At 44.9% G+C, this 230686-nt stretch carries 222 protein-coding genes, 2 tRNA genes and 1 other RNA gene (2 of these 225 cut by a window edge); 81 read left to right on the forward strand and 144 right to left on the reverse strand.

Translation table 11 applies throughout. The annotated features are described in order from the left end of the window. The 3 genes from AACV12_RS03250 to AACV12_RS03260 all read right to left on the reverse strand — a co-directional run. Nucleotides 1-1049, reverse strand: the 5' end (the start) of a protein-coding gene (locus tag AACV12_RS03250; RefSeq protein WP_170900044.1) for an ATP-binding protein. It extends 2518 nt beyond the left edge of the window; 1049 of the gene's 3567 nt are visible here — the first part of the coding sequence; its start codon is at nt 1047-1049; its stop codon lies off the left edge, out of view. Nucleotides 1050-1255: 206 nt separating this feature from the next. After that, complete coding sequence (locus AACV12_RS03255) at nt 1256-2500, reverse strand: NAD(P)/FAD-dependent oxidoreductase (RefSeq protein WP_013856491.1); 1245 nt, start codon at nt 2498-2500, stop codon at nt 1256-1258. Nucleotides 2501-2523: 23 nt separating this feature from the next. Beyond that, complete coding sequence (locus AACV12_RS03260; protein WP_017045151.1) at nt 2524-3630, reverse strand: class I SAM-dependent methyltransferase; 1107 nt, start codon at nt 3628-3630, stop codon at nt 2524-2526. Nucleotides 3631-3745: 115 nt separating this feature from the next. Between AACV12_RS03260 and AACV12_RS03265 the strand changes: the two genes are divergently transcribed. From AACV12_RS03265 to AACV12_RS03345, 17 genes are all read left to right on the forward strand, one after another. After that, nucleotides 3746-4483, forward strand: a complete 738-nt coding sequence (locus AACV12_RS03265; RefSeq protein ID WP_170899916.1) for a beta-ketoacyl synthase chain length factor — start codon at nt 3746-3748, stop codon at nt 4481-4483. Beyond that, complete coding sequence (locus AACV12_RS03270; protein ID WP_026028155.1) at nt 4477-5250, forward strand: lysophospholipid acyltransferase family protein; 774 nt, start codon at nt 4477-4479, stop codon at nt 5248-5250. Before AACV12_RS03265 ends, AACV12_RS03270 begins: the two co-directional genes overlap by 7 nt. A gap of 106 nt (nt 5251-5356) precedes the next feature. Continuing rightward, nucleotides 5357-5617 carry a phosphopantetheine-binding protein gene (locus tag AACV12_RS03275; RefSeq protein ID WP_013856487.1) on the forward strand — a complete coding sequence of 87 codons (261 nt, stop codon included), beginning with the start codon at nt 5357-5359 and terminating at the stop codon, nt 5615-5617. A 15-nt stretch (nt 5618-5632) separates the two neighbouring features. Then, complete coding sequence (locus AACV12_RS03280; protein WP_013856486.1) at nt 5633-5890, forward strand: acyl carrier protein; 258 nt, start codon at nt 5633-5635, stop codon at nt 5888-5890. Beyond that, nucleotides 5890-6447: a septation protein IspZ gene (locus tag AACV12_RS03285; RefSeq protein ID WP_017050412.1), complete on the forward strand. Its 558-nt coding sequence runs from the start codon at nt 5890-5892 to the stop codon at nt 6445-6447. The genes AACV12_RS03280 and AACV12_RS03285 overlap by 1 nt, the downstream gene beginning before the upstream one ends. A gap of 7 nt (nt 6448-6454) precedes the next feature. Beyond that, on the forward strand, nt 6455-7840 hold the full coding sequence (locus AACV12_RS03290) for an AMP-binding protein (RefSeq protein WP_170899917.1): 1386 nt from the start codon (nt 6455-6457) through the stop codon (nt 7838-7840). A gap of 22 nt (nt 7841-7862) precedes the next feature. Continuing rightward, nucleotides 7863-8231 carry an ApeI family dehydratase gene (locus tag AACV12_RS03295; protein ID WP_013856483.1) on the forward strand — a complete coding sequence of 123 codons (369 nt, stop codon included), beginning with the start codon at nt 7863-7865 and terminating at the stop codon, nt 8229-8231. Continuing rightward, entirely contained in the window at nt 8215-9945 is a 1731-nt protein-coding gene (locus tag AACV12_RS03300) for an LpxL/LpxP family acyltransferase (RefSeq protein ID WP_170899918.1), read from the forward strand. The genes AACV12_RS03295 and AACV12_RS03300 overlap by 17 nt, the downstream gene beginning before the upstream one ends. Further along, on the forward strand, nt 9926-11470 hold the full coding sequence (locus tag AACV12_RS03305; RefSeq protein ID WP_094128887.1) for an HAL/PAL/TAL family ammonia-lyase: 1545 nt from the start codon (nt 9926-9928) through the stop codon (nt 11468-11470). The genes AACV12_RS03300 and AACV12_RS03305 overlap by 20 nt, the downstream gene beginning before the upstream one ends. 8 nt (nt 11471-11478) lie before the next feature. Beyond that, nucleotides 11479-11919 carry an acyl-CoA thioesterase gene (locus AACV12_RS03310; RefSeq protein WP_047687931.1) on the forward strand — a complete coding sequence of 147 codons (441 nt, stop codon included), beginning with the start codon at nt 11479-11481 and terminating at the stop codon, nt 11917-11919. Beyond that, entirely contained in the window at nt 11916-12527 is a 612-nt protein-coding gene (locus tag AACV12_RS03315; protein WP_170899919.1) for an outer membrane lipoprotein carrier protein LolA, read from the forward strand. Before AACV12_RS03310 ends, AACV12_RS03315 begins: the two co-directional genes overlap by 4 nt. After that, nucleotides 12499-14847 carry an MMPL family transporter gene (locus AACV12_RS03320; RefSeq protein WP_170899920.1) on the forward strand — a complete coding sequence of 783 codons (2349 nt, stop codon included), beginning with the start codon at nt 12499-12501 and terminating at the stop codon, nt 14845-14847. Before AACV12_RS03315 ends, AACV12_RS03320 begins: the two co-directional genes overlap by 29 nt. Next, a complete protein-coding gene (locus tag AACV12_RS03325) occupies nt 14844-15464 on the forward strand; it encodes a DUF3261 domain-containing protein (protein ID WP_170899921.1) in 621 nt (206 codons plus the stop codon). The genes AACV12_RS03320 and AACV12_RS03325 overlap by 4 nt, the downstream gene beginning before the upstream one ends. 9 nt (nt 15465-15473) lie before the next feature. Beyond that, nucleotides 15474-16709 carry a beta-ketoacyl-[acyl-carrier-protein] synthase family protein gene (locus AACV12_RS03330; RefSeq protein WP_170899922.1) on the forward strand — a complete coding sequence of 412 codons (1236 nt, stop codon included), beginning with the start codon at nt 15474-15476 and terminating at the stop codon, nt 16707-16709. Continuing rightward, the gene (locus AACV12_RS03335) at nt 16687-17151 is read left to right on the forward strand and encodes a hotdog family protein (RefSeq protein WP_170888735.1); all 465 of its coding nucleotides are present in this window, start codon (nt 16687-16689) and stop codon (nt 17149-17151) included. Before AACV12_RS03330 ends, AACV12_RS03335 begins: the two co-directional genes overlap by 23 nt. Next, nucleotides 17148-17873 carry a 3-ketoacyl-ACP reductase FabG2 gene (locus tag AACV12_RS03340; protein WP_017045136.1) on the forward strand — a complete coding sequence of 242 codons (726 nt, stop codon included), beginning with the start codon at nt 17148-17150 and terminating at the stop codon, nt 17871-17873. Before AACV12_RS03335 ends, AACV12_RS03340 begins: the two co-directional genes overlap by 4 nt. Continuing rightward, nucleotides 17870-19099, forward strand: a complete 1230-nt coding sequence (locus AACV12_RS03345; protein ID WP_170899923.1) for a beta-ketoacyl-ACP synthase — start codon at nt 17870-17872, stop codon at nt 19097-19099. Before AACV12_RS03340 ends, AACV12_RS03345 begins: the two co-directional genes overlap by 4 nt. Nucleotides 19100-19201: 102 nt before the next feature. On the opposite strand, the gene AACV12_RS03350 is transcribed toward AACV12_RS03345, so the two are convergent. Beyond that, nucleotides 19202-19585 (reverse strand): DMT family protein, encoded by a 384-nt coding sequence (locus tag AACV12_RS03350; protein WP_170899924.1) that lies wholly within the window; start codon nt 19583-19585, stop codon nt 19202-19204. Nucleotides 19586-19820: 235 nt separating this feature from the next. Continuing rightward, the gene (locus AACV12_RS03355; protein WP_170899925.1) at nt 19821-20339 is read right to left on the reverse strand and encodes a cysteine hydrolase family protein; all 519 of its coding nucleotides are present in this window, start codon (nt 20337-20339) and stop codon (nt 19821-19823) included. A gap of 117 nt (nt 20340-20456) precedes the next feature. On the opposite strand from AACV12_RS03355, the gene AACV12_RS03360 reads away from it, so the two are divergent. Further along, entirely contained in the window at nt 20457-21371 is a 915-nt protein-coding gene (locus AACV12_RS03360; protein WP_170899926.1) for a GlxA family transcriptional regulator, read from the forward strand. 151 nt (nt 21372-21522) lie between these two features. On the opposite strand, the gene AACV12_RS03365 is transcribed toward AACV12_RS03360, so the two are convergent. The 3 genes from AACV12_RS03365 to AACV12_RS03375 all read right to left on the reverse strand — a co-directional run bounded on the left by AACV12_RS03365 (nt 21523) and on the right by AACV12_RS03375 (nt 24557). Further along, nucleotides 21523-22386: a DMT family transporter gene (locus AACV12_RS03365; protein WP_017045125.1), complete on the reverse strand. Its 864-nt coding sequence runs from the start codon at nt 22384-22386 to the stop codon at nt 21523-21525. Between the two features lie 159 nt (nt 22387-22545). Further along, nucleotides 22546-23154 carry a bifunctional 4-hydroxy-2-oxoglutarate aldolase/2-dehydro-3-deoxy-phosphogluconate aldolase gene (locus tag AACV12_RS03370; protein ID WP_017047051.1) on the reverse strand — a complete coding sequence of 203 codons (609 nt, stop codon included), beginning with the start codon at nt 23152-23154 and terminating at the stop codon, nt 22546-22548. A 26-nt stretch (nt 23155-23180) separates the two neighbouring features. After that, nucleotides 23181-24557, reverse strand: a complete 1377-nt coding sequence (locus tag AACV12_RS03375; RefSeq protein ID WP_170899927.1) for a GntP family permease — start codon at nt 24555-24557, stop codon at nt 23181-23183. Nucleotides 24558-24717: 160 nt separating this feature from the next. Here AACV12_RS03375 and AACV12_RS03380 point away from each other — a divergent pair, with 160 nt between their 5' ends. Continuing rightward, entirely contained in the window at nt 24718-25251 is a 534-nt protein-coding gene (locus AACV12_RS03380; RefSeq protein WP_170899928.1) for a gluconokinase, read from the forward strand. Then, entirely contained in the window at nt 25248-27059 is a 1812-nt protein-coding gene (gene edd, locus AACV12_RS03385) for a phosphogluconate dehydratase (protein WP_170899929.1), read from the forward strand. The genes AACV12_RS03380 and edd overlap by 4 nt, the downstream gene beginning before the upstream one ends. Nucleotides 27060-27129: 70 nt before the next feature. On the opposite strand, the gene AACV12_RS03390 is transcribed toward edd, so the two are convergent. After that, complete coding sequence (locus AACV12_RS03390; protein ID WP_170899930.1) at nt 27130-28137, reverse strand: substrate-binding domain-containing protein; 1008 nt, start codon at nt 28135-28137, stop codon at nt 27130-27132. A 321-nt stretch (nt 28138-28458) separates the two neighbouring features. On the opposite strand from AACV12_RS03390, the gene AACV12_RS03395 reads away from it, so the two are divergent. Beyond that, entirely contained in the window at nt 28459-28947 is a 489-nt protein-coding gene (locus tag AACV12_RS03395; RefSeq protein ID WP_010319103.1) for a hypothetical protein, read from the forward strand. A gap of 69 nt (nt 28948-29016) precedes the next feature. Here the strand turns inward: AACV12_RS03395 and AACV12_RS03400 are convergent, their stop codons facing one another. Further along, nucleotides 29017-29583: a phosphoribosyl-AMP cyclohydrolase gene (locus tag AACV12_RS03400; protein ID WP_170899931.1), complete on the reverse strand. Its 567-nt coding sequence runs from the start codon at nt 29581-29583 to the stop codon at nt 29017-29019. Between the two features lie 176 nt (nt 29584-29759). Between AACV12_RS03400 and AACV12_RS03405 the strand changes: the two genes are divergently transcribed. The 5 genes from AACV12_RS03405 to AACV12_RS03425 all read left to right on the forward strand — a co-directional run bounded on the left by AACV12_RS03405 (nt 29760) and on the right by AACV12_RS03425 (nt 39025). Then, a complete protein-coding gene (locus AACV12_RS03405; protein ID WP_170899932.1) occupies nt 29760-31355 on the forward strand; it encodes a sensor histidine kinase in 1596 nt (531 codons plus the stop codon). Next, nucleotides 31352-32053: a response regulator transcription factor gene (locus tag AACV12_RS03410; RefSeq protein ID WP_013856461.1), complete on the forward strand. Its 702-nt coding sequence runs from the start codon at nt 31352-31354 to the stop codon at nt 32051-32053. Before AACV12_RS03405 ends, AACV12_RS03410 begins: the two co-directional genes overlap by 4 nt. A gap of 210 nt (nt 32054-32263) precedes the next feature. Further along, nucleotides 32264-36085 carry a PAS domain-containing hybrid sensor histidine kinase/response regulator gene (locus AACV12_RS03415; protein ID WP_170899933.1) on the forward strand — a complete coding sequence of 1274 codons (3822 nt, stop codon included), beginning with the start codon at nt 32264-32266 and terminating at the stop codon, nt 36083-36085. After that, a complete protein-coding gene (locus AACV12_RS03420; protein WP_170888729.1) occupies nt 36075-37019 on the forward strand; it encodes a diguanylate cyclase domain-containing protein in 945 nt (314 codons plus the stop codon). Before AACV12_RS03415 ends, AACV12_RS03420 begins: the two co-directional genes overlap by 11 nt. 347 nt (nt 37020-37366) lie before the next feature. Then, on the forward strand, nt 37367-39025 hold the full coding sequence (locus tag AACV12_RS03425) for a putative transporter (protein ID WP_026027818.1): 1659 nt from the start codon (nt 37367-37369) through the stop codon (nt 39023-39025). Between the two features lie 107 nt (nt 39026-39132). On the opposite strand, the gene AACV12_RS03430 is transcribed toward AACV12_RS03425, so the two are convergent. Beyond that, nucleotides 39133-39717 carry a LysE family translocator gene (locus AACV12_RS03430; protein ID WP_013856459.1) on the reverse strand — a complete coding sequence of 195 codons (585 nt, stop codon included), beginning with the start codon at nt 39715-39717 and terminating at the stop codon, nt 39133-39135. A gap of 105 nt (nt 39718-39822) precedes the next feature. On the opposite strand from AACV12_RS03430, the gene AACV12_RS03435 reads away from it, so the two are divergent. Beyond that, nucleotides 39823-40266 (forward strand): Lrp/AsnC family transcriptional regulator, encoded by a 444-nt coding sequence (locus tag AACV12_RS03435; protein WP_019280913.1) that lies wholly within the window; start codon nt 39823-39825, stop codon nt 40264-40266. A gap of 157 nt (nt 40267-40423) precedes the next feature. Next, nucleotides 40424-42061, forward strand: coding sequence for a phosphoethanolamine transferase (locus tag AACV12_RS03440; protein ID WP_170899934.1), 1638 nt, complete (start codon nt 40424-40426; stop codon nt 42059-42061). Between the two features lie 29 nt (nt 42062-42090). Here the strand turns inward: AACV12_RS03440 and AACV12_RS03445 are convergent, their stop codons facing one another. Genes AACV12_RS03445 through AACV12_RS03475 form a run of 7 tightly spaced genes read right to left on the reverse strand, consistent with a single transcriptional unit; the run spans nt 42091 to nt 48451 of the window. Next, the gene (locus tag AACV12_RS03445) at nt 42091-43503 is read right to left on the reverse strand and encodes an ATP-binding protein (RefSeq protein WP_445286161.1); all 1413 of its coding nucleotides are present in this window, start codon (nt 43501-43503) and stop codon (nt 42091-42093) included. Next, a complete protein-coding gene (locus tag AACV12_RS03450; protein ID WP_013856454.1) occupies nt 43493-44149 on the reverse strand; it encodes a response regulator in 657 nt (218 codons plus the stop codon). The genes AACV12_RS03445 and AACV12_RS03450 overlap by 11 nt, the downstream gene beginning before the upstream one ends. Nucleotides 44150-44152: 3 nt before the next feature. Beyond that, nucleotides 44153-44782, reverse strand: a complete 630-nt coding sequence (locus AACV12_RS03455; RefSeq protein ID WP_049785460.1) for a tetratricopeptide repeat protein — start codon at nt 44780-44782, stop codon at nt 44153-44155. A 27-nt stretch (nt 44783-44809) separates the two neighbouring features. Then, nucleotides 44810-45607 (reverse strand): SDR family oxidoreductase, encoded by a 798-nt coding sequence (locus AACV12_RS03460; RefSeq protein ID WP_017047061.1) that lies wholly within the window; start codon nt 45605-45607, stop codon nt 44810-44812. After that, nucleotides 45597-46331, reverse strand: coding sequence for a TenA family transcriptional regulator (locus tag AACV12_RS03465; RefSeq protein WP_017047062.1), 735 nt, complete (start codon nt 46329-46331; stop codon nt 45597-45599). The genes AACV12_RS03460 and AACV12_RS03465 overlap by 11 nt, the downstream gene beginning before the upstream one ends. A 1-nt stretch (nt 46332) precedes the next feature. Next, nucleotides 46333-47832 carry an AMP-binding protein gene (locus AACV12_RS03470; protein WP_170899935.1) on the reverse strand — a complete coding sequence of 500 codons (1500 nt, stop codon included), beginning with the start codon at nt 47830-47832 and terminating at the stop codon, nt 46333-46335. A gap of 10 nt (nt 47833-47842) precedes the next feature. After that, nucleotides 47843-48451 carry a thermostable hemolysin gene (locus AACV12_RS03475; RefSeq protein WP_013856449.1) on the reverse strand — a complete coding sequence of 203 codons (609 nt, stop codon included), beginning with the start codon at nt 48449-48451 and terminating at the stop codon, nt 47843-47845. Nucleotides 48452-48827: 376 nt separating this feature from the next. Between AACV12_RS03475 and AACV12_RS03480 the strand changes: the two genes are divergently transcribed. Then, a complete protein-coding gene (locus AACV12_RS03480) occupies nt 48828-49313 on the forward strand; it encodes a VOC family protein (protein ID WP_013856448.1) in 486 nt (161 codons plus the stop codon). 127 nt (nt 49314-49440) lie between these two features. On the opposite strand, the gene AACV12_RS03485 is transcribed toward AACV12_RS03480, so the two are convergent. The 4 genes from AACV12_RS03485 to AACV12_RS03500 all read right to left on the reverse strand — a co-directional run bounded on the left by AACV12_RS03485 (nt 49441) and on the right by AACV12_RS03500 (nt 53682). Then, a complete protein-coding gene (locus AACV12_RS03485; protein WP_170899936.1) occupies nt 49441-50340 on the reverse strand; it encodes a LysR family transcriptional regulator in 900 nt (299 codons plus the stop codon). 178 nt (nt 50341-50518) lie between these two features. Beyond that, nucleotides 50519-50615: signal recognition particle sRNA small type (gene ffs / locus AACV12_RS03490), an RNA gene on the reverse strand. Between the two features lie 173 nt (nt 50616-50788). Beyond that, nucleotides 50789-52855, reverse strand: a complete 2067-nt coding sequence (locus tag AACV12_RS03495) for a GGDEF domain-containing protein (protein ID WP_170899937.1) — start codon at nt 52853-52855, stop codon at nt 50789-50791. Nucleotides 52856-52938: 83 nt separating this feature from the next. Then, the gene (locus AACV12_RS03500; protein ID WP_017045285.1) at nt 52939-53682 is read right to left on the reverse strand and encodes a hypothetical protein; all 744 of its coding nucleotides are present in this window, start codon (nt 53680-53682) and stop codon (nt 52939-52941) included. 69 nt (nt 53683-53751) lie between these two features. Between AACV12_RS03500 and AACV12_RS03505 the strand changes: the two genes are divergently transcribed. Next, complete coding sequence (locus AACV12_RS03505; RefSeq protein WP_170899938.1) at nt 53752-54054, forward strand: MGMT family protein; 303 nt, start codon at nt 53752-53754, stop codon at nt 54052-54054. 99 nt (nt 54055-54153) lie between these two features. Here AACV12_RS03505 and AACV12_RS03510 read toward each other — a convergent pair whose 3' ends face one another. After that, nucleotides 54154-54585 carry a YbaY family lipoprotein gene (locus tag AACV12_RS03510; protein ID WP_047687881.1) on the reverse strand — a complete coding sequence of 144 codons (432 nt, stop codon included), beginning with the start codon at nt 54583-54585 and terminating at the stop codon, nt 54154-54156. Between the two features lie 146 nt (nt 54586-54731). Here AACV12_RS03510 and tesB point away from each other — a divergent pair, with 146 nt between their 5' ends. Further along, nucleotides 54732-55592 (forward strand): acyl-CoA thioesterase II, encoded by an 861-nt coding sequence (tesB, locus tag AACV12_RS03515; protein ID WP_170899939.1) that lies wholly within the window; start codon nt 54732-54734, stop codon nt 55590-55592. A gap of 19 nt (nt 55593-55611) precedes the next feature. Here the strand turns inward: tesB and AACV12_RS03520 are convergent, their stop codons facing one another. Next, entirely contained in the window at nt 55612-56073 is a 462-nt protein-coding gene (locus AACV12_RS03520) for an Lrp/AsnC family transcriptional regulator (RefSeq protein WP_013856441.1), read from the reverse strand. A 119-nt stretch (nt 56074-56192) separates the two neighbouring features. On the opposite strand from AACV12_RS03520, the gene AACV12_RS03525 reads away from it, so the two are divergent. Next, on the forward strand, nt 56193-57260 hold the full coding sequence (locus AACV12_RS03525) for a PLP-dependent cysteine synthase family protein (RefSeq protein WP_013856440.1): 1068 nt from the start codon (nt 56193-56195) through the stop codon (nt 57258-57260). Between the two features lie 57 nt (nt 57261-57317). Here the strand turns inward: AACV12_RS03525 and AACV12_RS03530 are convergent, their stop codons facing one another. Beyond that, a complete protein-coding gene (locus tag AACV12_RS03530) occupies nt 57318-58187 on the reverse strand; it encodes a Tim44 domain-containing protein (RefSeq protein ID WP_013856439.1) in 870 nt (289 codons plus the stop codon). A 178-nt stretch (nt 58188-58365) separates the two neighbouring features. Here AACV12_RS03530 and AACV12_RS03535 point away from each other — a divergent pair, with 178 nt between their 5' ends. Both AACV12_RS03535 and AACV12_RS03540 read left to right on the forward strand, forming a co-directional pair. Next, complete coding sequence (locus AACV12_RS03535; protein WP_017048569.1) at nt 58366-58962, forward strand: TetR/AcrR family transcriptional regulator; 597 nt, start codon at nt 58366-58368, stop codon at nt 58960-58962. A 9-nt stretch (nt 58963-58971) separates the two neighbouring features. Then, the gene (locus AACV12_RS03540) at nt 58972-60843 is read left to right on the forward strand and encodes an MFS transporter (RefSeq protein ID WP_094128937.1); all 1872 of its coding nucleotides are present in this window, start codon (nt 58972-58974) and stop codon (nt 60841-60843) included. A gap of 195 nt (nt 60844-61038) precedes the next feature. On the opposite strand, the gene AACV12_RS03545 is transcribed toward AACV12_RS03540, so the two are convergent. Beyond that, on the reverse strand, nt 61039-61755 hold the full coding sequence (locus AACV12_RS03545) for a hypothetical protein (RefSeq protein WP_170899940.1): 717 nt from the start codon (nt 61753-61755) through the stop codon (nt 61039-61041). A gap of 312 nt (nt 61756-62067) precedes the next feature. Here AACV12_RS03545 and AACV12_RS03550 point away from each other — a divergent pair, with 312 nt between their 5' ends. Both AACV12_RS03550 and AACV12_RS03555 read left to right on the forward strand, forming a co-directional pair. Continuing rightward, the gene (locus AACV12_RS03550) at nt 62068-62466 is read left to right on the forward strand and encodes a thiol-disulfide oxidoreductase DCC family protein (protein ID WP_170899941.1); all 399 of its coding nucleotides are present in this window, start codon (nt 62068-62070) and stop codon (nt 62464-62466) included. Nucleotides 62467-62471: 5 nt separating this feature from the next. Beyond that, on the forward strand, nt 62472-63182 hold the full coding sequence (locus tag AACV12_RS03555; protein ID WP_094128939.1) for an SDR family NAD(P)-dependent oxidoreductase: 711 nt from the start codon (nt 62472-62474) through the stop codon (nt 63180-63182). Here the strand turns inward: AACV12_RS03555 and menE are convergent. The 6 genes from menE to AACV12_RS03585 all read right to left on the reverse strand — a co-directional run bounded on the left by menE (nt 63129) and on the right by AACV12_RS03585 (nt 70441). After that, the gene (gene menE, locus AACV12_RS03560; RefSeq protein ID WP_170900046.1) at nt 63129-64652 is read right to left on the reverse strand and encodes an o-succinylbenzoate--CoA ligase; all 1524 of its coding nucleotides are present in this window, start codon (nt 64650-64652) and stop codon (nt 63129-63131) included. The two genes, AACV12_RS03555 and menE, sit on opposite strands and share 54 nt — an antisense overlap. Next, a complete protein-coding gene (gene menC / locus AACV12_RS03565; RefSeq protein ID WP_170899942.1) occupies nt 64643-65641 on the reverse strand; it encodes an o-succinylbenzoate synthase in 999 nt (332 codons plus the stop codon). The genes menE and menC overlap by 10 nt, the downstream gene beginning before the upstream one ends. A 93-nt stretch (nt 65642-65734) precedes the next feature. Then, complete coding sequence (gene menB, locus AACV12_RS03570; RefSeq protein WP_026027256.1) at nt 65735-66601, reverse strand: 1,4-dihydroxy-2-naphthoyl-CoA synthase; 867 nt, start codon at nt 66599-66601, stop codon at nt 65735-65737. Nucleotides 66602-66643: 42 nt separating this feature from the next. Further along, complete coding sequence (menH, locus tag AACV12_RS03575) at nt 66644-67432, reverse strand: 2-succinyl-6-hydroxy-2,4-cyclohexadiene-1-carboxylate synthase (RefSeq protein ID WP_170899943.1); 789 nt, start codon at nt 67430-67432, stop codon at nt 66644-66646. Next, nucleotides 67422-69137: a 2-succinyl-5-enolpyruvyl-6-hydroxy-3-cyclohexene-1-carboxylic-acid synthase gene (gene menD, locus AACV12_RS03580; protein WP_170899944.1), complete on the reverse strand. Its 1716-nt coding sequence runs from the start codon at nt 69135-69137 to the stop codon at nt 67422-67424. Before menD ends, menH begins: the two co-directional genes overlap by 11 nt. Next, nucleotides 69134-70441, reverse strand: coding sequence for an isochorismate synthase (locus tag AACV12_RS03585; RefSeq protein ID WP_047687865.1), 1308 nt, complete (start codon nt 70439-70441; stop codon nt 69134-69136). The genes menD and AACV12_RS03585 overlap by 4 nt, the downstream gene beginning before the upstream one ends. Before the next feature lie 217 nt (nt 70442-70658). Between AACV12_RS03585 and AACV12_RS03590 the strand changes: the two genes are divergently transcribed. The 3 genes from AACV12_RS03590 to AACV12_RS03600 all read left to right on the forward strand — a co-directional run bounded on the left by AACV12_RS03590 (nt 70659) and on the right by AACV12_RS03600 (nt 73964). Further along, nucleotides 70659-71873 carry a pyridoxal phosphate-dependent aminotransferase gene (locus AACV12_RS03590; RefSeq protein WP_013856428.1) on the forward strand — a complete coding sequence of 405 codons (1215 nt, stop codon included), beginning with the start codon at nt 70659-70661 and terminating at the stop codon, nt 71871-71873. A 122-nt stretch (nt 71874-71995) separates the two neighbouring features. Continuing rightward, the gene (gene yfbR, locus AACV12_RS03595) at nt 71996-72580 is read left to right on the forward strand and encodes a 5'-deoxynucleotidase (RefSeq protein WP_029189779.1); all 585 of its coding nucleotides are present in this window, start codon (nt 71996-71998) and stop codon (nt 72578-72580) included. 58 nt (nt 72581-72638) lie between these two features. After that, nucleotides 72639-73964: an anti-phage deoxyguanosine triphosphatase gene (locus AACV12_RS03600; protein WP_170899945.1), complete on the forward strand. Its 1326-nt coding sequence runs from the start codon at nt 72639-72641 to the stop codon at nt 73962-73964. A 49-nt stretch (nt 73965-74013) separates the two neighbouring features. On the opposite strand, the gene AACV12_RS03605 is transcribed toward AACV12_RS03600, so the two are convergent. Next, nucleotides 74014-74622, reverse strand: a complete 609-nt coding sequence (locus AACV12_RS03605; protein ID WP_170898658.1) for a tRNA-uridine aminocarboxypropyltransferase — start codon at nt 74620-74622, stop codon at nt 74014-74016. Nucleotides 74623-74625: 3 nt separating this feature from the next. On the opposite strand from AACV12_RS03605, the gene rrtA reads away from it, so the two are divergent. Continuing rightward, nucleotides 74626-75219 (forward strand): rhombosortase, encoded by a 594-nt coding sequence (gene rrtA, locus AACV12_RS03610; protein WP_013856424.1) that lies wholly within the window; start codon nt 74626-74628, stop codon nt 75217-75219. A gap of 64 nt (nt 75220-75283) precedes the next feature. On the opposite strand, the gene sohB is transcribed toward rrtA, so the two are convergent. Next, nucleotides 75284-76345 (reverse strand): protease SohB, encoded by a 1062-nt coding sequence (gene sohB / locus AACV12_RS03615; protein WP_026028277.1) that lies wholly within the window; start codon nt 76343-76345, stop codon nt 75284-75286. Nucleotides 76346-76435: 90 nt separating this feature from the next. Between sohB and AACV12_RS03620 the strand changes: the two genes are divergently transcribed. Then, the gene (locus AACV12_RS03620) at nt 76436-77188 is read left to right on the forward strand and encodes a YciK family oxidoreductase (RefSeq protein ID WP_170899946.1); all 753 of its coding nucleotides are present in this window, start codon (nt 76436-76438) and stop codon (nt 77186-77188) included. Nucleotides 77189-77321: 133 nt separating this feature from the next. On the opposite strand, the gene AACV12_RS03625 is transcribed toward AACV12_RS03620, so the two are convergent. Beyond that, nucleotides 77322-78266 carry a chemotaxis protein CheV gene (locus AACV12_RS03625; RefSeq protein WP_170899947.1) on the reverse strand — a complete coding sequence of 315 codons (945 nt, stop codon included), beginning with the start codon at nt 78264-78266 and terminating at the stop codon, nt 77322-77324. Between the two features lie 90 nt (nt 78267-78356). Next, the gene (gene mlc / locus AACV12_RS03630; protein ID WP_013856420.1) at nt 78357-79574 is read right to left on the reverse strand and encodes a sugar metabolism global transcriptional regulator Mlc; all 1218 of its coding nucleotides are present in this window, start codon (nt 79572-79574) and stop codon (nt 78357-78359) included. A gap of 279 nt (nt 79575-79853) precedes the next feature. Between mlc and pyk the strand changes: the two genes are divergently transcribed. Continuing rightward, on the forward strand, nt 79854-81302 hold the full coding sequence (pyk, locus tag AACV12_RS03635) for a pyruvate kinase (protein WP_017045267.1): 1449 nt from the start codon (nt 79854-79856) through the stop codon (nt 81300-81302). A gap of 18 nt (nt 81303-81320) precedes the next feature. Here the strand turns inward: pyk and AACV12_RS03640 are convergent, their stop codons facing one another. Together AACV12_RS03640 and cydH are read right to left on the reverse strand one after the other, a co-directional pair. Then, nucleotides 81321-82520, reverse strand: a complete 1200-nt coding sequence (locus AACV12_RS03640) for a patatin-like phospholipase family protein (RefSeq protein ID WP_170899948.1) — start codon at nt 82518-82520, stop codon at nt 81321-81323. A gap of 18 nt (nt 82521-82538) precedes the next feature. Then, nucleotides 82539-82628 carry a cytochrome bd-I oxidase subunit CydH gene (gene cydH, locus AACV12_RS03645; RefSeq protein WP_094123948.1) on the reverse strand — a complete coding sequence of 30 codons (90 nt, stop codon included), beginning with the start codon at nt 82626-82628 and terminating at the stop codon, nt 82539-82541. 134 nt (nt 82629-82762) lie between these two features. Between cydH and AACV12_RS03650 the strand changes: the two genes are divergently transcribed. The 3 genes from AACV12_RS03650 (at nt 82763) to AACV12_RS03660 (ending at nt 85380) form a co-directional block, all read left to right on the forward strand. After that, nucleotides 82763-83347, forward strand: coding sequence for an outer membrane beta-barrel protein (locus tag AACV12_RS03650; RefSeq protein WP_170899949.1), 585 nt, complete (start codon nt 82763-82765; stop codon nt 83345-83347). A gap of 477 nt (nt 83348-83824) precedes the next feature. Continuing rightward, nucleotides 83825-85285 (forward strand): sodium-dependent transporter, encoded by a 1461-nt coding sequence (locus AACV12_RS03655; protein ID WP_017045264.1) that lies wholly within the window; start codon nt 83825-83827, stop codon nt 85283-85285. Continuing rightward, nucleotides 85285-85380, forward strand: a complete 96-nt coding sequence (locus AACV12_RS03660; protein ID WP_010319106.1) for a MetS family NSS transporter small subunit — start codon at nt 85285-85287, stop codon at nt 85378-85380. The genes AACV12_RS03655 and AACV12_RS03660 overlap by 1 nt, the downstream gene beginning before the upstream one ends. Before the next feature lie 362 nt (nt 85381-85742). Here the strand turns inward: AACV12_RS03660 and ptsG are convergent, their stop codons facing one another. The 14 genes from ptsG to yceD form a co-directional block, all read right to left on the reverse strand. Further along, nucleotides 85743-87173 (reverse strand): PTS glucose transporter subunit IIBC, encoded by a 1431-nt coding sequence (gene ptsG / locus AACV12_RS03665; RefSeq protein WP_013856413.1) that lies wholly within the window; start codon nt 87171-87173, stop codon nt 85743-85745. A 427-nt stretch (nt 87174-87600) separates the two neighbouring features. Further along, nucleotides 87601-88386 carry a YchF/TatD family DNA exonuclease gene (locus AACV12_RS03670; RefSeq protein ID WP_170899950.1) on the reverse strand — a complete coding sequence of 262 codons (786 nt, stop codon included), beginning with the start codon at nt 88384-88386 and terminating at the stop codon, nt 87601-87603. Further along, complete coding sequence (gene holB / locus AACV12_RS03675) at nt 88377-89363, reverse strand: DNA polymerase III subunit delta' (RefSeq protein ID WP_094123825.1); 987 nt, start codon at nt 89361-89363, stop codon at nt 88377-88379. The genes AACV12_RS03670 and holB overlap by 10 nt, the downstream gene beginning before the upstream one ends. 9 nt (nt 89364-89372) lie before the next feature. Next, the gene (gene tmk, locus AACV12_RS03680; protein WP_094123824.1) at nt 89373-90017 is read right to left on the reverse strand and encodes a dTMP kinase; all 645 of its coding nucleotides are present in this window, start codon (nt 90015-90017) and stop codon (nt 89373-89375) included. Continuing rightward, nucleotides 90014-91030 carry an endolytic transglycosylase MltG gene (mltG, locus tag AACV12_RS03685; protein WP_017049103.1) on the reverse strand — a complete coding sequence of 339 codons (1017 nt, stop codon included), beginning with the start codon at nt 91028-91030 and terminating at the stop codon, nt 90014-90016. The genes tmk and mltG overlap by 4 nt, the downstream gene beginning before the upstream one ends. Continuing rightward, nucleotides 91027-91824 carry an aminodeoxychorismate lyase gene (gene pabC / locus AACV12_RS03690; RefSeq protein ID WP_170899951.1) on the reverse strand — a complete coding sequence of 266 codons (798 nt, stop codon included), beginning with the start codon at nt 91822-91824 and terminating at the stop codon, nt 91027-91029. Before pabC ends, mltG begins: the two co-directional genes overlap by 4 nt. A 77-nt stretch (nt 91825-91901) precedes the next feature. Next, nucleotides 91902-93146, reverse strand: a complete 1245-nt coding sequence (fabF, locus tag AACV12_RS03695) for a beta-ketoacyl-ACP synthase II (protein WP_026028275.1) — start codon at nt 93144-93146, stop codon at nt 91902-91904. 90 nt (nt 93147-93236) lie between these two features. Continuing rightward, the gene (gene acpP, locus AACV12_RS03700; RefSeq protein WP_014204679.1) at nt 93237-93470 is read right to left on the reverse strand and encodes an acyl carrier protein; all 234 of its coding nucleotides are present in this window, start codon (nt 93468-93470) and stop codon (nt 93237-93239) included. Between the two features lie 234 nt (nt 93471-93704). Continuing rightward, the gene (gene fabG, locus AACV12_RS03705; protein WP_041769216.1) at nt 93705-94439 is read right to left on the reverse strand and encodes a 3-oxoacyl-ACP reductase FabG; all 735 of its coding nucleotides are present in this window, start codon (nt 94437-94439) and stop codon (nt 93705-93707) included. Nucleotides 94440-94458: 19 nt separating this feature from the next. Next, nucleotides 94459-95382, reverse strand: a complete 924-nt coding sequence (gene fabD / locus AACV12_RS03710) for an ACP S-malonyltransferase (protein WP_013856404.1) — start codon at nt 95380-95382, stop codon at nt 94459-94461. Between the two features lie 63 nt (nt 95383-95445). Continuing rightward, nucleotides 95446-96396 carry a beta-ketoacyl-ACP synthase III gene (locus AACV12_RS03715; protein WP_010319117.1) on the reverse strand — a complete coding sequence of 317 codons (951 nt, stop codon included), beginning with the start codon at nt 96394-96396 and terminating at the stop codon, nt 95446-95448. Nucleotides 96397-96401: 5 nt separating this feature from the next. Then, nucleotides 96402-97427 carry a phosphate acyltransferase PlsX gene (plsX, locus tag AACV12_RS03720; RefSeq protein WP_170899952.1) on the reverse strand — a complete coding sequence of 342 codons (1026 nt, stop codon included), beginning with the start codon at nt 97425-97427 and terminating at the stop codon, nt 96402-96404. Nucleotides 97428-97436: 9 nt separating this feature from the next. Next, on the reverse strand, nt 97437-97607 hold the full coding sequence (gene rpmF / locus AACV12_RS03725) for a 50S ribosomal protein L32 (protein WP_010319119.1): 171 nt from the start codon (nt 97605-97607) through the stop codon (nt 97437-97439). Between the two features lie 33 nt (nt 97608-97640). Then, a complete protein-coding gene (yceD, locus tag AACV12_RS03730; protein ID WP_010319120.1) occupies nt 97641-98165 on the reverse strand; it encodes a 23S rRNA accumulation protein YceD in 525 nt (174 codons plus the stop codon). A gap of 146 nt (nt 98166-98311) precedes the next feature. On the opposite strand from yceD, the gene AACV12_RS03735 reads away from it, so the two are divergent. Beyond that, nucleotides 98312-98896: a Maf family protein gene (locus AACV12_RS03735; RefSeq protein WP_013856402.1), complete on the forward strand. Its 585-nt coding sequence runs from the start codon at nt 98312-98314 to the stop codon at nt 98894-98896. 106 nt (nt 98897-99002) lie between these two features. Here the strand turns inward: AACV12_RS03735 and rluC are convergent, their stop codons facing one another. Beyond that, nucleotides 99003-99950: a 23S rRNA pseudouridine(955/2504/2580) synthase RluC gene (rluC, locus tag AACV12_RS03740; RefSeq protein WP_029189776.1), complete on the reverse strand. Its 948-nt coding sequence runs from the start codon at nt 99948-99950 to the stop codon at nt 99003-99005. Nucleotides 99951-100565: 615 nt separating this feature from the next. Here rluC and rne point away from each other — a divergent pair. Together rne and AACV12_RS03750 are read left to right on the forward strand one after the other, a co-directional pair. Next, nucleotides 100566-103652 (forward strand): ribonuclease E, encoded by a 3087-nt coding sequence (gene rne / locus AACV12_RS03745; protein ID WP_170899953.1) that lies wholly within the window; start codon nt 100566-100568, stop codon nt 103650-103652. A 122-nt stretch (nt 103653-103774) separates the two neighbouring features. After that, the gene (locus tag AACV12_RS03750) at nt 103775-104650 is read left to right on the forward strand and encodes a DMT family transporter (RefSeq protein ID WP_170899954.1); all 876 of its coding nucleotides are present in this window, start codon (nt 103775-103777) and stop codon (nt 104648-104650) included. A 121-nt stretch (nt 104651-104771) separates the two neighbouring features. Here AACV12_RS03750 and adhE read toward each other — a convergent pair whose 3' ends face one another. After that, entirely contained in the window at nt 104772-107444 is a 2673-nt protein-coding gene (adhE, locus tag AACV12_RS03755; protein ID WP_013856398.1) for a bifunctional acetaldehyde-CoA/alcohol dehydrogenase, read from the reverse strand. A gap of 629 nt (nt 107445-108073) precedes the next feature. On the opposite strand from adhE, the gene AACV12_RS03760 reads away from it, so the two are divergent. After that, nucleotides 108074-108712 (forward strand): YchE family NAAT transporter, encoded by a 639-nt coding sequence (locus AACV12_RS03760; RefSeq protein ID WP_170899955.1) that lies wholly within the window; start codon nt 108074-108076, stop codon nt 108710-108712. A 113-nt stretch (nt 108713-108825) separates the two neighbouring features. Here AACV12_RS03760 and asd read toward each other — a convergent pair whose 3' ends face one another. Then, complete coding sequence (gene asd / locus AACV12_RS03765; RefSeq protein WP_026028273.1) at nt 108826-109956, reverse strand: aspartate-semialdehyde dehydrogenase; 1131 nt, start codon at nt 109954-109956, stop codon at nt 108826-108828. 422 nt (nt 109957-110378) lie between these two features. Here asd and nhaC point away from each other — a divergent pair, with 422 nt between their 5' ends. Further along, entirely contained in the window at nt 110379-111815 is a 1437-nt protein-coding gene (nhaC, locus tag AACV12_RS03770) for a Na+/H+ antiporter NhaC (protein ID WP_170899956.1), read from the forward strand. Nucleotides 111816-111924: 109 nt separating this feature from the next. Here nhaC and AACV12_RS03775 read toward each other — a convergent pair whose 3' ends face one another. Beyond that, nucleotides 111925-113121, reverse strand: a complete 1197-nt coding sequence (locus tag AACV12_RS03775; RefSeq protein ID WP_170900047.1) for an Hpt domain-containing protein — start codon at nt 113119-113121, stop codon at nt 111925-111927. Nucleotides 113122-113294: 173 nt separating this feature from the next. Further along, complete coding sequence (gene yejK, locus AACV12_RS03780; RefSeq protein WP_017042553.1) at nt 113295-114296, reverse strand: nucleoid-associated protein YejK; 1002 nt, start codon at nt 114294-114296, stop codon at nt 113295-113297. Nucleotides 114297-114380: 84 nt separating this feature from the next. On the opposite strand from yejK, the gene AACV12_RS03785 reads away from it, so the two are divergent. From AACV12_RS03785 to AACV12_RS03795, 3 genes are all read left to right on the forward strand, one after another. Next, a complete protein-coding gene (locus AACV12_RS03785; RefSeq protein WP_013856392.1) occupies nt 114381-114605 on the forward strand; it encodes a YejL family protein in 225 nt (74 codons plus the stop codon). A gap of 24 nt (nt 114606-114629) precedes the next feature. Continuing rightward, a complete protein-coding gene (locus tag AACV12_RS03790; RefSeq protein WP_017049110.1) occupies nt 114630-116435 on the forward strand; it encodes a DUF3413 domain-containing protein in 1806 nt (601 codons plus the stop codon). 62 nt (nt 116436-116497) lie between these two features. Further along, nucleotides 116498-116574: transfer RNA gene (locus AACV12_RS03795), tRNA-Pro, on the forward strand. A gap of 54 nt (nt 116575-116628) precedes the next feature. Here AACV12_RS03795 and AACV12_RS03800 read toward each other — a convergent pair. Together AACV12_RS03800 and AACV12_RS03805 are read right to left on the reverse strand one after the other, a co-directional pair. Beyond that, nucleotides 116629-118938 (reverse strand): FdhF/YdeP family oxidoreductase, encoded by a 2310-nt coding sequence (locus AACV12_RS03800; RefSeq protein WP_170899957.1) that lies wholly within the window; start codon nt 118936-118938, stop codon nt 116629-116631. A gap of 10 nt (nt 118939-118948) precedes the next feature. Further along, nucleotides 118949-119839, reverse strand: a complete 891-nt coding sequence (locus tag AACV12_RS03805) for a formate dehydrogenase accessory sulfurtransferase FdhD (RefSeq protein WP_094146882.1) — start codon at nt 119837-119839, stop codon at nt 118949-118951. A 568-nt stretch (nt 119840-120407) separates the two neighbouring features. Here AACV12_RS03805 and AACV12_RS03810 point away from each other — a divergent pair. Together AACV12_RS03810 and AACV12_RS03815 are read left to right on the forward strand one after the other, a co-directional pair. Next, nucleotides 120408-120498: transfer RNA gene (locus AACV12_RS03810), tRNA-Ser, on the forward strand. Between the two features lie 225 nt (nt 120499-120723). Next, nucleotides 120724-120951, forward strand: a complete 228-nt coding sequence (locus AACV12_RS03815) for a hypothetical protein (RefSeq protein ID WP_026028272.1) — start codon at nt 120724-120726, stop codon at nt 120949-120951. A 74-nt stretch (nt 120952-121025) separates the two neighbouring features. On the opposite strand, the gene AACV12_RS03820 is transcribed toward AACV12_RS03815, so the two are convergent. Beyond that, on the reverse strand, nt 121026-122978 hold the full coding sequence (locus AACV12_RS03820) for a DNA topoisomerase III (RefSeq protein WP_170899958.1): 1953 nt from the start codon (nt 122976-122978) through the stop codon (nt 121026-121028). Nucleotides 122979-123062: 84 nt separating this feature from the next. Further along, nucleotides 123063-123395: a Grx4 family monothiol glutaredoxin gene (locus AACV12_RS03825; protein ID WP_010318865.1), complete on the reverse strand. Its 333-nt coding sequence runs from the start codon at nt 123393-123395 to the stop codon at nt 123063-123065. Nucleotides 123396-123637: 242 nt separating this feature from the next. Here AACV12_RS03825 and sodB point away from each other — a divergent pair, with 242 nt between their 5' ends. The 3 genes from sodB (at nt 123638) to AACV12_RS03840 (ending at nt 125708) form a co-directional block, all read left to right on the forward strand. Continuing rightward, nucleotides 123638-124222 carry a superoxide dismutase [Fe] gene (gene sodB / locus AACV12_RS03830; RefSeq protein WP_010318866.1) on the forward strand — a complete coding sequence of 195 codons (585 nt, stop codon included), beginning with the start codon at nt 123638-123640 and terminating at the stop codon, nt 124220-124222. A 122-nt stretch (nt 124223-124344) separates the two neighbouring features. Then, complete coding sequence (locus AACV12_RS03835) at nt 124345-124848, forward strand: VC2046/SO_2500 family protein (protein WP_026028396.1); 504 nt, start codon at nt 124345-124347, stop codon at nt 124846-124848. A 233-nt stretch (nt 124849-125081) separates the two neighbouring features. Next, entirely contained in the window at nt 125082-125708 is a 627-nt protein-coding gene (locus AACV12_RS03840; RefSeq protein ID WP_370685854.1) for an SDR family oxidoreductase, read from the forward strand. Between the two features lie 33 nt (nt 125709-125741). On the opposite strand, the gene AACV12_RS03845 is transcribed toward AACV12_RS03840, so the two are convergent. The 23 genes from AACV12_RS03845 to sixA form a co-directional block, all read right to left on the reverse strand. After that, entirely contained in the window at nt 125742-126506 is a 765-nt protein-coding gene (locus AACV12_RS03845) for an MlaA family lipoprotein (protein WP_013856383.1), read from the reverse strand. A gap of 69 nt (nt 126507-126575) precedes the next feature. Then, nucleotides 126576-127793 carry a c-type cytochrome biogenesis protein CcmI gene (gene ccmI, locus AACV12_RS03850; RefSeq protein WP_013856382.1) on the reverse strand — a complete coding sequence of 406 codons (1218 nt, stop codon included), beginning with the start codon at nt 127791-127793 and terminating at the stop codon, nt 126576-126578. After that, nucleotides 127793-128290 carry a cytochrome c-type biogenesis protein gene (locus AACV12_RS03855; RefSeq protein WP_013856381.1) on the reverse strand — a complete coding sequence of 166 codons (498 nt, stop codon included), beginning with the start codon at nt 128288-128290 and terminating at the stop codon, nt 127793-127795. The genes ccmI and AACV12_RS03855 overlap by 1 nt, the downstream gene beginning before the upstream one ends. Then, nucleotides 128290-128841 (reverse strand): DsbE family thiol:disulfide interchange protein, encoded by a 552-nt coding sequence (locus AACV12_RS03860; protein WP_013856380.1) that lies wholly within the window; start codon nt 128839-128841, stop codon nt 128290-128292. Before AACV12_RS03860 ends, AACV12_RS03855 begins: the two co-directional genes overlap by 1 nt. Further along, a complete protein-coding gene (locus AACV12_RS03865; protein ID WP_017049118.1) occupies nt 128842-130797 on the reverse strand; it encodes a heme lyase CcmF/NrfE family subunit in 1956 nt (651 codons plus the stop codon). After that, nucleotides 130794-131279 carry a cytochrome c maturation protein CcmE gene (ccmE, locus tag AACV12_RS03870; RefSeq protein ID WP_013856378.1) on the reverse strand — a complete coding sequence of 162 codons (486 nt, stop codon included), beginning with the start codon at nt 131277-131279 and terminating at the stop codon, nt 130794-130796. Before ccmE ends, AACV12_RS03865 begins: the two co-directional genes overlap by 4 nt. After that, entirely contained in the window at nt 131276-131482 is a 207-nt protein-coding gene (gene ccmD, locus AACV12_RS03875) for a heme exporter protein CcmD (RefSeq protein ID WP_013856377.1), read from the reverse strand. The genes ccmE and ccmD overlap by 4 nt, the downstream gene beginning before the upstream one ends. Nucleotides 131483-131484: 2 nt before the next feature. Beyond that, nucleotides 131485-132237, reverse strand: a complete 753-nt coding sequence (locus tag AACV12_RS03880) for a heme ABC transporter permease (RefSeq protein ID WP_170899959.1) — start codon at nt 132235-132237, stop codon at nt 131485-131487. Between the two features lie 111 nt (nt 132238-132348). After that, nucleotides 132349-133017, reverse strand: a complete 669-nt coding sequence (ccmB, locus tag AACV12_RS03885) for a heme exporter protein CcmB (RefSeq protein WP_013856375.1) — start codon at nt 133015-133017, stop codon at nt 132349-132351. After that, nucleotides 133014-133637, reverse strand: a complete 624-nt coding sequence (gene ccmA / locus AACV12_RS03890) for a cytochrome c biogenesis heme-transporting ATPase CcmA (protein WP_026027245.1) — start codon at nt 133635-133637, stop codon at nt 133014-133016. The genes ccmB and ccmA overlap by 4 nt, the downstream gene beginning before the upstream one ends. A gap of 211 nt (nt 133638-133848) precedes the next feature. Next, nucleotides 133849-134349, reverse strand: a complete 501-nt coding sequence (locus AACV12_RS03895; protein WP_202598892.1) for a DUF2802 domain-containing protein — start codon at nt 134347-134349, stop codon at nt 133849-133851. Beyond that, nucleotides 134349-134843, reverse strand: a complete 495-nt coding sequence (locus AACV12_RS03900) for a chemotaxis protein CheW (protein WP_013856372.1) — start codon at nt 134841-134843, stop codon at nt 134349-134351. Before AACV12_RS03900 ends, AACV12_RS03895 begins: the two co-directional genes overlap by 1 nt. Before the next feature lie 40 nt (nt 134844-134883). Next, on the reverse strand, nt 134884-135873 hold the full coding sequence (locus AACV12_RS03905) for a chemotaxis protein CheW (protein ID WP_013856371.1): 990 nt from the start codon (nt 135871-135873) through the stop codon (nt 134884-134886). Next, a complete protein-coding gene (locus tag AACV12_RS03910; RefSeq protein ID WP_026027244.1) occupies nt 135863-136639 on the reverse strand; it encodes a ParA family protein in 777 nt (258 codons plus the stop codon). The genes AACV12_RS03905 and AACV12_RS03910 overlap by 11 nt, the downstream gene beginning before the upstream one ends. A 10-nt stretch (nt 136640-136649) precedes the next feature. Next, complete coding sequence (locus AACV12_RS03915) at nt 136650-137765, reverse strand: protein-glutamate methylesterase/protein-glutamine glutaminase (RefSeq protein WP_170899960.1); 1116 nt, start codon at nt 137763-137765, stop codon at nt 136650-136652. A gap of 25 nt (nt 137766-137790) precedes the next feature. Next, the gene (locus tag AACV12_RS03920) at nt 137791-140085 is read right to left on the reverse strand and encodes a chemotaxis protein CheA (protein ID WP_170899961.1); all 2295 of its coding nucleotides are present in this window, start codon (nt 140083-140085) and stop codon (nt 137791-137793) included. 9 nt (nt 140086-140094) lie between these two features. Further along, nucleotides 140095-140811 (reverse strand): protein phosphatase CheZ, encoded by a 717-nt coding sequence (locus tag AACV12_RS03925; protein WP_017045236.1) that lies wholly within the window; start codon nt 140809-140811, stop codon nt 140095-140097. A gap of 57 nt (nt 140812-140868) precedes the next feature. Further along, the gene (gene cheY / locus AACV12_RS03930; RefSeq protein WP_033197405.1) at nt 140869-141237 is read right to left on the reverse strand and encodes a chemotaxis response regulator CheY; all 369 of its coding nucleotides are present in this window, start codon (nt 141235-141237) and stop codon (nt 140869-140871) included. Nucleotides 141238-141281: 44 nt separating this feature from the next. Continuing rightward, nucleotides 141282-142016, reverse strand: a complete 735-nt coding sequence (locus AACV12_RS03935) for an RNA polymerase sigma factor FliA (protein WP_010318887.1) — start codon at nt 142014-142016, stop codon at nt 141282-141284. After that, nucleotides 142009-142896, reverse strand: coding sequence for a MinD/ParA family protein (locus tag AACV12_RS03940; RefSeq protein WP_010318888.1), 888 nt, complete (start codon nt 142894-142896; stop codon nt 142009-142011). Before AACV12_RS03940 ends, AACV12_RS03935 begins: the two co-directional genes overlap by 8 nt. A 13-nt stretch (nt 142897-142909) precedes the next feature. Further along, complete coding sequence (gene flhF / locus AACV12_RS03945) at nt 142910-144397, reverse strand: flagellar biosynthesis protein FlhF (protein WP_017045235.1); 1488 nt, start codon at nt 144395-144397, stop codon at nt 142910-142912. Between the two features lie 52 nt (nt 144398-144449). Next, nucleotides 144450-146543 (reverse strand): flagellar biosynthesis protein FlhA, encoded by a 2094-nt coding sequence (gene flhA, locus AACV12_RS03950; protein ID WP_170899962.1) that lies wholly within the window; start codon nt 146541-146543, stop codon nt 144450-144452. A gap of 181 nt (nt 146544-146724) precedes the next feature. Then, on the reverse strand, nt 146725-147189 hold the full coding sequence (sixA, locus tag AACV12_RS03955) for a phosphohistidine phosphatase SixA (RefSeq protein WP_017042529.1): 465 nt from the start codon (nt 147187-147189) through the stop codon (nt 146725-146727). A 214-nt stretch (nt 147190-147403) separates the two neighbouring features. Between sixA and AACV12_RS03960 the strand changes: the two genes are divergently transcribed. Then, nucleotides 147404-150181 carry an insulinase family protein gene (locus tag AACV12_RS03960; RefSeq protein ID WP_170899963.1) on the forward strand — a complete coding sequence of 926 codons (2778 nt, stop codon included), beginning with the start codon at nt 147404-147406 and terminating at the stop codon, nt 150179-150181. Between the two features lie 26 nt (nt 150182-150207). On the opposite strand, the gene AACV12_RS03965 is transcribed toward AACV12_RS03960, so the two are convergent. Beyond that, nucleotides 150208-150804 carry a VOC family protein gene (locus AACV12_RS03965; protein WP_094167585.1) on the reverse strand — a complete coding sequence of 199 codons (597 nt, stop codon included), beginning with the start codon at nt 150802-150804 and terminating at the stop codon, nt 150208-150210. Between the two features lie 205 nt (nt 150805-151009). Here AACV12_RS03965 and argS point away from each other — a divergent pair, with 205 nt between their 5' ends. Next, nucleotides 151010-152746: an arginine--tRNA ligase gene (gene argS / locus AACV12_RS03970; RefSeq protein ID WP_094123958.1), complete on the forward strand. Its 1737-nt coding sequence runs from the start codon at nt 151010-151012 to the stop codon at nt 152744-152746. 83 nt (nt 152747-152829) lie between these two features. Continuing rightward, nucleotides 152830-153258 carry an HIT family protein gene (locus tag AACV12_RS03975; protein WP_170899964.1) on the forward strand — a complete coding sequence of 143 codons (429 nt, stop codon included), beginning with the start codon at nt 152830-152832 and terminating at the stop codon, nt 153256-153258. Between the two features lie 112 nt (nt 153259-153370). Here the strand turns inward: AACV12_RS03975 and AACV12_RS03980 are convergent, their stop codons facing one another. The 5 genes from AACV12_RS03980 to znuA all read right to left on the reverse strand — a co-directional run bounded on the left by AACV12_RS03980 (nt 153371) and on the right by znuA (nt 161306). Continuing rightward, the gene (locus AACV12_RS03980; RefSeq protein WP_017045231.1) at nt 153371-153601 is read right to left on the reverse strand and encodes a FeoC-like transcriptional regulator; all 231 of its coding nucleotides are present in this window, start codon (nt 153599-153601) and stop codon (nt 153371-153373) included. Then, nucleotides 153598-155871, reverse strand: coding sequence for a Fe(2+) transporter permease subunit FeoB (feoB, locus tag AACV12_RS03985; RefSeq protein ID WP_170899965.1), 2274 nt, complete (start codon nt 155869-155871; stop codon nt 153598-153600). The genes AACV12_RS03980 and feoB overlap by 4 nt, the downstream gene beginning before the upstream one ends. Further along, on the reverse strand, nt 155871-156098 hold the full coding sequence (locus tag AACV12_RS03990) for a FeoA family protein (protein WP_013856356.1): 228 nt from the start codon (nt 156096-156098) through the stop codon (nt 155871-155873). Before AACV12_RS03990 ends, feoB begins: the two co-directional genes overlap by 1 nt. A gap of 794 nt (nt 156099-156892) precedes the next feature. Further along, nucleotides 156893-160255, reverse strand: a complete 3363-nt coding sequence (locus tag AACV12_RS03995) for an AraC family transcriptional regulator (RefSeq protein WP_019280900.1) — start codon at nt 160253-160255, stop codon at nt 156893-156895. A gap of 172 nt (nt 160256-160427) precedes the next feature. Then, entirely contained in the window at nt 160428-161306 is an 879-nt protein-coding gene (znuA, locus tag AACV12_RS04000; protein ID WP_170899966.1) for a zinc ABC transporter substrate-binding protein ZnuA, read from the reverse strand. A gap of 84 nt (nt 161307-161390) precedes the next feature. Between znuA and znuC the strand changes: the two genes are divergently transcribed. Next, the gene (gene znuC / locus AACV12_RS04005) at nt 161391-162173 is read left to right on the forward strand and encodes a zinc ABC transporter ATP-binding protein ZnuC (RefSeq protein ID WP_013856354.1); all 783 of its coding nucleotides are present in this window, start codon (nt 161391-161393) and stop codon (nt 162171-162173) included. Next, the gene (gene znuB / locus AACV12_RS04010) at nt 162166-162945 is read left to right on the forward strand and encodes a zinc ABC transporter permease subunit ZnuB (protein WP_026027242.1); all 780 of its coding nucleotides are present in this window, start codon (nt 162166-162168) and stop codon (nt 162943-162945) included. The genes znuC and znuB overlap by 8 nt, the downstream gene beginning before the upstream one ends. 77 nt (nt 162946-163022) lie before the next feature. Here znuB and sucD read toward each other — a convergent pair whose 3' ends face one another. The 8 genes from sucD to sdhC form a co-directional block, all read right to left on the reverse strand. After that, complete coding sequence (sucD, locus tag AACV12_RS04015; RefSeq protein WP_013856352.1) at nt 163023-163895, reverse strand: succinate--CoA ligase subunit alpha; 873 nt, start codon at nt 163893-163895, stop codon at nt 163023-163025. Then, nucleotides 163895-165061, reverse strand: coding sequence for an ADP-forming succinate--CoA ligase subunit beta (gene sucC / locus AACV12_RS04020; RefSeq protein WP_017045227.1), 1167 nt, complete (start codon nt 165059-165061; stop codon nt 163895-163897). The genes sucD and sucC overlap by 1 nt, the downstream gene beginning before the upstream one ends. Before the next feature lie 201 nt (nt 165062-165262). Next, nucleotides 165263-166471 (reverse strand): 2-oxoglutarate dehydrogenase complex dihydrolipoyllysine-residue succinyltransferase, encoded by a 1209-nt coding sequence (odhB, locus tag AACV12_RS04025; RefSeq protein ID WP_170899967.1) that lies wholly within the window; start codon nt 166469-166471, stop codon nt 165263-165265. Nucleotides 166472-166501: 30 nt separating this feature from the next. Then, entirely contained in the window at nt 166502-169312 is a 2811-nt protein-coding gene (gene sucA / locus AACV12_RS04030; RefSeq protein ID WP_170899968.1) for a 2-oxoglutarate dehydrogenase E1 component, read from the reverse strand. A gap of 89 nt (nt 169313-169401) precedes the next feature. Beyond that, nucleotides 169402-170115 carry a succinate dehydrogenase iron-sulfur subunit gene (locus AACV12_RS04035; protein WP_013856348.1) on the reverse strand — a complete coding sequence of 238 codons (714 nt, stop codon included), beginning with the start codon at nt 170113-170115 and terminating at the stop codon, nt 169402-169404. Nucleotides 170116-170130: 15 nt separating this feature from the next. Continuing rightward, on the reverse strand, nt 170131-171897 hold the full coding sequence (gene sdhA, locus AACV12_RS04040) for a succinate dehydrogenase flavoprotein subunit (protein WP_013856347.1): 1767 nt from the start codon (nt 171895-171897) through the stop codon (nt 170131-170133). Continuing rightward, the gene (gene sdhD, locus AACV12_RS04045; protein ID WP_010318675.1) at nt 171898-172245 is read right to left on the reverse strand and encodes a succinate dehydrogenase, hydrophobic membrane anchor protein; all 348 of its coding nucleotides are present in this window, start codon (nt 172243-172245) and stop codon (nt 171898-171900) included. It lies immediately after the preceding gene. Beyond that, nucleotides 172239-172631 carry a succinate dehydrogenase cytochrome b556 subunit gene (sdhC, locus tag AACV12_RS04050; RefSeq protein WP_010318676.1) on the reverse strand — a complete coding sequence of 131 codons (393 nt, stop codon included), beginning with the start codon at nt 172629-172631 and terminating at the stop codon, nt 172239-172241. Before sdhC ends, sdhD begins: the two co-directional genes overlap by 7 nt. Nucleotides 172632-173027: 396 nt before the next feature. Between sdhC and AACV12_RS04055 the strand changes: the two genes are divergently transcribed. Beyond that, a complete protein-coding gene (locus AACV12_RS04055; RefSeq protein WP_017042719.1) occupies nt 173028-174317 on the forward strand; it encodes a citrate synthase in 1290 nt (429 codons plus the stop codon). Nucleotides 174318-174402: 85 nt separating this feature from the next. On the opposite strand, the gene AACV12_RS04060 is transcribed toward AACV12_RS04055, so the two are convergent. Next, a complete protein-coding gene (locus AACV12_RS04060) occupies nt 174403-175158 on the reverse strand; it encodes a Nif3-like dinuclear metal center hexameric protein (RefSeq protein ID WP_017042720.1) in 756 nt (251 codons plus the stop codon). Nucleotides 175159-175244: 86 nt separating this feature from the next. On the opposite strand from AACV12_RS04060, the gene AACV12_RS04065 reads away from it, so the two are divergent. Then, nucleotides 175245-176003 (forward strand): DUF1853 family protein, encoded by a 759-nt coding sequence (locus AACV12_RS04065; RefSeq protein WP_170899969.1) that lies wholly within the window; start codon nt 175245-175247, stop codon nt 176001-176003. A 66-nt stretch (nt 176004-176069) separates the two neighbouring features. Here AACV12_RS04065 and pgm read toward each other — a convergent pair whose 3' ends face one another. Continuing rightward, nucleotides 176070-177716 carry a phosphoglucomutase (alpha-D-glucose-1,6-bisphosphate-dependent) gene (gene pgm, locus AACV12_RS04070; protein WP_026028060.1) on the reverse strand — a complete coding sequence of 549 codons (1647 nt, stop codon included), beginning with the start codon at nt 177714-177716 and terminating at the stop codon, nt 176070-176072. Nucleotides 177717-177826: 110 nt separating this feature from the next. Continuing rightward, nucleotides 177827-178372, reverse strand: coding sequence for a replication initiation negative regulator SeqA (gene seqA, locus AACV12_RS04075; RefSeq protein ID WP_010318681.1), 546 nt, complete (start codon nt 178370-178372; stop codon nt 177827-177829). Between the two features lie 92 nt (nt 178373-178464). Here seqA and AACV12_RS04080 point away from each other — a divergent pair, with 92 nt between their 5' ends. From AACV12_RS04080 to fldA, 3 genes are all read left to right on the forward strand, one after another. Next, the gene (locus AACV12_RS04080; protein WP_017045728.1) at nt 178465-179235 is read left to right on the forward strand and encodes an alpha/beta fold hydrolase; all 771 of its coding nucleotides are present in this window, start codon (nt 178465-178467) and stop codon (nt 179233-179235) included. 108 nt (nt 179236-179343) lie between these two features. Further along, nucleotides 179344-179565: a DUF2788 domain-containing protein gene (locus tag AACV12_RS04085; RefSeq protein WP_010318683.1), complete on the forward strand. Its 222-nt coding sequence runs from the start codon at nt 179344-179346 to the stop codon at nt 179563-179565. Between the two features lie 48 nt (nt 179566-179613). Beyond that, a complete protein-coding gene (gene fldA, locus AACV12_RS04090; RefSeq protein ID WP_013856340.1) occupies nt 179614-180147 on the forward strand; it encodes a flavodoxin FldA in 534 nt (177 codons plus the stop codon). Nucleotides 180148-180217: 70 nt separating this feature from the next. Here the strand turns inward: fldA and AACV12_RS04095 are convergent, their stop codons facing one another. Together AACV12_RS04095 and AACV12_RS04100 are read right to left on the reverse strand one after the other, a co-directional pair. Continuing rightward, nucleotides 180218-180919 (reverse strand): LrgB family protein, encoded by a 702-nt coding sequence (locus tag AACV12_RS04095; protein ID WP_170899970.1) that lies wholly within the window; start codon nt 180917-180919, stop codon nt 180218-180220. Further along, nucleotides 180916-181362 (reverse strand): CidA/LrgA family protein, encoded by a 447-nt coding sequence (locus AACV12_RS04100; RefSeq protein WP_013856338.1) that lies wholly within the window; start codon nt 181360-181362, stop codon nt 180916-180918. Before AACV12_RS04100 ends, AACV12_RS04095 begins: the two co-directional genes overlap by 4 nt. A 116-nt stretch (nt 181363-181478) precedes the next feature. On the opposite strand from AACV12_RS04100, the gene AACV12_RS04105 reads away from it, so the two are divergent. After that, entirely contained in the window at nt 181479-182363 is an 885-nt protein-coding gene (locus AACV12_RS04105; RefSeq protein ID WP_026028359.1) for a LysR family transcriptional regulator, read from the forward strand. Here the strand turns inward: AACV12_RS04105 and AACV12_RS04110 are convergent. Continuing rightward, nucleotides 182360-182878, reverse strand: coding sequence for a DUF4442 domain-containing protein (locus AACV12_RS04110; protein WP_010318688.1), 519 nt, complete (start codon nt 182876-182878; stop codon nt 182360-182362). The two genes, AACV12_RS04105 and AACV12_RS04110, sit on opposite strands and share 4 nt — an antisense overlap. A 214-nt stretch (nt 182879-183092) precedes the next feature. Between AACV12_RS04110 and fcrX the strand changes: the two genes are divergently transcribed. Then, entirely contained in the window at nt 183093-183542 is a 450-nt protein-coding gene (fcrX, locus tag AACV12_RS04115; protein WP_010318689.1) for a ferric iron uptake transcriptional regulator FcrX, read from the forward strand. 115 nt (nt 183543-183657) lie between these two features. Here fcrX and AACV12_RS04120 read toward each other — a convergent pair whose 3' ends face one another. From AACV12_RS04120 to fabB, 3 genes are all read right to left on the reverse strand, one after another. Then, nucleotides 183658-184671: an aspartate-semialdehyde dehydrogenase gene (locus tag AACV12_RS04120; RefSeq protein ID WP_013856334.1), complete on the reverse strand. Its 1014-nt coding sequence runs from the start codon at nt 184669-184671 to the stop codon at nt 183658-183660. Next, a complete protein-coding gene (locus tag AACV12_RS04125) occupies nt 184655-185800 on the reverse strand; it encodes a 4-phosphoerythronate dehydrogenase (protein ID WP_096036582.1) in 1146 nt (381 codons plus the stop codon). Before AACV12_RS04125 ends, AACV12_RS04120 begins: the two co-directional genes overlap by 17 nt. A 226-nt stretch (nt 185801-186026) precedes the next feature. Continuing rightward, nucleotides 186027-187238, reverse strand: coding sequence for a beta-ketoacyl-ACP synthase I (fabB, locus tag AACV12_RS04130; protein WP_013856332.1), 1212 nt, complete (start codon nt 187236-187238; stop codon nt 186027-186029). 127 nt (nt 187239-187365) lie between these two features. Between fabB and mnmC the strand changes: the two genes are divergently transcribed. Then, a complete protein-coding gene (mnmC, locus tag AACV12_RS04135; protein ID WP_170899971.1) occupies nt 187366-189393 on the forward strand; it encodes a bifunctional tRNA (5-methylaminomethyl-2-thiouridine)(34)-methyltransferase MnmD/FAD-dependent 5-carboxymethylaminomethyl-2-thiouridine(34) oxidoreductase MnmC in 2028 nt (675 codons plus the stop codon). Nucleotides 189394-189507: 114 nt separating this feature from the next. Here the strand turns inward: mnmC and AACV12_RS04140 are convergent, their stop codons facing one another. The 3 genes from AACV12_RS04140 to AACV12_RS04150 all read right to left on the reverse strand — a co-directional run bounded on the left by AACV12_RS04140 (nt 189508) and on the right by AACV12_RS04150 (nt 190976). Next, nucleotides 189508-190032: an NADPH-dependent FMN reductase gene (locus AACV12_RS04140; protein ID WP_026027294.1), complete on the reverse strand. Its 525-nt coding sequence runs from the start codon at nt 190030-190032 to the stop codon at nt 189508-189510. A gap of 117 nt (nt 190033-190149) precedes the next feature. Continuing rightward, nucleotides 190150-190413, reverse strand: coding sequence for a YfcL family protein (locus AACV12_RS04145; protein WP_013856329.1), 264 nt, complete (start codon nt 190411-190413; stop codon nt 190150-190152). Between the two features lie 32 nt (nt 190414-190445). Next, nucleotides 190446-190976 carry an elongation factor P hydroxylase gene (locus AACV12_RS04150; RefSeq protein ID WP_170899972.1) on the reverse strand — a complete coding sequence of 177 codons (531 nt, stop codon included), beginning with the start codon at nt 190974-190976 and terminating at the stop codon, nt 190446-190448. A gap of 234 nt (nt 190977-191210) precedes the next feature. Between AACV12_RS04150 and AACV12_RS04155 the strand changes: the two genes are divergently transcribed. After that, the gene (locus tag AACV12_RS04155; protein WP_094165167.1) at nt 191211-191834 is read left to right on the forward strand and encodes a trimeric intracellular cation channel family protein; all 624 of its coding nucleotides are present in this window, start codon (nt 191211-191213) and stop codon (nt 191832-191834) included. 152 nt (nt 191835-191986) lie between these two features. On the opposite strand, the gene aroC is transcribed toward AACV12_RS04155, so the two are convergent. After that, nucleotides 191987-193072 (reverse strand): chorismate synthase, encoded by a 1086-nt coding sequence (aroC, locus tag AACV12_RS04160; protein ID WP_026028357.1) that lies wholly within the window; start codon nt 193070-193072, stop codon nt 191987-191989. A gap of 184 nt (nt 193073-193256) precedes the next feature. Continuing rightward, on the reverse strand, nt 193257-194189 hold the full coding sequence (gene prmB / locus AACV12_RS04165) for a 50S ribosomal protein L3 N(5)-glutamine methyltransferase (RefSeq protein WP_013856325.1): 933 nt from the start codon (nt 194187-194189) through the stop codon (nt 193257-193259). Between the two features lie 63 nt (nt 194190-194252). Here prmB and smrB point away from each other — a divergent pair, with 63 nt between their 5' ends. After that, nucleotides 194253-194783, forward strand: coding sequence for an endonuclease SmrB (gene smrB / locus AACV12_RS04170; RefSeq protein WP_013856324.1), 531 nt, complete (start codon nt 194253-194255; stop codon nt 194781-194783). A 56-nt stretch (nt 194784-194839) separates the two neighbouring features. On the opposite strand, the gene flhB is transcribed toward smrB, so the two are convergent. The 27 genes from flhB to AACV12_RS04305 all read right to left on the reverse strand — a co-directional run bounded on the left by flhB (nt 194840) and on the right by AACV12_RS04305 (nt 221450). Next, entirely contained in the window at nt 194840-195970 is a 1131-nt protein-coding gene (gene flhB, locus AACV12_RS04175) for a flagellar biosynthesis protein FlhB (protein ID WP_013856323.1), read from the reverse strand. A gap of 9 nt (nt 195971-195979) precedes the next feature. After that, entirely contained in the window at nt 195980-196762 is a 783-nt protein-coding gene (gene fliR, locus AACV12_RS04180) for a flagellar biosynthetic protein FliR (RefSeq protein ID WP_013856322.1), read from the reverse strand. An 8-nt stretch (nt 196763-196770) separates the two neighbouring features. After that, nucleotides 196771-197040: a flagellar biosynthesis protein FliQ gene (gene fliQ, locus AACV12_RS04185; RefSeq protein ID WP_013856321.1), complete on the reverse strand. Its 270-nt coding sequence runs from the start codon at nt 197038-197040 to the stop codon at nt 196771-196773. Nucleotides 197041-197051: 11 nt separating this feature from the next. Next, the gene (gene fliP / locus AACV12_RS04190) at nt 197052-197891 is read right to left on the reverse strand and encodes a flagellar type III secretion system pore protein FliP (RefSeq protein ID WP_017042736.1); all 840 of its coding nucleotides are present in this window, start codon (nt 197889-197891) and stop codon (nt 197052-197054) included. Nucleotides 197892-197937: 46 nt separating this feature from the next. After that, nucleotides 197938-198318: a flagellar biosynthetic protein FliO gene (fliO, locus tag AACV12_RS04195; protein WP_170899973.1), complete on the reverse strand. Its 381-nt coding sequence runs from the start codon at nt 198316-198318 to the stop codon at nt 197938-197940. Nucleotides 198319-198351: 33 nt separating this feature from the next. After that, nucleotides 198352-198762 carry a flagellar motor switch protein FliN gene (fliN, locus tag AACV12_RS04200; protein WP_010318705.1) on the reverse strand — a complete coding sequence of 137 codons (411 nt, stop codon included), beginning with the start codon at nt 198760-198762 and terminating at the stop codon, nt 198352-198354. A gap of 17 nt (nt 198763-198779) precedes the next feature. After that, nucleotides 198780-199832, reverse strand: coding sequence for a flagellar motor switch protein FliM (fliM, locus tag AACV12_RS04205; protein WP_013856317.1), 1053 nt, complete (start codon nt 199830-199832; stop codon nt 198780-198782). Between the two features lie 7 nt (nt 199833-199839). Then, entirely contained in the window at nt 199840-200337 is a 498-nt protein-coding gene (gene fliL / locus AACV12_RS04210) for a flagellar basal body-associated protein FliL (protein WP_013856316.1), read from the reverse strand. A 33-nt stretch (nt 200338-200370) separates the two neighbouring features. Beyond that, a complete protein-coding gene (locus AACV12_RS04215) occupies nt 200371-202416 on the reverse strand; it encodes a flagellar hook-length control protein FliK (protein WP_170899974.1) in 2046 nt (681 codons plus the stop codon). 172 nt (nt 202417-202588) lie between these two features. Beyond that, nucleotides 202589-203041, reverse strand: coding sequence for a flagellar export protein FliJ (gene fliJ, locus AACV12_RS04220; protein WP_010318709.1), 453 nt, complete (start codon nt 203039-203041; stop codon nt 202589-202591). A gap of 3 nt (nt 203042-203044) precedes the next feature. After that, a complete protein-coding gene (gene fliI, locus AACV12_RS04225) occupies nt 203045-204367 on the reverse strand; it encodes a flagellar protein export ATPase FliI (protein WP_013856312.1) in 1323 nt (440 codons plus the stop codon). Further along, on the reverse strand, nt 204367-205170 hold the full coding sequence (gene fliH, locus AACV12_RS04230) for a flagellar assembly protein FliH (RefSeq protein ID WP_013856311.1): 804 nt from the start codon (nt 205168-205170) through the stop codon (nt 204367-204369). Before fliH ends, fliI begins: the two co-directional genes overlap by 1 nt. Before the next feature lie 30 nt (nt 205171-205200). After that, on the reverse strand, nt 205201-206250 hold the full coding sequence (gene fliG, locus AACV12_RS04235) for a flagellar motor switch protein FliG (RefSeq protein ID WP_013856310.1): 1050 nt from the start codon (nt 206248-206250) through the stop codon (nt 205201-205203). Next, complete coding sequence (fliF, locus tag AACV12_RS04240; protein WP_013856309.1) at nt 206243-207985, reverse strand: flagellar basal-body MS-ring/collar protein FliF; 1743 nt, start codon at nt 207983-207985, stop codon at nt 206243-206245. Before fliF ends, fliG begins: the two co-directional genes overlap by 8 nt. Nucleotides 207986-207999: 14 nt before the next feature. Next, entirely contained in the window at nt 208000-208311 is a 312-nt protein-coding gene (fliE, locus tag AACV12_RS04245) for a flagellar hook-basal body complex protein FliE (protein ID WP_026028064.1), read from the reverse strand. An 84-nt stretch (nt 208312-208395) separates the two neighbouring features. Then, nucleotides 208396-209805 (reverse strand): sigma-54-dependent transcriptional regulator, encoded by a 1410-nt coding sequence (locus AACV12_RS04250; protein ID WP_026028065.1) that lies wholly within the window; start codon nt 209803-209805, stop codon nt 208396-208398. Beyond that, entirely contained in the window at nt 209805-210863 is a 1059-nt protein-coding gene (locus AACV12_RS04255; RefSeq protein WP_013856306.1) for a sensor histidine kinase, read from the reverse strand. The genes AACV12_RS04250 and AACV12_RS04255 overlap by 1 nt, the downstream gene beginning before the upstream one ends. A gap of 129 nt (nt 210864-210992) precedes the next feature. Beyond that, nucleotides 210993-212459: a sigma-54 dependent transcriptional regulator gene (locus AACV12_RS04260; protein ID WP_017045739.1), complete on the reverse strand. Its 1467-nt coding sequence runs from the start codon at nt 212457-212459 to the stop codon at nt 210993-210995. A gap of 248 nt (nt 212460-212707) precedes the next feature. Beyond that, nucleotides 212708-213118, reverse strand: a complete 411-nt coding sequence (fliS, locus tag AACV12_RS04265) for a flagellar export chaperone FliS (RefSeq protein ID WP_010318718.1) — start codon at nt 213116-213118, stop codon at nt 212708-212710. 10 nt (nt 213119-213128) lie between these two features. Next, nucleotides 213129-213434 (reverse strand): flagellar protein FliT, encoded by a 306-nt coding sequence (locus AACV12_RS04270; protein WP_013856304.1) that lies wholly within the window; start codon nt 213432-213434, stop codon nt 213129-213131. Nucleotide 213435: 1 nt separating this feature from the next. Beyond that, complete coding sequence (fliD, locus tag AACV12_RS04275) at nt 213436-215436, reverse strand: flagellar filament capping protein FliD (RefSeq protein WP_013856303.1); 2001 nt, start codon at nt 215434-215436, stop codon at nt 213436-213438. Nucleotides 215437-215458: 22 nt separating this feature from the next. After that, on the reverse strand, nt 215459-215887 hold the full coding sequence (gene flaG / locus AACV12_RS04280) for a flagellar protein FlaG (RefSeq protein ID WP_013856302.1): 429 nt from the start codon (nt 215885-215887) through the stop codon (nt 215459-215461). 74 nt (nt 215888-215961) lie between these two features. Next, the gene (locus AACV12_RS04285; RefSeq protein ID WP_026028066.1) at nt 215962-217092 is read right to left on the reverse strand and encodes a flagellin; all 1131 of its coding nucleotides are present in this window, start codon (nt 217090-217092) and stop codon (nt 215962-215964) included. A 285-nt stretch (nt 217093-217377) separates the two neighbouring features. Continuing rightward, nucleotides 217378-218511 (reverse strand): flagellin, encoded by a 1134-nt coding sequence (locus AACV12_RS04290; RefSeq protein WP_170899975.1) that lies wholly within the window; start codon nt 218509-218511, stop codon nt 217378-217380. Nucleotides 218512-218754: 243 nt separating this feature from the next. After that, nucleotides 218755-219888 (reverse strand): flagellin, encoded by a 1134-nt coding sequence (locus AACV12_RS04295; RefSeq protein WP_170899976.1) that lies wholly within the window; start codon nt 219886-219888, stop codon nt 218755-218757. 125 nt (nt 219889-220013) lie between these two features. Beyond that, on the reverse strand, nt 220014-220916 hold the full coding sequence (locus AACV12_RS04300; protein ID WP_017048866.1) for a Dyp-type peroxidase: 903 nt from the start codon (nt 220914-220916) through the stop codon (nt 220014-220016). Between the two features lie 66 nt (nt 220917-220982). After that, nucleotides 220983-221450, reverse strand: a complete 468-nt coding sequence (locus AACV12_RS04305) for a DUF2919 domain-containing protein (protein WP_170899977.1) — start codon at nt 221448-221450, stop codon at nt 220983-220985. A gap of 179 nt (nt 221451-221629) precedes the next feature. Here AACV12_RS04305 and AACV12_RS04310 point away from each other — a divergent pair, with 179 nt between their 5' ends. Further along, nucleotides 221630-221971, forward strand: coding sequence for a DUF2956 domain-containing protein (locus tag AACV12_RS04310; protein ID WP_017045746.1), 342 nt, complete (start codon nt 221630-221632; stop codon nt 221969-221971). Between the two features lie 4 nt (nt 221972-221975). Next, a complete protein-coding gene (locus AACV12_RS04315) occupies nt 221976-222329 on the forward strand; it encodes a DUF4156 domain-containing protein (RefSeq protein WP_017047856.1) in 354 nt (117 codons plus the stop codon). A gap of 20 nt (nt 222330-222349) precedes the next feature. Here AACV12_RS04315 and AACV12_RS04320 read toward each other — a convergent pair whose 3' ends face one another. Then, entirely contained in the window at nt 222350-222637 is a 288-nt protein-coding gene (locus AACV12_RS04320) for a winged helix-turn-helix domain-containing protein (protein WP_010318729.1), read from the reverse strand. Nucleotides 222638-222840: 203 nt separating this feature from the next. Here AACV12_RS04320 and AACV12_RS04325 point away from each other — a divergent pair, with 203 nt between their 5' ends. The 4 genes from AACV12_RS04325 to AACV12_RS04340 are packed head-to-tail and all read left to right on the forward strand — an operon-like array spanning nt 222841 to nt 225206. Continuing rightward, complete coding sequence (locus AACV12_RS04325) at nt 222841-223188, forward strand: ArsC family reductase (protein WP_017042757.1); 348 nt, start codon at nt 222841-222843, stop codon at nt 223186-223188. A 16-nt stretch (nt 223189-223204) separates the two neighbouring features. After that, a complete protein-coding gene (gene dapE, locus AACV12_RS04330; protein WP_017045749.1) occupies nt 223205-224338 on the forward strand; it encodes a succinyl-diaminopimelate desuccinylase in 1134 nt (377 codons plus the stop codon). A gap of 3 nt (nt 224339-224341) precedes the next feature. Further along, entirely contained in the window at nt 224342-225025 is a 684-nt protein-coding gene (locus tag AACV12_RS04335; protein ID WP_013856289.1) for a M15 family metallopeptidase, read from the forward strand. Further along, nucleotides 224997-225206 (forward strand): DUF2897 family protein, encoded by a 210-nt coding sequence (locus AACV12_RS04340; RefSeq protein ID WP_013856288.1) that lies wholly within the window; start codon nt 224997-224999, stop codon nt 225204-225206. The genes AACV12_RS04335 and AACV12_RS04340 overlap by 29 nt, the downstream gene beginning before the upstream one ends. A gap of 43 nt (nt 225207-225249) precedes the next feature. Here AACV12_RS04340 and bamC read toward each other — a convergent pair whose 3' ends face one another. Next, nucleotides 225250-226269 carry an outer membrane protein assembly factor BamC gene (gene bamC, locus AACV12_RS04345; RefSeq protein WP_094165199.1) on the reverse strand — a complete coding sequence of 340 codons (1020 nt, stop codon included), beginning with the start codon at nt 226267-226269 and terminating at the stop codon, nt 225250-225252. Nucleotides 226270-226320: 51 nt separating this feature from the next. Further along, a complete protein-coding gene (gene dapA, locus AACV12_RS04350) occupies nt 226321-227199 on the reverse strand; it encodes a 4-hydroxy-tetrahydrodipicolinate synthase (protein ID WP_026028067.1) in 879 nt (292 codons plus the stop codon). 282 nt (nt 227200-227481) lie between these two features. Between dapA and AACV12_RS04355 the strand changes: the two genes are divergently transcribed. Further along, the gene (locus tag AACV12_RS04355; RefSeq protein ID WP_013856284.1) at nt 227482-228024 is read left to right on the forward strand and encodes a glycine cleavage system protein R; all 543 of its coding nucleotides are present in this window, start codon (nt 227482-227484) and stop codon (nt 228022-228024) included. 13 nt (nt 228025-228037) lie between these two features. Next, on the forward strand, nt 228038-228505 hold the full coding sequence (bcp, locus tag AACV12_RS04360; RefSeq protein ID WP_013856283.1) for a thioredoxin-dependent thiol peroxidase: 468 nt from the start codon (nt 228038-228040) through the stop codon (nt 228503-228505). 81 nt (nt 228506-228586) lie between these two features. Here the strand turns inward: bcp and AACV12_RS04365 are convergent, their stop codons facing one another. Together AACV12_RS04365 and AACV12_RS04370 are read right to left on the reverse strand one after the other, a co-directional pair. Further along, a complete protein-coding gene (locus AACV12_RS04365) occupies nt 228587-230458 on the reverse strand; it encodes a methyl-accepting chemotaxis protein (protein WP_017045754.1) in 1872 nt (623 codons plus the stop codon). 214 nt (nt 230459-230672) lie between these two features. Continuing rightward, on the reverse strand, nt 230673-230686 hold the 3' end of the coding sequence (locus AACV12_RS04370) for an AI-2E family transporter (RefSeq protein WP_017042765.1). Its footprint extends 1063 nt past the window's final position; only the last 14 of its 1077 coding nucleotides appear in the window; its start codon lies beyond the right edge, outside the window; its stop codon occupies nt 230673-230675.

Genomic DNA, 230686 nt, shown 5'->3' on the forward strand with positions numbered 1-230686 from the left:
AAATCACGATTATCGATGTCATCGACATTTAATGAAGGCAATAAATCGACTTCATTATCGATAAGCATTTGTCTAATATCTCTACCATTGGCCGGCACATACTGAAATTTAAGAAAGCTTTTTGACTCAATGAGCTTGAGTAAATCATGGACATATCCCTTCACCTGATTATCACCCTCATCACAATAAGAGAGTGGATATATATCTTCTTCTATGGTGTATCTGACAATTTGATTGCTATTTTCTTGACTTAATAATTTTAGGCTATCTTTATTATTCAAAAAATAAACATTAGTCGAGTCTATCTTATTAGCTGTATTTCCTGTTGCTTCAGCAAGAATGAGTTTATCAAAAATGCTTTTTAATTCATTATTTCCCATCGGCAAAATGATTCTATTTATTTCGACACCTAATCGACCATCTGCAATAATCTCACCGTCATATCCAGAATTAGGGCTGATATAATGATTGAGTGATATATAGTTGGTTATCGTTGCATCGGCTAAACCTTGCTTCATCACTTCTGCTGATTCTAAGAAACTTTGTGCTAGTAATATGTGTGGGTAATGGCTCTGCTCTAATGTTTCACAATAAGATGAACCTTGTACGCAAACCCATTTCAAATGATTCATATCTTGCTGATTTAATTTTTTGTCCCTTAGCCAAATCACTCGTAGGTTATTATAGAGCGGCAAACTGAATAAAATGTTTTTTTCTCTCTCTTTTGTTTTGCTAAAACCAATAGCAAAATCCACATCACCACCATGCACAGCAGCAACAAGATCAGTTATCGATTGATAGCTACGATATTCAATTTTGACATCAAGCTCTTTTCCTATTCCTACCGCATAATCATGTTGAATACCGATTGTATTCTCAATACCGCCCCAATAAGGTAGCCAAGGTTCAGACAATACACCCATTACAATGACTTTTTTTGTTTTTAAATAGGTACGTTCCGAATCTGATAAATAATCGGCGGCATAAACAGTATTAAAAAGTAAGTTAATTGCTAAAATTAACAGCAAGTAGATACGTAACAAATTCATTCTCGTGATATTGATTCCAATATCCAACTAGTTTAACGATCCTGCTCCTCATTGCCAAGAATAGGGCATCAGAACAAAATTGATTAAAATACATATTTATCAACACGTTAATGCGGTGTAGGAATAATCTTACAAGAGAATAAACCCATAAAATTAAAATGTGAGATGCATATCCGCACCAAAACATAATTTCGGTGCGGATATTATTAATGAGATGAAGTACGAATAATTTCAGCTAAACTTGATAAGCGTCGTTGATGCTCAGCGACATAAGGATTACTACTATCCCAAGCATATCCTGCAAGAATAGAGCAAATCATCTGCTTTATTCTTGAGTTGGGCGTTTGGTAAAAAATCACCTCTTGTAACATGCCGTTGTACCAACCTTCCACATAAGTGCGGAACGTATCCACTCCGACCATTAATGGCTGAGAATACTCTTGCTGCCAATCTACACTTTCTTTTTTTAGTTGGCGTACAACACAAGACACCGCTAACTGAGCCGATTTCATGGCTATCGTTACACCTGATGAAAACACCGGGTCTAAAAATTCACCAGCATTGCCTAATAACGCATAATTTACCGTGGCCAACTGCTTAACATTTGCAGAATAGCCGCCTAGCTCACCAGCAGGATTAGGGTATTCGGACTTCGAAAGCAGTTCCGCCAGCTCAGGCATTTCATTCACCAATTGCTGGATCGCCGCAATTTTATCACTTGGATAGCCGTCAAAAAACGACGGTTCACCGACAACACCTAATGAACATGTGCCGTTAGAAAAAGGAATGAGCCAGTACCATACGTCAGGATTACGCGGATGGACGGAGATCAGTATCTTGTTTCGGTCGTAGTCTGGTTGTTCAGGGGAGATATGATCAATGATATGGGTAAAGATGGCTTTTCTCGGAGGTAAACACGATGGCTCTTCCAAATCGAGTAACTTAGGCAATACTCGGCCAAAGCCACTGGCATCCAGCACGAAGTCGGCTTCAATTTGATACGTTATACCGTGTTGATCCGTCACCAATAATTGTGATTTATTCTCTTCAAATTCGATATTCGTCAGTTGATGTTGATAACGAATTTCAACCCCTTGCTTAACAGCAGAATCCGCTAATACTTTATCAAATTGACTGCGCTGTACCTGAAAAGTGGTTCCCGGCCCATTCGAATATTTGTCGGTAAAATCAAACTGAGCGTACACACCATTTTTTCGAAAGGCAGCACCATTTTTATATTGAAAACCCGCACGCATAACATCAGGTAACATTCCCGCCGCTTCTATCACTTCCATACAAGCAGGTAATAAGCTTTCGCCAATAGAAAAGCGTGGGAAAAGTGCTTTTTCGATAACCAACACGCGTATGTTTTGCGCATGGAGTAATGCCGCGGCAGTCGAACCCGAAGGGCCCGCACCAATGATAACAACTTGAGTTATCTCTTTATTCATGAATTGACTCGCATCGATTTTAATTAAGCTTGGGCTTTTAGCTCTAACAAGGTGTGGCCAAGGCCAATATTGTCGGTCCGTTTGATCACCTGTAATCCTGCTGCTTGAACGATTTCTAAGAAATCTTCGCTGCGATAGAAGCGACTATTACCATTTGCAAGGCAGGTAAAATACAAAGAGGTGGCATTGAGGCTATAAGAAGCCGCATCGTACTTCTGTGAATCCCAGAACAGTTCCAAAATATAAACCGTCGAATATGCAGAAAGATTGGCGCGAACGCGTTTTAAAATACTCAAAATTTCCATTGGCGAAAAACAGTCTAAAAACTGGCTCATCCACCACACGTCCGCATTTTTTGGTAACGGTTGTTCTTTATCGAGCATGTTGGCTGGAAAAGGATGAATACGCTGCGTAAAACCTTGTTGCTGCGCGTTAGCCATCGCCATTTCCAACTGTTGTGGCAGATCCACAATCGTCACTTCAACGTCTGAATCATAGTGACAACATTGCAGTGCCCATTTACCCGTATTGCCACCAATATCGACCAAATGTTTCGGTTTTTTACGAAACACTTCTTTCAGCAAAATAGGAAAAGAACGATCGGAATAGAAGTGATCGAATTTGAACCAACTCTCTTTAGCTTGCTGGGGCAAACGCGATAAACCTTGGTAGATGGTATCCCAATCGCCGAGTTCTTTCAGACCAGCAGGCTTGCCTTCGGTGATCGATTCGGTTAAGTGCATCATGGCGGCATAACAAACGTCTGCCGTGAAATCCATATTGGCTTGCGTCATCCCATCATGCAGCAAAAAAATGCCTAGATTAGCCAATGAATAATTCGGTTTATCCCATAAAACAATGTGGGCACTGATGGCCATATCGAGTAATACTTTAACGCCATACTCTGACACGCTCGTTTCTTGAGCAATTTGTTCTGCGTTTAAACCTTTTTCGCCAGCATTATCTAATGCAGCCAGTATGCCTAAGTCACGTAATGTACGCGCCGTATGAAAAACGATGGGGGCAAAAGATAATTTTTGAGCTTCGGTTTTTGCCTCTAAAGCGTTATAAGGATCTATTTTTTGATTTAACACATTAAAACCTAACTTTAATTTGTGAACAATATCCAAACACTTAATCTAAGTTCGACTCAATTCTTAAAAATCAATATTTAAGTCAAGGATACAAACGTTTATAGTTGCGAAGAATAATCTTGTGCCATAGTATTTAACCCTATCAAAAACAATGCAATATCTTATGTCAAATCAACAGCAAATAATCACGTTAAATATTGATACTTGGGTTGCAAATTCTGCAGGCTTATCTCACCCTTCTGATTGGCAAAATTGGGCGAGAGAAGAGATATGGCCTGACGATAATACGCTCAACACAGACCATATTCCTCCAATGATGCGCCGCAGAATGAGTCGTTTGAGCAAATTAGCCGTGCAGACTGCACTGACTGCCATAGAATCACAACATATTGATTACATGGTATTTTCATGTCGTCATGGCGAACTTCATCGTAGCGTTGAAATCGTGAAGTCAATATTAACTGGCGAAGAAGCCTCACCAATGGCATTTTCACAATCTGTTCATAATACAGCGGCAGGCCTAGCAACCATCGCTTCAAAACAACCGATCCCGTTAACCTCGATTGCAGCAGCACAAAACACATTTCAAAGTGCCATATTAGAAGCTTGGCTCTATTTAAATGGGCACCCTAGTCACAAAGTGCTTTTGGTTGATTTTGATGAGCCATTACCTAGCGACTACCAACAATACGAAGAGTGGCAATTTCAAGGCTATGCCTTAGGGGTAACCCTGTCTCACGGTTCAGATTTTACACTCTCTATGCAGACATCTGATACCAAGCCACAACAGCCGCAAGCATTGTCGTTTCTTCACCACTATTTATCAGAAAAATCTGAATGGATCATTGAGGGCTCGCAAAGCGCTTGGAAATGGCAACGAAAATGTTAGAGTTCAACCGCTACTGGCGTATTGCTGCTACAGGTTTTTGTTTTTTTATATTTGGTTTAGGCGGATTAACGCTGAGTTTTATTATTATCCCACTGATTGCATTATTTTCATCGCAAACAGATCGTCGAGAATATAAAGTTCAAAAATCAATCCAAAACTCATTCAATATATTTTGTAAGTTGATGAAATTAACAGGTGCCATCGACTATAAAATAACCAACGCAGAACTATTAAAACAGGATAAAAGCTGCCTTATTATCGCCAATCATCCAAGCTTAATTGATTATGTTCTCATTGCATCACAACTTCATCAGTGCGATTGCTTGGTTAAGTCAGCTATCTGGGCCAATCCTTTTATGAAACGGATTGTTCAAGCCGCAGGTTATATCCCCAATGAAACACCTGATGATTTGTTAAATGTGTGCGAGGAACGCATGAGCCGCGGAAACGTATTATTGATTTTCCCTGAAGGCACGCGAACCACACCCGGCGTTAAACCCAAATTGCAGCGCGGTGCGGCGCAAATCGCAATCCGAACTCAAAGAGACTTACGCATCGTACATATTACCGTTTCTCCGAGTTTTCTCACAAAAGAGCAAAAGTGGTACCAAGTTCCTAAAACCAAACCCTTTTTCCATGTGGAGATAAAGGGTAAAGTTGCCGTCACACCTTTTATTGAAGGTGCTGATAACCCCACCACTGCAGCACGACGTTTAAATCGCCACCTTGCAGAGGTGATTTTCCCCCAAAACAATAACCAGAAATGACAAAACTATTGAAGTTATCGACCCATAACGTCAAGTTGCAGCGAAGCGGGAAGTGTATATCAAGGTTTTGTTCAAAACGGCTAGAACATTATATAAGTAGGTTGAAGTGGAATTACTACACACAGAAATAAAACAGCTCATTATCGACGCACTAAATCTTGAAGATATCTCAGTTAACGATATCGAAACTGACGCACCACTTTTTGGTGATGGGTTAGGTTTAGATTCTATCGATGCTTTAGAGCTCGGTTTGGCCATTAAAAAGAAGTATAATATCGTCATTGACGCTGATGACTCCAATACTCGCCAACACTTTGCATCAGTGGCAAACTTAGCAAATTATATTTCATCTCAAACTAGCCACTAATAAATAGATAGCGTTATGACAGAAGTAAACCAACAACAAGTATTTGATCAAGTTAAAGAAGCTCTCGTTGAACTATTTGAAATTGATGAAGCCGATATTCAACCAGACGCTCACCTTTATCAAGATCTCGATCTCGACAGTATTGATGCTGTAGATCTTGTCGTTCACTTACAAAAAGTGACTGGCAAAAAAATCAAGCCTGAAGAGTTTAAAACCGTTCGCACCGTCAATGATGTGGTGGAATCGGTTATTGAACTTGTTAAGGAAAGCTAATGCGGCGATTGCTGACGATTTTGTCTGCAATCGTCCTGCTTACCTACCCACTCGCGGTCTACTTCGGGATTAATCAGTTTGGTTTGCAAGCTATAGGGGGTTTCTTAGCCGCTATTTTTGCTTTAAGAATTCTTTCTGGTTGGCAAGCCAAACTTCAAGAACTGAAGCAACTGGCTTGGATTAGTGGGTTCGTTGGTATCACTTTGGTGACTTTGGGGATGCTCTTTCAGCAGCATGGTTGGCTACTGTTTTACCCTGTTGTGGTTAATGTATGTCTTTTGGCTCTTTTTGCCTTGAGCCTAACGCAACCGCAAACAGTGATTGAACGGCTGGCGAGGCTGCAAGAGCCTGAACTTCCTCAAAGTGGCATTGAGTACACACGCACGGTCACTAAAGTGTGGTGCCTCTACTTCATCATGAATGGAGCCATCGCACTTTATACCTGCTTCCAATCTATCGAGATCTGGACGTTGTATAACGGATTGATCAGTTATCTCCTTGCTGGCAGCCTCTTTGTAACGGAATGGCTAGTAAGACAAAGGATTCGCAAAGGCTAGGTACGCTATGACTTTCGGCAACCCCGATTTTTGCTCGCTTGCAACGTTACTCTCCTCACCAAGAAACGATTCGCATTGTGTTGCTTTTGACCTCAATAACACCATTAACTGGGCAAACTTTGTCGCCGATGTCAGCCAACTAAGCCGGCAATTAGCATCGCGAAATGAACATCATATTGCACTGTGTGCTGGCGATAGCTATCGGTTCTCCGTCGGTTTTTTCGCCGTCTGTTACACGCAAAAATCATTAATTCTGCCCGGTAATTATCAACCTGCGGCACTGGCAGAACTGAGCCAAAACTTTGAGTTGTTGCTGTGTGATGAGGCAATAACAATACCCAATTCTACGCCAACTCTCTCTCTTAACCATTTAGCGCTACCCAACGACATGCGCGATGAAGCCGTTTGTTTTGCACCACTTTCATTAGAGACACAAACCGTGACGCTGTTTACGTCAGGCTCCAGCGGTCAGCCTAAGGCTATCATCAAAACACTGCGGCAGCTTGAAGCTGAAATTGCCATTTTAGAACAGCTTTGGGGCGAACAGCTCATTGGTGCAAAAGTGGAAAGTACAGTTTCTCATCAACATATTTATGGGCTGCTATTTCGTGTGTTATGGCCACTGTGTGCAGGGCGAGCATTTGCCCGCCACAACTTGGAATTTCCAGAACAAGTGACCGCACATGCGCATCCGGACACTGTGCTGATTAGTAGCCCTGCGCTATTGAAACGCTTATCACAAGAGCATCAGCCAAGCCCAATGCGCACACTGTTTTCTTCCGGTGGCCCGCTTCCCTACTCTGCTTCTTGTCACGCAAAAACCCTGTTTGGGCAACGACCTATCGAAGTGTATGGCAGTACGGAAACTGGCGGCATCGCTTTTCGGCAACAGCACAGTGCAACGCAGCAATGGCAGCTTTTTCCTACTGTTGAAGCAAGACTTAACAGCGAGCACTGCTTAGCCTTGCGCTCTGCACATATTGATCCAAATCATTGGTATCAAACAGCCGATGAATGTGAGCTTTCCGACCAGCAGCACTTTACCTTGAAAGGTCGCACCGATCGCATCATCAAAATCGAAGAAAAACGGATCTCACTGGTTGAAGTGGAGCAGCGTATTGAACAACTGCCGTGGATCAGTGAAACAGCCGTGTTACCACAGCAAGACGGTGAACGTTTGATCTTAATCTCAGCGATTGTACTGTCAGCCAGCGGCACTGAAAAATTAGCTCAACTTGGAAAGGGGAAGTTCTGGCTGTTGCTGCGCTCTGAACTGCGCCAATGGTTAGAACCTATTGCTGTACCTCGACGCTTTAGAGTGGTAAAAGAGATCCCTCTCAACAGCCAAGGTAAGCGCCTTGTTGCTGAACTAGAAACACTATTCCAACCATAAAAATAACGAAGCCCAATAGATTATGGCCAAAAGAACACCCACATTATTATGTGCTGACACTCAGCCTCACACGGTGAATTTGACGCTGCGCGTTGACGCCGACATTATTGATTTTTCAGGACACTTTGCACATTTTCCATTGCTGCCAGGCGTTACCCAAATCGATTGGGCACTGCGCTATGCACGAGAATACTTATCTGTACCCACAAGCTTTCAAGGTATGGAAGTGATCAAATTCCAAGAACCTATCTTGCCAGACATGACCGTTCAACTGGCATTAAGTTGGGATGAGGAAAAACAGAAACTCGCGTTTAGTTATAGTTCGCAGCGTGAGGGTTTAAACATCATTCACTCATCAGGAAAAATGAAGTTGGGTGAAATCTGTGGCTGATTATCAAGCTTGTTTTTTAATTCCGTGCTACAACCACGGCAGCACAGTAGCAGAAGTGGTCTCATCACTCAGCGCATTTGAACTTCCCATTTTACTGGTTGATGATGGCAGCAATCAGCAAACAAAACCGGCGTTGAGCAACGTCGCCCAGCAAACACATGTTCACCTAATTACCCTAGAACAAAACCAAGGAAAAGGTGGCGCGGTAATGGCTGGCATTCGCCAAGCGCAGCAGTTGGGGTTTAGTCACGTCATCCAAATTGATGCCGATGGCCAACATGATTTACAAGCGCTGCCTAAATTACTGGCCGCGTCAAATCAACATCCAAACCACCTAATTTCTGGTCAGCCGATTTACGATGACAGCGTACCCAAAGCGCGTTTATATGGCCGTTACGCAACGCATATTTGGGTTTGGATTGAAACGCTATCCTTTACGATCAAAGACAGTATGTGTGGTTTTCGCGCGTATCCCGTAGACCTCACCGTTGAGGTGCTCAATAACCATAAGATCGGCACGCGCATGGATTTCGATATCGAAATCTTAGTTCGCATGTATTGGCACGGGGTCGATATCGATTTTGTGGAAACCCGCGTCATTTATCCTGAAGGAGGCGTCTCTCATTTCGATGCACTATGGGATAACGTCAAAATCAGTTGGATGCACAGCAAATTATTTTTTGGCATGTTACCGCGTATTCCTCAACTGCTGAAACGCAATCAAAGCAGGCACAACAAAAGTGGTGCAGAGCCAAACCAGCACTGGTCAAAGCGTCAAGAACGAGGAACGGTTCTGGGTATTAAAGCGTTACTGGCGGTATATAGCCTACTCGGGCGGCCAATTTTTAACCTGATGCTGAAACTTGTAATGAGCTATTACTACCTTACCGGAAAACAAGCTCGCCAAGCCTCTGAACAATATTTACAGCACTTACAAAGCTACGCAAACCGTCGCCAAATCACGCTGCCAAATCATCTCTCTAGCTATAACCATCTGCTCTCTTTTGGCCACACTATGCTGGATAAATTGGCGGCATGGAAAGGCGATTTTTCGGTAAAAAACTTGACCATCCATGGTCAAGAACTGTTCCAAACTTTAGCAGAACGAAAACAAGGTGTGCTTCTTTTAGGATCTCATCTTGGAAATATTGAACTGTGCCGCGCTCTGGGACGTCGGCATTCTCATATTAAGATCAATGCGTTAGTCTTCACCGAGCACGCCGAACGCTTCAATGCGGTAATGAAAGCGATCAATCCCAACTCAGAACTGAACCTCATTCAAGTGAGCCGTTTGGGCCCCGATACCGCTATTTTGCTTCAACAGAAAATAGAGCAAGGAGAATGGGTGGTGATCGTCGGAGATAGAACGTCCACCAGCAAAGAGACCCGAGCCGTATGGGCCGATTTTTTAGGCCAACCCGCACCGTTTCCACAAGGCCCTTTTATGTTGGCCTCGGTGTTGAAAGCTCCCGTCTACCTTTTGTTTGGCTTAAGAGACGAACGTTCTAAAACTCCACATTTTAACGTCTATTTCGAGCACTTTAGTGACAACATAGATTTACCGAGAAAAGAGCGACAAGCGGCGCTAGCGCAGGTAGTACAACGCTACGCTGATCGGCTGGAACATTACACACTGCAAGCTCCACTGCAGTGGTATAACTTTTTCAACTTTTGGACTCTAAGTAAACAGCAGCATGATGATTCAGACAGATAACCGCATAACTTTTGGCGTCGATCGCCTCACCATTGAAGATGTTGTCGCGATTTCGCAAGGCGCGCAGGCCAACCTCAATTCTTCAGCGGAATTCACCGCTAAAATTGATCGCGGCGTCGCTTTTCTAGAACGACTTTTAAAAGAAGAAGGCGTGATTTACGGTGTAACCACCGGCTATGGTGATTCATGCACCGTTGCCATTCCGCCGAATCTAGTAGACCAATTACCACTGCATTTGACTCGCTTTCACGGCTGTGGCTTAGGCGAGATATTAAGCCATCAGCAATCTCGCGCAGTATTAGCAACACGCTTGTGTTCACTAGCGCAAGGTGTCTCTGGTGTGAGCCATGAACTGCTTAACCAAATCGTCACCTTGATCAACCACGATATCGCCCCTCGTATTCCACAAGAAGGTTCGGTCGGGGCAAGCGGCGATTTAACGCCACTCTCCTACCTCGCGGCCACACTGATTGGTGAGCGCGACGTGCTTTATAAAGGTGAGATGCGCCCAACTCAAGATGTGTTTAACGAACTGGGTATTCGCCCGATCAAGCTAAAACCAAAAGAGGGATTAGCGCTGATGAACGGCACATCAGTCATGACTGCTTTGGCCTGTTTAGCCTATAAACGCGCCGAGTATTTAACTCAACTCTGCACCAAAATTACCGCCATGGTGTCTGTCGGTATTCAGGGTAACGACTTCCATTTTGATGCCGCACTATTTGCCGTCAAGCCGCATCCTGGCCAGCAACAAATCGCAGCATGGCTACGCGATGACTTACAAGCAGAGCGCCCACCTCGCAACAGTGACCGCCTGCAAGATCGCTATTCATTGCGCTGCGCACCCCATGTGATTGGCACCGTACAAGATGCACTGCCGTGGCTACGTCAACTGATTGAAAATGAGCTCAACAGTGCCAACGACAACCCCATCATCGATGGCGATAATGAACGCGTACTGCACGGCGGCCATTTTTACGGCGGCCACATTGCCATGGCAATGGATACCTTAAAAACACAGGTTGCTAACCTAGCCGATTTGCTCGATCGCCAAATGGCGCAATTGATGGATTACAAATTCAACAACGGTTTGCCGTTTAACTTAACTGGCGCAGAAGGCGAAAGAAAACCGATCAACCACGGCTTTAAAGCCGTGCAGATCGGCATTTCAGCGTGGACGGCCGAAGCCTTGAAACATACCATGCCTGCCAGCGTTTTTTCACGTTCGACTGAGTGTCACAATCAAGACAAAGTCAGCATGGGAACCATTGCCGCGCGTGATTGTCTACGTGTGCTTGAACTGACAGAACAAGTGGCGGCCGCCTCGCTGTTGGCAGCGACCCAAGCAATAGAATTGCGCAAACGTCATCATGAGCTGGATGAGCAACACATGAGTCACAATATCAAGCAGATGCGCTTAGCCGTGTTACAAGAGTTTGATTTTGTGGTAGAAGATCGTCCGCTAGAACATGATTTGCGCCACTTTATTAGCCGCATTCAACAACGCCACTGGACACTTTACTAGGAAGCGCGATGAGCGATGTACTTCATCCATTGGAAAGTGAGGTGACTTTAGTCACCTCGTTTCAAGATGCCGACCCAATGGGCGTTATCTACCACGGCAACTATTTTCGTTTTTTTGAAGAAGCACGCCGCGTGCTGATGGAAAAAATTGATTACAGCTATCACGCGATGACTCAGTCGGGCTACCTATGGCCGGTGATTGATGCACACGTGAAGTACGTGAAAGCAATCCCGTTCAACCATACGATTCGTGTCAAAGCGACCTTGACGGAATGGGAAAATCGCTTGCGTGTTGACTACATGATTTTTGATAGCCAGACCGGGCAACGAATGTGTAAAGCGCACACCACTCAAGTAGCGGTTCGCATCGACACGCAAGAGATGTGTTTCGCTTCCCCAACGCTATTTACCGACAAAGTGCAGCACTGGCATACCTACGGGAAATTATGATGCACCGTTTTCTCTGGCTAACTTTAGCTCTATTCTCGCCCCTACTCTGGGCACAAGTGACAGACCTCGCTTCACTGCAAGCGCAGTTGGCGAAACACCAGATCGTACGCGGAGAGTTTACTCAACTCCGCCATATTGAGATGTTCGAACAACCACTGTCGTCAGCCGGGAAATTCTTGCTCGATAAACAAAATGGCTTACTTTGGCAACAAAACTCACCATTTCCAGTTAATTTGGTGCTAACTCAAGACAAGCTTCGCCAAACTTTTGCTAACCAACCACCACAGGTGATTACCGAAAAAGAGAACCCAATGGCGTTTTATTTCAGCCATCTCTTTTTGTCGGTATTTCATGGTGACACGCAGCAATTGAATGAACAATTTACGATGACGCTGCACAGCGAAGATGGCCAGTGGCAGTTAAATTTAACGCCGAGAAATGCGCCACTGAGCTCGGTGTTTACCTCGATAACATTAACGGGGAGAGATGACATTGATGGTTTGATCCTGCAAGAAGTGCGAGGCGACAAAACCGAGATTCAGTTTACTAACCAAAACCACCAGCCAGAGCGTTTAACCCATGCTGAGCAAGCACAGTTTAACTTCTAAATCGAACCGGCTGGCATTGTTCTGGTTGGCTTTTGTGACCCTTTGTCTTGGCTTACTACTCAAGCAGTGGTTCTTTTCGGCGGCTTCACCGATCGAGACGGATATCCTTAAGCTACTGCCGGTCAACCAGCAAAGTGTGCTCGCCGAGCAAGCGTTTGAAAAAGTCACTACCAGTATGAGCGATAAGGTGGTCTTTATTGTCACTGCGCCCAATGAGGCTGACCGACTCAAATCCGTTACAGCGCTAGAAAGCGAGCTCAAGCAGAGTGGCTATTTCAAGGATGTGGTTGGAAAAATCGATGCCACTCAACAGAGCACTTGGGCCAGTTACTACTTTCAACATCGAGCACAACTGCTCACCAGCGAGCAACGCAATCAGCTCAGTCAACATCCCGAACAACAAGTGCAAACCGTGGTGCAAGCCCTATATAACCCTTTTTCTGGGGTAACAGGGCAAGAGCTCAGTCATGACCCTTTTCTGCTATTTCGCGACTACTTAGCGCAACTTAGCCAGCTATCGTCTCATTTTCGTTTGCAAGATGGATACTTAACCCGCGAGTATCAAGGCCAAAAATACGTGCTGATCACCGCGCAGCTCAACGACTCACCATACAGTTTCAAAGCGCAACAAGTGGTGCCCGATATTGCTCAATGGCAACAACGCATCAAGCAACAATTTAGTGCGGACATTTATCACACTGGTGTTTTATTTTACGCCGATTTTGGTACTCAAAGTGCCAAGTCAGAAATCAGCACTATTGGCCTTTTCTCATTACTCGGAATTGTGCTGTTGGTGATGCTGGTTTTTCGCAGTGCCATGCCTTTACTGTTGGCACTGCTCTCGGTATCCGTTGGGTTAGTGGTTGCCATGGTGATCACCACCGCGTTTTTTGGTCAGATCCATCTGTTTAGCTTAGTGTTTGGGGCCAGCCTGATTGGCGTTTCAATCGACTACGCCTTTCACTACCTGACCGATCGCCTTGCCGCAAATGAACAATGGGACAGCGTGCAAGGACTAAAACATATTCTGACGGCCATTACCTTAGGGTTAATCACCAGTTTAATTGGCTATCTCGGTCTACTGGTCGCCCCTTTCCCCGGCTTACAACAGCTAGCGCTATTTTCCGCCTTAGGTCTCGTTGCCGCTTACGCGACGGTCGTGGCTTGGTATCCGATTTTGGCCAAAAAACCAAGTTCATCGAGAACGCTTCCCGGCATCACTTATTGGTCTTTATGGTTTGCGCTTTGGCAAAAGCCATGGGTTAAATGGGGCCTACCCACGGCGTTATTGATCATCAGCAGTCTTGCCCTGACGCAAGTGCACTACAACGACGACATTCGACAATTACAAGCCATGCCTAGCGACTTGAAACAGCAAGAGCTGCAAATCAGCGCCTTGACTGGTATTCAATCATCACAGCAAATGTTGGTCGTCAGTGCCAACGATGATGAAGCATTAATGCAACAGTTAGAAAAATTAGATACGCAATTTTCACAATGGCAACAACAAGGCGTACTTTCTGGCTACCAAAGTTTAAGCCAAAACATCAGCTCGCTTAAGCGTCAGCAAGAAAACTACGCACTGGTTGAAGCACTGTACGCAAACCAAGGCGCAGCAATGGCTCACACGCTGAAACTATCTTCGGCTCCTAAACTGGAAGCGTCATTTTTACCCATGACACTGGCGCATTATTTAGCCCATGATGTTTCCCAACCGCTGCGCTTTCTTTATTTAGGTAAAGTTGAGCAAAAAGTGGCGGCGGTAGTGCTGTTGAAAGAGGTTTACCAAGCAGCAGTAATTAAGCAGTTTGCGGCGCAAAATAGCGACTACGCCTATTTGAATAAAACCGAAGAGATCTCAACCCTGTTTGGGCAGTATCGCCTTAAAGTGATGGAGTTAATTGCGCTGGCTCTTACCTTGATCAGCGCTCTCACTATTTGGCGCTACGGCGTGAAACACAGCATTCGCATTATGTTACCTTCCCTGATTGCTTGCATCGCTGGGTTAGCCGTCACCGTCGCAACAGGCTCTACGCTCAATTTATTCAATCTATTAGCGCTGGTATTAGTGATAGGTATCGGTATTGATTACACGCTCTTTTTTGCCGAACAAGCACGCAGTCACAGTACCTTGCTTGCCATAACCCTTTCGGCACTAACGACTTTGCTCTCGTTTGGTCTGCTTGCTCTTAGCCAAACTCACGCCATCCACAGTTTTGGTTTGACGGTACTGAGCGGCATTTTCGTTGCTTGGTTGCTTTCACCAATGGCGATCAAATCACAACCTGCCGCCATGAAAGCGCATGAGGAAAAACTATGATGATGAGAATACGCCGTGCGCTGCCCTTGCTGTTACTGATGTTGTCTGGCTGCTCTTTAGTGCCAAACCAAGCCTCCACGCAGGTAGAAATTAGCCCCAACACATTCGTTACTCTGCCCAAACCTGCGCAACTTGGGTACCAAGTCACGGCAAGTCAGTTGATCAGCGCCCATTGGCAAGATGATAACGGCCAGCATAATCAACAGCTTCCGGTCCAGTTGCAGGTCACCGATGACAAGATTGTGCTGGCAGGGTTTTCATCTTGGGGAACGAGGATTTTATCGCTCAATTATCAGCAAGATACTATTGAGACCAGTGTACTCAATGGCTTGGAAAACACCTTGCCGAAGCCCGAACAGATACTCTTTAACCTGATGATCACGCTCTGGCCGCGAAATGCTTGGGAAGCCCCGTTAAATAAGGTAAAGTGGCAAATCATTGATGATGAGAATAGACGAACACTCATCAATGAACTGGGTGAAACAGTGATTGTTATTGATTATCAACATCCCTTCGCGATGAAGGGCGATATTCGCTTCCACAATCAATTATTGAATTACACCATTACGATTACAACGCTCAGTGCTCAGTACCTTTTGCCGCCCACACAACCGTAGACAGCTATCATGAACTCATCCACGACTTCTCCTATTGATTCTCGCTCACCTATTTATGTCCAAGACTGCGGTTTTCACTGCGCGATGGGGAGTGACTCGTCGCACATTCACCAAAGTTTAGCGCAGGGCTATTGTGACAACATGGTGGCTGACGACACGTCGCTCAATAGTGGCACCGCAACCATAGTAGGCCGAGTGAGTGAACCGCTACCAGAAATCCCAGCGCATTTAAGTGCGTTCAATACGCGTAACAACCAACTGGCTTTATCGGCACTGCAACAAATCGAACCGAGCGTCCGCCACGCGATTGCCACTTATGGCGCAGATCGCATTGCAGTGGTGGTTGGCACGAGCACGTCCGGCATTGCTGATGGCGAAATCGCACTCGCCCACAAGTTAGAGCAGGGCGAATTTCCAAGCGACTACCACTACTACAAACAGGAATTAGGCAATTGCAGTGATTTTATCGCTCGCTATTTTACAATAAGCGGCCCCTGCTACGCCATTTCGACCGCCTGTTCGTCCAGTGGCCGCGTCTTTATCACCGCCAAAAGAATGCTTAATGCTGGGTTAGTTGATGCGGTGATTGTCGGTGGTGCCGACACTTTGTGCCGCTTAACACTCAATGGTTTTAACGGTTTAGAGGCATTGTCTCAACGTTTGTGTAAACCGTTTGATGCACAGCGAGATGGCATCAACATTGGTGAATCTGCCGCTTTTATGCTGCTGGGTAAAACGCCGTCTCAGCAACACGCTCACGCCATTGCGCTATTGGGTGCTGGCGACAGTTCCGATGCACACCATATTTCTGCGCCCCACCCAGATGGAAACGGTGCAGAACAGGCGATGCGTAACGCGCTGCAAGATGCCAAATTAACCGCCAGTGATATCGGCTATATCAACGCTCACGGCACCGCAACACCGCTCAATGACAGCATGGAAAGTAAAGCGATTTTCCGCGTTTTTGGCCAGCACGTTGCGGTGAGTTCAACCAAACCACTCACTGGACACACGCTCGGTGCGGCCAGTGCAACCGAAGCCGCCATTGCTTGGCACATACTGCAATACCAATTGCCTTTGCCCATTCAGCGCTGTGCTAACAAAGCGCCAGACATTGATATTACGCTAGTGGAAACCACCCAACATTTAGAAAACAAGGCCATTTTAAGCAACTCCTTTGCTTTTGGTGGCAACAATATTAGCCTCATTTTTGGTTACGTTAATGACAAAGCTTCCTGCAATTGATCAACTGCTGCCTCATCAAGCGCCGATGATTTTGATCGACCGCGCGCTTGAGGTACAGAGCGAATCTATCCACTGCCAAGTGGATATTGAATCGCACCACCTGTTTTTTGACCCGGCGACACAAAGCATACCGGCCTATGTCGGTATCGAGTTTATGGCACAAGCCATTGCCGCGTGGTCTGGGTATCACTCACTTGTCCAAGGCATTCAACCGCCGATTGGCTTTCTGCTCGGCAGTCGCCGTTATCGAGCGCTGTGCGATGCATTCCTGACAGGGCAAACGCTCGATATCTACGCTGAACAGCTAATGCAAGACAATGGCATGGCCGTGTTTAAGGCAAGAATCGAGCACCAACACCAGCTTTTGGCCGAATGCCAATTAAATGTGTATGTGCCATCAGAACAAAAATTAGAAGAAATGAAAATGAGGAGTCAAGCATGACCCGACACGTATTAGTGACTGGTGCGAGTAAAGGCATAGGCAAAGCGATTGCGATTGCGCTCGCCAAAGATGGTTTTGCCATTGCCGTCCATTACATGGGCGACCAGCAAGGTGCCCTGCAAACACTAGCGACCATCGAGCAAAACGGTGGTTCAGGCCGACTGATTCAATTTGACATCAGCAACCGAGCTCAGTGTCGCGAAGTATTAGAAGCCGATATTGCTCTACATGGCGCTTATTACGGCGTGGTCAATAACGCGGGCATTACTCGTGACACGGCGTTTCCTGCCATGACAGAACAAGAATGGGATGGTGTAATTCACACCAATTTAGACAGCTTTTATAACGTCCTCCACCCTTGTGTGATGCCAATGGTGCAAAAACGCCAAGGTGGGCGCATTGTGACTTTAGCATCGGTGTCGGGCATCACAGGCAACCGGGGCCAAACCAATTACAGCGCCGCTAAAGCTGGCGTGATTGGCGCGACCAAATCGCTCGCGCTTGAACTGGCTAAGCGCAAAATCACCGTCAACTGTGTTGCTCCGGGTTTAATCGATACCGGCATGGTAGATGAGCACGTCAAAGAGCACGCACTGCCACAAGTTCCTTTACGCCGCATGGGTGAACCCGAAGAAGTCGCAGGCCTTGTGAGCTATTTAATGTCTGATATTGCCGCTTATGTTACTCGCCAAGTTATCTCGGTTAATGGAGGCTTAGTATGACCCGCCGCGTTGTCGTTACAGGCATGTCCGGCGTGACTGCTTTTGGTAATGACTGGGCCAGTATTGAGCCAAAACTCAGAGCTTGTGAAAATGCCACTCAATATATGCCCTCCTATGAGCAGTATGAGGGTTTAAACACTAAACTCGCCGCGCCAATAATGGGCTTTACACTGCCTAGCCACTACAAACGTAAGCAAGTCCGAGGTATGGGCCGTGTGTCACAACTGGCGACCGTTGCCACCGAAAATGCGCTGCTACAGGCGGGCTTAATTGGTCATGAAGTGCTGACGAATGGCCAAACCGGCATCGCTTATGGTTCATCAACAGGCAGTACCGATGCCATCGGTGCGTTTGGTGTCATGCTCAACGAAAAAACCACTCGAGCCATTACCGCCACCACTTATGTGCAAATGATGCCTCACACTGCCGCGGTGAACGTAGGTCTATTTTTCGGGCTCAAAGGCCGCGTCATTCCAACCAGTAGCGCCTGCACGTCTGGTAGCCAAGCCATCGGTTACGCGTACGAAGCGATCAAACACGGCTACCAAACCGTAATGGTGGCGGGCGGTGGTGAAGAGCTCTGCCCTACCGAATCGGCCGTATTTGATACCTTATTTGCCACTAGCCTCAAAAACGACCAGCCAAAAACCACCCCACGCCCGTATGATACTCAGCGTGATGGTTTAGTAATTGGTGAAGGCGCAGGAACTTTAGTGCTTGAAGAGTATGAACACGCCATCGCACGCGGTGCCGTCATTCACGCAGAAATCATCGGTTTTGCCAGCAACTGCGATGCCGCCCATGTCACTCAACCACAAATGGACACCATGCAAATCTGCATGGAGATAGCGCTGCGTGATGCCAAGTTAAGTGCAGATAAAATTGACTATGTTTCGGCTCACGGCACGGCGACCGACCGTGGTGATATAGCCGAAAGTCACGCCACCGCAAACGCGTTGGGTAAAGTGCCGATCAGCTCGTTGAAAAGTTATTTTGGTCACACATTGGGCGCATGTGGCGCGGTTGAAGCTTGGTTAGGTTTAGAAATGATGCGCAGCGGTTGGTTTAATCCAACCCTTAATCTAGATAACATCGACCCGCAATGTGGCGATCTTGATTACATTACAGGCACAGGGCGTGAGCTGGATGTGCAATACCTAATGAGCAATAACTTTGCTTTTGGTGGCATCAACACCTCGATTATTTTTAAGAAATTCAGCGAATAATCCCATAAAAAGCCGTTGCCCACACAACGGCTTTTTTTACGAGTTTATTTATCCGGCATTTGCCTCTTAAATATTGGTCGCCTGCCAAATACTCGCCAGCAATCAGCCAATACCTTTCGCAAGCACTTCAAGGATTTGCGGTCTGAAAATAAAAAACACCGCGCCGAGCAAACAGAGCCCTACCCACACAAAATCAAGCCTGAAAGGCTCTTTCATGTAGATCAATGCAAAAGGCACAAACACCGATAAGGTGATCACTTCTTGCAATATTTTCAATTGGCCAAGGTTTAATACCGTATAGCCAATCCGGTTAGCGGGTACTTGGAAGAGATATTCAAACAGGGCAATTCCCCAACTGACTAACGCTGCAATAATCCACGGTTTGTGGCTGAGATCTTTTAAGTGAGCGTACCAAGCAAAGGTCATAAATACGTTGCTGATCAACAAAAGCCCAATAGTCATCACGACGGGAGGAAGGGTGAACATTAAGACAAACTCCAAAATAAGCAAACACGAACTGAACTCACAAACGAGCGGAGTCTGCGCTCAACGTTTCCCTTCGTCAATATTATTGATGAGCGCTAAGCTGCCTAAAATACGAACCAATTCAGCCAACATAACAACTGACTGAAATGGCTTGTGTTTCAAAGTTTTTAGGTAGAAAGCTTACGGGTAGATTATACCAGTGAATTCTCGATACATTTCTTGTGGCAGTTTACTTCTATAACACTTCAGAAAAAGCCAATAAAGGTACTCGAATTGATACCGCATTTAACGCTATGTTATGAATCATTCTATCTGTAGCCGTACAACAATCTCCAATAATGGAGACTTTATATTTTTCCGCTTTCTTTGATATTGCCGTATGCGTAACGCAATTCTGAGTCATCATTCCACAGATCAGCAACTCATCAACATCGAGCTTTCCTAGTGATTTTTCTAGATTAGTTTGATGAAAACCATCAGCGTGCTGTTTACAGATAATTTCAGCATCAGGGCATATTGACATTATTTCAGAGTGAATTCTCATACCGTCACTTCCTTCTTCAAAGAAAGGTGCCATTCCTTGAGGTGCAGAAGATATATGTTGAATAAAGAATACAGGAACATGCTGTGCGTTGGCTTTAGTAATGAGCTGTTTAATGTTGCTCAGGGTTTTATCTGTATTCCACAAAGGAAATTTTCCGTCAGGGAAATAGTCGTTTTGTATATCAATTACAAGCAATGCTTTTTTACCCATTTTCAAATCCTGTTTTTTTAAGTTTTGGCTCAGAAAAATTATGAGTAACTTGCTGCATTACTTTTAGAGGCTAAAATGACATTAAAGAGGTTAAAAACGACAAATTCAGAGATAGACATGTTAAAAATTACGATTGGAATTTGCGAGTATCCTTCAGTATTGAAGTCAGCTGTTTACGGTCTTGAAGAGATGTTTTTGCTTGCAAGCAGAGTTTGTTGGGAACAAAGGATTGAGGTCTTATTTGAACCAGTCATTATTTCGCATGATGAGCTTATAGAGGATAGCTTTACAGTTGTTTTGCTACCGCCTGCTTCAATAGATGATTACTACTTGGTCCCTGAAGCCAAACTTATTGAATGGCTTAGAAAGCAGTATTCCAAAGGTGCAGTTCTATCATCTGCTTGTGCGGGGGGATTTATTTTGGCCGCAACTAACTTAATTGGTAAAAGAGAAGTGACAACTCATTGGGCGTTAGCAGAAACATTTTCCAAAATGTTTCCTAGTATTACGCTTAATAGCAATAAGATATTGGTCGATCACGGTGACATAATTACGGCGGGCGGGATGATGTCGTGGCTAGATCTAGGGTTTGAGTTGATCGCCAAATATGCATCTCCAAAAGTTGTGCGTCAACTTGGTAAAACGCTGGTTATCGACACAGCACAGAGAGCGCAGAGTTACTACCAACAATTCAATCCTTCGTTCTATCATGGTGATATGGCGATTGTTTCGGTCCAACAAATAATGCATCAGAGTTATGCTGAATCGTTGCCTATAAAGCAGTTAGCAAAGCAAGCAAACGTTACCGAACGTACGATGCAACGAAGATTTTTAAAGGCTACAGGTCATAACCCTAATCAGTATTTGCAGCGTCTTAGAATACAGAGTGCGTGTGACTACTTGGAAAGCACACAACATTCATTTGAGTGGATAGGAAATCAGGTTGGTTACGAGGATATCAGCGCGTGTCGAAAGGCCTTCATTAATATTGTGGGATTAACGCCACGAGAGTTTAGAAAACGATTTTCTTGATTTTGTCTGAATCAAAAATTCCCAAAAATAATTTATCAGCCCCAATAATCATATTCTCCACGCTATCAACGCACACAATGCCTACAGCCCAACCCACACCTTGGCTCTAGAAACTATGCAGCAAAACCGTTTTGAAAGATTTGCGATGATTTTAACGATGACGAAAATGGCCCATTCGATAGAAAAGAAGCGAACAGAGCAACAAGCCGCAGCCGAAAATCTTATTCGCTGGCATCGATTCATCATAAATCAGCACGCTCAGAACCAGTGTCCAGATTGGCTCAAGCAGCATTAATATCGCCGCATTGGTAGGGTTGGCGTGCTTTTGACCTACGGTTTGCATCAAATACCGCAAACTGGTGGCGAGTAATACGCTCAGAGCAAGCCACTTCCATGTCATCAAACTTATTTGATCTGGCCATGACTCAAACAGTAAAGAGAGTAATACCCCAAGGCAGCCGCCAACAAACAGTTGTAATGTAGTGAGCAACATCGGCGGCAGATTAGCCGAAAAACGACTGTTAAAGTTAAAATGCAATGCCAGGCTAAAGGCCGCAGCCATAAACCACAGCTGGCTAGTCGCGACGACCCATTCCCCATTCCACGACAGTAAAAAAAGCCCAATCAGTGCAATGGGTAGCGACAACCAAAATGCGCGCGCCGGTTTAGTGCCAAACAGCGGCCATGCTAATAACGGAACAAACAGCATAGAGAGGCTCATGATGAATGCGCCCTCGCCTAGCGTATCGCTAATGGAAATCGCGTGGATCCAGCAAAAAATCGAGCCACCTAGCAACACGCCCACACTCATCGATTTTAAACAATCGTGCAGTGAGGCTTGGCGCAGCGCTTTAAGACAAAATGGCAGTAGGCACAGCGACGCTAAAAGAAAGCGCACACCAATAAAGCCAAAAGGCGGTAGGCCTTGAATGGCTTGTTTGGAAAACACCCAGCCCGCAGCGGCCAATAAGGTCGTGATAACTAAAATTAATTCTGCGCGTCGGTTTGCGTACATAGCTTGGCTTATCGTGAAATGAGTAGGAGAACGATTGTAACGAGATTTTTGATCGCGCGTTACTCTCGATTACTTTTATCGTTAATGGTCGGAGGTGCGCACGGAATAAAAAGACGGCCTACCGAAGCAAGCCGTTGTTCTTAAAGAAAATAGAAAGGGCTATAGCGCTTTAACCAATTCCGCAATTCCCTGCCAATCACCTTTATCCATTAGATCTGTCGGTACCATCCACGTACCGCCACACGCCACTACGGATTTAATCGACAAATAATCTTGAACGTTACTTGGGCTAACGCCACCTGTTGGCATGAAATTGACCGGATAAACGGCCGTCAATGCTTTGAGCATGGCCACGCCACCTGAAGGCTCGGCTGGGAAGAATTTCAATGTGCGCAAACCCATCTCCATCGCTTGCTCAACCAAACTTGGGTTGTTGACGCCCGGAACAATTGCCACATGACGCTGTTGGCAATATCTCACCGTGGTTGGGTTAAAACCGGGGCTGACTACAAAATCCACGCCCGCCTCAATGGCTTGATCTACTTGCGCCGTGGTCAGTACTGTCCCTGCGCCAATCAGCATCTCTGGGTAGGCGGCACGCATCAAACGAATCGATTCTGCAGCCGCTTCTGTTCTAAAGGTCACTTCCGCGCATGGCAACCCATTTTCAACCAATACTTTGGCCAAAGGGACCGCTTGGCTAGCATCATTAATCGCAATCACAGGGACGATTTTGATTTCTTTCAATCGTTGTTCAAGAGTTTTCATTTCATAACCTTATAGTAAAACGCTTTTTATAATAAGAAGCTTAGGACAGCGACAATCACAAACGCGATGCTACCAAGCAGTGTTTCCATCACAGTCCAAGTTTTGAGTGTGGTTTTCTCATCCATTTCCATCAAGCGAGAAACCAGCCAGAAGCCTGAGTCATTAAAGTGAGATAGTACCGTTGCTCCACCAGCAATCGCAATCACGATAAAACATAAATCCAACTCACTCAAACCCGTGGTTTGTGCCACAATTGGTGCAATCAAAGCGGCGGTGGTGGTTAGTGCCACGGTGGCAGAGCCTTGCGCCACACGTAAGCAAGTTGCGATAACAAACGCCGCAACTATGATAGGCATGCCGGTATCGGATAACACGTCAGCCAATGCTTGGCCAATGCCACTGGCGCGCAACACACCACCAAACATACCGCCCGCACCTGTCACAAGAATTACCGCACAGATAGGCGCTAACGAGTCACTGCACAGTTTTTCCAGCTTGTTCATTCCAAAATCTTTGGCAAACACCAGTAAACAAGTTAGCAGAGTCAGCAACAGGGCCACCGGGGTTTTACCCAACATGCGTAAGAATTCAACCAATGGCGCTTTACCGTCAATCACGCCTGCTACCGCAAGGGTATTAAGACCTGTATCCATAAAAATGAGCAGCACAGGCATCACTAAAATTGCTAATACCGTGGCAAATTTTGGCAATTTATTTTCATCAATAATTTGCTCGGTATTAAAAAACGCTTTAGAGAGTGGAATATCAAATTTCTTACCCGCATACAGGCCAAAGAGGTAAGCGCCAAAATACCAAGTAGGAATCGCGACCAAGATACCAACAATCAGCAGCAGACCAAGATCAGCACCTAAAAGATCTGAAGCCGCAACTGGCCCAGGATGAGGCGGCACAAAAGCATGCATCACGGCAAAAGCACCTGCTGAAGGCAGCGCGTATTTCAATGGTGAGCCACCAAAGCGCTTCGCTACACTAAAGATGATCGGCATCATCACGATCAATCCCGCATCAAAGAAGATGGGAAAACCAAACAGTAATGAAGCAATACCCAGTGCAAACGGCGCTTTTTCTTCACCAAAGCGGCCTATCAAGGTATCAGCCAGCACTTTAGCACCACCCGTCACTTCTAAAATTTTGCCGATCATCGCACCTAAGCCGACCAGCAAAGCAACGGACGCTAGGGTTCCACCAAAACCAGACATCATGGTTGGGACCACTTTTTCCGCCGCAACGCCGGTGGCAATTGCAGTGCCAAGGCTGACTAAGGTTAATGAAGCGAAGGCGTGTATCTTCAACTTCATGATTAACATCAGTAGTGCTGCAATCGCACATCCCGCGATTGCTAATAGGTAAGCAGGGTTACTGCTTTGAGTCATCAATTCCATGTTCTTCACCTTATATCACGTATTGTTTTGTTTGTGTTTCAGTTCACAAATCTCTAAGTTACGGGTAACATGTTACCGATAACATGGATAAGATAAAGTCATATTTCCAAGTGAATTTAAAAAATGAGATCCAGCTCAGAATACCACTCAAGGAGTCCGTATGACTGGTAGTAGCATTATTGTAATGGGCGTATGCGCCTGCGGAAAAAGCACTGTAGGCGCGAAACTGGCCCAGAAATTAGGGGCGAAATTCATCGACGGTGACGACCTTCATCCAAAAGCCAATATTCTCAAAATGGCAGGCGGAGAGCCGCTAAATGATGACGATCGCAAACCTTGGTTAGAGCGCATCCGTGACGCGGCTTTTAGCTTAGAGAGTAAAAATGAGCATGGCGTGATTGTTTGCTCTGCGTTGAAAAAAACCTACCGCGATCAAATCCGTGACGGTAACCAAAATGTGACCTTTCTCTTTCTCGATGGCAGTTTTGATTTAATCATGAAGCGCATGCAAGCGCGTAAAGGCCACTTTATGAAAGCGAACATGGTGGAAAGCCAGTTCAATACGCTAGAGCGCCCCGACAACGAAGTGAAAGTCGCTATCGTTGATATCGATACGGATATTGATGAGGTTGTAGAGCGCGCCCTAGTGGCATTGCGCGATCTCACTTTAGATGGTCAAAAGGTGTCAGCATGAGTACAGACTTAAACCCAACCATCACAGCCGTCACCGAACGAATTATTCAGCGCAGCCGTACTTTGCGTGATGAGTTTCTCAACCGCGCCAAGGCACAGCAGCACAGTGGCAAGGGTAAAGCATCACTCTCTTGTGGTAATTTGGCTCACGCCGTCGCCGCCTCTTGCTCTCAAGAAAAAGCGCACATTCTCGATTTAACGCGTTCTAACTTAGCCATTATCACAGCATACAACGACATGCTTAGCGCGCACCAAGTGTATAAAGATTACCCTGAGCAAATCAAAAAAGTGCTCGCCCCATTTGGCCACACGGCTCAAGTTGCTGGCGGCGTTCCTGCGATGTGTGATGGCGTAACGCAAGGCCAAGCGGGCATGGATATGTCGTTGTTCTCACGCGATTTGATTGCACAAGCCACGGCATTTTCACTCAGCCACAATATGTTTGATGGCACATTACTGCTCGGTATTTGCGATAAAATTGCGCCCGGACAACTGATGGGCGCGCTGGCGTTTGCGCACCTACCAACGGCTTTCATTCCCGCAGGGCCAATGTCCACTGGCATTACTAATGATGAGAAAGTCGATGTTCGCCAAAAACACGCGGCAGGTTTGGTTGATGATAGCGCGCTGCTGAATATGGAGTGCGCTTCGTATCACTCCCCGGGCACTTGCACTTTCTACGGCACTGCCAATACCAACCAATTAGTGTTTGAGACGATGGGTTTAATGCTGGCAGGGTCAGCGTTTGTCGCTCCCTTTTCCCCACTACGCCTTGCATTGACGCAACATGCCGCGATCCGCCTTGCCGCCATGAGCGATGGCACGGCGCATTTCCGTCCACTTTATGAGGTGGTGACAGAAAAAAGCGTAGTCAATGGCCTAGTGGCTTTGCTCGCCTCTGGTGGCAGTTCAAACCATACCATTCATTTACTGGCTGTTGCTCGCGCGGCGGGTATTGTGCTGACTTGGCAAGATATCAGTGATCTGTCTGACGTCGTTCCTCTTGTGGTGAATGTTTACCCCAATGGTTCGGCGGATATCAATGAATTTGAGCTCGCAGGCGGCGTACCCATGTTGATGACGCGTCTGCATAAAGCGCAGTTACTTCACAGCGACGTAAAACCCGTGTTTGGTGAATTTGCAGATCAACTAAAATCACCGCAATTAGTGGGCCATACGTTAGAGTGGCAAGCGTGTACTCAAACTAAAAACCCCTCGGTAATCGCCCTACCTGATAAGGTATTTCAGCGCTCTGGTGGCATCAAAGTGTTATCGGGTAACCTTGGGCAAGCGGTGATCAAAGTCTCTGCCGTGGCTGAGCAACATCGCATTGTTGAAGCACCCGCCAAAGTGTTTGCTTGCCAGCATCAGGTTGAGCAGGCGTATCAACGCGGCGAGCTCAATCAAGATTGCGTGGTTGTAGTTCGCTTCAATGGGCCAGCAGCCAATGGCATGCCTGAGCTGCATAAGTTAATGCCGATTTTGGGCAACTTACAAAAAGCAGGCTATCAGGTTGCGTTAGTGACCGATGGTCGTTTGTCCGGCGCTTCTGGCAAAATTCCTGCGGCTATTCACGTCTCACCGGAAGCATTAAGAGGAGGCGCAATTGCGCTTATCGAAGAGGGAGATAGGATCCGCGTCGATGCGGTGACAGGCCGATTAGAGAACTTAACGCCAACCGAAGGCCGCGATATCGCCACTTGTGATACTGAGCTCACACAGCAAACTTGGGGGCGCGATCTGTTTAAAGTGTGCCGAGATAATGTCTCTGCCGCCAATCAAGGGGCTTCGTTCCTCTACCCTAATTGATACAACATGAGCTTGATGTAGCCATTGAAGTGACAAACCCAACCACTTCAATGGCTGAATAACAAGCTGACTACAGGCTCTCGCCATCGGTGACACTAAAGCCTAAGTCGAACACTTTCTGCTCAATCACTTCACCAGCCAGTGCGGACAATAATAGCTCAGCACTTTTCTTGCCAATCTCAAACCGAGGCGTTTCTACACTGGTTAGCTTTGGCGAAATCGCTTGACCTATATCGAGCGCGTTATACCCCACGATTGCAATATCTTGAGGAATCTTCAGCCCTCGATGTGCACACTTCATCATGGCACCAATTGCAATGTCATCATTAGTACAGAAGATGCCATTGATCTCTGGCCTCTCTTCTAGGGCTTGTTCGAGTAAATCACCGCCGAGAGTAAAACTTGAATGCTCTTGAGTTAGGAGATGAACTGCGGTTAAGCCTGCATCTTGCATTGCACGATCATAGCCATTCATCCGCAACTGCGTTCGAGTATCAAGACGCGCACCGAGATAGGCAATATGCTGTTTGCCACTGTCGATCATCTGCGTCACCACATGATACGAGGCCTGTTCGTGATCCAACCCCACCGCCATATTGATCGGCTTGTCTGGCAGCTCCATCGTTTCAACCACCGGCACACCCGCCGCTTTTAGCATCTGGATGGTACGTTCGGAGTGGTGCGTTTCGGTCAAAATAAGACCATCGACTTGATACGACAGCAACGAGGCAATTTTCTCCTCCTCTTCTTGCACGTTATAACCAAAGTGAGCAATAAGTGTATCGTAACCTCTTGCTTTGGTTACCGACTCAATCCCTTGAACTAAATTGGCAAACACTTGGTTTGACAAGGAAGGCAGAAGAATACCAATCGCCTTACTTGACGATTTCGACAACATCGCCGGGGCGCGATTTTGTATATAACCTAATTCTTCAATCACTGCGGCAATTTTTTCTTGGGTTGCCAATGCGACCGAATTGGGGTCGCGTAGAAAACGGGAAACGGTCATTTTCGTCACCCCCACGCGGTCTGCGATATCTTGCAGGGTAGGCCTAGTTTTACGTTGCATACTGCTCATTTTTATTCTGTTTTCCAACTGAATGTTACCGTAACATTAAACCTCATGACGACTGTGCATTTCAATCTTTATATCACCTCGTTAAGCTCATACACACAGAGGCAATGGCGTAATTTGTGTGACCAACTCGCACAATTATCAACAAACTCATTAATAATCCCTAAAATGGGCTTGCTTTCTTGCCTCCTCACCCCAAAAAGAGAGTAATGTGAGGCAGAAGCTCTCCTTTTCATGGATCTTTGATTCATCGCAAGGCGCTTTTCCCCCTGCCAGATTAATTAATAGCTTCTGATTTTGAAGCTGCATTCTAAGGAAATAATAATGTCTGATACACCCACTACCGTTGAATATACCGTTGAAACCCTAAAGCCTGTTGTTGAATCTTCCGGTTCTATTTGGGGTTATGTGGCGGGCGGTGTCGTGCTTGCAGTCGTTCTTGGTTACTTTGCTTTTAAAAAGCTCAACAAACCGGCCTTTGTCATTAAGCAAATGCGTAAACGTAACCGCAAAGAGATGAAAAAACATGGTGTGGAAAGTGCCGAAGCGATGGTCGATCTCGATCTTCTACTCGATGCAGTACAAGAGTACGCCACCCAACAAGCGATGAGTGGCACAACCATGGTGCAACTGTTAGCACCATTAAATGACGCCAATAAAATGAAATCCGCAGGAGATTTCTATCATTCAATGGCCTACATTGCCAAAAGCATCAATAACCCGACGCTGGCTAAAACATTACAGAACAAATCAAAACAGGTTCGTTCAAGCTCGCCACTGATGGCTGGCCTGCTCAAGCGTGCTGGCGTTTAACTGGCACAACAGAAAGGTCTGCGATGTGGGTGTATTACCATCACCCACATCTAAAAGCTTTCCCCTCAATTAAGGTTGAAAAGGCAGTGATGAATGGTGCAGAACAATTCGCAGTTGGCCTTGTTCATCTTTCTTAAATGCCCAGCTTTTATCCACCACGGTTTGCTTTCCTTTATTGTCGATGAGCTTAACGTGCCCCATGGTTAAGGCCACATCACCGTTGATGTAGACTGCTGCGTTATCAAAGCTATACTCCTTCCAACCTTTTAGTGCAAAGCCAGAATCTTGTGGGTATTGCTTATCACTGCCGACAAAATAAGATAGCGCTCCGTTTACTTCTGTGCGAAAGGTTTGCTCCCCATTGGCAAGCGTAGGTTTGAAAAGCACCGCACCTTGTTGATAGCCATACGCTTGGTCTAACACTTGCTGTGCCAATTTCTTCGCTTCAGCATGACCTTTTTGTTCATAAGTCTGGCTGATCTTGATTAACGCTTCTCCCCAAGCTTGCTGGGCATCAAGCACCTCTTGGTGGTTAATGTTGTTATTAACTAATACGTTAGAAGCTTGAGCGGATAGCGGTAACAACCCGCAGAGTAATAATGCTGAAATAGAAATTCTTTTATGTGTACGTTGCATGATGAAGGCCTTATCTAATTATCTAGTTGATGGGAGTAATGTGGTTGATGGGAGTAATTTACGGCCTCTCGATGAACCTAAACCATGCGCTTAGATTAACTTCAGATGAATATTCTTTACCCAATACCAACGGATCGCTTACTCTGCTCACCTATTGAATTTATGCGGCGATCATTATGTTTCGTTATCAATTATCTCTCGTACTGGCTCTGTTGCTCACCCTAATCTTAGCCCAAGCTGGCACCGCTTTATGGTCAAATAACGTCGCTAATGAGCACATTCAGCGCGGACAGATCTCCAATCAAATCTTGCAAAGCTTTATGCAGTTGAGCACGGAAAAACAGCAGTTGAAAATTTGGCTTGCCGAGTATTTATTGACGAAAGATGGCAGCACGCTCAAACGAGACATGCGCTTTTCAAAGATTGAAGATTTGCTCAGCGAGCTCTATTTGCTAACCGAGCAAGCACAACAACACGGTATCACCAACCAAGACTTTGCCGAGATCACTCAGCAAATCAAAGTCATTTCTCTCTTTGAAACTAACTTTGGACGATTAAAAACAGCGCTTCGATCCTGGGAAATCGCAAAAATCACAGACAATAATGATCGCTGGCTTTTACTCAGTGACACCTTTGATAAAGTGGATAATACCGACCTACGCCAGCTGCTGAATCAAGCTATTTCTCTACAGAAACAACGTACTGCACGCTATGAAGCCGCAGCGATGAAATCATTATCTGATGTAGAAAATGTCATTGTAACCTTATCATTACTAGGGGTAGTCTTTGGCTTGCTACTCGGAGGCTGGTTACTGCGCACCTTATCCAAACCGTTAGCGGAACTGCTAAAAAGCACTTCAGCTTTAGAACAAGGCTATCTTAACCATCGAGTATCGGTCAGCGGGCCAAGTGAGCTCAGAACCCTAGCGCAGCATTTTAATTACATGGCACAAAGCCTTGAAAATGCGCAGCAAAAAGAGATCGCTTCGCGTCAACTCATTGAGCGAGAAGTTACTGCACGCACCCAAGAACTCGCCAATGCACTCGAAACATTGGAGCAAGCTAAACGCCAGCAGAAAGAGTTTTTTGCGAACGTCAGCCATGAATTGCGTACTCCCGCAACGGCCATTTTAGGAGAAGCCCAAATTACCCTTCGCAGTCGTCAAAATAGTGATGAAGAGTATCGACAAACGCTACAGCGTATCAATGAATCGGCAACCCACCTTTCCTACCGGATCGACGATTTATTGCTGCTTATCCGTCAAGATGAAAAGCTGTTCCAACCGACTCTTATACCCATCACCTTAGAGAACCTATGGCAATCGGTGACGAGACAAGCCACCCTTTTAACTCACGCGCATCAAGTGCAACTTGAATGTCTTCATCCACAACAGGCAAACTGGCAAGCTCGGATCTTTCATACTGATTTAGATAAGCTACTGATGACCGTGCGAATTATCGTCGATAATGCATTGCGCTATGATCCACATCACCATCCTATTACGCTCACTCTGCTAGTTGAGCCCAAGCAATTTCATCTTCAATTACAAGATCACGGTATTGGCATTGACCAAGAGGACCTCGCACAGATTTTCCAACGCTATTTTCGGTCCGAAAACGGCAAACGCTATCGCCCTGATGGCTTAGGGATTGGTTTAACGCTGGCTTATAACATTGTGCAGCAGCAACACGGAGCCATCGCATTCCAAAGCCAACTGGCTCAAGGCACAACCGTTACACTTACCTTTGAACTGGAAGAGGAAGAATCATGAGAATTCTTTTAATTGAAGATGATGCCAGAATTGCCAACTTTATTGAGCGAGGGCTCAAAGCAGAAGGTCACCACATTCAACGACTGAATGATGGGCAATATGCACTTGAAACACTCATAAGCGGCGAGCCCGATATTTTAATTTTAGATCGAATGCTTCCGCACACCGATGGATTAACTCTTTGTCAGCAAATACGTGAAGCCGGTATTGATGTGCGCATTTTGATGCTTTCTGCACTGGGCGAAGTTGAAGAACGGGTTCGGGGCCTACGCATTGGTGCGGATGATTATCTGGCAAAACCTTTTCATTTTGAAGAGTTACTGGCTCGCCTAGATGCGCTGCAACGTCGACATTCTGACTCTGCGCCAATGCCCACTCTACACATTGCAGACTTAACGCTCTGCTTATCAACCATGGCCGTAACACGGGCAGGGCAAGCCATTGAGTTAACCGCCAAAGAACTCTCCATATTAGAGCTATTGATGCATAAACCCGGTCATATTTTTAGCCGAGAACGGATTCTTGCTAATGTTTGGGGTCTCCATCAAGATCCCCTAACCAACGTAGTCGATGTGTATATGCGTCGTCTACGCAAAAAAATTGATGACCCTTTCTCATCAGCACTGATTAAAACTAAACGCGGTATGGGCTATTTTCTCGATAAAAATAGTGGTGAGCAACGCACAGGAAATGGATAAATTTAACTCTTATCTAACAATTACTTATCTGAGAAATTTAATATTCGCTCTGGTGCACAAATTTGTATATCTATAGTGGATAGGGAATTGGCGCGTCTACGGCATTTCTATCCAATTAGAAATATCCTGCTAAAGTTGTTATAGGTATCTTAAAAAACATCAAAACAAGTAATAATGCGATAAAAAGCATGTAATTAGCAGGGAAAGGTAATGGATCTATCGCAAGAAGCACGCCCGAAAGCTGCTTTAAAGTTAAATAAGACAATCTTAAATGCACTTTGGCTGCCTTTGATTATTCTTATCTTTGGTTTATTTACCGCAAGTCATTTTAATCAACTGCATCAGACAGAGCGAATTGAGCATATACAACATGATTTATCTGCTCGATTACAGCAGATTAGTCATGGGGTATCAGAAAAGGTTACGCTATATCAATACGGGATACGTGGCTTTAGAGGTGCGGTAATGACTGCCGGTGTCGATGCATTTGATTATGAGCAAATGTTTCGCTATACCCAGACTCGTGACTATCCCAAAGAATTTCCAGGTGCTCGTGGCTTTGGATTTATCCGCTTTGTTGAACCACAGCAAAAAGAAATGTTCCTTGAGCAAGCTCGCCTAGACAGGCCGGACAAAACCTTCAATATTCGCTCACTTTCAGAGCATAATAGCAGCTTGTTTGTCATCCAATACATTGAACCAGAAGAGCGTAATAAACAAGCGGTCGGCTTAGACATTGGTTCAGAGGCTATGCGTCGTGCAGCAGCTTTAGATGCAGCCAAAAATAACTCGGTACGTCTCACTGCTCCTATAACTCTTGTGCAAGCCAACAAAAAGGCACTGCAAGGGTTTCTAATACTAATGCCAGTGTACAACACCAATAAAATAGCGGATTCCTCTTCTGTGGAAGAACGATTAAGCAAGCTGGTAGGCTGGAGTTATGCACCTATTTTGATAGATGAAGTGTTAAGTGCTGTGGCTGGCCTCAATGACGAGGTTATTCTAACCATAAGTGACATCAATGACGGTGATTCAAAACATTTTTTCACCCGCGGCTCAATTCAAGATAGAACCCCTTATCAAGTAACTCAAACCATTGATTTGTTTGGACGTCAATGGGAGCTCAATCTTATCGCTACCAACAAGTTTATCGAATCTCTACCATTAGATACTTACAACCAAACTTATCAAGAGATCTTAACGGCCACATTATTGCTTATGTTGACTGTTTTTATCATTCAAATGATGCGTTCTCGTCGAGATCAGTTAGCCAAACACAAAATAGAGATCGCTCAAGCAAGGGAAGCCGTACTGACAGAAACCAATCTTCAACTAGAAAAATTAGTCAACCAAAGAACAGAGGAGATTTCGCAAGCGAATGCTCTACAGCGCAGCATTTTGAGCAGTGCGGGTTACGCTATTATCGCGACGGATCTAGATGGATTAATCACTATATTTAACCCCTCTGCAGAAAAACTGATCGGCTACAGTGCCAGTGAACTGGTGGGAAAAAAAACACCAGCTATATTCCACTTACCCGAAGAGGTCGTTCGACGAGCAAAAGATCTGTCGTTAGAGCTAGGAGAAACCGTAGAAGTCGGGTTTGATGCCTTTGTCGCTAAAGCAAAATTAGGCAAATCCGATATTAATCATTGGACTTACATCAGTAAAAACGGCCAACACATTCCGGTTAAACTTTATGTCGGTGGATTAATAGATGACCACGGTCAGTTAGTCGGCTTCTTAGGTATTGCTTATGACTTAACGGAACAGCTACAAAAAGAGAAAGAACTCGCGGAAGCCAAAGAGCAAGCGGAGTACGCAAACCGAGCTAAGTCTGATTTTTTAGCGAACATGAGCCATGAAATTCGAACCCCAATGAACGCTATTTTGGGGTTATTACAGATAACTCTCAATACCGATTTAAGTAGCCAGCAGATCGACTACTTAAGTAAAACACAAAGTGCAGCCAAGTCTCTACTCGTTCTTTTAAACGATATTTTAGACTTTTCTAAAGTGGAAGCAGGAAAGCTTGAATTAGAGCAATCTTCATTTTCACTTCCAGATCTGTTACAAGAAACGGGGATACTACTGTCGTCAAGCCTTCAAGAGAAAGCCATCGAGATCATTTATGATGTTGCGCCTGATGTTCCAACCATCTTGATCGGTGACAGCCTACGCTTACGACAAATATTATTAAATTTAGCCGGTAATGCCATTAAATTTACTGATGCAGGTGAAATAAAAATATCCATAGAAACACAGAAAATATCAGAAAATAATTGCACCTTGCTTTTTAAAGTGTCAGACACTGGTATCGGGATGACCCAAGAACAGAAAGCAATTATCTTTAATGGATTTAGCCAGGCTGAGTCGTCAATTAGCCGAAAGTATGGCGGTACAGGATTAGGTTTATCGATCGTAAAACGGCTAGTGAGCCTGATGAAAGGTGACATTAGCGTAACCAGCCAACTTGGTAAGGGGAGTGAATTTGCGTTCACCACTACATTAAACTTCGCGCCTGTTTGTAATGACATTTACTCGCATCTTACACAGGGTTTAAACATATTAGTGGTAGAAGATAATGAAACCGCACGTTTAATTCTTCAAGACATACTCCAAAAACTAGGCTGCCAAGTGTTTGCTGCGCCCAACGCCGATGAAGCTTTAGCACAACTACACAACTTAGCTCAACAAAACGAAGTAATTGATCTCGCATTTGTTGACTGGAAACTTCCTGATATGGATGGCTTGGCTCTTACTCGATCCATCAAAAACCAGAAAAATCTCAAAAAAATACCTTTAGTCATCATGATTACGGCTTTTGGCCTAGAAATTCTCGACAAACATTTAGAAGACACCCATGAACTTTTAGAAACCGTGCTGATAAAGCCAGTAACGCCAGATCTAATCAAACAAACCATTATCAATGTACTGCAAAGTAAAGATGCAGTATTTGCAGAAACATTCCATCGAATAAATTCAAACGATAGCTTATCTGGTATCAGCATATTGCTGGTTGAAGATAATCCGACCAATCGCTTGGTCGCAACCGAATTACTCAGCGAACGTGGCGCAACAATTATCGAAGCTGAGGACGGCTTTAAAGCACTAGATATACTGCAAAATCAGCAGTTTTCCCTAGTACTGATGGATATTCAAATGCCCGGTATGGATGGTTATGAAACGACTCGTAAGATCCGACAAGAGATGAAGTTTCATCAACTTCCAATATTAGCAATGACAGCTAATGCTCGCCCTGAAGATAAAGCCACCTGTTTAGCTGCAGGTATGAATGACCATATTGCGAAACCTTTCGAGATCAATGATGTGGTTAGAAAAATTCAACACTTCGTAACTCAAAAAACGCTCCCAGCAAAACAACAAGTGGTGGCTACCCATAATCAAAAAATATCGACACCAGCTCAAGAATATGCAGACAAACATGGTATTAAACTCAATCAAGCGATAAATCGAATCGGCGATTTATCCGTTTATCTAAAAGTAATCAATCAATTTGTCATTGATATGCAAGATGCTATATCACAACTGCAATCTACTGAAATTGCCACTGATGTCGCATTGCGTATCTACCACAGTTTAAAAAGTGGTTCAGAAAGCTGTGGACTTACACAATTGTCGGAAAAGTTAGCAAAAGCTGAGCTCGAATGTTCAATAGCAACCACAGAGACGATGAGAAGAAATAGTAGCTTATTGGCTGACGTACTATTTGCACAATCACAACTCAGATCATTGATGAATTTACTCAGCAACGAGCAACTAACGACTACAACACCAGTTGCCATGGATAAAGCAATATTTAGAGAAAAACTGCTCATGCTCGGGAGATGTTTCAACACTTCAAATATGGAAGCGACGACATTATTTGAAGAAATCTCAGCACAATTAAATATGATTGATGAAGAGTTAACAAAACAACTTGCAGAACAAGTACAAAGTTTGGCGTTTGAACAAGCAACTGCAATACTAAAAGAAATCATGAAAAACAAAGAGTTTTCCGATGCTATCTAATTACGGTTTACTAAACTTCAGTAAGAAAACTGACTTCACGGTACTCATCGTTGATGATCAGCCGACTAATATTCAGCTCATATATCAATTATTGAAAGATGACTATCAGATATTGATGGCGACATCTGGAACGCAAGCCATCAACGTTTGCAAAGAAAGTCAGCCCGATTTGGTGCTACTCGATGTCATCATGCCAGAAATGGATGGCTTACAAACCTGCCGCTTGATCAAAAATGACCCTACGATCGCTGATATACCTGTTATTTTTATTACCGGATTAACCGCCCAAGAAGACCAAGATGCATGTTGGGAAGCAGGCGGTGTTGATTTTCTAAAAAAACAATTTAATATCAATACGTTAAAAAACAGAATCAAGGCTCATTTAACCCTAAAGCACCAAGCAGACCTACTGAGATCATTGGCATATTTAGACGGCCTTACCGGTCTTAATAATCGCCGCTATTTCGATCAACACTTAAAGTCTCACTTAGCGCAAGCTTACCGAAAAAAACAGCCTCTCTCGTTATTGCTGATCGATATTGATTATTTTAAACAATACAACGACACATTTGGCCACCTTGAGGGTGATGATTGTTTAAAAAAAGTCGCCACTACTTTGCACCAATGTTGTCGAAGACCAACCGACATCGCTGCACGGTATGGTGGTGAAGAATTCGCCATGATTCTTCCTGAGACGGACCAAGAAGGTATTTGGTACGTTGCTAACCTTGTTCAAGATAAAATCAAAGCACTGTGTATAGACCACCCAGCGGCTGAAAACGGTTTTTTAACCATCAGCATTGGAGGCGCAGTCGACCTAGAAGGTTCCCATTCACCAGAGCAGTTAATTAAATTGGCTGACAACATGCTCTATCAAGCGAAAAACACCGGACGAAACCAAACGAATATCACTAGTGAAAAGAGTACAGACTAAACAAACCAACACTTTCTTAACATAAGAAAAAATAAGGCTAGCTTTTTGGGAAGTGTGATTTTATTAACTCTTATCTAACAATCACTTATCTGAGAAATTTAATATTCGTTCCGGTGCACAAATTTGCATCTCTATAGTTAACATTTATAGCTCGTTGCAGTATTACTGGTCATAAGTTCAGGGCAACCACAAAACGACATCGAGAGTTCATTTCACTAGGTGACTTCTCAATGCCGTATTTGAACCCTCCAGCTGTAGACATAACCACTAACCGAGTTCTTACGCCTACCCCTGCCGTTCATTAAGCTTGCCCACCAGCCGTTTTTTAATTGTTCAGGAGACTCATCATGAGTGATATTGCACTTTCTATCAGCATTCTCTCGCTGGTAGCTGTGCTGGGTTTGTGGATAGGGAATTGGCGCGTCTACGGTGTTGGTTTAGGGATCGGTGGGGTGCTGTTTGGCGGCATTCTCGTCGGCCACTTTACAGGCATGTGGGGTGTGGTTCTTGACTACAATACGTTGCATTTTATTCAAGAGTTCGGCCTTATCCTATTTGTGTACACCATTGGTATACAAGTCGGACCCGGTTTTTTCTCTTCACTTCGAAGCTCAGGACTAAAACTCAACGCCTTTGCCGCACTGATTGTATTGCTGGGCTGTGTGGTGACGGTCGCGCTTTACTATCTGTTTGATGTGCCTTTACCCGTTATTCTTGGTGTATTCTCCGGTGCAGTCACCAATACGCCATCATTAGGCGCGGGGCAACAAATCCTGACTGAGTTAGGTGGCCAAGAGAACATGCTTGACCTGACGGGTATGGGTTATGCGATTGCTTACCCCTTTGGCATATGCGGTATTTTGCTGACCATGTGGCTGCTCAGAATTGCCTTTCGTGTCAGTGTTGACGCCGAAGCCGAAGAGTTTGAGATCCACAACGGCCACAAAAAAGAGAGCTTACACACCATTAACGTTGCGATTAAAAACCCCAACTTAAATGGCCTGCTCTTAAAAGACATTCCCGCGCTCAGTGATGGCGATATTGTGTGCTCGCGCCTTAAACGTGGTGAACACCTTTCCGTGCCCAAACCCGATTCACGAGTTGAAGTGAATGATTTGCTTCATCTGGTCGGCGATAAAAAAGCGTTAGAAAAAGCACGCTTGGTGATTGGCGAAGAGGTCGATGCATCACTTTCGACACGCGGCACTGAGCTGCGAGTACAGCGCTTAGTCGTCACCAACGAGATTGTGCTTGGTAAAAAGCTGCGCGATCTGGATTTAAAAGAGAAATACGACGTCGTAGTTTCGCGTTTAAACCGTGCCGGGGTTGAGCTTATCCCAACCAGCCAATCTACCTTGCAGTTTGGCGACATTCTCAATTTAGTCGGGCGTCAAGAAGCGATTGAAGCGGTCAGTGGCATGGTCGGCAACGCGCACCAAAAATTACAGCATGTGCAGATGCTACCAGTATTCGTTGGGATTGGACTTGGGGTATTACTCGGATCTATTCCGTTTTATCTACCGGGATTCCCCGCCGCCATTAAGCTCGGCTTAGCTGGAGGACCGCTGATTGTCGCACTTGTTTTGGCGCGTATCGGCAGCATTGGCAAAATGTATTGGTTTATGCCGCCCAGCGCGAACCTTGCTCTACGAGAAATTGGTATTGTGCTGTTTTTAGCCGTAGTCGGGTTAAAATCTGGGGGTAATTTTGTTGAAACCTTAGTGCAAGGCGATGGCGTCAGTTGGATGGGTTACGGCATGTTGATCACGGGTATTCCATTGATCACCGTCGGAATACTGGCTCGTGTTTTAGGCCATATTAACTATCTCACCATCTGTGGCATGCTAGCAGGCTCGATGACCGATCCACCCGCTCTTGCTTTTGCAAATGCGCTGCACGAAAGCAGTGGCGCTTCTGCATTGGCATACGCTACTGTCTATCCGTTAGTGATGTGCCTGCGCATACTCTCACCGCAAATATTGGCGTTAATTTTATGGGCAATATAGCGAACGGTTAATATCAGGCAAACTAGATAAACAAAGTGGGTCGCTCAGTACCCACTTTCTTTTGCTGCGTTGATAATGCTCCCACACAGCAACGTCTCACCAAATCTCTACAACATAGGAACAACGGACAGTAGCAGCAACGCGCCCATCGCGCCGTTAAACCAGCGGACATAACTTGGGTGATTCATCCAGTGGCTCAACTGTTTACCCGCCGCAGTCCAAACACTGACCGACGGAATGTTCACCAAAGCAAACACCAATGAAATCAGCATTAACTGCGCCCAGCTCGCACTTTGGTTAAATACACTCACCGCAGTCAGCGCCATCGACCAACCTTTGGGGTTGACCCATTGAAACAGTACAGCCGAAACAAATGACATCGGTTGATACTGCTTCTCTCCCTGCGAAGGATTACTCAGCGCAATTTTTATCGCCAAATAGACCAAATAAATGGTGCAGGCAATTTGCAAGCCTTGTTGCAACATAGGATAACGATGGAATAAACCCGTTAACCCAACACCAACCAATAGCACCATAATGCTAAAACCAAACGTTACACCAAGCATGTGCGGAATAGTGCGCATAAAGCCCACATTCGCACCGGATGTCATCAGCATGATGTTGTTTGGACCCGGTGAAAAGGTCGAAACAAAAGCAAAAGCCACCAGTGGCCACCATTGTGTGTAATCCATCTTCTTTCTCTATTTAATAATGATGAACAAATAATAATGGTATCGGCTGGCAATATTGTGCTTATATTGGTCAATACCACTAATATTGAGCAATAAAAATAAGCCATGGACAGATTTGACGAGAGAATATTGCAAGAGCTACAACTTGATGGCCGAGTCTCGAATGTCGAGCTAGCCGAACGCATCGGCTTATCGCCCTCCGCCACGTTGCGCCGTGTGCAGGATCTCGAGCGTAAGCAGATCATTAAAGGCTATCGAGCGGTCTTAAATAAAACCCAACTTGATGTCGGGTTTGTCGCTTATGTGGCAATTGGCTTAAACAGCCATACTAAAAAAGCGCAGCTCAGTTTCGAAGAACATGTGCGCTACGCCAAGGAGGTGGTCGAATGCCACAACATTACCGGGATGAACGAATATTTGCTGCGTGTCGAAAGCAAAGATCTCAGCGCCTATAAACGTTTTCACGCCGATGTGCTTGGTGAGTGCTTAACGGTGAAATCGATCACCACCATGGTGGTGATGGACTCTCCTAAAGACGAACGGCAATAGTATTTACGCCATCACTTTTAGCATTCGACAAGGTGCGCAAGGTACTAAGATAAGTAACTACCAAAACTCATCTCATTCTAACGATTGAATTTCTTAAGCCTTTATTAAGAAAAGATCTTTATAAGTTCCATAACGTCTTCTCATCACACGGTATGTTATGGAACCCACAATGAAAAATCCTCGCTTCTCATACGCAAGTATTACCTTGTTGCTTGCTCTCTATTTCAGCTTGGTACTCAACATCCCTATTTATGCCAAATTGGCACAGATTTTTTCGGCTGCTGAGCAGTTCAATTGGGGGTTTGCGTTCTCAATACCGATTTTTTTCTTTTTGGCGCTGAACGTTATTTTCCAACTGTTTTCGTGGCCTTATTTTCTAAAACCTTTTTTTGCGGTCTTACTCATCCTTTCTGCTGTGGTGAGTTATGCGAGTTACAATTACGGCACGATTGTCGACCGAGACATGTTGATCAATGTCGTTGAAACCAATAGCAGTGAGGCAGACTCTTATGTCAGTCTCTATTCCATTGTCTGGATCTCAGCGTTGGGCATCCTCCCTGCCGCTCTATTACTGCTTTCACCACTTAAAGTAGAAAAATCCACTTCCTGCTTTTTAGGCTATAAAGCGCTATCAATATTGCTCTCTTTACTCGGCATCGTCATTATTGCGGCGCTGTATTATCAGAACTATTCGTCGGTTGGACGCAACAATAGTTACCTCAAGAAAATGATCATCCCCACTCACTTTGTCTATAGCGCTTATGGTCTTGTGAAAGATCGTTATTTTACCGAGCCCGTGGTGTATCAAATTATCGGCGCTGATGCGCAGCAGCAACCGAAAATTACCCATAGCCGTGATGCAGAAAAACCAACCTTAGTCTTATTTGTGCTAGGAGAAACGGCTCGCGCACAAAATTACCAATACTACGGCTACACACGTGATACCAATGCTTATACCGCGCCTTATCAGCCTATATTTTTCAGTGATGTCGCCTCTTGTGGTACTGCGACAGCGGTCTCTGTACCTTGTTTATTTTCCAATATGGATCGTCATAATTTTGATCGTACCAAAGCGGATAACCAAGACAACGTCCTCGATATCTTGCAGCGCGCAGGCGTCAACCTCTTATGGAAAGAGAATGATGGAGGCGATAAAGGCGTCGCGAAAAATATTCCGCAGAAAGAGCTGGATAAAACTGCGCGAGAAGGCCGATGTGACGGCAGCACTTGTTATGACGTCACAATGCTAGACAACTTAGATGAAGAAATTGCCAACCAAACTGGTAACCGAATGATTTTCATGCACATTATTGGAAGTCACGGGCCAACCTACTTTAAGCGCTATCCTAAAAACATGGCGAAATATCAACCTGATTGCCCAAGAGCGGATATTGAAAATTGCAGCGTTGAGCAGATAGTGAATACTTACGACAACACTATTCGTTACACAGATTTTGTTTTGGCGCAGCTGATTGAAAAGCTAAAATCACTGCAAGCGCAATACAACACCGCATTGATTTATGTCTCCGACCATGGGGAATCGCTGGGAGAAAATGGACTGTTCTTACATGGTATGCCGTACAGCCTAGCACCCGATGATCAAACTCAAGTACCGCTTTTAGTCTGGTTATCTGACGAATTCGCCCGTACGAAAGGCGTGAATCAAACCTGTTTACGTCAAACAGCCACTCAGCCCTATGCTCACAGTAATCTCTTTCACTCTTTACTTGGCATTATGGATGTATCAACCAATGCATACGAGAAAGCGCAAGATATTTTTGCGCCATGCCGCTAAAGAGTGTGGATAAAAACAGAAGAGGCCTGTTAACTTAGATGAAAACAAACCCTGAAGATGTTGCTGTCGTTGTGTCTCGGCAGCAACTCGACGGTGGCATTATGCAGCGCGGCGATATCACGGCAAATCGACATTCCAAGCCCTGCCCCATCGCCTTTTTCACTGTTAGCTCGATAAAAGTTATCAAATATTTTTTCTCGGGCTTCGTTCGTGATGTTGGGGCCGCTATCAGTCACATTCACTTGAATAAACTGATCATCGCCATGCAACGTAATATCAATGTGACTGTGTACGCCAGAATAGCGCATCGCATTATCGATTAAGTTTTTAAACAACACGCCGAGTAATAGCTCGTCGCCTTGAACCGACAAACTCTGCCCTTCAAAGCTCAATTGTTGGTCGTGCTTTAAGGCTAACGGCGCAAGGTCTGCGATAACTTGCTTAATAGAGACTGAGAGATCGACCGTTTGTGATGACAATTCCATAGTGCTTTCGACTTTGGCTAACATCAACAACTGATGAATAAGGCGGTCAGTACGCTCAATACCCTTAAGAATCATGTCCAGATCATATTTCAGTTGCTGCTCATTCTGGCTGAGCATGGCGTTTTCGGCATTTAATCTCAATACCGTCAGTGGCGTTTTAAGTTCATGAGCAGCCATACGCGTAAAGCGCTTCTCTCGCTGCCAAGCCAATTCTAATTGAGCCAACAGTTGGTTGAGTGTCTCCACTAATGGTGAAAGTTCAGTGGTTTGTTCTGTAACGTAAATGCGATCCAACTTGTGGACACTGCGAATCGCAATCGCCGATTTTAGCTCTTGCAGTGGTTTGAAACTTCGGCCAATAAGCATCACCAGCACCAAGATAACGCATGGGATCAGGATCAATTGCGGCAATGCGGTCGACAGTGCAATTTCATTGACCATTTCATCACGAATACTCTGTTTTTCCGCAACGAGAATGTATTCAGAGCCGCGATCAGGATGAGGTTGCGCCAATTGAAAATAACGCCATGTTTGGCCATCAATGGTGACGCTGCCAAATCCATTATTGCTGGCATTAGTGCTAAAGGCGGGTTGCTGGCTATCAGAGCTGTACATCAACTGACCATCTCGATAAAACTGAAACAGAATGTACCGCTCATAAGGGTGACCATACTGCGTTGCCATCTCCTTGTTGGCTTGCGAAAGACGTTCAATGCTTTGCATCCACTGATCAAACTGTTGATGAAGATCGGCATTGTCTCCTTCTTTTATAGAGACAGAAGTCGCCATCAACAGTAATTTTGCTGATTGACCTAAGCGCGCATCGTAGACTTCTCCAATTTCATGATGTGCCGTAGAAAAACTGAAGTAGAGAGAAATAAGCAGTAAACTACCGCTTAACCATACAGCCGACTGTGTTAAACGACGTTTAATCGAAAAGACTTTTTTATTTTTCAATCATATACCCCACACCACGGATATTTTTGATGACATTTTCTGGCATTTTTTTACGCAAGTTATGGATGTGAACTTCGATAGCGTTGTCACTGCTGCCTTCGTCCCAGCCATGAAGCGCTTGTTGCAATAGCTCTTTGCTCATCACTCGCCCTGCTTGAGTGATCAAACTGGCGAGAATTTTATATTCATTGCGCGTCAGTTTGAGGGGTTGCTGACGATATTCAATCTCCTGCTTGGAAAGAGAGAGGCTCAGATCACCAATCGAAATCAGAGCCTCGGCGCTGCCCGAGCTGCGACGAATGATAAGCCGTAGACGTGCCAGTAGCTCTTCTAGCGCAAAGGGTTTACCTATGTATTCATCGGCTCCACCATCTAACCCTTTGACGCGATCGCTAATATCATCACGCGCCGTTAGGATCATCACAGGCAGCGAATAACCAGCGTTTCTAATGCCGCGCAACACCTCAAGACCATCCATATCCGGTAAGGTTAAATCCAAGATCACCGCCGAAAACTGTTCAGTTTTGAGCGCACACGCCACGCCGCCACCTTTTTCTAACCAATCCACCGTATAACCTTGGCGAGTCAACGCCACCTGCATTGACTCGCCCAGTTGTTTGTCATCTTCGACTAATAATAAACGCATACGTTATTTTAAATTCTCCAACAAAAGGGCAATTTCCTGCTGACGCCCAGCATCGGCAATCGCTCTTTGTGGCCTTGCTGGTGCTTGTTGTGCTTGCAACAGGTACTTTCTTGCTTCATCGGTTCTGCCTTGCTCGGCAAGAAAATCACCGTAAAAATAGTTGGCATCAATTCCTGTCGGGTTAATCAGCAGCGCTCTTTGCAGCAACTCTTCCGCTTTAACGTCGTCGCCAAAAGCCACTGGCCAGCCGGGCACTTTGTAATATAAGGTGCCTAAACTTGTAAAAGCCGAGCCATCTAAAGTATTAGGCGCTTGATCGATAACCTCTTCGTACAATAATTTCGCCTCTTTCACTAAAGATAGCGCACCCAACCCACCTTTTACGCCCGCTAATGAGGATTTATTGATGGCAAGCCACACTTTGAGTTCTGGACTGTTACTTGATTTCATCTCTAATGTGTTACGCATAATGACACGTTCAAAACAACGTTCTTGATCATCGCTCGACTTCATTTTGTATTGGCATTTGGCCCAATCAGATTGAACCTGAGCTAAAGGGGTGATCGCAAAAGCGGGTGTCGTGCTTACCGCAAAGATGACCAATGAACTGGCCCATTTAAACACAGTTTTCATATGTTGTTCTCCTTGAGTTATCACGCTTTAACGGTTCAAAAAGGCAAGAATGGTCGCTTGCTGCTTTTTAATTGCCGACGAAATCACTGCTGGCCATAGTTGATTTAATCGTACCAACACTTTTTCAGGCCAGCCAATCCAGCGAGTTGTTGATTCGCTTTCGAGCATACTAAGCACATGTTGGGCAACAACCTCTGGCTCATCACAGTGATTGCCTACGGCTTGGTTAAACTGGTTCACCGTGTCATTATTCAGCTCGGTATTGGTCGCTCGCGGCGCTAGGTAAAGTACCTTGATACCCGTCCCCTCAAGCTCACGCTGCATCGCTTCACTAAAACGGTGCAACCCTGCTTTGGTAGCGCAGTACGTGGCATAACCCGGGTAACCAATAGCCCCTAAACTTGAGCCAATATTTAAAATAATCCCCGGTTTATTCAACCAATGTATCGCCGATTGAGTCAGTTGCATCGGAGCAAGTAAATTCAAATGCAGCTCCTGTTGTACTGAAACTGCGGTTCGTCTAGCTAATAAGCGAAACTGGTTAATGCCCGCATTATTGATCACCACACTGATTCGTTTCTGGCCCATAAAAAAGCGCTGAATGAAGGTGTTGATCTGCTCTATTCCTGACTCTGTGCTTAAATCTGCACTCAAAATCAGATGCTTCTCAGGCATGGGGAGCGTTTGCCGAAGTTGCTCGAGTTTTTGACCATCACGAGCCACCAGAACTAGACTGGCTCCTTGCTTAGCAAGCAGCAATGCGATGCGTTGCCCGATACCACCGGAAGCGCCGGTGAGTAAAACATGTCGATGATTAAGATCCATATTGCGACCTTACACCTTGCGAAGCTAAATCTTGCGAACCTGCATGCACCATTGACTCGCAAGGAAGCGGTAGTTCTCGCAGCATCTGCCCATACAGATCAAACACCATGTTTGCAGAGCGGATGATGGCCTCTTGATCGGATACACACTGAATGTTGTTCATTAACGATTCAAAAAAACGGATGTGCCCTTGGTCAAGTTCACTGTGCGAAGTGAGATAGGTCATCGCCGCATCAGGAAGCGCCAAACGCTGTTTGACTAACCGTGCGATATTCCCACCGACACCCACACTGGTTCCTTCAAGTACCCACACCATGCCAAATAAGCTCAACGGGTTAGCGCGATCAATCTGGTGATAGAGATACGCCACCATGAGTTCGATGGAAGCGCTGACCCGCCCTGCACCCTCATTATGACGCACTGCGTCCACATCACCACCGCACGCTTTAATATCGTTCAAGATCCACTCTTGGTGGCCTTTTTCTTCATCGATGTACTCGGCAATCGCCGTTCGTACCCACTCATATTCATCGCCTAAGCGGCTGCCACATGCCATCAGCAGTGGCACCGTATGTTTAACATGGTGATAAGCTTGAGTGAGAAAACGAATATACATCTCTAGGCTGATCTCACCTCTTGCGCAGGCATCAAATACCGGAGCTTGCAACATCTGCTGCTGTGCTGGCTCAGTTTGTGTTTTTAAAATATGGAAAAATTTGCTCATTTTAAAGCTCCTCAGCCATTGAATAGAAGGAAGGAATAGAGATAAAAACCGTCTGTGGATTAGTGGTGTGGCGCGCCAAGCGAGCCTCTTGCAGTGCGTTTTCAATAGCTAAGCGTTTTGGGCGACCATTAGCGGTCAGCCACTTTTGCCAGCAATGAGTATCGCTCACCAACCAAAGCTGCGTGATGTGTGCGTAATCGGGCAACACGCTATTGAGCTGTTGCACGCGCGTAACGAGATCAGGTAAAGGACTGTCACTGACGGCCGTGAGGCCTGCCTGCCCGTCGCCCACCACCACAAATCGATGGTGTGCAATCAAAGCCAATGCTTGAGATTCAATCCATTCAGGGGCCACGTTACGCCCAAAACTGGTGATGATGAGGTTCTTTTTACGCCCGATGATGGTTAAAAAACCCTCATCATCGATTGTGGCCATATCGCCAGTTGACAACCACTCGTGGCTAAACAGCTCACCTAAATACCCCAAAGCCGTGTTGCCTTTAACTAACAATTCGCCATCTTGTGCCAGCGAAACCTGAAGATGAGACAGCACCTGTCCGCACGACCCCGGCTTATTTTGTTGGGGTGTATTCATACTCACGACCGAAGCACTTTCAGACAAACCATACCCTTCAAAAGCGGGAATGCCGAGCTGGCGAGCTGCGTCAATTAATTGGGGAGCCACTCGCGCCCCGCCCACGGCAACCCAGCGTAAAGGCAGCGCAAGAGCTGGGCTCTGCTTGACGACTTCAATTAATGCCAGCAATAGCGCAGGCGTTAGCACCAAGCTTGACGGCTGAAACTGTTGTAGTGCGAGTGCGAACGTTGCACCACAGAACTGGCTAGAACCGGTCAAACCTACTTCGCTGCCACAGACGACTGTTGATGTCACACCCAGAACCAAAGGAACATACACACCCGTGATGTTTTCTAACAAGGTTGAGAGAGGCAGCATCACGAGGTGACGCTCAACTTGCGCGGACATTTTCTCTGCGATCGCCAGCGTGACCGCTTGCATGTTTTCGTCACTCAAACACACCCCTTTCGGCGTTCCGGTGGACCCAGACGTAAAGGTGATTTTTTGCGTCAAAGGCAACACCTGTGCTGATGGATTCGCCAAATAGACAAAAGCAGGTAGATGACTGAGCGTTGAGAAAGGTTCACCTAGCGTTGGCCAATCACCTAAGCAAACATCAACACCCGATTCATACAGTAGGTGTTCAACCTGGGCCTTACTAAAGAAAGTAGGTACAGGAACGAGCACTATTTTTGCGTGCATGGCCGCAAGGTCGATGATCACCCAATCCAAACTATTTTCAGCTTTTAATGCGATACGCTGTACCTGCCACTGGCGCAATGTGCGTGCTGTGGCTTCCACCTTTTCTAAGAGCTGTTGATAGCTCAGCGCTATCTTTTCTTGTTTGGCATTGTGCCCAATGAAGGCAATGCTATCTGGCTTTTGCTGCGCATGTTGATGAAGCGCCGATAAAATTCGGTTCATAGCAAAGGCCTCACGCTTGTTTTTGGTTTAAATGAAATCGGTTGAGCAACGCCAGCCCCTGCGCCAAATTTCCCGCTAAAATTCGAGGGCTGTGTTGGTAATAACTGCCCCAAATTTGGTTGGCGTTAGGAATGCAAGATGCTGACGCTTTCGCGATCAATGTCGGTTGTAAACCAAATCGACGCATCAAAGCATGCAGTGGATCCGTTGCTGTAAAAACGCACCATTCATACCCTAAATCAACCAGCTGTTGAGCGATCAAAGTAAAGTGCAGCGCCGATAAACCACGACCAAAAGAGGCCAGTTGGCCAAATTCAATCAAAGCACTTCGGGATACTCGGCAATCAAAACGCTGCGATAAAATTTCATCGGCAGGTTGGTCAAGGTATTGTTCGAGAAATAGAGGCTCTTGCTGCGCTACGCGAAAACCACATACGGATTTCATTTCGTCATGATCAAGCAAAGCTAAATAAGCAGGCATAAAAGTAATAAGGCGTGCATCAAACGCTTGCTGATAACGCTCGCGCACAAGGTGTATGGCTTCCAACCAGCGAGGATGAGAAGGATCAATTACGGCCAATTGCAGATCAGATGCTGAGCGTATGGTTTTCATCGGCATTTCCTTTTTGCTTACTCTGTAAACAAAAATAACGGACGTAACTTAAGAATCCCTTAATAAGAGATTTTTCTTCAACTCAATGGATGAGGAGCCGTTGAATATCCGATACCACTTAGCTCACTCGCAAATGTGTGGCCAAATCTAAACGGAACGATTTTTCTAAATTAGCCTGTCACGGATTGGCTTAGATACGGAAAATTATCATTCTCTACTATCGCCATTTGTATTGGTTCTAACACGGAGACATCTTGCGTTTCTCTTATAATTATAATTTATCATTTTTATAATTACTGATAATTTTATTTAATCCATCAATCTCCATATACTCCCATCTATCGAAACGAAGCCAAAAAATCAAAGGTATTAGGAGCGAATTATGAAAATGAATCACGTCGGTATTATGGTTGGCGATATGGATAAAGCTGTTGAGTTCTACACTCAAGCTTTAGGTTTAAAAATCGTTATGAATAATACACAAGTTATTGAAGAGCGAGAGTCAGCGATTGGCCGCATGTGTATTGCTGTTTTTGGTGAGGGTTTCAAAGGTTTCAATATTGCACATCTAGTAACAACTGATGGTATTGGCGTTGAATTGTTTGAAATGAAAGAGCGCGAAGAGCGTCACGAAGTAGACTTCTCTCGCCTTGGTATCTTCCACTTCTGTCTACAAACCGACGACTTTGAAGGCGCGATTAAGCGCATTGAACAATATGGCGGTAAAGCGCGTATGGATATCATGCGTTACCACCCAGAAGATGATAACAAGCTCGCTAAAATGATTTATCTAGAAGACCCATTTGGCAACCTATTTGAGCTTTACTCGCACTCATACGAAGAAACTTATGCCTCTGATTACGAATAGTCGATCTGTGATGCATTAATAAAATTTCAAGGGCAGGTAGCACAACCAGCCCTTTTTAGTTTCTATTGCAAGGTCAGCTATGAAGCTTTAATGCCAATATCATCTGCTTATGTGGAGTTCAATCAAGTCAAACAGCCTTAAAAGAGTGATTAATAACGTCAATGACTTGCTCATAACGCCTAGCAAGAGGTGAGTTAAGTTTGCTAACCAAGTAAACAGGTTCTTGTATGTCTTCGGTAATGTTGAATATTTTTAGCTGCTCTTTATCCGCGAACAAGTTAACGCACCATCGAGGAACCACTGTAAAACCAATCCCTTTAGCTATAGGAACTAATATTTGGTGCACTTGGTTAATATAGCTTTGCGTCGGAACATCTTCCAAATCGACTAGACGAAGCAAATCATTGTTCGCTTGATTGACATATGTTTGGAAGTAGTGAGCGAAATCTGGATGACGAACGACTCCCAATTCTATTAACAAGTCATTTATAGGCAAGCTTTCGTCTGCGGACAGTGGCAATACAAGCGCAAGACACTCCGCACCTACAATACGGCTCGCGAAATATTTAGAGTTAGGTTCTTTTGTCACTAGACCTATATCCAGTTTCCCCTGCAATATCTGCTCAAATATACGATGGTTTGGCGTTGCTTCTAACTCAATGGATAAGCTTGGATAACTCACTTGCAAAGAAAGTAATTGTGAATAAATCAGCCACGCGAAAGTCCCCGAACAGCCTATAGTACAGCGACCACGGAAAGGTTCGTCGTGTGCCAAATTCTGTAATAACTCAAACTCTTCTTCAAAGTGTTTGACAGCATAATCGTAAACTTTCCGCCCATAGATTGTTAACTCAAATTTCTTGTTAAATCTCTTTATCAAAGGATAGCCGCAGGCAGCTTCTAGTTTATTTATGTGCTGGCTTACCCCAGGTTGCGTCATATGGAGTAACTCAGCCGTTTTAGTAAAGTGCCCAATATCGACTAATGTTTTAAAAGTGTTTAACCAAATAGGATTGAGCATAGTCATAAACCAATAGTTATTAATAAATCAACTTTCAATAATAATTGATTATAAATGAATCAGCATGTCTTTGGACAAAATGTATGTTTCAGATTGCAATATGATAAAACATTATTGCATTAGCTTTTAAAACGAAGAAATCGGGAGTGTACGGATAAAGTTTGTCAGCGACAAAAAAGGGTGGAAGCCCCAGCCACATCCCGGCACACACGTCGCCTGCTGCGGCTGCTCCCTTCCGGGCCTGACCGAGTTCACAAGTTAGTGTTGCGGGAGGACCAGAGCCTCCATTGATTTGTTTTCTTGGCTTGCTAGCCAAAGAGTGCGGCGATTATCAAGCATCATAGTAATGATTGCAAGCCGAAATCCCAATGGATGGAAGCTTTTTGTTTTAAGTGAACACCATTTGAGCAAATCTTCTATTTTCTCTTCTACTCAATAAAATAGGTGGACTATTTTAGCTCTTGTTTGAACTTCTGATTATCTTGAGAAGAGACTTTGTATTATCTCGTTGGCTACTTCGGTGGTGCTTACTTTGGTACATGGCAATATCAGTTTGGTGCAATACTTCTTCCAGGCTCATGAAATGATCTCTGTAATTCGACACACCAATCGCCACATTGACTTTTATGTTTAAATTTCGAGCAGAATCGCTGTAGGTAAAGGACTCTAACTGCATTAACACAGGCTCAAGCTCCTCATCACTATATTGCCCAATCAGGATAAATTCATCACCCCCGATTCGGTAACTACGACCACGCCAAATAGAATCGATACGGCTGGCAAGTGCTTTCAACACTTCATCCCCCACTTCATGACCATAGTTATCGTTTATCGGCTTAAAGTTATTCACATCTAAATAAATCAAGGTTAGATCGCTGTTTAAGCCTCTCGAATAACGGCGATATAAAGCTCGGCGATTACGCAGCTTGGTTAAATTATCGGTAACAGATTGTGAGTGTAGATAGAAAGCGACCACTAACAAGAAGCCAAATACCAACGTAAACAGCCATTGAGTGTGGCGTGAAAAAGTTTTCTCGGCCGCTAACGTTGCTCGCCAATTCGGTTGATAATCATAGGTGTTGATGATTTTCTGCGTATCAATCATCTTAATAGCACGAGTAAATAAAGGAGCCAGCGAAGCGCCCATGCTATTTTTGGGAAAGCCCATTGCAATCTCAGACGAGTAAAAACTGCCGATAAATAGATCTTCCTCCAACGGCAATAAGTTATCCGCTTCGCGCAATATTTGGTTAAAGTTGGCACGGTTTAGAACGATGTAATCGACCTCCTTACCGAGCAAGGCTTTGACCAATTCATTTTGAGTTTTATAAACATGTAGCACTTTATTGGGCAGCATTTTTCCTAACAGCTCTTCAAAGAAATCTTCTTTAATCACGCCGATGCGCTCAACAATTAATTCAGACACATTGCTGTAAACATTGTCTTTGTAATTTTCACGCTTAATCAAGACGGCTTCAGGCTGGTAATACGTGTCACTGAAATAAACGTCGGATTTTCGTTGTTGAGAGACGGTAACTGGTACTAGGATATCAATGCGTTTATTGACCAAATCGGCATACATACTCTCCCACGTTTCGTCTGGCTGGCTGGCCAGTTCGCATTTGAGCAACAGAATGTCACATGCTTTAAAAACAATGTCCGCGTTTATTCCTTTCACTTTACCATCGTGCTGATACTGAGCAAATTGGCTGATGTTCTCCAATTTTACTTTTAACGGTCGCTGCACGTTTAAGCCACTATCGATGACGGATTGACGCAACGCCTGCTTGCGGATATCAAATTGGTATTTTTGTACTGATTCTCTAAGCAGTTTTTGTACCGACGCTGAGTGTACATATTCTTGAATTTTGTTGAGTAATAAAGTGTTGCGCCCTTTTGGCGTAATAATGGCAACCGGCTGAATAGGCAGTTGGTCATTAAGCAATTGAGCATCGAGCCCTGCCATCAACATCGGCTTTAATTGATTAATCGCGTCTACGACCACATCGACTTCAGCCGTGCTTAAAAGTTCTTTGGCACGCCGAGCACCATCATACTCAATCTGTATAATATGAGGAAAATAAGCGGCAATCAGCTCACCATAAATCGTTCCTTTGGGAACCCCGACCCTCGCCAGATCGGTTAACTGTACGTTGCTGTGGCTAAATGCATAGGTGTATTCAATATTGGTAGGACTAGAGAAATCAAAGCGTTGAGCACGCTGTTCGGTGTAAGTCACATTGGCTGCAAAATCGCTCTCCCCTTGTTCGATAGCGGTCAAGATCGCATCAAAGCTGGGGTAATTAACATAGTCAATCTCAAGGCGAAATTGGTAAGCAATGGCATCAAACAAAATACGCGTGACAACATCGTCCGCTTCTGTCGCTACTCGATATGTTTTAGCGTTGATTATGGGAGCACTGATGACGCTGTGTGCCGCCGTTGCTAGCCATAAAAGACCTATTAGCCGAAATGCACGAACCATGACGTTTATATTATTGTAATGAGAGGTGAGCATCATATACTAATGCTCTATATATGCATAAGAATGAAGTCACAACTTCACCCACAACATGCTCTAATCTACATTCAGTTGTGTTCTGGTCATTCGGTATTCTCTTCGGTGCTCTTGAGTAGATAATCAGTCATCCAAGCAGTAGCCAGTAAACAGATCCAAACCACGAATACTGGGTTTGGTACATCACTTGTGGGCGAGACGACTAAGCTTGCAAAGCCTACCGTTGGAAGTGTCCAGCATAACAAACCATTCCAATTCACTGCGACTGGTTTGGATTGGGTTAAACTTTCCATCGACGCCATAATGCCAGTAATGCTTAACGCAACTAACACCGCATACGAGAAATCGGCCATCCATAGCGGTAGCAGTAACCCTAACGCCCACCAACGGTGCTTATTGGATGGCTTCCAGTGCGCAACCGACCACCAAACAACGATAACAGAAAGAGTCTGAATAACAGTAAGCCAGCCTGTACCGCCTAATTTCCCAGCCGATTGAGTAACGATGATACCGACTTGCAACGTCAATACGATCAACGTGCTCACTAAGATAACGCCCATGCTACTGCGTTTAGAAAAGGCCACCGTCAACAAAGGCAGCAACACCCAAACACTGACAGAAAGAGCGATTGGCTGATAAGATAAAGTGAAACCATAAGCGGTCATTGCAGCCAATAACAACACACCCGCGACGCCCCCTTGCGGTAAAATCCACAGCGCAGGGATCACGATGGCCAGCACGGGGATGTCCCCTTCGCTTAAACCTATGGCTCTTGCACAAACCACAGCCAACAAGGTTGTGATTAAAAATTGAAAGGTAGAAAATAGCATGCCCTCTCCTTATACCGTTCCTTGGTAACTATCGAACTAGGACACTGCTAGTATGGACGAATTGTCAGCATGAACCAATTTTTAGCGCAGATTTTTGCAGTTATACATCAAATTCCCCCAGGAAAAGTGACAACCTATGGGGAAATTGCTCGTTTAGCAGGATACCCCGGCTACGCACGCCATGTTGGAAAAGCATTAGGTAACCTACCTCAAAACAGCCGATTACCTTGGTTTCGTGTGATCAACAGCAAAGGAGAGATTTCGCTGAAAGGAGAGGATTTATTACGTCAACGACAAAAATTGATCGCCGAAGGCGTCGAAGTGAACGAGCATGGCAGAATAAAACTTCGATTATACCAGTGGCGCCCCTAAGCCCCTTTCGGTCAAGCGCCTTTCCCGCTTATCTAGCACGGGAAAGGGCTGTTTTACTGTTTTTATAGTATTGCGTCTATTTTATTGCTTCTGTTTTTACTACTGTTTAACACCAACCAAACGCAAATCAACACGTTTAGTGTTATTCTCATCAGTAATCACGGCGTAATGGGTATCCGTAATGAAGCGCAGTTTTCCATCTACTTCGATACGAGCACTGACGCTGTAACGGTGGCGAGCATCAATTTTTCGGTTGTCGAATGCCAAGTCAAACTGAAGCGGCACTTGCATTCCGTTAGTTTCAAAGCGGTGTTTTGCGATCACTTTAGCGGGTGCATCAGCCAATGAAACATCTTGCAAAGTGATAGTGACAAGCGCCTTATCCGGCAGTGCAATACGCTCACGGTACGAAACCGTACCCATGATAGATTGAATATTGCTCTCGGAAGAGGTTGGTTTTTGCGCTGACTGGCAACCCACAAGCATTAGACCCAAAACAGACGACATAATCAGCAACAGTGCCTTTTTCATAAGGATAAAACCTCAGTTATGGTGTTAGATAGGTGATGATTATAGGTTCGGTTTTATCTGCTGTCATGGTCGTCCATTTGGTATTAACAAGATATTGACTTAGTCAACAATGATAATAATTACATTAAGAATCTCGGTGAGGGTCTATGAGTAAACCATTAAATGAACTATTGGATTTGCTACAACTGGAAAAGCTAGAAGAAGGTTTATACCGAGGTGAGAGCGAGAACTTAGGTCTACCACAAGTGTATGGTGGGCAAGTGATTGGCCAGGCACTCTCGGCGGCTCGCTATACGGTTGATTCCGACCGCACTGTTCACTCATTTCATAGCTATTTTCTTTACCCCGGGGATCCTGAAAAACCAATCATTTATGATGTTGAGAATTTAAGGGACGGACGCAGTTTCAGTACCAGACGAGTCAAAGCAATTCAAAATGGTCGGCCGATTTTCTATCTCACCGCTTCTTATCACGGTGAAGCGCCCGGTTTTGAACATCAAAACACCATGCCTGACATCCCTGGTCCTGAAAATTTTGCCTCTGAATCTGAACTGGCAGCCCAGATTGCACATTTATTACCTGAAAAAATAAAAAAGGTTTTTTGTGGCGAAAAAGCGATTGAGATGCGTCCAGTGACCGTAATTAACCCGCTAAAACCACAAAAAGCGGAGCCAAAACAGTGCCTGTGGATACGCGCTAATGGTGAGTTGCCAAATAACCAACTCATCCATCAATATTTGCTCGGTTACGCGTCTGATTGGGGGTTTTTAGTCACAGCGTTGCATCCTCATAAAGTCTCTTTGATGACACCTAACTTTCAAGTCGCGACGATTGATCATTCGATTTGGTTCCACCGCCCATTCAAAATGGATGAATGGTTGCTCTACGCAATAGAAAGCCCTACGGCCAGCAATACCCGTGGTTTAGTGCGTGGCGAGATTTACAACCGCCAAGGAGATTTAGTCGCAACAGCAGTGCAAGAAGGTGTGATGCGCTTCACCAAATAACAAGACTCAGACGAGCAGGCTATGCCAGAGGCAATTGGGTAGTGTACTTCAATGACTCCATTGCAAAGGTTGAAGTCACGTTATTAATCCCTTTCACGCCATTGACCAGTTTTTTATAAAACTGGTCAAAACACTTCATGTCTTTGACCAACACTTTCATCATGTAATCGTACTCACCCGCCATACGATAGAACTCCATCACCTCAGGGTACTCAGACACAGTCACGACAAAATGGCTGTACCATTCGTGAGAGTGATCGCTGGTCTTAATCAACACAAACGCGGTAAAACTCAAATCTAATTTTTCTGGGTCAAGCAGGGCAACTCGCCGCGCAATCACGCCAGATTCTTCGAGCTTTTTCAACCGCTTCCAGCAAGGTGTGGTGGTTAAGTTCACCGCTTCAGCCAAATCATTTAGCGACAAAGTGCTGTCTTGTTGCAGTAATGAGAGGATCATGCGATCAATTCTATCAAGCTCCATAGCTCCCCCAGAATAAGAGAATAATTTTCTCTAAAACTACAAAATGACAGGCAACATAGCAAAGCTTTTCTCTCACATTAAGGGTAAATTACCCTCATAATAACGATGGAGAGAGAACCATGTGCACCGATCATCAATGGATTAACAACGCAATTCGAAAAATAGAAGCGGACTACCAACGTTCGGCCGATACTCATCTGATCAAGCTCGATTTACCTTGTGTCGCTGGGGTCGATATTTATCTCAAAGATGAAAGTACGCATCCTACGGGTTCGCTCAAACACCGCCTCGCCCGTTCTCTTTTCCTGTATGCCATCTGTAACGGCTGGGTTGGCCCTGAAACGACTATCATTGAATCTTCATCGGGCAGTACTGCGGTATCAGAAGCTTATTTTGCCCGTTTACTAGGTTTGCCTTTTATTGCTGTAATGCCCAAATGTACTGCACGTAAAAAAATTGAGCAGATTGAGCTTTATGGCGGCCAAGCGCATTTAGTCGATCGCTCTGATCAAATTTATGCCGAATCACACCGCTTAGCCAAAGAACTGAATGGCCATTATATGGACCAGTTCACTTATGCTGAACGTGCGACCGACTGGCGTGGTAATAGCAATATTGCCGACAGTATTTTTAACCAAATGCAAATGGAAGATCACCCCGTTCCAACATGGATTGTAATGAGCCCGGGCACAGGCGGAACCTCAGCAACTATAGGCCGCTTTATTCGCTACCAAAAACACAATACCAAACTGTGCGTCGTCGACCCTGAAAACTCGGTATTTCATGATTATTTCAAAAGCCGAGACCCAAGCTTAACCTTGCAGTGTGGTAGCAAAATTGAAGGAATTGGTCGCCCACGAGTTGAACCGAGTTTTATTCCCGGCGTAGTCGATGAAATGCGTACCGTTGCGGATGCCGCCAGTGTCGCTACGATCTATTGGTTGGAAAAACTACTCGGCCGCAAAGCAGGCCCTTCTACCGGCACCAATCTTTATGGGGTTTTGCAAATTGCCAGTGAGATGAAACAACGAGGTGAAACAGGCTCCATCGTGACGCTGTTATGCGACAGCGGCGAACGTTATTTAGATACCTATTACTGTGCCGATTGGGTGAAAAGCAATATTGGTGATTTAACACCTTATCTTTCAAAATTAGAAGCCTTTGAAACGACGGCTAAATTAGCTTAGTGACCTAGCAAAACGCCCAAGACAAACTTGGGCGTTTTGGATCCATCGTGAAAAGTCTTAGCCTTGAATGCCGACAATCAACCAAGGTGCATTAGGTACGGTTAAATCACGCTCTAAATGCCACACATCATTAATATCTTCTTCAATGCCTTCCACGGAATCGCGGTAGCGGCCAGTAAACTGCAAACTCAACTGCGCTTTACTTGCATCGTAATCGGCGCGAACGACTTCAGCGTCTACGTACATCACATCTGTGTGCTGTTCACCGTTTAGCTTTGCGCGCTCTTGTTTTAAATCTTCAAACAAGCTCGCCGATACATATTCTTCAACAGTTTCAAGTTGGTTATGGTTCCAAGCACCTTGCAAAATACGGTAGTGCTCACGCGCACCATTAATGAAAGCGGCCTTATCAAAACCGGCTGGATAGTTATGTGGGATATCGCTGTGTGCATTCGCTCCAAAACCACCCGTGGCTTGAGGCTGTTGTTCAAAATTGTGCACGTTCGGCTGTTCAAACTCCGTTCGGTTATTCACGCCACCAAACGCAGGCTGCTGCCGATTCATGCTACCCTGCTTCGCACCAAGCATACCGCGCATCAGTTTAAAGAGCACAAAAGCAATCAGGCCGAAGATCAGAATATCCATAAATTGGATACCCTCAAACGCGCCGCCAAAGAAAGCCGCCAGTAGACCACCAGCGAGTAAACCACCCAGTAATCCGCCCATCAGACCTTTTTTGGTCGAACCAGCTTTACCTGCTTGATCTTGCTTAATGGTGTCATTTTTTTGAGTCTGCTGTTTGGGAGCTGGCGCCGTTTTATAGCTTTTACCAAACGATTTACCACCGCCAAATTTCTTTGCTTCTGCTATCGGTGTGATCGCAACAGCAACCATCAGCAATGCTACAAGGGAAAAAAAACGTTTCATGTTTTTCCTTAGGGTTATAATTATTGAGGCTTACTCATCATAACCACTTCGGATAGACAAGAAAACCGTTGCTTCTCGCAGACATGTATCAGAATATTGCAAATTAACCGTCCATAAGTTGACGCTTATACACCACCCCACTAGAATATCGAACGTTGTTCATAATTGATACGTAACCATGGCCAGACGAAACGATCACACCCGAGAAGAACTGATTGCATTGACACTCAAGACCGCGAAGCATTTTCTTCAAAATCACACTTATCACGAGCTCAGCCTGCGTAAAATCGCAACCATGATTGGCTACGTACCTAGCACTTTGGTCAATGTCTTCGGCAGTTACAATCTTTTATTGTTGCATGTGGTAGCTCAAACCTTGGATGAACTCTCTTCGCAAGCGAAAAAAGTGGTGGGTAAGTGTAGCGATCCAAAAGAAGCGTTGTATAAATTGGCCTATTGCTACCACGATTTTGCTCAGTTGCACCCCAATCGCTGGCAACTTATTTTTGAACATAATATGAATGGTGAACGACTTCCCCAGTGGCAAGCAGAGCGCATCGACAACATGACCGCCATGCTTGAAGGTTTATTGACCATCCTTGCTCCACAACACTCGCAACAAGAAGTGCTGCAAGCAAGCCGAGTCCTGTGGTCTGGCGTACATGGTATTACCTTATTAAGCGTGGATGATAAATTTTTCGCCGCCGAACCCATCGATGGGAAAGAGCTGATTGAAAACCTACTCTCAAACTATCTTAATCACTGGGCTCGATAAGGACCATCAATGAGTCAATCTCAATCTTCATTGCTGACTCAGCAACGATTTCTTCCGTATTTCATAACCCAGTTTTTTGGCGCATTTAACGATAACATCTTTAAAAATGTCTTGCTGCTATTGGTCGCGTTTGCTGGAGCGAACGTGTTACCGGTTTCCAGTAATTTATTTATTAACCTTGCCGCAGGGCTATTCATTCTTCCTTTTTTCCTTTTTTCTGCCTCTGCTGGTGTGCTTGCTGACAAGTACGAAAAATCCGCTTTCATTCGTAAAGTGAAATTGGCTGAAATTGGCATCATGTGTCTTGGCGCGATCGGTTTTATGACCGAGAGTTACGCCATTTTACTGTTATTACTTTTTTTGATGGGGACACAATCAGCCTTTTTTGGTCCAGTCAAATACGCTTTATTGCCGCAACAACTCAAGCCAAATGAATTGGTTCCGGGTAATGCGTTAGTGGAAACAGGCACATTTTTAGCGATTTTATTAGGCACATTGGGGGCTGGGCTCATTGCCTCGATGCCCTACACTAAATACGTGGCTGCTGGCGCGGTGGTGCTATTTGCGTTGTTAGGCTATTTAGCCAGCCGTCATATTCCTAAAGCCCCTGCTTGCGCACCCGATCTCGTTTTTCGCTGGCAGCCCATTAAGCAAACCAAGCAGACCATTGCGATTGCCAAACAAGACCGTACTATTTTCCAATGCGTAATGGCGATCAGTTGGTTCTGGTTTTTAGGTGCTGCCTACTTAACTCAATTTCCAAATTTCACGCATCACTATTTATATGGCACAGAGAGCGCCGTTTCTTTTTTGCTAGCACTGTTTTCTGTTGGTATTGCCACTGGCTCATTGACCTGTGACAAATTATCGCATCATAGAATAGAGATCGGCATCGTGCCTATCGGCAGTTTTGGCATTACATTATTTGGCTATTTAATGGCAACCTCCGTGCCAGAAAAATTACCTCAATTTACTGATTTTTATCAATTTATCAGCTACCAATCACTATGGCCGATGTTTCTTTTCTTATTGTTGATTGGCGTCTGCGGTGGCATCTTCATTGTGCCTTTATATGCGCTAATGCAGCAGCGTGCTAAAGTCACTCAACGCGCACAAGTCATTGCCGCTTTAAATATCTACAACTCACTGTTTATGGTGGCGAGCGCACTATTAGGGATTGTCTGTTTGAGCTTTCTTGAGCTTACGATCCCTCAGTTCTTCATTATATTAGCTTTGCTTAATGGCTTTGTTGCACTCTATTTATGCTACCAAGTCCCGGTCTTCTTGGTGCGATTTCTAATGTGGATGCTGACGCATACCATGTATCGAGTCAGCCACAAAAATCTTCATCACTTACCTGAAAAGGGCGGAGCACTGCTGGTGTGCAATCATGTTAGCTATATGGATGCGCTGTTGCTGAGCGCGGTTTGTCCTCGCTTAATTCGTTTTGTGATGGAAGAGGATTACGCCAATTTGCCGCCACTTCGTCGCTTTTTGAAACGTGCAGGCGTGATACCTATTTCCGCAACGCGTCGCGGTTCTATCCGCCAAGCCTTTAACGATGTAGAACAAGCATTGGCAGAGGGGCATATCGTCTGCATTTTCCCAGAGGGACGGTTAACCGCGGATGGCGAAATCAGCGATTTCATGCGCGGGATGGATATTATTTTAAAACGCAGCTCTGTGCCTGTCATCCCCATGGCATTGAAGGGATTGTGGGGAAGCTATTTTAGCCGTGCCAAAGGGCGCGCCTGCTGTGGGCTACCGACTCGTTTTTGGTCACATATAGAAATTGAAGCTGGCGAGCCCGTCCCCCAAAAAGAGGCAACAACACAAGTGATGCAACAAAAAGTCGCCGAACTCAGGGGGGATTGGCGTTAAATTGGGATTCAATATAACGTTCAGCAAAGCTTGCCTTGTGAGAAAAACGGGTAGTATACCTTGCTTTAAAGGCAGGGGGCTTAGCACCTGTAAATTAGCCAATGAATTGCAATGGATTGCTATTGTTAGGTATAAATTTGCACTTCTATTTTCGTATCGCTGCGGCACACCTTAACTGATGTTACTTAACATGAATCAAGCAGTGTATTGTGTAAGCCAATCTTCTATTGCGTGTGCCGTTAAAGTAGTACCGCTAGATGTAACAATCTTGTTCCGTTCTGCATGACCAGACAAATATTCGTTTATCTGAATTTCAACACTTCTATTGATCTGATTAGTAACACTCTTTCTCCACTCCACACTTGCTAGATCAACGTCAAGTTTTGCCTTGTCCACCTCGCTCATTAGCGCCGCTTGAAGCCCAGATTTACCCGTGTCTTTTCTATCTACCCGTATCCATTCTAAAAATTTTTTAGTGGTCTCTTTAACTTGGGCAGAGTTAACTTTTCTTTCTATCAATCCAACACCATAACATGCAAAATGTTGTTTTATTTCTCTTGTAGTAGGCTCATTCAGTAGGTTTTGTTTGTCTTTTAGAAGGTTCTTTAACGCATTAGAAACCGTTCCATTCACTCTCAAATCTATCCAATCGTTTACCTTCTTTTCAGAGTTAAAATTGGCTAATATCTTGACCCAATTTTCATCTTGACTCTTTTTATTTAAAACTATCATGATCCTATTTTTCATTTCCATTGGTGTTTTTTTGCTTACAAGCGTGTTTTCCAACCGCTTAAAGTCTACATTACGGATAGTTTTAACCTGCATTGTTTCTAATTTTTTTAATTCGCTCTGCGATAGATTGATTCTCGCAATCATCATAATATTTTTCAAAGGAGAGAAAGCTGTCGACATGATACACCTATTAATTAATTGACAAGTCAATCAACACCATTAACCACAGAGGGTTGAATATCACGAGATTTATTCTGAAATTTCCTGCCAATTTTTGCTCCACAAAAACACACACGTTGAGGTAAATATCGACATCTACATGATTGCATTGATGAAAAACACGTATCAACAGTGCTCATAGTGGCAATTTAATGACACTTAGGTCATTTGTAACTCAAGTAAATGCTTCAGGATAAAGACCACTTTGATCTTATACTGAAGAGTGAACGTACAAATATGTTATTAACGGGCTGTTAGGCTGACGACATACATATGAGTACCCCATCTTTAGTGATTTTTTTCGATGCGCAGTGTCCTTTATGCTGCAATGAAATGCGTTCATTAAAAACCTTCGATCACCATGGTCGGGTTCAGCTTATCGACATAAATGACGGCGATGCTATGCGTAGCTTTCCTTCTATCGACAAAAGCAAGGCGTTATCGATACTGCATGGCTTAGATCAACAAGGCAATCTGCTTTATGGGCTGGATGTGACCGTTCTAGCTTGGCATTTAGTCAACAAACATCGCTGGTTATTCATCACGCGCTTGCCCATCCTAAAATGGATTAGCGACCAAATTTATCTCCTTTTTGCAAAACATCGCATGTCGATATCTCGCTGGTTTAGTCATGCTCAATGCCGTAATGGCGTTTGTAAAAACAGAGAGTGATAACAATGAAATACCTCATTATTGGCGCCTCAAGCATCATCGCCCAAGCTTTTATAAGGGAGCTCAAAGCGCAGACTTTAGCGCCAGAAATCGTTACCGTCTCAAGACAAAAATATCTCGCCCAATCCTCAAGCGAACATTTTCCAACCGACTACAGTATCGAATCAACGGCCTTGATTGCCAAAACATTGGCCGACATCGGGCATAAGTTCGATCAAATTGTGTTTTTTAATGGGCAACTACACAACGGCACCTATACACCGGAAAAGCGTATCTCAAGGTTTGACGAGTCTTACTTTCAATGGCTTTTACAATGTAACGTTTTGAGCCAAGTGCGTTGGTTTCAATATTTACCATCACTTATTGATCGTCAATCTTTTGCAAAAATTACGGTTTTTAGCGCGCGGATAGGTAGCTTAGAGGATAACCACAGTGGCGGCTGGTACAGCTATCGGATGAGTAAAGCGGCGCTAAATATGGCGACGAAAAGTTTTGCGATAGAGCTAGCTCGCACTCATCCCAACACACAAACTATTCTGTTTCATCCGGGAACCACCGACACCCCGCTTTCTAAACCATTTCAGCATAATGTGGCTAGCGATAAGCTCTTTGAACCGGAGTTTGTGGCTAAGCAACTTTATCAACTACAGCAAAAGGAAATGTTAGATAAGCCCGTCTGTTTTGTGGATTGGCAGCACCAGACCATCAAATGGTGATCGCTCATTGAGTGGTCGATAACGCAGCTGATGTTCGGTGAGCCATGTGTTTAAGGTCTTGCGCGATATTTTAATACCCGTTTCGCTCAAGTGATTTGGTATTAAAAAATAATCGATGGGATATTTAAATTTTTCAAGCCTGCCATTGAGCCACTGCTCTAACGCCTCTTTTTTAGGCATAGTTTGGCATTGCAACAAAGCAACGCTGCGCGCGCCAAACTCATCATCATGCACAGGGATCACCATCGCTAAAGCAATGTCGGGGTGGTGAGATAATACCGCTTCAATCTCTTCACAATGAATGTTTTCGCCTCCAGAGATAAATTGGTTATCAACGCGGCCAATAATGCACAGCTCATCATTCTGCCAATGGCCAAGATCTTGGCTGTCGAACCATCCTTGTTCATCGATAAGAGGCGTGATTAAGCCTTGTTGGTAATAGCCACTGGATATGGTTTCACCGCCAATGAAAATACGCTGACCTTGTAGCTTCACTTGCCGTTTAGGTAGCACGTGGCCAACACTCTGGCTTGCGTTAACACGTTTTGCTGTGACAGTGGAAGCTGCTTCCGTCATACCATAACCCACCCAAGTTTCAATGCCATGCTTTGCCGCCTGCTGGGCGAGATGGTTTGGGATATGGCCTCCGCCAAGCAGCACGTGCGTTAATGCGAGCGGTGTTTTACTGTCTAATAAACGCTTCAGTTGAGTAGCAACCAATGAAGCATGCGTAACATGAATTATATCTTGGGTGAGATCGCCGCTGCCGACTTTTAAGCAAGCACCAGCTACTAACCAGCGATAAATAATGGCTAACCCAGACACATGATACATCGGTAAACTCAGCAGCCACGTATCATGGCAACTAAATGAAAATACCTCAAGTAAGCCACTGGCTGACGACCAATGCTGCTGAAAAGTATGAATAACGGCTTTAGGAACCCCAGTAGAGCCAGAAGTAAAGATGATTGAGGCAAACTGTGTCTCAGCCTTGTTTACCATAGCGCTCGTGGGCGGCGAAACATGTTCGTTAGTAATATGTTCATGAGTAATATGTTCATGAGTAAAAAGCCGGATGTTAGCGTCAGCGAGCAATGAAGTTAGCTCATTCTCCTTGAGCTTAGCTCCTTCACCTAACCATAACCAATGTGGTTGATTCTCTCCGTATAAGGTACTGAGTTTCTGTTTCAGCAGCATCACAGGTTGTGGCATGGTGATGGCGCAGATCACGCCAAGTTTTAACGACGCAAGGTAGATTAACACTAACTCAAGGCTGTTCTTACCCACTAACGTCAGCACATCTTGGTTCTGCAAACCTTGTTGCTGCATTGCAAAAGCATAAGCGTCAATACGGTTCGCTAACTGCTGCCAAGTGTAGGTTTGATTCGCCGTACGCAATGCGATCGCGTGCGGCGTATACAAAGCATGTTGTTGCCACGGCTTTTGGCAAAAGGAAACGCCTACTCGCATTGAGATTGCCAAACCACCGTTTGCTGCGCGAGCGTTTGTATCGGCAATGCGCTGTTGGGCCATGCGCTTTCGAGTTGTGCTTTAAACAAACTAATCGTATCTAGCCCCGGAATTTCATTAGGCAGTTGCCACTGCGCAAAACGAGCTAATTGGCAAAGCCCTAAGCTTGATTCGATGCTAGAGCTAATAACGGCTTGAATGCCTAATGTTTTAGCTTTTTCAATCAAAGCGATACAGCGCTGTACCGACCCAATCAAGGTCGGTTTAATCACAATGGCTTTCGCTCCCGTCAGATCTTCTAGCTGAAAATCTGCACGGCGAACGGCTTGCTGTAAGGTTTCATCCCACGCAATCGCAATGCCCGTATTGATAGCAAAAGCCAAGCTGTCACTGGGAGATGGACACGGCTCTTCCAAAAACGCAATGCGTTGACGCAGCGAAGGAGAAACATATTGGGCAAATTTTTCAGCTTTAGCGGGTGTCCAAGCTTGGTTAGCATCAAGACGCAATTGCAAATCAGGCATGGATTCTAAAAACAGATTTACGATCATCCCATCGCGAATCGCTTCGTACAGCCCAACTTTAATCTTCGCAACTCTATGATCGCCCGGTAGCGCGTTCAGAAGCGGGATCAGTTCATCAGGGTCTCCCGAGCACAAAGGTGCTGCGTGATAGTGTCCGGCTTGAGGCAACCCACCATCCAGCTCTAACTCCGCCATCGACAAACCAAAGGCAACAGAAGGAAAAAGATCATCATAGGTAATAAGCTCACCACTAACCCAAAGCTGAAGCTGCGCTATTAACTGCTGCTGTGCTTGCTCAAGTGACTCTAAACTGAAACCGGGTAATGGGGCAACTTCACCCAACGCTGAACCGTGATCATCTTGTAATTCAATAATCAGACCTTCACGTTCTACCAGCTTCTGATTGCGGAGAATAACGCCGCTATCCATCGGTAAACAGTAGCGATACAGTATTGCGCTGCGCATAATTTCAACCTTTTGTTCGATATTCGACTTTGTTCATTGAGACCACTAGCCCAAATCATCACGGAAAATGGATGATTTGAGCCGATTTTACGCTTAAGGATTACGAGGGAATTTATTGAAATCAGGGCGGCGTTTTTCATTGAAGGCATTGCGCCCTTCTTGCCCCTCTTCTGTCATATAGAACATCATGGTTGCGTTACCCGCCAGTTCTTGCAAACCTGCTTGGCCGTCACAATCTGCGTTGAGCGCTGCTTTCAAACAGCGCAGCGCCATAGGGCTATGCTGCAATACTTCACGACACCAGCGAACCGTCTCTTTTTCTAAATCAGCTACTGGCACAACCGTGTTGACCAGCCCCATGTCCAACGCTTCTTGAGCATCATAAAAACGGCAAAGGAACCAAATTTCACGCGCTTTTTTCTGCCCAACGATACGGGCCATGTAAGACGCACCCCATCCACCATCGAATGAACCCACTTTGGGTCCTGTTTGACCAAACTGGGCATTTTCTGCCGCTATAGTTAAATCGCACATCATATGCAGCACATGGCCACCACCGACAGCCCAACCAGCCACCGCCGCAATTACAGGTTTCGGACAGGTACGAATTTGGCGTTGGAAATCGAGCACATTGAGATGATGCGTACCGGACTCATCACGATAGCCGCCGTAGTCGCCACGAATTTTTTGATCGCCACCAGAGCAAAATGCCGCTTCACCAAGGCCAGTTAGAATGATCACGCCAACTTGCTCATCATAACGCGCATCGGCCAGCGCACTGATCATCTCTTTAACCGTTTGTGGGCGAAAGGCATTACGCACCTGAGGACGGGCAATCGTAATTTTGGCAATGCCATCTTGCGATTTGTGATAGTGAATATCTTCATATTCGGCGCTGCAGTCACTCCAGATGACTGGTGCATACAATTCTTGTTCAGTAATACCGACTGTTTTAGCCATGGTGCTTTCCATTGTTCTATTAATTGTTTTTGAACCAACGCGTTAGCATTGGCTGATAAATTTTTGAATAAGATGAGCAAATACTTCGGGCTGCTCATGATGGACATTATGCCCTGCAGCCCGCACTTGGCGATATTCGAAACCGCTTTGCTGTGCCAGATGAACAAACTTGCTGTCCTTCTCCCCACAAATATAGACCATTGGCAATGCGACTTGCTCAAGTTGTGCGAGCAGATAAGGCTGCTTTGCCAATGAAGTCGAAAGTAGCATGTGAGCCACTGCCACCCCAAGATTAGCACTGCGTTGAGTGACTAAAGTTTGTCTTTGCTCATGATTTAATGAAGAAAAAACGGGTTGATGATACCAATCGACCAAAACTCGCTCAATCTGCTCAGTTTGGAAACGATGTGCCCAATGGTGATCATTTTTCAATCGTTGCTCACGTTCAAAAGAACTCTGCAAGCCGAAGTTGCCACCCTCAACGATCAAACCTTGAATATTCAACGCCGAAAAACGCTGCATCGCCACGCCATACATTGCCAGCCTTCCACCAAGTGAATAGCCCACCAATACGATAGGTGTTTTTTCGCCAAGCTGCTTAAGCACGGTTGCAGAAATGTGAGCGCAGCACTCATCAAAGTCATCACATAAGAGAGAGTGACTACCGCCATGGCCGGGAAGATCAATCCATAATTGCGAGTATGGCGAAAGGAAAACCGCCGTTTTCGACCAATCTCGCCCACTGCCTAGTAAACCATGTAGAAAAACCAACACTGGCTCGACCGACGTCGAACCTGTGGTGGTGCTGCAATAAAAACGACTACAAAGCATAGACTTGCTGGGTAAATTGTGTGATTTGCTCACCGGCTTGCCCAGACGGCGTGGTCACTTCAACCAATAAGGTGCCAGTACCCTTCTGTAAATGTTCACGGACCAAGCTTTGATAAGCAGATAAGGTTTGCGGACAAGCATAACCTAAACGAAACTGCCGTGCGGCGTGTTCAAATTGGTAGCCATGGGGCATTTGGTACAAGGCGGTTTTGTGCGTTTTGGGAACGGGTAATAGATCAAAAATAGCGCCACCATCATTATTCACCACCACCAGCACCAGAGGCGTGCTGACTTGGCTAAGCAGAGCTAGAGAATTCAGATCATACAGCAATGACGTGTCACCAATAAATACCAACATTGGATTATGATTGGCTCGCTGTACTCCTGCGGCAGTTGCCACTAAGCCATCAATGCCCGAAGCGCCTCGATTGGAGTAAACCGAACGTCCCTCAATTTGAGCAAACATATCGGCTAAACGGACGAACAAACTGTTGCCGATAAATAGGTCGGCCCCTTCGCTACGCTCGGCCATATCGAGCGCTAAACCAATCTCTGTAATGGAAGAGTCACCGTTCAAATGTAATTTAGCCAGTTGGGCAATCTCTTGCGCCACACTTTTTATCCGATCCGACCAACCCGCTTGCGCCGCACCTAAAGCCGTTAATTTACCAATATGCCGATCGACCCAGCACGCAATATCAGTGACAAACTGCTGTTGCATCAGATGGCTTTGATTATTACGTGCCATTTGGGGTGAAACGTAAATATACTGCACGTTACCCGTGTAGGCATGGCTAGCTAGCCATTGAGTAAGCCGTTTTGAGACCAGCCGTGAACCGAATTGGATCACCACCTCACTTTCACTAAGCAGCTCACGTGCTCGCGCATTTTGCAACCATAAATCAAAATGCGCCCATTCGCTGCTCACACCTGATTGTGGATCACATAAGACTGGCCAGCCAAGTTTGTTGGCAAAATGCTTGGCCTTCTTCGCTTCAGCTAACGTCAACGACCCAAGAATCACCAGCCCTTTTTTACTCAGCCATGCAGCATCATCTAACGTTTTGGTTTGGGTTTGGTACTGGCGAGAGCTGAATGCTTGCTCACGCTGACGCCACGCTTCAATCACAGCCAAATAGTCCGCGTAGAGATCTACATCATGTTCGGCATAAAGTGGTTCGGGAAAAGGACAGTTAATATGTATTGCACCACCCATATAATCTTGGTTAGCCATAGCCTCATCCACTGTGGTTAACAACCAAGTCAATGGGATAGTCGTCGATGGACTGGGTAGATTCACCGCCTGCGTGACATGTGATGAGTAAATACCTACTTGATTGATTGCTTGATTCGCACCGCATCCCACGAGCTCAACGGGCCGGTCAGCCGTGAGTACAACGAGTTTTTCACCCGTGAGGTGTGACTCAGCAATCGCTGGCAGTAAATTAGCCGCCGCCGTGCCAGAAGTGACAATCACCGCAACTGGTTTTTGGCTCGCCTTAGCAAGACCTAAAGCAAGAAAGCCCAGCCCACGCTCATCAAAGTGAGTATGGATTGAAAGCTTGTGATTGGCGGCCGCCTCTAAGGTCAAAGGTGTTGAGCGTGAACCTGGTGCAATACAGATCTCTTGCACCCCAAGTCGAGTAAGCTCCTCAAGTAGCGTTTGGCTCCAAATTCGGTTCAGCACTGCTTGGTCATGCTTCATGACGCCACTCCTAGAGGAAAATGGTCGCTGATCAAACTCAGTAAGGTTGCCATTTTTTTGTCTAACTCTTGCCATTCATGCTCAGCAACTGAACCTGGAACAATGCCCGCTCCGGCAAACAGTTGGACCTGATTGTCCACCAGCAAAGCGCTGCGAATCGCCACACAAAACTCCGCTTGTTGATGGCTAAAATAACCGACTGAGCCGGCATACCAACCACGTGCAAAAGGCTCATTAGCCTGAATAAAATCCATCGCCGCTTTACGCGGCAGGCCAGCCACGGCCGCGGTCGGTTGTAACGCGTTCAGCAGTTGTACACCATTCACACCCTTTTTCAGCTGCGCATGGATACCCCGTTTTAAATGTTGCACTTTGCGCAAACGCACTAAACGGACGTCCTGTTCAACATCAACCCTTTCAGAATGAGGCGTTAACCGTTCAATAATGTCATCCACTACATATTGATTTTCATTAAGATTTTTACTGTCTTGAGTAAGCCAATGAGATAACTCCATGTCTTGGCTCGCATTTTCTCCCCGACCTATAGTTCCCGCCAGCGCTTCGGTATACAAAGTCTGCCCTTGACGAGCGTACAAACGCTCAGGTGTCGACCCCATAAAGCTGTGTTTTTGATCAAATGCTAATAAAAAATGAAAACTGTGATGATTGTGCGCCGCACTTGCCTTAAGCAACTGCGCCGCGCTTAACGGCTTATCTAAACTGAGTGTCGTTTGCCGCGCGAGTACCACTTTCTTAAACGCTTGATGACCAATTCCCTCAAGCACTTGATTGACCAACTGCTGCCACTTCACCTCATTAGGTTGATGGGTGACTTGTTTTATATGTGACGTCATACCACGTAACGGACTAACATCAAGTTGCAGTTTATGCAGTGCGACCAAGGTTCGTTGGCGTTCAGCGGTAATATTCGCCGCCAATGACCACTGACCATCACAGCAAATCAGCTCAATTTGCGGTAAAAAGAAAAATGAGGATAGACAACGGCGATTTTTGTCCGTATGCCCATCAAAAGAACGTCCACCCCAAACTCGCTGCTCCTGACCAAGAATAGCGTAGGCAGGTTCAGCCTCAGAAAAAGTATACAGCTGACCTAATGCCACGACTTCTTCGCGCGTATCGCGTGACTGCCAATAAAATTTAGGGAAAATGGGTTGCGCTTCAAGCCAATCAATTGGCGCGAAAGGGGGAGCTTCTTGCAGTATTTGTACAAAACGAACGTCATCATCCTTCGCGTCGTTTATTTGCTCGATTAACCGAGCAATAGCTTGATGAAAATGCGACAAATCGACCTCGAAAACATTGAGACACGGGCTCTACTGACGGCTACTCTATTTAGAGAGGGAAACGAAATCAAGGTTACGAGTTATCTTTTGCAGATTCCTGTGATAACGGGCATCCTCATCTGTATCCTAAAAGCGCACAGTGGCAGATTTTTATTCTATCAAACATCAATTTAGTGTAGTTTAATAAAGAAATTATTTATTTTTCAGGAATTATACAATGCAAAATATCGGGATGTCGTCAAAACTCGACAATGTCTGCTATGACATTAGGGGTCCTGTACTCAAACATGCTAAACGCATGGAGGAAGAGGGGCATAAAATACTGAAGTTAAACATTGGTAACCCCGCCCCATTTGGCTTTGACGCCCCAGATGAAATCCTAGTTGATGTGATCCGTAATCTGCCTACTTCACAAGGCTATTGCGACTCAAAGGGGATCTATTCCGCGCGCAAAGCCGTGGTGCAGCACTACCAGAAAAAAGGGCTGCGTAGCCTAGATGTAGAAGATGTTTACATCGGTAATGGTGCTTCAGAGCTTATCGTGATGGCGATGCAAGCGCTGCTTAATAATGGCGATGAAATGCTTGTCCCTGCTCCTGATTATCCATTATGGACCGCTTCGGTCGCCCTCTCCGGTGGCACTGCTGTGCATTACTTGTGTGATGAAGAAGCCGATTGGTATCCTGATCTCAACGACATCAACAGTAAAATCACGCCCAAAACACGCGGTATTGTGTTGATCAACCCCAACAACCCAACAGGTGCTGTCTATAGCCGTGATTTCCTGCTGGAAATTGTTGAGATTGCCCGCAAGCATAAATTGATCATTTTCGCCGACGAAATCTACGACAAAATCTTATACGATGGTGCAACCCATACGCCCATTTCAACACTGGCTGATGATGTTTTAATGGTCACTTTTAACGGCCTGTCAAAAGCGTACCGTGTATGCGGGTTCCGTGGTGGTTGGATGTTCCTTACCGGGCCAAAACACATCGCCAAAGGTTATGTAGCTGGTTTGGAAATGCTTGCCTCAATGCGTTTGTGTGCCAACGTGCCCATGCAGCATGCGATTCAAACCGCATTAGGTGGCTATCAAAGTATCAATGAGCTGATTTTACCCGGCGGCCGACTACTCGAACAGCGCGACCGCGCGTGGGAATTGATCAACCAGATCCCCGGCGTCTCATGTGTCAAACCTAAAGGAGCCATGTACCTGTTCCCGAAAATCGACACGAAAATGTACAGCATTAAAGATGACCAAAAAATGGTGCTCGACTTCTTAAAACAAGAGAAAGTGCTATTGGTTCAAGGAACGGGCTTTAACTGGCCAAAACCGGACCACTTCCGCATTGTCACCTTACCGCATATTGAAGATTTGGAAATTGCCATTGGCCGCTTCGAACGTTTCTTATCGACCTACAGTCAGTAGCATTCTGACGTAAACTTCCATATGCTAAACGGGCGCACTTTTCGATACTGGAAAGTGCGCCCGTTTTCTTTTAATCGCCAATTTTTCTCTTGGCCCCCGACACAGCAAGGATGTTTATTGCAATGAAAGAGAGTCACTTTTTTGCTCACTTAGCCCGAATGAAGTTAATTCAACGCTGGCCTTTAATGCGATCCATCTCCAGTGAAAATATCTCTGAACACAGCCTACAAGTGGCATTTGTCGCTCACGCTTTAGCCGTAATCAAAAACAAAAAATTTGGCGGCAAGGTCAACCCTGAACGGATTGCGATTTTAGGTATGTACCACGATACCAGTGAAGTGTTGACGGGCGATCTTCCGACACCAGTTAAATACTACAACCCCGATATTGCGAAAGAATACAAAAAGATAGAAGCCGCCGCCGAACAAAAACTGCTCTCGATGTTGCCTAAAGAGCTGCGTGAGGATTTTGCTCCATATCTCGTTTCAGACGCCGCGCACCCTGAAGATGTGGCGATAGTCAAACAGGCAGATTCACTCTGCGCCTATCTCAAATGCTTAGAAGAACTCAGTGCGGGCAACCATGAATATGCGCTGGCCAAAAAACGTTTAGACGTCACCTTGCGAGATCGCCATACACCTGAGATGGAGTATTTTCTCAATACCTTTGCCCCTAGTTTCGAATTAACGCTGGACGAGATCAGCTAACTCACGCTAAGTTACTTGTTAAGTGTTTGAAAAACATAAATGTACTGCAGGAGATGGCATGGATATATCCATTGACCCCAAATGGCTTGAACGCCAAGATGATGAGCATAAAATCCGCCGCGATGATCACCGCAGCCCTTTCCAACGCGATCGGGCACGTATTCTTCACTCGGCTGCATTTCGTCGCTTGCAAGCCAAAACTCAAGTACATGGCACTAGCTTGAATGATTTCCATCGCACTCGCCTCACTCACTCCTTAGAAGCCGCGCAACTCGGCACTGGTATAGTGGCGCAAATTAAACTCAAGCAACCAGAGTTTCGTGATTTGCTGCCTTCGGATAGTTTGATCGATTCCTTATGCCTAGCGCATGATATCGGTCACCCTCCTTATGGTCATGGCGGCGAAGTGGCGCTCAATTATATGATGCGCGATCACGGCGGCTTTGAAGGCAACGCGCAAACCTTCCGTATTGTGACTAGCTTAGAGCCTTACACCGAACACCATGGTATGAACCTGTCACGCCGCACTGTGCTGGGGTTATTAAAATACCCTGCGCTGCTGAGCCAAACTCGCGCCGTACAGCAACCCAATGCAGTCGCTCACCAGCGTCAGTTGAAAGCTAAAGAGTGGTCGCCGGCTAAGGGAATATACGATTGCGATCACGCGATTTTTTCTTGGGTAACAGAGCCGCTCTCTGCGCAAGATAAAGCTCTACTCAGTCAAATGCGTGGTCAGCCCACAACGCCTTATCAACATCACAAGACTCGCTTTAAATCACTCGATTGCTCAATCATGGAGCTGGCCGATGACATTGCCTACGGCGTGCACGATTTAGAAGATGCCATCGTGCTTGGCATGGTGACTCGCCAACAGTGGCAAGAGGCCGCGGCCTCGAAACTGGCCGAATGCGGCGATGCGTGGTTTGAAGAACACATCGCTTCCATCAGTGAAATGCTGTTTGCAGGCAAACATTACCGTCGTAAAGATGCGATTGGCGGGATTGTTAATGCGCTACTGACTAGCATTCATATTCAAGCCGTTGATGCGCATTTTGAGAATGAATTACTCGCCTTCAACGCCTATTTAGAACCCAATATGGCCGCCGCGCTGGAAGTACTGAAATCATTTGTGAGCCAATATGTGATTCAAATTCCGCAAGTGCAGCGTTTTGAATACAAAGGCCAGCAGATCATCATGGATCTATTTGAAGCGCTAAGCGCCGATCCTGAACGCTTACTGCCAGAAACAACGCGCGGTAAGTGGCAAGCCCAAACCAATGAAAACGATGGTATGCGCGTTATCTGTGACTATATTTCGGCTATGACCGATGGCTATGCGCAAAGGCTCCATCAACAACTCTTCTCTGCTCATAATCACTATTAATGGCTGGTTGAGTGGTAGCTTCTGCCATCATTACTCACTGATATAGCGGTTACTCGCTGATATAGTTTTGCTTAAAAACCCCAGCTGGCATTTGGCTAATTTGAAAGGCAACCATCGCATCAAAAGCATCAAGGAGCGGTTGAAAACTTTGCCGAGGCTCAAGCAATGACAAGATATGAAAACCAGCTTCAACAGTTGATAAGCTGTTTTCACTCGGTGCCTTGCGAATGCGATAATTGCCTTTGAGATCGGTCGGCAAGTGCAAACACGGTAGCGAATGTAAATTGCTCGAGAGTTGCCACATTTTATACGCTTTCTTCCAAGTACCATCGAGTAAAATAACTCGTACTTTTCTGGTATCAGCATTGATATTCATAGCCGACACGGGCTGCGCAGTCTCATGCGGGTAAAGTACATAGTTGAGCACATCCGGCTCAGCTAAGCACTCATTCAGCTGAGTGTGCTGGCTAAAATCTTCGGCAACAAAGCGCCTGCAATTCGCTAAAGATAAATCGAGAATTCTGGCTGTGCCCATTGGGCGATGTTCTTCTGTCGGATGTTGAAGAATGATAAGCTCGACCGACGAGGAAAGCGGTACGATCAAAGAACAGATGCAGGCTTTTCGCGCTTTACCACATTGAGAACAGTATCGAGACATAACGTGAATTACTTTCGCCTTTGCTTACTAAACATAAACCATCAAAAAAATCGTTATTTTGCACTACTTGCTATCAGCTTGGTCTGCTTGGGGTTACAATGGCCGCCACTGGCCGCCCTTAGTGCGTGGAATCGGCCTGCCATTGAAGCGGGCCAATGGTGGCGGATCCTAACAGGAAATTTCACACACACCAACTTTACACATCTTGGTATGAACCTCGCAGGGCTGTGGATTATCCATTTTGTGTTTCAGCCGAGCAGTAAAAAATGGTTAATCAGCCTTCTGGCAACCAGCCTGATGGTAGGCATCAGCCTTTTTTTGAGCCGTATGCAAGTCTATGTCGGCCTTTCAGGCGCGCTCCATGGAATGTTTGCCTATTTGGCGCTGCAAGAAGCACTGCAAGGGCGTCGCAGCAGTTGGCTGTTGGTGGTTGGTGTTATTGTCAAAGTTGTCTGGGAGCAAATTTTCGGCGCTTCAAGTAACACCAGTGAGCTTATTAATGCACGCGTGGCTATCGAAGCGCATTTAGCAGGCATGTTGGCCGGGTTGATACTCGCCATCGGTGAATGGCTGAGATCAAAAAAAACGGAGAAGTAACGCACTTCTCCGCTTAATACTCTCCGAAAAATAATCTGCCTGCTTCGAGAAAGACGCGCCTAACCTAAACGATTGGCCGTTGACCGCGACTGATCAATTTCAGCAACACACTATCAGCCGCTTCGCCCGCAACACCAGCCAATTTATCAGTCAGTTTTTTCTTCTGCACATAATGGATTGCCAGTACCGTTTTATCTTTACACGCAGCAACCACTAAGTCGTCAGAAGTTTTGATCTCATCGACTAAACCGAGCTCTTGAGCTTGAGTACCAAACCAGTGTTCGCCAGTGGCCACTTTCTCAAGGTCAAGCGCTGGGCGATGCTCGCGGATAAAATCTTTAAACAGTTCGTGAGTCTCTTCGAGTTCTTGCTTGAACTTATCGCGCGCTTTATCACTGTTTTCACCAAACATAGTCAGCGTGCGTTTGTATTCACCTGCGGTCAATTGTTCAAATTCAATATCATGTTTTTTAAGCAGTTTATTAAAGTTAGGTAGTTGCGCGATAACGCCAATGGAACCGACAATCGCAAAAGGAGCGGCCACAATTTTATCAGCAATACACGCCATCATATAACCACCGCTGGCGGCCACTTTATCAACTGCGATGGTTAGGGGTAACCCAGCCGCTTTAATGCGATCGAGCTGCGAAGAAGCCAAACCATAACCATGCACCATGCCACCGCCAGTCTCTAAACGCAGCAACACTTCATCACCTTGACGAGCAACGGCGAGAATGGCGGTCACTTCCTCGCGTAGCGAACTCACTTCTTTGGCATCAATACTGCCGTTGAAATCCAAGACAAAGAGATGCGGTTCACGTTTGGTATCTAGCGCTCCCTCTTTGGCCGCTTTTTTGATCGCTTTGTCACGTGCTTTGTTTTTCTCTTTTTCGCTTTTCTTTTCTGCTTTATCGCGAGCCTTCAAGAAAGCATCATCGTGCAGATGGTGTTCCATTTGCTCGACCATTTCTTTATGACGCTCGGTTAAATTCACTACTTCCAGCTCGCCTTTCTGCGCGCTGTTTTTTCCGCCCACCGATTTCACAATGACCAATAGCACAACAAGAGCGACGACGATTGTCGCAATCTTGGCCAAAAATAGGCCGTAGTCCAATAAAAATTCCAACGTCCTAATCCTCATAGGTTTTGATTTGGTGTATTGTAACCACCTTGTCACGAAGACTTAAAGCAAATCATAACAATAAGGAAGCACAAGGTGGATTATTCAGTTTCTGCAGATGCCCTCAAAGATAGAGTCATTTTAGTTACAGGTGCTGGCGACGGTATCGGTAAACAAGCCGCCATCAGCTATGCAGCCCACGGCGCAACCGTCATTTTGCTCGGCCGCACGGTGAAAAAGTTAGAACAAACTTATGATGAGATAGAAAACGCTGGCTACGCAACACCTGCGATTGTTCCGCTGGACATGAAAGGAGCCACCAAGCAACATTACCTCGATATGATCGATACCATTGCAGAGCAGTTTGGTCGCTTAGATGGTGTGCTACATAACGCGGGGCTTTTGGGTGCGATCAGCCCGTTTGATCAGATCGGTGAAGATTCTTATGACGATGTCATGCAGGTCAACGTCAAAGCGCAATTCTTACTCAGCCAAGCGGCGCTGCCATTGCTGCACAAATCTCCAGATGCGCGGATTGTATTTACGTCTTCAACCGTAGGCCATGATGGTCGTGCTTTTTGGGGCACTTATGCTATGTCAAAATTCGCCACAGAAGGGATGATGCAAGTGCTAGCTGATGAGCTAAGCAACACGTCAATTCGAGTGAATGCAATTAATCCCGGTGGCACGCGCACTGGCATGCGCGCTAAAGCTTATCCCGCTGAAGATGTGGAGTTGTTGAAAACGCCTAAAGATATCATGCCGCTTTATCTCTATTTAATGGCGCCGGAAAGCCAAGCCGTGAATGGTCAATGTATCGATGCACAACCGAAAAAAGTAATGGCTTAGCTTTTTCTTAATCTTTCAATGCCTTGCCTCATCAGCAAGGCATTGTCGTTTGAGGTGAACGTTACTATTTTATGTCGGCACATTACATTAGAGACGACAGAGACGACTTTATTGTAATGATGGCTAAAAAGTCTTACAAAAGCACATCACGTAATCGGTCTTGTGCCACTTGTACTAATAAATCGGGTTGGAATTTAGAGATAAAACGATCACAACCCACTTTTTGTACCATGGCTTCATTAAAGCTGCCACTGAGTGACGTGTTTAACGTAATAAATAGTGATTTCATTCTCGGATCATTACGGATCTCGGAAGTCAGTTTATAGCCGTCCATTTCTGGCATTTCAGCATCGGTGATCATCAGTAAAAGCTCACTCGTTACATCTCTTCCTTCATCGCTCCACGACTTCAGAAGATTCAATGCTTCTAAGCCATCTCTGCATTCGACAATTTCCAAACCAAGCTGTGAGAGCGTCCCTTTTATTTGGTTACGAGCCGTTGAAGAATCATCCACAATCAGAATTTTTCGCCCGACCATCTCCGCAACCAAATCATGATCAAGAATGCCTTCTGAGATAGAAACGTCATAATCAATAATCTCAGCTAACACTTTTTCAACATCAATGATTTCAACAATATGGCTACTGTTGACCTCTTTAACATGGGTGATAGCGGTAAGGTAATTAGAACGGCCAGCTAAACGCGGTGGTGGCTGAATTTCAGTCCATGCGGTATTGATAATATTGCGAACTTGCCCAACCAAAAAACCTTGAATGGTTCGATTGTACTCAGTGATGATGAGGTTCTGTTCCTGGCTATCCAAGCGAGATGGAGGAAAACCGATCGCACTGCGCAAATCAATGACAGGAACTGGCACTCCCCTCAATGAGGCTACACCCGTAATATTATGATGAGAACCGGGCAATTTCGTTAACTGAGGAACTTTGATCACTTCCCTCACCTTAAATACATTGATCGCAAAAATTTGCCGGCTATTTAAGCTGAATAAAAGCAACTCAAGTCGATTCTCTCCGACAAGATTGGTGCGCTGGTCAACCGTATTTAAAACACCTGACATACGAAATCCCGAAAATTATAGTGAACTCACATAACAGTATAGCCATATGGGTTAATTGTAAAAAATATAAATGATCTAACCGCGAAAAAATTAACCTTCGACAACTTTCATCAGCAAAAGTCCATCATAGAGAGCTTGTTTAATCAAAGCCGCACCGGGCATGGTTGCCTGTTTATAAAAACGTGATTCCACTAATTCGAGATCTTGATGATAGACAGGTAAGCTCTGCTCTTCGATGCATTTTTGCAATGCAGGGTATAACACGTTCTTAGCTTGGTTAATAACACCACCGATAAGAATTTTTTCTGGGTTAAACAGGTTGATCACAATTGCGATTGCGGCCCCTAAATAACGCCCTAGTTTCTCTATCACATCCACCGCTAATGGGTCACCCTCTGCTGCGGCTTCACAGATATCTTCGATGGTGATTTCACTGTGCTCAGTCAATGATGAAACCTCACCGTTTGCAATACGCAGCGCCACTTCTTCACGAATTGCTTGCGAACTGGCGACTGTCTCCAAACAGCCAATATTGCCACAATGGCAACGTTTACCGTGCGGATCAATTTGGATATGACCTAACTCACCGATATTCCCGTGCCGACCTTGCAACACCCTGCCATCAAGGATAATGCCGGCCCCTAAACCGTGGTGAATAGAGATAAGAACTGAATTTTCATTGCCTTGCGAATGGCCAAACAACTTTTCAGCCAGTGCCCAAGCTCGGGTATCATTCGCCACAAATACAGGTAGGCCCGTCGCCTTATAAATTTCAGGACCAAGAGCCAGATTTTCCACATTGTAATGAGGCATCTGCAGTACAATCCCTTGCTCTGAATTCACTAAACCGGGCAAGGTAATTGCGATACTCGTCACTCGATCCAATTGCGACGAGTAGGTTTGAAAAAATTCTTCAATTTCGTAAAGCAACCTAGCGAGCACGTCATCTTGGTCTAGCTCATGGATCTCAATTTTGGTGTCGATCAACACTTCACCACCCAACTCATGCAGGGCAATAATTAGGTAACCACGCCCTAAACGCATGGATAAAAATTGCCATCCCTCATTATTGGTTTGTAAACCAACGGCTGGGCGGCCACGGCTGATCGCTTCTTGTACTGTCGTTTCATGGATTAAATGAGCTTCAATTAACTCACGAGTAATTTTGGTAATACTTGCCGGAGCAAGCTCACTCTCCTTCGATAAATCGATGCGAGAAATGGGACCTTTTTGGTCAATGAGTTTATATACACGACCAGCATTGACCTGTTTGATATGATCAATATGGCCTGGTTGCGCCATATACATTGGGAGCTCCAGAAATCAATAACATGCCAATTTTTTTACTTTGCGAAGTAATTGTGAAGCGCTTTAGTATATTGCCGTGACAAGCATCACGGATATACCTAGATCTTCGTGTATTTAGCCAATAAACTGCCATTTGTTTACATTCAAAAAATATGAAACTCCTCTTTTTTTGTGACAAAAATCATCTGACACCTGTCGATAAATTTCACTCTTATCCCCTTTCTTTCGCCAGATCTTGCATATACTCAATCTAGATTCCCGCCCCATCAGGAGAACACAATGACCGCTGTGTTAAGAAGAACAAAAATCGTGACTACTTTAGGCCCATCAACAGACAAAGGCGAGATATTAGAGGCGATTATCAAAGCTGGCGCAAATGTTGTGCGCATGAATTTTTCACATGGTAGCTCCGAGGACCATAAACTGCGAGCGCAACGAGTAAGAGCTATCGCGGCTAAGTTGGGTCGCCATGTCGCTTTACTTGGTGATTTACAAGGACCAAAAATTAGGGTCTCCACATTTAAAGAAGGAAAAGTCTACTTAAATGAAGGTGACCGATTTGTTCTTGATGCAGAGCTCCCCCCAGGGCAAGGTGACCAAGACTCGGTTGGCATTGACTACAAAAAACTACCACAAGATGTGCAACAGGATGACTTGCTGCTATTGGACGACGGACGAGTACAACTACTCGTCACAGCAGTCGATGGTGCTAAAATACACACCATAGTCACCGTCGGTGGTCCACTTTCAAATAACAAAGGCATCAACAAAAAGGGTGGCGGTTTATCGGCGGAAGCGCTGACCGAAAAAGACAAACGAGACATACTACTCGCCGCCGAAATACAGGTTGAATATCTGGCCATTTCATTTCCTCGCAATGGCGAAGATATGAAATACGCTCGCCGCCTCGCTCGTGATGCAGGCCTTGAGGCCAAGCTCGTGGCGAAAGTGGAACGGGCAGAAACCGTGGCCAGTGATCACAATATTGATGACATCATTATGGCCTCTGATGTGATCATGGTCGCTCGTGGTGACTTGGGGGTAGAAATTGGTGATCCTGAGCTGGTTGGTGTGCAGAAAAAACTGATCCGCCGCGCTAAGGCACTCAATAGAGTAGTGATCACAGCAACACAAATGATGGAGTCAATGATAGAGAACCCAATGCCAACCCGCGCGGAGGTAATGGATGTTGCCAATGCGGTGCTTGACGGAACCGATGCGGTGATGCTTTCAGGTGAAACTGCTGCTGGTAAATACCCAGTAGAAACGGTTCGTTCGATGGCCGAAGTGTGTGTCGGCGCGGAAAAAATGATCGAAGCTAGCCAACAAAATTACCGAATCGATACTTCGTTTGTGACTGCTGAAGAGACCATTGCGATGTCCACTATCTATGCGGCCAATCACATGGAAGGAATCAAAGCCATGGTGACTCTGACCGAATCAGGAAGAACAGCGCTTATGACCTCACGCTTAAATTCTGTACTGCCTATCTTTGCTATGTCACCCAATGAACGAAGTTTAAACCGCTGCGCTCTATACCGGGGAGTCACACCCGTCTATTTTGATACCAAAGCAGACACTGGTTTTGATGTGGCCGTTGCAGCTCTCAATACGCTTAAGGAGAAAAAATTGTTAGAGTTCGGTGACTTAGTGATCATCACTCAAGGTGACATTATGGATGTCGAAGGGTCAACCAACTGCATGCGTATCCTGCCGGTCCTTGAATAACCCGTGCTCCCCGTTGACTTAATGGTCGCGGGGAAAATAATCCGATGATGCAATACGGGACTGATATGCCGACTGCGCTTGGTTAAATTGGTCGATAAAGCGATAACCCGCCGTCAGTCCCAGCTCATAATCATAAAGCAGATCTTCTTGACTGCTTAAGAGAGATCTTGACCTCAATGGTTCGCTGGGCACAATCTGTAGGATGTAAGCATCATCCGGCGGCGCACGCAAAAATTCTTGAGTAAGAGAATAAGTTTGGTAATGCACCATTAACATATCCGCTAACCCCGAATCAAACTTGTCACCAATTAAATGACTCAAGCGATAAATATCATCAGCGCCAAATAACCAGCGTCCACCATTGAGTAGCTCCAAATTCATTTGCTCACGTTTTTGTAGCTTAGAACGTTCTATTTGTTGATGGAGAAGACCACTCCACTCTTGCTTCCAGTAAGACAATTTTTGTCGCCACTGACCTTGAATATTTTGCAAAGGTTCATGTAACCAATGAGCCTCGTTGTAAGGCTTAGCAGAAGGCAACGGCTTCATCGGTAACCCACTCTCTACCGCGTCGATATCAGGGCATTCAGTGCGGATTACCGCGACAAAACGGGCACCTCTACGCCATGCCTCCTGAACTGGAATTGATGCCGATACTCCACCATCAATATATAGGTCATCACCCAGCTTGACTTCATGCGGATATAAGCGGGGAATCGCACAGGTGGCAATCAACACCTCTCGCCAGTTACTTTCTAATATCGGGAAATAATGGTCGTGGAGTGAGTGTGCTGAGGTAACAGCAGCATAAGCTTTTCTGTTCGCAAGGACTTGGGCTCCCATATCGACATCCAACCGATAAGGAAATTCCGATATGCGATCTAAAGCCCAATCCAAGTTCATGAACTGCTTACGCCGAACGTAGCTAAATAGATTAAAAAAATTAGCATCCGTGGTGAGTTCTAAAATAAAAGCCTTGCCTAACCCATGCTGACGGCATAGGTAAGCGCACAAATTCAATGCACCTGCAGAGGTGCCATAAAATTCATCAAAGGGGTCAAAATTGGAAAGAAGGAACGCATCTAACACACCTGCGGTAAAAATACCTCTTTGGCCACCACCTTGGGCAACCAATGCATTTTTCCCTCCAATGTACTTCGAGAGCCGATCTAAATCCGCTCTCGTCTCTTTATCAGAGATAGTTCCACTAGTGTTCATCAGCAGAACCCTCGTTGATTAATGGCTGATAGCGATCAAACCAAAACCGACGAGAATAGTAAAGACCGTTGCAGTAATCACTAATGCGTATTTTAGATCAAGTTCCATAGCCACCTCCTATCAGATAACAAAGTAATAACATCAGTGTGAAGTATCTTCAAGAATCGTTGGTTTTTCGTGCACAATTATGGAGTTACCATCACAATAACCTAATCGTTAAAAAGTGGCTTAGGTTAATAATTATGCATCAATACAATAAAATCATTCTTATCATAGGAGCTTTATCTGCTCCCTATGCACAAGCGCAAGTCATCGTTTCTCCCTTTTTTGGGTATATCATTGGGGGGGAAGTCGAGGATCAAACCAGCAATGAATACGATTTAAAAGCTTCCTCTGGTTATGGCCTCGCTATAGAAACTGATTACGAAAAAGGCCGAATTGGTCTGTTTTATGCCACTCAAAACACCTCTGTTGAAACCATTAACTCGGATGCCAACATCCATTATCTCCACTTTCAAAGCAGCATTTATTATCCGACAAGCCAACAATTGACCGCTTATATAGGCCTAGGTATCGGTGGTTCTTATACGGATGTTGACTGGGCTAAAGATAAATATGGTTTTTCTTCAAGCTTGTTTGGGGGTTTTGAGTATGCCTTTACCGATAACATTGCGCTGAATAGCCAAGTGCGTTGGTTAGGTACCTCTGTTGACAACGAAACTTCAGCAACCTGCACACTGCCCTCTTCAGAAACGTGCGCGATTCGTTTTAAATCTGATTGGATCAATCAATTTTCGGCTAATATCGGCCTAACAGTTCGTTTTTAAACCAAGATAAAATTGTGGTGTGATTCACTAGTGAGTGTATGTTTTTCAGTCATACACTCTTCGACAAAAAATAGTTTTATCATTTATATTTTTTAGACAACGAAGTTATAAATTCCATTCTTATTAAAAAATGACGTTCATTCCACCTAAATCCCAATTAATTAACAACTAATACACCATCAAAAAACCAGAGAATAACATTTACAATCTATTGCCTTAACTTAGATTAGTCTGTAGTCTCGAACCCATGCGTAGCTGATTATTTCAGATACAGCAAACACACATCGAACTATTAAGAACAATATTCTGAGTTCTCTGAAAGCTGACAACATATAACACTAACTTTTTGCCAGTTCATGGATGATGGCGCAAATATTCACGGTCTATTTAGTGTACCGATAGTATTCATCACTCCAACACTGGCTCCGCAGCCGAAGAGAAGCTTCATACCTCAGGGAAGTCGTAAAGGAGTAAACAATGAAGCGAGAACAATGGGGATCCCGTGCAGGGTTCATTCTGGCTGCCGTAGGTTCGGCTATCGGTCTTGGAAACATATGGCGTTTCCCTTATATGGCTTATGAGAATGGGGGTGGTGCATTCTTCATCCCTTACCTTTTCGCCATGATCACAGCGGGTATACCGTTTATGATCCTAGAGTTCAGCATGGGTCAAAAGCATCGCGGTTCAGCACCAGCCACTCTGGCTAAAATTCACGCAAAATTTGAATGGTTAGGTTGGTTCCAAGTAGGGGTTGCCGCTATTATTGCTGTGTATTATGTGGCCGTTATTGGCTGGGCTATTTCCTACTTTGGTATGTCGTTTACACAAAGTTGGGGAACCGATACTAATGCTTTCTTCTTTAGCAACTATTTAGCACTAGGCGATAATTCACCGACAAATCTCGGTAGTATTCAATGGAAAATCGCCATTGCAATGCTGATTGCATGGGCCATTACTTATGCTGCTATCGTCGGTGGAGTGAAATCTGGAATCGAACGCGCTTCAAAAATCATGATGCCAATACTGTTTATCATGGTACTGCTTTTGATTGGCCGCATGATTTTCCTACCAGGTGCATTAGATGGTGTGAACTACATGTTTGAGCCTGACTTTGACAAGATCTGGGATGTGAAGGTTTGGGCTGCTGCTTATGGACAGATTTTCTTCACCCTAAGTATTGGTTTTGCCATCATGCTGGCGTATTCCAGCTACCTTCCTGAGAAATCAGACATAACGAATAACGCCTTCATGACAGTATTGATCAACTGTGGTTTCTCAATTCTGGCGGGGATTATGATTTTCTCTGTTCTTGGCTACATGGCTCATGAACAAGGCAAACCGTTGACAGAAGTCGTGTCTGCGGGCGTTGGGCTTGCATTCGTTACGTTACCAGCGGCTATCAACCTATTGCCAGCGCCCTATATTCTTGGGCCAATCTTCTTCTTTGCACTTGTTGTTGCAGGCCTAAGCTCACACATATCAATCATTGAAGCCGTCACCTCAGCCGTCATCGATAAGCTAAAATGGAGCCGTAAAAAGGCCGCTAATGTAGTTATCAGCGTAGGGTTTTTGGTTTCAATGGCCTTTGCGACCAACGGTGGCCTGTTGCTACTCGACCTTGTCGACCACTTCGCAAACAACGTGGGCATTATGGCGAGCTGTCTAGTGGAACTTACGCTCATGGCATGGCTATTTAAGATTTCTGACGTACGCAAATACGTGAACAGCATTTCCGATTTCAATATTGGCGTGTGGTTTGATATTTGTCTGCGCTTTATCTCACCTGTGATTTTGGCCATTATTGTCGCCACAAAACTGAACGCTCTATTCACAGAGGGTTACGGTGGTTATGACCTCACCCTAGGATGGGTCATGATCGGGTTACTATTCGCTATAGGCGTAACAATCAATGCAACAAGCCGCAAGGAGTGCAACTAATGACGACAAGTGCAATTATTATGATGATTATTGGTTTGGGCATTACGTGGGGTGGCGCCGCCATCTGCATTAAAAAAGCCATGAACAAACAATAATCCTGTTGATTCTAAAAGCCGATGTCATCATCGGCTTTTTTTATGCCTGTCGACAACCGCTACACCTGCCTCTTGAAGCCAAACCTATTCATGCCACCCCAAACCACAGCAAAATTAAACAAGTGATGTGAATAAAGGAATAGAGCGAAATAGCCCTTACTTGATTATCGTTTGAGATAAAGAGAGTTAAGTCAACAAGCCAAGCGTGAGATCCGTCTTATCGCCGCAAGCGGACAACTCAACTAATAAATGAGATGGCAATGATCAACTTATAAAAATAGGGGATGGCTGATGAACGAGTTAGCGGCAAAAGAAAAGGAGGCTTTCGCCTCCTTTTTTATAGGGGAATGAAAAGATATGAATTAACCGTGATTACGGATCCACTCATCCATTTCAGTTTTAAGGTTGTCAGACTTAGTACCAAAGATAGCTTGAACGCCACCCGATACAACAACAACACCCGCAGCACCAAGCTGTTTCAATTTCTCTTGGTTTACTGCTTCTGTTTTAGCAACAGAAACACGTAGACGAGTAATACATGCATCTAGGTTAGTGATGTTTTCTTTACCACCAAAGGCTGCAACAAGTTCACCAGCTAACTCACTGCCTGTAGCAGAAGAAGCTTCTTCAGATTCATCTTCACGACCTGGAGTTTTCAGGTTCATCGTACGGATAACGAAAGTAAACACGACATAGTATAGAACTGCATAAGCAATACCTAGACCAACCAATAGCAACATGTTTTCAGCACGAGGAGATTGAACAACAAAGTCAATGAAACCGTTCGAGAACGTGTGACCGTGAACAACACCTAGAGCGTTAGTCAATACATAAGCAAGACCAGCTAGCAAAGCATGAACAACATAAAGTACTGGAGCGATGAATAGGAACGAGAACTCAATAGGTTCTGTAATACCCGTTAGGAATGAAGTCAATGCAGCTGACGCCATGATACCCATTACTTTGGCACGGTTTTCTGGTTTAGCACTGTGTGCAATTGCAATTGCTGCAGCTGGAAGACCGAACATTTTGAATAGGTAGCCACCCGCTAGTTGACCGAAACCGTTACCTGCAGCGCGAGACGCATCATCAGCAGTCAAGAAACAAGTCATGATACCGTGAACGGTAGTACCTGCATTGTTGGTACATGTACCTGCTTCATAGAAGAAAGGCACGTTCCAGATGTGGTGAAGACCAAATGGAATCAATGAACGCTCAACAACACCGTAGATACCAAATGCGGTTACTGGGTTTTGGTTAGCAGCCCAATCAGAGAATGTTGCGATAGCTGAACCTACAGGAGGCCAAATGATAGATAAAACAATACCTAGAGCAATCGCAAGGAAACCCGTAATGATTGGTACTGCACGTTTACCCGCGAAGAAGCCAAGATATTCAGGAAGTTGAATTTTGTAAAAACGATTGAATGCCCAAGCAGCAACACCACCTGCAAGGATACCACCAAGAACGCCCGTCTCGATGTTATCAACACCCATTACGACTGCCATTACTTTTAGCGTCGCAACCATGATGCCATAGCCAACAATTGCTGACAGGCCTGAAACACCATCGTTATTCGTGAAGCCTAATGCTACACCTACTGCAAAGAGTAGTGCCATTTGACCAAAAACCGAACCACCAGCTTGTTCCATTAAATGTGAAACAACTTCTGGTAGCCAGCTAAAGTTCGCTGCACCCACACCAAGCAAAATACCCGCAACTGGTAAAACTGATACTGGAAGCATCAGAGCCTTACCAACTTTCTGCAGGTTTGCAAAAAGGTTTTTAAACATGTTTATGCTCCTGATTAAGTTATTAGAATTGTTTGGGTTCTAACGGCACACCCCCGTAGCCTAAATGTTAGCACCCAATGAAAATGTAACCACATATCGCATTATATTTTTCGCCTCTAAATATATCTTGATGCCACTCAAACTTTCTAGTTAGTAACGAAATTTTGTTTCAAAACAATAGACCGATCACAATGCGGGAGGGTGTAAACACTGCCAATCAATTAATATAACTCCATGTTTTATAATGACATTGTTAACAATACCATTAATTTCACAGAGTGAATAAAATTAGCGCACTTGTTATTTTTAGTAACAAAATTACAATTTTAACTTTCAAGCTTATTTTTTCAACAGATTAAGTAAACAAGGTAATAAGTTGTTAATTATCACGCTAACTTGATAAAAAACGCCGTCTTACACGCATTTCTCACGACAATTCAACTTTCCGTCGCAAAAAAAGATTTTGGTAATTTTCGGTCGTTTTTTCTTCAATTACTTTTAATGACAGACTTTTTAGCTGTGCAATATAAGCAGCAACCTCAACAACGTAGGCTGGCTGATTTTGCTGACCACGGTGTGGAACCGGCGCAAGATAAGGGGAATCAGTTTCAATCAGCAAGCGTTCCAAGGGCAGCGCCTTCACAACTTCTTTCAATTCTGTCGCTTGTCTAAACGTGACAATTCCTGAGATAGAAATATAAAAGCCAAGCTCCATAGCGGCTTGTGCAAAGGCAAGATCTTCAGTAAAACAATGGATAACACCACCGCACCTTTCTGCCCCACCATTACGGAGCATTTCAAGAGTATCAGCCCGGGCATTTCGTGTATGAATAATCAAAGGTTTGTTAAGGGCAACGGCGGTTTCAATGTGCTGTGAAAACCGTAACTTCTGTAACTCAGCCGTTTCCGGTTGATAATGATAATCTAGCCCCGTTTCGCCAATCGCCACCACTTTGGGATGACTCGCGTATTGACGGAAGCGGGTCAATTCAAAATGACTTTCAACGTCAAGTGGATGAACACCACAAGAAGCATGAACATTATCAAAGGGCTGAATAAGCTCTAACATTGGTTCAAAAGAATCCAGCGTTACGCCAACAGAAAGCAATTGCTTAACATTGGCTTGACGAGCTTTTTCTACTACATCAGCAACATCGATATGGAGCGTATCGTAATCAAGTTTATCTAAGTGGCAGTGCGAATCTACAAACATGTTTTCTCATCATTAAAGTTAAATAGCCAATCGCTGATCAGTAGCTCGCTATTGAGCCCACTAAACGTCTTTAGTTCTTCCATTAAACGAGTTAATACCTTGGTTTGGCGATAAAGTACTGGGTAGCTGATCTGTTTTGCTAATCGAAGGCTAATAGGAAGCTGCTGCTGTTCAACCACGCCAAATTGTACCTTTTGCGTATCGGTCAACATGGTCCACAACCAAGCCAAATATTGGGTAGGCGCCTCATTAATCTGCTTCACACAAGCGGAAATATCGGCACTGGCATCGGTTAAGCAATGAGCAATATTTTGCTCAAAAGCCTGATATTTTGCTAACTCTCCCGATTGAATAAACGCCAACGTATTTAGTGGTGAATAACCATTTAAATGCGCCGCATAAGGAGGGACAGGTTGCGATGTCTGTTCACTTAACCAATGCGAGACTTGTTCACTGCTCGGTGGTGTCAGCACCGTTTTTTGACAGCGACTGATAATGGTTGGGAGTAATGGGTTGATACGAGAGGCGACAAGTAAGAAAAAACAATTGCGCCCCGGAGCTTCTAACGTTTTGAGCAGTGCATTCGCTGCTGATTCATTCATGGAATCGGCGGGATTAATAACGATAAAGCGAGCACCAGAAAGCTGCGCCGATTCTTGAGCCAACTTATTGCATTGCCTAATTTGATCAACGGTAATCGCCTTCCCCTCTTTTTCAGGCGAGATCAGATGAAAATCAGGGTGACTACCAGACTTCATCAATTCGCAGCTATGACAAAACCCACACGCTTCTGAATGGCTATGCGAACACATCACTGCTGCACTCAACTTCTCAATGAGCCGTTCAGCGCCCAGCCCTGAGGGAGAAACGAGTAAGCTCGCCGCAGGGAACTGCTGGTTATTGAGGCTGGTTTGCCACTGAAGCCAATAGCCTGCTAACCAAGGATACAGATCATTTATCATTAATTTGTTACTCAATGTTTAGCTCTAGTTTCTCTCTAGCATATTGGTTTCTAGAAACTGGTTTAACGCTGCTTTGATAGAGAATGCCACCGCTTCTATTGTTTGTTCAGCATTAATCACGGCCACGCTTTTATCTTCCTTAGCTAGGGCAAGGTAACGTTCACGCGTGCGCTCAAAAAAACCAATATCCATTTTTTCGATACGATCAAGCTCACCTCGACCTCTGGCTCTTTCTAAACCGATGCTCGGATCTAGGTCCAAATAGAGAGTAAAATCTGGCTTAAAATCACCTAGCGTTACCTTTTTAAGGTTTTGCATCGTTTCTAGCGGAATTTGCCTCCCACCACCTTGGTAGGCTTGAGAGGACATATCATGGCGATCACCAACCACCCACGAACCAGCCGCAAGTGCAGGCTTAATCACATTTTCAACCAATTGAACACGAGCGGCGTACATTAATAACAGCTCAGTCATATCCTGAAGCACTTCACCTTCATGCTCTTCTTTGACTAAGGCGCGCATTTTTTCTGCTAAAACAGTCCCGCCCGGCTCACGAGTATGAGTGATATTTGTCACGCCGAACTCAATAAGTGTTTCTCTAATGGATTGAATAGCAGTGCTTTTTCCTGCGCCTTCTAAACCTTCTACAACAATAAATTTAGCATTCATGACTGGGTTCTTAACTGTTTTAAATAAGCGCGAACAGCGCGATTATGTTCATTCAATGTTTTAGAAAAAACGTGTCCACCAGAGCCACTGGCAACAAAATACAAATAATTGCTCTGCTCTGGGTTTAATGCCGCTTTGATTGAGGCTTCCCCCGCCATCGCAATAGGCGTAGGAGGTAAACCAAAAATAGTATAAGTATTAAATGGCGTCGGTGTTCTTAAGTCTTTTTTACGAAGATTACCATCGTAGGCATCGCCAAGCCCGTAAATGACCGTAGGATCAGTCTGTAGCCGCATCCGTTTATTGAGTCGATTGACAAAAACGGAGGCAATGCGCCCTCGCTCTGAAGCAATAGCCGTTTCCTTTTCAATAATTGACGCCAAAATCAACGCTTCATAAGGCGTTTTAATTGGCAGATTTGGCTGGCGATTGGCCCAATGTTGATCGAGTATTTTCTCAAGACGTCTATTGGCCCTTTTTAGGATCTCAAGATCGGTCGTTCCAAAAGGGAAATGATAAGTCTCCGCTAGAAACAGTCCTTCAAGCTTTTGCTGCTCAATACCTAATTTTTGGGCAATGTCGGCTTCTGCCAAATCAGCTATCGTGTTTGTCACGCCTTCAGTTTGTGCAAGCAGAGCTCGCCACTCATTAAAGCGGCTCCCTTCGACAAAGGTAATAGAGAACTGATGCTCTTTACCGGATATCACGTCACTTAAGAGATCGATCAATCGATCTCCGGGTTGTACTTGGTAAGTTCCCGCCTTAATTTTGGTTATTTCAGGATGCAGACGTCGTACTAACTTGTACATCGAAAAATCCGTTATCCATTTTTTCTCATTCAATAGCGTTAATACGCCATTAAGGCTTGTACCTGATTTTATGGTCACGACTTGCGATGAAGGAAGCGATAGAGGCTGTTCTAAATAAGCATCTACCTGTCGCTCAATGTAGAAATATCCAGCTCCAACGGCGATAATGATCAGTAGTAATACAACGAGAATTCGATTAATCACGAGTTAAAACGCTCCTGAAAATAGCGTGTTATTTTACCAATAGGGAAAATCGTATTTGCAATTGCCGTGACAGGCGCAACGCCTAATAAGGAGTTAGTAATAAACACTTCATCTGCCGACAATAACTCTTCTAATGAGAATGCTCTCACCTCAACCTTGAGATCGGTAGCCGCCGCCAATAATACACGACGAATAACCCCAGCTACGCCTGCATTGTCTAAGCTTGGCGTACATAACCTATCCCCTGACACCCAAAAAATATTTGCAACCGTAGTTTCTATGACATGCTCATTGATGTCTAGCGCGATGCCGTCAGCGTACCCTTTTGCATCCATCTCTGACTTCAATAAAACTTGTTCTAGTCGATTGTTATGTTTGTGACCCGCCAATAATGGCGAGAGTCCCATCCGCTGTTGGCATACACCAAGCTCGATACCATCGGCTATCCACTGACCATAATGGGCTGGATACTCAAAGGTACTGATAGTGACTTGAGAATCGCCAACGTTAGCAGGGCTATAACCCCGACCACCTTGTCCGCGGCTAATATGAATTTTCACACCGGATTTTGCGGTACTAGGAACGATCGTTGAGAGCCAATGTTCAACTTGCTGCCAATCAGGGGCGGGAATAGCTAAACACCGCAAACAAGATTCCATGCGTTCAACGTGCATATCCCAATATTGAAGCTCACCAGCGCAAACGAGAATCGTTGTGAAGCAACCATCCCCATACTGAAAAGAGCGATCAGTAAGAGATAGAGTGTCACTAGGTTGTCCATTTACCCAAAACATCGTGCTTACCCCACAAAAAGAAACGGCTCAATGCTAAGCATCAAGCCGTTCAAACTCAAGTGTCACAACCACAATCATTAGATTTTTTTGAAAATCAACGAGCCGTTTGTACCACCAAAACCAAAAGAGTTACAGATCGCATATTCCATACCTTCCACTTTGCGGGCAGTGTGTGGAACAAGATCAATGCCTAAACCTTCTTCTGGATCATCAAGGTTAATGGTTGGTGGAACAATTTGGTCAACTAATGACATAACGGTGATAATGGCTTCAACAGAACCAGCCGCGCCTAGCAAATGACCAGTCATAGATTTAGTAGAAGAGACAAGAACTTGTTTCGAACCTTCTTCACCTAAAGCGCGCTTAACACCTTTAATTTCCGCAACATCACCAGCTGGAGTCGAAGTACCATGAGCGTTGACGTAACCGATTTGAGTACCTGTTACGCCCGCATCACGCATCGCGGCTTCCATCGCTAACGCACCGCCTGAACCGTCTTCGCTTGGTGAAGTCATGTGATAAGCATCACCAGACATACCAAAGCCAACTAACTCAGCGTAAATCTTCGCACCGCGTGCTTTAGCATGTTCATATTCTTCAAGAACCATAACACCCGCACCATCGCCTAGAACAAAGCCATCACGGCCCTTGTCCCAAGGACGAGACGCTTTTTGCGGTTCATCATTACGCGTAGACAATGCTTTTGCTGCGCCAAAACCCGCCATGCCAAGTGGTGTCGATGCTTTTTCTGCACCACCCGCCACCATTGCATCGGCATCACCGTATGCAATCATACGTGCCGCATGGCCAATGTTATGTAAACCTGTTGTGCATGCGGTAGAAATAGCGATATTTGGACCACGAAGACCACGCATGATAGACAAGTTGCCTGAAACCATGTTGACAATCGTTGAGGGTACAAAGAACGGGCTCACTTTACGTGGGCCTTTTTCTACCAAGGCATGATGGCCAGTTTCAATCAAGTCAAGACCACCAATACCAGAGCCGATAGCAACACCGATTCTTGGGGCATTTTCTGGAGTTACTGTGATACCAGAATCATTAAGTGCTTGGATACCCGCCGCAATACCGTACTGGATAAAGAGATCCATCTTACGGGCATCTTTTTTAGACATATACTCTTCGCAGTTAAAGTCTTTGACTAGACCTGCAAAACGAGTTGAAAAATTGGTGGTATCAAAATGTTCGATATTAACGATACCGCTTTGACCAGCTAGCAGGGCTTTCCAAGAAGATTCTACAGTGTTGCCTACCGGTGACAACATACCCATGCCAGTGACAACGACACGACGCTTGGACACGATCATATTCTCCGGAGTTGAAAAGTTCTATGAGAGGTATAGAAGAGTTAGAAAAACTCAGGCGGCCAGAGGGCCGCCTGGGGAGAGATATTACTGAGCGCTGTTTACGTAGTCGATTGCAGCTTGAACAGTAGTGATCTTCTCAGCTTCTTCATCTGGAATTTCAGTATCGAATTCTTCTTCTAGAGCCATTACTAGCTCAACTGTATCTAGAGAATCAGCACCTAGATCTTCTACGAAAGAAGCTTCATTCTTTACTTCTGCTTCGTCTACACCTAGCTGTTCAACAATGATTTTCTTTACGCGTTCTTCGATGTTGCTCATGTTTTCTTTTCCTTTACAGATTTCGCCTAATGCGATGGTTCCGTAGTTTATTCTAACTAGGGAAAGTTGCAAGTGGGTCATTGCTGGTCAAACCACAATTTTACCGATTTTAACCGAAATTAAGACCATTTTTGACTTAAATCATGCACAAATGTTGCGCATATAGTTAGCAAGTTTTACACGTTGTTGACAATAGCAAAGCCTTTATTTCATCAATAACGTTCAAAAACCAACTTATACCATGTACATCCCGCCATTTACGTGCAAAGTTTCACCCGTAATGTAGGCAGCCTCTGGAGAAGCTAAAAATACCACTGCCGACGCAATTTCGCGTGGATCGCCTAAGCGGCCAGCTGGCACTTGGGCTAGTGTAGCAGTACGTTGGTCATCATTCAGCGCTTTTGTCATATCTGTTTCGATAAAACCTGGCGCAACTGTGTTAACCGTCACACCACGAGATGCAACTTCGCGAGCCATCGACTTAGTAAAGCCAATTACGCCCGCTTTTGCCGCTGCGTAGTTGGTTTGACCAGCGTTACCCATAGTACCGACCACAGAGCCCACATTGATGATGCGACCATTGCGCTTTTTCATCATGCCACGTAGCACCGCTTTCGATAAGCGGAAGATAGACGTTAAGTTGGTATCAATAATATCTGACCATTCATCATCTTTCATGCGCATTAATAGATTATCACGAGTAATCCCGGCATTATTCACAAGAATATCGATCACACCAAACTCGTCATTGATGATTTTCAGCGTCGTTGCGATAGATTCCACATCCGTCACGTTCAGCGCTAGGCCTTTACCATTATTACCAAGATATTCACTGATTGCCGCTGCACCGCTTTCGCTAGTAGCCGTGCCGATCACTGTTGCACCGCGTTCAACTAATAATTCAGCGATCGCTCGGCCAATACCACGGCTTGCGCCAGTCACGAGAGCAATTTTGCCTTCTAGGTTCATCATCTATTCTTTCCTTTGATTACTTAACGGCATCAAGTGAAGCAATGTCATTCACTGCTGCTGATTCAAGCGATTTAATAATGCGCTTAGTCAGGCCTGTCAAAACTTTGCCTGGGCCAACTTCAAGCAGCTTTTCTATGCCTTGCTCACTCATCAACTGTACACATTCCGTCCAACGAACAGGGCTGTATAGTTGACGAACTAACGCATCTTTAATTTTGGCCGGATCAATTTCTGCTATTACATCCACATTGTTGATGACCGGAATTTGTGGTGCATTAAATTCAATCGATTGTAATGCAACCGCTAACTTGTCTGCTGCTGGCTTCATTAAAGCACAGTGAGAAGGAACAGAAACTGGCAATGGCAGCGCACGCTTTGCTCCGGCCTCTTTACATAACTGACCCGCACGTTCAACTGCATCTTTATTGCCTGCGATGACAACTTGGCCTGGCGAGTTAAAGTTAACCGGTGAAACCACTTCACCTTGAGCTGCTTCTTCACACGCTTTTGCTATCAGCTCATCATCAAGACCGATAATAGCCGACATCGCACCTACGCCTGCCGGAACGGCTTCTTGCATTAACTGACCGCGCAGCTCTACTAATTTGATGGCTTGCTTAAAGTCAACTACACCTGCACACACCAGTGCGGAATACTCACCCAAGCTATGGCCAGCAAGCAAGGCTGGCTGCTCTAAACCTAGGCTTTGCCATAACCGCCAAAGGGCAACAGAAGAAGCGAGTAATGCCGGTTGAGTACGAGAGGTTTGGTTAAGATCTTCTACTGGGCCATTTTGTACCAATGCCCATAAATCATAACCCAGCACTTCAGAAGCTTCGGCAAATGTCTGTTGAATGACATCATACTGCTGACCAAGTTCTGCAAGCATACCAACTGATTGCGAGCCTTGACCTGGAAATACGATAGCAAACTTGCTCATTGTTTGTTTCCTTAAGTAAAAACAAGAGGTTGAACCAACCCCTTAAAATAAAAATCTATCCGCTTAAAACTTAACGAGTGCCGAGCCCCAAGTAAAACCACCACCGAAGGCTTCAAGCAATAACGTTTGACCACGTTGAATTCGACCATCTCGTACGGCTTCATCGAGCGCGGTTGGGACGGTAGCAGCAGACGTATTACCATGGCGATCAAGCGTTATTACGACTTGGTCAAGTGACATCGATAGTTTTTTCGCGGTCGCGGAAATAATGCGATAGTTAGCTTGATGAGGCACTAACCAATCTAATTCTGATTTGTGCATGTTATTGGCAGCAAGCGTATCTTTAACAAGCTTAGAGAGTTGCGTCACTGCCACTTTAAAGACTTCATTACCCGCCATATAAAGCCATTTATCAGCATCACCACCACGCTCTGGAACAGGTAAACTCAAGAGCTCGCCAAACTCACCATCAGAATAGATATGAGTCGACAAAATTCCTGGCTCTTCACTTGCACCAATAATGACAGCGCCTGCGCCATCACCAAATAAAATGATTGTCGAGCGGTCTGTTGGATCGCAGGTTTTAGACAAGGCATCAGCACCAATGACAAGAATGTTTTTACACATACCCGATTTGATGTGTTGATCTGCAATCGATAATCCATAGACAAAACCTGAACAAGCCGCCGCTAAATCAAAAGCAGGACATCCTTTGATGCCAAGCTTACCTTGCACCTGGCATGCCGCCGAAGGAAATGCATGGCTACTGCTGGTTGTTGCAACAATAATCAGATCAATATCGTTTTTATCAATGCCGGCCATTTGAATGGCATTTTGCGCTGCATAGAAAGCCATATCCGCAACGGTTTCATTCTCCGCGCAAATGCGGCGCTCACGAATACCAGTACGGGCAATAATCCACTCATCGCTTGTCTCTACCATTTTCTCTAAATCTGCGTTGGTACGCACCTGAGATGGCAAGTAGCTGCCAGTACCTAAAATTTTGCTATACATGAAGACTAATAATGCCTCTCGAGTAAAACCGCTTCCAAACGATCGCTTATACGGCTGGGGACTTGTCGTTTGACCTCGTGTACCGCTTCGGAAATCGCATTCACGACGGCGAGTACATCAGCACTTCCATGACTTTTTATGACAATGCCGCGCAATCCTAACAAACTTGCGCCGTTATACTGGTCGGGGTTCAATGTTTTTAGTTCAGTAAATAATGAAGAAAACAGTTTTCGTGCAATCCAACCCTTTATGGATGAGCCCAAAAGTTGGCTTTTTAACTTATCAATAAAGAGTTGTGCTGTGCCTTCACATGCTTTCAGGCAAACATTGCCGACGAAACCATCGCAAACAATCACATCAGCGACATCATCCAACAACTGATTACCTTCGATATAGCCGATATAGTTGACGGCCTGAGTTTGATTCAGCATTTCAGCGCAACGCTTCACTAAATCATTCCCTTTAATCTCTTCCGCACCAATATTAAGGATGGCAACTTTTGCAGAACGACCTAAATGCTGTTCGGCCAGCGCACTCCCCATGACAGCAAATTGAAACAGAGAATCTGCATCACTTGATACGTTCGCACCCAAATCCAGCATCCAAGTGCGTTGACCTGAAGCCGTCGGCAACGCTGAAACTAATGCAGGACGATCAATGCCGGGCAGCAATTTCAGACGAAAACGAGATAACGCCATGAGCGCACCTGTATTACCACCACTGACACAAGCATCAGCACGGCTATCAGAAACTAGGTCAATTGCGATGCCCATTGAACTTCCAGCACTATTGCGTAAGGCCAGAGAAGGTTTTTCGGAGTTAGAAATAACGCGGTCACTGTGCAAAATACTCAAGCGAGTATTAAGTTCATAACCTAATTGAGATAATTGATATGTGATCAAAACTTGATCACCAACGAGGATCACTTTGAGCTCTGGGAAATGCGACAGTGCCTGCACGGCGGCAGGCACTGTTACGCGAGGACCGAAATCCCCGCCCATTGCATCAAGTGCAACGGTTAAATATTGCAAAGGTCAACCTTACTTGCTGATAACCTTTTTGCCACGGTAATAACCGTCAGCAGTCATGTTGTGACGTAGGTGAGTTTCACCTGAAGTCGCATCTACAGATAGTGCAGATGTAGTTAGCGCATCATGTGAACGACGCATGCCACGACGTGCGCGTGATTTTTTGCTCTTTTGTACGGCCATTGACCCTACTCCTTTGTCTTAACCTATAACGAATTATCGTTTTAAGTTTTTTAAAACATCAAATGGATTCGGCTTTTCTTCCGCTAGTTCTTCTGGAAGTTCACCAAATACTAAATTGTCTGAATTAACGCTACATTCCGCTCTATCGTGCATTGCTACTTGTGGCAAATTAATGATGAACTCGTCTTCAACTAATTGTACAAGGTCGATCTCACCGTACTCATTCGGATCTACCAAATCGTACTCTTCCGGTGCGTCTTCATCCGTTTTACTCCCCAAGTAAGGAGTATACTTGAATTGGACTTCGCACTCATGTGCGAAAACCTTGTTACAGCGTTGACACTCTAAATCGACAGAGATGTTAGCTTTACCAGAGATAACAACTAGTCGCTGTTCATCAAGCCCAAATGACAATGAGACTTGTGCGTCGCGTTTAACGCCTGCGACTGATTCTTCTAAACGCTTAAAAAGACTGAGTTGGATGATACCATCACAATCAAGTCGTTTTTGAGCTGCTTTAGCCGGATCAATCGATCGCGGTATTTTTACCTTTTGCATAGGGCGCGAATATTATCTTCCAAATCGGTTTTAGTCAAAGAAAAAGGCAAAAAAGTTCGTTTTTTCCCCTTTCCACTGAGAGAATTATGTACAGCATGTCTGATTGATATATGCTGCGGTAAAATTCGCAGCAATTCTAAATCAAAATGCAAAATTACCAACTAGTTTTAGCATCTACTTCGCCGTTTCGGCAGCAATTACTTAAAAAGCTGGATCTACCTTTTGTTACCTGCTCGCCTAATTGCGACGAAACTCCGTTACCTGGTGAGCCCGCACAAGATCTGGTGACTCGTTTAGCGGAAACGAAAGCAAGATCTTACCATCCAAACCAACCCAGTTTAGTCATCGGTTCTGATCAAGTTTGCGTGATTGACGGTGAGATTATTGGCAAACCTCATACTCAAGAACAAGCCATTAAGCAGTTACTCAGACAAAGTGGAAAAGCCATCACTTTTTATACTGGGCTTGCGGTTTACAACTCAGTCTCTGGTCAATGCATGGTCACCATAGAACCCTTCACGGTTCATTTTCGCTCTTTATCTACCGAGATGGTGACGGCTTACGTGGCAAAAGAACAGCCACTACAGTGCGCAGGCAGCTTTATGTGTGAGGGCCTAGGCATTGCACTTTTTGAACGTTTAGAAGGTGATGACCCTAATAGTTTGGTTGGGCTACCATTAATTAAGCTAGTCTCAATGCTTGAGTCTCAAGGCATTACCGTTTTAGGATAATGATTAAAAGTGAGCGCCTTGATCTGCGCTCACTTTTATACCATGACTTCGACCATTACTTTATGTTTCTACTATGTTGCTACTCGTTAACGAATGAAAGCTGGCCTTAAGCGTTTCTCAATTTGACTAATGCTTGCTCTAGTTGAGTATCGAGTGGTGCATTAATGTCCATTAACGCCTCTGTCGAAGGGTGAATAAAACGAATATTGGCCGCGTGTAAGAATAATCGGTCAATGCCAAACTGTGCGGTATATGCGTCAAAACGGCGGTCACCATAACGATCATCCCACGCAATCGGGTGCCCTGTATACTGAGTATGAACGCGGATCTGATGAGTACGGCCAGTGATCGGACTGGCTTGCACCAAAGTTGCTTGTGCAAACTGTTCAAGGATCTTAAAGCGCGTTTCCGATGCTTTACCGTTTGGATTGACTCGCACAATGCTGTTCACTTCATTTTTCAATAGTGGCGCATTCACGACTTTACAGCTGCTTTTCCATTGCCCCATAACTAAAGCAAAGTAATATTTTTGAATCGTTTTTTCTCTAAACTGGGCTTGGAGATGGCGCAGCGCGGAGCGTTTTTTAGCCACTAATAAAATGCCCGACGTATCGCGATCGATACGGTGCACCAATTCCAAAAAGCGAGCTTCTGGGCGCAATGCCCGCAGCGCTTCAATTGCGCCAAATTTCAAACCACTCCCACCATGAACAGCCGTACCGGAAGGTTTATTCAGAATAAGTAAGTGCTCATCCTCAAAAATAATGCAGTGTTCTAGCTCGGCGACTTTACTCAATTTGGTATTGGGTGTGTTGCTCTCTTGATCCGACTGTTCGAGAGTCACTGGTGGTATTCTCACCACATCACCAGCCGATAACTTATATTCTGCTTTGATGCGTTTTTTATTTACACGAACCTCTCCTTTGCGCAGGATTCGGTAAACCATACTTTTGGGAACGTTTTTTAATTGGTTACGCAAAAAATTGTCAATGCGTTGACCAGCCATATCTTCATCGATATCGATGAGCTGGACTTGGGTTCTAATTTCACTCATGGGCGCCATTGTACCACTGTAAATTGTTTAAATTCACATTTTCTTCGCCCCAAAAAAGAATATTTTCATCTGCTGTTTAATGGCAAATTGGCGAGAATTACACCAATTGAAATGTGACTGTGGATAAAATTAAATATTACCCATTACAATTCTTACTTTAACAACTAAAACTCTTTGATAAACATTCAATTAGCCATCTAACTTTTAGACCTATTCTCATTTTTTTGACCTGTTCATAACAAAGCAGATTGCTGTGTTTACCTGTCACTGCTATAGTTCACAGCTGCAATGAATGATTCGGTGATTTTTTATTCTTTACCGTCCATTTTTGAGCAAAATAGTGAGTAGACTGCTAAGCGTCAATGTGCTGCACATGGCGTAAGACACTATTGAGCGAAGCTATCTTGTTGCTCTACTCATCGTCATTTCATGTTGAGTATTTTCCGCCAATACGCGGATCGCAGGCAATCGTGTGCGTGCGATAACTGAAGTGCCCTAGAGCATCCCCTCCAGCCGGGAGGCTGCACCTTTTAGTCATGGGATCTGGCACCGTGAAAACGAAACCCAGCAACAAGTCCAATAATCAAAACTAAAGAAAGATAACGAGATTTTTAAATGAAAAGAATGCTAATTAACGCAACTCAAAAAGAAGAGTTGCGTGTCGCGCTGGTTGATGGCCAACGACTTTTTGATCTAGACATCGAAAGTCCAGGGCATGAATCTAAAAAGGCGAACATCTATAAAGGACGTATCACCCGTGTTGAACCTAGTTTAGAAGCTGCATTTGTTGATTACGGCGCTGAACGTCACGGTTTCCTTCCTCTCAAAGAAATTGCCCGCGAATACTTCCCTGATGGCTACACTTACCAAGGCCGTCCAAACATCAAAGAAGCGCTTAAAGAAGGCCAAGAAGTTATTGTCCAAGTTGAAAAGGAAGAACGAGGCAGCAAAGGCGCTGCGTTGACCACTTTCATTTCTCTTGCTGGTAGCTACCTAGTTCTTATGCCAAACAATCCTCGTGCCGGTGGTATTTCACGCCGTATCGAAGGCGATGAGCGTACCGAATTAAAAACCGCATTGAGCAGTTTAGAGCTTCCTCAAGGCATGGGCCTTATCGTTCGCACTGCAGGTGTGGGCAAAAGTGCGGAAGAGCTAGAGTGGGACTTAAACGTTTTGCTCAATCACTGGAGCGCAATCAAACAGGCTTCAGATTTGCGTCCTGCACCGCTACTTATTCACCAAGAGAGCAACGTCATTGTACGCGCAATTCGTGATTATCTGCGTCGTGACATTGGTGAAATTCTAATTGATAGCAACACAATTTATGAACGTGCCCTTGAGCACATTCGTTTGGTGCGTCCTGACTTCGTGAGTCGTGTAAAAAAATACGACGGTGAAGTACCCCTATTTAGCCATTACCAAATTGAAAGCCAAATCGAATCGGCTTTCCAGCGTGAAGTGCGTTTGCCTTCTGGTGGCTCTATTGTTATCGACCCAACCGAAGCATTGACCTCAATTGATATCAACTCTGCTCGTGCAACAAAAGGCGGCGATATTGAAGAGACGGCGCTTAACACCAACTTAGAAGCAGCCGATGAAATTGCTCGCCAATTACGTCTGCGCGATTTGGGCGGATTAGTGGTTATCGATTTCATCGATATGACTCCTGTTCGTCACCAACGTGAAGTAGAAAACCGTTTACGCGATGCCGTACGCCTAGATCGTGCTCGCGTACAAATTGGCCGAATTTCACGTTTTGGCTTGTTAGAAATGTCGCGTCAGCGCTTGAGCCCATCACTTGCCGAAGCAAGTCACCATATCTGCCCACGCTGCTCTGGTACCGGAGTGGTTCGTGATAATGAATCTCTTGCGCTCTCTGTTTTACGTCTCATTGAAGAAGAAGCACTAAAAGATAATACCGCTCAAGTTATGGCGGTGGTTCCCGTTCCTATTGCATCTTATCTACTCAATGAAAAACGTCGCTCAATCAATCATATTGAACGCATTCAAGAAGTCGAGATCACCATTGTCCCTAACTCTGAAATGGAAACGCCTCATTTTGAAGTGATCCGTGTCCGTGAAGGGGAAGAGCAAGAAATACTCTCTTACTTAGTGCCAATGAAACTAGAAGCACTGAAAGAAGCAGAAGGTAAAGAAAGCTCAGATATCGATTTCAAACCAAAACGCATTGAAGAACCAGCGTTGAAAGGGTTTGCTGCTCCAGCACAAACTATTCCAGCTCCAGCACCTAAAGCAGAAGTAGCGGTTCCAGTCAAAGAGATCGCTGTTGAACCAGGCAAACCAGGTCTATTTGGCCGCATCGTTAAAGCTCTTGGTAGCATCTTCTCAACCACCACGGAAGAGGTGAAAACTGAGGAAGAGCAACAAAAACAAGAAAACGAACGTAGCCAAGCACCACGCCAGCGTCGTGATCGAAATGACCAACGTCGTCGTAACGGACGCGGTGAAAATGTTAATCGCGACAACGCAAACCGTGACAGAAACAAACGTAAACCTGTCAATACCTCTGCTCTTGTTGAAGAAACACAAGACAAAGAAATTGTTGCTACCAACGAGCCTCGTAAGACACAAGCTCGCAAGCCAAAACAAGAGCGCCGCAACAAGCGTGATGACAGCAAATCTGAAAAGTTAGCGGAGCAAGGGCTACAACTTGCGGCTGAAGCGCAAGCCGTTACCTTGACAGCGAATGAAGATAAAACGGAAGAGAAAACGGCAAAAGTCAAAGAACGCCGTCAACGCCGTAAGTTAAACAAACAAGTTCGCGTAAAAGATCAGACAATCGCTCAAGAACAACCAGAAGCTGAAATGTTGATCAATACAACCCCGGCAGCAGAGGTTATTGAAGCCGTAAAAGCTGAAACAGCACAATCTGTTGAGACATCGGTCGTTACACCAAACGACGACAATGAGAATGACGATCAAAATCAACGTCGCAATCGCCGCTCCCCTCGTCATTTACGAGCCAGTGGTCAACGTCGACGCCGTGGTCGTGATCGTCGCCCTAACCCATTCCGTTTACGCAAAGGTGGGGTTGCCTCTCCTGAGATGGCAATGGGTAAAGTGATGCCTCGCTATGACCTCTCTAAACCTGTGTATCAAGCACCAGTAACAGAGCAAGTCGCAGCGGTTGAACCTGTTCAGCAAGTGGCAGATGTCGTAGATAACAATACCGAGATAACGTTAGGTGGTTTTGCTTTCCCTGAAATGGCAATGGGTAAGGTCATTATTCGCCACGAAGAGAACCAGAGCGTCGTTGAAGAACCTGTTACGGTCTCTTTGCAGGACGCTATTGAACCTCAAGTACCATCGGCAGTGGTAACAGAATCGGTTTCAGTCACAGAATCGGTCACTGTAGAAGCCGTTATTTCGGAGCCAGTAATCGCAGAAGTTGTTATTGAAAAGACTACCGCTATTGAGCTCGTTGTCGAAGAAAAAGCCACGACAGAGAAAGTACCAGCATTGAAGGTTGAAGCAGTAACTAAGGCACCTGAAGCCGTATTACCTAAAACAATCAAAGCGCATGCATTCTCTCCGATGACCAAAGCCTCAGGCTCTTTGTTGCTCAAAGAGATTGAAATCGTATCAGCACCTTTCCATGCTGAACGAATTGCAACTCGTGCAGCAGGCAGCCAGTCAGCGCAAAGTCAAGCTGGTGCAGCAATGACTAAACCACAGTATTAATCTCTGAACCGAGTTTAAATACCATTAAAGGGCTGCATTCGCAGCCCTTTTTATATTCCGCTTGCCCAATATCTCTGCATCTCATAGCATTGCCTCTTTCTTGTCACTCAAAATGGACTTCCATGACTTGGATCTTATTCACCCTTCTGGCCGCATTCATGCAATCTTGGCGCAATGCATTCCAAAGTCGCTTAGCAACTGAGGTCAGTACTACTGGTGTTACCCTTGCCCGCTTTCTTTGGGCTGGCCCTATCGCGGCTCTGTATCTCATCACTTTGTATCATTTCATACCCGCGAAATTACCTACATTGTCATTGACCTTTATCGCTTTCATTATCGGCGCGTCATTGATGCAAATCATCGCGACAGCGCTCATGGTTAAGCTTTTTAAATTAAATAACTATGCTGTAGGTGCTGGGCTAGCCAAAAGCGAAGCCTTAGTTGCCGCTATTTTAGGGATGATTTTTTTTGGGACTCATTTGACAGGCTTGGGCTGGATTGGCGTCATCGTTGGTGGCATTGGTGTATTTTTGATGAGCACGCACGGCAATATTAAGCAGCTTTCAATGCCAACTGTTTTACTGGGATTAAGTTGTGGTAGTGCCTTTGCACTCACTTCATTGTGGGTACGTGAAGCCAGCTTAGCACTTGGCTTACCCTTTCCACACAGTGCTGCTTGGGTATTATTGTTGGTCATTTCACTGCAGACTTTATTACTGCTAATTTACCTAATGGTGACCGACAACAACTCATTAAAACAATTATGGGTAAGACCTAAGCTAACGCTATTAACCAGCACAAGTAGCTGTCTTGGTTCTATTGGTTGGTTCAGTGCAATGTCTCTTCAAACCGTACCTTATGTAAAAACTTTAGGCCAAATTGAGATCTTTTTTACGATGTTAATTTCTATTTTTTGGCTAAAACAATCGGTGAAAATTAAAGATGGGCTGGGGCTTGTTCTAATCGCAATTGCCGCTATTTTAGTCATGTGGGGATAAATCCCATCCACGCTTTGATGATGAAGTTACTCGATCAAAAAAAGCCTCACCAGATGGTGAGGCTTTATCTTTTCCCGATAGAGATTGTTTCGTGCTAGCGAAAATCTCTCAATAACTCAGCTTACTTTTTCTTTGCTGGCTTTTGGTCATCTTTCTTCTTGATAACGGTAGTGCCTTCGAAAGTTTCACCTTCAACAAACGCTGTACCATAGTAAGCCGCAAGAAGTACTTCTTTTAGCTCAGAAATCAGTGGGTAGCGTGGGTTTGCACCAGTACATTGGTCATCAAACGCTTCAACTGATAGCACGTCAACTTTTGCGAGGAAATCCGCTTCATTCACGCCAGCCGCTTGGATAGATAGCGGGATGTCGAGATCTTTCTTCAGCTCTTCCAACCAAGTCAGTAGACGTTCAATCTTCTGAGCAGTACGGTCGCCCGCTTGGCTCAAGCCTAAGTGGTCAGCCACTTCAGCGTAACGACGGCGTGCTTGTGGACGGTCGTATTGAGAGAACGCAGTTTGTTTGGTTGGGTTATCATTCGCGTTATAGCGCACAACGTTAGAGATAAGCAATGCGTTAGCAAGGCCGTGCGGGATGTGGAACTCAGCACCGATCTTGTGCGCCATAGAGTGACATACACCTAAGAACGCGTTAGCAAAAGCAATACCTGCGATAGTCGCTGCATTGTGCACTTTTTCACGAGCAATTGGGTCTGCTGCGCCATTTTTGTAGCTTGATGGTAGGTACTCTTTCAGCATCTTAAGTGCTTGTAGAGCTTGACCATCAGAGTATTCGTTCGCAAGAACAGATACATAGGCTTCAAGAGCGTGAGTCACAGCATCGTAACCACCAAATGCCGTTAGAGACTTAGGCATATTCATCACAAGGTTCGCATCAACGATAGCCATGTTAGGTGTTAGCTCATAATCCGCTAGTGGGTATTTAGCACCTGTTTTGTCGTCTGTTACAACGGCAAATGGTGTGACTTCTGAACCTGTACCTGAAGTAGTCGTGATACAAACCAATTCTGCTTTTTGACCCATTTTAGGGAACTTGTAGATACGTTTACGGATATCCATAAAGCGCATTGCAAGCTCTTCAAAGTGAGTTTCTGGGTGCTCATACATAACCCACATGATCTTCGCCGCATCCATTGGTGAACCACCACCAAGTGCTAGAATCACGTCTGGTTGGAAACTCTTCATTGCTTCAGCGCCTTTCTCTACGACAGATAGAGTTGGATCAGCTTCTACATCAAAGAATGTTTGAACTTCCATACCGTTTGACTTCAGCAGAGTCACTACGTCGTCTGCATAACCGTTGTTGAATAGGAAACGGTCAGTAACTAGGAATGCGCGTTTTTTGCCTTCAAGATCGCTCATAGCGATTGGAAGGCTACCACGACGGAAGTAAATTGACTTAGGTAGTTTATGCCACAACATGTTTTCAGCTCGCTTCGCAACAGTTTTCTTGTTGATTAGGTGCTTAGGACCTACGTTCTCAGAAATTGAGTTACCACCCCAAGAACCACAACCTAGCGTTAGAGATGGTGCAACGTTAAAGTTGTAAAGGTCACCAATACCACCATGAGTGGTTGGGATGTTTACAAGAATACGCGCCGTCTTCATTTTGTCACCAAAGTAACGGATACGGTCTGCATTAACGTCTTGGTTAGTGTATAGACCAGAAGTGTGGCCGATACCGCCGATTTCTACCATTCTTACGGCTTGTTCTACCGCGTTCTCGAAAGAAGTCGCACGGAACATGCCAAGTGTTGGAGAAAGTTTTTCATGTGCGAATTCATCGTCATAAGAAACTTCGCCAATACCTTCACCGACAAGGATTTTAGTATCTGCTGGAACTTTAACGCCCGCCATTTCAGCGATGGCTGTTGCTGGTTGGCCTACGATTTTCGCGTTTAGTGCGCCATCGATAAGCAGTACCTTACGTACTTTGTCTGCGTCTGCTTTACTTAAAACATGCGCTTTATGGCTCGCGAAACGTTCTTTTACTTCGTCATACACTTCGTCCATAACGATAACCGCTTGCTCAGAAGCACATACCACACCGTTATCGAATGTTTTAGACATAAGAACAGAAGCAACTGCACGTTTGATGTCTGCCGTTTCGTCGATTACAACTGGAACGTTACCTGCACCTACACCGATTGCTGGTTTACCTGACGAGTAAGCTGCTTTCACCATGCCAGGACCACCTGTTGCAAGGATAAGTGCAATACCTTCGTGCTTCATTAGCGCGTTAGATAGCTCAACTGAAGGTTGATCAATCCAGCCGATGATATCTTTTGGCGCGCCAGCTGCAACTGCGGCATCTAACACGAGTTTAGCTGCATCGTTAGTTGAATTTTTCGCACGTGGGTGTGGCGAGAAGATGATACCGTTACGAGTCTTCAAAGAGATGAGAGATTTGAAGATTGCAGTAGAAGTAGGGTTAGTGGTTGGAACGATACCGCAGATGATGCCTACAGGCTCAGCGATAGTCATCGTGCCTAGGTTTTTATCTTCTTCAAGAATGCCACACGTTTTTTCGTCTTTGTATTTGTTGTAGATGAACTCAGACGCAAAGTGGTTCTTGATTACTTTATCCTCAACAATACCCATGCCTGATTCCGCTACCGCTTGTTGCGCTAGAGGGATACGAGCTTGGTTAGCTGCTAATGATGCTGCGCGGAAAATTTTATCTACTTGCTCTTGAGAGTAAGTAGAGAATTCTGCTTGAGCCGCTTTAACGCGCGCTACTAGAGCATCAAGTTCAGCTAAATTAGTTACAGGCATAATGGATCTCCTAAAAATAGAAAAATGTTAAAAACTCTTTATTAAGTTTGCAGCTTTGTGTTTTTGTTTTTTCTCAACAGCTTAAACAATGACAGACTTAGTAAATTGCTTTCAGGACTGAGTATAATATTTCAGAGTGTGAAAAAAATTGACTCAGATCAGTTCTCAAAAACTAATTACCCAATTAGGGGTAACCACCCTACAAAATCGCCTACAAGACACTGAAAACAAACAAAAAACATATAGATAATTAAATGAATAAAAAACATTTACTTAAACAACGAAAACTATAAAAACTACAACAATCTGTAAAAAAGTTTCATTTTTGAGCGATAGATGAATGAACACACCTCATTTTACGTGCTACTGAGAGTATATCGACTCTCACTTTTACCACCAGCTAGGAGCACTAATTTTATTAAAAATGTGCAGATGTTAACAGTTGAGCAAAAAACAACACCACTCACATACATTAGAAAAACAATTGTAAAACGTTTTCTTCATTGAATTAGTTTTTCTCAGCAATAAAACCCCAATCGCTTTAGTTTTTTTCATTCGTGCTATCCTTTGCTTTCGCTTACATTAGCCACGTAATATTTCATCGAAATGATCCATTAGAGATAAATGCCATGCAAACCTTTGAGTTAGCCATTTTCCTGCAGTTTTTCTTAGGCCTTGTAGCCGCTGTGAACCCCGTGGGGATTATGCCAATATTTGTCTCTCTCACTGGGCATATGACGCAAGAAGAGAAACACAAAACGGCGGCTACAGCGAATATTGCTGTGGCAATAATTTTGATTACCGCACTGCTTGCTGGGCAGATGTTACTGGATATGTTTAGTATCTCTTTAGATTCGTTTCGAGTAGCTGGTGGCCTATTGCTGCTGAGCATCGCGTTTTCGATGATGAGCGGTAAATTGGGTGAAGATAAACAAAACAAACAAGAGAAATCTGAATACATTAGCCGTGAACAAATTGGGGTTGTGCCACTCGCCATGCCTTTAATGGCAGGACCGGGTGCCATCAGTTCAACCATAGTGTATGGCTCTCGCTACCCAAGCATGTTCGATACCGTGGGCATTATAATCACTGTGGTGTTATTTAGTTTAAGCTCTTGGCTGCTGTTTCGCTCAGCCCCCTATATTGTCCGCTTCTTAGGTCAAACGGGTATCAACGTGATTACGCGGATCATGGGTTTAATACTAGGCTCACTCGGTATTGAGTTTATTGCCAATGGGCTCAGAAATTTATTTCCTGGCCTTGCATAACCGCGTTAACATCGTCACTGTTACTACAGATAAAAAGCATAAAAAAAGGGGCGCTTTGCATAAAGCGCCCCTTTTGTATTTTTACTCAGGTAGTTTTAAACCGAGATCCATCTTTACTGTTTTTCAGCCAGAATGATCCGCAAAGTACGGCGAAGCGGCTCAGCAGCTCCCCACAATAATTGGTCACCCACCGTAAACGCATTTAAGAAATCATCACCCATAGACATTTTACGCAAACGTCCTACGGGAACTGACAAGGTGCCAGTGACTTTGGCAGGGCTCAATTCACGTGCGGTAATATCGCGCTCGTTTGGAATAACTTTCACCCAATCATTGTGCGTAGCGATCATCTCTTCGATTTCATCAAGCGGAACATTTTTCTTCAGCTTGATGGTTAATGCTTGTGAGTGGCAGCGCATTGCGCCAATACGAACACAGGTTCCATCAATCGGGATCGGTGACGATTGAAGTCCCAGAATTTTATTAGCTTCAACGCCCGCTTTCCACTCTTCTTTGCTTTGACCATTGTCGCGTTTGACGTCAATCCAAGGGATTAATGAACCCGCTAGTGGTGCACCAAACTGCTCTGTAGGAAAAGAAGGTGATCGCATGGTTTCAGCCACTTTTCTGTCAATATCAAGAATTGAGCTCGATGGATTAGCCAATTCAGAGCTCACCGCATCGTTAATTACTCCCATTTGCGAGATCAACTCGCGCATATTTTGAGCGCCAGCACCCGAAGCTGCTTGGTAGGTCATTGCGCTCATCCACTCGACCAAACCTTTCTCATAAAGGCCGCCTAATGCCATAAGCATTAAACTGACTGTGCAGTTACCGCCCACAAAGGTATTGGTTCCTGAATGGATGCCGTGCTGAATTTGTGTCAAGTTGACCGGATCTAAAGTGATGATTGATTGTTTATCCATCCGTAAGGTAGATGCAGCATCAATCCAGTAACCTTTCCAACCCGCTTGACGCAGCGCTGGGTACACTTTTTCAGTGTAGCTACCACCTTGACAGGTGATGATGGCATCTAATTGTTTGAGGCTATCAATATCGTAAGCATCTTGCAGTAACCCTGTATGATGATTGCCTTTCTTAGAAGGCACCGTTGGGGCAGGAATACCAATTTGAGATGTGCTAAAGAAAACCGGTTCGATCAAGTCAAAGTCATTTTCTTCAACCATACGCTGCATCAGTACAGAACCGACCATACCACGCCAACCCACTAAACCTACTCTCATCGCGCTCACTCTCCATGTATCTAAAATGAAAATTTATTGCTCCATCTATAAGTGGTTCAGCATAAAATCTCAAGACTTTCTTAGTAAAAGTGGTAACTTTTTCTTTCTGCGTAGCCAGTTTTGTAAAAAACACATTTAAGCCTAAAAATCACTCAACCGCACTATGATTCAGCATTCAATAATCAACGAAACGCTAAATAATCACGTTCTTGTTACACAAAAAGCCCACACTACAAAACATTTACAACCACTAAATTTAACTATTATCAACATTTAACATCGAAGATTAACCATTTGAACGACATAAATCACATCCGAGGTGTTTGATGTCGATATATTATGCTAACTATTGTAAAGTGCGATCGAACTCAATAAGGGCACCGTTCTGTCCTTAGATCATAAATCTGACAAGAGGCTCTTTTATGACGCAAGCCCCTCAACGCCTACCTAGCTTAATTCAAGTAATTATTGCTCTAGGCTTGTTTTTGTTACTCGCGTTTTCGTTTACAGCTCAACTCGATCTCCCTATCCAACTGGCCTTATACATTGGCTGGTTCATCATTATTGTGCTCGGTGTTCGTTTAGGTCACCAATATAAAGAATTAGAAAAAGCAGCACTGAATGGTATTTCTAATGGTTTAGGTGCCGTGTTGATACTTTTAGCTGTTGGCGCATTAGTTGGTACTTGGATCTCCGGCGGGATCGTGCCGACCATAATTTACTACGGTCTTCAAGCAATCCATCCTTCTATTTTCCTTCTTGCAACGATGATCATCTGCTCTCTCACCGCTTTAGCAACTGGAACCTCATGGGGTGCAGCTGGTACCGCGGGGATTGCCATGATGGGGATTGGTCAAGGTCTTGGCGTTCCAGCACCAATCACCGCTGGCGCAGTACTTTCAGGTTGTTACTTTGGTGACAAAATGTCGCCATTATCTGATTCCGTTATTCTTGCGTCTTCGATGTCTAACGTTGAAGTGATGGAGCACATTAAAGGTATGCTGCCGATAGCGCTTATCAGCTACGTGATCACGGGTATCATGTTTACCTTATTTGGTTTCCACTATGCGGGTAACGTAGACATGTCTCAAGTACAAAGCGTGATTGAGGCGATGGAACAGCAGTTTTACATTACCCCATACTCTTTTGTGCCAGTGCTGATTGTACTTGGCTTGCTTGCGATGAGAATGCCTTCGTTTCCTGTAATTAGCTTTGGTTCTTTGCTGGGCATCATTTGGGCTGTGATGATCCAAGACGTAGACTTCTTGCAAGCTTTCAATACCGCATGGGCACCTTACAATATTGAATCTGGCGTTGGCTTCATTGACTCAATCTTAAACCGAGGCGGCATGTCCTCTATGCTTGGTTCTGTTGCCGTGATTGTCTTTGGTCTCGGGTTTGGTGGATTGCTAGATAAAGTGGGTGTGCTTGAAACCATCGCAAAACTATTTGAGCGCCGCGTGACAAGCGCAGGTTCACTGGCAACCAGTACCATTGGTACTGCATTTATGGGCAACGTTTTTGGCTCAGCTATGTATGTTTCACTCATCCTGACCCCTAAAATCTGTGCCAAGAACTATGACCGTTTAGGCTATCAGCGTAAGAACCTATCACGTAACGCTGAATTTGGTGGCACGCTCACCTCCGGTATGGTGCCATGGAGCGATAATGGCATCTACATGGCGAGCATTCTAGGCGTTGCAACGCTCTCATATGCCCCCTTTATGTGGCTAAGCTTTGTCTGTATTTTGGTGACCATTTTGACCTCTTACATGGGTTGGTTTGTTGATAAATGTGAACCTACTGCACCAGCAGACAGTGCTGAACAAGCACCGGTTCTCAACCAACAGTCAGCCTAGCAGAGTATTGCAAAGGTCATTGAACTAAAAAACCATTAAAAAGAGCTCAACTGAGCTCTTTTTTACTACAAGCAGAATCACCATTTAAAGCTGACACGATAGAACTGGCTTATCGTTTTCTTTGATCAAGGTAGTGTTGCGCACTGGCTATAGCGGCCGCTAATTGCGTCGTTAATAACTCCAATTGCTTCTCCGTAGGTCGTTGCTTCTGACTAAGTCGCAACTCTATTTCTGACGCTATCTGCTTGAGTGAACGGCAACCAAGATTGCCCGCGACGCCTTTCAGGCTGTGTGCTCGGCGCTGCGCCTCCTCCAAATCAGAATGCACCAATCTTTTCAATTCAGTTGCATCATGCTGATGATCTTGTATAAATACGCTCAACAGTAGAGTGACAGACTCAACATCGCCATTGAGAGTTATGAGCATGGATTCAATATCGATGGCCAAATCATCAGAAAGATCCGATGTTTCCACCTGTGGTTCTTCTGTAGACAAAACACGACTGGGATTTATCTCAGATGACGCATCCTCTTTCGCAGCGCTGGGAACTTTATTAACATGAGAACGAGTTAAAACTGATGACCGAAACATCAACCAACCCAGCAATAGCATAACACCACCACTTAACCCCGTGACAAGATAAGCATAGATGTTTAAAAGACGATGGTATTGGTTTTCAACATGGATAAGCTGATTGTAAATAGAGTGATTGATTAAATTGTCGACCAAACGTGCACCTTGGGCGTATTGATTCAGTAAATCAGACGCTTGTGCTAATGTCTGCTCTAACTCTTTTTTCTGAATGGCTGGTAAAGATTGCCCATCCACATAGAGTTTATCTAATGCTCGATAGATCCCCGGATTTTGCTCAGTGTCACTGAACATCGCTTCAAATACATAAGCGCCTAACACCACATACATTTGCTTGAGTTGTTCTGAATTAGTGGGATTATCGCGCAGCACTTGTAGGCGTTCAACCAAGGGTTGAATATTAAGCTCAATCGACAAATACGATTTGGTCAGTGTGATATAGCGATCAGTCACATGAAGCAATTGCTGAATATCTGGTCGCCATGAAAAATCTCGGTGCTCAACTTCCAGCTGTAGCCTAAGTGAATAGAGTAGCTGTACATTCAGCGCGATATCATTCGCTCGCGTCGAACGATAAGGCTCTTTAAAATAGAGTGAACTTTTAAGTTCTTCAACACTGTAATGTAACTCTTTCACCGCATGCATGGCTTGGTAGCTTAAATGGCTTTGCCAAAACACAAGACCAACGGAGATTAACCAACCAAACAGAATCACTCCATACGATCTCACGCTGAATCGTTTTGATTTCTTTTGCCCAAACACTGTGATTACCAATTTGTACTTGTAATTAATACAAGCATAAACCTAAAGTTTGGACCGTGCTGAGTTGTACATCGGGAGAAAAGACAAAAAAGAGAGCCATATCAAGCTCTCTTAGTGGTAAACGATTAACGCTGGCGCGTTAACTGTTCTCTTAAATTCGGTGGCGTGCCTTTGATGGTTAACGTGTCGCTTTCAGGATCATAAAAAATACGCTCTCCCAATAACAAGCTATCAAAGCTCACATTCAAACCGCCCCCTGCACCGACAAACTTGGTCAGTTTACGCACGGTAGAACGATCACCAGGAAAGCTCTCTTCCAGTTCATAGCCATGTGCCTGCGTATATTCGAAAAAACCCGTGCCGTCTTGGCTAGCAGGTAATTCACCAGACAACTCACGAATATGAACCTCTTCACCGGCTTTAATTTGCTCATTGCAGTAATCGTAAACCTGCTTCTTGTAACCGATCGCTTCATCTTTTTCTAGCTTAGAATCCGTGCAAAAATCCTGTACCGCTTGCATCAGTACTTGATTTTGCACTTTGGTATCTAACCCGACATCGGCTTGCAGAAAATCAAGAAAGAAATCCGACACTTTTCGACCAACGCGACCTTTGATATAGGCAAGGTAACGGTTTGAGTTTTTGTCCGTTTCAAAACTTGAGAGGTCAAGACGCGCCGCGATATCCATTTTGTTGATATCAAGATAATCTGTCGCGCTAATGTCGAGCCCCTCTGTTACTTTCAAACTTTGGTTGAGAGGTAAAAGCCCAATAAATAGGTAATCAGTAGCCAGTGACTGATATTCGGCCATCACTAAGATCCCTTCATCAGCAAACGGATACTTTGATAATTCATCTTTCAGCCGTTGAGCACTGATTTGTGAAAAATCGTAAAAATCACGCTCACCTTGACGAAGTTCTTGCAACCAAGTTTGAAAATCACTGTCCGACTTAAACGAACCAAAACCTTTGCTCGCTTTCGAATTAAACACGCGATGCAACTCAGCCACTAAATTTTCGGCAGACGTATCATTATCTAAAGATTGAGAGCGGTATTTAACCACCAACTCATCTTGCTCGTTTTTGCTTAATTGGTGCAAAATCACGTTGGAAAGGTGAAGACTCATAGTGAAATTATCATCGTTCTGGTTTCAGTTGTAAGGCATTGTAGGTTATCATAAGCCGCTTTTACTATCATCATTAGAGTCTTTATGCCTATTACATCTAAATACAGCGACGAAAGAATTGAAAATATCCTGACAGAAGTTGCTGCCATCCTCGCTAAACATAGTGCTTCCCCTGAGCTTACTCTCATGATTGCGGGAAACATTGCAACGAATGTCTTAAACCAAAACGTTGCCGCTTCACAGCGTAAGGCGATTGCGGAAAAATTTGCTCAGGCATTGATGTCGTCTTTAGAAACTACTACTCACTAATAGAATGCATAGATAGAAAATCACATGGCAGATAGCGAAAATACATACGGTGAACGCGTATCACGGTTGGTTGGTTGGGGGCATTGGTTTGCTTTCTTCAATATCATTGCAGCAATGCTTATTGGTACTCGATATATCGTACAATCACCATGGCCTGAAACCTTGTTGGGGCAGTTTTATTTAGCTGTGTCTTGGGTCGGCCATTTTGGATTTTTGGTCTTTGCACTCTATCTGCTGGTTTTATTCCCTCTGACATTCATCATTCCGTCGCGCAAACTATTTCGCTTCGTGGCGGTCTGTTTTGCAACGTTAGGACTCACACTCTTATTAATCGATACCCAAGCTTATCAAGCAATCAACCTGCACTTAACACCGATTGTATGGGAACTGCTTTTTAGCGATGAGACCAGCGCTATCACCGCCGACTTACAGCATCTGTTTGTGGTCATGCCGCTCATTTTCCTCTTACAACTTGGGCTTTCGGAGTGGGTTTGGCGTAAGCAGCGAAAACTATCGCATAAACACGTTGGCCGGCCCATCGCGGCGGTATTTTTCATTAGTTTTATTACCAGCCACCTTATTTACGTTTGGTCTGATGCGTATTTAGAAACATCAGTGACCAGCCAAAAATCAAACTTCCCGCTCTCGTATCCAATGACGGCAAAATCGTTCATGGAAAAACACGGTCTATTTGATCGTGATGTGTACTTAAAGCGTTTGAAGGATAATGAAGAGAACCTTAACATTGTTCGTTATCCTCTTGAGCCTCTTCAATTTGGCCGCAGAGCAAATAATCTCAATATTTTGCTAGTGAGTGTCAATAATTTAAGAAGTGATGTGCTGACAGCTGAAATCATGCCCAACACTTACCAATTTGCGACAGAAAATTTGAAGTTTAATAATCATTACAGCTCGAGTAATGACATGTTTGGGATCTTTGGCTTATTTTATGGATTGCCAAGCAGTTATGCCAACGCCATTCGTTCACAAGGTACCCCTCCGATACTGATAGATGTATTGAAAAAACAGAATTATCAGTTTGGCCTCTTTAGTGGCGATAATTTTGACGACACCTTATACGAAGAGACGATTTTCCGCACTTTAACGGTCTCTAAAGCTCCTTTTGATCAAGAATCGAGCACAGATAACCAAACTATACAACGCTGGCATAAATGGGTATCCGAGCAAACCGAACAACCCTGGTTCAGCTATTTGGAGTTGACGACCGTTGACAACTTTAATGACTTTGACCCTCGGTCAAGTAAAGGTAGTGCCAGCGATCGCCTGCGTGCTGGTTACAATAACTCGGTCAATGCAGCCGACCAAGAAATAGGCCTGCTGCTCACTAAGATTGACGAATTACAATTGCAAGACAATACGCTGATTGTGATCACCTCAAATCATGGCGCGGAGTTTAACGAGACAAAAACCAACAGCTGGGGTGCTAACAGCAATTACAGCCGATACCAGTTACAAGTGCCGATGATCATCCATTGGCCTGGAAAAATGGCAGGGGAATACTCACACCGTTCAAGTCACTTAGATTTTTCAGTCACGCTTTTACAGGATCTGTTAGGTGCTTCATCCAACCCTATTGAATTTAGCAGTGGTAGAAACTTGTTTGATGAAAACAAAAGGAAGTGGATTTTAGCCGGTGATGCCCGTGAATTAGCCTTGATTACCGATACCCAAACGACTCTCATTGATAAATTTGGCAACTTCAAGCTGTTTGATGAAAACTATCAACGTCAGAAAGACTCTAGCCCAGCGTTACCAGTACTGATGCAAGGCTTAACTGAATTGCAGAGATTTTACGCCAAAGATAATTAAATCAGGTCGTTAGCAAGATTATCTCTTGACGCTAAAGGGATAAATGATTAGATTACGCCAATCGGACTGTAGCGCAGCTTGGTAGCGCACCGTCATGGGGTGTCGGGGGTCGGAGGTTCAAATCCTCTCAGTCCGACCATACACCTAAAAAAAGAGAGCTTCGGCTCTCTTTTTTGCTTTAGTATCTGATTTTTTAGTCTGTTTGAACTAACGGTGGTGCAACTTTGGTTGGGTGAATAACAACGGCAATAGATTTTGATGTCGGGGTATCACTAAAGTCGCCTTTACTGCTCAATGGAATGAGTGCATTTGCCTCAGGGAAATAGGCCGCTACATTCCCTTGAGGAATTACATAGGCGACCACTTTGAAGCCCAAAATTTCACGTTTAATACCATCATCCCACAGTGTCTCAATATCGACTCGTTCACCCGCTTTTAATTGCAGCTGCTCAATATCTTTTTCATTCATGAAGATGACATTACGTTCGCCAAATACACCTCGGTAACGATCATCCAAACCGTAAACCGTGGTGTTGTACTGATCGTGCGAACGCATCGTCTGCAACACAAAAATCGGTTTCTTGGTCATCTGCTGAGTTTTAAGCGGAACGATAGATTCAGGAAGTGCATTACTGCTTATCTGCGCTTTTCCTGTGGGCGTTTTCCAATTAAATTCACGCGCTGAATTACCAAGATAAAAACCGCCAGGCCCTTTGAGCCGCTGATTAAAATTGGCAAATCCTGGGATAATCTTTTCAATCAAATCTCGAATGTTATCGTAATTATCGGCCATGGATTGCCAATCGATTGGATTTCCCTCCCCTAAGGTCGCTTTTGCCATTCCTGCGATAATGGCAGGCTCTGAGCGCATCATCTCTCCTGTAACATCAATTCGCCCAGAAGAGGCATGAACCATGGAGAATGAGTCTTCAACGGTAATTTTCTGTGGCCCCTGAGCCTGAATATCAATATCTGTCCGACCTAAACAAGGCAGGATCAACGCATCCTTGCCCGGGTTGACATGGCTCCGATTCAGTTTAGTCGCAATGTTTACGGTCAAATTACAGTTTTTCATTGCTTGTGCGACACGCTCGGTATCGGGCGCAGCAGCAACGAGGTTTCCTCCTAAACCGATAAAGACTCTACTTTCACCCCGTAGCATCGCCTCAATAGCATTAACTACGTTATGGCCATGCGCTTTTGGTGGCGTAAAGCCCAGTACTTTTTCAATATTGTCGAGTAGAAATGCAGGCGGTTTTTCATTAATCCCAACCGTGCGGTCACCTTGCACATTTGAGTGACCACGGACAGGACATACCCCAGAACCATCCTTACCAATTTGGCCAAACAGTAATTGTAGATTGACCAACTCTTGTATGGTTGCCACCGAATGCTTATGCTGAGTCACCCCCATTGCCCAAGTTACGATCACGCGTTTAGCGCCTTGGTAAATATCTGCCACCAGCTCTAGCTCTTGTTGCGTGAGCCCAGATTGTTCAATAATACTTGACCACGGCGTAGCCTGCACCATGGCTAAATAAGACTCCATCCCTTCGGTATGCTGGGCAATGAAATCAAGATCGAATATCGATTCACCGCAGGCCTGTGCTTGCTGATGACGAGCAAGAAGAATTTTCACCAAGCCACGAACCGCCGCCATGTCTCCGCCTAATTTAGGAGTGAAATAATGGCTAGTGGTCGGTGTTGAACCATTGCTTAACATTTCAAAAGGATTTTGCGGGTTAGTAAAACACTCCAATCCTCGCTCTTTTAAATTATTAAACGCAACAACCCGAGCGCCACGCTTATAGGCTGACGCCAGTGTTTCCAACATACGAGGGTGATTCGTTCCTGGGTTTTGTCCAAATAAAAGAATCGCATCGGATTCTTCAAAATCCTCAATAGTCACAGTTCCCTTACCAATGCCAATCGAGCGAACCAAGGCGACGCTCGTCGCTTCATGGCACATGTTTGAGCAATCAGGAAAATTATTGGTACCAAACCGGCGCGCAAACAACTGGTATAGAAATGCAGCTTCATTACTCGCGCGGCCTGATGTATAAAATTCCGCCTGATTTGGACTAGCGAGTTGATTGAGGTGTTGTGCAACCAGTGCAAACGCCTCATCCCAGCTGATTGGCTCATAGTGATCCGTTTGAGCGTTATAGCGCATTGGTTCCGCTAAACGCCCTTGAGATTCGAGAAAATAGTCACTCTGCTTATTGAGCCAAGTGACCGAATATTGCTTAAAGAAATCCGCCCCAACGCGTCGAGAAGTGGCTTCCCAGTTGACGGCCTTAGCGCCATTTTCGCAAAAACGAAAACGCCCTGGGACATGTTTTTCACCCCAAGCACAGCCCGGACAGTCAAAACCATGGTCTTGGTTGGTTTTTAAAAGATTGGAAATATTTTTGGCAACATTATGACTTTTCAATAGATGATGCGCGGTGCTTTTTAGCGCTCCCCAACCACCAGCCGAACTGGTATATTGTTTAATACTCATATTCTTCTTCTCACTCTTTCACTGACTGCAAACGTGCATGACCATGGTATATATTGAACTGATTTTTTTTGATAAAACCAATCAGTGTCATATCGAACTGACGCGCCATATCGAGCGCTAAACGTGATGGCGCACCAACAGCCACCACCACTGAAATGCCAGCAATGGCCGCTTTTTGCATTAACTCAAAACTCACTCGGCCGCTAAGAATCAATACCCCTTGCGGATGCCAACGTTGCTCACTCAAAATTCGACCAATCAACTTATCCACTGCGTTATGGCGGCCCACATCTTCGGCAACGGCAATCAACTCGCCATTCACGAAGTAACCCGCACCATGCACCGCCCCCGTTTTTGCAAACAGTGGTTGATGAACAAGAAGCAGATTAGGAAGCGCAATAACAACATCAGAAGAGAGCCATTTCGGGCTATCATCAACACGAATTTCTCGCCTCAAACTCAAGGCTCGGATGGATGTCATACCGCAAATGCCACAGCTCGACTGGCTCATATAACGACGGGCCTGATGCTGAATCACATCAGTGTATGGATGATTGAGCGTGACCAACCAGTGATTCTGGCCATGGCGTGATTCGTCGTCAACCAATTCCATATTGAGTATATGGTCATATGAATCGATCACTTGCTGCGTGTAAAGTAAGCCACCGATGAGATGGGCATCGTCACCGGGCGTTCGCATTGTCATGCTCCACTCTTCGATATGCAGCTTGTTAGTAATCGTATCATTCCATTGCAAGCTGATTTGTAAAGGCTCTTCAATAGCAAGAATATCGTATTCATTTTGAAACCCTATTTTGGAATCAAAACGTTGGCGATAAATGCGTTCAGTCCCCTCAGGTTGAGCATCATGAGGGTCATTGGTTGTCGTTTCTTCTAGCATGGTTCTTTTTATTGACTGATTTCAATCATCAGCATAGGTGAGTGCAAGATAAACTCCTGCAAACACTCTGTACTTAATGATTGGAAATGGAAGCAGTACCTTAAACACAGGAAGCTGCAAATTACTCCTCACCTTGCGCAGGGTCAAGAAAGCCATCTTTTGGCTATGGTTCAGGTTTAGTTCCATTTCCCTGCCTGTTTTAGCTTGTTACCCGTCATTCCCAGAGGTTCAAGCATTATATGAACATAAAAGCATAAAAAAGAAATAACATTCCATTTATGAAACTCCGGTAGCCTGATACTACAAGAGAGCATCAGGCTCTTGGTAAACCGTTGCTAATACATAACCGATTATTTCTGTATAAACATCGTAAGAATTCACCGTTAAGCCAGCAACCAAATAAAAAAGGCGCCATAACGAAGTACGCATTAATGTACGTTTTTTCTCCAACAAGGTACTAAGAATCAAGCCATTAGTGGAAAATCATCGTCAATTGTATACAAAACAAGCAAACAATCAGCTCAAGACTTTACAAAGTAAAATTGCCTCGCTATTATGCGCACCACACGGAGAGATGGCTGAGTGGTTTAAAGCACCGGTCTTGAAAACCGGCGATGGTTAATAGCTATCCTAGGGTTCAAATCCCTATCTCTCCGCCACTTTTAAGAAAAGCCGCTGTTTTTACAGCGGCTTTTTCGTATCTGATTAACATCATTTTCTCATACTGATTTTTTATTCCACGCACCAGTTGCCATTCATTAGATAAGTACCCTCTCCATTCATCACATACCAAAGGTGTATTTTTTATAAACTGGCATCAAATATGCTTTCCATTATTCAACGGTTATGTCGTAATTAATGGCATGGTTAGAGAGGAGAAGTGTATGAGCCATCTCTATAAGATTGAATCCTACAGTGAAGAAGCGGTCAGCTCGATTGCCCAGTTTATCCGTTCTAAAGGTGGAAGATGCTGTATTGCTGGTTTTGCCGTGATAACAAGCCACCCTTTTCAAGAGCGCGAGGCGTGGCGTTTACTGCCACTTGTCGGCAAAGTGACTGATAATGTAACCGATTGGGATACCAGCCTTTTTTATCGAAAATGTGATAATTAGCTCGTCAGGTCGGTGAATATCTTACCTAATTCGCAGGCCTCAGCTTGCTTAGCGACCGATTCTTTGATGTCATTTTATTGGGCCGAATTACGTTGATAACGCGTGGTTTTGCTGGGTTTACGTGTCTTTCGTTTGAATGCAGGGCGCTCCACTTTAGGCAATGAGCGAAGCGACTCTGGCACTGCGCCCGATTTCGCCTGTTCCATGATCTGAATAATGCGCTCTTGCAGCACTTGCATAAAGGGTTGATACGCTTGCCCACGTTCAGCCATCGCTTGCAATTGATGCTCCCAATGGGCGGTCATATCAGGATAAGTTGATTCATTTGGCAGCGCATGAATTAAACCCCTTCCCGCTGGCGAGCTTAGAATCAGCTTACCTTGACGTGTTAAGAGTTGCCGCTTGAATAAAGTGTCAAGGATCCCCGCTCGCGTCGCTTCCGTACCCAAACCATCGGTTTCACGTAAGATTTTTTTCAGCTCTTTATCTTCAACATAGCGAGCAATTCCCGTCATCGCTTGTAGTAAAGTCGCTTCAGTAAAATGACGAGGAGGCTCGGTTTTTCGATCGTGAATCTCCCCTTCTCGACACGTCAGCACCATCCCTTTACTCAGTGGTGGAACGGCATCGACTCCGTTCTCTTCTTCATCGACTTTGCCTAACAAACTCTTCCAACCGGTTTCAACCAGTTGTCGCCCTGACGCAACAAAAAAGCCACCCGCAATATCAAACACCAGCTTGGCTTCCGCGTACACGGCAGCGGGATAAAATTGCATCAAGTATTGGCGCGCAATCAATTGGTATATTTTCATCTCATTTCCCGACAAGGCATTGACGGATGCCTGCTTTGGCGTGGGAATAATGGCATGGTGCGCGTCCACTTTCTTATCGTTCCATGCTTTGGATTTAAGAGATAAGTTTGCGCCACTGACCGCCGTTAACAACTCTTTGGCGTTGCACGCGATAGCTTGAGTTACTGACGAAGCTTGAGCGTAATGTTCTTGTGGTAAGTAACGACAATCTGAACGCGGATAGGTGATTAATTTATGCTTCTCATACAGAGATTGGCAAGTGTCTAACACTTGCTGGGCGCTCATTGCAAAGCGCTTCGCTGCATCAATTTGCAGTGCAGATAAGGAATAAGGTAACGGCGCGGCTTGCTTAGTTTGCTTTTGTTCGGCTTCAATCACTGTGGCGGGTTGCCCTGCGATGCGCTGTGCGACATTTTCCACCAACTTGCGGTTTAAGACTCGCCCTTCTTCATCTTGCCACGGCTGGCAAGCATCGCTGGGTTTCCAGCGCGCACGGATATCAAACGCCACTTGATCAGTTTGATAAGGGATTAACGCATGTAATGTAAAATAGTCTCGCGGGATGAAGTTTTCTATCTCCTCATCCCGACGTACCACAAGCCCTAGAATAGGAGTTTGTACCCGTCCAACCGACAAGACACCTTGATAGCCCGCTTTCTGCCCCAGCAAAGTATAAGCCCGTGACATATTCATGCCATACAACCAATCGGCTCTTGAACGCGCGAGCGCTGAAACCGATAAAGGGATGAATTCGCGGTTACTGCGCATCTGTTTCAGTGCACGCTGCACGGCTGGAAGGTTTAAATCGCTGATCAGTAGCCGCAATGCTTGCTCTTTTTTACTTTGGCTTACTTTGCAATAATCAATCACTTCATCAACTAATAGTTGCCCTTCGCGATCCGGGTCTCCTGCATGGATAATTTGCGATGCTTCTTTCAAAAGCTGACGAATCACAGTCAACTGTTTGCTCGATGTTTTGCGCGGTCTAAGCTGCCACTGTGAAGGAATGATAGGTAAGTCGAGTAAATTCCACTTTTTATAGCGTTCATCATAAACATCCGGCTCAACTTGCTCGAGTAAATGCCCAATACACCAAGTAACGATGTCGCCATTCGCACAACGAATGAAACCTTGATCTTTCTTGTGTGGTTTCGGCAAAGCATCGGCTATAGCGCGCCCTAAGCTGGGCTTTTCAGCAATGAATAAACGGGTCATAAACTCAAATCAACGCAAAAAAATAAGGCCACATTAACCAATGTGACCTTAATAAATCAAGAAAAACTGTTATTTTATACAGTATTACTCTTCATTGCCTGCACGTGCAGCGGCTTCTTTCACTAAAGGTTGCAGTTCGCCTTTTTGGAACATTTCGATAATGATGTCACAACCGCCAATCAACTCACCTTCAATCCACAATTGTGGAAAAGTAGGCCACTGTGCGTATACAGGCAGCTCAGCGCGGATATCTGGGTTTTGCAGAATATCCACATAAGCAAATTTCTCACCACAAGCCATCAAAGCCTGCGCAGCTTGAGAAGAGAATCCGCAACTTGGTAGCTTAGGAGAGCCTTTCATATATAGCAGAATGGCATTTTCTTCAAGTTGCTGTTTAATTTTATCAATAGTTTCCATTGCTTCCTCTTAATGGGGATAGTGCGGTTTGTTACTGACATTCTAAATCATTAATAGAGAATAAAAAGCACATATTATTTATGGATATCCTGCCTATACAACAATTTTCAACATTAGGACTTTTAATAAAGTAAAAACTTGCTAAAATACCTTCAAGTCAGTCGTATCGACGAATATCATTATAATATCTGGAAGCTACTGAAAGAGACTTTCACTCTTTCTACACAACGGAGAATCGAGCAATGTCATTCGAATTACCAGCTTTGCCTTACGCTAAAGACGCTCTAGAACCACACATTTCAGCCGAAACACTAGATTTCCACCACGGTAAGCACCACAACACTTACGTTGTGAAGCTTAACGGCCTTATTCCTGGCACTGAATTTGAAGGTAAATCTCTCGAAGAGATCATCAAAACTTCAACTGGTGGCGTGTTTAATAACGCCGCTCAAATTTGGAACCACACCTTCTATTGGCACTGCCTTGCACCAAATGCAGGTGGCGAACCAACAGGTGCCGTTGCAGACGCAATCAACGCCGCATTTGGTTCTTTTGAAGCTTTTAAAGCAAAATTCACTGACTCAGCGATCAATAACTTTGGTTCATCTTGGACTTGGTTGGTGAAAAATGCGGATGGCTCTTTAGAGATCATCAACACTTCAAATGCAGCCACACCACTGACTCACGAAGGTGTGACTCCGCTACTGACGGTTGATCTGTGGGAACACGCTTACTACATCGATTACCGTAACCTACGCCCTGACTACATGAATGGTTTCTGGGCACTGGTTAACTGGGCATTCGTTGCAGAAAACCTAGCAAAATAACCTTTTCCCCTTGGATTGGTATTTAGTCATATGAAAAGCCTGCTTTATCGCAGGCTTTTTTGTTATTTTATCTAAAGTTATCTGCTTTCTCGCCGCTAAAAGTGCATCGGTTGGAGAGGCAAATGCAAGTACATACATTAGATAAAGCCAGTATTATAAACGAGCTTCAATTTGGCTCGGGGCTAAGCCATGCTGTCCAGCAAGGACGCCGTGCGGACTTTGCACTCATACTGTCGATGTTTTCTAACGATGTACGCGACAACACTCCTGTTGAACGTATTGAAAACCCACCCACTAGTGATGAATTGTTACGTAAGCGATTTGAGCTTACGGAGCCTCAAGCACTGCGTTCCGACCAAAGCTCTTACGCTGTTTCAGCAAAACAGGCCGAGCTTTTCCATCACGGAGGGCTCGCCAGTGCGAAACTCAGCCACTACTTGACTCCTGAAGTACTCGCCTATTTGCCTGAAGATACGCATGATTTACCCGAAGAGGTATATCTTAATCTGTCAGGACATGAGCGAAGGCATCTTGCCTCCCCCTCAAACGTTGAGCTCTTAGTTGCCGATCTGTCGGTTCAACTCACCGTTGCCCACCGGCGAGATCAGATCCGCACCCAAGTTTGATGTCTTGTATGTAACACAAAACGACATTCTCTAGATCAGAATGTGAGTATGACCAAAAAAAACACATACCACGCTCGCTTAGGCTGAGTAATTTGATGTTATTCACACCCTACCCACAGTTAATCAACCATCCTATTGAGACTAAATCCCGCTACAACAATAAAACAAACAATAGGGTGAGGCACCCAATGGATATAAAAAGTGCAATAATATTAATCACTTCAGCAAGTTCGATGCTTGGTAGCACGCTGGCCGTTCATTTCGCACATTTAGGTGCAAAAATTATTTTGTGTGACCAAGACAAATTTGGATTAATGGAAACCTTTGCTCGTTGCAAAGCGATCTCTCAGGATGTTCATTATTACCACACACCAGATTACTCTTTAGAAACGATCCATCGGCTGTTCGATTTTATTGATCAAACCTATCATGGGGCACCGGATGTACTGGTCAATAATTGGCCAAACGCATCCCTCCCACCCTTGATAGGTGAACAACGAGCTGAAGTCTTTCTTCAGAAGCTCGCCATGATGGCCTCAACTTTATTCACTTTTGGTCAAGCAAGTGCTGAGCGAATGCGTATTAACAACAAACCAGGTGTGATTGTGAACGTCATTTCTCAAAATGATGAGTATGACCTAGCGGGAATTGAAAATGCGAATTCTATGGTTTCTGGTTTCACGCAGAGTTGGGCAAAAGAACTAACCCCTTTCAACATAAGGGTCGGAGGCGTAGTGCCTAGCGCAAAAGGTGATGTAGATGAGAAGCCCCATTGGGCTGAGCTGCAAGATGAATTGATCCGCAATACGGAATACATCGTCGCTAACGAATACTTTAGCGGACGTGTGATGTCGGCCTAGCTAGCAGTACAAGGCCGACCTACATGGGTATGATTAAAACCCTTCTTCCAGATAATCGTCAAGATACTCTTCTTCCGATTCATCATACGTTTGGGTATCAATTTCTGCTTTAAAATCTTGGCGTTGTAAATAAACATCGCGAGTTAATGAATATGGATCTGGGGAGTTTTCCAACGTCACTTCTTGAGGAACGAGCCTTGCTCGGGTCTCCAATCCTTCCAGAGCCCATTTGCCTAGGCCAGCCCAGACATTGAGATAAGAAAGTGGTACATACAAGCCATCCACAACATCTGTGGTTTCTCGAATCGTGTAGGGCCCGTATCCAGGAATCATTAAATATGGACCATTACCAACACCATAATGACCTACCGCATCACTAAACGCTTTTTCATTGTGTTTGGTGATGCCCGCTTCTGACGCAATATCAATCATCCCAAACAGGCCTAAGGTGCTATTAATCCAAAAGCGGTTAAAGTGGTCAACGGCTTTCGTGCCATTACCCATCAATATGTTGTTGATAATGCTTGAAGGTTCATCAAGGTTTGACAGAACATTGGCGATCGTTTTTCTAATTGGGTGTGGAATGTAATCCACGTAGGCAATCGCAACAGGGCGAACCAAGTATGGATCGATATAATCGTAGTTGATTGTCCACATTGATCGGTTAAAAACCTCAAAAGGATCGCCCGACTGCGTTTGATTTGATTCGGCTGACGTTGAATCCGGAGCGCTTGCACACCCTGCTAATACGAAAAGGAACAGCATAGGGCATATCAGTCGGGATAGGCGGCTTATCATTATTTATTTCCATGTATAAAGGCCGATGAGACATCGGCCTATCAATACGTTAATTGTATATAAGTGCTATTAATACTGCTTATTGATCACAACTTCAACAGGTTGACCGAGGCTCATGGGAGCACTTTCACCAAACCAATCACCTTGTTTGGTTGAAACATTGCCATCCGTATCCAAGCGTACTCGAACAATAAGCTGTGCAAGGTCGGATAACTTCCGCCCTTGAACCATGCTATTGCTATCATCTAACACAACCTTAATAGGGAATTGAGTCAGTGGATAACGCGCTGCGGCAACAGGCATAGGTGCACCATCAGAACTGTGCACAGAGACTATGAGTACTGCATTTTGTTCAAGAGTCACACCATCACCGAGTGAGATGGTGACAGGAACCATTTTCCCATCGATAGCTTTAGGCTGCATTTTGCTTTGTGCTCTTTCAATACTGCGCGAAAGCATCTCATAACGGCTATCTTCAGGGCCAATCATCTGCTGCATTAATCGCCAATACTTCATCGCCGCTGGGTAATCCTGGCGTTCAAACGCATCAAACGCAAGTAGTGAAAACACGCGTAGATCAACATAATCTTGTTGTACTAATGCCGTTAAAATTTCACGTGCTTGATTTTGGTCAAGCTCATCTTGTGACAACATTAATGCTTGCGCATAGCCCAACTTCACATCTGCATCTTTTGGATCTAACGCATACGCTTTTTTCATTGAGCCAATCGATGTTTCTATATCTCTGTTAGCAAGTCCAATACGTCCAAGCAGCAACCACCCGGTCGCATCTTGAGGCTGATAATGCAGACGAGTGCGCAGCGCCAGTGTGAGATCATTCATCTCATCATCACTTAAGGCAGCACCTTCTGGTGACATCATTTTTTTTGAGAGTGCAGGTAAGTTAGCGTTCACTTGCTGCCACTGCTCTACTTGACTAGCCGCGCCAAATTTTAGGTAAAAGCCATAGCTTAAGATGACGACCAATAAAATCGAGGGGATCAAAACAACCATCGGTGACACATGTGAAGAATTTCCTTGCACCGATTGCGCAGGAATATCATCCAATAGCGACTGTTTCAGATCAGCAATCAGCTCTTGTTCGCTGTCAACCAACCCTTCTTGCGTCTCTTCGTGTAACTCTGCAAGGCGGTTTTTAAAGATCGCTTTGTTCAATTCGTCACGCAGCGCTGCATCGTTGTTCGCTCTGTTTTTGAGGATCGGCAGTGCAATGAAGACACAACCAAAGAAGGTCAGAATGAGGGTAGATAACCAAAAAAACGTCATTATTGTTTGTCTCCATGCTTCTCATCATCAACCGCGTCTTCGGCGAGCAACTGATTTAATCGCTCTTCCTTTTCGGCATCCCAAACTTCACCACTTTGAGCGGTTGATGCTTTACGACGTTTGCTGCGTAATACAATAAAACCAAAACCCAGGAACACCACACTCAAAGGACCTAGCCATAAGATGGAAGTCGCCAAAGTCAACGGTGGGTTATAGGTCACAAAGTTGCCGTAACGTGCAATCATGTAGTCAACAATGTCTTGTTCAGACTTACCTTGCTTGGTCATTTCATAGACTTTATTACGTAAGTCCTGTGCTAATGCCGCATTTGAGTCGGCAATAGTATTGTTTTGACACTTTGGACAACGCAATGTATTGCTCAACTCTTTGAATTGCTGCTCTTGCTGTGGATTATCAAACTCGTACACTTCAATTGCAGATTGCACAGAAAATACCAAAGCAAAGCTAGCAATGATCGATAATATAAAACGCTTCATTACTTCGCTTCCTCTAGAAGTTTCTGATACATAGGTTGCAAAGTTGTTTGCCAATTGGTTGGATTAACATCCCCCACATGGCGGTAACGAATAACGCCGTTGGCATCAATGAGAAAGGTTTCCGGCGCACCGTAAACGCCGAGATCTAACCCTAACATACCATTACCATCGAACAGGCTGATCAAGTAAGGATTACCTAGCTCATTTAACCATTGAACCGCTTTATCTCTTTGATCTTTATAATTTAAGCCTATAATTTTTACACCATCACCCGCCAACCGATTGAGATATTGATGTTCGGCATAGCAGGTCGGGCACCAAGTTGCCCAGACGTTCAGCAGCAAAGGCTCGCCTTTAAATATCGCTTGGTCATACAGCTTGCCGGGTTCGGCTAAATCTTCCAAACGAAATTCAGGCACAGACTTACCAATCAGAACCGACTCCAATTTTGTGGGATCATCACCTTCGGTATTTTTGACCAACTGAGTAACAAACACGGCAACTAGACCAAGAAAAGCCACCAATGGAATAAATAGAATTTTCTTGTTCATCTACGCCTCCTGTTGGGAGCTTTTTCTAAAGCGGTAGCGTTTGTCACTGATAGCTAGCGCACCACCTAATGACATCAATAAAGCACCAGCCCAGATCCAACGTACAAATGGTTTGTAATAAATTCGGATCGCCCATGAATGACCATCTTCTAATCGCTCACCCATTGCAATGTACAAATCGCGAGTGATGCCACGATCGATGGCCGCTTCAGTCATCATTGACTTGGCAGTACGATAAAAGCGTTTTTCCGCATGGAGTGTATTCACGTATTGCCCATCCTGCGTAATTTCAAAATCGGCAATATAACCATCATAGTTCGGGCCATCTTTATCTCTTAACCCTTTGAAATAAAAGTTATATTGTTGGATTTCAAAAGATTCCCCAGGTGCTAGACGAACATCACGCTCGATACTGTAGTTTTGCACCATCGCAATACCAATCACAGTAACGGCAAGACCAACATGGCCTAACATCATGGCCCAGTGGCTACGTTGTAGTTTAGTCACCCCTATCATGAAGCTATGACGATGTGTCGCACGTTGGTGCAACTCGACAACGTGTAGCAAGATGATCCAAAACGCCATGACCCAGCCGATAAATGCCATCAAGCTAAAGCGTTCAGCTAGCAGGTACACCATAACCGCCGAAAGAATCAACGCCATCAGGCCACAAATCAACATCGGTTTCAAAAGCTTGGAAAAATTATCGCGCTTCCAACGGATCAGTGGACCGATCCCCAGCAAAAATGCAAATGGCACCATTAGCCATGCAAACAGCATGTTGAAGAAAGGCGCTCCTATTGATACGGAACCAAGGCCAATCTGCTTGTGGATTAAAGGTAACAAGGTGCCAACCAACACCACCACCAATGCCGCGATTAATAAGATGTTGTTGGAGAGCAGCGCATTTTCACGCGAGATCAATTCAGCATTGCCACGGACGCGCACTGCCGCACCTTTAACGGCAAACAATAGCAGTGAGCCACCGATGACAAACACCAAAAACCCAAGGATAAACAGGCCACGAGCGGGATCGGATGCAAATGCGTGTACCGAAACCAAAATACCAGATCGCACTAAGAATGTGCCCAGTAAACTGAGCGAAAATGCTGAAATTGCCAGTAACACTGTCCAAGCTTTGAATGTGCCACGTTTTTCTGTCACAGCAAGTGAGTGCATCAATGCCGTTCCCGCAAGCCATGGCATAAACGACGCGTTTTCTACTGGATCCCAGAACCACCAGCCACCCCAGCCAAGTTCGTAGTAAGCCCACCACGAACCTAGCGCGATGCCTAATGTCAAAAATAACCACGCCGCAGTTGTCCAAGGACGAGACCAACGGGCCCATGCAGTATCCAAACGCCCGGTCATCAAAGAGGCTATTGCAAATGAGAATGCGACTGAAAAACCGACATATCCCATGTATAACATGGGTGGGTGAATGATTAGCCCAGGATCTTGTAGCAGCGGGTTTAAGTCACGACCATCAATTGGGAAATAGGGTAAGGTGCGTAAAAATGGATTCGAAGTCACGATGACAAACAGCAAGAATCCAACGCTGATCAGCCCCATAACGGATAAGACTCGCGCCACAGATTCTTGAGGCATACCACGGCTAAAGGTAGCCACCGCCACAGTCCATCCCGCTTGAATTAAAACCCACAGCAATAATGAACCTTCATGCGCCCCCCACACCGCTGTTAGACGGTAATACCAGGGTAATTGACTATTCGAATTACTCGCCACGTATTGTACCGTGAAGTCATTGACATAAAATGCCCACAACAAAATGCTAAATGAGACCAATAGCAATGAAAACATTCCCCATGCTAATGGCCGCGCAGTATTCATCAGCATGGTATTGTTTTTAGAAGCACCAACAAGTGGAAGTAAGCTGAGTAATATGGCAAGCCCAAGTGAAACAATAAGGGCAAAATGTCCTATTTCAACAATCATTGAGCACTTCCTTGTTTTTGTTCCGAGCTATAGGTTAACGGCTCATGCGTTTTCTTCATTGCTTCAGCAATTTCCGGTGGCATATAGTTTTCATCATGCTTGGCTAGCACTTCAAACGCTTCTACTGTAGTGGCATCTTTCAATACGCCTTGCGCAACAATACCCTGACCTTCTCTAAACAAGTCGGGTAAGATGCCTTCATATTCGACCGTCACATTTGGACCAACATCGTGGAGCTGAAATCTTACTTTTAGTGAACCCGGATCTCTTTTCACAGAGCCCACCACCACCATGCCGCCAATGCGTAGCCGTTGACCCACTTCTGGCTTTGTCCCATCGGGTTTACCGTGTACAAGCTCGGTCGGCGTATAGAAAAGGTCCATATTTTGATTGAGTGCATACAACATCAAACCAATGGTGGCACCAGCCCCAATAATCAATGCCAAAATAATGGTGAGTCTTTTTTTACGTCTTGGGGTCATAAGGTGTTCTCCATATGCTTTGCAGCATCAATTCTGGCTTGGCGTTCAACCTTTGCTTGCACATCTTGCAACAAGGTTTTGCCACGCTTGATGCTGAGCATCAGTAAAATAAACATGGATAAAAAGGTAATGCCAAATGCACTCCATACATAGGCGGAGTAACCGCCCATCGCCAAGAAATCACTCAAAGAGTCAAAATGCATGATCAGTTACCTTTCTGTGTTTGAAGGGTTGCCAATTTGATAACCCAAGGGCGATGGCTCTCTTTACTGATAATTTCATTGCGTAAGCGGACCATAGTGACCGCAGCAAAAAAGAAAGCAAAACCAAAAATATTGAGCAGCAGTGGCCACAACATGTCACTGGATATGGAAGGCTTTTCAAATTTAGTAATCGTGGCACCTTGATGCAGGGTATTCCACCACTCAACGGAGAAATGAATGATAGGTAGATTGATCACACCAACGATGGCCAGCAGACCTGCGGCTTTTGCGGCTGTTTTTTGATCATCGAAAGCGTGGTAAAGCGCAATCACTCCCAAATAGAGAAACAGTAAAATGAGCTCAGACGTCAGACGAGCATCCCATACCCACCAAGTTCCCCACATCGGTTTACCCCAAATGGCTCCAGTAATTAACGCAATAAACGTAAATACCGCACCGATGGGCGCCATTGCAGCAGCGGCCATGTCTGACAGTTTTAATTGCCAAACTAGACCAATGAAAGCCGCAATCGCCATCGACATATAAATGCCCATTGACCAAATGGCGGAAGGGACATGAATGTAAATGATTCTGAAGCTGTCGCCTTGTTGATAGTCTGCCGGAGCATAAGCTAAACCAAGGATATTACCGACTACCAGGCATAAGATAGCGAGCCCTGCAAACCAAGGCAGGAACTTTCCACATAGCCGATAGGCGGATTCAGGCTTTGCATAGGGATGGAGCCATTTCCACATTGTATTGTCTCACTCTTACTTCATTGCTTCTGAGCATGTGTCTGCTCAGTTTATTGTGTTGTTGATACGCAACGCTCAAATGCATTGCTGAAAATATCGTTCGTACTTAATTTAGTTAACGCTGACTCTCAATGCTGCGCTAATAGCAAATGGAGTTAATGTTATCGCGCCCATAAACATTGCCCCCAAAACAGCCAATTGACCGTTGTAGAGCATGCCAAGCGATGCTGCATCAATAGCTGATGTAGCGAAGATTAAAATCGGGATATACAAGGGTAAGACCAGTAGGCTCAGCAACACGCCACCTTTTTGCAAGCCTACGGTCAATGCAACACCAATAGCACCGATAAAACTCAACGTTGGCGTGCCAATGAACAAAGTCAATACAACCGCAAGCCACGTATTAAAATCTAATGACAATAATACGGCTAACAATGGGCTAATTAAAATTAAAGGCAGTCCAGTCAATAACCAATGAGCCACGACTTTTGAAATAACGACTATGGGTAATGGCACTGGGATCAGCATCATTTGTTCAAGCGACCCGTCTTGAAAATCATCGCGAAACAGACGCTCAAGTGATAGTAGCGCCGACAGTAACGCCGCAACCCAAACAATACCTGCAGCGATACGGGCGAGCAAAGCAGGCTCTGGGCCGATACTCAGCGGGAATAGGGTGATCACTATGATAAAAAACCACAGTGGATTAAAAATATCGGCTTGACGTCGAAAGGCGATCAATAATTCACGACGGATGATCATCCCCATGGTCACGATCATGACTCATGCCCCAATTTAATTTTTCGCAATTGCGGATAGTTAGCAAACATATCTTGGTGTGTGGTCAATACAACAATGCCACCTTGTTGCGCATGCGCTAGAAATAAGGCTTCCAACACTTTGACACCTTGCTTATCAATCGCAGTTAACGGTTCATCTAAAATCCACAACTTTTGTTGACTGAGCCACAAACGAGCCAGCGCAACTCGGCGCTGTTGTCCGGCAGAAAGCTGGCCTGCAGCCACGTCTTCTCGGCCAGCTAAACCCACTTTAGCCAAGGCTTGATATATCTCTTGAGAAGACGATTCTGCATTATGCACTGATTGATAAAAATGAAGATTCTCGAATGCCGTCAAATCGCGCTTAACCCCAGTTTGATGACCAAGAAACAGTAAATCTTGGTGGTAATCATCACGATTAGACTCAATATTCATGCCATTCCACAAAATAGAACCATCCTCTCTATCACCTAACCCGGTAATAATTCGTAGTAAGGTCGTTTTACCTGTGCCGTTCCGTCCTTCAATCTGCACCAATTCGCCAGCATGAATCACAAAGCTAAGTGCTTCAAACAGAACTCTTTCATCACGAATTGCGGTCAGGTTATTTACTTCAAGCATGTGCATCTAAATCGAGAAATTTGAGCCGCTATATTAGCACACCACACCTAAGACAAAACATAATAAGACTATTACCAGTCACGAAACTAGGTAAGAAACTGTTAATTTTTAATTATTTTCTGTCTCATTTACTACTTTATGGCTACATTTAACCACATTCAAAACTAGAGAGGGAAGCCATTGGCTTCCCTCTCTAGTTTCGCTCTTTCGACTATTTTTTTGCAGGTCGCCTCGTACTTTGCACCGGCTCGCGACCTTCCGGGTGACTACTCAGTGGCGGGATGCTTTCATGCCCTGCAATTTTCTTCTGCAAGGACATCATCAACTCAGCTTCAGCTTTAGGTAGCTCACACTCTTTAATAAGCTCATTGATGTCAGCACCGAGTTGGACCATTTTTGTCGCTCGGCTGTATAAACGCCCATCCGTATCAACATGTTCCAATTCAGTAATTCGCTCGTTTAAATGCTGGATGAGATCCTGCTGATCCGTCACTTTTTGGCCAAGACCAATAGCAACTGAGCGTATTTCCAACAGCTGTCTATTCGCCTTTTGCAACTCCTTATCTAACGATCGGGCTTGTTGTCTTTGGTGATCAATCTGTTGGGCAAGTCCCTGACGTACACGAAGTAACACCAGCAACAAAAATACAACAACAAAAACCGCGCTCCCTATAAGAATAACAGGAGCACTGAACAACATAGCTTCGCTCATTATAGGTGGACCATCTCGTCCCACTCGTCTTCAGTTAGCAGTTTATTCAGGTCAACAAGGATCAATAGCTTACCGTCACGGTTGCTCACGCCTTGGATAAACTTAGCACTCTCATCAGTACCAACACTTGGTGTAGTATCGATTTCAGAAGAACGTAGGTAAACTACTTCCGCAACACTATCGACTAAAATACCAATCACTTGGCGCTCAGATTCAATCACAATAATGCGTGTATTATCCGTGATTTCACCTTGCATTAAGCCAAAACGAGATCGTGTATCAATGACGGTCACAACATTACCACGTAGGTTAATGATGCCAAGAACATAATCAGGAGCACCTGGTACCGGTGCAATTTCTGTATAGCGGAGTACTTCACGTACCTGCATTACATTAATTCCGTATGTTTCTTCTTCTAGTTGGAACGTCACCCACTGAAGCACTTCGTCGTTAGACTTGTCTTTTCTTACTTCTACTTCGTTAGTCTGAGACATACCTTTTCCTCTCTAAGTCGATTCCGACATCAATGTATTATTATTTCTCTAGTGCTTTTACATCAAGCCCTGCATTAAGCATAGCTATCAATGCTTCAACATGGATCAAAGCACACATTTTTTCTTTTACCATTCCAGCAAGCCACGGCCTTTTGCCTGCCTGTTCTCGCCAGCGGACCTTCTCTGAGCTTAGCAATTCTGTACCCATAAGCTGAGTACTTGCTAACCCCCACATACTGTCACCAAGCATGACGATGTATTGATAACCTTCTTTGTAGCTATCATCATGGAGCTTTTCTGCCATTACCCATTTTGCCGTATCGACAACATCTAGCTGATTGTCTTTATTAGTTTGCAGTCCAAGGTACCAAGCAGGTCGACCGATTAAATGATTGAGCGTTGCCATACGGTGGATCCCCCCAAGTTCATCAAGAGGCACCGCAAACGTCACGCCATTCACTTCAAAATAGAGCACTTGAAAATCTCGTGTTCTCGCAGTGCTTTGCCATGTACCAATTCCAGAGTAGCCCGCTTGCGTTTCAAGTTCGACTTCAGCCGTCGGTTGCTCAACCACTTCCACGTCAACAGCAAATTCTTCAACAGTGTCTGCCGCAGTCAGAATTTCAACTTCAGGTTCTGTTTCCAAGGTATCGGCGGGAATATCCCATTCTTGGATCTCTTCAACAATTTCAGTCACTGGTTGAGTTTTTAAAGCGATCTGAACGGTGTTTTGCTCCATGATCTCTTCCAGCTCTAACTCTGCCACTGGATTACTTGATTCTAGCTGGCTTAATAAGCGCTGCACATCATCTAAATTCGGCAGCTCAAACTCAACCACTTCAGCATGGTAATAACTTTTTTCCGGTACAGATTGCACCGATGTCGAAAGCGCTAACTCAGGTTCAGCAAGGGACAATTCTTTTTGCTCTTCCGCTTTCAGCTCAAGTTCAATCGCTTCTTCATCTAGTAACGCTGTAAAGTAGTCATCGAGTGCTTGTTCACTGGATAAAAATGGCCCACTACTCATCAATAGCTAGCCTCTCTAAATAAATCAGCAACTGTTTATAAGCAAAAACACCACGGCTACCTTCAGCAAAATGAGAAGCAGGCAAGCGCTTTAAACTCGCATCACGAAACTTGGTGTCTATAGGTACAGCAGAGCTCCAAACTTGCTCTGGGTAATCTTTTTTAAGTTGATTCAGCGTTTGCAAAGAAGCCCGGGTTCGCTTGTCGTACATAGTCGGTACGATAGTCACTTTGAACGATCGGCTACGAGATTTTTGCATGATGGCTAAGGTGCGAATCATCCTTTCGAGCCCTTTCATAGCCAGAAACTCAGTCTGCACTGGAATTAAGATACGATCGCTGGCGGCCAATGCATTAACCATCATTACCCCTAAAATTGGAGGACAGTCGATCAATACGTAGTCATAATTATGGCGCAATGCAAGAAGCGCACGTTTCAAAATCAGCCCCATTCCACTGCGGTTGCCCATGACTCTATCTAAAGTGGCTAGAGACATATGGGCAGGGATGAGATCAATGCCTTCAACATCGGTTTTTAGGATAAGAGGGGTAACGCTTTGCTCTGTTAACTCACGTTGCTGAAATAGGTCAAACAGGCTGACGGGCACGCCATCAGAATCATAACCTAAGTATGTAGTAAGCGAGGCGTGAGGGTCAGTATCGACCAACAGCACTCTTTTGCCTTGCTGACTTAGCAAACCGGCAAGCGTAATCGTTGTGGTTGTTTTACCCACACCGCCTTTTTGGTTTGCAATACTCCATACAATCATTGAACTTCCTTTATGCGAGGCCAACTTCAACTAACATTCGTTCTGATATACGCTCTAACGGTAAATCTTCAGACGAGATCCCCGCTTTTGCGACAGCTTGCGGCATGCCATACACCACGCAACTTTCTTCATCCTGAGCCCAAATGGTTGCCCCTGCGGCTTGTAACATTCGAGCCCCTTCACGACCATCGGCTCCCATACCAGTCAATATCATTGATAGCACTTTATCTGCATAGATCTTCGCCGCAGAACCGAATGTTATATCAACACACGGCTTATAGTTCATACGTTCGCCACCATCGATAATGCGCAATTTAGCACTACCCGGACGGCCCTCAATCATCATCTGTTTACCACCCGGAGCCAAATAGGCAACACCTGGGCGCAATGCATCACCATCTTCTGCTTCTTTCACTTCAATTTTACACAGTGAGTTGAGCCGGTTTGCAAATGCAGCAGTGAAGGTGGCAGGCATGTGTTGAATGAGTATGATCGGATGCGGATAATTCGCAGGTAACTTCGTCAATATTTTTTGTAACGCAACCGGGCCCCCTGTAGAGGTACCGATAGCAGTCAACTGATATTTTTTACCTGTAGCTTTAAAGCGAGCCAATGTGCCCATTGATTTCGGCGCAGGGGAACTCGCCGTTGTAGCCGCTGTTCTATTGGCAAACGGCGATGATGTGCTCGGCACTGGGCGTGAAACCAAAGGTCTTCTCAGCATCCCTTTTTTGGACGCGATTTGAATAACCCGTTGTTGTAATAAAGCGACAGCCTCATCACGGTTACGGGCAATATCTTCAAATTTTTTCGGTAAGAAATCTAACGCTCCAGCATCTAAAGCATCTAGCGTTGCTTTGGCACCATCATGAGTCAGCGATGAGAACATCAAGATCGGGATCGGGTTCGCAGCCATAATTTCACGGACAGCAGTAATGCCATCCATAACTGGCATCTCAATATCCATTGTGATGACATCAGGCTTTAAGATTCTCGCTTTTTCTACGGCTTCTTTACCGTTAGTTGCAACATCAATCACTTCTAGACGGGTGTCAGAGTTAATAATTTCACTCACACGCCGTCTAAAAAAGCTCGAATCATCAACGACTAATACTCTAATCGCCATGGGTGTCCTTATATTGTGTGCTCATTTAAATGCGGGAAGCAGCAGCATACTGCTTAAGCAAATCTGGCACATCTAGTATTAGTGCAATATGTCCATCGCTGGTAATCGTTGCCCCAGCCATACCCGGTGTTTTTTGAAGAAGCTTATCTAGTGGTTTGATTACCACTTCTTCTTGGCCAATTAAGGTATCAACCACAAAACCAACTCGCTGGCTACCAATCTGAACAATAACAACATGTCCATGACCTTTACGCAGTTCTATTTTACCTGCTTTAGGTGCTAGCCAATTCTGTAAGTAGAAGAGTGGTATCGATTTTTTACGTACTATGATGGTCAGTTGTCCATCAACGACGTTCGTCCGGCTAAGATCAAGGTGGAAGATTTCATTCACGCTCGCAAGTGGTAGAGCAAATGGATGCCCTGCGACCCCAACCATCAATGTCGGTAAGATAGCGAGTGTTAGCGGCACTTTGATCGTAATCTTAGTCCCTTTGCCCATCTCAGAATCGATGTCAATTGAACCATTGAGTGTATTGATGGCTGTTTTTACAACATCCATCCCAACACCACGCCCAGAAATGTCTGAAATTTGCTCTTTACTGGAGAATCCCGCCATAAAGATTAAGTTGAAACACTCTTTATTGGAGAGACGCGACGCCGCATCTTCATCCATCATGCCTCGTTTAACCGCAATACTACGCAGCTTATCTGGGTCCATACCGCCGCCATCATCGACGATAGCTAGCTCAATATGATCACCTTCTTGCGAAGCTGAGAGTATGATTTTACCCGTGCTTGGCTTTCCAGATTTGCTACGCACATCAGGCATTTCAATGCCGTGGTCAACTGAGTTACGCACTAAGTGGATCAATGGGTCTGCAAGCGCTTCAACCAAGTTTTTATCAAGGTCTGTTTCTTCGCCCCGCATTTCAAGCACGATGTCTTTTTTCAGGGTACGTGCAAGGTCTCGAACCACGCGAGGGAAACGACCGAACACTTTCTTAATCGGTTGCATGCGCGTTTTCATAACAGCGCCTTGCAAATCCGCAGTAACTACATCAAGGTTAGCCACCGCTTTTGCCATCTCTTCGTCGTTGCTATTAAGCCCTAAACTCAGCAAGCGGTTACGCACTAGCACCAATTCACCAATCATGTTCATAATGATGTCGAGCGTTGATGTATCAACACGGACTGTTGTTTCCGGCTGAGTTTGCGCTTTTTTAGCCACAGCAGGTGCTGATACTTCTTTTTTCTCAGCCACTGCAACCGGAGCTTTCGCAGGGGAAGAGGTGGCTGGAGCCGTTACTTTAGGCTGAGGAGCAGGTGTAGGTTTCGCCGCTTCAGCTTTCGGTTTTGCGGTCTCTGTTGGTTTTACAGGCTCTGCTGGCTTCACATTTTCAGAAGCAGGTCTGGTTGCCATTTCCAACTCTTCTGGCAATGGCCCTTTTCCTGAGCCATGCAGTTCGTCAAGAAGCTTTTCAAACTCCTCGTCCGTCATCAAATCATCGCCACCACCAGCAGAAGCTTTAGGTGCCGCTGTTGATTTAGGCGGAGTAGTTGGTTTCGCTGTCACCTCAGGAGCGGGTTCAACGGTTGGAGCTTTGCCTACGCCGTGCAGTTCATCAAGCAGCTTTTCAAATTCGTCATCCGTAATGTCACCACTAGCAGCCACTGATGCACTTGGGGCTTTAGGCGCTGGGGTCGCTGGTGCGGCATTTTCAGAATGAGCATTAGGCGCGGTGCCCTTGCCATGTAATTCGTCTAACAGTTTTTCAAATTCATCTTGCGTGATTTCATCGATAGAATTTGACGCGACAGCCTTTGAGGCCACTGGTTGAATGACTTCCGGTTCAGGCGCTTCGATAGCGGCCTCTTCCTCGACTTCAACTTCAGCAATAACAGGCTCCACTTCGTCAATTTCATCTTCAGAAGCAGGACGACACAATTTATGAAGTTCATCGAGTAGAGCGGGATCTGCAGGCTCTAAGGGTTCTTGATCTTGAACAGCGCGAAACTGTGCGTTAACGGTGTCTAAAGCTCGTAACATCGTATCCATCAAGCTCGATGTTACACTTCTTTGGCCATTGCGTAAGATATCAAATACGTTCTCGGCACCGTGGCACGTCTCAACCAGCTCGGTGAGTGCAAGAAACCCGGCCCCACCTTTAACGGTATGGAAACCGCGGAAAATCGCATTTAATAACTCCCTGTCTTCGGGGTTGTTCTCAAGTTCAACCAATTGCTCTGAGAGCAATTCGAGAATTTCACCTGCTTCAACCAAAAAGTCCTGAAGAATGTCGTCGTCTAATTCGTAGCTCATACGTTACCCCTAAAAACCAAGACTCGATAACAAATCATCGACTTCGTCTTGAGATGAAACCGCATCGGCTCTTTCATGAGGGTTCAAAATAGGACCTTCAGGTTCGATAGATGGGTTCTTCTTGTCTGTTTTTTGTTCTATTTGGTTAGCCCCAAAGGCAGTGAGAATCTCAACTAGGCGTTTCTCAACTTCATTAACCAGCGTAATAACACGCCGAATTATTTGGCCAGTGAGATCTTGAAAGTCTTGAGCCATCAATATCTCAGTTAGCTGACCTCGCAATTCGCTGCTGTTGCCTTCAACTTGTGATAGTAGATCATCAATACGGTGACAAAGTGCTTTAAACTCAATGAGATCAATACGTCCATGCATCAACTCATTCCATTGTGGACGCACTTTTAACAGACCTTCGTGAAGGCTGTCAGCGATCGGCATACATCGATCCACTGCATCCATTGTTTTATTCGCAGCCACTTCCGTTTTATCAATTACGTATTGAAGACGATCCCTTGCATCTGGAATTTCGTCATTTGCAATCTCAGCCATCCGTTCATCAAGGTTGAACTGTTTGAGCGATTCATGCAGTTCCCTTGTCAAAGTGCCTATTTCTTGCAGCATTGGATTGCTTGCTTTGTCGTAGGTCTCTTTAAAGAGTTGATTCGCCTGATCTTGCTGTCCATTTTCCAGTAGCTGAACGAGTTCTTTTGCTTGTTCTAATGAAATCATCGATTAGCCTTTTCGCGCATAAATGAATAGAGCACCTTTTGTCTGTGACCACACGCTTTATAAACGCTCGAAAATTTTATCCAGTTTTTCTTTAAGCGTAGCAGCAGTAAAAGGTTTTACGATATAACCATTCACACCTGCTTGAGCAGCCTCGATGATTTGTTCGCGTTTTGCTTCTGCGGTGATCATCAGAACAGGCAGATGCTTAAGTTCTGCATCTGCTCGGATATTTTTCAACAAATCGATGCCTTGCATGCCCGGCATATTCCAGTCTGTAACCACAAACTCAAAATCACCTTTCTTTAGCATAGGCAACGCTGTCAGGCCATCATCTGCTTCTTGGGTATTATTGAAGCCCAAATCACGAAGTAGATTCTTAACAATACGGCGCATTGTTGAAAAGTCGTCAACAATAAGGATCTTCATGTTTTTATTCAAAATTGCCTCCACTGAGCTCGAAATCAGTGATATTAGTCATTTTGCGTCCAAGAACTTAACTTCGTTCTTAGTCGCTGCATAGATTGGCTTAGTATCTGGCTAACGCGGGATTCGCTAACACCTAGAACTTCACCAATTTCTTTTAAGTTTAGCTCTTCATCATAATAGAGCGAAAGTACCAAAGCTTCACGTTCTGGAAGTGATTTTATTGATTCAACCAATGCTTTACGAAACGATTCATCGGCGACTCCCTTAAATGGCGAGTTGTCTTCATCGTCATCCAGAGGAGAAATTGCATCATCAGAAATACCTAAATCTTCGATTCCGACAATCCGTGAGCAATTAATGTCAGTTAATACAGTATGGTACTGATCCAGCGACATGCCTAAATACTTCGCAACTTCTGTATCAGTTGGGTTTCGGTTTAGCTCACCTTCTAGAACTGAAATTGCATGGGTTATCTCTCGGTTGTGTTTATGAACCGAGCGTGGAACCCAATCACCACGCCGAATATCGTCAAGCATAGCTCCACGAATTCGAATTCCTGCGTAGGTTTCAAAGCTTGCACCTTTACTCCCATCATAATTTTTTTGTGCTTCAAGTAGGCCTATCATACCGGCTTGTATTAGATCTTCGACCAATACGTTTGGTGGCAGGCGACCTGCTAAATGGTGTGCAATACGCTTAACCAATACAGAGTATTTTTCTAAAAATGCTTGTTGGCTCTTTAGGTTTCCGTGTTGGTCATAAGTAAGCGCTTTATTCACCGAATGGTTCCCCTACACTTTCTGTTCTATTTAGCAAACGCTCGACAAAAAATTCCAGATGGCCTGTCGGCGTTCTTGGAATTGGCCACGTTAACGCTTTACTTGCCAACGAGCTGATTGCCAGTGCCGCAGGTGACCGTGGAAACGCATCGACCACTATTTTTTGTTTTTTTACTGCTTGTCGCACTTTATCATCCAAAGGTATGCAAGCAACAAGTTCAAGGCTCACATTTAGGAATCTTTCTGTCACTAAAGTTAATTTAGCAAATAATTCCCGTCCTTCACGATAACTTCTCACCATATTGGCCACAATTTTAAAACGTTGCACTTGGTGTTCACGACTTAAGAGCTTGATCAGCGCGTAGGCGTCGGTGATGGATGTCGGTTCGTCACATACCACGATCACTACATCTTGTGCGGCGCGACAGAAGCTCACGACCATATCAGAAATACCTGCGGCTGTATCGATGAGCAGAATATCCATCTCATCTTCTAAACTGCCAAAGGCGCGTATTAAACCAACATGTTGGGCGTGTGACAACTCTGTCATCGACTGTGTGCCCGAGGTCGCTGGAATTATTCGTATCCCAAAAGGCCCCTCGACGATGGCATCTTTGAGTTCACACTCGCCAGCCAGTACATGCCCTAAGTTTCGCTTCGGGCGTATGCCAAGCATAACATCCACGTTAGCTAAACCTAAGTCTGCATCCAACACCATGACTTTTTTGCCTTGACGAGCCATGCAGATCGCCATGCCGAGTGTCACGTGAGATTTACCCACACCACCTTTACCACCAGTCACAGATATGACTTTGGTCAGTGACGGTTGAGTTAAGCGGCGTAAACCGCTCGCTTGGTCATATATCATATTATTCGCCATATTTGTCCGCCGCCTAGAATCTCTCGGAGTCGCTGCTCCAATAGTGAGGTTCATTCTCTGTCGACTTCTCTAGCAATTCGTTTGCCTTTGCAACCATGTACTTCGGCTGGGCAATCACAATATCTTCTGGTACACGCTGGCCATTCGCGATGTAAGCAACGGGCAGTGCGTTTTGAACCACGACACTCACAAATTCCCCTAAGCTCAATGACTCATCAAGCTTAGTCATAATGCACCCTGAAAGAGGGATCCTTCTAAAGTGCTCGATTGTTTCTTGTAATACTTTTCTTTGTGCCGTTGCAGGCAGAACAAGGTAACTGTGGATGATTTCGCCACTCTCTTGCATCAGGGTATCGAGCTGCTCTGATAACCGAACATCACGCTGCCCCATCCCCGCGGTATCAACTAAAATTAAACGCCGATTTCTTAGCTGATATATTACATCGGCTAACTCACTGGAATCTTTAGCAACTCTTACTGGACAACCCATGATTCGGCCATAAATAGAGAGCTGTTCATGAGCACCGATACGGTAGGTATCTGTGGTGACTAGAGCGACGTTATCAGCGCCATACTCCATAGCGGCGCGAGCGGCTAGTTTAGCAATGGTGGTGGTTTTACCAACCCCTGTTGGGCCTAATAGCGCAACCACACCACCACGTTTCAGAATATCTTGTTTGGAAACAGGGACTTGATCAGCCACTAAGCCAAGCAGTGCCTTCCAAGCTTTAGTTGGAGCAGTATCTTCTGGGATATAGCACGCAAGCTGGTCAGCCAGTTCTTGTGAAACCCCCATGCGCTCAAGTCTTTTAATGAGCATGGCACGCAAAGGCTCTCGACGCTCAACTTCTTGCCACATTAATCCTGACACTTGATGTTCTAACAGGCGGCGTATTGAGGTCATCTCTTCACGCATGTTTTCCAGCTCTGGGTTCGAAACACTCGCCTCTTGCGTTGGGTAACGATCATAACGCGACGGATCTAGCTTCGGCGTTTGACGGGTGGACGCTCTTCTATCCTCTGCAATTAACTTCGCTAATGGCGAATCGGCTCGTAACTCTGCATTACCGTGTCCTGAGTTGGTGTTAGATGAACCTGATTGACGTTGCAATAATGCAGAGAGCGAATCTTCATTTTCGGCGTGATAGTCCGAATCTGAGCCACTTGGTGCGCTGTACTGCTTTAACATATTTGCAAAACGTTTGGTCATTGAACGCCCAGTGTCTGCACTGTTTTGCAGGCTGACTCGATCATCATCCAACTCACGAGAGGATTTGTTCAAAGACGGGGTGACTTGGGTGTAACCTTGTTGTCTAGGCTGCGAATTATAGCGCTTGGCACTGTTTTGCTGGGTGGGCTGTTCACCATCCACAGCGGCAACGATTTCCACACCACCCGCGACTTTTTTATTCGACATGATCACCGCTTCCGCACCAAGCTCTTCTTTCACTTGCAGCAGCGCTGTTCGCATATCTTTGGCAAAAAATCGTTTTATTTTCAAAGCAGATATCCGTGTTAAATGGCTAAAGCCCGATTAGGTAACAGCAGTTTCGTTAGTTACCAACGGCTTGAACAATCCGAATTTGTTTCTCGTCAGGTATTTCTTGATAAGAGAGCACACGCAAATTAGGTATCGTGTTTTTCACAAACTTCGCCAAAGTTGAACGAAGCACACCAGACGTGAGTAACACGGCGGGCTCACCTTTCAATTCTTGTTCTTGCGTTGCATGGCTCAGTGCAGCTTGTAGACGCTCTGCTAAGCCTGGCTCAATACCTGCCGATTCTCCTCCTGACGCCTGCATGGTTTGATGCAATATTTGTTCCAGCTCAGGAATCAGTGTTATCACTGGTAGTTCAGGTTCTATCCCATTGATTTCTTGGACGATTAAACGCTTCAATGAGATTCGAACGGCCGCCGTTAGGATGTCAGGTTCTTGACTCCGCCCAGAATACTCCGCCAAGGTTTGTATTATGGTTCGAATATCTCGGATTGGAATCGCTTCATTGAGTAGGTTTTGCAGTACCTTGACGACTGTACCCAACGGCAGTTGATCTGGAACGAAGTTTTCAACTAGCCTTGGCGCTGAGCGACCCAGCATTTCAATTAAGTTTTGAACCTCTTCATGACCAATCAGTTGCGAGGCGTTATTAGTGAGAAGCTGACTCAAATGAGTGGCGAGTACGGTCGATGAGTCCACAACTGTGTAACCGAGAGCTTGTGCGTGTTCACGTTGTTCTTCACGGATCCAAACCGCTTCAAGGCCGAATGCAGGGTCGAGTGTGCGTTCACCGTCAATAACACCATAGACTTGACCAGGGTTAATCGCCAGTTCTTGATCTGGGCGGATCTCCGCTTCACCAACAGCAACCCCCATTAAGGTAATGCGATAACTATTGGGTGTTAATTCTAAATTGTCGCGAATATGCACTGCGGGGATGAGAAAGCCAAAGTCTTGCGACAGTTTTTTCCGAACACCTTTTACGCGTTCGAGCAGCTCTCCACCTTGATCTCGGTCCACCAGCGGTATCAATCGATAGCCCACTTCTAAGCCAATCACATCAACGGGTTGAACATCATCCCAAGAGAGCTCTTTTTGAGTGGGTGCTTCTTTGTCCACTTTTGCAGGCAGTTTCTTTTCATCGGCGGTTTTTTTCTGTTTGCGTATCATCCAATACGCGCAACCACCCGCTAATGCGGCTAGCAATAAGAAAGCAAAGTGAGGCATACCCGGTACAATGCCCATGATGCCGAGAATACAAGCGGTAATCATCAATGCTTTAGGGTTGTCAAACAGTTGGAAGACGACTTGCTCTCCCATATCTTCATCGGTATTTTGACGGGTAACCATCATGGCAGCACCAATCGAAAGCAGCAATGAGGGGATCTGAGCCACTAAGCCGTCACCAATGGTCAGCAGTGTGTAGATTTGGATCGCTTCTTTAAAACCCAACCCATATTGCGCCATACCAATCGATAAGCCACCAATGATGTTGATGAACAAAATTAAGATCCCAGCAATCGCATCCCCTTTAACAAATTTTGACGCACCGTCCATTGAACCGTAGAAATCCGCTTCTTTGGTTACTTCGAAGCGTCTCAGCCGCGCTTGGTCTTGATCGATTAAACCCGCATTTAAGTCCGCATCTATGGCCATTTGCTTACCCGGCAAGGCATCTAGGGTAAAGCGAGCACTCACCTCAGAAATACGTCCCGCACCTTTGGTTACTACCATGAAGTTAATGATCATCAAGATCAAAAACACCACTAAACCAACGGCGTAGTTACCACCGATCACCACACTACCAAACGCTTCAATGACGTTACCAGCCGCCCCAGGGCCTTCATGACCATACAATAAAACCACACGGGTTGAAGCGACGTTCAAGGCTAGTCGAAGTAAGGTTGCAATAAGCAAAACCGTAGGAAAAGCAGCAAAATCAAGCGGTCTACGGGTATAGACAGTGACGAGTAACACCACCATCGATAAGGCAATGTTAAAAGTGAAAAACAGATCCAATAGGAAGGCTGGGATCGGTAAAACGACCATAGCCAACGTGGCCAATACCATAACCGGCGCACCGATTGCTGGCATACTTCGCTGCGGTATTGATGGCAATTTATCTGCAAATGGGAGAGTAAATTTCATAGGTTAGCAAGCAATCTGTTGATAAATATCTATAAATGCGACAATGCGTTAACTCGGCAATGCAATTTTTAGTCCAGTAAAACAGTCAAAATAATGGCTACATTGGTAAAGGCAATAACCCTTCACTTAACGTAGCCTAGTTATTCAAATTACGTGAACTTCTTTTACTTTGAATGGTGGTTTAAGGATTAATACTCCAGATCTGCTGTCCTTTACGCAACTCTCTATCATATTCGATACCAATCAGACCGGATGTGGGGAACATTGGAGGGACTAAATCGGTAACGAATTCAGCCGCGAGATAGCCAACTAACGGTAAATGAGACACCAGCAGCACTGATTCGATTTGTTCTACATCGGCCAAGGCAGAGACATACTCAAATACCACTTCCGCTTTCCCATAAGGTGTGATGTCATCACAGGTCACAACATCATCGGCATTAAAATAAGAGGCTATCGCAGCCCAAGTTTGCTGCGCCCGTAAGTAAGGGCTTACCAATACTTTATCTACATGGCGAAGATCTTGCTTTTCACAAGCACGAGCCACAGCAACAGACTCACGAAGACCTCTTTCGGTTAAGGCCCTTTGTGCATCACTCGCTGCATAATGTTCAGCTTCTCCGTGACGCATAATAAAAATCTTCATTACTCATTCCTAGTGGTTATTATCTATGCCGTCTAGGCGGCTTTATTCTCGATTATATCAGGCAACCAAGCAAAGACTTCGACACTGTTAACAGTCTATTAAAAAGTCTCCTGAAGGACTAAAATGGCACTTCGCTCATAAAATCATTGCTTGAAATTTGCACCTAACCGTTTCAACGCCATAATTAAAAAAGCCTTTTCTGTGGAGAGTCACTGTGCATTTAAGCCCTAACGACACCAACCAATACCGCTACATTACGTTAACTAATGGTCTGAGAACATTACTTATTCAAGCGGATGATGCACAAAAGTCAGCCGCTGCTTTAGCGATTAATGTGGGGCATTTTGATGACCCTGAAGACAGAGAAGGTCTTGCCCACTATCTGGAACACATGCTGTTTTTAGGCACAGAAAAGTACCCGAAAATTGGTGAGTTTCAAAGTTTTATTAATCAACATGGTGGCAGCAATAACGCATGGACTGGTACAGAGCACACCTGTTTTTTCTTTGATGTAAGCCCAAATCATTTTGAAAAAGCCTTGGACCGATTCAGCCAATTCTTTTGTGCCCCCTTGTTTAATGAAGAAGCCCTAGATAAAGAACGCCAAGCGGTGGATTCTGAATTTAAACTCAAACAGAATGATGATTCGAGAAGGCTCTATCAGGTTCAAAAAGAAACCATCAATCCGCAACACCCGTTTGCTAAATTTTCAGTGGGTAATTTAGAAACGCTGTGTGATAGAAATGGTGTCTCTATCCGTGAAGAAATTGTCCGTTTTCACCATGAAAATTACTCGGCTGATTTGATGACGCTCTCGCTAGCAGGCCCACAGACACTTGATGAGTTAGAGCAGTGGGCAAGAGATGAATTTTCCTCCATCCCAAATAAACAGCTCGGCCCGAAAAAAATAGAGGTGCCTTTTGTTTTAGACGCGCACCGAGGCGTCTTGATTCAAATCGAGCCACGAAAAGAGATCCGCAAACTGATTTTAAGCTTCCCTGCCCCAAGCACGGATGACTTTTATCATGTCAAACCTCTCTCTTATTTCGCCCATCTCATCGGTTACGAAGGTGAAGGCAGTTTAATGCTGGCATTAAAAGAGAAAGGTTGGATCACGTCCTTATCGGCTGGAGGCGGCGCGAGTGGCAGCAATTATCGTGAGTTTTCGATAAGTTTTAGCCTGACACATGAAGGCGTAAAACAGGTCGATAACATCATCCAGTCACTCTTTACTCAGATTAAATTAATCGCAGATCAGGGGCTAAACGAATGGCGTTACCTTGAGAAAAGAGCGGTGCTTGAATCGGCTTTTCGCTTTCAAGAAACGACAAGGCCATTAGACATGGTCAGCCATTTAGTGGTTAATATGCAGCACTATCAGCCGCAAGACACCATCTATGGCGATTACATGATGGCGGGCTACAACGAATCACTACTTAAGCAAGCACTTCATTATTTGACTCCTGAAAATCTACGCGCCACGTTAATTGCTAAAGATGGGTATTACGATAAGAAAGCGAAATGGTATTTTACACCTTATTCAATTACTCCATTATCGGCGTCACAACTTGCAGCATTCGCAACCCCTTGCGACATTGAAACAAACTTACCGCCACTCAATCCTTTTATCTGTTACGACTTAGACCCAAAACCGTTAGAGCCTTCAACGTCTTTACACCCGGAAATCATTGAAGAGTTACCAGGCTTTCGTTTATGGCATCTACAAGACCATGAATTTAGAGTGCCTAAAGGGGTAATTTACATCGCGATTGATAGCCCCATCTCGGTAGCCACTGCTCGAAATATTGTTAAAACACGTCTCTGTGTGGAAATGTTTTTAGACTCGCTGGCCACGGAAACTTATCAAGCAGAAATTGCTGGGATGAGTTACAACATGTACGCTCATCAAGGCGGCGTCACCCTGATGCTTTCTGGTTTTAGCGAAAAACAACCACAGTTAATGGAGATGATTCTCGCACGCTTTGCTAAACGTGATTTTAGCCTAAAACGCTTTAACACCATCAAGCAACAACTGCTTCGTAACTGGCAAAATACCACTAAAGATCGTCCAATTTCGCAGCTTTTCAATGCAATGACGGGTATTTTACAACCCAACAACCCTCCTTATGAAACGCTACTTGGTGCCTTAAAACAGATAGAAGTCGATGAGCTCAGTGATTTCGTTGAACAAATATTAGCGCAACTTCATGTTGAGATGTTTGTCTATGGCGACTGGTTAAGAAGTGATGCACAAGCGATGGCAGATACGCTTAAAAATGCATTACGAGTCAAAGATCAAGAGTACGAGGAATCATTAAGACCACTCGTCATGCTCGGAGAGAGTGGGACTTTTCAAAAAGAGGTTCACTGCGATCAAGAAGATTCTGCTGTGGTGGTCTATTATCAGTGCAATGATGCCGCACCGCGCAGCATCGCCTTATATTCATTAGCTAATCACTTGATGTCCGCTACATTTTTTCATGAAATTCGCACTAAGCAACAACTTGGTTATATGGTCGGAACGGGCAACATGCCATTAAACCGTCACCCAGGCATCGTACTCTATGTCCAGTCACCGAATGCTGCTCCTTATGAGCTGATTAGCGCTGTAGATGAATTTTTAAATGCTTTTTACATGGTGCTGCTGGAGCTAAACGAATACCAGTGGCACAGCAGTAAACGCGGTTTGTGGAATCAAATTTCAACCCCCGACCCCACCCTTCGCAGCCGTGCGCAAAGACTTTGGGTTGCTATCGGCAATAAAGATGCCGGCTTTGATCAAAGAGAGCAGGTTTTGAGTGAACTGAAATCACTCAGTCGCAGTGATATGATCCGCTTTGTGGTCAATGAGCTAAAACCAAGGACCGCCAATCGACTGATCATGCACAGCCAAGGAAATGCACATCAAACGGTTCAGAAACTCAGTTTAGGGCAAGAAATCGGCTCAATTGAAGCGTTCCAGCTTCGGCCTAAAAGCTATAACTTAGGATAACAGTACTTCATCACCATCAGAGCAATTTATCTTTGCTCTGATTTTACGATCTCTTTTAAAGAGTGGGGATGCAGTTTAATGCACACGCCTTGCCACTTAAATGCAACCGTCGGGTTATGTAATCGCTCTCCTTCCCCTTTTGGACTGGACAATTTAACTTGAACACCTTGAGTGTCTAATGTTGTCCAGCATTCTTTTAATTGTGGGTAAACCGACAGTATATCCTGCAAATAGGCTTGCGCGGTTTGTGCCTCAGATGGCACCACAAATTCCACATGCTCCCAGCTCTGCTCTGGATAAATTTTTCCCTCGGCAGGGTAAGGCAATTCCAAACATTCTATTGACCAACTATTAGCCGATAGCGGCACCGTAAATTCAATCACAATGATAGGACGGCCATTTATCTGAGCACTCGATATTTCTCGCCCTTCCTCCAGCCATGCCGCATGTGCTAATGACGCTAATTTACGATCATTAATGCGCAGTGCAATGTGGTCAGCTTGATTTGTGGATAAATCAATATGCAAAATTTTGGTTAATTCTTGAATTTTATGCATAAATTTATCTAAATTCTGCTTAAGCTGTTCAGGATGAAGCGCTGCATTCTTTAATGGTTCAAGCATTTAAATGGTCCAAAATGATGATTATCGTCTAATAGTACCAACAACTCTTCGAAAAGTAGAAAATTTCCTAATTTAGTCCCTATAAGCGCCTCAATAAAATTGGTATTATGTGCGCCAAATGATGAACAAAATTAAGATATGTATTGGCACTAAATGGTGAATAAAATGCATACCTTTGCAATTCCAAGAATTAAAGGAAACGCGTGTGAATATCCAAGCACTGATTAATGACAAAGTATCTCAGGCTCTTGAAGCCGCAGGCGCACCAGCTGGCAGTCCTGCTGCTGTTCGCCAATCGGCCAAAGCGCAATTTGGTGACTATCAAGCCAATGGCATTATGGGCGTAGCTAAGCAACTGGGTACCAACCCGCGAGAATTTGCTCAAAAAGTATTGGATGTTCTGGACCTCGATGGCATTGCGAGCAAAACGGAAATTGCAGGCCCAGGTTTTATCAACATTTTCCTCAGTGAAGCGTTTCTTGCTAAACAAGCGGATATCGCCCTAGCAGATGAGCACCTTGGTGTAACCAAAGAAGCGCAGAAGACGATCGTCGCAGACTACTCAGCGCCTAACGTTGCCAAAGAGATGCATGTAGGCCACTTACGCTCAACCATCATTGGTGACGCCGTTGTACGTACCTTGGAATTTTTAGGCCATAAAGTGATCCGCGCCAACCACATCGGTGACTGGGGCACACAATTTGGTATGTTGATAGCCAACCTTGAACGTGTGCAACAAGAATCTGGTAACGAAGTTTCAATGGAACTTTCCGATCTTGAAGCTTTCTATCGTGAGTCAAAAAAACTCTACGACGAAGATGAAGTGTTTGCTGCTAAAGCACGAAATTATGTGGTCAAACTACAAAGCGGTGACGAATTCTGCGCTCAAATGTGGAAAAAATTGGTGGACATCACCATGATCCAAAACCAGCGTAACTATGATCGTTTGAATGTTTCGTTGACGCGCGATGATGTGATGGGCGAAAGCATGTACAACGACATGTTGCCCGGCATCGTAGCCGATTTAAAAGAAAAAGGTTTGGCGCAAGAAGATGATGGCGCACAAGTCGTTTTTCTTGAAGAATACAAAAATAAAGATGGCGAGCCGATGGGCGTTATCATCCAAAAACGTGATGGCGGCTTCTTATACACCACAACCGATATCGCGTGTGCAAAATACCGTTATGAAACCTTAGGTGCGGACCGTGTGTTGTACTTTATCGACTCGCGTCAACATCAGCACCTAATGCAAGCATGGACGATTGTCCGCAAAGCGGGCTATGTACCTGAAGAAGTGACTCTTGAACACCACGCCTTTGGTATGATGCTAGGCAAAGATGGCCGCCCGTTCAAAACTCGTGCTGGCGGTACTGTTCGTCTGGCCGATCTTCTCGATGAAGCGCAAGAGCGTGCCGCTAAATTAATTGAATCCAAAAACCCTGATTTAGACGCCGCAGAAAAAGCGAACATTGCCAATACTGTCGCGATGGCCGCAGTGAAATATGCTGATCTTTCTAAGCACCGTACTACCGATTACGTGTTTGACTGGGACAACATGTTGGCATTTGAAGGTAACACTGCACCTTACATGCAGTATGCCTACACACGTGTCGCGTCAATTTTTGCTAAAGCAGGCGTATCGATGGATAACCTGACGGGTGAAATTAAAGTCACACAAGAGAAAGAAAAAGCTTTGATTGCGAAACTTCTGCAGTTTGAAGAAGCGGTACAAGCTGTTGCCCGCGAAGGCCAACCTCACATTATGTGTAGCTACCTATTTGAATTAGCTGGCCAATTCTCTAGCTTCTATGAAGCATGCCCAATCTTAGTCGCTGAAGATGAAAGTGTGAAACAAAGCCGCCTAAAACTGGCTGCGTTGACAGCAAAAACCATCAAGCAAGGTCTGTCGCTACTCGGTATTGATACATTAGAACGTATGTAACGACAGCTATGAGTGAATGAAAGGGTTGACCATGGTCAGCCTTTTCTTTTATCGGTGATAACATCCGTGCAAGTGAGATTGACATGAATTTTGAACTCCACCCACAACTGGCCAAAGACACTTCCGTCATTGGTGAATTTCCTCTTTGCTTAGCCTTACTCCATAAAGATAATGCCGTGCCTTGGATTATTCTGGTGCCTAAACGTGCCAATTTGAAAGAGTTGCATCATCTACCAATGCAGGAACAGCAACAATTTTTATGCGAATCTCAAGCCGTTAGCCAAGCTCTTGAAGCCACGTTTTGTCCAGATAAACTCAATTTAGGTGCGCTGGGTAACATGGTGCCTCAGCTCCATATTCACCATGTTGCTCGATTTAAAAATGACGTAGCATGGCCTGGGCCTATCTGGGGCAATACTCAAGGGATAGTGAGAGCCGAACAAGAACAGCAAGCGATCTTAACCAAAATCCAAAATGTTCTATCACTGAGTTCTATTTTTAGAAAAGGATAAACGTCGTCTCTCACACCATATACTAGGTAAAAGATAGATTGGGTAAAAGTTTGAAAGCCGCTGACATCAGCGGCTTTCGTTTATCAGACAGAATGCCTAGCATCAATTATGACTAAAGTACGACAGTCAAAGACAGCCCGTTATTTCGGTTAAGCCCATAACGCACTCTTGTTACGCGGTTAGCCTTGTTGGTATCGATAGTGCGCGACAACACACCTTTTCGTATCCACACGGCTAACATAGCGTCAACGCCATCCTCACTGAGCGAAAATTTTTTCGCAATAGCCGAGCGGCTAACGATCCCATTCTCTTCAATGTAGCGCTTTAGCTCATTTAATATCATGCCACTTGTACCTCAAGCACCGTTTTCTGCTGGAGTCCTTTTCGCTTAAGCATTTTAAAGGTCAACAAACTCGCCATAACAATGGCAATAATCCACGTTAAACTTTCGACAGGGGTTTCAGTGATCCTTGTCGCTTGGTAATAAAGCGCGGCGCCACCATACGCAAGCCCCATCGTCCATACTGCGATAAAACGAGCGTAATTCGCACCAAACTCACGAACATAAGCCCCCATGGCTGCAACACAAGGCGTGTAAAGCAAAATGAAGATAAGGTAGGCAAATGCGGCATGACCAGTGACAAAGTGCTGTTTCAAATTACCAAAGATTGAGGCATCTACGGCTTGCTCTTCAGCCACTGCGCTACTGTCTGTCAAGTCTCCGACTTCGATACCGAGCGGATCAGAGAAGCTTAATCCCGTTAGGTTTTCTGGAATAGACATAACCGCTTCTTGTAGGCTCGCCATTAGGTCATATTCACTTTCATCACCTTCAGCAGAGGTATATAAATTGTTTAATGTTCCGACTACCGCTTCTTTTGCAAAAATACCCGTGATGATACCCACTGTCGCTGGCCAGTTATCTTGATTGATACCAATAGGAGCAAATACCGGAGTAACCACTTGAGCCACTTTTGATAACACGGAGTTGTCACTATCTTCATTACCAAAGCTGCCATCAGTACCAACTGAATTGAGGAAGCTTAAGATCATAACAACGATGACAATCGTTTTCCCTGCACCGAGAACAAAACGTTTTAATTTCTGCCATGTTTTGATCATGACGTTTTGCAGCGTTGGGATCTCGTAATCTGGCATCTCCATCACTAGGCTGTCGCTTGAACCCGGATAGAGCGTATGCTTCAAAACCAAACCAGTGAACACTGCGGCTAAAATGCCCAACAAATAAAGAGCAAAAACTACATTTTGACCGCTTTCAGGGAAAAACGCCGCAGCAAATAGCGCATACACGGGCAAACGTGCACCACATGACATAAAGGGTGCCATCGATGCCGCTAATTTACGTTCACGTTCTTGATCTAGAGTTCGGGTCGCCATAATCGCGGGAACGTTACAACCAAATCCTAAAACAAGCGGAACAAACGCTTTACCCGGTAGGCCTATCTTCTGCATCACTTTATCTAAAACAAAAGCCGCGCGAGACATATAGCCAGAACTTTCGAGTACAGCTAAAAATAAGTACAAACAAGCGATAACTGGGATAAATGTGGCGACGGTTTGAATACCTCCGCCAAGGCCATCTGCTAATAATGTCACTAGCCAAATAGGCAAATGATCATCCAGTAAGTAGTGCCCGCCATCAACCAATAACGCCCCGACGCCAATGTCGAAGAAATCAATGAAAGCGCTCCCAATATTGATCGAGAACATAAACATTAAGTACATAACCACAAAGAAAAACGGTACACCCACCCATTTATTTAAAATCAGCTTATCTGCTTTTTGTGTAAAACTGTGGCTTAGTTTCCCTTCGGTTTTGCGGATCTGCTGGCACTGTTCATGCAAAAATGTGTATTTGGTATCAGCGACATGCAGATCAATATCCAAACCACTTTGCAATTGCTCTTTCTGGATAAGCTCACGCTGCACTTCTGGTAATCCATTAATCACCAAAAGATCATTTTCTAAAGCACGAATAGCCAATGCGCGAGGTGCCACTTGCTTATGTTGAAAAATAGTGGCTAATTTTCCGATCGATTGTTCAAATGCACTGCCGTAATCCAATAGCAGTTCTTTAAGAGCTACGCCTTGCAGCAGTACTTTATGCAGCTTTTCTTTGAATCGACTCACCTGCTCTTTACTGGTAGCAGAAAGCATAAAAACGGGGCAACCTAGAACTTTCTCAAGTTGTTGAATGTCTAGGCTTTGACGCTCTCTTTTTAAAGCGTCCATTTTATTCAAAACCACAATCATTGGACGCCCGAGCTCTCTCAATTGAAGCGTCATATAGAGACTGCGCTCCAAACACGTCACGTCCACAACGTTAATGATTAAATCAGCAGGATGTGTAAGAACCGCTCTAGAGGCAATGGATTCGTCAATGCTGTTACTGTCATTCCCACTGTCAAGTGCGTAGATGCCCGGCAAATCCGTTAGTATGAATTCATCTCCAGAATGAGTGTAGCGACCCGTTTTTTTCTCAACTGTAACACCAGCCCAGTTACCGACTTGTTGCTTAGAACCAGTCAGCCCATTAAATAACGTTGTTTTGCCACTATTAGGGTTACCAACGGTTAGAATTTGATATCGCACTACGCTCTCTCCACTTCAATACAAGCGGCTATATTTTCACGTACCGCTAAAGAGACGCCTCTCACTTCAAGTTGAAGTGGATCTCCCATAGGAGCTCTTCTGATTAACGTAACAGTAGTTAGAGGCAGCAAGCCCATCACCATCAATTTTTTACGAATGTCATTTGGAAGTTGATTGAACGCGACAATACTCGCGCTATCCCCTTCATTTAATTGAGATAATTTCATCTATCTTACTCTCAATGGTAGTGGTAATGAGAAATATTTTTATTAACAGGCGAATAATACACGCGCTAACCCTCTATTTTATTGCGTGAAATCAAAGATTGCATAAATCCATCACGTTGTTTTCGGTAAATAAACTGACGTTAAAAACGTTAAAAAATTATCAGGTACAAATGAGCTCAACATAAAAAAAATAAACAAAAACAGAAAAAATCAAAATAAACCATTAAAATCAATCAGTTAATGTTAATTATATATTTTGTCGTTTTTCTTATACTAGGTTGTCGTTAATTTTATAAATGAAATAAGTCCTTTGCCATATAGTAAATCCATCGAAAGGAATTACTCCTTAGATACAAATTCCAGAGGTGGTACGGGTGTTACTCGTATCACTCCGGCAGCAAGCGAAGGTGTCATTGACACCCGTGGTATAGTCCCCCCGGCTATACCACGATCTTTTTTTTCTACTCATCTCATCTTTACCGCAACACAATCACCGACCCAGCCTGTTTATTGAGTAAGTGTTATTCCCAAAATAAATTGATATTACGACTTTGAGTATTAATGAGTGTATCTACGCAAGCATAGACAAATATGCGTAGCTAACACAGCAGCCAATCTAATCAAGAAGGGAGATACAGCTTGATTGCAGGTCGGCGGAAAGTGAGTTCATCTCCACACACCTGAATAAGCTTTGTGATTAGGGTGACTGAATGTCGCGAACATCGCTGCAACTTCAAGTCTTCAAGTCTTCAAGTCTTCAAGTAGGAAAGTTATCACTATTATCAGGGGCGGTATTACTCGTTATCATCAACAAATTGGGTTGGCGATAAACCGAAGTGATGTTTAAATCTTTGGCTGAAATAAGACGGATCATTAAACCCACAATCAAAAGCGACTTGGGCGACTTTTCCTCCTGCGAGCAAATATTGGCACGCTTTCTCTAAGCGGATCTCATTTAGATACTCTTTGAATGTTTTATTGGTGATCGCTTTAAAACGACGCTGCAAACTACGCTCCGATACGAAGAGTGATTTGGCCGCACTAGAGGTACTAAATTCAGGATCTGAATAGTGATTGTGTACCAATTTTTCGACTTTTTTAAGCCACTCTTTTTCCGTTACATCAATAAACTTGTCCTCTGAATGCTCCTCTACGACGATCATTTCAGGTGCATCACTCACAAGCTCAACTGATGGCCAAGAAAGCTCAACTAAATTTCGTTCTGGCGATGAAAAAATATGTATTTCCCCACCACTGCGCTGTACTAACAGTTGCATTTCCTCTAGTTCAAAACCAGAGATACGCTTATCACTATTGATAGACTGCACCTGATCGCCACAGTCAATCATCACAATAAACAGTCTTTTCTCCCTTTCATAACAATGAATTTGTAGCTCTTGATTTCTGTAAAGACGTTTTACCGCATCAGACAGTAGCGTATTGAAAATGATGTCTAGGTTAAAATGGGCAGATTCAATATAAGCTTGTTTAAGCTCATTGTTCACCGCCAACGAAATATTCGCTTTCGCGAACTCTTCACGCCATCCGTCCACACAAGAGTTCAAGATTATCGATAGGTCGTAGAGCAACTGAGTCGCTGTTTTATCATTTCTTACGTTACGAAGTAACGCCAGTTCACGTTTTACTTTTAAAGCTAAAGACTCAAGTCGCGCGAGTTGATGGAGTTGGGAGCGATAAATCAGCTGATTTAATGTAGGAGTAATAGAATCTAACATCTGTTCAACAACGATATGGCGAATTTGTAATTGCTTGCGCAACTGCTGGTTATTAGTCAAAACAATTTTGCTTTGATGCCGTAGTTGATCCGTTTTCAAGGCCACCTGAGCTTTTAACTTTCGGTTTACTTTGGTAACCCAACGAGAACGCCACCATGAAGCAAAAGCAATAAGGCCTATAGAAAGGCAAAGGTAAAGAACAATAGCCCATGAAGACCAATACCACGGGTTATCCACAATAAATGATAGACTGTTTATCATACTGTTTTGCGGATTTGGACTGTAATTTCTCACCAGCAAACGATAGTGTCCAGGTAACAGGTGATCAAGTGTCAACTGAGCGCTTTCTAATCTCTGCCACTCCTTATCCCCTGCAATACGATACTCCAATGATAAGGCTCTCGATTCTGGCAATGCTCCAAATAAAAAGCTTATCGAACTTCCATATTCCAATTCTAGTGTCTGAAAACGACCACGACCGAACATGACAGGAATGTGATCGACATTCACTTGGCTAAAGATAATATTGGTATTAGGAGGGGTAGCAACCGTGAGTTCAGAGGACCATGCTGTCACTAAGCCAAAACGGGAACCTAGCAGCAACTGCTGTTGGTTATTGATAATACTTGATTCGCAAACTCCACTTTTAAATTCATTATTCATCAATCCGTGTGGATCACCAAAATGCTTTACCATCTCACCCATAGGATTATAGAGCGAGATTCCTTGTGAGGAAGTCAGCCAAATACCGTTGCCCGTTTCAGTTAAACATTTGGGGCTAATATTCTCTTCAACCATATCAATAGATCGAATATCACTACGATCATGTGCCAAAACAAAGACGCCATAAGCACTAGCAAACCAAACATCACCCTTGCTACTCTCAAATATATCAATGCTTTGTCCATAATGACTAGTCGCTCGGAGAAAAACAATTTTGCCTTTGTCAAAAAGATAAACACCATGGTCAGTGCCGATAAATACCCCTCGCCGAGTTGACTTAAGTTTTATTATTTTTGCAGGCAAAAATGCATCAACAAACCATTCAGAACCGAAATCGGTTAGCGAGTTATCGGCCAACTGATATGACCACAAATGGTTACCTGTTGCTCCCCACAACAGTCCTTCATGATCAAATTCAAGGTGTTTAGTATCATTCGAACGCAGCTTCAGAGGTAAAACGCTCGTTTCTATCATCTTTTTTGTCTGCAAGTGATAAATAACGATGCCTGTATGTGTAGCTATCCATAGAGAATGATCATCTATTTGAGCAACATCATGCACTTCTCCAGGGAAAATAAGTTTAGGCTCTTGCCAATCTTCAGCATCGACTTGGTACAACCCTTGTCGAGTTAAAAACAAATAGCCTTTATTATCTGACCTTGTCACAATTTTTGTTATGGGATTATTGTTGAGCTGTGCAATGGAATGGCGCTTAAATTTTTGTCCAAACAGAGAAAAGTAACGAATACCTTTATCCGTTGCGATCCAAATCCCACCTTGTAAGTCATTGACCAATGAATAAATTTTATTGCCTGGTAACCCATTGTTGTCTTGGTCATTACTTTCTAACTTGACGGTTTTACCTGTCAAAAACGAATGAACAAATAATCCATCTTCAGTACCAATCCAATACTCTTGATCTGTCTCAGCAACAGATAATACATGGGAATCTCCAACCAACTTTTGTTGGCGCTTTGGGTCCTCGACATCAATAATCAGCCCACCATTGAGCGTTCCAATCACAAGTTCTCTACGTTTCTCGGAAAAATAGAGTTTCTCAATGAAGTTTTTACCAGAGCTGAGCACGTGAGAAAAACTCTCTCCATCTGACAGATAGACTCCAGCATTAGTGGCTAATACCCATTTAGAAAGCACAAACTTCGCATCATTAACGATCAATCGACTAGCTTGATTTAATTGATACATTTCTTTAAAAGAATAAGTAACTAACTTGTGGGTTTGCGCATGGTATGTATAAAAGTGCGTCTCATCGGCTAACCAGATGAAATTACCTGACGAACCTATTTTTTTTATGATGATTCCAGGCGTTAAGCTAAATACTAATTCGCGATCTTGTGCGGGATAAGTTCGATAAAGTTCATTATCAATGAACGTCCAAAAAGCGTTATTAAGATAGGTAATATTTTCGCTCTCTTGTGAAAGCACTGAGCCACGCCGGGGAAGGATGTTTTGCCCATCAAAGAAAACCACTTTGCCATGCACATCGTGTATCCAAATTCCCCCTTCTTCACCTAGAAACAAATTTTGTGCGGCAAAAATTTTCCCTTGAGCCTGAGCTGGCAATGGATAGAAGATGGAAGGTGCTTTGTCTAGAGCTTGTGTCCCCTGCGCTAATAAAAGCGTCAGAAAACCCAAGATCCAGAGCAAAGGTTTAAAATAGTCGTTCTTTCCTTTCAACAGACAGAGCCTCAATCAATAGCACGCCAAATTGCAAACTGTTTTTTCGTGGCGATAATTATCAAAACATTCTAACCAAAGATAAGGCTTTTTGAAGCTAAGAAAGCGACAATCTGTGAATCTTTATCCTAGATTTCAGTGCAGATCGTACAACATACAATACAGCGTACATCTATTGAGACAAACAAGTGTAAAAGTTGTTGCTCAGCTGATTTAACAGCTCAAAATAGCTGCCACTTTTCACTTTGATATCTGCGCCTAATGGATCAAGTACTCCCATTTTAACCTTAGTGCCACGAGTCACAGTATCAATCACCGCCGGGGTAAACTGAGGTTCTGAAAACACGCATTTCGCTTCATTATTAATGATTGAATTTTTAATGGTGATTAGGGTTTTAGCACCCGGCTTTCTGTCAGGACTAACGGTAAAATGGCCGAGGTTATTCAAATGGTATTGCTGTTCAAAATAGCCGTATGCATCATGAAAAACATAATATCCTTTATCACTAATTTTGCTCATCTTCTGCATGATTGATTGATGGGTCGAATCTAATTGAGCTAAAAAGCGGACTAAGTTTACTTTATACTGCTCGGCATTAGCGCTATCACTTTTCACTAAACTTGCGGTAATCGCCGCTGCCACTTGCTTGGCTTGATCTGTTCCAAGCCAAAAATGTGGGTCATACATACCATGGTGATGCCCATCATGATCGTGTTGTTCGCCACTGAGCTCTCTCAGTGTCAGGCCATCAATTTGGCTGATGGTCAAAACGTTGTGGTGACTCGCTAATGTCTTACTTAAGAATGGCTCAAGGTCTTTTCCATACCAAATCACTAAATCCGCCGCTCTGACTTTTTTAACATCAGAAGGGCGCAACGCATAGTCATGCGGTGAGGTATTTGCCCCCAGTAGTACTTCTGGTTCATTCACATCGAGAGTCAATTCATATGTAATCATCTGAATCGGCTTGATGCTGGTCAAAATGACCGTAGACCACGCCAAAGGCGATAATGTTATTAAGCAAAGAAGGAGCATAATCTGACGCAACATGATGGTTTTTCCATTCGGTATATAGCGTTAAAGGGAACGAAATGTTACATTATAACACTTCCGAATTGCAAATAAGTTCCATTCATGTCCAACTTAATTCAGCTGCAAGGCATTTGTGTCGAATTCAACAACCGCCGTGTTTTGGACAATGTCAGTATCAACCTAGAAAAAGGGAAGATTACCACACTGATAGGTCCTAATGGTGCGGGCAAGTCGACGCTCGTTAAAGTATTGCTCGGGCTACAGCCCGTCCATAGCGGAACGATGACGCGCGTAAAAAACCTTAAAATTGGTTATGTTCCTCAAAAGTTAAAACTTAATGACGCGTTACCACTCCCCGTTAAACGATTTTTAAGTTTGGCCGGACGTTTTAGTCAACAAGAGTTGCTAGACGCACTCAGACTAGTCGGGGCCGAGCATCTTCTTGATTATGATATGCATAAGCTGTCTGGTGGTGAAACGCAACGGATTCTTATCGCCCGTGCATTGCTACAACGCCCAGATATTCTAATTCTTGATGAACCAGCTCAAGGTGTTGACGTGCAAGGGCAAATTGATCTGTATGATCTTATCGATGCCATACGACATCGTTTCGGCTGTGGTGTCTTCATGGTCTCTCACGATTTGCATCTGGTGATGGCAAAAACGGATGATGTTATCTGTCTTCATCACCATGTTTGCTGTTTCGGTTCACCTGCAACGATTACTCAACACCCAAGCTATATCGCTTTATTTGGTACGCGCAATCGCGAAGCCTTAGCTTTTTACCATCACAAACATCAGCATCATCACGACTTAGCAGGCCAACCTGTGAAAGGAGATGCAACTTGCTGTTCAAATCATTCACACGGTCACCATCATGATTGAATTTCTTCTTCCATCAATATTAGCAGGCCTTGGTATTGCCGTTATCGCAGGTCCCCTTGGGTCATTCGTGGTTTGGCGAAAAATGGCTTATTTTGGCGATACCCTCGCACACGCCTCGCTGATGGGATTGGCGCTAGGCTTTTTGCTTGATATCAACCTTTATCTTGCGTTGCTCGTTTGCTGTCTTGGGCTTGCAATCATTTTGGTTACTATGCAGAAACAGCAGCTTGTGGCGACAGACACTTTGCTCGGCATTCTCGCTCACAGCTCGTTATCCATTGGTCTCATTGCAGTAAGCTTCCTTGATAACGTTCGCATCGATTTAATGAGCTATCTCTTTGGCGATTTATTGGCAGTGAACTTTACCGATTTAGCCTTCATTTGGGGGGGAGCGATTGCAGTAAGTGCACTGCTATTTCTTTTTTGGCGGCCATTACTTTCAACTACAGTGAACGAAGAGCTTGCGTTTGTTGAGGGTATCAACGTTGATTTAATGCGTTTGCTGCTAATGCTATTAATTGGGGTGGTGATTGCACTAGGAATGAAATTTGTTGGTGCTCTGATTATGACATCGCTGCTGATTATTCCCGCGGCGACCGCTAGACGACTCACAAAAACCCCAGAGCAGATGGCAATATTGGCTTCTTTGGTCGGCGCTTTAGCTGTGCTGGGCGGGCTAATCCTCTCGTGGCATTTTGACACACCTGCAGGCCCTTCGGTTGTCGTGACAGCTACAACGATGTTTATGTGCAGTCAACTTGTAAAACGCTAGTATCAAAACCTATTGAATCTAAAGTAAAAACCCCGAAACAAGGTTCGGGGTTTGTCTTCAAACTGAGGGAGGCGTGATTACCAACCCGTCACTTCACGCAATGCTTTTCCGATATCAGCAAGGCTTTTGACGGTTTTCACACCCGCGGCTTCAAGCGCTGCAAATTTCTCATCAGCTGTCCCTTTACCACCCGAAATGATAGCGCCAGCATGGCCCATCCGTTTACCCGGAGGCGCAGTCACACCAGCAATATAAGACACCACCGGTTTCGTGACATTCTCTTTAATGAATGCCGCGGCTTCTTCTTCGGCTGTACCACCGATCTCGCCAATCATCACAATCGCTTCAGTTTCAGGATCATCTTGGAATAGTTTCAAGATATCAATGAAGTTAGAGCCCGGGATTGGGTCACCGCCGATACCAACACACGTTGACTGACCAAAGCCTTCATCTGTTGTTTGCTTAACGGCTTCATAAGTTAGCGTTCCTGAACGAGAAACAATACCCACTTTTCCTTTCTTATGAATGTGGCCTGGCATGATGCCGATCTTACACGCATCCGGTGTAATCACACCCGGACAGTTCGGGCCAATCATACGCACACCAGTCTCTTCGAGCTTCACTTTTACGTCAATCATATCGGTAGTCGGTATACCTTCAGTGATCGTCACAATAAGTTCAATACCAGCGTCAATTGCTTCTAAAATAGCGTCTTTACAAAATGGTGCAGGTACATAAATAACGGTTGCCGTTGCACCCGTTGCTTTCACTGCGTCACGCACCGTATTAAATACAGGCAGACCAAGGTGAGTTTGACCACCTTTACCCGGAGAAACCCCACCGACCATTTGTGTACCGTAGGCAATCGCCTGTTCGGAGTGGAAAGTTCCCTGACCACCAGTGAAACCTTGGCAGATTACTTTGGTGTCTTTATTAATAAGTACCGACATTATTTACCCTCCGCCGCAGCAACAACTTTCTGAGCTGCGTCCGTTAACGACTCAGCTGCAATGATATCAAGACCAGAATTTGCGAGTACTCCGCGTCCTAATTCCGCGTTTGTACCTTCCAAACGCACGACTACGGGAACCGTTACACCAACTTCTTTCACCGCACCGATAATGCCTTCTGCAATCATATCGCAACGTACGATACCGCCGAAAATATTCACCAATACGGCTTTCACGTTGTCATCAGACAAAATGATTTTGAACGCTTCAGCAACACGCTCTTTGGTTGCACCACCACCAACATCAAGGAAGTTTGCAGGTTTTCCGCCATGAAGGTTAACAATATCCATAGTGCCCATTGCAAGGCCAGCACCGTTCACCATGCAGCCAACATTACCATCAAGAGCAACATAGTTCAGTTCCCACTGAGCAGCATGAGCTTCGCGCTCATCTTCTTGTGAGAGATCGTGCATTTCGCGAAGTTTAGGTTGACGATAAAGTGCGTTTGAGTCGATGTTGATCTTGCCATCAAGGCACAACAAGTTCCCTTCAGCGGTGACAACTAATGGGTTGATTTCTAGCAATGCAAGATCATACTGGGTAAACATAGCGCCAAGACCTAGAAAGATCTTCACAAATTGCTTAATTTGGTCGCCTTCCAAGCCAAGTTTGAAAGCAAGTTCGCGGCCTTGATAGGCTTGCGGACCAACCAAAGGATCAATCGCGGCTTTATGAATCAGCTCCGGAGTCTCCTCCGCTACTTTTTCAATTTCCACGCCGCCTTCTGTTGAGGCCATGAACACGACACGACGAGTCGCACGGTCAACAACAGCGCCTAAGTAAAGCTCATTCGCGATATTAGAAGCTTCTTCAACCAAAATTTTTGATACTGGCTGACCATTTGCGTCCGTTTGATAAGTAACCAGATTTTTACCTAGCCATTTTTGAGCAAACTCTTTGACACCATCTTTAGTGTCGTGCAACTCAACGCCACCCGCTTTACCGCGACCACCTGCATGCACTTGACACTTAACAACTTTCTTCGCTGTGCTAATCCGACCCGCCGCTTCAAAAGCTTCTTGTGGAGTATCACAGGCATAACCTTCCGGTACAGGCAAACCGAATTCTGCAAACAGCTGTTTGGCTTGATATTCATGCAAATTCATTATGTTCTTCCGTTTGTTTATCCCTTAGGGGATTTATTATTTCCATAAAGCGGCAGCTATGCTGCGCCATATATCTGTAGGGTGCTTCTCAAATTAAGCGGCTGCAATTTATCCAAGAGGATAGCTTGTAGCCTTTTGCTTAAATGAAGGCTAGACGTGAGCCTGCCTAGCCTTAAATTCACTGAACAACGTTCAGTGAGGTTACACGTCCAGTAGCAGACGTGCTGGATCTTCAAGTAGCTCTTTTACTGTCACAAGGAAACCAACTGACTCACGGCCATCCACCAAACGGTGGTCGTAAGAAAGCGCTAGGTACATCATTGGTAAAATTTCTACTTTGCCATCCACAGCCATTGGGCGGTCTTGGATTTTGTGCATACCCAATATGGCCGCTTGCGGCGGATTGATGATCGGTGTTGACATTAACGATCCAAACACACCGCCATTCGTAATTGTGAAATTACCGCCAGTCAATTCTTCAACCGTCAATTTGCCATCTCTTCCTTTGAGTGCAAGCTCTTTGATGCCCTTCTCAATTTCGGCAAGGCTTAGCGTATCGCAATCTTTAAGAACCGGAGTCACTAAGCCACGAGGCGTTGAAACTGCCATGCTAATATCAAAATAGCTGTGATACACAATATCTTGGCCATCAATAGATGCATTCACTTCTGGGTAACGCTTTAACGCTTCTGTTACCGCTTTCACGTAGAAAGACATAAAGCCTAAACGAATACCGTGTTTCTCTTCAAACAGACCTTGATATTGCTTACGAAGATCCATGATAGGCTTCATGTTAACTTCATTAAACGTCGTCAACATCGCCGTGCTATTTTTTGCCTCAAGCAGACGCTCCGCAACACGTTTACGCAAACGCGTCATCGGTACACGTTTTTCGCTGCGCGCCATCGCAACGACAGGCTCAGGTTGACTTGAAGCAACTGCTGACGCTGATTTTGCAGCCGCTAGATGAGCATCAATATCTTCACGCGTGATACGCCCACCCACACCAGAGCCTTTCACTTGGTTGGCTTCCAAACCATGCTCGGCGAGTAAACGGCGTACCGCAGGGCTAAGTGCATCATTCGTTTCGTCTGTTAATGTGGCTTTGTGACGTTTATCAGGAGACGGCTCTGTATCGTTGGTGGTGTCTTTCGTCGGTTCACCTGCAACGGCACCGGGTTTTAATTTCGCCAATAGCTGTTTCGAAAGCACCGTCGCACCTTCTTGCTCGATAATGGCCTCGAGAACACCCGCCTCAGGCGCTGGCACTTCAAGAATGACTTTATCAGTTTCAATCTCAACGAGTACTTCATCACGAGCGACGGCTTCACCTGGCTTTTTATGCCATGTCGCGACTGTTGCATCAGCCACTGATTCAGGTAGATCTGGAACCAGAATTTCAATTGTCATAATCTGTGTCTTCCTTTTACTTCTAGTTCGTTAAGCTAGGGTCAGAGCGTCTTCAACCAACGCTTTTTGTTGTTTCAAGTGTACCGACATATAACCAACGGCTGGTGATGCTGATGCAGGGCGACCTGCGTATTTCAGATCAGCACCGGCTGGAATGGCAGAACGGAAGTTATGTTGGCTACTGTACCAAGCACCTTGGTTTTGAGGCTCTTCTTGGCACCATACATAGTCAACAACATTAGTGTATTGAGCGATAACCGCTTCCACTTCTTCTTTCGGGAATGGATATAGCTGTTCAATACGGACGATAGCAACATCACCTTGTTCGTTATTGCGGCGCTGTTCAAGCAGGTCGTAGTAAACCTTACCAGAGCAGAACACAACACGTTTGACATTCGCTGGGTTGAGATCGTCAACTTCGCCGATAGCCGGCAAAAACGATCCGTCAGCCAAGTCTTCCAGTGTTGAGATACATAGTGGGTGACGCAGCAACGATTTTGGTGACATAACGATCAATGGTCGGCGCATTGGACGAACAACCTGACGACGCAGCATGTGGTATACCTGCGCTGGCGTAGAGGGAACCACCACTTGCATGTTTTGTTCGGCGCACAGTTGCAAATAACGCTCTAGGCGTGCTGATGAGTGTTCCGGGCCTTGCCCTTCATAACCATGAGGTAGCAGCATGGTTAAACCACACAAACGCGCCCATTTTTGTTCACCGGAAGAGATGAACTGGTCAATCACGACTTGAGCTCCATTGGCGAAATCACCAAACTGAGCTTCCCAAATCGTCAAACCACTCGGCTCTGCTGTCGCGTAGCCATATTCAAAAGCTAGCACTGCTTCTTCCGACAAAACCGAATCCAATACTTCAAAAGGACCCTGTTTATCATGGATATTCGCCAATGGAATATAGGTACTTGCGTCACTTTGGTTATGCAATACCGAGTGACGGTGGAAGAAGGTTCCACGCCCAGAGTCTTGCCCCGAAATGCGGATTCGCTTTCCATCATCAACTAAGGTTGCATAAGCCAGCGTTTCAGCCATACCCCAATCGAGAAGCTTCTCTCCATTAACCATCGCTTGTCGGTCGGTATAGATTTTATCCACACGACTTTGCAGTTTATGGCTTTCTGGATACTGACAAATTCGGTTACCCAGCTCTTTTAAACGCTCAAGGTCAACTTTATTATTCCATGGCATATCCCATTCATGGCCAATATACGGTGACCAATCAACAGAATGCAGTGCCATTGGACGCCACTCTTTCACCACGACTTCACCATGGTCCAGAGCATCACGATATTCGTTGACTAACTGTGTGGCAATCTCGATATCAAACTCACCACGCTCTATCAAAACATCGGCATAAAGCTTACGCGGTGTAGGATGCTTTTTGATCTTTTGATACATCAGCGGTTGAGTTGCGTTTGGCTCATCGGCTTCGTTATGGCCGTGACGGCGGTAACAAACCAGATCAATGACGACATCACGCTTAAATTCATTACGATAATCGAGTGCAATGCGGGTGACGAAAGCAACTGCTTCTGGATCATCAGAATTGACGTGGAAAATGGGTGCCTGAACCATCTTAGCGATGTCAGTACAATACATAGTCGAGCGTGTATCACGAGGGTTTGACGTGGTAAAACCAACTTGGTTGTTAATAACAATACGTACCGTCCCTCCCACGCAATAGCCGCGCGCTTGAGACATGTTAAATGTCTCGGCAACGACACCTTGACCAGCGATAGCAGAGTCACCATGAATCGAAATAGGTAGCACTGTCGAACCGTCTTCATCTCCCAATCGATCTTGTCGAGCACGAACTGAACCAATCACGACTGGGTTAACAATTTCAAGATGCGAAGGGTTAAATGCTAAGGCTAGATGCACATCACCGCCGGGTGTCGCAAAGTCAGCAGAGAAACCTTGGTGATATTTAACATCACCCGTTCCCCAGCTTTCACCATGCTTACCCGCAAACTCGTCGAACAGATCTTGAGGTTTTTTACCTAAGACGTTGACGAGCATGTTAAGACGACCACGGTGCGCCATACCAATCACAACTTCACGCATACCTGTGCTACCAGCATGACGGATCAACTCTTTCATCATTGGGATGAGTGCGTCGCCACCTTCTAAAGAAAAGCGTTTCGCACCAGGGAATTTCGCGCCTAAATAACGCTCAAGGCCTTCTGCGGCTGTCAATTCTTCGAGGAAAATTCGTTTTTCTTCTTTGCTGAAAGAAGGTTGTCCAACGACTGATTCAAGACGTTGTTGTATCCAACGCTTTTGTTCAGTGTCGATAATGTGCATGTATTCTGCACCGATGGAACCGCAATAGGTTTTGTTGAGGGCTTGATAAATGTCTTTCAATTTCATTGTCTCTTGCCCGATAGCAAAAGAGCCGACATTGAAAGTTTCTTCGAAGTCACCTTCGTTAAGATTGTGGAACGCTGGGTCTAATTCTGCCACTAATGGGCGTTGCCATAAACCTAGAGGGTCGAGTTGAGCCGCTTCATGACCGCGAAAACGGTAAGCATTAATCAGCTGCAAGACTCTTACTTGCTTAGCATCGACATCTGGATCACTAACTTGGACATTGTAATGCTTTGTTTCTTTCGCGAGTCGTCGGAAGTAGTCACGGACACGTGAATGTGGCTGTTCAACCACATTGTCAGCTTGCGCAGGCAAGCCATCAAAAACACGTTTCCACTCCTCACTTACCAGATCAGGATCACTTAGATACAGTTCGTAGAGGTCCTCTACGTAAGTTGCATTGGCGCCAGCCAAGTGTGAAGACTCGAGCCATGCCTTCATCACGCCGTTGTGCATATTTTCCCTTAACCAGTAGTTTTCACGTTTGCTTCGGTCTATGCCGAGCTATAAAAGGCAGGTCCGAAGACCTGCAATTTTTATTCATTTTAAACCGAACGGTTCACAAGCATTGATTTGATATGTCCAATGGCTTTCGTCGGATTTAATCCCTTAGGACAAACACTTACACAATTCATGATGCCATGGCAACGAAAAACGCTAAAAGCATCATCAAGATTAGATAAACGTTCATCTGTTGCAGTATCTCGGCTGTCAATTAGCCAACGATAAGCCGCCAACAAACCTGCTGGGCCGATAAACTTATCCGGGTTCCACCAGAAAGAAGGGCATGAAGTTGTGCAGCAAGCGCACATAATGCACTCATATAAACCGTCTAAATGCGCTCGCTCTTCTGGTGATTGCAAGTTCTCACGAGCCGGAGGCAAGTTTCCGTCAGTCACAAGATAAGGTTTAACTTTCTCGTAATTTTCATAAAACTGGGCCATATCGACAATTAAATCACGGACGACTGGTAGCCCTGGCAGAGGTCGAATAACGATCGTGCCTTTGGCCAAAAGCGCAGATAATGGAGTGATACACGCTAATCCATTTTTACCGTTCATGTTCAAACCGTCAGATCCACACACCCCTTCACGGCACGAGCGGCGAAAAGCAATGGTGGGATCTTGCTCTTTCAGCAAAATGAGCGCATCCAACAACATCATGTCAGAGCCCTCTTCGACTTCAAGCAGATAATCCTTCATGTAAGGCTTTTGATCGACATCCGGATTATAGCGATACAAAGAGAATTTCAATTTCATAATAGTGCCTTCTCCTTAGTATGTGCGCGCTTTAGGCGGAAACGCTTCACGATAAATTGGTTCCATATTTACGCTACGCTTCGACATGCTTTCAGTCTCAGGGTTGTAAATTGAATGGCATAACCAATTAGCATCATCGCGTTCAGGATAGTCAAAGCGAGCGTGGGCTCCACGGCTTTCGGTACGATAATTTGCAGCAACCGCGGTAGCAAATGCTGTTTCCATCAAGTTTTCCAGCTCTAAACACTCGATCCGTTGAGTGTTGAACTCGGTTGACTTGTCTGAAAGATGTGCGTTCTTCAAACGTTCACGAATCACTTTAAGCTCTTCAAGACCTTTAGCCATCGCTTCACCTTCACGGAACACCGAGAAGTTATTTTGCATACAACGTTGTAGATCTTTACGAATTTGCGCGGGATCTTCACCACCTGTACTGTTTTCCCAGCGGTTGTAACGTTCTAGCGATTTTTCAATGTCCGCTTCTGTGGCAGGTTTTGCGTCCGCTTGCTTTTTCAACGTTTCGCCCAAATGCAAGCCTGTTGCTCGGCCAAAGACCACTAAATCCAGTAGAGAGTTACCACCCAAACGGTTCGCGCCATGCACCGATACTGATGCAATTTCACCACACGCAAACAAACCTTGAACTTCCACATCAGCGCCTTTAGCATCTTGCTTAATCGCCTGACCTGAAACTTGAGTCGGTACTCCTCCCATCATGTAGTGGCAGGTTGGGATCACTGGAATCGGTTCTTTAACTGGATCGACATGAGCAAACGTACGTGACAACTCACATACGCCCGGCAGACGAGATTCCAGAGTTTCTTTGCCAAGGTGATCCAGTTTAAGCTTGATGTGTGGACCCCATGGACCATCGCAACCACGACCTTCACGGATCTCAATCATCATTGAGCGAGCTACTACATCGCGACCAGCCAAATCCTTCGCGTTTGGTGCATAACGTTCCATGAAACGTTCGCCATCTTTATTTAAAAGATAGCCACCTTCACCACGACACCCTTCCGTCACAAGAACGCCAGCACCAGCAATCCCTGTTGGGTGGAATTGCCACATTTCGATATCTTGCATCGGGACACCAGCGCGGATAGCCATGCCCACGCCATCACCCGTATTGATGTGCGCGTTGGTGGTTGAAGCATAGATACGCCCAGCTCCGCCAGTCGCTAACACTGTGGCTTTAGATTTGAAATAACAAACTTCGCCTGTTTCCATACACAAGGCGGTACAGCCAAGTACTGCACCCTCTTCATTTTTCACTAAATCAAGTGCGTACCACTCAGAGAAAATAGTGGTCTTATATTTAATGTTTTGTTGATACAAGGTATGAAGTAGTGCGTGACCAGTACGGTCAGCGGCAGCAGCGGTTCGAGCCGCTTGTTCACCGCCAAAGTTTTTGGATTGCCCACCAAATGGGCGCTGATAAATGGTGCCATTGTCAAAACGAGAAAAAGGCAAACCCATTTTCTCTAGTTCAATCACCGACTCTGGACCATTCTTACACATGTACTCGATAGCATCTTGGTCACCGATATAGTCGGAGCCCTTTACCGTGTCATACATATGTTGTTCCCAATGGTCCTCATGCGCGTTGCCTAACGCAACGGTAATACCGCCTTGAGCCGAAACCGTGTGAGAACGTGTTGGAAAAACTTTAGAAAGCAGAGCACAGGATAAACCTTGCTCTGAAATTTGCAGTGCTGCACGCATGCCGGCACCACCAGCGCCGATCACTACGGCATCAAATTCACGAACTGGAATAGTCACTTACGCACCCCACAATACAAATAAGCCAGAGAAGAAGTATCCAAAGAGCACTGCGATAACGACCAATTGCAGGCCACCACGCAATTTAGAACACTTAATGTAATCCGTTAATACTTGCCATAAACCGATCCAACCATGGATAAGGACAGAGACTAACGCCAGCATTGTGAAGACTTTGGTAAAGGTTCCACCAAAAAACTGTGTCCATGAAACATAGGAGATATCACCAGAGAAAGCACAGAAGCTGACTAGGTAGATAGTATAAAGAGTCATAATGATCGCAGAAGCACGGATCAGCAGATAATCATGCACTCCGTTACGACCAAAAGAAGAAACATGTTTTACCATACCAATACTCCCGCTAAAACTGAAAGCACTGCTGTTGCGATGAAGGCGACTTTGGCACTCATAGCCCCTGACTCCAACTCTTCAAAGTGGCCCAGGTCCATCAGCAAATGGCGTATACCACCTGCAATGTGGTAAGACAGCGCTGTTAAAATTCCCCATAAAATAAATTTTGCGAAAAAGCCATTCACAATGTTGCTGGCTTCCATAAAACCTACTGGAGAACTTAACGAGAGGGAGAGTAACCACAGCAAAATTCCGACCGCAACGAACATCATCACCCCAGACACTCGGTGTAGGATGGATGCTATCGCACTGATCGGAAAGTGAATGGTCTGTAAATCTAAATTAACAGGTCTTGACTTTCTTTCTTTCACGGGCTTGCTCACTCAGCTCCATTGAGCATTTATAGTTATAAATGAATTTTGGTTGTAAAACCCACAAAAGTTAACATTATTTTAACACAAAGAGCCCGATATCGCGCAGTTAAATGTAATAATTCCGTTAACAAAAAAGACAGAATGCAATACTGAAATACAGTTTCTAGCCTTTTATTTATAAGGTGTTCACCAAAATTTTCAGTGCCACTATACGGCTCGCAACATTCTAATACAATTGATGTAACAATTTTTGCTACACAGAACAGATTTTTAACTTTATATGTATAAAAAATCAAAACAAGTGCACACATCAGACGAGAAAAATTGACTTTAATTAAGAACACACGTAAAAAAATGTCACACAAACATCCTGGACGGATTAAATAATAAACAAAGGAGATTGTTATGGCAGATAAGAAAGCGACCCTTCATATTGAAGGTAAAGCGCCAATCGAGCTGCCGATTATGGATGGGACTGTAGGCCCACAAGTAATCGACGTTCGTAAACTAGGAGCCAACGGATACTTCACTTTTGACCCTGGTTTTCTTGCCACTGCATCTTGTGAATCTCAAATCACTTATATCGATGGCGAAAAAGGGGTGTTACTGCACCGCGGCTTCCCTATTGATCAATTAGCCAATAACGCTGATTACTTGGAAGTTTGTTATATTCTTCTTTACGGTGAAGCCCCTAATCGTAAGCAATATGAAGAGTTTAAACATACGGTGACGCGTCACACTATGGTTCATGAGCAAATCGCAAGTTTCTTCCACGGTTTCCGCCGTGACGCTCACCCAATGGCTGTAATGTGTGGTGTGGTTGGAGCGCTTGCTGCGTTCTACCATGATTCACTTGATATTAATAATGATATACACCGAGAAATAGCGGCTTACCGCCTACTCTCAAAAATGCCAACATTGGCGGCGATGTGCTACAAGTATTCTGTCGGCCAACCATTTATCTACCCGCGTAATGACTTAAGCTATGCCGAGAACTTCCTACACATGATGTTTGCAACGCCGTGTGAAGAGTATGAAGTGAATCCTGTGGTTGCACGCGCGATGGATAAAATTTTCACACTGCATGCCGATCATGAACAAAACGCGTCAACCTCAACGGTTCGCCTTGCCGGTTCTTCTGGTGCTAACCCGTTTGCCTGTATTGCGGCTGGCATTGCCTCGTTGTGGGGGCCTGCTCATGGGGGTGCTAACGAAGCCTGTCTGCGTATGCTAGAAGAGATAGGCAACGTTGATAACATTCCTGAGTATGTCGTCAGAGCAAAAGATAAGGATGATCCATTCCGCTTGATGGGTTTTGGTCACCGAGTTTATAAAAACTACGACCCAAGAGCGACGGTAATGCGTGAGGCTTGTCATGAAGTGCTCAAAGAGCTGAATATTCAAGACCCACTGTTAGATGTGGCGATGGAACTTGAGCGCATCGCGCTTTCTGACGAATACTTTGTTGAGAAAAAACTCTACCCTAACGTGGATTTCTACTCAGGCATTATTCTGAAGGCTATCGGTATTCCAATCTCTATGTTTACCGTTATCTTCGCAATGTCTCGCACTATCGGTTGGATTGCCCACTGGAATGAAATGCACAGTGATCCAGATAATAAAATTGGCCGTCCTCGCCAACTTTACACTGGTCAAAAAATGCGTAACTTTAAACCGTTACACGAACGCGAATAGCAAACCCAGTCATAGTACTTAATAGAAAAGAGCGAGTTCCCACTCGCTCTTTTTTCATTTGATACATTGATCAGAAACAAGCCCACTACACAGGGTTATTGATATCGATAAACTCAACCTCAAAGCCATATTCGCTCGCTAACCATTCTCCCAGTGCCTTCACACCATAACGCTCTGTGGCATGGTGCCCTGCAGAAAAATAATGAATATTTTGCTCTCTTGCTGAGTAGGTAGTCCGCTCTGATATTTCACCAGAGATGAACGCATCTAATCCGTGCTGCGCCGCTAGATCGACGAAATCTTGTCCACCACCAGTACACCAACCCACCGTTTTGATGATTCTGTTTGAGCTCGGAGCTACGTGCAGTGGCCGTCGTTGTAAAGCTTGCTCGATTCGTTGACTGAGCTCATCGGCTGTCAACGCTTGTTCAAAATGGCCGAACATGGCGACCGACTGCGGGTGCCCTTCTAATCCGCCATCAACATGAATCCCCAACAAATCAGCTAGCAATTTGTTATTACCTAATTCTGGATGGATGTCTAACGGCAAGTGATATGCGTATAAATTTATATCATTTCGTATCAAAGCTCGGATCCGGTGGCCTTTCATTCCACGGATGGACTCAGGCTCACTTTTCCAAAAATAACCATGATGCACTAATAAAGCGTCAGCATTTCGTTCAATTGCTTGTTCAATCAGCGCTTGCGAGGCCGTCACACCCGTCACAATCTTTTTGATTTCAGTGCGACCTTCAACTTGCAATCCATTAGGGCAATAGTCTTTAATCAATTGAGGATTAAGCTTTTGATTGAGCAGAGCTTCAAGTTTTAAATTATCCATCTTTCATTCCAAAATTGAGTTTTATCATTAGCGTGGTTATAACAATTTCAAGCTAGAATGTCGAAAAATAAGGACGAGAACAATTAATGACAATGGACCTCAACACACTGGCACACTGGGTGTCGACAACCCCTACTCTTTTCCAAGGAGAGGGTGTGGTCGCGGCGCGTACTCCTTTTTTACCCAATGTTCCGATATTGAAAGAAGAATACAGAGGGAACCCTAGATTAGGCTTTCTCTACCAGCATTTATGTTCTTTATTGTTTACGCTAAACCCCACTTATTCCGCCGTTTCTGAAGAAATTCAATTGAACGAAGCAGGAAGTACACTAGGTTCGCTAGATTTTGTCATCAAAAATAAACGCAGTCAGCGTTATGAGCATTGGGAAGTGGCGGTCAAGTTTTACCTGCTGCATCAAGGTCTGTGGTATGGTCCTAATGCTCAAGATCGATTAGATCTCAAACTTGAACATATGCTAAACCATCAATTGCCCCTTTCTCAATCAGCCCAATTTAGCGACACTTACCCACTATGGCGTGATATCAGCCGCCATTTGCTGATGCAAGGGCGCTTATATGTAAACCCTTTTCACGATGAGTCTGTTCCTAGTGAATGCCTAGGTTATAAACTCAACCCGTCACAAATTGCTGGTTTTTGGTGTTATCAAAGCCAGTCACATCAAATAGATGAAGCGTTATTCTTACTGGAAAAGCCTCAATGGATTAGCGGGAAAGGTAAAAACTGCACATGTTACACAGCAAATGAAGAGCATGGTTTTGTGCATTGCCAAAGTGACAGCGGAAAGTTCTGGTTCATCGTTCCCGACAGTTGGCCTCAGCTTTAAGCAAGATAATAGACGACTAAATAAAATAGGCGGCCTCTGGCCGCCTATTTTAATTGATAAGTTTGCTTACAAACCAGCGTCGGCAAAGACTTGATTAACAATCTGTTGCGCTTCCGCTTCGATTTGCTTGAGGTGCTCATCGCCCTTAAAACTTTCACAATAGATCTTATAAATATCTTCTGTGCCTGATGGACGAGCAGCAAACCAGCCATAATCAGTGGTCACTTTTAATCCACCGATGGCTGCGCCATTGCCGGGAGCATGCGTCAAGCGGGCTGTGATCTCATCTCCCGCTAATGTTTGCGCAGAGACCATCTCTGGTGATAATTTGCTCAGCACTGCTTTTTGTGGGCCATTTGCGACAGCTTGAATACGACTATATTTAGACTCTCCATGTTTCGCGGCCAGATCTTCATAATATTGCTGCGGATTTTTACCTGTGACAGCGGTGATTTCCGCCGCCAGTAAGCAAAGAATAATACCGTCTTTATCCGTTGACCAAGGCGTTCCGTCTTTACGCAGGAATGACGCACCTGCGCTCTCTTCACCACCAAAACCGAAGTGACCACTGTATAAGCCATCAACAAACCACTTAAAGCCGACAGGTACTTCACACAGCTCACGGCCAAGATCGGCGACCACACGGTCAATCAATGCACTTGATACTAACGTTTTACCAACAGCTACTTCTTTACGCCATTGCTTGCGGTGACGATACAGATAATCGATGCATACGGCTAAGAAATGGTTTGGGTTCATCAAACCTTTCGGAGTGACAATGCCGTGGCGGTCGTAGTCAGGGTCATTACCAAACGCGAGATCATACTGATCTTTTAACGCTAATAACCCCGCCATTGCATAAGGAGAAGAACAGTCCATACGCACTACACCATCTTTATCGAGTGACATAAATTGGAATGTCGGATCCACCGCTTCGCTCACCAGTGTTAAATCAAGCTGATACGCTTTGCCAATTTGACGCCAATAATCAATACCACTGCCACCGAGCGGATCAACACCCAGTTTTAGATTGGCTTTTTGGATGGCCTCCATATCAATCACATTCACTAAGTCATCAATATAAGGTTTCACAAGATCAACTTGTTTAAACAGCGGCGATTGCTTTGCCGACATAATAGGCAGACGCTTCACGCCTTGCATGCCTTCTGCAATGATCTCATTGGCGCGGTTTTCAATCGCTTGGGTGATTTCCCCTTCAGCAGGGCCGCCATGGGTAGGATTGTATTTAATACCGCCATCTTGTGGTGGATTATGAGAAGGCGTGATCACAATGCCATCAGCTTTTTGCGCGTGCTTCAAGTTATGAGTCAAGATTGCGTGTGAAATACCCGGCGTTGGCGTATAGCCATTATCCTGTTGAACGATCACTTCAATTTCATTAGCGATCAGTACTTCAAGTACACTAGAAAAAGCAGGCTCAGAGAGTGCGTGCGTGTCTTTTCCGACAAAAATCGGCCCAGTGGTTCCTTGCTGAGCGCGCACTTCTGCTACCGCTTGAGCAATAGCAAGAATGTGGTTTTCGTTAAATGTCGATTTATCCGCGCAACCACGATGCCCCGAAGTACCAAATTGCACTTTATGGTCTGGGTTAGCCGCATCAGGTTGAAGTAAAAAGTAGTTTGCAACGAGCGCAGGGATATTATGTAAGTCTTCCTGCCGTGCTTTTTGTCCGGCGCGTGGGTGCATAGCCATTTTTGACATCCTTTCTTAAAATAACAACGAAATAAAAAGCCTCATGATACGGACTTAGTGGTCCGCAGTATGAGGCTTGAATCAGATTTTTATCTATGAATGGGCACAAATCAGATTGAGTGCGTCACTTTCTCAATAATGTCACTCGGGAAATTCATCAATACCATCAGCTGCTCGATCATCTGTTGTTTGCGGCTAGTATTGTTATTGGTAATGACCCAAAATGGTGTGTTTGGAATCGCTCTTGGCTTGGTTGTCTGCCCACTAGCAAGCAAGGTTTGCTCGTTGTCAGCAAAATACACACGCTTACGTCCTTTCACTAAGGTCGCTTCAGCAAAACTTACTGGATCGATACGGTATAAGGTTGAAAGCACCAACATAAAACGATCAATTGCTTTTTTCAAAGCCGCAAATTCATCAGAAATGAGCAAAGAACGCATCTCTTTTACGCTATCAATCTGTATCTCTTGTACGGCATCTTTACTCACAACAATGCCCTTGGGCTCGGTACTTACTTGCGTCACGACCGCTGCTGCAGACACTTTACCGTCAACATTGAGCAAACGGCGTAAAATATCCGACGCGCTTTCTCCAATATGTTGGGTTTGGCTGGCAATATAACGGTATAGATCCTCATCAACCTCAATTGTTTTCATTCGCTTTTCACAATCTCAATGTTTAAACTCTGAGGGATTATAGCGAGATCTTCACTGATACTCTACGTTAAACCAATCACTAATAAGATAAAATGTCAGCACTTCTTAATTACAAACTCGAAGGTGAAGGTCACACCGTTGTTTTGATCCATGGTTTATTCGGCAATTTAGACAACCTAGGTTTACTTGCAAGAGACCTAAAAGCCGATCACCAAGTATTGAGTATTGACTTGCGTAATCACGGTCAATCATTTCACAGTGAGGAACATGATTACGCGAGTATGGCATTCGATGTTGCTAGTTTACTCGAAGAGTTAGCTTGTGATTCAGTCACGCTGATTGGCCATTCAATGGGCGGTAAAGTTGCTATGAAGCTGGCTGACATCGCCTCATCCAAAGTCGCCAAACTGGTGGTTTTAGATATGGCACCCGTCAGCTATCAGCATCGGAAACATGATAACGTACTGGCGGGGCTCAACGCGGTTATTGCGCAGCAGCCTACCTCGCGAGCAGAGGTCATGGCCATTTTAGCGCAACATATTGAGCTAGAAGGCGTACGACAATTTCTCAGTAAATCGTTATTTAAACGAGAAGATGGTGTAATGAGCTGGCGTTTTAATGTCCCCGCCATTGAAAAAAATTACTGGAATATTTTAGGCTGGGAACCAATCCCTTGCAGCTCTGTTCCAACCTTATTGGTTAAAGGCAGCAACTCTGACTATCTACTAGCGGAACACCAAGAAATGATCCAGCAGCAGTTTAGCCAAGCGAAAGCACACGTCATCGCCAACACAGGGCACTGGCTACACGCAGAAAAGCCCGTTGAAGTTTTACGAGCGATCAGAAAGTTCATTGGCAGCTAGCCGCTTTACTGTGAAACAACAAGTGTGAAATAGGTACCAATGCGCGCATTAACTTTGACGAATAACAGTGTTATAGTGCGCTCAAGCAAATTGGCATAAAGGATACCCATGCTGTACGACTACATGAACATGCTTGAGTCGATTGGACTCGATCTTCTTTTTGCGTCTATATTTTTCCTTATCGGTATGGCAATAAAAGATGTCCTTAAGCAAGGTAATGTACCGCCATTTGGGCGCCGTATTGTATGGCTAGTTCTGTTTTTAGGTTGTGCTGGCTTTATCCTTAAAGGACTTATCCAACTCAGTTGGGAAGGCACCGGACTGGGATAAAGAACACGCTCATCCGCCAGAAAATGACAAATTAAAGGTAATGATTCTATGGCAAGTGTAGGCCTCTTCTTTGGTAGCGATACCGGTAATACTGAAGCCGTTGCGAAAATGATTCAAAAGCAACTGGGTAAGCAGCTCGTTCACGTTCAAGATATTGCGAAAAGCAGCAAAGAAGACATTGATAATTTTGACTTATTGTTACTGGGTATCCCTACTTGGTACTACGGTGAAGCGCAGTGTGATTGGGATGATTTTTTCCCAGAATTAGAAGCGATCGACTTCTCGACGAAATTAGTTGCTATTTTCGGTTGCGGCGATCAAGAAGACTACGCTGAATACTTCTGTGACGCGATGGGTACAGTGCGTGACATTATCGAAAGCAAAGGTGCAACGATTATTGGCCACTGGCCAACTGAAGGTTATGAATTCGAAGCCTCTAAAGCCTTGGTTGCGGGTGACAATAGCCACTTTATTGGTTTATGCATCGATGAAGATCGTCAACCAGAGCTGACTGAACAGCGCGTCAGCACATGGGTTAAGCAGATTTATGAAGAGATGTGTTTAGCCGAACTTGAAGGCTAATCTCTTAAACATAAAAGATCCCCTTGCGAGGGGATTTTTTATTGACCCGTATACAACAGCACTCTTTTCTTTACCAAAGTAGACGGCCGATAAATGGAGCAAGCAACACAGTGACCATACCCGCAATCATCATCACCACACTCGACACTACCCCTTCAGCATTGCCAATTTGATACGCTTTTGCCGTTCCTGCACCGTGCGCGGAAGCGCCAAGACTGGCTCCTTTACCAAGCCCAGAGCGAATGGATAATAACGCTAACACCACTTCACCTACCGCCATGCCTATCACCCCAGTAAGTACCACAAACAGAGCAGTCAGATCACTTTGCCCACCAATTGACTTCGTCGCCTCAACAGCAAAAGGCGTGGTAATCGAGCGCATCGCTAAACTGCGCTGAAGCATATCGGGTAATTCAAACCAACGAGCCAACAAAACCGTGCTCCCCACAGCCACCACAACCGATACGATCACTCCCACGGATAGAGAGAGCCAGTGGCACTTGATCAACAATCGGTTGTCATAGACAGGAATAGCAAAAGCCACTGTCGCCGGACCAAGTAGCCACAATAACCAATGAGATTCTGCCATATAGGTTTGGTAAGGGATGTGAAAGATCATCACAACAGCCACTAACAATATAGGGGCCAATAGCAGCGGCATTAAGAAAATAGAACGTTTACGTTGATAAAGGCACTTACTGCCATAGTAAAAAGCCAAGGTTAGCAGCAAGCAAAATACACCAAGCAGCGTTGAGGTAAGTAGTGAGCTCATGATGAACGCTCCACTTTGGTTAGGCGTATTGCCCGGTTGCTTTTTCTACGCGCTAATATCAGCTCTAAACGATACATTTTATCAACGGTCCAAGCAGTAATAGCAATGACCATGATGGTACTGATGACAAGTACCGCCATAATTCGTAACCCTTGCTGTTGCATTAACTCTTGATAGTTAACGACCGCAATGACCGCTGGTACAAAGAACAACAGCATTTCCGCCAATAACCAAGTTGCTCCCTTGCGCAGCCAATCAACTTTTACAACTCGCATAATCACTAAAGTTAACAGCAATAGCATGCCAGTTAAATTTGCTGGTAAAGGAATATGAAAAGTGCTGACTAGAAAATCCGCCAAAAACCAGATCATTGATAGCGCAACAACTTGTACCACTGTTTGCAGATTGTTTTTTACTCTTTGGCTGTTTCTTATTCTTTGCATGATGAGACTAATGCCGTTTTGTGAAATTAGTCACATTATATTAAGCCATAAAACCATCGTAAAATGACTTTTTATTATCATTTTCATGCCAAAATGGAATGATAAAAGGAGATATTATGGATATTAAAGCACTGCGCTATTTTGTTGAATTGGTCAATCAACAAAGCTTTACCCGCGCATCCGAGCAACTGTTCGTCACCCAACCCACCATCAGTAAGATGATCCGCAGTCTAGAGCAGGAAATTGAACAGCCACTATTACATCGTGAAGGTCGACGTTTCTGGCTTACCGATGCAGGAGAGGTTGTCTATCAAAGAGCGCTAGAGATCTTAGCGCAGATGTCTCAGTTAGAAGCCGAATTGGTCGATCTCAATCAGGTAAAGCGGGGACAACTGCATCTCGGTATTCCACCAATGGTTGGACACCTTTACGCAGGTCTGATCCGCCAATACCGTCAAACCTACCCTCATGTAGAGCTCACCATCGTTGAGTATGGCGGACGTAAAATAGAGCAAGCTATCCTCAATGGCGAAATTGACGTCGCCGTCACCATGCTTTCGCCTCATCCGATTGATAATCTGCGGTCACTCTCCTTAGACAGTTACCCCATTTGCGCCGTACTCCCCGATTCATCTCCTTGGAAGCAGCAAGAAGCCATCGGTTGGGAGCAACTACAAAATGAGCCATTTTACCTCTATACCCATGATTTTACGCTGAGTGACTACATCCACTCATTCTGCCTACAACACGGATTTACACCACAAGTTGCAGCGCGCAGTAGCCAGTGGGATTTTTTAGTCGCGTTGGTCAAAAGTGGCGTAGGTGTTGCCTTTCTACCCGAACCACTTTGTCGACGAATTCAAGGAGAAGGCGTCTTAGTCAAACCTATGACACCCAGTATTGATTGGCACTTAGGATTAATATGGCACGCGGAACGGTACGTTTCTCGCACCGCCGAAGCTTGGATTGAGCTGTGCCAAATGCAGAATGAACAGCCTTAGCGGTCACAAAAAGTAACCATTTTGTCTGCATCACTCTCTTCTCTGTATTTAGGTTTTTTGCGCACGTACAATTTACGTTGCACTTCAGAGACCACTTCGCCTTTGGCATCCTTAACATGGATAACAAATTCCGGAAAGCATTTATCCCCATTGGCCGTGCTCACTAAGATTGAATCCAGTTGGTCTTGCGTTATCAGAAACTCCGCATACAAATCAGAATGGCCCGGTTTGATAAAGTTGATGCTGGCCTCTTTGTCCCATACATAATATTGCTCACCCAAAATCCCCATTAACATCAAAGAGTAAACAGGGTCCGTGAGAGAGAAAATGCTGCCACCATACTGAGTGCGATTGGCATTTTTGTTCCACCACCGCAGCTTTAGGCGCATTTTCACCTGACGGAAGTCGCTACTAATTTCATCAATGTGGATACCAGCGCCCCAAAAAGGGGGCCAGCTATTTAACGCCCACTTAACAATATTTGGCTTATAAAATCTTGCTAAAGAGTGATTCATTCCGTGCTCACCTTTTAAACCTATCGACTCAATCACTAATAAATGTTACGCAATTGTAACTGGCAAGAGCTGTTATATCAGTGATATTGCGCGGCTTTGTGACAAATATAAAGTAACCCTTTGAACTTCGTGGTTTATTGTTAGCAGTGACTCCCCTATAATGATCGCAATTATGAATTCTGTTAACTGCTGCAGATCATCAACAGGAAAGTGTATGTCAGATAATAACCAAGCGCTCAAGGATGCAGGTCTTAAAGTTACCCTTCCTAGGCTAAAAATTTTAGAAGTGCTACAGCAGCCTGAATGCCAACATATCAGCGCTGAAGAACTGTATAAGAAATTGATTGATCTTGGTGAAGAAATCGGTCTTGCGACTGTTTATCGAGTATTAAACCAATTTGATGATGCGGGTATTGTCACTCGTCACCATTTTGAAGGTGGAAAATCCGTTTTTGAACTTTCAACACAACACCACCACGACCACTTAGTGTGCTTAGATTGTGGTGAAGTGATTGAGTTTTCAGATGAGGTGATAGAACAACGCCAAAGAGAGATTGCCGAGCAATATAATGTACAGCTCACCAATCACAGCCTTTATCTATATGGTAAATGTGCCGACGGCAGTTGCAAGCAGAACCCTAACGCGCACAAGTCAAAAAGATAGCCATCATTCTCAGCCTTGAGCTGGACGACAATAAAAAAGCCGGGTGAATCAATCACTCGGCTTTTTTGTGTAGAGAGAAAGGAGTGGTAAGCCACTCCTTTTTACTAGGTATGAATTAGAAATAATCTCGAATCAACACTTCCGCAATTTGTACCGCATTTGTTGCAGCGCCTTTTCTCACGTTATCTGCCACTACCCACATGTTAATGCCACTGTGGTGACTGATATCGTTGCGAATACGCCCTACAAGAACCGTATCCTTCCCTCCCGCATCGCGAACTTGCGTGGGGAAATCATTCCCGCTGAATACTTCAATACCTTCAGTTTTCTCTAATAACTCAATAACTTGCTCAGCATCAATCGGTAAGCGTGTTTCAATATGCAGTGACTCAGCATGGCCGTAAAAAACCGGCACGCGTACACAAGTTGGGTTGACCATAATGGTTGAGTCATTGAATATTTTTTGCGTTTCCCACACCATTTTCATCTCTTCCTTGGTGTAGCCATTATCCATAAACTGGTCGATTTGTGGGATGCAGTTAAACGCAATTTGCTGGCTAAACACATCAGGATCGGCCGAAACACCGTTTAACAGCCTTGCGGTTTGTCCCGCCAACTCATCAATGCCTGACTTCCCAGCTCCTGAAACGGACTGATAAGTTGATACGTTAATTCGCTCGATACCCACAGCGTCGTGAATCGGCTTTAACGCCACCAACATTTGGATGGTTGAGCAGTTTGGGTTCGCAATAATATTGCGGTTACGGAAATCCGCAATCGCTTCAGGGTTCACTTCAGGCACAACAAGTGGGATATCGTACTCATAGCGGAAATGTGAGGTGTTATCGATGACTACCACGCCTTCTTCTGTGGCAATAGGTGCCCATTTTGCGGACAATTCACCACCAGCGGAAAACAGTGCAATCTGAACTTGTGACCAATCGAAATCTTCAACATTTTGTACTTGTATGGTCTTACCATTGAAGCGGTAGAATTTACCTTCACTACGCTCACTGGCAAGTAGGTAAAGTTCACCAACGGGGAATTTGCGATCTTTGAGCACTTCAAGCATGGTTTCACCAACCGCGCCGGTTGCTCCTAAAATAGCGATATTAAATTCTTGGCTCATTTGTTACCTCTGTTTTAAAACCTAATTTAGCTAAGGGAGTGAGATCACACGACTCACTACCGACGACAGTCATCGCGCTATATTCTCTTCTATCCCAATAAAGTTTACGCATTTGATCAAAAGCACCTGGTTTGCCAATTTCACGGCGAAACAAGGCGTCATCTTTGCGTACGTCATAAATCAATTGGGTTAAACTGTGTAATGTTTCCTCATCCCAACCGCGTGATAAATACACTTTGGCAATGGGAATCTCGGGTAATAAACTACTGGCATTCGCGCAATGGTCATCGCCAAGATACTCACAAAAACTATTGAAAATCATGGTCGTGCCTCGGGCTTTACCTTCTAACCCATAGCCAGCCACATGTGGCGTCGCAAAGGCGAGCAAAGGCAGCAGTTCCATATCCACTTCAGGTTCAAATTCAAACACGTCTAAAGCGGCAATAAAACCATCATTTTTCTGTAGGCGTTGTTTCAGCGCTTGGTTATCCACCACAGGGCCACGAGCCGCATTGATCAAGATCTGATCACTGCGCAACTGGGCAAGTCGAACTTCATCAATCAAGTGATGAGTTGGCCATTCACCACTTTTAGTAATTGGTGTATGCAGCGTAATGACATCCGCTTTATCAAGTAAAACATCAAGATGAGTAAACTCGCGGCAATCACCTTGTGCTTGTTTTGGGGGATCGTTGAGCAGCACATTAATGCCAATCCCCGCTAAACACTCGGCTAAATAGCTGCCGACTTGACCAGCACCAATAATGCCAACGGTTTTCTCTAAGGCAGAAAAACCATGCTGCTGTGCTAACACCATCAATACACTGAAAACATACTCAGCCACTCCCACCTTATTACACCCCGGTGCGGCAGTAAAAAAGATGCCTCTTTCAGCCAAAAGCGCTTGATCAACGTGGTCCATACCTGCCGTCGCTGTACCAACAAACTTTAATTTATTGGCTTTCGCTAATAGTGCTTGATTTACTTTCGTAACAGAGCGAATCATCAAGGCGTCAACGTCGATAAGATCATCAGCTGTTAAGCTTCTACCGGGTTTCAACACCACCTCACCAAGCTGGCTAAATAACGATTCAGCATAAGGCATGTTTTCATCAATAAGGATTTTCATAGCGGAGTTCACAATTTTCGAAATTGAAGGAATTGTGCAGAAAAGCGCACAGACTGTCGAGAAGAAATCCCGCTTTCCATAAAAATGCCCGGCTCCTCACGGAAACCGGGCAAAAACCCAGAACAAAAGGATCCCGTCCCGCTCTCCATGGGACAGAGTCTGCGTCTGTTCGATCAGCTAAGCTGACCCGCTCTGGAAACCTTTTTATTAGAGGTGTGTAGACTCATTAGCCTTGATACTTTTTGATCACTAGCGTCGCGTTCGTACCGCCAAAACCAAAGCTGTTAGACATCACAGTGGTTAGCTCTTGCTCGCGCATTTCGGTCACAATATCAAGGCCATCAGCCGCTGGATCTAAATTGTCAATGTTGATGCTTGGCGCGATAAAGCCGTGGTGAAGCATCAAGGTAGAGTAGATGGCTTCATGCACACCTGCCGCACCCAATGCGTGGCCAGTCATTGCTTTTGTTGCCGAGATAGCTGGGCTGTTGCCAGCGAACACTTCTTGAATGGCACCCAACTCTTTTACATCACCGACAGGTGTGGAAGTACCATGTGTATTGACATAATCCACACTATCTACGGCTTGCATTGCCATCTTCATGCAACGCACAGCGCCTTCACCTGATGGAGCCACCATGTCGTAGCCATCGGATGTCGCACCGTAACCGACGATTTCACCGTAAATTTTTGCGCCGCGAGCCAGTGCATGCTCAAGCTCTTCAACCACAACCATGCCGCCGCCGCCTGAAATCACGAAACCATCGCGGTCAGCATCGTAAGTACGTGACGCTTTTTCTGGTGTTTCGTTGTACTTAGTTGACAGCGCACCCATTGCATCAAACATCATAGTTAAAGACCAATCGAGCTCTTCACCACCACCTGCAAACACAACATCTTGCTTACCCAATTGGATAAGTTCCATTGCATGACCAATACAGTGAGCCGACGTCGCACAAGCGGAGCTCATGGTGTAGTTGACTCCACGGATTTTAAATGGCGTAGCAAGACAGGCTGAAACAGTCGAAGACATAGTACGTGGAACCATGTAAGGACCAACGCGCTTCACGCCTTTTGTGCGCAATGTGTCGACAGCAATAACTTGGTTATACGACGACGCACCGCCAGAACCAGCCACAATACCAGTGCGGTCATTAGAGACCTGCTCTGGTGCTAAACCTGAATCGGCAATCGCTTGTTCCATTGATAGGTATGCAAACGCGGCCGCATCACCCATAAAACGCATCTGTTTGCGATCAATATGGTCAGCAGGGTTCATTTTCAGGCTACCCCACACTTGAGAGCGTAAACCGTTCTCTTTGAACTGCTCAGAAGCGGTAATACCTGATTTTCCTGCTTTTAGAGACGCTAAAACTTCTTCGACGTTGTTACCGATACTTGAAACAATACCCATACCGGTGATTACGACTCGTTTCATGTGACATTCCTATAATTCAAAATTCGCTTAGATAATAACTAAGAAGAATAACAAAAGTGGTCAGCTTTCCCAGAAATTCGTACAATCTCGAGCTATATATCGCCCGATTTCACAGAATTACACCATTATGACCAGCATAACCAACGCAACACTGGGTTGGAATGAAGCGGGCACACCCGTTTCCGACCAATTCGATGACGTTTACTTTTCCAACGTTAACGGCCTAGAAGAGACGCGTTACGTGTTTCTTTCCCAAAATCATATACCACAAAGATGGCACCAATATGACCAAAAACGATTCGTCATTGCCGAAACGGGGTTTGGCACTGGGTTAAATTTTCTCGCTGTATGGCAAGAATTTGATGCGTTTAGGCAACAAAACCCAAATGCGCCATTGCAAGCGCTGCATTTTATCAGTTTTGAAAAATATCCGCTCAATAAACACGACTTGATAACAGCGCACCAAGCGTGGCCTGAATTAGCGACTTATGCGAAAAAGCTTCAACAACACTACCCGATTGCAGTACCAGAATGTCATCGCATTGTTCTTGATGATGGCGCCATTACCCTTGATCTTTGGTTCGGTGATATCAAAGAGTGTATGCCGCAAGTTCCCACAACCGAGCAAGGCGTGGTAGACGCATGGTTTTTGGATGGTTTTGCTCCCAGTAAAAACCCTGAAATGTGGAATCAAACGCTGTTTGAGAATATGGCCAAACTGGCGAAACACAAAGCCACGTGCGCCACTTTTACCGCCGCAGGTTTTGTACGACGCGGATTGATAGAAGCAGGCTTTTCGATGAAAAAAGTGAAAGGCTTTGGCACCAAAAGAGAGATGATTGCTGGTCAACTGGAACACAAAACGCCGTACAGCAATATAAAACCTTGGTTTGCGATTGCGCCGACGACCAATGTTACCGACGTGGCGATCATCGGCGGCGGCATTGCCAGTGCCACATTAGCTAAAATGCTCAATCGCCGCGGTATCAATGTCAGCCTGTATTGCGCTGATGATAAAGCCGCTCAAGGTGCTTCAGGTAACCGACAAGGTGCGGTTTACCCACTACTGAATAAAAACCACAGTGGTGTATCGCGTGTTTTTGCGCCCGCTTTTCTGTTTGCTCGGCAATTTGTTGAGCAAATGGCGCAAACCGTCCCTTTTGATCATGATTGGTGTGGTGTGACCCAATTGATGTGGGATGAAAAATCGACCCAAAAACAGATGGCGATGCTTGAAGGGAAATTTAACCCTCAGCTAATGCACTACTGCGATCAACAAGCAACGTTACAAAACGTCGGCTTACCGACTGACATGGTCAGCTTACATTACCCACTCGGAGGATGGCTTTGCCCTGCTCAACTGACACAAGGCCTGTTTGACCAATTAAGCCAAAGTGAGCGATTCAACGCCTATTTCAATCACGAGGTGGAGTCTTTGCGCTGGGATGAAATACAGCGGCAGTGGACATTAAGTGTTAATGGTAGCGAAAAGCACCATCAGTGTGTGGTCATTGCAAACGGACATCAATTTGACCATTTCGAGCAAACACAAGCGTTGCCACTTGGCAAAGTGAAAGGACAAGTAAGCCATATTCCAACCTCAGAAACATTGCAAAAGCTGAGCAGCGTGTTGTGTTACGACGGCTATATGACACCGCACAACCCCAACACTCAACAGCACTGCATTGGCGCAAGCTATGACCGAAGTCAAATCAACCAAGCATTCGATGCGGCGGCGCAGCAAGAGAATGGACAACGCTTAACCCGTTGTATTAACGACCAAAACTGGACACAGCAAGTCGATACATCTAGCAATCAATCTCGCCAAGGCGTTCGCTGTGTCAGCCGCGATCATTTGCCGTTTGTCGGGAATGTGGGCAACTTTGAACAGATCAAGCTCGACTACCAGCCGTTAACGCCCCAAGATCCGCAACAGACTCCATCTGTGGCTCACTATCCTCATTTGTACTGCATGCTCGGGCTAGGATCGCGAGGGCTAAGTTCTGCGCCATTAATGGCTGAGTTGCTGGCTTCACAAATGAGTGGCGATCCACTTCCGCTTGCTGTTGATGTTCTCGAAACGCTTCATCCAAGTCGAATGTGGGTGAGAAAACTCAAAAAAGGCAAAGCCATCACCGAACGTACTCCTCGATAAAACCCGTCATAGAAAAAAGCCTTACTTATCCAGCAAGGCTTTTTTAATGCTCACTTTTTCACGCGAAAAGCCGTGAAACTTAACGTGAGACGAACTTAAAACGAGACACGAAAGCTATACGAGCTTCGCAACCGCGTCTTTCAATTGTGCCGCCACTTCTGGGTTAGTCACTTGACCCGTAGCCAAGTCAAAATTGTCATAAAAACTCGGTACCGAGACAGACGCTTTTACATTACCACCAAAATAAGGAGCAGAATTATTTGCCGCCGCCAAAACCGATTGCGCGCCACCAGGACCAGGAGAGCTGGCTAGGTAAACAGCAGGTTTACCTTTGAATAGTTCACGGTCAATGCGTGTTGCCCAGTCAAATAAATTTTTGTACGCCGCTGGGTAGTGACCATTATGCTCAGCAAAAGAGATAACAAACGCATCCGCTTGAGCAAGATCACGCAGAAAAGCTTGAGCGCCTTCGGCTTGACCAAGCTCTTTTTCAAGATCTTCGCTAAACATAGGAACGGTATAGTTGTTAATATCAAGCACCACCACGTCTGCACCTTCGATGAGGTGAGCGGTGTAAGTGGCCAATGCTTTATTGATTGAAGTTGAGCTGTTTGATGCTCCAAATGCGATGACTTTCATGGTGTTGCCCTTGTGTGTTCGAATATGGCTTAAGCATAGCGATCGCACAAATTAACAACAACCATAAAAATTTTACGGACTCATTCAAAGAATTCGAATGAGTTAAGTGTGGTCACCTTAAGCTTGGTTGTGAAGCTCGGTCCATAAATCGAACACAATCACACGGTCTGCAGGCGTCAGCTCTGTGCGCGCTTGCTCTAGGCTTTGCTCAATTCGTGCTTTAAACAGAGATAGATCGTCAATTCCTTCATCTTCACACGCGGCTGCAGACAAAGAAATATGACCTCGCAAATAACCACCCGCAAACAATTCATCGTCCGATGCCGTCGCAATACGTGCATCAATCATTTCCAGCAGTTTTTCTTCAAATCCAATAATCATACAACTCTCATTTTCTCTTATTATTTAGCCAGTTACCTGATAGTAAAGTGCTCTAGCCTTAATTCTGTCGTACCATAAAAAGCACGTAATGCATCTGACAGCATCTTCACTCGGGGTGGAAGCCCAACCTGTAAGATAGCGACTACCTCACGATGTACCTGAGTCATAAAGGCGATGCGGTCTGGTTCAAAATCGCCGTGTAGGTTGTCACAACTCACAGTAAAAGGAAAGCCAGCACTGACCGATAAAATCCACTCATACGCTTGAGGGCGAACCTCTACTTTTTCAAATTCGGCTTGGACTTGCGCGGTTCGCCCGTCTGGTTGATACCAATAGCCAAAATCTTCCATCAATCGCCGTTCAGGGCCAGCGACGCACCAATGCGCAATTTCATGCAGTGCCGAGGCAAAAAATCCCCGTGCGAAAATGATGCGGTGATAATTGATTTGTGCATCAGCAGGCAAGTAAATCGGCTCATCACCACCGAGCTCTAAACGCGTATTGAATGGCTCAAAAAAAGTGTCATTGAACAGGGAGATCAAGTCTTGGTAGTGATGTGTCATCGCTCAGTCATGCAGGCAAAAATTTCTCAACGCATTCTCTTATTTTTCTGTAGTCAGGTAAAGCCATTCAATCGCCCCACTTCATTAGTTTTATTAATCGGTCAAACGGTTTCTTGGCATAAAATCTCATTCGCCATCGCCTGACTTTACTACTACACTTGCGCCTCCATTTTTAAGTTCAACCGCTTTCTCGGTTCTTATATACCTAAGGAAGTGCTGTCGGAGTACCGCATTATGTTGCTCAGTGTTTTATATATTATTGGTATTACTGCCGAAGCGATGACTGGCGCATTGAGTGCAGGCCGTCGAAAAATGGATTGGTTCGGTGTGATGTTAGTAGCGAGTGCCACTGCGATTGGAGGCGGTACGGTGAGGGATATTTTACTCGGCCATTATCCGCTAGGTTGGGTGAAGAATCCGGAGTTTTTAGCCATTACCTGTATCGCAGGCGTTCTCACCACAGGCTTAGCTAAATGGGTAATCAAACTCAAAGGGTTGTTCATTCGTTTAGATGCATTGGGGCTAATTGTGTTCAGTATCATAGGCACAAAAGTCGCAATGGGCATGGGTTTGCATCCCGGTATTTGTATGGTTTCTGCGTTGGTCACTGGGGTGTTTGGTGGGTTATTACGCGATTTAATCTGCAGACAAACGCCATTGGTACTGCATGAAGAGCTCTACGCTTCGGTTTCATTAGTCGCTTCAGGGCTTTATTTAACCTTGCTCGCATTCGGCATCAATGATGTCACCAGCACGATAGTAACGCTTATTGCGGGTTATTTATTGCGTATGGCGGCAGTGCGTTTTAAATGGCGTTTGCCTTCTTTCCAGCTTGATGCTGAAAATCAGATTCATTAGCCACAATCCAATGTTAGATATTTGGTTAGATTAGCTGACTTGTTTCGATAAAAAATTCATTCAGCCGCGGAAATTGGCCAAACAGAAAATTGCTTAAAACAAAAGCGCCCTAACAAGAAGGGCGCTTTTCATTTTAATTCGGTTATGCTGGATTAGATTTTAGGCGTTTCTGTTTGAACCGCAAAGTTCTGCCCGCGATGACGAAGTAAGTGGTCCATCAACACAATCGCCAGCATTGCTTCGGCAATGGGCACGGCGCGAATACCAACGCAAGGATCATGGCGACCTTTCGTGATAAGTTGTGTGGGTTCACCCGTGCGAGTAATGGTATCGCCAGGTACTGTAATACTTGACGTGGGTTTAAGCGCAATACTGGCAACAATATCTTGCCCAGTCGAAATACCGCCTAAAATACCGCCGGCATGATTTGAGCGAAAGCCGTTCGGTGTTAGAGGATCTCGATGCTGGCTGCCTTTTTGCTGCACGACATCAAAACCGTCACCAATCTCTACCCCTTTCACCGCATTAATGCTCATCAAAGCATGCGCAATATCCGCATCTAGACGATCAAATACTGGCTCACCTAAACCAACAGGCAGGTTTGTCGCGACAACTTGAATCTTTGCACCGATCGAATCACCTTCTTTTTTCAAATCACGGATCAGTTGGTCGAATGCCGCCACTTTGTCTGCATCTGGACAGAAAAAGGCATTATTCTCAATTTCATTCCAATCCACTTTATCGATACAAACATCACCCATTTGTGACAAGTAAGCGCGAATTTCAACCCCAAATTCTTGTTTGAGATATTTCTTCGCAATGGCTCCCGCTGCCACTCGCATCGCTGTCTCACGTGCTGATGAACGGCCACCACCACGATAGTCGCGAATGCCATATTTTTGATGGTAGGTATAATCGGCATGACCGGGGCGAAACTTGTCTTTAATGTCTGAATAATCGGTTGAACGTTGGTCGGTATTTTCAATTAATAGACCAATCGATGTACCTGTGGTTTTCCCCTCAAATACACCAGAAAGAATTTTGACTTCATCCGCTTCACGGCGCTGCGTTGTATAGCGAGATGTGCCAGGACGGCGACGATCTAGGTCTATCTGTAAGTCAGCTTCTGTAATTTCTAAGCCCGGAGGGCATCCGTCGACGATACATCCTAGTGCGATACCGTGACTTTCTCCGAATGTCATCACTCGAAAATGTTGTCCGATACTGTTTCCTGCCATTACTTCCTCAATATTGATGACACAGAGCGACATGCTCCCTATCACCGCTTCATTCTATTGTTCGTGGATTCATAGTGGCTTTATTACGAAATGATGTAAAGCCCCAAAATAAAGCAATGTGTATTTTTATAATGGATAAAAAAACGCCAGCACTGTGGCTGGCGTTTTTATTGTGCGTACGGCATTAGTCGATATAAAGCGCAAAGTCGCTAGCGCAATCAACCAACTGCTGGCGAGTCAGCATGAATACGCCATGCCCACCATTTTCAAACTCAAGCCAAGTAAACGGAATGTGGTCGTATTGATTCATCATATGCACCATCGAATTGCCCACTTCACAGATCAAAATACCGTTATCAGTGAGGTACCCCGCCGCATTGGCCAAAATACGACGCACCAATTTCAAACCATCGGTACCGGCGGCTAAGCCGAGTTCTGGTTCGTGTTTGAACTCTTTGGGCAAACTATTCATATCTTCTTGATCCACATACGGTGGATTCGACACGATTAGGTCATATTTCTCTTTTGGCAAATCACGGAATAGATCGGAACGGATCGGGAAAACTTGTTGCTCCATACCGTGATCTTGAATATTTTGCTCTGCCACTTGCAGTGCGTCGGTTGAGATATCAATCGCATCCACTTCAGCATCAGGGAACGCGTGGGCGCACGCAATGGCGATGCAACCGCTGCCAGTACACAAATCCATAATACGTACAGGCTCGTCGATCAACCAAGGTTGGAACTGCGCTTCAATCAATTCGCCAATCGGTGAACGTGGCACCAGTACTCGCTCATCCACATAAAACTCAAGGCCACAGAACCACGCTTTATTGGTTAAATAAGCGATAGGAGTACGTTCATTAATGCGCTTAATCACCCGTTCAACAATACGCAGACGTTCGCTGCCTGTTAAACGAGAATTCAGTACATGCGGAGGAACATCAATCGGAAGATAGAGTGTCGGTAGGATTAGCTGAACGGCTTCATCCCACGCATTATCGGTCCCATGACCATAAAATAAGTTGGCGGCATTAAAACGGCTGACCGTCCAACGAATCATATCTTGAAGCGTGTGAAGTTCAGAAACCGCCTCTTCTACAAAAATCTTATCCAAAATTGCCTCCGAAAAGCGCTACAATACTGCCAATATCGATCTGTTAGAAAATGACCAAACCCAATGAGCCAAAAAGAGACCGAACACGATGACGCTTTCGACTTGTTTCGGGATGCAGTAAAGGGCGTTAAAAAGTTGCGACAGGATACCATAATCCAGCCGCCAAACAGAAACCCCAAACAAAAAGAAATCCGCCGTATTGCGCGGGAAGCCAGCGATACCGAATTTTATTTTTCCGATGAGTTTATACCAAAACTCAGCGATGAAGGCCCGACGCGCTATGCTCGTGATGATGTGTCGAAATATGAAGTTAAACGGTTAAGACGTGGCGTCTATGTGCCGGATGTGTTTTTGGATATGCACGGCATGACACAGCAAGAAGCGAAACGAGAACTAGGGGCGATGGTTGCTTATTGTGTGAAAGAAAATATTCACTGCGCTTGTGTCCAACATGGGATCGGTAAACACATTCTCAAACAAAAAGTTCCTCTCTGGCTCGCTCAACATCCTGATGTGATGGCATTTCATCAAGCCCCCCTTGAATTTGGCGGGCATGGCGCGGTGTTGGTGCTGCTTTCTATTCCTGATAAGTGATTTAAACTGACGCTAACCTCAGCATTAACGCTTTTGCCCCAGCATAACGATGAGGATTAATGTCGTAAATCCGGTGGAATCGGCATGTTATTCTCATCGAGTTTGGGTCTTTGACCACCGCGTTTACGATACTGCTTAAGCTGAAAGACATAAGCCAGTACCTGCGCGACCGCCACGAAAAGCCCGTCGGGGATCTCCTGCTCAAGATCGGTTGTGTGATAAAGCGCTCGAGCCAAAGGCGGTGCGGGGATGATGTGTATATCATGCGCACGTGCTACTTCACGAATTTTCATCGCCATGTGATCGACGCCTTTAGCCACCACAATCGGTGCTTTATCCGTATTTTGTTTATAGCGCAGCGCAACTGAGAAGTGTTCTGGGTTGGTGATGATTACATCCGCTTGTGGCACTTCCGCCATCATCCGCCGCTGAGCCGCTTCACGCTGCAACATCCGAATTCGGCCTTTAACCTCAGGTTTTCCTTCCGTATCTTTGTATTCGTCTTTTACTTCTTGCTTGGTCATTTTTAATTGGTCAGCGTGCTGCCAGATTTGGAATGGGATATCGATGGCGACCACGACCAATAAAGAACAACTGATCAGCAACACGAAGTTGAGTAAGATATCGAGCGCATGGAAAATATTTTGTGGATAGACATCCATGCTCAGTTGAAATAGATCTTCTTTCGATGCATTGATCAGATAAAAAGCAACGCCAGAAACAAGCAGTACTTTTAAAATGGACTTAAATAACTCAACCCAACTTTGCAAACCGAACATACGTTTTAAGCCACTGAGCGGGTTCATTTTGGAGGGCTTTGGCATCGCAGCTTCGACAGAAAAGTTAATTCCACCAATGCCAGCCGCGCCAATTAATGCAGCAATAAATAACGTGATTAAGATAAGCGAGAGTGGCAATATCAGGGTCGCAAGAGAACCAGCCGCAATATCAAACAACTTTCCGAGATCAAACACTTCTTCTCGGCTTAAGTTGAAGATTCGACCCATCAAAGCGTACAAGGCTCGGGCTAACGATTCGCCAAACCACATCAATGCAATCGCACCCACTACCAGTACCGAAACGGACGCTAACTCTTTTGAACGAGCGACTTGACCTTTTTTTCGCGCCTCGTCCAATCGCTTGGGCGTGGCGTCTTCGGTACGTTCTTGACCGTCTGACTCTGCCAAACGCGCCTCCTAACAGTTCATACGGATAAGGCGACAAATTTGTTGCTCGCCTTCTAACCAGAATAGTTCGTAGTGACTATACAGGCCGCCTAAAATATACCAACAGAGTAACAAGCCGACCAAAAGCGCAAACGCAAAACCCAACGAGAAAATGTTGAGCTGAGGGGCTGCACGAGTCATCACACCAAATGATAAGTTGACGGTTAATAGCGCAATGATGCCAGAAAGAGACATACTCAGCGCCACTTTAAACATAATTCCCAGCCACAATGCGAGCTCACGAAAATCCACGGTCGTTAATGCCCCATCGCCAATAGGCAAGGTTTTGAAACTGAATACCACCAGTTGGATCATCTTTAAATGACCATCGGTTGCTAAGAAGAACAAGGTCGCTAAAAACATAAACAATTGACCAAGCAAAGGGGTGTTTTGTCCGTTTACGGGGTCGACCATTGAAGCAAAACCTAAGCTGGCTTGCATACCCAATATTTGGCCAAGCATAACAAAGGTTTGGATTATAAACTGGGTGATCATGCCCATTGCAACGCCAATAATAATCTGCTCAAAGGTGGTCAAAAAACCTTTAAATGAAAGTAGTTCAACGGTCTCTGAAACGGCAGGAATCGCGGGCATCACGGCGAAGGTAATAGCCAAACCTAAGTAGAGCCGCACTCGGGTCGGAACAAAGCGGGCCCCAGTGACTGACATCACCATCAGCATGGCGGAAATACGAGTGTAGGGCCAAAAATAGCTAGCAATCCACTCTAAAACGAGGCTTGTTGGGTACTCCATTCAAGCTCCTAGTACAGCACCTGTGGTAGCCGTTCAACGATAGAGAAGAAATACTCCATCAACATCTGCGTCATCCAATGAGCAAAGAACATCAGTGCCAGTAACGTCACAATGAGACGCGGTAAAAAGCTCAACGTCTGTTCGTTAATTGAGGTCGCGGCTTGGAAAATGGCGACCACTAAACCAATCAACAAACTCGGGATGATGATGGCGCACACCATGATAAGCACCATCCACAGTGCGTCTCGAAACAGCTCAACAAAGACTTCAGGAGTCATTCGCGCCCCCGCTATAAAGCAAAACTGCCGGCTAGCGTTGAGAGGATCAAGTTCCATCCATCCACTAGTACAAACAGCATGAGTTTAAAAGGCAGCGAGACGATCATCGGCGAAAGCATCATCATACCCATCGCCATCAAAACAGACGCCACCACTAAATCAATGATTAAAAAGGGTAAAAATAGCATAAAGCCGATTTGAAACGCCGTTTTTAGCTCCGAGGTGATGAACGCAGGGATCAGCACCGCCATCGAGACCTCTTCAGGATTGGTTGCGTCAGAGCCCGATATCTCAACAAAAGTTTCTAAATCTTTGACTCGCGTCTGTTTCAGCATGAAGGCTTTTAGTGGCTCTTGAGCCGTATCAAACGCTTGACGCGCCGTCATCTGCTCATTGAGATATGGCTGCACAGCTTGCTCATTAATGGCGTTGATGACTGGTGACATAATGAAAAAAGTGAGAAAAATAGCGATGCCGATAATTACTTGGTTTGACGGCGTTTGTTGCAGGCCCATTGCCTGGCGCAAGATCGACATCACAATCACGATACGTGTAAAGGAAGTCATCAAAATGACCATGGCAGGCAAAAAACCCAACATGGTCATCAAGGCTAAAATTTGTAGATTGATCGAGTAATCTTGACTGCCATCTGAATTGGTCGTCATGGTAAATGCTGGAATACCGCCACCACCACTGACGCTACCAGCGGCTATCGTTTTAGAGGCGCCACTGTCTTTATTCATCGCCGTTACTGTCACCGTTTCTGCGCCTACGGCGCTGGAAGGAATTGGCGTGGCTAACTCTTGCTCTGAAAACGCAAACGGGGTAAACAATAATGCCACCAGCAACATAGAAAGATGCCATAGATGACCAAGGTAACCCAATGAGGCCGTGCGACTATTTCTTGTCATTTTTCTTTAGCAGCTGAGTCAGTTGACCGGCAAACGGACTGACCTCAGCCTCCTCCTGTTTGAGTGAGGCATCTAATTTTGCGATCAATTGGACGGATTGTGACGTGACTCCGACGAGAAATTGTTCTTCTCCCGCTTGCACAATAACGATACGCTCTTTAGTACCCACTGGCAGTTGACGTACAATGCTCAACCCTTTTTGATTACCGAACGTGGGCACTCGCATTCGTTTTAACACCCAAGCCAAAAAGAGAATTAGCGCAATAACGAACAAAAGCGACCCGAAAGTGGTCGCTAAATCTAAGTGATCATTCGGCGCTGCCATCGCTTGGCTTGAACAGAGCAATAAACCGATCAGTTTTTTCATCCAAATACTTCTTTTTCGTAAACTGACGTTATGCTAACGCAGCTTTTTAATACGCTCAGTCTGGCTGATTACATCGGTTAAACGAATACCGAATTTATCGTTAACCACTACCACTTCTCCATGAGCAATCAAGGTTCCGTTCACCATCACATCCAATGACTCACCCGCGATGCGATCAAGCTCAACCACCGAGCCTTGGTTCAATTGCAGTAAGTTACGAATGCTGATCTTCGAACGTCCCACTTCCATCGAAATGGTCACCGGAATGTCCATGATCGTATCAAGTTTGCGGCGCTCATCTTCGGTGATCGGTGGTGAAGTGTCTTTCAATTCATCAAGAGGCGCGGCCAGAATTTCATCTACATCAATACTAGGCGCGGATGGGTCTTCCCCTAATGCGGCTGCCCATTCGTCTGCCAATCTTTGGTCGTCACTTGGTTCCATCTTCGTTACCTACTCTATTATTCTTCGTTATCTTCTTCGTCATCATCTTCAAATTCAGACATGATGTCTTTACCTAAAAAGGCGAGATCCGTTTTTACTACATCAGGGCGTTTAATTTTTTCAGAGACTTGAACCGCCAGTTTTTCACCAGAGCGGCCCATTTTCACTCGGTAAGTAGGCAGCTCTTCAACAAACATCGTTGCGTTTTTGGGCATTTTAATTGGGATGATATCGCCTACTTGTAGATCCATTAAGTCACGCAATGAAATGTCTTGTTCTAATAAATTGACTCGGAAATTGACGGGTACATCCATGATCTCTTCGCGCAGTGCAGAACTCCAACGCACATCGGTTTCCATTTTATCCGACTGGACACCCGCATCGAGTAACTCACGAATGGGTTCAACCATCGAATAAGGCATGACCACGTGGAAATCGCCGCCGCCGCCATCGACTTCGATATGAAACGAGCTCACTACGATCACTTCCGTTGGGCTGACGATGTTAGCCATACTTGGGTTCACTTCTGAATCCAAATATTCAAACTCAACGCCCATCACCGGTGACCAAGCTTCTTTGTAGTCACCGAAAACAATTTTTAACAGTAATTGAATGACACGTCGTTCTGTTGGCGTAAATTCGCGCCCTTCAATTCGAGCGTGGAAACGGCCATCGCCCCCAAAAAAGTTTTCCACCAAAATGAAGACTAAACGCGCTTCCATCGTGACCAACGCGGTCCCTTTTAACGGACGAAAACGCACCATGTTCAAACTGGTCGGAACATAAAGCGTATTTTGGTATTCACCAAACTTCATCATCTGTACGCCGTTGATCGACACTTCAGCCGTTTTACGCAGCATGTTGAACAAACTAATACGCATGTGACGAGCAAAACGTTCGTTGATAAGCTCCAGCGTAGGCATGCGCCCACGGACGATACGGTCTTGTGAAGAGAAGTCAAAGTTAATCGCCGACTTATCGGCAACATCGTCATCGTCTTCCGCCTCATCAACACTGTCTACACCATGAAGCAGGGCATCAATTTCGTCTTGGCTTAATAAATCAGTCACTTCTCACCTACTGCATTACAAAATCAGTAAACAACACTTTTTCGATCACAGGTTGCCCAACCGCTTTAGTGAGTGCCGCTTTAATGTCATCGGTCGCCTTATCTCTCAGCTCAATTCGCCCGGTAGGGCTACGAAGCTGTTCCACAGTGGCAGACGCAAAAGTGGCCAGTAAAGAGCTTTCCACTAAAGGTGAATGGTAACGTGCAAGGCTTTCATTTTCAGAACCCCGCACCATCAACTGCACTTTGATTTGCACCAACCGATCTTTCTTATCACCCGTGACGTTAAACACAAACGGCTGTGCAATATTAACGTAAGCCACAGGATCCGTTGGCAAAGCTTGCTGCGCTGCGGGGGCTTGCTCACTCGTGGCTTCACCCTCATCTCCGCTCATCAAAAAGAAAGCTGCACCACCACCAAGCAGTAACACGACGGCAGCAATAATGATAATCAGCAGTTTTTTCTTCCCTTTGGGGGCTTCCGCGCCTAACTCTTCATCGGCCATAATGTTCTCTATGTCGTTATTTTTAATATTAGTTTAAGCGTAATAACTGATTCCATCACGCTTTGATGCGACATTCAAATCAAGTTTGACGTCTGTATCAAGGTTTTCTTCGTCTAAATAGCTTCCGTTGCGCGCCAATTGACCAGATTGGGCATCCCCGTCGGCAGTGTAGCGCGCTTGTTGCTGACCAGCGCTCTGTTGTTGGACAGAGGTCTCACCCAACTGCACACCTTGTTGTGCCAACATTTCTCGTAGCCTTGGCATAGATTGTTCAATCACATCACGTGCTTGATGGTTAGCGACCGTAAAATGAACCGTCGTATGATCACCATTCATATTCATACGAATTTGTAAACGCCCCAATTCCGGTGGATCTAAGCGAATATCGACATGTTTAAGGTTTTTCGACATCATCATTTGCAGCCGTTCCGCCATTTGCTCACTGGCCATTTCTCGGTTAAGCAACAAAGGAGGCTGTTGCGCGGCTTGCAAGTTGTCAGCACGGCTCTGCGTCGCGTTCAAACCATGTTGCCCCAAAGCACTCGAAAGCTGCTGCGCTAATGTGCCCTCTTTTTGCTCTTGAGCCGACCCTGCATCATTCACACCCGATAACGCTTTCGCGCCTAATCCGGCTTTGAATAGCGCGGGGTTGAGTGGCAATTCAGCATGGGTTGCAGCTGGTATCGCGGCCGCATTCGCTAACTGTTGTATTTGTACATTGGATAACTCATTGCTTGCTGTCACAAGAGGTGACGATGCTAGTGCGGCTTTGTCTGCCGCCGCGGCAGCCTGCATGGTTTGAGATTGTTGCTGAGCTAAGGCTTGCTGAACAGAATGGGCTAATGAAACCGGCGTATTTTTACCCTTGAGGACCGTTTCACTTTGTGCCACGTCTAGAGGTAATGCTTGCCCTTCGGCAACAACTGTGTTCGCCCAAGGAATGGCAGCGGCAGTCAATAACGCCTCTGTGGGCAGTCCTTGCTGATCATTTTCCGAATCGGTTTGAGGTGTATTCGTAGATGGAGAGAGTGGCAACTTGCCCTCTGCTAAATTTGTTGTCAATTGTGAATCAAGTGCTTGCGCTTCAACCAAAGGTGATGGCTCTATGAGCATGGTGTTGTCACTTTTTGCCACCGCGTTAACTGCTGCATCGCCAACTTCAGTTGTGGCAAGTAAAGTGGCCTCATCTTCTATCGCTTGCGACAAAGCGCTTGCTTGCACTGACTTTGTATCTTGAGGCGGCTGAATGAATTTTCGGACTGATTCCGGCAGGATGAGTTCACCATTCTCTTCAGTCTCTGCGTTTAAGCTTGATGCCGTAGGTGAACCTTCCGCAGCAATCAAACGCTCTTTGCCCTGCTGAATAGGCAGCACACGCTCTGCATCTTGTTCCGTGATGTGCTGATCAGATAATGGAGCTTGCTCATTCACTGACGTCGGTGCTACTGGTTCAGTAGTGGGTTTAGCGAATGCATCCTGTGCTGATATTTGCGCAGCCGCTGGCGCTTTTTGCTCCACTTGATCCGAGGAGTCACCTGCGTTGTCGTCGATTTGCACGTCTACCAGATGAGTGTTTTGTGGCAAGGTTTTGCCGTTTTGGTCAGCAAGTGCTTGATTGGCGCTATTTAAACGGCCAAGGATTTCATCGCCATCGCTCATAACCTGTGCTGTTTTCAGCTGAAGAGCGGAGTCATCAACCTCTGCTGAAGGGGGTGATTTTGTTTGCACGGTAGCAAGATCAGCCTCTTCACTCAATGCCTCACCAAGTTCTTTATCTAACAAGGCATCGCTACTTTGGGCTGCCACGTCATCGGTGAGCACAGCTCCCTCATCCAGCGCCTTAAAGTCGGTTTCTGCCGAAGATTCAGTGCTACGACCCATAATGAGGGCGGTCAGTTTTTCAAAAAAACCTTGAGATTCAGAACCTTCACTCACCGCATCAGAGCCTGCTTTACTCACGCTGGCCATTTTAGAGGTGTCGGATGGTGTTGTAATATTTACATTCATATCCATGATGCTCGCACTAAAAACAGAGGATGACGCGGATTCATTATTGACCAGTAAGCCATGTTTCATCATTTTTTGACGATGGCGCAGTGGATTAACCTAATGAACTCCGTGATTAGTCAGAAGCAAGAAATGAGCCAAGCCTTCAATATCGATAAGAAAGTATGACACCCATCTTATTGGACACGTTGACGACTTGAGGCGTCAGTGACTTAAAACTTATTTTGATTAAAACTTATGTTGCTTAAAACTTGTGTTGATTAGAACGTTGCCGACTAAAGAGCAGTGTAGAAAACTCATCCATCTGCTTCTGCTCTCGTTTATCTTGCAGACGTTGCGCTTCTATCTGTTTTTTTTCAATGAGCCATTCGTAAGAGCGTCGCTGTTTTCTCACTTCCATCCAATGCTCTTGGCAGTTCTCTACCTGATTTTTGAAGTGTTGTTCTGCATCTCTTTGTTTGACAAGGGTTTCATCTAACTGGGTAAGAAATCGGTTTAAGTGTCCATATTGGCTCGCCGTCAAACCCGACATGCCGCGCTCCATAAGCTGCTGACAATAATCCAGTCGGTATTGTTCAATCTGCGCTAACTGCTTGTAATAACTCTCTAACTCATCACGCGATTTAGATAACGCCATCACGGCTTTTTCTTCTTTGTCTTTGGCTTGGTCAAGCAAAAACTCGAGTGCGTTATCCATCGATTACCCCACTTGTAAAACGTGCTTGAGCATATTGACGCACATGTCGTAAGGAACCGAATCCTTCATCCCTTGCTGCAAATATTCATCCAGTCTAGGTTTTAGCGTAAATGCACTGTCAATCGCAGGGTCCGTCCCCGGCTTGTAAGCACCGATAGAGACGAGATCTTGATTTTTCCGGCAGATGGAGAGTATTTGACGCACCGCTTTCGACATCAACAGATGTTCATCGGTGGTGATTTGTGGCATGACACGGCTGACCGATTTCTCTACATCAATCGCTGGGTAATGTCCGGCATCGGCCATTTCACGTGATAAAACAATGTGACCATCAAGAATGGCTCGCGATGCATCAGCGATCGGGTCTTGTAGATCATCCCCTTCGGTGAGCACGGTAAAGAAAGCGGTAATCGATCCTTGGTGAGGACCGCCATTTCCCGCTCGTTCAACCAAGGCGGGCAGTTTAGCAAACACCGATGGCGGATAACCTTTTGTGGCTGGCGGCTCACCCACAGATAACGCAATTTCACGTTGCGCTTGGGCAAAACGAGTCAACGAGTCCATGAGTAGCAATACATCTAACCCTTGATCACGAAAGTATTCCGCAATCGCTAACGCGGTTTGACAGCCTTTTAAACGCATCAACGGTGAGGAGTCCGCAGGCGCGGCTACCACCACTGAACGTTGACGTCCATCAACGCCTAAAATCTCTTCTATAAACTCTTTTACTTCGCGGCCACGTTCACCAATCAGCCCCACCACCACCACTTGAGCGGTTGTGCCACGAGTCATCATGCCAAGCGTTACCGACTTACCGACACCAGAACCGGCAAATAAACCAATCCGCTGCCCTTTACCCACCGTCAGTAAACCGTTGATCGCTTTTAGGCCAACGTCCAGAGGTTCTGTTATGGGTTTGCGAGCTAATGGATTGATGGGGTCAGCATTAAACGATGCGCGCTTTTCGGTATAAATAGGCCCCAGCCCATCGAGTGGATTACCGACACCATCAATCACCCGTCCAAGCAGCTCCATCCCGACTGGTAGGCCAGCATCCCCTGTCATTGGGGTAACTTTAGCTCCGGGCAGTACGCCTGTTATCTGTTCGCTGGGCATCAGATAGAGGTTATCGCCAGAAAAGCCAACCACTTCCGCTTCCATTTCTCCTGACATGGTTTCTACTTTACATAAGCTACCAATAGGAGCTTTACAACCGGTAGCCTCAAGGGTTAAACCAACCACACGGACCAGTTTGCCCGATGCCATTGGGCGGCAGGTTAACCCTTCGGTTTTATATTGACTAAGGCGATCGGCAAGAGACAACACTATTGATCACCTTGTTGGTGACGATTGGTGCCACAAAAACTTTTCAACACGCTACGAATACGATCTTCCATTCGATAATTCACACTCGATTCACCTGCTTCAATCTGGACGTCACCGCGATTTAATGCCGGCTCTTTAACTAATGTCCAGTTTCGGAAATCCAGCTCTTTTTCGCCATAAGCAGAATGAATCACTTCAACATCTTCTGGATGGAGTTTTAATGTGATGGCATGACCAGATACAGGCAGGGACTCAACCGACGATTTGACGGTATCTAAGATCACTTGCGGGTTGGTTTGTACCTCAACGTGAACGACTTCTTTGACCAAGGTTAAAACCATATCGACCAGCTGTTTTTCGACTTGGGCATTCATCAACTCTAGCGGTTGAGCAAATTGATTGGCAAGACCAACGAAAATATCAACCTGCTGCTGGATGAGGGTTTGCCCTTCAGCGACACCCTCGGTTTTGCCTTGCTCAACACCTTCTTGGTGTCCTGCAATCAGCCCTTCTTCTTTGCCTTTTTCATAACCTTGTTTGAATCCGGCTTCTTGGCCTTGGTGCAAACCTTCTTGATAAGCCCCTTGTTTGATCTGGCCAATCTCTTCTTCGCTGAGTTGCAGAGGCTCTTCAACCACAGGCTCATCAAAACTTGGCATCCAACCGGGGTCGTAGTTCATTGCCGTTTCTTTGGCTTTTTTATTGATCTCTGCGCCGTAGTCCGGCAACCCCCACTTTTTGGCTTGTTCAATATTAGCGTCTGCATCTAAACGTAAAAAGCCGCGTTTTCTTTCTCCAGACATAATGCTACCTATTGTTGAGTCAGGGTTAGATTATAAGAATTCGTCTGCGCCGCCAGACAGCATAATTTCGCCACTGTCGGCCATACGACGTGCAATCGCCAGAATCTCTTTTTGCGCCGCTTCGACATCTGATACTTTAATCGGAGGCATGGCTTCCAGATCATCTTTCATCATCTCAGCTGCACGTTTTGACATGTTTTTGAAGATCTTCTCACGCAATGCGTCATCAGCACCTTTAAGTGCTTTTTGCAGTACATCTTGCGGTACATCACGCAGCAATTTTTGAATGCCTTGGTCGTCCACTTCGACTAAGTTTTCGAACACGAACATCAGATCTTGGATCTGCGTTGCCATGTCTTCATCTTGCTCACGCATCTGATCCATGAGGATGCCTTCGATATTGTTATCGAGGTAGTTCATGATATCAGCCGCGGCTTTCAAGCCACCAATTTTCGCCGCTTGCGCGCCCGCTTGACCGGCAAATTGTTTCTCCATGATTTCATTCAACTCAGCCAATGCCGAAGGTTGTACTTCTTCAAGGTTGGCAATGCGCATCAATAAGTCTAAACGGTCACGTTCAGCAAACTGTGCCAAAATTTCAGCCGATTGATCCGGTTCTAAATACGATAAAACAATGGTTTGGATTTGTGGGTGTTCATTAACAATGATGCTCGCCACTTGTCGTGGGTCCATCCATTTCAATGAATCCAACCCTTTTGAACCCGTGCCAAGCAAAATTTGATCGACCAAGTTATTGGCTTTATCGGCACCTAATGCAGCGATAAGCGCGTTACGCATAAAGTCTTCGCTGCCCATACCGATATTGGTGTATTTCTGAATATCTTCGAGGAAAGCACGATGCACCGCGCCGACTTTCTCTTGGCTAAGCTCTTTCGCTTTCGCCATCGCGCTACCGACTCGTTGTACCTGTTTAGGTTCAAGATGGCGGATGATGCCAGCGGCGTCCTCTTCGTTTAAGCTCAACAACAAAATAGCCGCTTTTTCATCACCAGAAATTGTTGAAATATCAACCGATGATTCTGTCACTTCTGTTCCACTCTTATTTTTATTATCAGGCATTTTGCATCCAATTCTTCACTACTTGAGCCGCAAGTTCAGGCTCATTGGCCACTAGAGCACGCACCGCTTTCAGTACATCCTCATCCTTGTGTAAGTTTGGCAAATCAATACCGGAACCAAACTCAAAGAGATCACCGCCATCAATACCACTGCCAATTAAACTGGTTTCACCATCAGCACCAATCGGTAAACCATCAGGTCCGTACATTGGGTCATCATCATCCGCAGCAGGGTTGAGCAGTTTTTTCAGCGCAGGGCGAACCAGCACCAGCACCACAACCACAATAACCAAGGCACTAGCAAACCAGCGTACCCAATCGTTGAAGTTTGGATGCTCCCAAATAGGGACATCAACCATTGATTCAACTTCAGGCACGGCAAATTGCATGCTCAAGACATTCAACAAATCGCCACGGTTTTCATCAAAGCCAACCGTCCCAATCAATACTTGTCGCACGGCGCTAATTTCACTTTCGCTCAAGGGAGTATAGGTGACTTCGCCAGTCTCTGGGTTAACCGATGGTCGGTTTTTAATCGCCACCGCAACGGTCTGACGATTCACCACACCCGATTGTTTACGTTCATGACTGATGGTGGTATCGAGTTCAAAATTGCGCGTGGCTTCTTTGTGCACAGAACCTTGCCCAAGAACCGAGCCATCTTTCATCTGCGCGACGTCTTGTGGGATCGAAGCATCCGCAGGTGGCTGATTACTTAATGCACCTGGAACGCCAGCCACCACATTGCCGTTGTTATAGTCTTCAAGCGTATATTCGCTGCGTGTCGCTGGCGTATTCGGGTCAAAGCGTTTACGCGTTTGTTCAATGGCACTGAAATCCAGTTGGATATCCACTTGGGCGGTGTAATTACCAAAACCTAGAATAGGGATTAATACCGAATCAATTTTGTCACGCAGCGCCTCTTCTTGCTTGCGTTCAAGTTCTTGTTCTTTACGGCGGGCTGACGACACAGGATCTTGAGAGCCTGAGCTGAGCAACCGACCATGTTGATCAGTCACGGTAATTCGATTGGGTTTCATCCCTGGCACGGCACTGGCGACCATATCGACAATAGAGTCGACCTCTTCTTGTTTAAGGTTCGCGCCAGTTCGCAAGGTAAGAAATACGGAGGCAGAAGCATCTTGGTTATGACGAACAAATACGCTTTGCTTAGGCAGCGCCAATAACACACGAGCTTTGTTGACGAGCTTCATCTCTTCAATCGCTTTGGCAAGCTGACGTTCACGGCTAAGTTTAAGGCGCTCTTGCTCAAGGCGCTGAGAAACACCAAAGCCCATGTCTTGCATCAAGATTTCATCGCCCGCTTGCTTGTTTTGATTTAACCCTGCACGGACGAGGTTGAGTTTTAAGCTGTTGTATTCACTGGATGGCACTAAGATAGTATTACCATCTAGTTTGTAGGTCAGTTTCTGCTGATCAAGATAATCGAGGACAGGAATAAGTTCTTCGGTTTCATAAGCGCCAAGCGGGCGCATTTCAGGTTCTCGAACCCAAAAGAACAACATGACAATCAGTGCCACACAGATGGAAATAGAGAGGACTAACACCACCTGGCGCAACAAGTCCAAGTCGCCCATCGCAAAATCACTTTTGGATGAACTCTTCTCTTCAAGATCTGGGTTTTGCGTGTCCATGTCTAGATCTGAGCTCGCCATTAAAGCGTGGTCAGAACCACTGGTCACGGTAAGATCGGTTGTTTGCTTATCTTCTGCCACGGCGGCTACCTAATTTATACGGGCATATTCATGAGTTCTTTGTAGGCGTCGACAAGTTTATTTCGAACTTGAATCGTCGCTTCAAAGGCTACACTCGACTTGTTACGAGCAATCATCACATCCGATAGTGAGACATTTTCATCTCCCCGATCAAAGCGGGTTTGTAAATTACCTGAGGTCTTTTGCAAACTGTTCACGTTATTAATGGCTTTGGAAAGCATGTCGCCAAAATCAGCACTCACACTTTGTCCAGTTGCCGTAGGACGAGCATTGGTTGCTTCCAACATCATTGTTTGCATTTCGCTGTTTAAACCATCAAGTCTCATTGCTACCTCTAACGCCAAATCTTTGACTGCTGTGCTGCTTCTTTCTGTGATGCAGCAATTTATATGCCATCACCCACTTTGGGGTTAATTCGGGATATCAATTCCTGCATCACGCATTTTCGCTAATTTATAACGCAGTGTCCTAGGGCTAATTCCGAGCTTGTCTGCCATCTCTTTACGGCGGCCTTGGCACTCGACTAAAGTATCCATGATAATGGTGTACTCTTGATCTCTCAGCTCATCACCCAATGCAGCGCCATTGTTATTAAACAGCTTGTTCACTTCGGCTTGTGCTACAGGCTTAATCTCTGGTGTGGCAATATCGCTGCGCTCTACGACTTGTTGCAGGCTGCTAGCATCTTGCCAATCAACCCCTTCCAACAAGATATGTTCACTTGCAATGTCTCCTTGCTCGCTCAAGATCAGCGCGCGTTGCACGACGTTATCAAGTTCACGGACGTTGCCCGGCCAAGCGTAACTAAGCAACTTGTTAATGGCTTGCGGCGCGATACGAGGCACAGGTAAACCAAGCTTAGTGCAGTGACGCTCTACAAGGTGGTGAGCCAGCGGTTCAATATCCCCTTTGCGGTCACGTAGCGCTGGCCATGAGATTGGGAAGACGTTGAGGCGATAATATAAATCATCACGGAAATTACCTTCCTGCACATACTGCTTTAGGTCGCGGTTGCTGGTCGCCAATACGCGGACATCAAGCTTAATGCTTTTACGCCCCCCCAAGCGTTCCACTTCACGCTCTTGGAGTACACGCAGCAGTTTTGCTTGTAGGTTCAGATCCATCTCGCTGATCTCATCGAGTAAAATGGTCCCACCTTGTGCTTGTTCAAATTTGCCCGGACAAGCTTGTACCGCTCCTGTAAATGCCCCTTTTTCATAACCAAATAAGGTGGCTTCGAGCATGTTGTCTGGAATGGCGGCGCAGTTGATCGCCACAAATGGCCCATCTTTACGCGGAGATGAGTTATGAATGTAGCGAGACATAACCTCTTTTCCTGAGCCGCTTGGGCCCAAAATCATGACGTTAGCATCGGTTTTTGCCACTTTGTCGGCAAGTGACAATAAGCGCAGGCTTTTCTCATCGGCAACAACCGCATCACCATTATCATCCGATTTCACTGGCGCGTAACGGCTAACCATGTTGAGTAGCACTTCGGGGGCAAAGGGTTTTGCCATGTAATCAATGGCGCCCTCTTTCATCGCCGAGACCGCATCTTCAATATTGGCGTATGCCGTCATCAGCAACACGGGTAAATTAGGCCAATGCTGTTTGATGTTGCGCAGCAGTGCAAGGCCACCCATGCCAGCCATTTGAACGTCAGAGACAACAATATCAACAGGATGTGCTTTGAGTTTAATCAGTGCATCTTCGGCGCAATCAGCTTCCAGCCATTCATAACCGGCCAGCGCCAAAGTATCGACTAACGCTTCGCGTAGACCTTCATCATCTTCAACGATTAAGACTTTGCTTTGAGCCATCATCCTTCTCCAGTCTCTGTTGGTGAAGAAGGGGCATGACGCTCGAGTGGAATGCACATAGTAAAGCAAGCACCCTCCCCTTCTTCTGAAATTAATTCCAATCGCCCATCATGGGCGCGGCAGACCATTTGTACCACCGCTAACCCTAACCCCGTTCCTTGTGAGCGAGTGGTAAAAAACGGTTCCATAATTTTACTTTGCAGCGCAGCAGGGACTCCCGGGCCACTGTCTTGTACCGAGATTTTCAGCTCACCATTTACCGGGCGAAAAAAGACATCAATTTGCGACGCCTTACCCGCAATTTGTATTGCGTTCATCACTAAGTTACTCAGTGCAGAGGCAATGGCATTTGCATTGCCTAACACCACTGTCCCTTCTTGTTCCACTTCCTGATGATAATCAATTGCGCTATTTTTTAATGCCGTTTCCACCATGGGAACAAATTCGCTGACCAAGTCTGTCACTGTAAACGGCTGAATGACTTTATTGTCACCACCTTTGGCAAACAACAACATATCATTGACTTGTTTTTCAAGATCATGAAGCCTATCCATCAGCTTAGACTGAAAACGCTCTCTTGTAGCGTTTGGCAAGTTAGGCGCACCTAAATTTGAGGCATAGAGCATAGCGCTGGATAACGGTGTGCGAACTTGATGTGCCAAAGACGCCACCATTCGACCGAGTGAGGATAAGCGCTGTAAATCACTGATGCGTGATTGAAGTAACCGAGTTTCGGTTAAATCGGTGATTAATATCAATTGGCCTGTTGCTGATGCTGAAATGGCTAATCTAACTTTACGACCATTGCGCAGCGAGATTTCATGCCCATCATCTTCTCTCGGCGCAAAGGCACTTTGAATGACGGAATACCATTTTTCACCCGCCAATGGGACTTGCAATAACCGCTGAGCTTCAGGGTTAGCTTCTCTGACTACGCCTTGAGTATCGAGCAAAATGACGCCAGCAGGCATCACATCAAGAACCTGTTTATAGCGCTCAACTTGATCCTCTACAGAATCTAAGTGAGATTGATTAATGGGTGTGTCAGGAGACTGCATGTCGAAATTCTACCTATAAAACAACAATAGCCTAACACGCAAAATACATGCCAGGCTATTTTTCTTTAAAATCAAAGAATTAATCCATTGCCAATATATTGACTAAACTTTACCCATGCTGTTTTTTAATCACCGTTGCATATTGTATTTACGCATTTTTTCAACCAAGGTCGTACGGCGCATACCCAGCATATCAGCGGCACGCGCTACCACTCCGCCTTGAGCTTCAAGGGCTTGGTTGATCATATTGACTTCCAAGTCCGCCAATAGCTCTTTCAAATTCACGCCTTCAGGAGGCAATGACTGCGGTGCGTTGAGATTTTCGTGCATCTCTTCGACGTCTTCAAAACTGAAGTTTTCAGAGAAAATACCCGCCAGCACATCACGTTCTTGGTCTTCAACTGAGCCATAGGAGCTGTGCTCTGGTTGGAATTCTGGAATATCACTATAGCGGTATTTAGTTGGTAAATGATTGACGTCGACGAGACTATTTGGATAGAGAATGATCATCCGCTCAACTAAATTCGCTAGCTCACGAACATTGCCCGGCCAATTATGTTCCATTAACGAATTGACTGCTCGCGGGGTAAAACAAAATGGCTGTCCACCTTCCGCTTCCATACGTGTCATGAGTTCTTGTAACAGCAATGGGATGTCGTCTTTGCGATCTTTTAGCGCTGGCATTTCAATTGGGAAAACATTGAGTCGATAGTAAAGATCTTCACGAAATGATTCATCATCAATCATGTTTTCTAAATTGCGGTGAGTCGCTGACACCACACGCACATTCACTTTAATGGTGGTGTTACCGCCCACACGTTCAAAGCAGCGTTCTTGTAACACACGCAACAATTTTACCTGCATCGACATCGGCATATCACCGATCTCATCGAGAAATAAAGTACCGCCTTCGGCAAGCTCAAAACGACCTTTACGCGCGGTTATCGCTCCGGTAAACGCCCCTTTTTCATGACCAAATAATTCACTTTCAAGTAAATCAGCCGGAATCGCACCACAGTTAATCGGCACAAACGGACCGTTGCGGCGTGCAGAATGATAATGGATGTTACGCGCAACCACTTCTTTGCCCGTTCCAGATTCACCTAAGATCAACACATTGGCTTCTGTGCCTGAGACTTGCTCAATCAAATGGCGAACTTCTTGGATACCATGACTTTGGCCTACAAGGCTACGAAATAAGGTATTCTTACGCGATGTAGAGGGAACTTGCACGCCTTTGCGTCCTAAAAATTCTTTGCAATGTCGTAATGCGTCACTCAGTTGAGGATAATTAAGAGGTGACTCAAGTTCACCGACGTATTGAGTAAATTCTTCCAATGAATATGGCTGCTTGTTTGCCATTAGAAGTGGAATATAATTGGCCTTAGTCAACCACTGAGCTATCTCATCAGTTAACTGCTCACTTTTTAGCGATCCAATAATGCAGCCCCCCCACAATCTTGAACAATCAATATCCTTGATTTGGGATGACTCGATCGCCTCGCAGTGCTCTCCAACAAATTCTAAAATGTTACTTAGATTGAGACGGATCTGCGGATCGTCTTCTATCACAAGCAGTTTTGCTAAACCTTGCATAGGTGAGAATATTTGCCTTAAATCAGAGAAATTGTGGCCGCACTTCTGAAAATCGTTATTCAGTTTTGTTTTTCTATAATCACTTGATTAAACGATAGACAATTTGTGGAATTCAGCAACAAAAAAAGCCATTAGGCTAGTAATGGCTTCTATTCTATGGAATAAAAAAAATAAGGCAACCAAGCAATGAGCTGGTGTGACATCAGTTAAAACTTTAAAAAATAAGTGCCTAAAGTTTTATAAATAACTTATATGCCCACTTCGCTTGCCGTTAGATTGTGGTATTCAGGAGGGATTTGATCCCATGCTGATTTAATTTCTCGAATGATGTCGATCACATCATCCAGTGGTTGCGGGTCATTTTGATGATTCGCTTCGGTGATCTGAGTGATCATAAATTCATAAAGCTGATCTAAATTTTTTGCAATATCCCCGCCATCACTCATCGATAAGCAACTGCGTAAGCTAATAATGATATCCAATGCTTTACCAAGGCGTTCACCCTTACTTGGAATATTCCCCTGTAGCATTGCTGCTTTTGCTTGAATAAGGCGTTCAATGGCACCCGCCATCAACATTTGTACGACTTTATGCGGCGAGGCCGCACTGAGCTGGCTATCCACTGATACCTTTTTGTATGCCTGTAAAGAACCGCGCATAGTCTTCCTCTTATAAAAACTTTTTGTATTGCTGAACGGATTTATTACCGTGTCGGTATTTTTGGAGCGTTCTACCGATCTCGACCGTTTTTGACTGCATCAGTTCAACAAGATGTTTAGTTTCATCAATAGCCTCTCGCCATTGGCTCGACATTGCAAACTGTGGATTTTCTGACGCATGTGTCAGTAAGTTTTGCAATATCCGTTCCCTTTTATCGACAAGATGATTGATTTCTTCAGTATTAATTTCATCAATGACAAGCATTGCTCTTATTTGGTGATCTAGATCACTTAAAAGGTCGAGTTGCTGCTCCATATCAGCCGCCTAACGCATTCATCATACCAGCTAATTGGTTCTGCATTTTACTGGTCGCGTCTTGCATTGCTGAAAACTTAGAATGCGTTCGCTTCTCCAAACTGTCCATGCGGCGATCAAGTGCCGCTTGGTCGTCCGCCACACGGTAGTTGCGTTCTACTAAGCTTTTTTCGCGTGTGCGAATCGACCCCGTCACCCCCGTCATGCTCTGAATAGCATCTTCAACCCGTTTGGCAAATCCTTGGTTTCCACCAAAGAACTCACCTAGCTTATTAAAGTTGTTATTGAGTTGGCGATCTAGCATGTCGTAGTTAATTTCAAGTGTCCCTTGGCGTGTGGTGGTAATACCAAACTCAATCAGACTTTTGATCTCTTCTGGAGCCTGCTCAATTCTAGTCGAAAAAACACTACGTAGGCGAGAGTCTGCACTGCGCACAATACTGTCACCCGCCAGTGGCCCAGCTTGGCCAGTCCGAGGGTCAACGCCTCCAAGTTCTTTAGAGACCTGATAAAACTGATTATACGCCGCGACAAATTGTTCAATATCATCGCGCACGGTTTTGCGGTCATATTCGATGCCAATTTCAGCCGGTGGTTTGCCTTTGGCCGTTTGCCCTTTAAGGGTCAAATCAACCCCTTCAATCGCATCTTCAATCACGTTGTTGTTGCTAGAAAGGGTCGCCACACCGTCCAAAACCACCACAGAATCTTGGCCTGCTTGTACTTGAGTCATACCTTGATAGGCGTCAAACGATGCTTGTGCCGCTCTAAGTTCAGCATCTGCTTTGTCCACTTTATCTAAATACTCACGCTCTTGCGGGTCAAGTTTTTCACGCTCTTTCTGCTTGGCTTGCTCTGGCGTCAGTTCACCACTACGCACCGCCGCCGCAACCGCGGCTTTTTCAGCTGCTAATTGCTGTTCAAGCTTGGCTTGCGCTTCTTTGGGGGTGACATAGGAGTCAACCAAAGTACCAGAAGCAGTATTGGTCCAACCGGGCACATCTGGCGCTTTTTCTAACGCGGTCGCATCAAGCTCTGGCTCAGGTTCATAGTAGGAATCGAGTAAGGTGCCAGAGGCGGTTTCAGTCCACCCTGGAATACGATCTTGCGGTTTCAGATATTTATTGGCGGCAACACCGGCGGCGGCGGCAGCTTTGACGGCGGCGTCGGTTAATTCACCGGCAGCATTGGCGACTTTACCGTCGGCAGCTACTTGCCCGGCGACTTCTTGAACACCACTCGCCATACTTTGGTCAACTTCGCGTGCCGCCGCACCTATTTTCTCGGCGACTTTTGCAGCGATAGCTTGTTGAGCTGGCGTGAGGGGTGCAATGATTTGTTGCGCCGCAGCGCGTGCTTTTTCTAAATCTTTAACGCGTTCTTCCAGCGTTTTGTATTCTAGATTTTTGAGCGGATTTCCGGCATCAGACTGAGCATTAATTTTAATGTCATGATCTTTTCCAGATAGATTAGAGGCCACAATCAAACGTGGTCCTTCAACATCATTGATTACCGAAGCACGAACTCCGGGATTGGTTTTAGTGCTGTTGATACCGCGAACAATATCAATCAATTTTGAATTGGCTTGGACATCAACATCAAACTTCTGATCACCAAGTGAAATCTGCAGCTTACCAGGACCAAACTTTGCCTCTTTATCTAAAACATCCGAGGCAACTTTATGGCTCTGTGCAAGCTGCAACACATCGATAGCATATTTACCTGCTATTGCGTCAGTGGTGGCTGTCGCGGAGACGACATTTTCATCAGTAGTATCGACTTTTCTCAAAGCAAAAGCCTTCTCCTGACGAAAATTCGTCATAAGATTTTTCATCGTATCCAGCGACTCTTTGAGCCGGCCGTAGGCACTGATACTGGCATCAATTTGGCCAAGCTCATTATCAATACGTTGCTGCTTAGGAACGCGCTCTGCATTGACAATTTTGCTGACCAAGGAATTGATATCCATGCCAGTATTCATACCCATCGGGCCTAAGCTCATTAAATCACCTCAAAAACTACGATTACACCTTAGCAACCAATAAACCTGTACTGTGGTCTTTTTGTCTGGCAAGGCGTCGCAAAACCTCTAGCATTTCCTCGTTCGGGATCTGACGAATAATGTCACCAGTACTGGCTTCATAAATCGTCACAACATCCCGTCCTGATTCTTCATCGACTCTAAACGCTAAGTCTTTGTTGATAGATGAGATAAATTCATTCATCTGCTCTACCATCTTGGCTCTTTCCGATTTGTTGATCTGCTCTCGTTGCTGTGCAAGCTCGATTGCCGCTTCAACGCTTTGGTTTTGCCTATTTCTTAACTGTTCAGTACGATTCACCTCATTTTGTTTCGAGGAAGCGCGTGTCGCGCCATCGTTTTCTGAAGCAAATTTAATGCCACTTTGCGAGCCGTAAGGCTGGATGTTCGATGTGTAGGATGGTATTTCCATAACAATCTCCCTTCCACCTCATAGGTTGGCAGTGAAAACACTGCTTTCCCCACAAAGCTCCATTCGCCTATCGGTTAACCCAATAGACTAAGAGCTGCAGATGGTGACTGCTTCGCCTGTGCCAAAACTGACGTACTCGCTTGCTGCAAAATCTGCGACTTCGTCATTTGGGTTGTTTCACGGGCATAATCAGTATCCTTAATTCGACTACGAGAAGCGTTGACGTTCTCGTTGATGTTATCAAGGTTACTGATGGCATGACCGAAACGGTTCTGGAATGCACCTAACGAGGCGCGTTGGCTATCAACGGCCTTTAGTGCACCATCAATCAAAGCTACAGCTTCCTGAGAGCCGCCAACTGTTGTGACATTGATGTCTTTGACGGTTACGTCTTTACCTGCAGCAAAACCAATTTCAGTACCCAGTCCACCACCAATAGTGACATCGCTTGAGACTTTTTGATTGGCGGCAAACAGTTGCAATTTACCTTCATCACCGACTGAAGCTTTGATGTCACCATTTTGACCATTAATGTAAGTAGCGACCTCTTCTAAGTCATCACCCGCTTTAGCGTTAATGGTGACTTCGCGAGCTTCTCCTTGTTTATCAGTATAGCTCAGAGTCAGATCCGTCGCATTGGTGACTGACCAGTCAGGCGCTTTGCCATTTGTCGCGACATAGCTCTTACCGCCCATCGCTTTTGTGTCAGAACGCATGTCGCTCATGGAAAGCATCACAGCTTCACCAGAATCGGCACCAATTTGGAAAGATTTATTACCAAACGAACCATTTAGCAGTTTATTACCACCAAACGAGGTTGTTTCAGCAATACGGTTTAATTCATCATTGAGTGCTGAGACTTCCTCTTGGATCGCTTGACGTTCTGAACTTGAGTTAGAACCGTTTGCTGATTGCAAAGAAAGATCTCGCATACGTTGCAAGATATTGGTGGTTTCATTCATTGCACCCTCTGCGGTTTGTGCAATGGAGATACCATCATTTGCGTTTCTTACCGCCATATCTAAGCCACGGCTTTGTGACGTTAAACGGTTTGAGATTTGTAGACCCGCTGCATCATCACGCGCGCTATTGATTTTATAGCCCGATGACAGACGCTCCATCGATTTCTGCGTACCATCAGCGGCGTTATTTAAATAACGCTGTGCGGTCATTGCAGACACGTTAGTGCTTACATTAATTGCCATATTGATCTCCTTAGGCATTGTGTTGATGTACTTCCGTGTCTCTCACCTCACGTCGGTACACCTCATTTCTCTCGTATCCTTTAACGGCGAAAGATTTATATCCTTTAGAAAAAAATAAGCCTTTTTTTAAAATTTATGCAGCGAGCATGAGAAATGTGATTAGCGTCAAAAAGTAAGAAAGATAATGCTGCATCGACTAACACTTTTTCCACTTTGCCACTAAGCAAAAAAATCCAGCCGAGGCTGGATTTTCATTAAGGGTAACTCTTGATCTATTGGGCTCTTTTAGCCAAGTAAGCTAAGTGCCGCTTGTGGCGCTTGTTTTGCTTGAGCCAGCACTGAGCTTGATGCTTGAGAAAGAATTTGCGACTTAGTAAGCGCTGTTGTTTCTTTGGCAAAGTCAGTATCTTTAATACGGCTCTTAGAAGCACTCACGTTTTCGTTAATGTTATCTAAGTTGCTGATTGCATGGCTAAAGCGATTTTGGAATGCACCTAATTGTGCACGGTGGCTATCTACAAATTGCAGTGCAGCATCAACAATGGCAACCGATTCTTGAGCGCCACCCACAGAGGTCACATCAATGACATCTACGGTAACTGCTTGACCAGCTTGCATGCCGAGCTCACCAGCAAGACCGCCTGCGAATGTTACAGGGCCTTCTACTTTATTACTGCCAGCGAAGACTTGTAGTTTTCCTTCATCATCAACTGATGCTTTCACCATATCAGTTTGGCCGTTGATGTAAGTCGCCAACTCTTCAATATCATCGCCTTCTTTAGCTGAGATATTGATAGTCTGATCTGTACCTGAAGTATCTTTCAGTGTGATTTGTAGATCGTTGCTGCCGGCTTGAACTGACCAATTTTTATCTTTGCCGTTCGCCGCTTGGTAGCTTGTGCCGCCCATCATAGCATTGTCACTACGCATGTTGTTTAGGCTAAGCATGACGGCTTCACCGTTATCCGCACCGATTTGGAATGACTTAGTTTCAAAAGTACCGTTAAGTAATTTGTTACCACCAAATGATGTGGTTTCTGCGATACGGTTTAACTCGTCATTCAGAGCGGTGACTTCTTCTTGAATCGCTACACGGTCTGCTTTTGAGTTTGAGCCGTTAGCTGATTGTAGTGACAAGTCACGCATACGTTGCAAAATGTTGGTCGTTTCATTCATCGCACCCTCAGCGGTTTGTGCAATAGAAATACCGTCATTCGCATTACGTACTGCTACGTCAAGACCGCGGCTCTGAACATTCAAACGGTTAGAGATTTGTAGGCCTGCCGCATCATCTTTTGCGCTGTTGATTTTAAAGCCAGAAGATAGGCGTTCCATTGATGTTTGTTGTGCATTGCTAGCGCCGTTTAGGTAACGCTGTGCTGTCATCGCTGATACGTTGGTATTTACATTAACTGCCATGGTGATTACTCCAATTGATTTTCCGATGTTTCCGGTTTCCGACGTCTCGGAAAACCAAATAGTTCTCTCAAAGTTACTTTTTATAACGGCGGTATTTTCCAAAGCTTGAGGATTTTTTTTCGATTTTCTTAAAAAAAATGTGTTTAGTGTAAAAAACAGGACAAGAGGTCAAAAATCCATCAAAAAGGTAATAATTTCGCTAAAGATTTGTTGATAAAAGTCGATAATTGTTGATTTTTATCGCTAGCGAAGTAAGGCCAATGCTAGGTTTGGCTGTTTTTTGGCTTGCGCAAGAATAGAGGTACTGACTTGTTGTAGGATTTGCTGTTTTACCATTTGGGTGGTCTCTTTCGCATAGTCCGTATCTTTAATTCGACTGTTTGAAGAAGCGAGGTTTTCATGTACGTTGTCGAGGTTGTTGATGGCGTGGTTAAAACGGTTTTGCAACGCGCCTAACTCAGAGCGATGGCTATCAACGTACTGCATTGCGGTATCAATGACGGCAACCGCCCGCTGCGCACCACCGACTTCGGTAATATCAAGAGTGTCTACTGCTTCATATCCCGTCACATTCATTTGCAACTGATTGGCTAAGCTACCTTTAAAATCAATAGTCCCAGAGGTTTCTTTACCCGCCATGAACAGCTGTAGCTGTCCTTTGTCGTTGACTGACGCCGATACTTTATCGGTTTGCCCATTGATGTAGGTTGCCAACTCTTCAATATCGTCCCCTACTTTTGCTTGGATTTGAATGTTGTGCTGTTTTCCCTTGGCATCGGTATAACTCATGGTGAGCTGCCGATTATCTTGTGTCACCCGCCACTGGCTATCCGCCATGCCTGCCGCAACATAGCTAAAGCCCCCCATATCCAAACTGTCTGAACGCATATTTTTTAACGAAACTTGCACTGCTTCGCCAGAGCTCGCCCCTATCTGAAATGAGGATTGACCAAACGAACCATTCAGTAACTTACGACCACCAAAAGAGGTGGTTTCAGCGATTCGGTTTAATTCATCGTTCAAGGCGCTCATTTCTTCCTGTAAAGCTTGCCTATCCGCTTTACTGTTCGCGCCATTCGCCGACTGCAAAGAGAGATCTCGCATACGCTGAAGCAGGCTGGTGGTCTCTTGCATTGCACCTTCAGCAGTCTGCATGATTGAAATGCCATCATTAGCATTGCGTACAGCGACATCTAAGCCCCTCATTTGCGACTCAAGGCGATTCGAAATTTGTAAACCCGCAGCATCATCTTTGGCACTATTAATACGCTTCCCGGAAGCAAGACGCTCCAAAGATTGATTCAACATTTCGCTTGCTAAGCCTAAGTGGCGCTGCGCAATCAAAGCAGAAACATTGGTATTAACGGTAATTGCCATAACAGACCCATGCCATAGAATGAATGATCTCTTTATCGGACAGTAGACGCTTTTCTTTACATAAAATGCTTAAAAAAGAGAAACCGAGCACAAGGCTCGGTCCGATAGTAGGTCAGTATTGAAACTTACTTTAGTTCAAGATGTTGCAGCATCTCAGCTGAAGGGGCAAAAAAGTACGCGCCCGTCACGGCTTTGGTAAAGCGCAGCAGTTGGTCAGTTTTACCATCCGCCACGCCATACATACTTTCCAACATCACTTTAAAGTTATGCAGCGTATGGCAATAAGCAATGAATAGTAAACCGTGCTCACCACTCACCGTACCGTAAGGTAAGCTATGACGAACAATTTTTAGTCCTTTCCCCTCTTCTTTGATATCGACACGGCCAACGTGAGACGCTGCAGGTACATTATCAAGCTCAATCGAATCAGGCTTAGTGCGCCCAATCACTTTTTCTTGCGCCGCCACATTTAAGCGATTCCAAGCTGGAAGGTTATGCACAAAACGCTGCAACATCACATAGCTGCCGCCAGCAAATTCACCATCAGCAATCAGTGCCACTTCTTGACGTTTTTCGGCTTTAGGGTTTTCAGTGCCATCGATAAAGTCCGTCATATCTCGCGCATCTAAGTAACGAAATGAGTAGGTTTCATCCACCATTTCAACCAACTCAGCCACGGGTTCCATCCATTTACGCAACACATAAAACAGCAAGTCATGACGCTGAGAATGGCAGTGAATCAACACATCCACCTCGGTACTTGGTGCTATGGTTTCGCCTTTACCAAGCTCAGGAAAATCAATCAGCTCTTGTGGTATGCTTTGATTTAAACGCTGCCAAAAGGTGCGAGTAAACGCGACCGACACGGTTAATTCAGCGCCGGGTTGATGTTGATTTATCTCATTGACTAAAGCGGGCAATGCTTTTAATTGCGCTAAAACATGCGCCGGATTTTGCTTTACTTTTAAAAGGCTAAACAGTGCAAACGGACCTGCTTCAGGCAGAATCGCGGTTTGAGGTTGTGTCATAAAATATCCTCACTTACTTATTTTTGCTCAGTGTAATTCAGTTTTTTGGGGCGACCTTGATTGGGATCACGCCTTGTCTATGGGCGGGATAGAAAAACAATCACGCACACTTTTACTCTTCAGTAGATATAGACCAAACCATAACAGCACCAACAGTGTGCTTGCATTGGCCCAATTAAAAACGCCGTGCTCTAAATAGATATGATAAAGCGTTTGCATAAATTGCAAGATAACCATAAGTAACGTCAGCGGTTTTCCCATGCTGACGATGCGGTTTAGCCACGATCGTTCAGGAGCACGTAAGCTGATAAGCCACATCAGAATGATACTTGGCAACCCTATAATCAACCCCAAATAAAGCATCGAATGGTCTGGGTAAACAATGGTTAAAATCGTCGTACCATTATCTCGGCTTGCTCCTGCCACCACGAAAACAACCCAAGCTTTTGCCAAAAATAACCAACCAAGCCAGATAAGTTTAGGGGCTTTAAGAAAACCATGTTGGTCGTATCGCTCTAACGCATAACGCATCAATACCTTCGCTCTTTTAAAAAAACGTTTTTACTTTAGCGAATCGATTTCAAATAGCTAGCCAGATCTTTTGCTCTTGACCAGTTTCTAACTTGAACATCACGCATAGTGATCAATCTCAATAGTGAAGGATGACGATACGTGATAGGGTGAGCGCCTGTCTATAGCCGCCTGTAAACGTTATGAATAAAACGATTATTCCCTCAGAACAAACTCAGCAACAAGCCATGAAAGTCGCCTTAGCCACTCAAAAGCAAGGGCAAACGAAAGAACAAACCAAGCTGATCGCTCAAGGCATTGAGAAAGGCATAGCCTTGTATAAAAAGCAGCAAAAAGAGAAAAGCCGACAGGCAGATAAAGCCAAAAAAAGAGCATTGCAGCTAAAGAAAACCGCACAAAATACGGAAGAAGAACCCGCACACATTGAAACGTCATCCAGCTTGGTATCGACCTCATGGTTACCTTGGGCACTGCTGATCGTGAGCTGGCTTGGTTTTATCTCTTATCTAGTTCTGAAAGGTTAACCTGATGAAAAGACTGTCTATATTATTGCTGGCAGCGCTAATGATAGGCTGTAGCTCATCACACAGCCCACTCCCAAACGATGCAGATCGCATTCAGATTCGTACTGATGCCGGATTTGATGCTGGTCAGTGTGACTGGTTAGGGGATGTGACAGGCAGTGAAGGTTACTGGTTCAGCTCTTGGCTCATTCCCAATGACAAATTGATTCGAAGGGCGGTAAACGAGCTAAAAACTCACGCTCATCAACTGGGAGGCGATACAGTAACGCTCGACTACTCCAATTATTTCAAAACCTCTGTCACGATTTTCGGTACTGTTTATCGTTGCTTACCCAATGTGGATATGAAAACACCATAAAAAAGCCAGCAAATGCTGGCTTATGCACTAAATCCAAGGCTAGTCGCAATATCACAGCGACGATCTAATACCCATTGACTATCAAATGGCCCCCAATCAGAGAGTTGATAGTAACCATCATTGTGACGCCTTCCATCTTGAACAAACATCAGTTCAATCCCTATTCCTGGCAGTGCTTTCAGGACATCCTGAATCGTACGGCGAGGCCACCCCGTTTTTTCGATGAGTTTGGGCACGTTTGGTCTTTCAAGGCTTTCTACTAACAAAGCTAAATACAGTCGCCTTGCAAAAACAGGACTCAGTTCCATTGACACCTCCTATTACTGTGCCGCTTCATTATTTCTGTTTTCACATTTAGAGTGTTGCGTTCGATCAATAACTTTCCAATCGTAAGCAACTGAAACACATTTTTTTTAAACAACGAAATAAAAGCATCTCTATTTTGTAAGCCACAGCGCTTCCTGATAGGATTTGACCATTAAAAAAATAATACGCCTCAACAAGGATTTTTATGACGATCACCATGTATGGCATTCCCAACTGCGACACCATTAAAAAAGCACGGAAATGGTTGGAAGCTGCGGGGGTGGATTACCAATTTCATGACTACCGCAAACAAGGTATTGATGCCGAGCTCGTGGCTCAATTTTGCCAAGCGCTTGGTTGGGAAAATGTACTCAATAAACGCGGTACAACCTTTCGTCAGCTCACGCCCTCACAAAAAGAGTCATTAGATGCTAACAATGCAGTGACCTTGCTGGTTGAACAGCCTGCTATGATCAAACGGCCTATTTTATTGGTCGATACCCATTACCATCTCGGTTTTAATGCTCAGCAATACGCTGCTATTTTCTCTTAATACAAGGATTTCAAGGATGACAGACAGCCCTGTACTGGCGCTCGCAAAAGATCTCATTAGTCGCCAATCAGTAACTCCTGAGGATGCAGGTTGCCAAGACCTGATGATTAAACGCTTACAAGCGCTAGGGTTTGAAGTGGAAACAATGGTCTTTGAAGATACCACTAATTTTTGGGCTCGCCGCGGTACTCAATCGCCTCTTTTTGCCTTTGCTGGCCATACGGATGTGGTTCCCGCGGGCCCTTTAGCGCAGTGGCATACAGCGCCGTTTGAACCGACTGTAATTGATGGTTATTTACATGGGCGCGGGGCGGCAGATATGAAAGGCTCGCTTGCTTGCATGGTTGTCGCTGTCGAGCGCTTTATTGAACAGCACCCTAACCATCAAGGTTCGATTGCCTTTTTGATCACTTCAGATGAAGAAGGGCCATTCATCAATGGCACCACTCGCGTAGTCGATACGTTAATGGCGCGTAATGAGCCAATTGATATGTGTATCGTCGGTGAGCCATCGAGTACATTAAATGTGGGCGATGTGATAAAAAATGGCCGTCGTGGCTCAATTACAGGCGATCTACAGATAAAAGGAATTCAAGGACACGTTGCTTATCCTCACCTTGCTAATAACCCAATTCACCAAGCCTTGCCTGCGTTAGCTGAACTTGCGGCAATAAAATGGGATGAAGGGAACGCTTATTTCCCACCGACCAGCTTCCAAATTCCAAACTTGCAAGCTGGCACGGGAGCATCAAACGTCATCCCCGGTGAGTTTGACGTGCAGTTTAACTTCCGTTTCAGTACCGAGTTAACCGATGAAGAGATCAAGCGCCGCGTGCATTCTATCTTAGATGCCCATGGATTGGATTATGAATTGCGCTGGACGTTAAGCGGCCAACCTTTCTTGACCGATACGGGCTCATTACTGACTGCCGTCGTTAAAGCCGTCGATGAGGTGAACCACAAATCCCCAGAGCTATTAACGACGGGGGGCACATCTGATGGACGCTTTATTGCCCAGATGGGCGCACAAGTGGTCGAACTTGGCCCTGTTAACGCGACAATTCATAAAGTTAACGAGTGCGTTAAGATTGCCGATTTAGAGAAACTGACGGATATGTACCAAAAAACCCTAGAGAATTTATTGGTGTAACCCATGACTCCAGAGCAGTTGACCGGACAAACCGACTCCCATTTAACATCAGTGCTGATTGGGCAGAAATCTTTCTTGGTTCACCCCGGGGTGATCCAAGATTTGCTCGCTCTAAAGCAAGCGGCTGACGACGCTGGTTTTGATTTCCATATCGCCAGTGGGTTTCGTGATTTTGAACGCCAGTTGAACATCTGGAATCGGAAAATGTCAGGGCAAGCCGAATTACTTGATAATAACAGTCAACCGATAAACCCTGCTCAGTTAAGCGAAGAACAAAAGATATTCACGATTTTGCGCTGGTCAGCGCTGCCCGGTAGCAGCCGCCACCATTGGGGGTGTGACTTTGATGTTTTTGATCGCAAAGCATTACCGACAGGTGTCACGCTCAAGCTTGAACCTTGGGAATATCTCTCAGGCCACCAAGCTCCTTTTTATCAATGGATGAAAGAGCATTTACCTAAGTTTGGTTTTTTCTTCCCCTACCAAGGAAAGAAAGGCGGTGTTGCGTTTGAACCTTGGCATATTAGCCACAAAACAGCGGCTAAAGACTGCCTTGACCTGTTGACGCCAAGCGTATTGGCGACACAGCTTGAAAACATGCCGCTCCTAGGTGTGTCGACGGTACAAGAGAACTTAGATCGGATCTACACTCAGTACATTGTTAACATCAGCCAACCGGAGTCCTAATATGGAATTCATTACCAACCCTTGGGTTATCACTATTGTAATCTTAGCGGTGTTTATCGGTAATATTGCCGCGCTGAAATACACGGCTAACATGAAATTTGGCTTGAAAGGGAAGAAGAGTGATCTGGATAAACTCAACGAACTTGATAAGCACGAAGACTCAGATTCAGAGCAAAAATAAAGGGACTTTCGTCCCTTTATTTTTCATGGATTCGTCATCACAATTACTGACGCTCGGCAATCGCCGACAGTACAGGTACCATATCTTTCAGTAGTTCTTCTTCCACCGGCTTGCCGGCTGAATTGGTCACGTTGATCGAGGTACGGTTACCTAGATCACCTAACAAGAAGGTGTAAGTTCCACTTTTTAGCGAGATAGGTTTCACGCCAATGTCTTGCCAAAAGGCGTCATCTGGCGCGGAGTATTTCGCTTTTATTGTACCTTGAGATTGGTTGCGCTCTTCGAGCGTAAAACCGATCTGCGGCATAAGATTAGGCAAACGTTGCCACAGAACATCGTAAGAGGTACGAGCAATAATTACAGGGAAACCACTACGGTCACTGCCCATCGTAATGGGGATCTGTTTAACCAACTGTTGAGCTTTACGTGCTGCTTCTTGACGTAGATCGGTATCGTAACGAGCCGTGACCAAATTGGTCATGAACGCATTATAACGCTCTTTATTGGTGGCACTCACTGTCATCTCTTTGCCACCTTCACGCCAACCAGTCAATGAAATCTTAAAGCCAAAACGATTATTCGCCATCACCCGTGAGATTTGGTAGCGGCTACCAATCTCAACTTCTTCATCTTCGGAAATCCAAGTCACCCAATCAGTATCAATCTGGTTTTCACTTTGTGCAGCGATACCAATGTTTCGCTCTTTAAGCATGGCTAAAGCGGTTTGCCACACCTTATCGGCTTCATCTTGCTTGATCATCCATAATGTCACTTCGCCATTTTGGCGCTCGGCACGCGCACCTGGGATCAATTCTAAGACTTGTTGAGGAGGACGAATATCCACAGTACGGCCAATGCCACCTTGGAAGTCACCTTCAGGGATCTGGTAATTAGGGTAAAACTGCGGAGTGGCTCCTTCAGGAAGTTGCCACTCTTTTAGAGCCGGGGTTTCTAAATAAGCAAAATCATCTTTTGCTTGGCGACGCTGAGAAGCGTTACCAGCACATGCGCTTAAAACAAAAACAGCTAGTGAACTGATAACTAGCTGATGAGTAAATTTCATTCAAACTCCTAGACTGCCGAGGAAAAAGCCTCGGCACAATATTGAATCGATTTAGAAGATACAAGCTTCGGTCATGGCTTGGGCAACCGTTGAACGTACAGGTTCAGACAGTTCAGTCAAAGGTAGACGTAGATCACCATTTGTAATCAATCCCATTTTGTGAGCAGCCCATTTCACTGGGATCGGGCTCGACTCAACAAATAGACCTTTATGCAAAGGCATTAAACGTTGATTAATAAGCTCAGCCTCGTCGAATCGGCCTTCTAATGCTAAGTGCATCATCTGCGCCATATCTTTAGCGGCAATATTATTCGTCACCGAAATAACACCTTGTCCACCTAATTTAACAAACTCCAAACCCGTCGCGTCATCGCCACTTAATAAAATAAAGTCTTTTCCACAAAGCTCACGATGAAGAGCCACTCGGCTCAAATCACCCGTTGCATCTTTCAAAGCGACGATCGTTTTAATTTCAGCAAGGCGAGCGACGGTTTCAGGACGCAAATCTACCGCTGTACGGCCTGGTACATTATAGAGAATCTGAGGGATATCAGTCTCTTGAGAAATTGCTTTGTAGTGTTGAAATAAACCTTCTTGGGTTGGTTTATTGTAATAAGGAGTCACACTTAAACAGCCAGCAATACCTGTGTTATTTAATAAACGGCTAAACGTTACCGCCTCATGAGTAGCATTCGCACCCGTTCCCGCAATCACAGGAATACGTCCTTCGGCAAACTCGACGGTTTTTGCGACAACTTTGACATGCTCTTCAACGGTTAGCGTGGCAGATTCACCCGTTGTTCCGACGGCAACAATGGCGTCAGTTCCGGCTGTCACGTGAAAGTCCACCAGCTTCTTCAAACTAACAAAATCAACCTCACCATCATGATTAAACGGTGTAATGAGCGCTACGATACTTCCTGAAAACATGTCCATCTCCCTAATTTGTTACTTTCTGCATGGTACTGTAAGGCGATTGAAAAACACAAGGGATTAAATTCGCTTAATCAGCCCATTTGGATGAATATTTATCAGATGTTAGAGGTTTAACAAACAACATCAATTAAGGGCAAACTTTATAGCGGATCTGAATATGTCGATGTCAACAACACGTTATTTTCAAGACGGAGTTCTTAAAAAGCTATTCCACCACCGTTCCTCTATAATTTAACTGTGATAACATGCCCAAAACGATAAAAGTGAAGCGATATTATGACTCAGCATCTAGTGATCACTGCTGTAGGGACAGACCGCCCTGGTATCTGTAATGAAGTGGTACGTTTAGTTACGCAATCAGGCTGCAATATCATCGATAGCCGAATTGCTTTGTTTGGCAAAGAGTTCACGCTCATCATGCTGGTCTCTGGCAATACAAACCACATCACCCGAGTAGAGACAACCTTACCTTTATTAGGCCAACAACATGATCTCATCACCATCATGAAACGTACATCACCGCATGATTATCAAGATAATGCCTATACGGTTGAAGTGTTTGTTGAGTCTGAAGACAAAATTGGCCTAACAGAGAAATTCACTCAATTTTTTGCCAATCGTAATATTGGTATGGCTTCACTGAGTGCGCAGACGATTCATAAATCGAAGTTACATCTTGATCACGACCAATTTCATATTGCCATTACCGCCAGTGTCGATTCAGGGTGTAACTTAATGCAACTACAAGAAGAATTTGACAGTTTATGCAAGACACTGGATGTACAAGGTTCGCTCAACTTTATAAAAAACAGTCAATAAAAAAGGAAGAATAATGAAAACGCTTACTGCAGGCACGCCAGCACCTGCTTTTTCACTTTTAGATCAAGATGGAAATACCGTTTCCCTTGCTGATTTCTCAGGGAAAAAGGTGTTGTTCTACTTTTACCCTAAAGCCATGACACCAGGTTGTACTGTTCAGGCTCAAGGCCTTCGAGATGTAAAAGCGGAACTCGATGCTCACAACGTAGTGGTACTCGGAGTCAGCACCGATCCCGTGAAGCGTTTAGGTAAGTTCATTGAACGTGATCACTTAAACTTCACTTTATTATCCGATGAAGACCACGTGGTTGCTGAGCAGTTCGGCGTATGGGGTGAGAAGAAGTTCATGGGCAAAGTTTATGATGGTCTACACCGGATTAGCTTTTTAATTAACGAGCAAGGTATCATTGAACAGGTTTTTGATAAATTCAAAACCAAAGATCACCATGAAGTGGTACTTGATTATCTAAACGCCCAATAATCAAAACTCGACTGAAATAAAAAATGCCAGTTCTTAATACTGGCATTTTTGTAACGCGACTAATCAAAAGTTGATGTGTAATTACACAATGAACTTATTGAGCAGGGCATCTTGCTCACGAACGTTTTCCGTTTGAACCTGCATTGCGATATTGGCTTCTTCAGCAGATTGTGCCACTTGCGTCGACAAATCTTTAATCTTCACTGTATTGGTGTTGATCTCTTCAGCCACAAGGCTTTGCTCTTCTGCCGCAGATGCAATTTGGATATTCATGTCCGAAATCACTTGTATCGCATCACGAATACGGTTCAGTGCCGAATTTGCCGTTTTCGCTTTATTTACCGCATCAACAGCCGTCGTTTTACTTTCATTCATAGCTGAAGAGACGGAACTCGCTCCTGCTTGTAATTGCTCAATCATACTGCGAATTTCGGTAGTCGATTGCTGAGTGCGCTGAGCTAGTGTACGCACTTCATCAGCAACAACGGCAAAACCACGGCCAGATTCACCCGCTCGAGCCGCTTCAATCGCCGCGTTTAAGGCAAGCAAGTTAGTTTGATCAGCAATGTCATTAATCACTTTCAAAATAGTTTCAATATTTGCCGTCGCGGACTCTAGGCCTTTCACCTCTTCCACCGCTTGGTCAATGCGGGCCGATAAATTGTCGATCGACAATGTCGTTTCACTGACCACACTGGAACCATCTTGCGTTGCTTCATCGGCTTCTTTCGCCGCTGCTGCTGCACCTTGCGCATTATTGGCAACTTCTGTCGATGTCACTGCCATTTCGTGCATTGCAGTGGCTAGTTGCTCTAACTCTTGTAACTGGGTGCGCATCGCTTCTGCTGACTCATGAGCACCTTGCACCGTGAGCTCTGTGCCACGCATGATCTCTTCACCAATCGCTTTTGATTGCGTGATCTGCTTTTGCAGCGTCTCAGTAAAGGTATTAAACCCTGATGCGAGTTGAGCAAACTCTTGGTCCGTATTGGTATCCAAGCGTTTAGTTAAATCCCCCTGCCCTGAGGCGACATCTTGAATCGCTTCATTGAGCACACCTAATGGACGCATTAACACTTTAATCAGTAGCGTCAAGCCAATCACACTCAACACAAGCCCAATTAACGTATAGATAATAGAGCTATTGCGTAATACGCCAATCGCATTGAAGGCGATGGATTCATCAACAATCGCACCGATGTACCAGTTCTCACTTGGAATATGAGTGAAGCTGACGAGATAACGGGTACCATCAATTTCAATCTGTTGGTCCCCCTCTTTCAGAGTCACTTGTGGTAAATAAGTCGATAACTTCTCACCATTATTTTTGGTATCAGGGTGGGCAATCGTCGCTCCGTCACCTGAAACAATAAAGAGGTAACCCGCATCGAATAAATTAATAGAGTTCACCAATTCAGCTAAACCCGTCAATTCCATATCGTAGAACATGGCACCAGAGAATCGACCTTGATCGTAAATAGGCGTACCAATAGAAATGATCACATTTTTGGTAGAAATATCGACATACGGCGCTGTAACGATAAGTTTTTTCGATGCTTTAGCATCCACAAACCAAGGGCGCTTGCGAGGATCGTAATCAGCGCTTGGCTCCCAACCGTCATCATTCTCCACCACTTTACCATCGGATTCATACCCTAACCCTATGGCTAAAAAGCTTTTTTTCAACTTCGGTTTTTCAAGAATGTTTTTAACGTAATCCCGGTTGAGCGGATCAAGCTCAATCACCTCAGTCATTGACTGAGCTAAGGATTTTTTGCTTTCCATTTCAGAAACAATGGTGTTTTTAACCCCTGCTTCCATTTCATTCAGACTTTTTGTAACTAGGGATTCTATTTCCGAGCGAACAATGCTCAGTTGCTGAATGGAAATAAGCGAGACGGTAACAAGCAGAAGTGCAGAAGAAGCTGCAACTATTTTTTGGCTAAACTTCATAAGTATCCCTCATTGATGCCAAATTAATTATCATTTTTGTGGTTATAGTTAGTTATCGCCAAGTTACAAAAAATCTATAGCTTTTTTACACATCCACTTAGTTCAGTCTAATCAATATTTACTATTTGGCAAAAAAAAAGCCCAAAACGATTACGGTTTAGGCTTCCTTAGAGATTCTGTTTACTCTCTATTTTTTATTTATAATTCAGTGATTTTAGGGTGATTCAG

This window comes from Vibrio sp. 2-2(8) (genome assembly GCF_963888495.1).
Lineage (GTDB): Bacteria > Pseudomonadota > Gammaproteobacteria > Enterobacterales > Vibrionaceae > Vibrio > Vibrio anguillarum.

Bases quoted from the DNA above. Each gene is read 5' to 3' on its own strand.
- AACV12_RS03255 (WP_013856491.1), bottom strand. From the start codon at position 2,500: ATGAATAAAGAGATAACTCAAGTTGTTATCATTGGTGCGGGCCCTTCG.
- AACV12_RS03265 (WP_170899916.1), top strand. From the start codon at position 3,746: ATGCAATATCTTATGTCAAATCAACAGCAAATAATCACGTTAAATATT.
- AACV12_RS03270 (WP_026028155.1), top strand. From the start codon at position 4,477: ATGTTAGAGTTCAACCGCTACTGGCGTATTGCTGCTACAGGTTTTTGT.
- AACV12_RS03280 (WP_013856486.1), top strand. From the start codon at position 5,633: ATGACAGAAGTAAACCAACAACAAGTATTTGATCAAGTTAAAGAAGCT.
- AACV12_RS03285 (WP_017050412.1), top strand. From the start codon at position 5,890: ATGCGGCGATTGCTGACGATTTTGTCTGCAATCGTCCTGCTTACCTAC.
- AACV12_RS03290 (WP_170899917.1), top strand. From the start codon at position 6,455: ATGACTTTCGGCAACCCCGATTTTTGCTCGCTTGCAACGTTACTCTCC.
- AACV12_RS03295 (WP_013856483.1), top strand. From the start codon at position 7,863: ATGGCCAAAAGAACACCCACATTATTATGTGCTGACACTCAGCCTCAC.
- AACV12_RS03305 (WP_094128887.1), top strand. From the start codon at position 9,926: ATGATGATTCAGACAGATAACCGCATAACTTTTGGCGTCGATCGCCTC.
- AACV12_RS03310 (WP_047687931.1), top strand. From the start codon at position 11,479: ATGAGCGATGTACTTCATCCATTGGAAAGTGAGGTGACTTTAGTCACC.
- AACV12_RS03315 (WP_170899919.1), top strand. From the start codon at position 11,916: ATGATGCACCGTTTTCTCTGGCTAACTTTAGCTCTATTCTCGCCCCTA.
- AACV12_RS03320 (WP_170899920.1), top strand. From the start codon at position 12,499: ATGCTGAGCAAGCACAGTTTAACTTCTAAATCGAACCGGCTGGCATTG.
- AACV12_RS03325 (WP_170899921.1), top strand. From the start codon at position 14,844: ATGATGATGAGAATACGCCGTGCGCTGCCCTTGCTGTTACTGATGTTG.
- AACV12_RS03330 (WP_170899922.1), top strand. From the start codon at position 15,474: ATGAACTCATCCACGACTTCTCCTATTGATTCTCGCTCACCTATTTAT.
- AACV12_RS03335 (WP_170888735.1), top strand. From the start codon at position 16,687: ATGACAAAGCTTCCTGCAATTGATCAACTGCTGCCTCATCAAGCGCCG.
- AACV12_RS03340 (WP_017045136.1), top strand. From the start codon at position 17,148: ATGACCCGACACGTATTAGTGACTGGTGCGAGTAAAGGCATAGGCAAA.
- AACV12_RS03345 (WP_170899923.1), top strand. From the start codon at position 17,870: ATGACCCGCCGCGTTGTCGTTACAGGCATGTCCGGCGTGACTGCTTTT.
- AACV12_RS03350 (WP_170899924.1), bottom strand. From the start codon at position 19,585: ATGTTCACCCTTCCTCCCGTCGTGATGACTATTGGGCTTTTGTTGATC.
- AACV12_RS03355 (WP_170899925.1), bottom strand. From the start codon at position 20,339: ATGGGTAAAAAAGCATTGCTTGTAATTGATATACAAAACGACTATTTC.
- AACV12_RS03360 (WP_170899926.1), top strand. From the start codon at position 20,457: ATGTTAAAAATTACGATTGGAATTTGCGAGTATCCTTCAGTATTGAAG.
- AACV12_RS03365 (WP_017045125.1), bottom strand. From the start codon at position 22,386: ATGTACGCAAACCGACGCGCAGAATTAATTTTAGTTATCACGACCTTA.
- AACV12_RS03370 (WP_017047051.1), bottom strand. From the start codon at position 23,154: ATGAAAACTCTTGAACAACGATTGAAAGAAATCAAAATCGTCCCTGTG.
- AACV12_RS03375 (WP_170899927.1), bottom strand. From the start codon at position 24,557: ATGGAATTGATGACTCAAAGCAGTAACCCTGCTTACCTATTAGCAATC.
- AACV12_RS03380 (WP_170899928.1), top strand. From the start codon at position 24,718: ATGACTGGTAGTAGCATTATTGTAATGGGCGTATGCGCCTGCGGAAAA.
- edd (WP_170899929.1), top strand. From the start codon at position 25,248: ATGAGTACAGACTTAAACCCAACCATCACAGCCGTCACCGAACGAATT.
- AACV12_RS03390 (WP_170899930.1), bottom strand. From the start codon at position 28,137: ATGAGCAGTATGCAACGTAAAACTAGGCCTACCCTGCAAGATATCGCA.
- AACV12_RS03395 (WP_010319103.1), top strand. From the start codon at position 28,459: ATGTCTGATACACCCACTACCGTTGAATATACCGTTGAAACCCTAAAG.
- AACV12_RS03400 (WP_170899931.1), bottom strand. From the start codon at position 29,583: ATGCAACGTACACATAAAAGAATTTCTATTTCAGCATTATTACTCTGC.
- AACV12_RS03405 (WP_170899932.1), top strand. From the start codon at position 29,760: ATGTTTCGTTATCAATTATCTCTCGTACTGGCTCTGTTGCTCACCCTA.
- AACV12_RS03410 (WP_013856461.1), top strand. From the start codon at position 31,352: ATGAGAATTCTTTTAATTGAAGATGATGCCAGAATTGCCAACTTTATT.
- AACV12_RS03415 (WP_170899933.1), top strand. From the start codon at position 32,264: ATGGATCTATCGCAAGAAGCACGCCCGAAAGCTGCTTTAAAGTTAAAT.
- AACV12_RS03420 (WP_170888729.1), top strand. From the start codon at position 36,075: ATGCTATCTAATTACGGTTTACTAAACTTCAGTAAGAAAACTGACTTC.
- AACV12_RS03425 (WP_026027818.1), top strand. From the start codon at position 37,367: ATGAGTGATATTGCACTTTCTATCAGCATTCTCTCGCTGGTAGCTGTG.
- AACV12_RS03430 (WP_013856459.1), bottom strand. From the start codon at position 39,717: ATGGATTACACACAATGGTGGCCACTGGTGGCTTTTGCTTTTGTTTCG.
- AACV12_RS03435 (WP_019280913.1), top strand. From the start codon at position 39,823: ATGGACAGATTTGACGAGAGAATATTGCAAGAGCTACAACTTGATGGC.
- AACV12_RS03440 (WP_170899934.1), top strand. From the start codon at position 40,424: ATGGAACCCACAATGAAAAATCCTCGCTTCTCATACGCAAGTATTACC.
- AACV12_RS03450 (WP_013856454.1), bottom strand. From the start codon at position 44,149: ATGCGTTTATTATTAGTCGAAGATGACAAACAACTGGGCGAGTCAATG.
- AACV12_RS03455 (WP_049785460.1), bottom strand. From the start codon at position 44,782: ATGAAAACTGTGTTTAAATGGGCCAGTTCATTGGTCATCTTTGCGGTA.
- AACV12_RS03460 (WP_017047061.1), bottom strand. From the start codon at position 45,607: ATGGATCTTAATCATCGACATGTTTTACTCACCGGCGCTTCCGGTGGT.
- AACV12_RS03465 (WP_017047062.1), bottom strand. From the start codon at position 46,331: ATGAGCAAATTTTTCCATATTTTAAAAACACAAACTGAGCCAGCACAG.
- AACV12_RS03470 (WP_170899935.1), bottom strand. From the start codon at position 47,832: ATGAACCGAATTTTATCGGCGCTTCATCAACATGCGCAGCAAAAGCCA.
- AACV12_RS03475 (WP_013856449.1), bottom strand. From the start codon at position 48,451: ATGCCGATGAAAACCATACGCTCAGCATCTGATCTGCAATTGGCCGTA.
- AACV12_RS03480 (WP_013856448.1), top strand. From the start codon at position 48,828: ATGAAAATGAATCACGTCGGTATTATGGTTGGCGATATGGATAAAGCT.
- AACV12_RS03485 (WP_170899936.1), bottom strand. From the start codon at position 50,340: ATGACTATGCTCAATCCTATTTGGTTAAACACTTTTAAAACATTAGTC.
- AACV12_RS03495 (WP_170899937.1), bottom strand. From the start codon at position 52,855: ATGATGCTCACCTCTCATTACAATAATATAAACGTCATGGTTCGTGCA.
- AACV12_RS03500 (WP_017045285.1), bottom strand. From the start codon at position 53,682: ATGCTATTTTCTACCTTTCAATTTTTAATCACAACCTTGTTGGCTGTG.
- AACV12_RS03505 (WP_170899938.1), top strand. From the start codon at position 53,752: ATGAACCAATTTTTAGCGCAGATTTTTGCAGTTATACATCAAATTCCC.
- AACV12_RS03510 (WP_047687881.1), bottom strand. From the start codon at position 54,585: ATGAAAAAGGCACTGTTGCTGATTATGTCGTCTGTTTTGGGTCTAATG.
- tesB (WP_170899939.1), top strand. From the start codon at position 54,732: ATGAGTAAACCATTAAATGAACTATTGGATTTGCTACAACTGGAAAAG.
- AACV12_RS03520 (WP_013856441.1), bottom strand. From the start codon at position 56,073: ATGGAGCTTGATAGAATTGATCGCATGATCCTCTCATTACTGCAACAA.
- AACV12_RS03525 (WP_013856440.1), top strand. From the start codon at position 56,193: ATGTGCACCGATCATCAATGGATTAACAACGCAATTCGAAAAATAGAA.
- AACV12_RS03530 (WP_013856439.1), bottom strand. From the start codon at position 58,187: ATGAAACGTTTTTTTTCCCTTGTAGCATTGCTGATGGTTGCTGTTGCG.
- AACV12_RS03535 (WP_017048569.1), top strand. From the start codon at position 58,366: ATGGCCAGACGAAACGATCACACCCGAGAAGAACTGATTGCATTGACA.
- AACV12_RS03540 (WP_094128937.1), top strand. From the start codon at position 58,972: ATGAGTCAATCTCAATCTTCATTGCTGACTCAGCAACGATTTCTTCCG.
- AACV12_RS03545 (WP_170899940.1), bottom strand. From the start codon at position 61,755: ATGTCGACAGCTTTCTCTCCTTTGAAAAATATTATGATGATTGCGAGA.
- AACV12_RS03550 (WP_170899941.1), top strand. From the start codon at position 62,068: ATGAGTACCCCATCTTTAGTGATTTTTTTCGATGCGCAGTGTCCTTTA.
- AACV12_RS03555 (WP_094128939.1), top strand. From the start codon at position 62,472: ATGAAATACCTCATTATTGGCGCCTCAAGCATCATCGCCCAAGCTTTT.
- menE (WP_170900046.1), bottom strand. From the start codon at position 64,652: ATGCGAGTAGGCGTTTCCTTTTGCCAAAAGCCGTGGCAACAACATGCT.
- menC (WP_170899942.1), bottom strand. From the start codon at position 65,641: ATGCGCAGCGCAATACTGTATCGCTACTGTTTACCGATGGATAGCGGC.
- menB (WP_026027256.1), bottom strand. From the start codon at position 66,601: ATGGCTAAAACAGTCGGTATTACTGAACAAGAATTGTATGCACCAGTC.
- menH (WP_170899943.1), bottom strand. From the start codon at position 67,432: ATGCTTTGTAGTCGTTTTTATTGCAGCACCACCACAGGTTCGACGTCG.
- menD (WP_170899944.1), bottom strand. From the start codon at position 69,137: ATGAAGCATGACCAAGCAGTGCTGAACCGAATTTGGAGCCAAACGCTA.
- AACV12_RS03590 (WP_013856428.1), top strand. From the start codon at position 70,659: ATGCAAAATATCGGGATGTCGTCAAAACTCGACAATGTCTGCTATGAC.
- yfbR (WP_029189779.1), top strand. From the start codon at position 71,996: ATGAAAGAGAGTCACTTTTTTGCTCACTTAGCCCGAATGAAGTTAATT.
- AACV12_RS03600 (WP_170899945.1), top strand. From the start codon at position 72,639: ATGGATATATCCATTGACCCCAAATGGCTTGAACGCCAAGATGATGAG.
- AACV12_RS03605 (WP_170898658.1), bottom strand. From the start codon at position 74,622: ATGTCTCGATACTGTTCTCAATGTGGTAAAGCGCGAAAAGCCTGCATC.
- AACV12_RS03625 (WP_170899947.1), bottom strand. From the start codon at position 78,266: ATGTCAGGTGTTTTAAATACGGTTGACCAGCGCACCAATCTTGTCGGA.
- mlc (WP_013856420.1), bottom strand. From the start codon at position 79,574: ATGTATATGGCGCAACCAGGCCATATTGATCATATCAAACAGGTCAAT.
- pyk (WP_017045267.1), top strand. From the start codon at position 79,854: ATGACCGCTGTGTTAAGAAGAACAAAAATCGTGACTACTTTAGGCCCA.
- AACV12_RS03640 (WP_170899948.1), bottom strand. From the start codon at position 82,520: ATGAACACTAGTGGAACTATCTCTGATAAAGAGACGAGAGCGGATTTA.
- cydH (WP_094123948.1), bottom strand. From the start codon at position 82,628: ATGGAACTTGATCTAAAATACGCATTAGTGATTACTGCAACGGTCTTT.
- AACV12_RS03650 (WP_170899949.1), top strand. From the start codon at position 82,763: ATGCATCAATACAATAAAATCATTCTTATCATAGGAGCTTTATCTGCT.
- AACV12_RS03655 (WP_017045264.1), top strand. From the start codon at position 83,825: ATGAAGCGAGAACAATGGGGATCCCGTGCAGGGTTCATTCTGGCTGCC.
- AACV12_RS03660 (WP_010319106.1), top strand. From the start codon at position 85,285: ATGACGACAAGTGCAATTATTATGATGATTATTGGTTTGGGCATTACG.
- ptsG (WP_013856413.1), bottom strand. From the start codon at position 87,173: ATGTTTAAAAACCTTTTTGCAAACCTGCAGAAAGTTGGTAAGGCTCTG.
- AACV12_RS03670 (WP_170899950.1), bottom strand. From the start codon at position 88,386: ATGTTTGTAGATTCGCACTGCCACTTAGATAAACTTGATTACGATACG.
- tmk (WP_094123824.1), bottom strand. From the start codon at position 90,017: ATGAATGCTAAATTTATTGTTGTAGAAGGTTTAGAAGGCGCAGGAAAA.
- pabC (WP_170899951.1), bottom strand. From the start codon at position 91,824: ATGTTTTGGGTAAATGGACAACCTAGTGACACTCTATCTCTTACTGAT.
- acpP (WP_014204679.1), bottom strand. From the start codon at position 93,470: ATGAGCAACATCGAAGAACGCGTAAAGAAAATCATTGTTGAACAGCTA.
- fabG (WP_041769216.1), bottom strand. From the start codon at position 94,439: ATGAACCTAGAAGGCAAAATTGCTCTCGTGACTGGCGCAAGCCGTGGT.
- fabD (WP_013856404.1), bottom strand. From the start codon at position 95,382: ATGAGCAAGTTTGCTATCGTATTTCCAGGTCAAGGCTCGCAATCAGTT.
- AACV12_RS03715 (WP_010319117.1), bottom strand. From the start codon at position 96,396: ATGTATAGCAAAATTTTAGGTACTGGCAGCTACTTGCCATCTCAGGTG.
- rpmF (WP_010319119.1), bottom strand. From the start codon at position 97,607: ATGGCCGTACAAAAGAGCAAAAAATCACGCGCACGTCGTGGCATGCGT.
- yceD (WP_010319120.1), bottom strand. From the start codon at position 98,165: ATGCAAAAGGTAAAAATACCGCGATCGATTGATCCGGCTAAAGCAGCT.
- AACV12_RS03735 (WP_013856402.1), top strand. From the start codon at position 98,312: ATGCAAAATTACCAACTAGTTTTAGCATCTACTTCGCCGTTTCGGCAG.
- rluC (WP_029189776.1), bottom strand. From the start codon at position 99,950: ATGAGTGAAATTAGAACCCAAGTCCAGCTCATCGATATCGATGAAGAT.
- rne (WP_170899953.1), top strand. From the start codon at position 100,566: ATGAAAAGAATGCTAATTAACGCAACTCAAAAAGAAGAGTTGCGTGTC.
- AACV12_RS03750 (WP_170899954.1), top strand. From the start codon at position 103,775: ATGACTTGGATCTTATTCACCCTTCTGGCCGCATTCATGCAATCTTGG.
- adhE (WP_013856398.1), bottom strand. From the start codon at position 107,444: ATGCCTGTAACTAATTTAGCTGAACTTGATGCTCTAGTAGCGCGCGTT.
- AACV12_RS03760 (WP_170899955.1), top strand. From the start codon at position 108,074: ATGCAAACCTTTGAGTTAGCCATTTTCCTGCAGTTTTTCTTAGGCCTT.
- asd (WP_026028273.1), bottom strand. From the start codon at position 109,956: ATGAGAGTAGGTTTAGTGGGTTGGCGTGGTATGGTCGGTTCTGTACTG.
- nhaC (WP_170899956.1), top strand. From the start codon at position 110,379: ATGACGCAAGCCCCTCAACGCCTACCTAGCTTAATTCAAGTAATTATT.
- yejK (WP_017042553.1), bottom strand. From the start codon at position 114,296: ATGAGTCTTCACCTTTCCAACGTGATTTTGCACCAATTAAGCAAAAAC.
- AACV12_RS03785 (WP_013856392.1), top strand. From the start codon at position 114,381: ATGCCTATTACATCTAAATACAGCGACGAAAGAATTGAAAATATCCTG.
- AACV12_RS03790 (WP_017049110.1), top strand. From the start codon at position 114,630: ATGGCAGATAGCGAAAATACATACGGTGAACGCGTATCACGGTTGGTT.
- AACV12_RS03800 (WP_170899957.1), bottom strand. From the start codon at position 118,938: ATGAGTATTAAACAATATACCAGTTCGGCTGGTGGTTGGGGAGCGCTA.
- AACV12_RS03805 (WP_094146882.1), bottom strand. From the start codon at position 119,839: ATGCTAGAAGAAACGACAACCAATGACCCTCATGATGCTCAACCTGAG.
- AACV12_RS03815 (WP_026028272.1), top strand. From the start codon at position 120,724: ATGAGCCATCTCTATAAGATTGAATCCTACAGTGAAGAAGCGGTCAGC.
- AACV12_RS03820 (WP_170899958.1), bottom strand. From the start codon at position 122,978: ATGACCCGTTTATTCATTGCTGAAAAGCCCAGCTTAGGGCGCGCTATA.
- AACV12_RS03825 (WP_010318865.1), bottom strand. From the start codon at position 123,395: ATGGAAACTATTGATAAAATTAAACAGCAACTTGAAGAAAATGCCATT.
- sodB (WP_010318866.1), top strand. From the start codon at position 123,638: ATGTCATTCGAATTACCAGCTTTGCCTTACGCTAAAGACGCTCTAGAA.
- AACV12_RS03835 (WP_026028396.1), top strand. From the start codon at position 124,345: ATGCAAGTACATACATTAGATAAAGCCAGTATTATAAACGAGCTTCAA.
- AACV12_RS03840 (WP_370685854.1), top strand. From the start codon at position 125,082: ATGCTTGGTAGCACGCTGGCCGTTCATTTCGCACATTTAGGTGCAAAA.
- AACV12_RS03845 (WP_013856383.1), bottom strand. From the start codon at position 126,506: ATGATAAGCCGCCTATCCCGACTGATATGCCCTATGCTGTTCCTTTTC.
- ccmI (WP_013856382.1), bottom strand. From the start codon at position 127,793: ATGACGTTTTTTTGGTTATCTACCCTCATTCTGACCTTCTTTGGTTGT.
- AACV12_RS03855 (WP_013856381.1), bottom strand. From the start codon at position 128,290: ATGAAGCGTTTTATATTATCGATCATTGCTAGCTTTGCTTTGGTATTT.
- AACV12_RS03860 (WP_013856380.1), bottom strand. From the start codon at position 128,841: ATGAACAAGAAAATTCTATTTATTCCATTGGTGGCTTTTCTTGGTCTA.
- AACV12_RS03865 (WP_017049118.1), bottom strand. From the start codon at position 130,797: ATGATTGTTGAAATAGGACATTTTGCCCTTATTGTTTCACTTGGGCTT.
- ccmE (WP_013856378.1), bottom strand. From the start codon at position 131,279: ATGACCCCAAGACGTAAAAAAAGACTCACCATTATTTTGGCATTGATT.
- ccmD (WP_013856377.1), bottom strand. From the start codon at position 131,482: ATGCATTTTGACTCTTTGAGTGATTTCTTGGCGATGGGCGGTTACTCC.
- AACV12_RS03880 (WP_170899959.1), bottom strand. From the start codon at position 132,237: ATGTGGAAATGGCTCCATCCCTATGCAAAGCCTGAATCCGCCTATCGG.
- ccmB (WP_013856375.1), bottom strand. From the start codon at position 133,017: ATGATCGTGACCATGGGGATGATCATCCGTCGTGAATTATTGATCGCC.
- ccmA (WP_026027245.1), bottom strand. From the start codon at position 133,637: ATGCTTGAAGTAAATAACCTGACCGCAATTCGTGATGAAAGAGTTCTG.
- AACV12_RS03895 (WP_202598892.1), bottom strand. From the start codon at position 134,349: ATGAGCGAAGCTATGTTGTTCAGTGCTCCTGTTATTCTTATAGGGAGC.
- AACV12_RS03900 (WP_013856372.1), bottom strand. From the start codon at position 134,843: ATGTCTCAGACTAACGAAGTAGAAGTAAGAAAAGACAAGTCTAACGAC.
- AACV12_RS03910 (WP_026027244.1), bottom strand. From the start codon at position 136,639: ATGATTGTATGGAGTATTGCAAACCAAAAAGGCGGTGTGGGTAAAACA.
- AACV12_RS03915 (WP_170899960.1), bottom strand. From the start codon at position 137,765: ATGGCGATTAGAGTATTAGTCGTTGATGATTCGAGCTTTTTTAGACGG.
- AACV12_RS03920 (WP_170899961.1), bottom strand. From the start codon at position 140,085: ATGAGCTACGAATTAGACGACGACATTCTTCAGGACTTTTTGGTTGAA.
- AACV12_RS03925 (WP_017045236.1), bottom strand. From the start codon at position 140,811: ATGATTTCATTAGAACAAGCAAAAGAACTCGTTCAGCTACTGGAAAAT.
- cheY (WP_033197405.1), bottom strand. From the start codon at position 141,237: ATGAAGATCCTTATTGTTGACGACTTTTCAACAATGCGCCGTATTGTT.
- AACV12_RS03940 (WP_010318888.1), bottom strand. From the start codon at position 142,896: ATGGCGAATAATATGATATATGACCAAGCGAGCGGTTTACGCCGCTTA.
- flhA (WP_170899962.1), bottom strand. From the start codon at position 146,543: ATGAAATTTACTCTCCCATTTGCAGATAAATTGCCATCAATACCGCAG.
- sixA (WP_017042529.1), bottom strand. From the start codon at position 147,189: ATGAAGATTTTTATTATGCGTCACGGAGAAGCTGAACATTATGCAGCG.
- AACV12_RS03965 (WP_094167585.1), bottom strand. From the start codon at position 150,804: ATGCTTGAACCATTAAAGAATGCAGCGCTTCATCCTGAACAGCTTAAG.
- AACV12_RS03975 (WP_170899964.1), top strand. From the start codon at position 152,830: ATGAATTTTGAACTCCACCCACAACTGGCCAAAGACACTTCCGTCATT.
- AACV12_RS03980 (WP_017045231.1), bottom strand. From the start codon at position 153,601: ATGATATTAAATGAGCTAAAGCGCTACATTGAAGAGAATGGGATCGTT.
- AACV12_RS03990 (WP_013856356.1), bottom strand. From the start codon at position 156,098: ATGAAATTATCTCAATTAAATGAAGGGGATAGCGCGAGTATTGTCGCG.
- znuA (WP_170899966.1), bottom strand. From the start codon at position 161,306: ATGTTGCGTCAGATTATGCTCCTTCTTTGCTTAATAACATTATCGCCT.
- znuC (WP_013856354.1), top strand. From the start codon at position 161,391: ATGTCCAACTTAATTCAGCTGCAAGGCATTTGTGTCGAATTCAACAAC.
- znuB (WP_026027242.1), top strand. From the start codon at position 162,166: ATGATTGAATTTCTTCTTCCATCAATATTAGCAGGCCTTGGTATTGCC.
- sucD (WP_013856352.1), bottom strand. From the start codon at position 163,895: ATGTCGGTACTTATTAATAAAGACACCAAAGTAATCTGCCAAGGTTTC.
- sucC (WP_017045227.1), bottom strand. From the start codon at position 165,061: ATGAATTTGCATGAATATCAAGCCAAACAGCTGTTTGCAGAATTCGGT.
- odhB (WP_170899967.1), bottom strand. From the start codon at position 166,471: ATGACAATTGAAATTCTGGTTCCAGATCTACCTGAATCAGTGGCTGAT.
- sucA (WP_170899968.1), bottom strand. From the start codon at position 169,312: ATGCACAACGGCGTGATGAAGGCATGGCTCGAGTCTTCACACTTGGCT.
- AACV12_RS04035 (WP_013856348.1), bottom strand. From the start codon at position 170,115: ATGAAATTGAAATTCTCTTTGTATCGCTATAATCCGGATGTCGATCAA.
- sdhD (WP_010318675.1), bottom strand. From the start codon at position 172,245: ATGGTAAAACATGTTTCTTCTTTTGGTCGTAACGGAGTGCATGATTAT.
- AACV12_RS04055 (WP_017042719.1), top strand. From the start codon at position 173,028: ATGGCAGATAAGAAAGCGACCCTTCATATTGAAGGTAAAGCGCCAATC.
- AACV12_RS04060 (WP_017042720.1), bottom strand. From the start codon at position 175,158: ATGGATAATTTAAAACTTGAAGCTCTGCTCAATCAAAAGCTTAATCCT.
- AACV12_RS04065 (WP_170899969.1), top strand. From the start codon at position 175,245: ATGACAATGGACCTCAACACACTGGCACACTGGGTGTCGACAACCCCT.
- pgm (WP_026028060.1), bottom strand. From the start codon at position 177,716: ATGGCTATGCACCCACGCGCCGGACAAAAAGCACGGCAGGAAGACTTA.
- seqA (WP_010318681.1), bottom strand. From the start codon at position 178,372: ATGAAAACAATTGAGGTTGATGAGGATCTATACCGTTATATTGCCAGC.
- AACV12_RS04080 (WP_017045728.1), top strand. From the start codon at position 178,465: ATGTCAGCACTTCTTAATTACAAACTCGAAGGTGAAGGTCACACCGTT.
- AACV12_RS04085 (WP_010318683.1), top strand. From the start codon at position 179,344: ATGCTGTACGACTACATGAACATGCTTGAGTCGATTGGACTCGATCTT.
- fldA (WP_013856340.1), top strand. From the start codon at position 179,614: ATGGCAAGTGTAGGCCTCTTCTTTGGTAGCGATACCGGTAATACTGAA.
- AACV12_RS04095 (WP_170899970.1), bottom strand. From the start codon at position 180,919: ATGAGCTCACTACTTACCTCAACGCTGCTTGGTGTATTTTGCTTGCTG.
- AACV12_RS04100 (WP_013856338.1), bottom strand. From the start codon at position 181,362: ATGCAAAGAATAAGAAACAGCCAAAGAGTAAAAAACAATCTGCAAACA.
- AACV12_RS04105 (WP_026028359.1), top strand. From the start codon at position 181,479: ATGGATATTAAAGCACTGCGCTATTTTGTTGAATTGGTCAATCAACAA.
- AACV12_RS04110 (WP_010318688.1), bottom strand. From the start codon at position 182,878: ATGAATCACTCTTTAGCAAGATTTTATAAGCCAAATATTGTTAAGTGG.
- fcrX (WP_010318689.1), top strand. From the start codon at position 183,093: ATGTCAGATAATAACCAAGCGCTCAAGGATGCAGGTCTTAAAGTTACC.
- AACV12_RS04120 (WP_013856334.1), bottom strand. From the start codon at position 184,671: ATGAGCCAAGAATTTAATATCGCTATTTTAGGAGCAACCGGCGCGGTT.
- AACV12_RS04125 (WP_096036582.1), bottom strand. From the start codon at position 185,800: ATGAAAATCCTTATTGATGAAAACATGCCTTATGCTGAATCGTTATTT.
- fabB (WP_013856332.1), bottom strand. From the start codon at position 187,238: ATGAAACGAGTCGTAATCACCGGTATGGGTATTGTTTCAAGTATCGGT.
- mnmC (WP_170899971.1), top strand. From the start codon at position 187,366: ATGACCAGCATAACCAACGCAACACTGGGTTGGAATGAAGCGGGCACA.
- AACV12_RS04140 (WP_026027294.1), bottom strand. From the start codon at position 190,032: ATGAAAGTCATCGCATTTGGAGCATCAAACAGCTCAACTTCAATCAAT.
- AACV12_RS04145 (WP_013856329.1), bottom strand. From the start codon at position 190,413: ATGATTATTGGATTTGAAGAAAAACTGCTGGAAATGATTGATGCACGT.
- AACV12_RS04150 (WP_170899972.1), bottom strand. From the start codon at position 190,976: ATGACACATCACTACCAAGACTTGATCTCCCTGTTCAATGACACTTTT.
- AACV12_RS04155 (WP_094165167.1), top strand. From the start codon at position 191,211: ATGTTGCTCAGTGTTTTATATATTATTGGTATTACTGCCGAAGCGATG.
- aroC (WP_026028357.1), bottom strand. From the start codon at position 193,072: ATGGCAGGAAACAGTATCGGACAACATTTTCGAGTGATGACATTCGGA.
- smrB (WP_013856324.1), top strand. From the start codon at position 194,253: ATGAGCCAAAAAGAGACCGAACACGATGACGCTTTCGACTTGTTTCGG.
- fliR (WP_013856322.1), bottom strand. From the start codon at position 196,762: ATGGAGTACCCAACAAGCCTCGTTTTAGAGTGGATTGCTAGCTATTTT.
- fliQ (WP_013856321.1), bottom strand. From the start codon at position 197,040: ATGACTCCTGAAGTCTTTGTTGAGCTGTTTCGAGACGCACTGTGGATG.
- fliP (WP_017042736.1), bottom strand. From the start codon at position 197,891: ATGTTGCTGGTGGCATTATTGTTTACCCCGTTTGCGTTTTCAGAGCAA.
- fliO (WP_170899973.1), bottom strand. From the start codon at position 198,318: ATGAAAAAACTGATCGGTTTATTGCTCTGTTCAAGCCAAGCGATGGCA.
- fliN (WP_010318705.1), bottom strand. From the start codon at position 198,762: ATGGAACCAAGTGACGACCAAAGATTGGCAGACGAATGGGCAGCCGCA.
- fliL (WP_013856316.1), bottom strand. From the start codon at position 200,337: ATGGCCGATGAAGAGTTAGGCGCGGAAGCCCCCAAAGGGAAGAAAAAA.
- AACV12_RS04215 (WP_170899974.1), bottom strand. From the start codon at position 202,416: ATGATGAAACATGGCTTACTGGTCAATAATGAATCCGCGTCATCCTCT.
- fliJ (WP_010318709.1), bottom strand. From the start codon at position 203,041: ATGGATAACGCACTCGAGTTTTTGCTTGACCAAGCCAAAGACAAAGAA.
- fliH (WP_013856311.1), bottom strand. From the start codon at position 205,170: ATGTCTGGAGAAAGAAAACGCGGCTTTTTACGTTTAGATGCAGACGCT.
- fliG (WP_013856310.1), bottom strand. From the start codon at position 206,250: ATGCCTGATAATAAAAATAAGAGTGGAACAGAAGTGACAGAATCATCG.
- fliE (WP_026028064.1), bottom strand. From the start codon at position 208,311: ATGAGACTTGATGGTTTAAACAGCGAAATGCAAACAATGATGTTGGAA.
- AACV12_RS04250 (WP_026028065.1), bottom strand. From the start codon at position 209,805: ATGGCTCAAAGCAAAGTCTTAATCGTTGAAGATGATGAAGGTCTACGC.
- AACV12_RS04255 (WP_013856306.1), bottom strand. From the start codon at position 210,863: ATGCAGTCTCCTGACACACCCATTAATCAATCTCACTTAGATTCTGTA.
- AACV12_RS04260 (WP_017045739.1), bottom strand. From the start codon at position 212,459: ATGCAAGGTTTAGCAAAACTGCTTGTGATAGAAGACGATCCGCAGATC.
- fliS (WP_010318718.1), bottom strand. From the start codon at position 213,118: ATGCGCGGTTCTTTACAGGCATACAAAAAGGTATCAGTGGATAGCCAG.
- AACV12_RS04270 (WP_013856304.1), bottom strand. From the start codon at position 213,434: ATGGAGCAGCAACTCGACCTTTTAAGTGATCTAGATCACCAAATAAGA.
- fliD (WP_013856303.1), bottom strand. From the start codon at position 215,436: ATGAGCTTAGGCCCGATGGGTATGAATACTGGCATGGATATCAATTCC.
- flaG (WP_013856302.1), bottom strand. From the start codon at position 215,887: ATGGAAATACCATCCTACACATCGAACATCCAGCCTTACGGCTCGCAA.
- AACV12_RS04285 (WP_026028066.1), bottom strand. From the start codon at position 217,092: ATGGCAATTAATGTAAGCACTAACGTGTCTGCAATGACCGCACAGCGT.
- AACV12_RS04290 (WP_170899975.1), bottom strand. From the start codon at position 218,511: ATGGCAGTTAATGTAAATACCAACGTATCAGCGATGACAGCACAGCGT.
- AACV12_RS04295 (WP_170899976.1), bottom strand. From the start codon at position 219,888: ATGGCAATTACCGTTAATACCAATGTTTCTGCTTTGATTGCGCAGCGC.
- AACV12_RS04300 (WP_017048866.1), bottom strand. From the start codon at position 220,916: ATGACACAACCTCAAACCGCGATTCTGCCTGAAGCAGGTCCGTTTGCA.
- AACV12_RS04310 (WP_017045746.1), top strand. From the start codon at position 221,630: ATGAATAAAACGATTATTCCCTCAGAACAAACTCAGCAACAAGCCATG.
- AACV12_RS04315 (WP_017047856.1), top strand. From the start codon at position 221,976: ATGAAAAGACTGTCTATATTATTGCTGGCAGCGCTAATGATAGGCTGT.
- AACV12_RS04320 (WP_010318729.1), bottom strand. From the start codon at position 222,637: ATGGAACTGAGTCCTGTTTTTGCAAGGCGACTGTATTTAGCTTTGTTA.
- AACV12_RS04325 (WP_017042757.1), top strand. From the start codon at position 222,841: ATGACGATCACCATGTATGGCATTCCCAACTGCGACACCATTAAAAAA.
- dapE (WP_017045749.1), top strand. From the start codon at position 223,205: ATGACAGACAGCCCTGTACTGGCGCTCGCAAAAGATCTCATTAGTCGC.
- AACV12_RS04335 (WP_013856289.1), top strand. From the start codon at position 224,342: ATGACTCCAGAGCAGTTGACCGGACAAACCGACTCCCATTTAACATCA.
- bamC (WP_094165199.1), bottom strand. From the start codon at position 226,269: ATGAAATTTACTCATCAGCTAGTTATCAGTTCACTAGCTGTTTTTGTT.
- dapA (WP_026028067.1), bottom strand. From the start codon at position 227,199: ATGTTTTCAGGAAGTATCGTAGCGCTCATTACACCGTTTAATCATGAT.
- AACV12_RS04355 (WP_013856284.1), top strand. From the start codon at position 227,482: ATGACTCAGCATCTAGTGATCACTGCTGTAGGGACAGACCGCCCTGGT.
- bcp (WP_013856283.1), top strand. From the start codon at position 228,038: ATGAAAACGCTTACTGCAGGCACGCCAGCACCTGCTTTTTCACTTTTA.
- AACV12_RS04365 (WP_017045754.1), bottom strand. From the start codon at position 230,458: ATGAAGTTTAGCCAAAAAATAGTTGCAGCTTCTTCTGCACTTCTGCTT.